This is a genomic window from Mesorhizobium sp. M0800, from assembly GCF_040320095.1.
Classification (GTDB): domain Bacteria; phylum Pseudomonadota; class Alphaproteobacteria; order Rhizobiales; family Rhizobiaceae; genus Mesorhizobium.
Window position 1 is genome coordinate 112,705 of the sequence record NZ_JAMYOZ010000001.1, and the last position, 226,991, is coordinate 339,695.

A 226,991-nucleotide genomic window follows, 5' to 3' on the forward strand; every position below is an offset into this window, starting at 1 on the left:
CTGGACGAAGCCCTGGCCTTCGTCGTTGCCGAGCAGGTTCGAGGTCGGCACACGTACGTCGTTGAAGAACAGTTCCGACGTGTCGTTGGCCTTGAGGCCGATCTTGTCGAGGTTGCGGCCGCGCTCGAAACCCTCCACCTCGTCGGGCTCGACGACGATCAGCGAGATGCCCTTGGCGCCCTTCTCAGGATCGGTCTTGGCAACGACGATGATGAAATTGGCGAGCTGGCCGTTGGTGATAAAGGTCTTCGAGCCGTTGAGCTTGTACCGGTTGCCGTCCTTTTCGGCGCGCGTCTTGACGCCTTGAAGGTCGGAGCCCGCACCGGGCTCGGTCATGGCGATGGCGCCGATCAGCTCGCCGGTCGCCAGCCTCGGCAGCCACTTCTTCTTCTGCTCGTCCGAGCCGTAGTGGAGGATATAGGGGGCAACGATCGAATTGTGCAGGCCAATGCCGAACCCGTCGACGCCGACATGGCCGATCGCCTCGATGATGGCGCTCTCATGCGCGAAGGTGCCGCCCGATCCGCCATATTCCTCCGGCATCGAGGCGCAGAGCAGGCCGGCAGCACCCGCCTTCAGCCAGCTCTCGCGGTCGACCATTTCGTTCTTCTCGAATTCGTCGTAACGCGGCGCGATCTCTTCCGACATGAAGCGGTGCGCCATGTCGTAAAGCATGCCGACCTCGTCCGCCGCCCAGGCGGGCTTGGGAAGGCCAAGGATTTCGGCGGGGTGGGTCATGGTTTCTCCCTCGCGCCGACGTTCCCCTCCCCCTCGAGGGGAGGGTGGCCGCGAAGCGGCCGGGTGGGGTCGCCGATGACTTGCTCGACCTTATCTTTTACAACCTGCGCCATGTGCCACGGCATTGCGATCATTTTCCTCCAAGGCATGCATCAGAATGAAGGTCGGCGCACTGCACGCAGGACCCCTCCCGGCCCTTCGGGCCACCCTCCCCTCGAGGGGGAGAGGAACGCCGAAGCTAGAACGCTTCCGCCGGCAGTGCCATCAATGTGTCGGCACCGCTGGAGATGCGGGCAAGATGCGCCGACGTCTCCGGCATGATCCGCTCTATGAAGAAGCGCGCCGTCACCAGCTTGTTGTCGTAGAAAGACGAAGCGCCGTCGGCGCCATTCGCCAATTTCGCTGCGGCCACCCTGGCCATCTGCGCCCACATATAGCCCAGCACCACCAGGCCGAAGAGATGCATGTAATCGGTCGAGGCGGCACCGGCGTTATCGGGCTTGGCCATGCCGTTCTGCACCAGCCACATCGTCGCCGTCTGCAGATCGTTGAGGCCCTTCTTCAGCGCCTTGGTGAAGGGCGCCATCGTCTCGTCGGTGCGGTTTTCCTCGCAGAACTCTCCGACTTCCTTAAAGAAAGCCTGGACCGCGCGGCCGCCATTCAAGGCCAGCTTGCGGCCGACGAGGTCGAGCGCCTGGATGCCGTTGGCACCCTCATAGATCATGGCGATGCGCGCATCGCGGACGAACTGGCTCATGCCGTGCTCTTCTATATAGCCGTGGCCGCCGAAGACCTGCTGCGCCATTACCGCATGATCGAACCCCTTGTCGGTGAGCACGCCTTTGACCACCGGCGTCATCAGGCCGGTGTAGTCGTCTGCGACCTGGCGATCTTTGTCGTCACCGGAGCGGTGAGCGATGTCGGACTTGATCGCCGTCCACAGCGCCAGCGCGCGGCCGGCCTCGTTGAAAGCCTTCATGGTCATCAGGCTGCGGCGGATGTCCGGATGGACGATGATCGGATCGGCCTTCCTGTCCGGCGCCTTCGGCCCTGACAGCGAGCGGCCCTGCAGACGATCCTTGGCGTAGGAAACCGCATTCTGGTAGGCAACCTCAGATAGCGAAAGTCCCTGCAGGGCGACGCCAAGCCGCGCCTCATTCATCATGGTGAACATTGCTTTCAGCCCGCCATTGGCCTCGCCGAGCAGCGTGCCTTCAGCGTCGTCGTAATTCATGACGCAGGTCGAGTTGCCATGGATACCCATCTTCTCCTCGATCGAGCCACAGGAGACGGTGTTCTTCTCGCCCGGATTGCCTGAGGCATCGAGCTTGAGCTTCGGCACGATGAACAGCGAGATGCCCTTCACGCCATCCGGCGCGCCCTCGATACGGGCCAGCACGAGGTGGACGATATTGTCCGACATGTCATGCTCGCCGGCCGAGATGAAGATCTTCTGACCGGAGATCCTGTAGGTGCCGTCGCCATTTGGGACGGCCTTGGTGCGCAGCAAGCCAAGATCGGTTCCGCAGTGTGGCTCGGTCAGGTTCATGGTGCCGGTCCAGGCGCCCTCGACCAGCTTTGGCAACCATGTTGCCTTCTGCTCTTTGGTGCCATGGGTGATGATCGCAGCGATCGCGCCTTGCGTCAGGCCGGCATACATCATCAGCGACATATTGGCCGACACCATGTATTCGGCAACCGCAGTGTGCACCGCGTAGGGCAAGCCTTGCCCGCCAAACTCGACAGGTGCCGCGAGCCCCATCCAGCCGCCTTCGCGATACTGGTCGAAAGCTTCCTTGAAGCCTTTCGGCGTCGTTACCGAACCGTCGTCATGGCGCATGCAGCCTTCCACGTCGCCAACGCGGTTCAGCGGCTGCATCACGTTTTCGGCGAGCTTCGCGCCCTCGGCAAGGATGGCCTCGAGCACATCCGGCGTCGCGTCGGAAAATCCGGGAAGATTGGAATAACGCTGATATCCCAGCACTTCGTTCAGCACGAACAGCGTGTCCCGGACCGGCGCTCTGTAGATCGGCATGCGTTTCCTCCACCATGCGGTCTTGGCCCCGAAATCAGCCCCAGCATATGAGGATGGCAGACGGACCAACGTTGTGGTCGAGATAACAAATATTGACGTTTGCGTAAACGTCAATTCGGCGGTGCGCAAATTTTCTCCCGCGCGCCAGGACGACAAACGACAAAGCACGGCAAACGACGAAGAACCGCGCAGCGAAAGCCACGCGGCTCTTATTCGTCACAAATCGAAAGCTTAGTTTAGCTCGCCACGCTGGCCTGCGGCGTCGAGCGCTCGATCAGCATTTGCCGGACGGTCGACATCGAAGCACTCAGTTCGCTGATGGCGTCGTCGATCAGCGCCCGCTGCTTCTGCAGACGGGCAAGCTGCTTCTCCGACTTGTCGAGCGCCAGCCGCAATTGCTTGGTGTTGGAGCCGTTCGGATCATAGAGGTCCATCATCTGCTTGACGTCGCGCAGCGAGAACCCGACCTTGCGGCCAAGCAGGATCAGCTTCAGCCGGGCCCTGTCGCGGCGTGTATAGAGACGGGTCGAGCCGTCGCGCTGCGGGTTGAGCAGACCCTTGTCCTCATAGAAACGCAGCGTACGCAGCGTCACTCCGTATTTCTTGGCCATTTCGCCGATGCGGACAAGCTCTTCACCGGCTTCGCTCGACATATCGTTGGTGTTGGCCGCGGCTTGGCCGGGCGAAATAAGTTTCATGTTCACTGGCTTTCCCCGTCTGGTGGCGTCGCGGTCGCGGACCTTGCGTCGCCTGAGTGAAAGCGGGGGCGTGCTTCCACTCGTGGTTTCAACAAACAAATCGCAAACGGCGTAATCCGCTCATTTACGTTTACGTCAATTCTATATCGATAGCCGCCTCACCACGCAAGAGCGTTCTGGTCTTGCAACTTTATGCCGCAGCACCAGCGGACAACCTAAAAGGTCGTTGCCGATTTCGGGAGCGATCATGCGGCTGATCAAAATTCTACAACGTCTTTTGCGCGTCCAAAAAAGACACCCGGCGCCGTCGGCAGCCAGCCGACAAAGTTGCAACTTCTTAAGCTTGGTTAACGCGTTGTTTACCACGTTGGGGCGAAATGTGCGCATGTCGGTTACCCGTGTCTATCCTGTACTGAATTTTTCACGGTTTTTCGGAGCGCGGATGAGACCCGGGAAGCTCGTCTTCCACTGCAACAAGCCAAGCAGTCGCCTTCGTCCCGGCAGGACTTTGGGAACCTGGTGAAAGCCAGCAATTCTGAAACGGGCGCATTGATGAACAGCAAGCGGTCCTACCTCGATACACTCAACGCCGGCAGGCAACGCCGGCCGCACACGACGCTTGAAGAGCTCAACCGCTCCCTGGAAACTCTGGAGCAGCGGCTGGAGCGGACGCGCGAGGAGACGGCAAGCCACCCCGATCCGCGCCGACCAGCGGCAGAACCACGCTATCCCAGCGCCCAACCCTATGGCCAGCAGCGCCGGTATGAGGATCCACGCGCGCAGCGGCCGAAAGGTCCAGCAGCGGCTTTCGACCAGAATTACCAGGCGATCGCCCGCGATATCGACCGGGTGCGCGGCCAGGAGGACAGCGTCGCCCTAGCCGGCAAGATCGCCGGGGAATTGCGCGGCCTGCGCGAAGAGTTGCGCCAGCAGATGACCTCCGGCCTGCAACGCGAGTTCGAGGTACTGCGCAAGAATATTGGGCGAGCCTTCCAGTCAAATGGCGGCGGCAAAGGCAGCGCCGAACTCAGCGTCGAATTCGAGCGGCTTTCCGGCGCCATCCAGACACTGGCCGAAAAAAGCGACGACAGAAGCGTCAATATGCTGCGGCTCGAGCTTGAGCAGGTCAAAGCCGCGCTCGATACGCTGGCGCGCGAGGAGAGCGTGCAGGCGGTCGGACGCCGCTGGGACGATTTCGACCGCCGCTGGAACGCTTTCGAGGATCGCGTCGAGGCCGATCAGCGCAAGCGTTCCGATGCACCCGGCCTGTCGGCGCTGACGGAGCGGCTCGAACAGATCAGCAATGCCGTCAGCAATCTGCCGGAATCGCTGTCGCTGCGCTCGCTCGAGGAAAAGGTCCGCACGCTTGCCGGAGCGGTCGACCATTTCGCCCGCCAGCAGGACAATCGCGGCGGCGACACATTCAGTCAGATCGACGAGCGGCTCGACGAGATTTCCCGCGCGATCGTCGCCTCGACGGTTGCCGCGCAAGCCAATTCGTTCGACCCCGAGCCCTTCGAACGCATCGAGAAGCGGATCGATTCACTGGCCCAGCAAATCGAAGAAGTGTCGCAGGATCGTCCGGGTCGGGAGGTCATTGACCGTCTCAACACATTGTCGAGCCGCGTGGATGAACTGGCCGGCCGAGCCAATCTGCCGGAACAGGCGATGGAGCGCCTTGCCAGGCAAGTCGCGCTTATTGCCGACAAGATCGACCACGCACCTGCCATGCCCGACGCCGACTACATCTTCAAGGGGCTCGAGCAGCGCTTCGACGTGCTGTCCAGCATGATGGAACGTCGCCAGGGCGACGCAATCGAACAAGGCAACATGCTGTTTCGCGACCTTGAGCGCCGGTTGGACGAGGTCGCCGACAGGCTGGACCAGCGCATGCCGCAGGTCGATAGCGCCGGCATCATGGATGCCATCGACGCCCGCTTCACCGCGCTGGCCAAGCGGATTGAGACGCGCGTTCCAGATCCCGCCAACGAGGCGGCGATCCGTGGCCTGGAGAGCCGGCTCGAAGACATCTCAAGCCGGCTGGATTCGTCCGCGGCACAGGTCGCCAGCATCGACCCGGCGTTGATCCGCAGCCTTGAAGCGCAGGTCGCCGGCCTGACGGCGCATCTTTCCAAGCCCGGCACGCCGCTGCCGGAATTCGACGACATCAGCCCGCGTCTCAACGAAATCGAGAAGTCGCTGGCCGGAACCCGCGATTCCATCCTCGGCGCGGCGCGCGAGGCGGCTGAGAGCGCCGTCCGCTCACTGGCCGGATCAAGCGCCAACACGGCGGCCGTTACCGGCCTCGCCCAGGACCTGAAGACGCTCGAGGCACTGACGCGCCGTTCGGACGAGCGCAATTCGAGAACGTTCGAGGCTATCCACGATACGCTGCTCAAGATCGTTGACAGGCTTGGTTCATTGGAGACGGGCGAACCGGCAAGCGCGGAGTTGAGCAAGCGTTTCGGCCGGCCATCCAAGATCTCGGTGCAGGACGCACCGTCGATGGACCTCGACCAGCCGCTGCCGTTGACGGGCAGCATGGCCGATCTCGACGGCCGCGCCGCGGCGCTCGTGCGCGACGAGCCAGGTCCGCGTACGCCAGCCGAGGCCGCCGCCGCAGCAGCCCTGGCGGCTCTCGGTTCAGACACGACGCGTGAAAAAACCGAGCAAGGCGGCGGCAGGAAATCGATGTTAGGCGGGCTGGCGCGCGCCTTGAAGGGCAAGAAGGACGCCGAGATGCCGCCGCTTGCAGGCTCGGCGCAGAGCGCCGAGATACCGAGCGTCGATCTCGACGAGCCCCTCGACCCCAAGCTCGCCAACCGGCCACTGGAACCCGGCTCCGGCGCACCCGACCTCAGCGCCATCATGAAGCGCGTGCGCGACGAGCGCGGGCAGCCGACCCGGGAAGGCGGCGCTGAGGCGGCGAAATCGGACTTCATCGCGGCAGCCAGACGGGCTGCGCAAGCGGCGGCCGCCGAGGCGGACGCCCTCAAGCGCCAGTCGACGATGAAAGGCCCGGTCAAGGCACTCAGGATCGGCGACCTGCTCAAGGCGCGGCGCAAGCCGATCCTGATGGGGGCAATCGCCATCATGCTGGCGCTTGCCGGCCTGCAACTGGGCAAAGCCTTCTTCTCCGACCCGGTCGAAGTCACCAACAATGAGGCGGCGCCGGCCATGGCCGTACAGCCGGTGGAAACCGCTTTGGCCAGCGTTGCCAGCGAGCCGAAGGCGGACGCGCAGACGACAACACAGGAGAGCGCGCCGTCGCCCACCGTCAGGCAGGCAGAGCCATCCGCATCGATGACCAAGGACGACACGGCGGCACAAACCGGCCCCGCTACACCGGCAGCCGAGACATCGACGGCGCCCTCGGCTTCCGCGGCGCCCGCTGACCTGGCGGCGCAAGACACCGCGGCCGCGGTGCCCGCGCCGGCAGCGGCGACGGCCAGCGACGCCGAGCCAATGGCTGCCGCGCCTGCTATAGCCACCGCTGCGATGCAGGACACGACCGGCACGGTGCCGCCGGCGGATGCTGCCGCGGCAGGTGTTGCCAAGATCGACGTTCCGGCCGATGCCGGTCCGGCCGCCCTGCGCGATGCAGCGGCCGGCGGCGACGCCAAGGCGCTGTTCGAGATCGGCTCGCGCTACGCCGAGTCTCGCGGCGTCAAAGAAGACATGGCGGCGGCGGCCAAATGGTATGAGAAAGCTGCCGAACTCGGTTTCGCACCGGCAGAATACCGCATCGGCAATTTCTACGAGAAGGGCATCGGCGTCGCACGCGACATCAAGAAAGCGAAAACCTGGTACCAGCTTGCCGCAGCGCAGGGCAATGCCAGCGCGATGCACAATCTTGCCGTGCTGTTTGCGATGGCGGCGGATGGCGTGACCGACAATGAATCGGCAGCGCGCTGGTTCCAGGCGGCGGCGGATCTCGGTGTCAAGGATAGCCAGTTCAATCTCGGCATCCTCGCGGCGAAGGGCGTCGGCATGAAGCAGAACCTCGAGGAGAGCTACAAATGGTTCGCACTCGTCGCCAAGACCGGCGACAAGGATGCGGCGGCCAAGCGCGACGAGATCGCCAAGGCGCTGAGGCCCGAGCAGTTGGAGCGTGCGCGGGCCGCGGCTGAACTGTGGAAGGCCAAGCCGCTCGATCCAGCCGCCAATTCGGCCGACGTTCCTGAATCGTGGCAGGACGGCACACCGCAGACGACCGCCGGCATCGACATGAAGAAAGCGGTCCAGAACATCCAGCGCATTCTCAACAAGAACGGCTACGTGGCCGGCAATCCCGACGGCATGATGGGCCAGAGAACCAAGAACGCGATCATGGCCTTCCAGGCCGACAACGATATGAAGGCAACCGGCGCGATCGACGAAAAGCTGGTCAAGGCGCTGCTTGCGCGTAAATAACGGCGGAGGCGTCGTTTCCGCGACGCCCTTGCCACAGATTTGCCTGTTAACTGATTGAGTTGTTTTTTGTTTCGGCGGTGCGGCGAAGTTTGACTTCACGGCCCGGCCGGCGCAAGAACGAGATAGCCTTCTGACGCAAAATGCCCGCAACGGTTGCATTCGCCAGGAGGCAAACTGATCGAGACTGACGGGTGGGCATCTATCTCCCGATCGCGGAAATTTCCGTCAACATCTTCGTGCTGCTGGCCATGGGTGCGGCGGTGGGTTTCCTGTCGGGCATGTTCGGCGTGGGCGGCGGCTTTCTCATTACGCCGCTGCTGATCTTCTACAACATACCGCCGGCAATCGCGGTCGCCACCGGCGCCAACCAGGTCATCGCTTCCTCCTTCTCCGGCGCCCTGTCGCACATGAAGCGCGGCACGCTCGACTTCAAGCTCGGCGGCGTGCTTTTAGCCGGCGGCATCGTCGGCTCGACCGGTGGTATCTATGTCTTTGCGCTCCTGCGCCGGCTCGGCCAGCTCGACCTGTTCATCTCGCTGCTCTACGTCGTGCTGCTCGGCACCGTCGGCGGACTGATGCTGGTCGAGAGTGTCAATGCGCTGCGCGCCACTCGCAGCGGCGCCGCACCGGTGTTGAAGAAATCCGGCCAGCATAATTGGATCCACCGCCTGCCGCTGAAGATGCGGTTCAGGGCCTCGAAGCTCTTCGTCAGCGTCATTCCGGTGCTTGGGCTGGGCGCGGCGATTGGCTTCCTGTCCTCGATCATGGGCGTCGGCGGCGGCTTCATCATGGTGCCGGCCCTGATCTACCTTTTGAAAGTGCCGACCAACGTCGTCATCGGCACCTCGCTGTTCCAGATCATCTTCACCTCGGCTTACACCACGCTGGTCCACGCCACCACCAACCAGACGGTCGACGTCATGCTCGCCTTCCTGTTGATGGCAGGCGGCGTCGCCGGCGCGCAATATGGCGCCAAGGCTGGTCAGAGGCTGCGGGGCGAGCAACTCAGGGCGCTGCTGGCGCTGCTCGTGCTGGCGGTAGCCATCCGGCTTGCCATCGATCTTTTCGTCACGCCGCCCAATCTCTATTCTCTGTCCGGCGTGGGCCTGAGCTGATGGCCGGCCTAAGGACGCTCGCGGCCGCCGCCTTGCTGTCGCTGCTGGCTGCTGCGCCACCGGCGAAGGCGCAGGCGCCACTAACCGAAAACATCCAGATCGGCCTTTCCACCGACAATGTCTCGATTACCGCCGGCTTTTCCGGCGCCGACCTGACCATTTTCGGCTCACTGGAAAATGCCGATCCGCTTGTCGCGCGGCAAGGGCGCTACGACGTGATCGTCGTGCTGGAAGGCCCGGCTCGGCCGGTCGTCGTGCGCCGCAAGGACCGGGTGCTCGGCGTCTGGGTCAATCTGGAGTCGGAAACCTTCAAAAACGTACCTGTCTCCTATTCGGTGGCGACGACGCGGCCGCTGCAGGACGTCACCGATCCGAACAGCTACAAGCAGCTGTCGCTTGGCGCCTCCAACCTCTATTTGCAGCCGGCCGACGCGGAGGACAGCCCGGCGACAATCGAGGAGTTCACCGCCGCGCTGCGCGAACGCAAGGCGGCGACCGGCCTCTACAGCGAGAATGTCGGCGGTGTGCAGTTCCTGTCGCAGAACCTGTTTCGCGCCACCGTCAGGCTCGCCCCAAACGTTCCGGTCGGCACCCATAAGGCCCGCGCCTTCCTGTTCAAGAGCGGCCTGTTCATCAAGGAAAGCTCCGCCCAGCTCGAAATCCGCAAGTCCGGTTTCGAACAGTCGATCTTCCGCGTCGCGCACGACTATTCCTTCCTATACGGTGTCTTTGCCGTATCGCTGGCCATGCTGACCGGCTGGCTCGGAAGACTGGTGTTCAGGAAAGACTGAACTCTCGTAAAAGTGGTTTCCCTTTCCGAGGGTATGGGCTAGACCGCGACCCCCGGCCCGACCGGATACGAGCTGCTGCTCCCCAAATCAGAAATACAGGAACGCACGATGCGACCAGCATTTGCCGGTATCGACTTCGGCACTTCGAATTCCACCGTGAGCGTGGTCAGGAACGGGCAGCCGCGGCTGGTGGCGTTGGAAGACGGCCAGGTCACGCTGCCCAGTGCGGTATTCTTCAATTTCGAGGACAACCGCACCTATTTCGGGCGACGCGCCCTTGCCAACTATACGGACAGTATCGAAGGCCGCCTGATGCGCTCGTTGAAGAGTGTGCTCGGCAGCTCGCTCGCCCACGAAAAGACGCGCATCAAGGCGCGCTCGATCGGCTTCATGGAGATTGTCGGCCTGTTCGTCGGCCATCTGAAAAAGAAGCTGGAAGAAGAAGCCCATGACGCGGTCGACAGCGTCGTGCTGGGACGGCCCGTGCAGTTCGTCGACGACGATGCCGAGGCCGACGCCAAGGCGGAGCACGAACTCGAAAATGCCGCTCGTGCCCACGGCTTCAAGCACATCGCCTTCCAGTTCGAACCGATTGCCGCGGCACTCGACTACGAACAAAAGGTGACGCGCGAGGAACTGGCGCTGATCGTCGACATGGGCGGCGGCACGTCCGACTTCTCAATCGTGCGGGTCTCGCCCGAGCGCGCCCGCTCGCTTGACCGCAAGGACGACATCCTGGCCAGCCGCGGCATCCACATCGGCGGCACCGACTTCGACCGGCTGTTGAGCATCGCCCATGTGATGCCGCAGCTCGGCCATCTCTCACCGACCAAGGATGGCAAACGTAATCTGCCGGCGAGCTACTTCATCGACCTGGCGACGTGGCAGCGCATCAACCTGGTCTATACCGCAAGGGCGATGACTCATCTGCGCCAGATCCGCTATGAGGCGGAGCGCGCAGACCTGGTCGACCGGTTCATCCACATCGTCGAGCATCGTTACGGCCACGCGCTGGCGGCGCTGGTCGAAAAGGCCAAGATCGAGCTGACGGACCGATCGTCGGCCGATGTCGAGGTCGCGCTGCAGGAGGTGAGGTTCACGGCAGAAATCACGCACAAGAGTCTCGAAGCCACCATAGCCAGGGACATTGAGCGTGTTGCAGCTACCGTCGAGCAGACCATCCGCGACGCACAGGTGAAGGCCTCGGATATCACCGCGGTGTTCTTGACCGGCGGATCGACCGCGATCCCGCTGGCCAGGCAGCAGATCCTGGCGCTGGTGCCGCAGGCGTCGGTAATCGAAGGCGATGTGTTCGGCTCGGTCGGGCTTGGGCTGGCGCTCGACGCGCAGCGGAAGTTCGGCTGATCGGCTTAAAGCGGCGCGGATCTCTCAGCTTTGCCGCCAAGATGCGCCTTGAGCGCCATCTGGGCCAGGCTTGGCTGCCGGTCGCGATGCGTGATCATGGCAAATTCGCGCTTCGGCAGATCGATCGGCACGGAACGCAGACTGCCTTCGGCGACCGCGCGCGCGACGACGAGTTCCGAAATGATGCTGGCGCCGGCGCCGGCCTCGACCGCCTGGCGAATAGCCTCATTGCTCGGCAATACCAGGAATATCTGCAGGTCCGCGAACGAAATCCCGTCGCGTCGGGCAAGGTCCTCCAGCGCCTCGCGCGTGCCCGACCCGCCTTCGCGAATGATCCAGCGAAGCCCGCCAAGGTCGGGATGTCCAGGCGAAACTTCTGCGATCTCAGGGTGCGAGCGCGCCACGACCAGCATCATGCGATCGATATCGACCTTGGCACGGCGCAAAATGTCGGATTCGGTGCGCCCCTCGACCAGGCCAAAATCGGCTGCGCCATCAAGTACATTGGTCTCGACCTGCCTGGTGTTGCCAATGCTCACGCTCAGCCTGACGGCAGGATAGGCTTCGTGGAAAGAGGCGAGCCGGCGCGGCAGCCAATAACTGGCGATGGTCTGGCTGGCAGCGATCGAGAGACTGCCTGATATCGTCTGCGCGACATGCTCCAGCACATTGTGGGCGGCCGCAGTCCGCTCGAGGACCGCCTTGGCCTCGGGCAAGAATCGGCGTCCGGTCTCGGCGAGCTCGATATTGCGGCCCACTCGGTTGAACAACTGGACGCCGTGCTGCTGTTCGAGCGAGCGGATGGCGGCCGACGCGGCCGACTGTGAGATGCCCAGCAACTCGGCCGCTTTGGTCATGTGCGCCCGTTCGGCGACGGCGACGAAGATCCGCAACTGGTCCAGGGTCATTCCGACACTAAGAAGCAAATCCGATTGGAATTACAAGAGCAAGTTGTTAGACGGATCGGTCGCTTTGTTCTAAATTTTGGCCCGAAATTGGAAAAAAGTCGCGCCAGAGCAGTCGAGGGTAGAGATTTGGTGAGGCTGTTCAAATCGGTGTTCACGCATTGGTCCCGCAGCCTGCGGTGGCGGCTCGTCGGTGAACGCTATCGACCGGAACAACATTACATGCGCGGCCCAGGTCCGAAGACGAGAGCCAAGGCCGCCGAACGCAAAAACATCGCCGGATCATGACCAACAGACCGCTGCGCGGCGCCAACTCAGCACCATCCCAACGGCCGCTCGCCGATACCCGCTCGCCCGCTGAAGGCGACGGCGTCGATACGTCGCCCGATGTCTCCGACAGCGTCGCCAAGACGACTTGCTATATGTGCGCCTGCCGCTGCGGCATCGACGTCCATATCAAGGACGGCAAGGTCCGCTACATCAACGGCAACAAGGATCACCCGGTCAACCGCGGTGTGCTGTGCGGCAAGGGCAGCGCCGGCATCATGCAGCATTACAGCCCGGCCCGGCTGAAGAAGCCGCTACTGCGCACCGGCCCGCGCGGCTCGGGTGAGTTCCGCGAAATCGAGTGGGAGGAAGCCTTGTCGATCGCGACAGAACGGCTTTCGAACATCCGCCGAACCGATCCGAAGAAACTTGCCTTCTTCACCGGGCGCGACCAGTCGCAATCGCTGACCGGCTGGTGGGCGAGCCAGTTCGGCACGCCGAATTTTGCCGCCCATGGCGGCTTCTGCTCGGTCAATATTGCGGCCGGCGGCCTGTACACGATTGGCGGTTCGTTCTGGGAGTTCGGCGAGCCCGACTGGGACAACACCAAATATTTCATGCTGTTCGGGGTTGCCGAAGACCATGATTCCAATCCGATCAAGATCGGCCTCGGCAAGCTCAAGGCGCGCGGCGCCAAGGTGGTTTCAATCAATCCCTGCCGCACCGGCTATAATGCAATTGCCGACGACTGGATCGGCATCCGGCCTGGCACCGACGGCCTGTTCGTATTCGCCCTCATCCATGAATTGCTGAAGGCTGGCCGCATCGATCTCGAGTACCTCTTGCGCTACACCAATGCCCACATCCTGGTCGTTCAGGAGCCTGGAGCTGTCGATGACGGGCTGTTCATGCGCAATGGCAACGGCAATCCGCTGGCTTGGGACAGGGTGGCGAAGATGCCTGTCAATGCCAGCGATGCCGACGCGAAGCCCGCATTGACCGGCAGCTTTCTCGTCGACGGCCGCCGCTGCGTGCCCGTCTTCCAACTCGTCGCCGACCGTTATCTGGACGAGACCTATTCACCGGACGCCGTCGCTGACCGGTGCGGCATCTCCGCCGACACCATCCGACGCATTGCCGCAGAACTCGCCCATGTCGCCTTCGAACAGCAAATCGAATTGCCGGTGGCCTGGACGGACTGGGCTGGCCGCCGGCACGAGACCATCAAGGGCCGCCCGGTGTCGATGCATGCGATGCGCGGCATCTCGGCCCATTCGAACGGTTTTCACTCTTGCCGGGCCATTCATCTGCTTCAGGTGCTTCTCGGCACGGTGGACGTGCCGGGCGGCTTCCGCTTCAAGCCTCCCTATCCGCGGTCCGCGCCGCCGGGTCCCAAGCCAGCCGGCAAGAATGTGAAGCCGATGACGCCGCTCGAGGGCATGCCGCTCGGCTTCGTCAGCGGACCGGGGGACCTGCTGATCGATGAAGCCGGCAAGCCCGTTCGTATCGACAAGGCCTACTCCTGGGATGCGCCGCTGGCCGCACACGGACTCATGCACACGGTCATTCGTAACGCCTGGGCGGGCGATCCCTACAAGATCGACACTCTGTTCATGTACATGTCCAACATGGCCTGGAACTCGTCGATGAACACCGTCGAGACGATGGCAATGCTGTCCGATATCGATGCGTCAGGTGAGTACAAGATCCCGTTCATCATCTATTCCGACGCTTATTATTCCGAGACGGTACCTTTTGCCGATCTGGTGCTGCCGGACACGACCTATCTCGAGCGTCATGACTGTATCAGTCTGCTCGACCGCCCGATCAGCCACGCCGACGGGCCGGGCGACGCCATCCGCCATCCCGTCGTCGAGCCGGACCGCGACGTCAGGCCGTTCCAGACGGTGCTGATCGAACTCGGCGCGAGGCTCAGCCTGCCCGGCTTCGTTGACGACGACGGCTCCGCCAAATACCGCGACTATGCCGACTACATCGTCAATCACGAGCGCACGCCAGGTGTCGGTCCGCTCGCCGGCTGGCGGGGCGAGGACGGGACCTCGGTCGGCAAGGGCGACGTCAATCCCGACCAGTTGCAGCGCTACATCGACAATGGCGGCTTCTGGCACCAGGACTTCGCCGCCGATCAGCGCTACTACAAGATGGCCAACCGCTCCTATCTCGACTTCGCCGAGAACATGGGCTTCATCCCGAAAGCCGAGCCGATCGTGTTCCAACTCTATTCGGAGCCGATGCAGCGCTTCCGCCTTGCGGCGCGCGGCCATGGCCGGGTGCTGCCGCCGGAGGCGGAGCGCAGCCGCATCGAGACCTATATGGATCCGCTGCCATTCTGGTATGCGCCCTTCGAAGAGGCTGCGGTCGACAGCCAAGCCTATCCGCTGCACGCGCTGACGCAGCGCCCGATGCACATGTACCATTCCTGGGGCGGGCAGAATGCCTGGCTAAGGCAGATCACCAGCCAGAACCGGCTGTTCGTGCACGATCGGGCCGCCGCCAGCCTCGGGCTTGTCGATGACGACTGGGTGTGGATCGAGAGCATCAACGGCAAGGTCAAAGGACAGATCAAGCTGGTCGACGGCGTCAACGCCAATACGGTGTGGACCTGGAATGCGATCGGCAAGCGTCGCGGCAGCTGGGGGCTGAAGGATGATGCGGCCGAATCCAATCGCGGCTTTCTACTCAACCACATCATCGGCGACCAGACCTCTGCCGATGCGAATGGCAAACACTATTCGAATTCCGATCCTGTCACCGGCCAGGCGGCATGGTTCGACCTGCGCGTGCGCATCGTCAAATGCGCAGACGAGGAAGCAGGCTTCACCGAACCGCAGTTCGAGCGCTTCCGACAGCCGCCGCATTTTGAGCCCCCGCCCGATAAGCTTAGTTTCGGCGCCGAATTCCGTCGGGAAAGAGAAGCTGCCAAATGACTTGCCTTCCCACCCACACCGACAAAAAGCTCGGCCTGGTCATTGACCTCGACACCTGCGTCGGCTGCCAGGCCTGCGTTACCGCCTGCAAGGAATGGAACACCGGCGGCCACATGGCGCCGCTGACCGACATCGACCCCTATGGCGGCAATGTCGACGGCGTCTGGTTCAACCGCGTGCACAGTTATGAGCACATCACGGAGATGGGTGGGCGCACGGTCAATTTCCCACGCTCCTGCCTGCACTGCGAGACACCGGCCTGCGTCACGGTCTGCCCGACCGGCGCCTCCTACAAGCGGGCGTCGGATGGCATCGTGCTGGTCGATGAGGACAAATGCATCGGCTGCAAACTGTGCAGTTGGGCCTGTCCCTACGGAGCGCGCGAATTCGACACCAATGTCGGCGTGATGAAGAAATGCACGTTGTGCGTCGACCGCATCTACAACGACAATCTGGCGGAAGAAGATCGCGTGCCGGCCTGCGTCGCTGCTTGCCCGACCAGCGCGCGGCATTTTGGCGATCTGGGCGATCCGGCATCCGCTATCTCGCAACTGGTGGCCGAGCGCGGCGGTGTCGATCTGATGCCGGAAATGGGCTATAAGCCGACCAACAAATATCTGCTGCCACGTGCCCACACCACCCGCGCCGCATCGGTGCCGGCGCCAGCGCTTGAAGCGGTGCGGGCCGAAGGCGGCTTCCTCGGCTGGGTCGACCGCATGCTTTCGAACTGACCCGTGCCTTCATGCATCCAGCCTTCTCAGTCGTCTTTTTCACCACGGCCACGGGCGCCGGTTACGGCCTGCTCGCGCTGCTTGGCGTGCTCGCTGGACAGGGCTTTATCCCGCCCGATTTCTGGCTTGGCCTCACCGGCATGGGGCTGGCGCTTGGCCTGATCTCGACAGGCCTGCTGTCGTCGGCCGGCCATCTCGGCCGGCCCGAACGCGCCTGGCGTGCCTTCTCGCAATGGCGTAGCTCATGGCTGTCGCGCGAAGGTGTTGCCTCGGTCGCCACCTTCGTGCCGGCGGGACTGTTCGGTATTGGCTGGGTGGTCCTCGGCCGTACGAGCGGCTGGGCGGCTGTCGCCGGGCTGCTCGCTGCCATCGGCGCGGTCGCAACCGTCTGCACCACCGGCATGATCTACGCGTCGTTGAAGCCGATTGCCCAGTGGCACAGCCGCTTCACCCTGCCCGCCTACCTGGTCTTTTCGGCGATGACCGGCAGCGTACTGCTCAACGCCCTGCTGCAGGGATTTGCCGCAGGCTCGAATATGCTTCTGGCGGCTGCCCTGTTGCTGACCGCGCTCGGCTGGGGTTTGAAGCTGGCGACCTGGCGATACAATGACAGGCTGGAGATCCCGACCAATGCCAACACCGCAACCGGGCTTTCCGGCGGCACGGTGCGGTCGCTTGAATGGCCGCATACCGAGGAAAACTATCTGCTCAAGGAGATGGGTTTTCGCATTGCGCGCAAGCACAGCGCTAAACTCCGCCAGATCACGCAGGTGCTGGCCTTTGCTTTGCCCGCGTTGCTGCTGGTCGCGGCGTTCGCCTTGCCGTGGCCCTATGCGGCAGCACTGTCGATACTCGCCGCAATCGCCCAACTCGCCGGAATGCTGGTCGAGCGCTGGCTGTTCTTCGCCGAGGCCAAGCACACGGTCACTTTGTACTACGGCAGGTAGGTTCAGCCCGGCCTGAGCATCGCGTGGGAAATCGCGAAAATGCGCTCTGTGCCAAGCATATAGGCCATCAGCGTTTCGCGGCGGAACAGCCCGGCATAGGCGCCATCGAGCACGTTGAGCGAGCCGGTATAGGCGCCGAAAGCCGGCATGATCATGCGGCCGCCATCGCCGGCAAAGCAACGACGCCGCACCGAACGACCTTGCTGCACGATGCGGGCGCAAGGATGCAGGTGGCCTGATATCTCGCCTTCCACTCTCACCGCCGAAGGCTCGTGCCGGAAGAATAGCGAGCCTATGGCCAGCTCGCGCACGGTCTCGCCTGGCAAGTCGGCCGGCGCTTCAGGATCATGATTGCCGGCGACCCAGAACCAGTCGCGCCCGACCATCAGCCCTTCCAGCCTTTGGCGAAAGCTCGCGTGCATACGTGCGGCGCCGCCGCCATCGTGAAAACTGTCGCCCAGGCTGATAACGATCGCAGGCTGATAATCGGCGATCACCGCCTGCAGCCGGAGCAACGTCGCACCGGTGTCGTAAGGTGGGACCAGCGTGCCGCGCCTGGCCAGTGATGAGCCTTTTTCCAGATGCAGGTCGGATACGGTCAGAAGCCGGAATTCGGGAAAATAGAGCACGCCGCGACGGTCGCAGATCGCGCGTTCGCCGGCGATACGGACAGCGCCCGCATCCGCCAGAGGCGCAGCCATGGCGAGCGCGACAGTCATTTCGTCCCCATGGCCTCCTCGACCAGCGTGGCTGCATCCATCAGCAGCGTGTCATCGGCCTCGCCGTGCACCGGCATTTTGCCGATCTCGAGCATGATCGGCACGGCGAGCGGCGATATCTGCTCGAGGTTCTTATGCATGATTCGACCTTGGACGCGCGAGAGCATCTCGGCAAGTCTGCTGACATCCAAGAGACCGGTCGCGGCATCGGCACGCGTCGCCTGCAAAAGGATATGGTCGGGCTCGTGGCTGCGCAGCACGTCGTAGATGAGATCCGTCGACACGGTTACCTGGCGGCCGCTCTTCTCCTGCCCCGGGTGGCGTTTCTCGATCAATCCCGAGATCAGCGCGCAATTGCGAAAGGTGCGCTTCAACAACCAACTGCCGGCGAGCCAGGCTTCGAGGTCGTCGCCCAGCATGTCCTGATCGAATAGCGCAGCCAGCGACGGTTTCTTCGCCCTGAACATATGGCCCATATCGGCCAGCGACCATACGGCAAGCGCATAGTCGGTGGCGACGAAGCCGAGCGGCTTGGCTCCCGCCCTGTCGAGGCGGCGGGTGAGCAGCATGCCGAGCGTCTGGTGCGCCAGCCTGCCCTCGAACGGATAGGCCACCAGATAGTAGCGGTTGCCGCGCGGAAAGGTCTCGACCAGCAGATCGTCGCGTTTCGGCAGTACCGACTTGTCGGCCTGGAAGCGTAGCCAGTCGGCGACCTGCTCCGGCAGCTTCTTCCAGCGCTGCGGATCGTCCAGCATGGCGCGGACCTGTTCGGCCAGGTACGTCGAAAGCGGGAATTTGCCACCACCGTAATACGGCACCTTGGCGTCGCTGCCGGGTGCATTCGAGACAAAGCACTCATTCTCGCGGATACCTTCGAAGCGCAGCACCTTGCCGGCGAACATGAAGGTGTCGCCATGCGTCAGCGTTTCGAGGAACGCCTCCTCGATCTTGCCCAGAACCCGGCCGCCACGCGAAGCCGCGCCTCTGCTGCCGGCCTGGACGTAGCGGACGTTGAGCGCCGGCACTTCGATGATGGTCCCGACGTTGAGCCGGTATTGCTGGGCGACGCGAGGATTTGAGACCCGCCACAGTCCGTCCTTGTTCAACCGGATGCGGGCATAGCGCTCGTAGTTCTTTAGCGCATAGCCGCCAGTGGCGACGAAATCGATGACGCGATCGAATGTCGGGCGATCGAGATCGGCATAGGGTGCTGCCGTCCGCACTTCCTCAAACAGCGCATCGGCATGGAACGGCGCACCGCAGGCACAGCCCAGCACGTGCTGCGCCAGGACGTCGAGCCCGCCATCGACCAGCGGCGGCGTATCCTGGGCACCGAGATAATTGGCGTCGAGCGCCGCCCTGCATTCCAGCACCTCGAAGCGGTTGGCCGGTATCAGGATCGCCTTGGACGGCTCGTCCATACGGTGGTTGGCGCGGCCGATGCGCTGCGCCAGCCGGCTGGCACCTTTCGGCGCGCCGACATGGACGACCAGATCGACATCGCCCCAGTCGATGCCGAGGTCGAGCGTCGACGTGGCGACGATGGCGCGCAGGGCGTTCTCGCCCATTGCCTTTTCGACACGCCGGCGCTGCGCGACGTCGAGCGAGCCGTGATGCAGCGCGATCGGCAAGGTCTCCTCGTTGACCCGCCACAACTCCTGGAACAGCAACTCCGCCTGGCTGCGCGTGTTGACGAACAGCAGGGTTGTCTTGTGGCGCTTGATCTCGTTGTAGATTTCCGGCGTTGCGTAGCGGGCCGAATGTCCCGCCCACGGCACGCGCTCCTCCGAATCGAGAATGGAGATGTCGGGCTTGGCGCCGCCAGTGACGACGATCAGTTCGGCCATCGGCCCCGGTGGATTCTGGCTGACCAGCCAGCGCCGCAATTCGTCAGGCTCGGCGACCGTCGCCGACAGGCCTATCGTCTGCAGGGCGGGCACAAACGAGCGCAGCCGGGCCAGCCCGAGCGACAGGAGATGGCCGCGCTTCGAGGTCACCAGCGAATGCAATTCGTCGAGCACGACATAGCGCAGGTCCTCGAAGAAGCGCCTGGCATCGGGCGCGGCAATCAGCAGCGCCAATTGCTCGGGCGTGGTCAGGAGAATGTCGGGCGGCGCCAGCTTCTGCCGCTGGCGCTTGTGTGCGGGCGTGTCACCGGTGCGCGTCTCGACGGTGACCGGCAGCCCGATTTCTTCGACGGGTTTGCCGAGATTGCGCTCGATGTCGACGGCCAGCGCCTTCAGCGGCGAGACGTAGAGTGTGTGGATCCCTCGATGCGCCTGCCCCGGCCTTCTCCTCGGTCGGCCGGCCAGTTCGGTCAGCGATGGCAAGAACCCGGCCAGCGTCTTGCCGGCGCCGGTCGGGGCGATCAGCAATACCGACTGCCCGCCCTGGGCTTTGGCCAGCAAATCGATCTGGTGGGCGCGCGGCGACCAGCCCTTTTCCGCAAACCATTTGACGAATGGCTCGGGCAGGACGACGGCGGCATTCTGTTGGGCAAGGCGCGGCTGCTCTGTCACGTGCCAGAGGTAGCGCGGCGACGCGCAATCGCCAAGCAAAATCAGAACAAAAGGTGATCGATTCGCGTTACGACCGGCGAAACCCGGTCGGCCCGCCATAGAGATAGCCGATACGGGCGACCGCCTCCCTCAGTCCTTCACGCGACACCAGCATGGTGTGGCCGTTGGCGTGGATCATGGTCTCCGGATCCGTCATGATCGCGACGTGGCCTTTCCAGAAGACCAGGTCGCCGCGCCGCAACCCGGCAAAATCCGGCCCGGGGTCGAGCGGCTCGCCGACGGTCGCCGCCTGCATGTCGGTGTCGCGCAGCACTTGCCTGCCAGCCATGTGCATTGCAAGTTGCACGAGACCGGAACAATCGATGCCGAAGCCGGAAACGCCGCCCCACAGATAGGGCGTGCCGAGAAACGCCTCGGCGACCGCGACGTAGTCGGGAGCAACTTCGGCGACAGGCCTGAGATGGTCAGATATGACCGCCTCGCCGGATGGCAGCAGAGCATAGTACGTGCGGCGTGTTTCAGCCGCGCCTCTCACTGTTACCGCCGATCCCATCGAGAGTTGCCCGCTGATCGAGAACCGCAAATCCGGTCCCGGATAGAGGAAAGTGCGTGGCACCGAGACAACATGGGTGGGCGCATGCTCCCGACTGCCCAGCACGGTGTCGGCGACATAGCCGACATAGCCGTCGCGCTCGGCCTGTATCCAGGCCCAGCCCTCAACGTCCTCGAAGACGAGGACGTCTTCGCCGAACAGAAGCTGGGTATCGACGCTGGCATCCGGGCGCGGCGCCTTGCGGATGTCGGCGACGGAGGCTGATATGCGAGCCGGCCGGCCGGCGACGAAACGGTCGGCGGAAACCTTGCCTTTCAGCCTGGCGTCGGCGAGATCGGAGCGGAAGGCATGGAGGCGGGCATCGCTGGCGGTCAAATCGGCAACTCGTTCAAATGGGCAACTCTTGGACTCTGGCAATGATAACATCGCCAAAGCGCTCGACAAAGAGCGCGCCTTCGACTGTACGCCTGACCAGCACGTTGCGCTTGTCGAGCTCGTCGCGGTGGCGCGACACCAGTTTCAGCGCCCCCATCGTATCGAGCGCACGGGTGATCACCGGCTTGGTGACGTTGAGGCGGGCGGCTAACCCCCGCACCGTGTGTGGCGGCGGATCGAGATAGATGGTGAACAGGATCGCCGTCTGGCGCATAGTGAGATCGGGCGCGTCGTCACGCACCTCGGATAACACCACCTGTTGCCATAGTCGCAAGGCCTGGCTTGGACGCATGATAATCGACATCCGTCCAGCATGACGGAAAATTGTTTCGGTTCCGTTTCAGTCAATACCTTCGTCGGCTATGCCCGAGAATCAGCCGTAGCGCTTCGAAATGACCTGCTCCAGCGCCCGGATGCCTTGTGCTTCGCCACCGGCAAGGCCGTGCGGGCGGTCGAACGGGTTCCAGGCGAAGATGTCGACATGCGCCCAGCCGGCGGTCTTTTCCACGAAGCGCTTCAGGAAAAGCGCCGCGGTGATCGAGCCGGCGAAACCGTCCGACGTGACGTTGTTGATGTTGGCCACCTTCGACGCCAGCTTGGCGTCATAGGGCTTCCACAACGGCATCCGCCATAGCGGATCCTCGACCGCAACGGAGGCGTCCGCCAGCCCGGATGCAAGCGCCTCGTCACCGGTGTAGAACGGCGGCAGGTCGGGACCGAGCGCAACACGGGCAGCGCCTGTCAGCGTCGCCATATCGACCAGCATCTGCGGCTCTTCGTCGTCGGCCAAGGCCAAGGCATCGGCGAGCACCAGCCGTCCTTCGGCGTCGGTGTTGCCGATTTCGACGGTGATGCCCTTGCGGCTCACCAGCACGTCGCCTGGCCGGAAGGCGTTGCCGGCTATCGAATTCTCGACAGCGGGGATGAGCACGCGAAGCCGGACCTTCAGCCCGGTGGCCATAATCATGGAAGCGAGGCCCAGCACGTTGGCAGCGCCACCCATGTCCTTCTTCATCAAAAGCATGCCCGAGGACGGCTTGATGTCGAGACCGCCTGTATCGAAGCAGACGCCCTTGCCGACCAGCGTTATCCTGGGGGCATTGTTCGGCCCCCAAATCATGTCGATCAGGCGTGGGGCGTCGGCAGAAGCCCGACCGACGGCGTGGATCATCGGAAAGTTGGCGGTAAGAAGATCGTCGCCTTTGGTCACCGATATTTCGGCCTTGTGCGTCGCGGCCAAGGTCCGGGCGGCCTTCTCCAACTGCCCGGGGCCCATATCGCTGGTCGGCGTGTTAACCAGATCGCGCGCCAGGAAAATGCCATCGGCGAGGCGGCGGATGCGGGCGGCGTCGGTGCCTGCCGGCAGCGCGAGGCGAAGCGTCTTGCCTGGCTTCTTGCCGTAGCGGGTGAAGACATAGCCGCCGAGCGCCACGGCGAGTGCCGTAAGCTCCGGCTTGGCCGGTGCGGACGCAAAATGCCACTCGCCTTCGGGCAAGGCTCTCGCTAGTGCGCCGATGGCCAGTGCGCCCTCGCCATCACCGGTGCCGAACAGGGCTCCGGCAATCGCGCCGTTGTCGCCAGGCACGATCAGCGTCCTGCCGGCCTCGCCGGAAAAGCCGTTGGCCTTGGCCCAGGCGACCGAGGATGGCGCAAGGCCCGACGCCGCCAGAGCATCCTTCGCCACCAGATGGACCGGCAGCGCATTGCTCAATTCTTTCTCGACGAGTTCGACAGGCATTCGCTGGTCTCCGGGTTCCGAGTCGGCGTTTCTTAACTCTCCGTTAGGGTTAACAGAATATTTCTGCGGGAGGAAAGATGACCTCGCAAATGGTCACGCGCATGAACGGAGCCCTGGTGCCGATGCCGACCAACCGCAGGATGGACGCCAGCGCAAATAGGCTGATCAGCACGGCGTTGATGATGGCGCTTGCCGCAGGCGTCGCTGGCTGCGGAACCAGCAAATTGACGACTGGCTCGATTTCTCGTCCAAGCGGCAAGCCGCTGGAAACAATGTCGGCGGGCGAACTGCACAACGCTACGATGGCGCTTGGCCAGTCCTATTCGAAAAACCCCAGCGACAAGCGGATCGCGACAAATTATGCCGCGGCGCTGCAGATGGACGGCGACGCAGACCAATCGCTTGCGGTGATGCGCAAGCTGGCGATCGCCCTGCCGAAGGACCGCGACGTGCTCGCCGCCTATGGCAAGGCGCTTGCCGCCAACGGACAGTTCGAACCGGCTCTCGATGCCGTGCGCCGCGCGCAGACCCCTGAATATCCTGATTGGAAACTGGTGTCGGCGGAAGCTGCCATTCTCGACCAGCTCGGCCAAAAGGACGAGGCGCGCCAAGGCTATCGCAAGGCGTTGGATCTCAGGCCGAACGAACCGTCGATCCTTTCCAATCTCGGCATGTCGTACGTGCTGGAAGGTGATTTGCGCACGGCCGAAACCTATATGCGCTCAGCCGCCCAGCAGCCGAATGCAGATAGCCGCGTCCGCCAGAACCTTGCGCTGGTCGTCGGTCTGCAAGGCCGTTTCGACGAGGCCGAGAAGATCGCCTCGCAAGAGCTGTCGCAGGATCAGGCGCAGGCTAACGTCGCTTACCTTCGCCAAATGCTGGCGCAGCAGAATGCCTGGAGCCAGCTCAAGGACCAGGACAAGGCAAAGCCCGCCACCAACTGACCGCTTCGAGCGCCGAATCGGCGCGCGAATTCCGCAACATGTCTAACGCAAAGAGCCGCGCTGCACCGGCAGCGTGGCTCTGAATCGTATCAGCGTTTCTGGCAACGCCGCTGGCGCTACTCGCTGCTGGATTTCGGCTGGTCGCCAAAGATGCCGCGCTGGCTCACCTGGATGCCGGCGGGACCCAGAATAATGGCGAACAGCACCGGCAGGAAGAACAGGATCATCGGCACGGTGAGCTTCGGCGGCAGCGCGGCCGCCTTCTTCTCGGCGGCATTCATGCGCATGTCGCGGCTCTCACTGGCAAGCACCCGCAACGCATGCGCCACGGGCGTGCCGTAGCGCTCGGCCTGAACCAACGCCTGGGACACCGACCTGACGGATTCCAGGCCAGTTCGGCTTGCAAGGTTCTCGTAGGCCTGCTTGCGCTCCTGCAGATAGGAAAGCTCGGCGTTTGTCAGAATGAATTCTTCCGCCAATGCCACCGATTGCGCGCCGATCTCATCGGCGACCTTGCGAAGCGCCGCTTCCACCGACATGCCGGACTCGACGCATATCAGCAACAGGTCGAGCGCGTCCGGCCACGCCATCTGAATCGATTGCTTGCGCTTGGTAGCGCGGTTGTTGACGTAGAGCACGGGCGCGTAGAATCCCGCATAGGCTACCACGATGCACACGAACAGCTTCACGAAAAGCGGCTGCTCGGGCAATCCGCCGAGCACGAACAGATACATCGCCGCCAATGCAAAGCCGATGAAGGGCAGGACGAGACGGAAGAAAAGGAAGCGCGTCAGCGGATTTTGCCCGCGAAAACCCGCCACTTTCAATTTCTGCAAGGTACCTTCATCCGCCAGCGCACGCCTGAGATCCAGGCGATCGACAATATTGCGCATGCCGACCGACTGTTCTTCGCGCAGGCCCTTGCGGCGGCGGTCGGCTTCGACTGCCAGCCGCGCGCGCTGCTTGGCGCGCAGCTCATCGCGCTCCAGCGCTACGGATTTCATGCGCGCCTTGAGCTGGTTCCCGCCAAAAGCGGGCAGCAGCGTGAAGACGGTCGCAAACACCGCGATACCGACCAGCAGTGCGATCAGCAGGGACGGGTCGGTGAGAGTTCTGATGACGTGATCGGTCATACGCGAGTCCTAGACTTCGAAATTCATCATCTTGCGCATTACCAGGACGCCCATCGACATCCAGATGCCGGAACAACCGAGGATCAGATGGCCGGTGCTGGTGATGAAGAGGGGCATGATGTAGTTCGGGCTCGTCAAATAGACGAGAAAGGCGACGACGAAAGGCAACGCGCCGATGATCACGGCGGATGCCTTGGCTTCCATGGACAATGCCTGGACCTTGGCTTTCATTTTCTTGCGGTCGCGAAGCACGCGCGAAAGATTGCCCAGCGCTTCGGAAAGATTGCCGCCGGCCTGAGACTGGATCTGGATGACGATGCCGAAGAAGCTCGCCTCGGTGCACGGCATCGTTTCTGGCATGCGCATGGCCGCGTCGGGGATCGACAAACCCATTTGCTGCGAATCGACGATGCGGCGGAACTCGGTCTTGACCGGCTCGGGGGATTCGTTGGCGATCAGGCGCACGGCATCGTTCAGCGGCAGGCCGGATTTTACCGCACGCACAATGATATCGAGCGCGTTCGGAAATTCGTTGAGGAACGCCTTGACGCGGTGCGCGCGGCGAAACGAGACGAACCAGCGGGGCAGACCCAAGACGCCGACCAGCAGCGCAGCCGGCAAGACCAGCAACGGTGCGCCGATGAAATAGACAAGAGCCGTCAAGACGACGCCGCAGACCGCCGAGTAGACATAGAAGCGCTCAAGCGAGATCTTCATGCCGGCCTGACGGATTTGGATCTTCAGCGGTGGTTTCTTGACCAGGCTCTGATTGGACTTTTGCTTTTGATCGAGATCCTTCAGCGAATCCTGGACGGACTTGCGACGCTTGGCCGCTTCCGCCACGCGATCGCGCGACGCCTTGACGACGGAACGATCCGTCTCGGCGGTCTTGATCGATTCAAGCCGCTTGCCGACCTGCTTCTCGGTGCTGATCCGGTTAAACAGGAAAGCATAGGCCACAGCGCCGGCGCTGAAGCCGGCGAGCACGACGAATGCCAATACGGTGCCGTCAATTCCGAACATCGACCCTGGCCCCCACGCTTCCAGACGGATCAATCAGCGCGTTTCTCCATCGCCTCGAGCGCAACCGCGAGGCGCTGCTCCTCACCGTAGTAGCGGGCGCGCTCCCAGAAATGCGGACGGCCGATGCCAGTCGACACGTGCTCGCCCAGCAGCCTGCCGTTCGCGTCCTCGCCCTTGATGTTATAGAGAACGATGTCCTGGGTGATGATGACGTCGCCTTCCATGCCGATCACCTCGGTGATGTGGGTGATACGCCGCGATCCGTCGCGCAGGCGTGCAGCCTGTATGATCACGTCGACGGAGCCGACGACGATTTCGCGCACGGTTTTTTGCGGCAGCGTATAGCCGCCCATGGCGATCATCGACTCTATACGGTTGAGGCATTCGCGCGGGCTGTTCGAGTGGATCGTTCCCATCGAGCCGTCATGGCCGGTGTTCATCGCCTGCAGCAGGTCGAACACTTCGGGTCCGCGCACTTCGCCGACGATAATACGTTCGGGGCGCATGCGCAGACAGTTCTTGACCAGGTCGCGCATGGTCACTTCGCCCTCGCCTTCGAGGTTGGGCGGACGGGTTTCGAGACGCACCACATGCGGCTGCTGCAATTGCAGCTCAGCTGAGTCCTCGCAGGTGATGACGCGTTCTTCGCGGTCGATATAGTTGGTCAGGCAATTGAGCAGCGTCGTCTTGCCTGAGCCGGTACCGCCCGAGATGACAATGTTGCAGCGGACACGCCCGATGATCTTGAGAATCTCGGCCCCTTGCGGAGAAATCGAGCCGAACTTGACCAGCTGGTCGAGCGTCAGCTTGTCCTTCTTGAACTTGCGGATGGTAAGTGCGGTGCCGTCGATAGCCAGGGGCGGTGCGATGACGTTGACACGGGAGCCATCAGGAAGACGCGCATCGCAGATCGGGCTTGATTCATCGACGCGGCGGCCAACCTGGCTGACGATACGCTGGCAGATGTTGAGGAGCTGCTGGTTGTCGCGGAAACGGATGCCGGTCTGCTCGACCTTGCCGTTGACTTCGATGTAGACGTTCTTGGAGCCATTGACCATGATGTCGGCAATATCGTCGCGGGCAAGCAGTGGCTCCAGCGGCCCGTAGCCCAAAACGTCGTTGCAGATATCCTCGAGAAGCTCTTCCTGCTCGGCGATGGACATCGCGAAATTCTTGATCGCGATGATGTCGTTGACAATGTCGCGGATTTCCTCGCGCGCGCTTTCGGGATCGAGTTTGGCGAGCTGCGACAGATCTATCGTATCGATGAGTGCGGCGAAGACCTGGCTTTTGGTGTCGTAGTAGGTTTCGCTCTTTTGGCGCTGGATACTTTTCGGCTCCGGGGCCAATGGCGGCGGCTCGACCGCACGGCGAACCGCCGGCGCGGCAGGCGCGCCGGATGGCGGCAGCGCCGCCGACCTGGCAGTTACAGCCGCTTCCACAGGGTTCGCGGCCGCCGGCGCAGCAGGTGCGGGTGCTGGCTGACGGAATTCCGGAATGGTCCGGTTGCCGTCGTCGCTGCCTCTTTTACCAAACATGATCGCTTACCAATTCCACCGCTGAGGCATCACTTCTTGTTGCGCGAAAGCTTGCCGATCAGATTGCCGAGGCCAGCCTTTTTCTTCACCTTGATTTCGCTGCGCCCTGTCAGCACATGGGCGATCTCGTTGATCGTGGCGACAACCGGACTCTTGGCATCCATCTCACCGAGCATACGTCCGTTGTTGGCAGCATTTCCGAACAAAAGCGGCTCGAACGGGATGACCGACATCGGCGAAAGGCCGAGCGATTCGGAGAAGTCGGACGGCGTAATCTCAGGACGTTTCGGCACACCGGCCTGGTTGATCACAAGCTTTGGCGCGGGATCGTTCGGACGAAGCCGCTTCAGCATGTCGACCAGGTTCTTCGTGTTGCGCAGATTGGCCAGTTCGGGCGTCGCCGTGATGACGATCTCGTCGGCCTTGACCAGCGTGTTCTTGGTCCAGCCGGCCCACACGTGGGGAACATCGAGCACGAGGAGCGGCGCGCTACGCTGGGCTATGTCGATAAGCTGGGTGAAGGCGTCGGGATCGAAATCGTAGACCCGCTCCAGCGTCGAAGGGGCCGCAAGCAGCGACAGGTGCTCGGCGCATTGGGCGAGCAGCCGGTCGAGATAAACCTCGTCGACGCGTTCCGGCGAGAAGACTGCCTCGGCAATGCCTTGCGCCGGATCCTGGTCGAAATTGATATTGGCCGTTCCGAAGGCGAGGTCGAGATCGGCGACAACCACTTCGGATTTGAAAAGGGACGACATGGCCCAGGCCACATTATGGGCTATGGTCGAGGAGCCGACGCCGCCTTTGGCGCCGATGAAGGCAATCGAGCGGCCGATCGGCTCAGCTTCCGGATCAACGAAGATCGAAGACACCACGCTGACGATGTCGGCCATCGATACGGGCGCGATGACATACTCGGAAATGCCCGAACGAATGAGTTCGCGGTACAGGCCGACATCGTTGTAGTGGCCGACAACCACCACCTTGGAGGTCGGGTCACAATGCTCGGAGAGCTGGGCGAGTTGTTCAAGCAATAGCTTCGGCTCGCTGCGCGATTCAAGCAGGATCAGGTTCGGTGTCGGCGCCGACTGATAGAATTCGATAGCGATAGGGATGCCCCCCATATGCACCTTCAGATGGGCCTTGGCCATGCGGCGATCCTCGCCGGCGCGCTCGACCGGATTGGCTACGCCTTCGGTCTCGCAAAATGCCTGGATCGAAATGCGCGGGATCGGCCGCAACGCCTGCATCGCGGCAATATCCTGCTCCGAAGTTTCGCCGCCCGGTACCTCTGTGTCGTAGGCAAGATTGCTCATTGTCTCACTTTCCGTGACTTGCGCGGCTTAGGGTTTGTTGAGCCTCAACACTCGTTAATATTCGACTTCCGAATTGCCGAGGAATTCGTCCGAAATACCTCTGTCACGATAGACGTCGATCACCGCGCTCCGATTTGCCGCGTCGATGGGTGTCTGTTTGCGCGGTCCGATCAGATCGACCGGATTGGCCATCTGGGCGGCAAGGTTGTTTTGGTACGAACAGCCGAAATCGGCATAGTGCTTGTTTTCCGAAGTCTCCAGCAGGTCTTCGGGCCAGCGCCCGCATTTATCCGTCTGAGCTTTCACCGAGACGTAGGCGACACGGACCGGGGCGGACGCTTCGACCGAAACGGATTGATAGGACCGCATGGCGATCCGCTTCCGGCTGATGCCGCTGGCCATGGCAAGCCTGGCGAAATCGCGGCCGGCGGCGGCCGCCGCGATTTCGTTGGCCGAACCGCTCGGAATCTCGATCGTCAGCACCGGAGCCGCGCTCCTGTCGTATCCGTCCAGGAAGCCCAGGAGCGTGTCGCGCTGGGATCTGGTCATGCCACGGTCGCCGGCGCCGACCGGAAGGTCGATCTTCTGTATCTTCTCGGCTATGACGATCGGATGGGTGGTGCGATAATCGTCCGGTATGGCACCCACCGTGACGCTGTCGCGATTGGCGCAGCCGGCCAGCAATGCCGCCACCGCGATCGCCATAATGGGAACGGCCGGCCGCCAGATTCGCGAATGGACCGACCGCGTCGCGGTGATCGCCCGTGCCTTCGATGCTGCCTTAGACATGACCGCTTCCCCGCTTACTTGTAGATGAAGCCGACAACGCCGTGGTAACGGCCGTTGGGCTTGTCGGTCTGCATGGTGCCGTAGACACGGTTGACGCGGCCAAGGAAAATGCCGGCACCATCGCTGGCGGCGTTGAAATTGTCATCCGGCTTGGCAAGATCGTTGCGCGCCACCGGCTTCACCAGATACGGCGTAATGATGATGACGAGCTCGGTCTCGTTGCGAACGAAATCCCTGCTGCGGAACAGCGCGCCAAGCACTGGAATCTTTGTCAGACCGGGCAAGCCGTTGACGGATTGCCTGAGATCATCGCGGACAAGGCCGGCAATCATCATCGAGCCGCCCGAAGGCAGTTCCACTGTTGTGTCGGCCAAGCGCTTGCGGAGCGACAGGGCGTTCATGCCGGGGCTTGTTACGCCTTCGGACAAAGATACTGATCCCTCCGTTGTCGGCTCGGAGACCGAGGTCCTGACCTTCAGGCTGATGCGGCCGGGAGACAGCACCACCGGCTGGAATTCCAGGCCAATGCCATATTCGATCTTCTCGATTGAATAGGTCTTCAGACCTGTCTGGTTATCGTTGGATACGGCTTGGGAAACGCTGGTCACCATATTGTATTCGCCGCCGACCTTGAAGGTCGCCTTCTCGCCGGATACCGCTGTCAGTGTTGGCTCGGCCAGGGTTTTCATGACGCCTGACTGTTCCATGGCGTTGATGTAGGCCTGCAGCGTCGAGCTGCCGATGGCGAGGCCCGAGTTCGACAGCGACTTGCCCAAACCGGTGAAATTGTCGCTTACCGCACCCCAGCTGATGCCGTTGCTGCTGCCGCTGCCCATCATATTGACGCCGAGCTGCTTCATCACCGAGCGGCTGACTTCCGCAACCGTCACCTTCAGCGTGACCTGGTCGTCGCCGATGATCTGCAGCAGGTTGACGATCTGGCTGACGCGACGCTCGGCATCCGGGTTGTCAATGGCGACGCCAGCCTCGGCCGAACCGCCGGCGGCAGTCTGCGAATATTGTCCCGTGGTCGCTTCACCGCCCGACACGAAGATGGTGGCCAGCTGTTCCGCCCGCTTGGCATCCAGGGGCGTGTCCACGGTTCCGGTCAGAACGACATTGTCGTTCAGGAGTTCGACTTTGACGGTCGATGACGGGATGAAGCGCCTGATATAGTCCTCCAGCCCGGCAACATCGCGTTCGACCGCCAGATCAAGGCTGACGATCTGCTCGCCATTCGGGCCAAAGACGAAGATGTTGGTCTCGCCGACCGCCTTTCCGAACAGATAGATGCGCCTGGCAGTGCGGGTCACCGCGTCGGCTACAGCTGGGTTGGCGACGAGAATATCGTAGGCATCGCTCGGCAGGTCGATGACCACCGATTTGTTCAGTCCGAGCTTGACCCGCTGGGTGGCGGTCGAAGCCGTGACCCTGGCGTTGTCGCCTGCTGCGCTGGCACAGAGAACGCCATATGCATTCGTTCCAAGGAAAAGCAGGCCGATCGCCGCAGCCAGCGTGACCGGCAATTTGGTTTTTAGCCTCATTTCCTCGCCCCCACTTCGGAAACTTCGCCCGACTTGATCAACCGCACGGTTCCGCGCCGGCCATTGCCGGAAACCAGGTAATCGGCTTCGCCCACATTCTTGTCCTGACTGTCCTTGATCGAGCGCAGCGCCAATGTCAGGCGATCCGCCATCTGCTGTGCGACGGTGATGATCTCGGACTGCTGCGGCGTCAATTCCAGGGTGGCGGTCTGGCCGACCCTGGTCTTCTTGCCTTCCTCATCCTCCTGAATGGTCTGGTCGATCGCCAGGACGCGAATGTTCTTGAGGATAGTTTCGGTCGTGAAGCCCGGACCACCGCCATTGGCGGTATCGGCTCTGCGGGTCATGATGACGTCGACGAAATCGTTGGGAAGAATAAAGCCACCGGCCGAAGTGTCGGCCGAGATGCTTGTGGCAACGGCCCGCATGCCGGAGGGCAGGATCGACGACATGAAGCTTTGCCCTTCACCGATCAGCTTCGAGCGCCGCAGCGGCTCGCCGGCGTAGAGCGCCACGCGAGCGACGGCGCCCTTCAGCTTGTCCAGCGCTTCAGGCTCGGCGGCGCGGGTGATGAAATTTGCGTTGATGCCGGCGGACGGCCATGACTCCCAGGAAATGTTGTTTTCAAGCGGACTGCCCATCGGAACGTCGCCGGAAAGAACAAGCACATCCTGCAGCGCGATCGCCGGCGCCTGAGGACCGGAATCGACAACCGGAGGCGGCGGAGCCACGACCATGTTCTTCGCGACATAGCCTGCACCACCGGCCGCGGCTATCGCCACGCTCAGAATAATCAATCGGGATGCTGGCATCTGTCCGAACCTCGCCTTGGCAAACCACGTAGCCAAGCGGGACTTTGCAGCGGCAATCGTCAAAACAAGGTTAATGTTATACTTACGATCGTGATTAATTTAACGTTTACATAAATTGGACCGACAAGCCCGGCCCGAAGGAAAACGTGGCCAACTCGCCTGCTCGGCGCCAACCGCGTAAAGCGAAATTCAGCCCGCCAGCCTGGTAAGTGCCCAGGCCATCAATGGCGAGTCGGAATAGGTGAGCAGACCGCCAATGCCAAGCGCGATGCCGTACGGAACGCCGGTCGCCTCATCGGCGAAATGGCGCAGGAACGGATTGTGGCTTGTGACGGCGGCAAGCGGCGATTTTCGATAGGCGAGGATGGCTAGCGTCAGCAGTCCGCCGATGAATGTCGAGGCGACGAGGTATTCGATGAGATGGATGTTCAGTCCCATCCACATGGCAGTGGCAGCCAGAAGCTTGGCGTCGCCGCCGCCCATGCCGCCCAGCGCGAACAGGCCGAACGTCACCGCGAGAACCAGGCCGGCGGCGGCGAAATGCCAGCCATAGGTGGCCCAGTCCATGCCGGTCAAAGGCGCAACCAAGGCGAAGACAACCACAAGCAACACCGGCACGCGATTGGCGATCGTCATCGAAAGCATGTCGGAGATCGCGGCAAAAAGCATGCAGAACGGAAACACGACGAAGATCACGGCTTCAAGCATCGGCGCGCCTATGACCCAATTGCATCTAGCCCCAGCCTAATCCTATTCGATTAACGACTGATGAGGCCTAAATTTCAAATCATACGAGGACTAAATAAGGGCCGCCAGTGCGGCGGCCCTTATTTCAGAACAACCGAACCCGTTACGGTCAGCTACCGTTCACCTTAGTGGAGATGGCGGTGAACTTGGCGTTCAGCGAGTTGCCGAGCTGGCCGGCGCCGACCATGATGGCGAGTGCGATAAGAGCGGCGATCAGACCGTATTCGATAGCGGTCGCGCCGGATTCGTCCTTCACAAAACGTGCGATGAGGTTAGACATTCGAGCTCCTACTCCAATTGTTACAGCACTTCCGTCAACTTCTCTTGGTGGCTGATCGGATACTGCGAATCTAAGGAGAAGCTGTTTCAATCGGCTTAATAAACAGGCTTACCGATTCCTTTCCCGCTTCGACGACATTGCGTGGTTAACCCAGAACTAAAATACCCGCCGCTAGGCCCCCGGGCTGACAAAAGGCGCAAGAGGCGCAATTCGGCAAAGACGTTCCAGCCGTGCCGGCTAGGCCCAATGCCGGTTCCGGCTTGGTCCTGAACTCCAGCCGCTTAACGGTTGGTTCACCAATCTCGTTCATGTTCCGTTGAACAGTTTGCCAGGGGGCGCCTCAATGGCCGGGCCGAGATCATCATTTCCAGTTGCCGTGCTTTTTGCCGCAGCGGCTTTCGCCTTTCCAGCCAAGGCCGGCGCCGGCATCGAGGTGACGATGAACCAGGCAAAGATCATCAAATTGTCGCGCGCCGCCGATACGATTGTCGTCGGCAATCCGGCGATCGCCGACGCCTCCGTGCAGGATGCATCGACGATCGTACTGACCGGCAAGGGATTTGGCGTCACCAATCTCGTCGTCCTCGACCAGGAGGGCAACCCGATCGTCGATGAGCAAATAACCGTCGTGCGCCAGGCAGCGTCGTCGGTGCGCATCTATCGGCGTTCCGAAGTACAGACCATGTCCTGCGCGCCATATTGCGAAAGCTCGTATAAGAGCGATGCCGAGAAGGCCTCCGAAGCCGAAATGAGCGCCGCGCATTAGTAGCCGACGTCTCCGTCTTTGGCGAGAACGTGCTTCGGTTATCGCCGGGTTAAGGCCTTCCCGTTGAATTTAACGGTCATTCCAACCGGACTTCAATCGGTTCCGACTAAGGGTGGGACCGATACAGAAGCGGCATCGGCGGGCAGAGGACATGAGCAAGGCAGGACGAGCAGGTTCTCCAAGACGGTTTTTGGGCGACCGCCGCGGAAGCACGGCGATCGAATTCGCCATGCTTGCAATTCCTTTCGCGCTTCTTGTCTTCGCCATCCTGGAGAGCTGCATTTCTTTTGCCGCACAGGAAGTGATGGCAAACGCAACCGACGACATCGCGCGCCAACTGCGTACCGGCCAACTAAGACCGGCCGATGTGTCCGGGACCAAGCTGCGGGATATGATCTGCACCAAATTGGAGATCATGGTCGCCAAGACCTGTCCCGGATTGCTGGTGGACTTGCGCGAATATCCGACCTTCGCCGATGCGGCGCTGGCCGGTTTCAAGATCCAGGATGGCGACGTCGTGCTGACCAAGGGCACGAGCACACAGACCTTCACCGTCGCACCTGGCCTGGCGGAGTCGAGAAACATGCTGCGTGTTTTTTACAAATGGCCGGTGATGACCGACTTCATGGCCAAATCGATGGCCAACCTGAAGGACGGCAAAACGCTGCATTTTGCTTCGATCACTTGGCAGAACGAGCCGTTCGACAACTGAACCACGTAGTCGCTTGAAAAGGGCAAAGCCATGATTCGTGCGGGGGCACAGCTGGGCATCGCAGGGATTTGTACAAGAGCAGTCCGGCTTTGCTCGGACCGCCGCGGTATTGCGGCTGTCGAGTTTGCCCTCATCGTGCCTGTCCTGTTGATCATGTACTTTATGACAATGGAGGCCTCGCAAGCCATCGAGACCAGCAAGAAGGTCAGCCGCATCGGCAGCATGGTAGCGGACCTCGTCACGCAGCAGCAGACCGTCAAGGCGGCCGATGTCGATGCCATCATGGCGATCGGCAGTTCCACGCTCCAGCCCTACAACCGCTCGAAACCGAAGATCATTATCACGGCGATACAGGTGACCAACGAGACGACGCCGAAAGTCCTGGTCGTGTGGTCGCGCAAACTGGTCGATGGCGTCTCTAGCGTCGACGCTGTCAAGGATTCCACCACAACGGTCCCGAGCGCGCTCAAGATCAAAGGCACGTTCCTCATTCGGGTCGAAAGCGATCTCGCCTACAAGCCAATCATCACCTGGTCGGCGGACGGCCAAAGCCGGTTCGGGTTGAGCTCGGTCTTCAATTCGATATCGATGGCGGAAACTTATTATCTGCGGCCGCGCAGGAGCCCGACCATTCCGTGCAGCGATTGCTGACGCCTGAAGCCCGCTAACCGGTCTGTTGCTATTGCTTGCGACCGCGGGCCGAGACTAGACGCACGATGGCTGAAGCCAGCACATAGTCCCTCGGACCGGCAACGGTTCGGCGACGATACCGATACGGAACGTTCCGATAACATCGCGCCAATCGGCTCGCGCCAGATTTGTGCAAGACGCATCCGGCAGCAAAGCCAGTACGGCGGCGAATGCTGTCAGGGCAAGCCTCATGCGAGCTCCGCGCCGCGCATTTCCATCCGCGGATCGACCATGCCGCGATTCGTCTCTCCGGGACCAGCACGCCAAGCCGTGCTGTTTGGGTTTCCGAATTGCCAATGGCAGCGCGGAACCCTATGTCTGAGCCAACGCACAGGCAATGATGAACCTTTCGATGGCACGCGCCTTCCTTTTTGTCCTCGACTCCTTCGGCATCGGCGGCGCGGCCGATGCCGAACGTTATGGCGACACCGGCTCCAATACGTTCGCACACATCGCGCGGGCCTGCGCAGAAGGCCGCGCCGATCGCGAAGGCCTGCGTGCCGGACCCCTTCTTGTACCAAACATGCTCGCGCTCGGCCTCGGCCAGGCCGCGGCAACGGCGACGGGTTTCAGGTTCGAGAATGGCAGTGCCCCGCTTAGCGCCGCCTTTCACGGCGCGGCCCAAGAGGTTTCGAGCGGCAAGGACACGCCATCGGGCCATTGGGAAATAGCCGGCCTGCCGGTCCGTTTCGACTGGGGTTACTTCCCAGACAAGATTCCCGCCTTTCCGGCCGAGTTGACCGAAGCAATGGTGCGTGAAGGGAAGGTGCCTGGCATCCTCGGCAATTGCCATGCTCCGGGCACCGAGATTATCGAACGGTTCGGCGAAGACCATATCCGCACCGGCAAGCCGATCTGCTACACCTCGATCGACTCCGTCCTGCAGATCGCCGCGCATGAGGTTCATTTCGGCCTGGAACGGCTTTACGAGTTCTGCAAAGTGGTGCGCAGGCTCATCGATCCGCTGAATATCGGCCGCGTCATCGCGAGGCCGTTTATCGGTGAAACCGCCGCCACGTTCGAGCGAACGCATAATCGTCGCGACTATGCCGTACCGCCGCCGGAACCGACGCTGCTCGATCGGCTGACGGCGCGCGGCAGCCGGGTTATCGCGATCGGCAAGATCGGCGACATTTTCGCCCATCGGGGGATCTCGGAAGTCCGCAAGGCTGCCGGCAACATGGCGATGTTCGACAAAACGCTTGGTGCCATGGAAGACGCCCGCGACGGCGACCTTGTCTTCGCGAACTTTGTCGACTTCGACACCGAGTTCGGGCATCGGCGCGACGTTGCGGGATATGCCGCCGCACTCGAAGCTTTCGACCGGCGCCTGCCCGAGGCATTCGCACGGCTGAGGTCAGGCGATCTGCTCATTTTGACCGCCGATCACGGCAACGATCCGACGTGGCGCGGCACCGACCACACGCGCGAGCGTATTCCGATTATCGGGACACGGCCGGGTTTCAAAGGCGCAGACATCGGACTGAGGACAACATTTGCCGACATCGGCGAAACCGTGGCCGAACATCTCGGGCTGGCGCGCGGCCGTTACGGCACCTCCTTCCATGCCACGATAGGTGGCCATGCCTGAGCTGCCGGAGGTAGAGACAGTCAGGCGCGGTCTGCAGCCGGCCCTTGAAGGTGCCCGCATTGTCGGTGTCGAGGCACGCCGGCCGGATTTGCGGTTTCCGTTCCCCGAGAGATTTTCGGAGCGGCTGACCGGCAAGACGATTGCGGCGCTCGGCCGCCGTGCCAAATATCTGACAATGCACATGGACAACGGCCCGGTTCTGATCTGCCATCTCGGCATGTCGGGTTCGTTTCGCATCGAAACGGCCGACGAGAGCGCAACGCCCGGCGCGTTCCACCACGAACGTTCGAAAAACACTGCTCACGATCACGTCGTCTTCGACATCGCATCCCCTGCCGGCGTCCGCTCTCGCGTGATCTTCAACGACCCGCGCCGCTTCGGGTTCATGCTGTTTTCGGAAGGCGAGCCCGACATGCATCCGATGCTGGCGGGATTAGGCGTCGAGCCTACAGGCAACGCACTGGACGGCGCGCTGCTCGCTTCGTTGCTGAAAGGTCGCAAGTCACCGCTGAAAGCGGCACTTCTGGACCAGAGGCTGATTGCCGGGCTAGGCAATATCTACGTCTCGGAAGCGCTTTGGCGGGCCGGCCTGTCGCCGCTGCGCGAAGCGGGCACCCTCGCGAGAGCCGGCAAGAAAGCCAAAGAGCAGAGCGAACGCCTGGCCGAAGCAATCCGCTCGGTCGTCGCCGATGCGATCGCCGCCGGCGGCTCGTCGTTGCGCGATTATATGCAGACCGATGGATCGCTGGGCTACTTCCAGCATTCCTTCGCGGTTTACGATCGCGAGGGGGAAGCCTGCTCCAAGCCTGGTTGTGGCGGCCACATCGAGCGTATCGTGCAAAGCGGTCGTTCGACTTTCCACTGCCGGGCCTGTCAGGCTTGAACCAGAAGCGAGGAGGAGCAAAGCATGGGCTATGAAACCATCATCGTCGAAACCCGCGGCAAGGTCGGGCTGATTACGCTGAACCGGCCGCAGGCGCTCAACGCGCTGAATTCACAAGTGCTGGCGGAACTGGTCGCGTCGGTGAATAGCATGGGCGCCAATGCCGACATCGGCGCCATGGTCATCACTGGTTCGGAAAAGGCTTTCGCGGCAGGTGCCGATATCAAGGAAATGCAGTCCATCTCCTATGTGGATGCCTATCTGCAGGATTTCTTCGTCGGCTGGGAAGAATTTACGCGGGCACGAAAGCCGATCATCGCGGCGGTGGCGGGCTATGCGCTGGGGGGCGGCTGCGAACTGGCGATGATGTGCGACTTCATCATCGCCGCCGACACCGCCAAGTTTGGCCAACCCGAGATCACGCTGGGCGTCATGCCCGGCATGGGCGGATCGCAGCGCCTGACCCGCTTTGTCGGCAAGTCGAAGGCGATGGATATGTGCCTGACGGGTCGAATGATGGACGCAGCCGAGGCCGAGCGTTCCGGCCTTGTCTCGCGCGTGGTGCCAGCCGGCGAGTTGATCGAGGAAGCGCTTAAGGCAGCGTCCAAGATCGCTGGTTTTTCCTTGCCGTCGGTGATGATGGCAAAGGAGGCCGTCAACCGCGCCTATGAGACGACGCTCACCGAGGGTCTGCGGTTCGAGCGCCGGCTGTTTCATTCGCTGTTTGCGCTGGATGACCAGAAGGAAGGCATGGCGGCCTTCACCGGCAAGCGGAAGCCGAATTTCACGAACCGATGAGACGACGAAGGCGCCGGTCAAAAAGAAAGCGCTGCAGCGTTGACGCGCCGGAAAAGCTGAACTATAAGCCGCACCAATCGAGGCGGCCCTGTGGCTGCCCGTTTGTTTTTTGCGCCCTGCGGTATCCCGCAAGCGCCCACCAGATCAGAAGAGAGGCACCATGGCCAATACCTCCTCGGCCAAAAAGGCAACGCGCAAGATCGCCCGTCGCGCAGCGATCAACAAGAACCGCCGCTCCCGCGTCCGGACCTACATCCGCCAGGTCGAAGAGGCGCTCGCGGCTGGCGACAAGGCGGCCGCACAGGCTGCCTTCAAGGTGGCCGAGCCGGAATTGATGCGCGCCGCGACCAAGGGCGTGGTGCACAAGAACACGGCATCGCGCAAGGTGTCGCGGTTGGCCCAACGGGTCAAGGTGCTGTCGGCCTAATATACCTTTTCCTGAACTGCGCTTCTTCAAACCCGGCCAATCGCGCCGGGTTTTTTTCGTTTGCCGGCAAGTACTTAAAAGAAAGCCCGCAAAATGGCGCTCCGGGTGCATTTCAAAGTTCGAAATGCTTTGCCGGCATATACATGCCCGCTGATATTCGGAGCCTTCGAAACTGCCAATGCGAAAATTTCCGAGCGTCACAGATTACTGTTTTTTTTCAGAGGTTTACCGATGGTGATCCACAGCTTGTTCACATCAGCTGCGGCCGATAGGCGGCAATTGGCTGTCAAGTGAATTATTTCAGAAAATTTCGCACTGTGTGGCCTTTTTCACATTCGCCGGAAAAGGGTTTGAATCACAATGGCTTTGTCAAAATCAACTGTTGCGGCATGGCGTTCGAAACGTGCCTTCCTAGTCAGATTCCTTAAAAATCCGTTAGGGGTGGCCTTGCCCTATCCACAGCGATTTCGGTAATGTCTGTCCATCGAAGGGACGGGCCCTTGGCCCTTGACCAGCCTGAAACCGGCCAGCTCAAATTGGCAGAGTTTACACCGCGGATTCAACTCCGCGGACGGGGTTGGTTTGTCTTTTCGATACGGTAGGGGACTGGCGTAATTGTACATGGCAGGTCGACGGTGCGCCGGCGGTTTTTCGCCGGACGGCATTTTGTTGCCCTGACATGACCAAAGCGGATCGGCTCTTCGGCGCCGGACCGACAACGAGGCGATTCATCAGCCGGCGGCGGCGATGGTGTCGCAGCGAAGACACGTCGCCGGAAACATGGATGCAGGAGGCGCATCCCCGGCGGAAAACAGGTACAAGAGACAAGGAACTCGATCATGCAGAGCGGCGGCATCGAAAGGGAGCTTACAGGCGACCTCCCATTTCCTGGAACGTTAATCGGAAGGAACGACATGGCGGCTTCCAATGAAGCTGAACAGAAGTTCGATCGGGTCAAGGCCCAGTTGAAGGCGCGTCTGGGAACCGAGGTCTATTCGAGCTGGTTCGGGCGCATGAAGGTCGCTGAATCCTCTAAGGGCATTGTCCGCATCTCGGTGCCAACCGCATTCCTGCGTTCATGGATCAACGGCCACTATCTCGATCTCATCACCGAGTTGTGGAAGCACGAGGATCCGGAGATCCTCAAGATCGAGATCGTGGTTCGCACCGCCACACGGCAGGGCCGCAACAGCGTCGAGCCAGAAGTGGCCCCGGCGCGCAAGATGACCAGGCAGACGCAAACCGCGCTCTCTGCGGGCACGGCGAGCCCCAGCAGGGTCGAACGGGTCCCGGTACCCCGCCCGGGGATGCCGGCAGAAACCGAGTTCCGGCACAATGTTCTCGGTTCGCCACTCGATCCACGCTACACTTTCACGTCCTTCATCGAAGGACCATCGAACCGAGTGGCTTTTGCCGCCGCCAAGGCCGTCGCGGAATCGCAGTCGAGCGCGGTGCGTTTCAATCCGCTCTTTCTTCACGCGACGGTCGGGCTGGGCAAAACGCACCTGTTGCAGGCGATCGCCGCAGAATCGCTGAAGCAGAATCCGAAATCGCGGGTCGTCTATCTGACGGCTGAGTATTTCATGTGGCGGTTCGCCACCGCGATCCGCGACAACAACGCACTGACGCTGAAAGAACAGCTGCGCGACATCGACCTCCTCATCATCGACGACATGCAGTTCCTGCAGGGCAAGTCGATCCAGCACGAATTCTGCCATTTGATCAACATGCTGCTCGACAGCGCCAAGCAAGTGGTGGTCGCTGCCGACCGGCCGCCGTCGGAATTGGAGTCGCTGGAGCTACGCGTCCGCTCGCGCCTCAACGGCGGCGTCGCGCTGGAAATGTCAGCCCCGGATTTCGCCATGCGTATCGGTATGCTCAAGCTCAGGCTTGCCACCGCCAAGCTCGATGATGCGTCGCTCGATATTTCCGAAGAGATCCTCAACCACGTCGCCCGCACTGTGACCGGCAGCGGACGCGAGCTCGAAGGTGCCTTCAACCAGCTTTTGTTTCGTCAATCCTTCGAACCGCAGATCACCATCGACCGCATCGACGAGATCCTTGGCCACATCTATCGTTCGGGCGAACCCAAGCGGGTGCGTATCGAGGACATCCAGCGCATCGTCGCGCGCCACTACAACGTGTCGAAGACCGAACTTCTGTCCAACCGGCGCACACGCACCATCGTCAAGCCACGGCAGGTCGCCATGTATCTGTCGAAGGTGATGACGCCGCGCTCGCTGCCGGAGATCGGGCGGCGGTTCGGCGGTCGTGACCATACGACCGTGCTGCATGCGGTGCGCAAGATCGAGGATCTTTCCGGTGCCGACAACACACTGGCGCAGGAACTCGAATTGCTGAGAAGGCTGATCAACGACCAGGCCTGACGGCCCGAAAAACGCCTGCTCGCGGACTCCGGCCTTTTTATCCCCAGAAAGCCCGTGCAGCCGGTCCGAACCGGTGGCGCGGGCTTGCGTTTGCCGGGTTTTTCCTGTCAGTTTACGCAGATTCTGAGCCTGTTCAGACCTTTCGCGGGGCGCCGCTTGCCGGAGACCCGTTCATTCATTCAAGCGAGCCTGTTTCGTCATGCGTGTTATCCTGGAACGGTCAAATCTCCTGAAGTCGCTCAACCATGTTCACCGCGTGGTCGAGCGGCGCAATACCATTCCGATCCTGTCGAACGTGCTGCTCAGCGCCGAGGGGGCCAGCCTTGAAATGAAGGCGACCGACCTCGACCTGGAGGTGACCGAAGCAACGCCGGCAAAGGTCGAACGTGGCGGGGCGACGACGGTCCCGGCACATCTGCTCTACGACATCGTGCGCAAGCTTGCCGACGGCGCGGAGGTGGCGCTGAAGACCGACGAAGACGGCAACGCCATGACGGTGACGTCGGGGCGCTCGAGCTTCCGCCTGCAATGCCTGCCGCAGTCCGACTTTCCCGAGCTTTCAGCCGGGTCGTTCTCGCATATTTTCCGGCTCGATTCCGTCGGACTAAAGGGCCTCATCGAAAAGACCCAGTTCGCCATCTCGACCGAGGAGACGCGCTATTATCTGAACGGCATTTATCTGCACACGCACGAGGCCGGCGGCAAGCTGAAGCTGCGCTCTGTCGCGACCGACGGCCACCGGCTGGCGCGCGCCGAGATCGATGCGCCGGCAGGCTCTGAGGGCATGCCTGGCGTCATAATCCCGCGAAAGACGGTCAGCGAGCTGCAAAAGCTGGTCGACGATCCCGATGTTGCAGTCACCACCGAGTTGTCCGACACCAAGATCCGTTTCACCATCGGCAGCGTTATCTTGACCTCCAAGCTGATCGACGGCACTTTCCCGGACTACCAGCGCGTCATTCCGACCGGCAACGACAAGAAGCTGATTATCGATCGCCAGAGTTTCGCCGCTGCCGTCGATCGCGTTTCGACCATTTCGTCCGAACGCGGCCGGGCGGTGAAGCTTTCGATCGCCGAAGGGCAGGTCACGCTTGCGGTCAACAACCCGGATTCGGGCAGTGCCACCGAGGAACTGGCGGCCGACTATTCGTCCGATCCGATCGAAATCGGCTTCAACGCCAAATACCTGCTCGACGTTGCCGCGCAACTGACCGGCACGGAGGCGAAGTTCATGCTGGCGGATGCCGGTTCCCCGACGCTGATCCACGACATGGCCGACGAGACCGCGCTCTACGTGCTGATGCCGATGCGGGTGTAGGGCCCGAACGGGGCCATCTTGCTGTCGTGACCAGATCTGCAAAACCGCAGCAGACGTACATAAGTAAGCTCACACTTACGAATTTCCGCAACTATGCGGCGTTGGCAATCGACTTTGATCCCGGCGCTGTGGTTTTCTCCGGCGACAATGGCGCCGGCAAGACCAATCTGCTTGAAGCGATCTCGCTGCTCACGCCGGGCCGCGGCCTGCGCCGCGCACCCTATTCCGAGGTGGCGCGCGAAGGCGGCGACGGTGGCTTTGCGCTGCATGCCCGGCTTGACGGGCCGGAAGGCCAGGTCGAGATCGGTACCGGAATATCGGGCAGCGACGGCGAAGCCGGCCGCCGGGTGCGGATCAACGGCGCGACGGCACGCTCAGCCGAAGACATGCTGGAATGGCTGCGCGTGGTCTGGCTGACACCGGCCATGGACGGCCTGTTCCCCGGGCCGGCTGCCGACCGCCGGCGCTTCCTAGACCGGCTGGTGCTGGCGATCGATCCTGGCCACGGCCAGCGCGCGCTTGACTACGAAAAGGCAATGCGCGGCCGCAACAGACTGCTCGCCGACGGTTCACGCGACGGTGCCTGGTTCGATGCGATCGAGATGCAAATGGCCGAGACCGGCGTGGCGATTGCCGCGGCGCGTGCCGAACTGGTGCGCCTGCTCGCCGCCATGATCGACCGGCTGCCCGGCGACGGACCGTTTCCGCAAGCCGACATCGGCATCTCTGGCGAACTGGAAGGCGAACTCGGTATTTTGCCGGCCGTCGACGTAGAGGAACGGTTCCGTCGTGCGCTTGCCCAGGGGCGCGACCGCGACCGCACCGCCGGACGCACGCTCGACGGCCCGCACCGTTCCGACCTCGTGGTGCGCCACCGGCCCAAGGCGATGCCGGCCGAGCTCTGTTCGACCGGCGAGCAGAAGGCGCTGCTGGTCGGCATTGTCTTGTCGCATGCGCGGCTAACCGGCGAGATGTCGGGCATGACACCGATCCTGCTGCTCGACGAGATCGCCGCCCATCTCGACGGCGGTCGACGGGCGGCCTTGTTCTCGATCCTGGAGGAACTAAACTGCCAGGCCTTCATGACCGGGACCGATGCCGCGTTGTTTGACAGCCTCAAGGGACGCGCGCAATTCCTGACCGTCGATCACGGCACGGTCAGGCCGACCATTTGAACTTGGTTCATGGCGCACTTCTGAGCGGCATGCATTGATACCTGACAAGCTTTTTCCTCCGCTATATGGTCCGGCGATGATCACAGCCGCCCTCACTGATGAAGAGCTCGAACGCTACGCCCGCCACATCGTGCTGCCCGAGATCGGCGGCGCCGGCCAGCAGCGGCTGAAGCGGGCGCGGGTGCTCGTCATTGGCGCCGGCGGATTGGGTGCGCCGGTGCTCGAATATCTCGCCGCCGCAGGGATTGGCACTCTCGGTATCGTCGACGACGACATCGTTTCGCTTTCCAACCTGCAACGACAAGTGATCCACGCCACGGGCGATGTCGGGGTGGCGAAAACCGACAGCGCCAGAGCGGCGATCATCCGCATCAATCCAAACGTCGTCGTGGAAGAGCACAATTTCAGGCTGACCGTGGACAACGCCCCTACCCTCATTGCCCGTTATGACATCGTCGTTGACGGCTCCGACAATTTCGAGACACGCTACGCGGTGGCCGACGCCTGCGCCGCGGAAAGCCGGCCGCTCGTGCATGCCGCCGTTGGCCGCTTCGACGGCTCGGTCACCGTACTGAAGCCATTCGAAACCGGCGCGGACGGCAAGTTGAACCCAAGCTACCGCGATCTCTTTCCCGAGGCGCCGCCGCCGGGACTGGTGCCATCCTGCGCGGTGGCCGGCATTGTCGGCGCGCTGACCGGGGTCATCGGCACGCTGCAAGCCATGGAAGCGATCAAGCTGATCACCGGGATTGGCGAGCCGCTGGTCGGACGACTGCTGCTCTACGATGCGCTGGCGGCACGCTTCGACACGATCCGCTACAAGCGAACCAGCCCGTGAGCCTGCCTGCCGACGTTTCCATCGTGCAGCTTGCGGCCGATTTCGACCGTTGGGACGAGGTGCTGGCGCTGGTCATGCGCGCCTTCGCCTTTATGGACGGGGTTATTGACCCGCCGTCCTCGGCGCATCGGCTCACCGTTGAAAATCTCAGGGCTAGAGCGCTGGAGGAGACAGCATTCCTGGCGCTGAAGGAAAACGAGATCGTCGGTTGCGTCTTCATCCTGAAGCGCGCAGACGAGCTCTATGTTGGAAAGCTCGCGGTCGAGCCGGTTCTTCAGGGACAAGGCATTGGAAAACAGCTGATGCAGGCCGTCGAAGATCTTGCCCGCAGCCACAACAGGACCGCCATCGAGCTCCAGACGCGGGTCGAGCTGACCGGAAATCACGCAGCCTTTGCCCGCCTCGGTTTTCGTGAAACCGAACGGACAGCGCACAAGGGCTACGACCGGCCGCAAGGCGTTTTCGTAAGCCAAAGCTATCCAACGACGAACGCGCGGTTGCCGCGGCAAGACCGTGCCGGCGTGACGGCAGGTCACGCCCTCAACGGCAGCACGCGGTCGGGCGGGCGATGACCATCGAAGAAGGCGCGGATATTGATGATCACCTTCTCGCCCATGTCGATACGGCCTTCGAGCGTCGCCGAACCCATATGCGGCAACAGCACGACCTTGCCTTTGTGGGCAAGCTTCAGCAGCTTGCTGTTCAGCGCCGGCTCGTGCTCGTAGACGTCGAGGCCGGCGCCAGCGATCTTGCCGTCATGGATGAGCTTGACCAGCGATTCCTCATCGATGATATCGCCGCGCGCGGTGTTGACTATGTAAGCTGACGGTTGCAGAAGCGCCAGCCGCCGTGCCGAAAGCAGGTGGAAGGTTGCCGGTGTCGATGGACAATTGACCGAGATAATGTCCATGCGGGCGAGCATCTGGTCAAGGCTTTCCCAATACGTCGCTTCCAACTCGTCCTCGATTGCCGGCAGTACGCGGTGGCGGTTGTGGTAGTGGATCGAGAGGCCAAACGCCTTGGCGCGCCTGGCGACAGCGGTGCCGATGCGACCCATGCCGACAATGCCGAGCCGTTTGCCCCAAATGCGCCGGCCGAGCATCCAGGTCGGCGACCAGCCCGCCCATTTCTTATCGCCGGTCAGCACGTTGGCGCCTTCGGCCAGCCGCCGCGGCACGGCCAGCATCAGCGCCATGGTCATGTCGGCCGTATCTTCGGTCAACACGTTCGGCGTGTTGGTGACGGTGATGCCTTTCTTGGCCGCTGCCGCAACGTCGATCTTGTCGACGCCATTACCGAAGTTGGCGATCAGCTTGAGGTTGTCGCCGGCCTGGGCAATCAGCGCCGCGTCGATATTGTCGGTCACAGTCGGCACCAGCACGTCGGCCTCCTTGACCGCCGCCACCAGTTCCGGCTGCGTCATCGGCCTGTCCTCCACATTCAAGCGGGCGTCGAACAACTCGCGCATGCGGGTCTCGACTACGTCGGGCAACTTGCGCGTGATGACGACGAGGGGCTTCTTTTTGCCTGTCATTGTTTCCTCGAACCCGATCTCGTTGAGACCTCTTTAACCAAGAACGGCGAAACTGAGAGCCGATCGCGGTACCGGTCATCCATGTAACAAGCGGTTCCGCCGAAGACAAAGAAAAATGGGCGCGAAGGCCGATGGGCGGGCGCCGAAAGGAACGAAAGTGTCTGGTTTCGCGTCGCTCCGCCTGACCCTCAGTGCAGCATTCCTCGGCGCTCTCATCCATAGCCCACTGGTGATGGCGCAAAGTGCCGCCGCACCCGCCCAGAGCGTCACGCTCGGACCAAGCGGCTTGCCGCTGCCGCGCTTCGTCAGCCTGAAATCCGGCCGCGTCAACTCGCGCGTTGGGCCGGGCGTCAATTATTCCGTCGACTGGATGTATATGAAGCCAGGCCTGCCGATGGAGATCATCCAGGAGTTCGATACGTGGCGCCGTGTGCGTGATGCCGACGGCTCGGAAGGCTGGATCAATCAGTCGCTGCTTTCGGGCCGTCGCACGGCGATCGTCGCCCCCTGGCAGCGCGGCAAGGACGCTCGCGTCAACCTCCTTGATGACCCGGCAAAAGATGCAGGCGTCATCGCGATCCTCGAACCAGGGGTGATGGGCACGATCAAGTCCTGCGATGGCCAATGGTGCGAAATGACCTTCGACGGCCATACCGGCTGGCTCGCGCAGTCGCTGGTCTGGGGTGCCTATCCCGGCGAAAAGGTCAAGAACTGACCTTTCCGAACCGGAGGTCGGGCCAGCGCTGCAACCACCGGATCCGGCATTTGTTTCGCTGATCTTCGGTTCGGGGATGGTTTAGCGGCCGATGCGGCCGAGATGGGTATCCTGGAAACTGCTTGACAGCTTCAAACCATAGCCCAGAGCGCGGTCGATGGCGATGTGGGCGATCCAGATCAGCGCGACAGCTATCGCCATTGCATTGTCAAAGACGCTGCCGACAAGCGCCAGCAGAATGGGCAAGATCAGTATGTGCAAGGCGTTGTAGGCGACGGCCCCGACGCGCGGCCCGGCCATGTAACCCAGCATCGACAGGTCGGGCGCCAGAATGAGCACGGCAAACAGCCACCAGGAAACACCGGCGATTGCATAGAAGACAAGAGCCGCCACCGCGACGGCGACCCATTCGAGCCGGAGCGTCAAATCCAGGAATTTCATAAGGCGCCGGTCAGTCGCAGCGTTTCGGACGCAGTCTCACCACGATATCGACATTGGCGATCTCCATGCCCTCGGGCGGTTCCGGCAGGTTGGAAACCGTCACCGGGCCGCTGTCGATATCGAAGATCCTGTTTTCGCCCTCGATATAGAAATGATGGTGATCGGAGGTGTTGGTGTCGAAATAAGTCTTCGATCCCTCGACGGCAAGGATGCGGAGAAGACCGGCCTGGGTAAACTGGTGCAGAGCATTGTAGACGGTGGCCAGAGACACCGGCACGCCGGCGGCAAGCGCCTCCTCGTGCAGTTCCTCGGCCGAAAGATGGCGGTCGCCCTTGGCGAAAAGCAGATCGGCCAGCGCGATGCGCTGGCGTGTCGGCCTCAGACCGGCCTCGCGAACCCGCTTGTCCACAGCGACATTATCCTTCCGGCAACCCAGATCCATGTATCCGTCGCGCTCACAGTTCCGCCTCAGACAGGTCCAAAATGGCAGAAATTGAGCATCTGCCGAAACCGGACGTGTCCTGACATATATTCTGTCGACCGAATGCGATCAATAGCGCGCATTGACCCGGGCAGACGGGCAGGTTAAGCGCAAGCGCCGGTTTCCGGCCTGAAACAGATTGTGTTAGGAAACCACCGACAAGGGCGCCTATCGCCCGGGACGATCACGGGGACGAGATTGATGGCGGGTTCGAAATCCAGCTACGGTTACGAGGAATTGCTTGCCTGCGCCCGCGGCGAGCTGTTCGGACCGGGAAATGCGCAGCTGCCCTATCCGCCGATGCTGATGTTCGACCGCATCACCGAGATCAGCGAGATCGGCGGTGCGTTCGACAAGGGTTTCATCCGCGCGGAATTCGATATTAAGCCGGATTTGTGGTTTTTCGCCTGCCATTTCATCGGTAATCCGATCATGCCAGGATGCCTAGGCCTGGACGCCATGTGGCAGTTGACGGGGTTCTATCTCGGATGGCTCGGTGAACCCGGCAAGGGGATGGCGCTGTCGACCGGTGAGGTGAGGTTCAAAGGCATGGTCACGCCTTCGGTCAAGAAGGTGGAGTATGGCGTCGACTTCAAGCGAGTGATGCGCGGTCGGCTTGTGCTTGGCATCGCCGATGGCTGGCTGAAGGCAGATGGCGAGCCCATATACGCGGCAACGGATCTGAAGGTCGGTCTGTCCAAGCAATCGGCCGCCGTCTGAACGAAGACCCTACAGTACGACGTCTTGGACGTCTGATGAACGCTGTAGCACTTTTAATTTTGCGCATGGTTCCATTCCGGAAATTGATTTCAGGTTCGGGGTCCGCGCTGGAAGGAGTTGCGAATGAGACGGGTCGTAGTCACAGGTCTCGGCATCGTGTCGTCGATAGGCAACAATGCCAACGAGGTGCAGACCTCGCTGCACGATGCCAGGTCCGGCATCAGCTTCTCCGACTCTTTCGCCGAGCATGGCTTCCGTTGCCGGGTGTGGGGTGCGCCGACGCTGGACCCATCGGGCATGATCGACCGTCGCGCCATGCGCTTCCTGTCGCAGGGTGCTGCCTGGAACCATGTCGCAATGGACCAGGCGATAGCAGACGCCGGCCTCGACGAGGCCGACATCACCAACGAGCGCACCGGCATCGTGATGGGCTCCGGCGGACCGTCGACCCGTGCAATCGTCGAGGCGGCCGAGACCACGATCAAAAACGGCAGCCCCAAGCGGATCGGACCGTTCGCGGTGCCAAAAGCGATGTCGTCGACCGCGTCGGCGACGCTTGCCACCTGGTTCAAGATCCACGGCGTCAACTATTCGATCTCATCAGCCTGCTCGACGTCTGCGCATTGCATCGGCAATGGCTACGAGCTGATCCAGTGGGGCAAGCAGGACATCGTCTTCGCCGGCGGCCATGAGGATCTCGACTGGACGATGTCGGATCTCTTCGATGCCATGGGCGCCATGTCGTCCAAGTTCAACGACAGGGCATCGGTCGCCTCACGCGCCTACGACGTCGATCGCGACGGTTTCGTCATTGCCGGCGGCGCCGGCGTGCTGATTCTTGAAGAGCTCGAGCATGCCAAGGCACGCGGCGCCAAGATCTATGCCGAGATCGTCGGCTATGGCGCGACATCGGACGGCTACGACATGGTGGCGCCGTCGGGCGAAGGCGCGGCGCGCTGCATGAAGCAGGCGCTCGCAACGGTGTCCTCGCCGGTCGACTACATCAATACGCACGGCACCTCGACGCCGGTCGGCGACTCCAAGGAAATGGGCGCCATCCGCGAGGTGTTCGGCGAGAAGATGCCTTTCATCACGTCGACCAAATCGCTAACCGGCCATTCTCTGGGCGCCGCCGGCGTGCAGGAATCGATCTACTCGATCCTGATGATGCAAGGCGGCTTCATCGGCGAGAGCGCCCACATTGAGAACCTCGATCCGGAATTCGAGGGCATGCCGATCGTGCGCAAGCGCATCGACGATGCAAGGATCGACACCGTTTTGTCCAATTCGTTCGGTTTCGGTGGCACCAACGCAACGCTGATTTTCCAGCGCTATTCCGCATAAGGATTTGCCGACGATGGACGGATTGATGAAGGGCAAGCGCGGGCTTGTCATGGGTGTTGCCAACGATCATTCGATCGCCTGGGGTATCGCCCGCAAACTGTCCGAACATGGCGCGGACCTCGCCTTCACCTATCAGGGCGAGGCCTTCGGGCGCCGGGTCAAGCCGCTCGCCGAGAAATTGGGCGCATCCCTGGTGGTGCCTTGCGACGTCGAGGACAGCGTGTCGGTCGCCGCGACTTTCGAGACTTTGGGGAAGGCATGGGGCGGGCTGGATTTCGTCGTCCATGCCATCGGCTTTTCCGACAAGAACGAGCTGAAAGGCCTCTACGCCGACACTAGCCGCGACAACTTCATCCGCACCATGGTGATCTCCTGCTACTCCTTCACCGAGATCGCCCGTCACGCCGCCACATTGATGAAGGATAGCGGTTCGATGATCACGCTGACCTATGCCGGTTCGGTCCGTGTCATGCCGAACTACAACGTTATGGGTGTCGCCAAGGCGGGGCTGGAGGCCAGCGTCCGCTATCTCGCCAACGACTACGGCCCGCGCGGCATCAGGGTGAACGGCATATCGGCGGGACCGGTACGGACGCTTGCGGGCGCCGGGATTTCCGACGCACGCCACATGTTCTCCTACCAGCAGCGCAACTCGCCGCTACGCCGTACAGTGACGATCGACGAAGTCGGCGGCTCCGCGCTCTATTTGCTGTCCGACCTGTCCTCCGGCGTCACCGGCGAAATCCACTATGTCGATTCCGGCTATCACATCGTTTCCATGCCGACGCTTGACGAATTGAAGCAGACCGACGGCGGGCGGGAATAGCGCGAGCGACGTATCGCCGGCTTGCCCCGCAGGATTTCAGCGTCGCGCCGATAAGACCTTGAACATGCCGTCGCGGGCGAGCTCCGCATGGCTGGAGAAGGCGGCCGCCAGCACCGGTTCGTAGGGAAGCTGACGGTTTGCCACCATGAACAGCCGGCCGCCGGGCTTCAGCGCCTTGCCTGCCGCGCGGATCATGCCGGCACCGATTTCCGGCTCAGTCGCCCGGCTGCGGTGAAAGGGCGGGTTCATGACGACCACGTCGTAGCGGCGCTCGACCGGTTCGCTCAAAAGATCTATCCAGAAGAAACGTGGCTCCACGCCTGTGTTGCCGACATTGGCCTTGGCCGCCTCCAGCGCCTCGAAATCCGCTTCGTAAAGGTCAAGCGCCGATATGCCGGGTGAGCGGGCGGCGACTTCGGCGGCGACATAGCCCCAACCGGCACAGAAATCCGCAACGCTGCCACGCAGATCGTTGGGCAGATTTTCGACCAGCAGCTTCGATCCGGCATCGATCTTGTCGAAGGAAAACATGCCTGGGGCCGTGCGGAAGCGGTCCTCGACCACCAAGTCCGGATTGGCGGCGCGAAGCGTTGCCGCGGCAACGGTATCGGCCGGCCGGCGAAACCAGAAGGCAATGCCGTGATGCTTCGGCAGGTGGCCTTCGAGCGGCACAAAAGCGCCGACATGCTTGCGCAAGCTGGCGATTCCATCGTCCTTGCTGCCGGCGACGACGATCAACCCGCCTGGTGCTGCGCGTTCGACCGCTTCGGCAACGCGCAACTCGTTTTGGCCGCGATGGCGGCCAGCGAGCACAAATGCCGCGTCGAAAGCCTCGCCTTCGACCTGCGGCGTGACCGCGAAGCCGGACGCCTGCAAGGCGCGAAAGTGCGGCCTGAAGCCTTGGATAAGATGAAGCTTGGCATCAAACCCTTCCGGCAAGAGAAAGCCGGGCTCGGCACCGAGAAAGAGTATGCGTTCATCCTTTCGTGGCAGGGAAACAGCACCGGCCTCGAACGGATGGAAAAGCGTTTTCAGCGGCTCGGCGGACATTCACCACTCTTGAACTGCAAGGCTGTTGTTGAAACGCAAACGGGCGCGACCTTCCGGCGCGCCCGCTTCGATTGCATAGTTAGATCAGCTTAGGCGGCGTTTTCTTCGCCTTCGCTCTTCTTGTCGCGCACGATTTCCTTGCCGGTGGCCTGGTCGACGACCTTCATCGACAGGCGGACCTTGCCGCGCTCGTCGAAGCCCATTAGCTTGACCCAGACCTTGTCGCCTTCCTTGACCACATCGGAGGTCTTGGCGACGCGGTCATTGGCGAGTTGCGAGATGTGGACGAGGCCGTCACGCGGACCGAAGAAATTGACGAAAGCGCCGAAGTCGGCGGTCTTGACGACCGTGCCTTCGTAGATTTCACCGACTTCCGGCTCGGCGACGATGGTGTGTATCCACTTCTTCGCCGCCTCGATCTCCTTGGCATTGGCCGAGGCGATCTTGACGGTGCCGTCGTCCTCGATGTTGATCTTGGCGCCGGTCTTTTCGACGATCTCGCGGATGACCTTGCCGCCCGAGCCGATCACGTCGCGGATCTTGTCGGTCGGGATGTGCATGACCTCGATGCGCGGCGCGAACTCGCCGAGCTCGGCACGTGCGCCGGACAGCGCGTGGGCCATTTCGCCGAGAATGTGCTGACGGCCATCCTTGGCCTGGTCGAGGGCGATCTTCATGATCTCCTCGGTGATGCCCTCGATCTTGATGTCCATCTGCAGCGAGGTGATGCCGTAGGCGGTGCCGGCAACCTTGAAGTCCATGTCGCCGAGGTGGTCCTCGTCGCCAAGGATGTCGGAGAGCACGGCGAAGCGCTCGCCTTCCTTGATCAGGCCCATCGCAATGCCGGCGACCGGCTTGGCAAGCGGCACGCCGGCATCCATCAGAGCCAGCGAGGTGCCGCAGACGGTAGCCATCGACGACGAGCCGTTGGACTCGGTGATCTCCGAAACGACGCGCAACGTATAGGGGAACTGGTCGGCGGTCGGAAGCATCGGCCGGATGGCGCGCCAGGCGAGCTTGCCATGGCCGATTTCGCGGCGGCCCGGCGAACCCATGCGGCCGGTTTCACCGACCGAATAGGGAGGGAAGTTGTAGTGCAGGAGGAACTTCTCCTTGTACATGCCGGTCAACGAATCGACATACTGCTCGTCCTCGCCGGTGCCGAGCGTGGCGACAACCAGTGCCTGGGTCTCGCCGCGAGTGAACAGCGCCGAGCCGTGCGTGCGCGGCAGGACGCCGACTTCCGAGACGATCTTGCGGACCGTCTTCAGGTCGCGGCCGTCGATGCGCGAGCCGGTGTCGAGGATGTTCCAGCGCACGACCTTGGCCTGGAGCTCCTTGAACACGGTGCCGATCTGTTCGGACGTGTATTTGGCCTCTTCGCCTTCTGCCGGCGCGAACGCGGCCTTGACCTTCGCCTTGACGGCGTCGACGGCGGCATAGCGCTTCTGCTTGTCGGTGATCTTGTAGGCGTCGCGAAGCTCGCCTTCGACGATCTTGAGCATCTCGGCCTCAAGTGCGGAATAGTCCGGCGCGGTGAAGTCGCGCGGGTCCTTGGCCGCGACTTCAGCCAGCTTGATGATCGCGTCGATCACCGGCTGGAAGCCCCTGTGGCCGAACATGACGGCGCCAAGCATAAGGTCCTCGCCGAGTTCCTTGGCTTCGGACTCGACCATCAGCACGGCGTCGGCGGTGCCGGCGACGACCAGGTCGAGCTTCGATTCCTGCATCTCGTCGACATGCGGGTTGAGCACATATTCGCCGTTGATGTAGCCGACGCGGGCGCCGCCAACCGGGCCCATGAACGGCACGCCGGACAAGGTCAGGGCGGCGGAGGTGGCGACGATCGACAGGATGTCCGGGTCATTTTCGAGATCGTGCTGGACGACGGTGACGACGATCTGGGTGTCGTTCTTGTAGCCTTCGGCGAAGAGCGGGCGGATCGGGCGGTCGATCAGGCGGGAAACCAGCGTTTCCTTCTCGCTCGGACGGCCTTCACGCTTGAAATAGCCACCCGGGATCTTGCCGGCGGCGTAAGTCTTCTCCTGGTAGTTGACCGTCAGCGGGAAGAAATCGAGGCCGGGTTTCGGCTCTTTCATCGAGACGACGGTGGCGAGAACCTTGGTTTCGCCATAGGTGGCCAGCACCGCGCCGTCAGCCTGACGTGCGATCTTGCCGGTTTCGAGAATGAGCGGACGGCCGCCCCATTCGATTTCCACTTTGTGGTAATTGAACATGTCTTGTCCTTCATATGCGGAAAGGGCCGCGCCGTGCGCGGATGCCCCTTTCCCTTGGCTTCCTTTCTCGGGCAGCCACGGGCAAGACAACGGGAGGCTCGGTTTATTCGGCGCGGTGCCGCACGAGCGTCCTGCAATCCTGCCCCATGACCGTCCATGGGCGGTTTCGAGCGGCCCTCTGCTGTTTCGAAACCGGGTTGGCCAATCGATCCGAGTGGCCTTGCGCGTGAACCCGAAAACCAGGTTTTCGGAAAATATCCTGCGCAAATCTAAACTTCAGAGCGTCCTTTGCGCATCCAAACCGATGCGCGGCGCTCTACTTCCTTCCTACTTCCTTCATGGAGCCTTGGATGACCCGATGCTCCAATGCGCGACCGGCGGGCTCTCGAAAGAACCCGCCGGTCAATTCGTCAACGGCGAAGACCGAGCTTCTCGATCAGCGTCTGATAGCGCGCGTCGTCCTTGCGCTTGAGATAATCAAGCAGGCTGCGGCGCTGGGAAACGAGAGCGAGCAGACCACGGCGGGAATGGTTATCCTTCTTGTGGTCCTTGAAATGATCGGTCAGGTTCTTGATGCGCTCGGAAAGGATGGCCACCTGGACTTCCGGAGACCCGGTATCGCCCTTGGCGGTTGCGAATTCGCCCATCAATTCCTTCTTGCGTTCGGCAGTAATCGACATCGTGTTTTTCCTTGTCTGTTTGAGGAAACGGGACGCCCTCAGCCGGGATGTCGTCCAGCAGGGGCCGGTGCAAGCAACGCGTCAAAGCGCGAAGCTGCGGCGCATATAGTGCAATTCCGACAAAAAGGCCAGCCTAATTCACAAGCCGGCTTTTTGCTGCATAAACGGGCACTTCCGCCTAGTCAGAGCCATTTCTTCCATTTGAAGTACGCAAAAAGCCCGACCGCAACAAGCGCCATGAAGGCGAGCGACAGTGGATAGCCGTAATAGGCCTTCAGCTCCGGCATGTTCCAGGGCGAGGTGTCGGGGTCGAAATTCATGCCCCATACGCCGACGAGAAAGGTAAGCGGCATGAAGATCACCGAGACGATCGTCAGATAGCTGATGACGTCGTTGGTGCGCGCCTGGCTGAGCGACAAGTGCATCTCGATCAGGCCGGTCAGCATGTCGCGCTGGGTTTCGACCAGTTCGATCAATCGCAGCGAATGATCGAGCGTGTCGTTCAGAAATATCTTGGTTTCGGCCTTCACATAAGAGACGTCGTTGCGGATCATGGTCGCCAGCGCGTCGCGCATCGGCCAAAGCACGCCCTTCAGCACATTGGCATCGCGCCGCAATTCGTGAAGCTGCCGCATCTGATGCTTGTGCGCCTGGTTCAGCATCTGGTCCTCAATGCTGTCGACCAATTCGCCGGCAGCCTCGATCGGCGGGAAATAGCTGTCGACGATGGCGTCGATCAAAGCATAGGCGAGATAGTCGGCGCCGCGCGAGCGCAAGCGGTTGGGCACCGAGCTTGCGATCCGCTTGCGCACGGGATCGAACGGGTCGCCTTCGCGCTCCTGAAAGGTGACGACGAAGTTCCTGCCGAAGAAGACGGCGATCTGTTCGTAGCGATGCGCGGTGACATCGTCGATCATCCTGACGACGACAAAGGCATGGTCCTCGAAGAAATCCACCTTCGGCCGCTGGCCGGTGTTGACGACATCTTCCAGCGCCAACGGATGCAGGTTGAAGATCCGGCCGATCTCCTCGATCAGCTGGATGTTGGCGAGGCCTGTGCAATCGAGCCAGATAACCGGCCAATTGTGGCAATGGGTGTTGACGTCGTCGATGCTGGCATTGTCGATAGTCTTGAACTTTTCGGGCGAGATCAATGTCAGCCTGAGCTCGGAACGGCGTGCCGCCGGGTCGGCGATCAGCGTGCCGGGCGAAGCCCCGACGGGCGGCCGCCGTGTGTTGAGCACCGCCCGCTTCCTGCCCGTCTCAGCCTTTGCCATGTCCCCCCTCGAATGCAGCGTCGGTGCCGCGCATCCCTTCGGACGGCAAACGACGCCGTCGCCCTGTTGATTTAGCGCATGATCCTTTCCCAAAATAGAATCCGGTTGGAGATCATGCGCCGAGAGACAGCTGTTACCCGATAAAGACCCGCTTTGGCTTGAACATGCCTTGCTCGATGGCGCCGATGGCGACCAGCTTGCCGCGCGCGGTGGCGCAGGCCTCCTCCGCTTCTACCGGCGCGTCACGGCCGCGAATGATGACCGGATTGCCGAGGCGGATTTTGGTTGCCGCATCATCGCTGATCGCGACCTGCGGCAGGCATTCGAGCGCGGCGGCGGTGTCGACCAGAAGTGCATCGATGGCACCGAAGTCGATCGGGGCGTCTGCTGCTTGCGGCTCGCCCTGCTCGCCGAAGCGGGCGGCTTCCAGCTCGGCCAGGGTAACGAAATCTTCCTGCGTGAACGGCTCGACCTCGACCCGCCGCAGCTCGGCGATGTGACCAAAGCAGCCAAGGTCGCGGCCCATGTCGCGCGCCAGCGAGCGGACATAGGTGCCCTTGCCGCATTCGACCTCGAAGATGGTGCGATCGGCCATGTGCTCGACCAGATCGAGCCGGCCGATCTCGACCTCGCGTGCCGGAATGTCGATCGTCTCGCCATCGCGGGCAAGGTCGTAGGCGCGCTCGCCGGCGATCTTGATCGCCGAAAATTGCGGCGGCGTCTGCATGATGATGCCGGTATATTTCGAAAGCAGCGCCCGTACGTCGGCTTCCGCCGGACGGCGGTCCGAGCTTTTGGTCGCCGGGCCTTCGAGGTCGTCGGTCGAACGCTCCTCGCCCCAGGCAACCGTGAAGCGGTAGACCTTGGCGCCGTCCTGGACGTATGGCACGGTCTTGGTCGCTTCGCCGAGCGCGATCGGCAGCATGCCGGACGCCAGCGGGTCGAGCGTGCCGGCATGGCCGGCCTTTTCCGCCTGGAACAGCCATTTGATCTTGGAGACGGCTTCAGTCGAGCCCATGCCGACCGGCTTGTCCAGTACCAGCCAGCCCGAGATCGGCCGGCCCTTCTTCTTGCCGCGACGCGCCACTATTCGCTGTCCTTCCGGTCGTCTTTGTCTTTGTCGTCGGCGCTGAGATCGCGCGCCACTTCGGGCGAGTGCAGCAATTCGTTGATCTTCTGGAAATTGTCGTAGCTGGTGTCGAGCCGGAAGCGGAATTCCGGCATGTACTTCATCTGCCGCAGCGCGCCGGAAACGCGGCCGCGGACGAACTTCGCATGCTTGTTGAGCGCCTCGATCACCGCCCCGGCATCCTTGGCGCCAAGCGGCGAAACGAAGGCGGTGGCGATCTTGAGATCGGGCGACATGCGCACTTCCGAGACCGAAACCACCGTGTTCTCGATCAGCGGATCGAGGATCTCGCCGCGCTGCAAGGTCTCGGACAGCGCATGGCGCACCTGCTCGCCGACGCGCAGCATGCGCTGGGATGGGCCTGATGTGATTGAACGGGGCATTTTTCTCTATCCTGAAATCGTGGGGCGCGGGATAGGACCGCACCACATGTCTCATTTGGTTTGGGCGGCGGTCTTTCGACCACCGCCCGGTCTCGATGGATGCCCGAACTCGAAGGTTCGAGCTCAGAGCGTCCTGGTCACCATCTCGACGCGGAAGCACTCGATGACGTCACCGACGCGCATGTCCTCGTAGTTCTGGAAGGCCATGCCGCATTCCTGGCCGCCCGGAACTTCCGAAACCTCGTCCTTGAAGCGCTTCAGGGTCTTCAGCGTGCCTTCGTGGATGACGACGTTGTCGCGGATCAGGCGCACGCCCGCACCACGCTCGACCTTGCCTTCGGTAACACGGCAGCCGGCGATCTTGCCGACCTTGGTGATGTCGAAGATCTCGAGGATCTCGGCATTGCCGATGAAGGTCTCGCGACGCTCCGGCGAGAGCAGGCCGGAGAGCGCCGCTTTCACATCATCGACCAGATTGTAGATGATCGAATAGTAGCGGATCTCGATGCCTGCCGCAGCCGCGGCTGCGCGGGCCTGCGCATTGGCGCGAACGTTGAAGCCGATGATCGCAGCCCCCGAAGTTTCCGCCAGCGACACGTCGCTTTCGGTAATGCCGCCAGCCCCCGCATGGACGATGCGGGCGCGCACCTCGTCGGTGCCGAGATTGTCGAGCGCGGCGTTGATCGCCTCGATCGAGCCCTGCACGTCGCCCTTGATAACCAGCGGGAATTCTTTCAGTCCGCTGGTCTGCAACTGCGACATCATCTGCTCCAGCGAACCACGCTGGCCGGCATGCCTGGCAACCGCCTTCTCGCGTGCCAGACGCTGGCGGTATTCGGTGATCTCGCGGGCGCGGGCCTCGTTGTTGACCACGGCGAAGCGGTCGCCGGCCTGCGGCGTGCCTTGCAGGCCGAGCACCTCCACCGGCATTGCCGGCGGCGCTTCCTTGACCTGCTCGCCGCGATCATTGACGAGCGCGCGTACCCGGCCCCATTCGTTGCCGGCGACGAGAATGTCGCCCGGCATCAACGTGCCGGTCTGCACCAGCACGGTAGCGACTGGGCCGCGGCCCTTGTCGAGCTGGGCTTCGATGACCACGCCTTCGGCGGTGCGGTCCGGATTGGCCTTCAGGTCGAGGATTTCGGCCTGCAGCAGGATCGCTTCGAGCAACTTGTCGAGATTGATGCCCTTGGTCGCCGACACCTCGACATCCAGCACCTCACCGCCCATGGATTCGACGAACACCTCGTGGCGCAGCAGTTCCGAACGCACCTTCTGCGGGTCGGCGTCATGCTTGTCGATCTTGTTGATCGCCACAATGATCGGAACGCCGGCCGCCTTGGCGTGATTGATCGATTCGATCGTCTGCGGCATGACGCTGTCGTCAGCTGCCACCACGAGGATGGCGATATCGGTCGCCTGGGCACCGCGGGCACGCATCGCCGTGAAGGCGGCGTGGCCGGGCGTGTCGATGAAGGTAACCTTGTGACCGTTCTTCTCGACCTGATAGGCGCCGATATGCTGGGTGATGCCGCCGGCCTCGCCGGAGACGACGTTGGCATTGCGGATGGCATCGAGCAACGAGGTCTTGCCGTGATCGACATGGCCCATGATCGTTACCACCGGCGGACGCGGCTGCAGGTCCTCGGGACGATCGGCGATGTTGAACAAGCCCTCTTCGATGTCGGACTCGGCGACGCGGCGGACCGTGTGGCCAAATTCGGTGGCGACGAGTTCGGCCGTGTCGGCGTCGATGACGTCACCAGGCTTCAGAATCTGGCCCTGCTTCATGAAGAACTTGACCACATCGACGGCGCGCTCGGACATGCGCTGCGCCAGCTCCTGGATGGTGATGGTTTCGGGCAGGATCACTTCACGCATGACTTTCTCGCGTGGCTCGTTATGCAACGCGCGCTTGAATTTCTCCTGACGGCGGCGCATCGACGAGAGCGAGCGGGCGCGCGCATCCTCGTCGGAAAGCGCTGAATTCAGCGTCAGCTTGCCGCGGCGGCGGTCTTCCTCGCCCTTGGTCGGTTTGGCCGGACGCGCCACTTCCGGCGTGACCAGACGGCGCACTGGTGCGCCGGCACCGGTCCGCTTCGGTTTGACCTCTTCCTCGTCATCGACTGTTGCCAGTTCGGCGGCGAGCGGCGCACGGCGGCGCGCCTCTTCCTCGGCACGGCGGCGGGATTCGGCCTCGGCTTGCAGCCGTGCCTCTTCCTCGGCCTGACGGCGAGCCGATTCCTCGCGCTCGCGGCGGCGGCGCTCTTCGTCCTCGCTGCGGCGCTTGGCTTCCTCGATGGCGCGCTGGCGATCCTCGACATCGCGGACCTTCGAGCCCTCGAGAGCCCGGCGGCGTGCTTCCATTTCCTGGCGCGACAACTCGTTCAGCACCATGCCGCTGCGTTCGACCGGCGGCGGAGGGGGAGGCGCCTTGGGAGCTTCCTGCACGGCAGGCGCTGCCGCGACCGGCTTCGGCGTGAAGACGGACACAGGCGCTGCCGCCGGCTCCGGCTTGTCGCCGGGCAGCGAGAACTTGCGCTTCTTGGTCTCGACGACCACCGACTTGGTGCGGCCGTGCGAGAAGTTCTGGCGCACCGTGCCCTGTTCCATACCGGGGCGCTTCAGCGTCAAGGTCTTCTTCGGCGTAACACTCAGCGTCTTGTCGTCGCCCGATTTCGTATCGCTCATTCCATATCCTCTGCGGCATCATCTTCGTCAGCAACGGCCGCAAGCATTGCCAGATCGTCCGGGGAACCGCCCCGATATCGGTCGAGCGCAACCATGCGCTTCTGGACCGCCCTGCCCGCGTCTCCCGCGAGAACGGCAGCATGTATCACATTTGTACCCCCCAATGCCAAGCTCAACTCGGCCTCGGAGAAAAGTTTGTAAGCGCGGATCGCAGGCCCGCCGAGGTGGACGGTTGCCCGTCGCGCCTGGCTTATCTTGCGGACGCCATCGTCGGAAGCCTCGGTCGCGTGGAGCACGAAAAGTGCAAGTCCGCCGCGCACGGCGCTCTCGACCTTGGTCGCTCCGAGCGCTATGACGCCCGCCTTGCGGGCCAGGCCAAGCATGCCCAGAGCGGACCTGGAAAGCAGCGCGTCGACCATGCCGCCAAGATCGGCCGGCACGCTCACCTGCGCCTTAAAAGCACGGGCAAACAGGTTTTTGGCCGCTGCCTTTTCTATATGTAGGCGGTCGGCCGTCACCCAGCAACCGCGGCCGGGCAGGTTTCTCTTGATGTCCGGAACGACGGCCGAATCCGGGCCGACGACGAAACGGATCAGTTCATCCGGTTCGGCTTGCCTGCGGGTGACGATGCAGGTGCGATCGTTCATCTCGTCGAAGGGCGGGTTCGGTGCGATGCGGTTTCACCTCACGCACCGACGGTTTCGTCAGCCGGCACGCCCTCGGCGGCAAGCTCGTCTTCGGTGATCCAGCCAGCCTTCAGGCGAGCGGCCAGGACCATCTGCTCGGCATCGGCGCGTGATACGCCGTGGTTGGCGAGCACACCCGGGAATACCTTCGTCTCGCCGTCCTTGCGTTCCTTCCAACCGGTCAGGTCGTCGGCGGCGTAGCCGGCGAAATCCTCGATCGTCTTCACGCCGTCCTCGCCGAGCGTCACCATCATGGCGGTGGTGATGCCGGGAATCTCGCGCAGCTCGTCCTTGACGCCGAGCGCCTTGCGCTTCTCGTCATGCTCGGCTTCGATCTTCTCCAGATATTCGCGGGCGCGGGTCTGGATTTCCGAAGCCGTGTCCTCGTCGAAGCCGTCGATCGACGCGATTTCGCCGGAGTCGACATACGCGACCTCCTCGACGCTGGTGAAGCCTTCGGAAGCGAGCACCTGGCCGACCATCTCGTCGACGTCGAGGGCTTCCATGAACAGCGACGACCGTTCGACGAATTCCTTCTGGCGGCGTTCGCTCTCTTCCTGCTCGGTCAGGATGTCGATATCCCAGCCGGTGAGCTGCGAGGCAAGACGGACGTTCTGGCCGCGGCGGCCGATGGCCAGCGACAGCTGATCGTCGGGAACGACGACCTCGATGCGCTCGGCATCCTCGTCGAGCACGACCTTGGCGACTTCCGCCGGCTGCAACGCATTGACAATGAAGGACGCGGCCGAAGGCGACCACGGAATGATGTCGATCTTCTCGCCCTGCAATTCACCGACGACCGCCTGGACGCGGCTGCCGCGCATGCCGACGCAGGCGCCGACCGGATCGATGGAGCTGTCGCGCGAGATGACAGCGATCTTGGCGCGCGAACCCGGATCGCGGGCGACCGACTTGATCTCGATGATGCCGTCGTAGATTTCCGGCACTTCCATGGTGAACAGCTTCGCCATGAACTGCGGATGGGTGCGCGACAGGAAGATCTGCGGGCCGCGCTGTTCGCGGCGCACGTCATAGACATAGGCGCGGACGCGATCGCCATATTTGTAGTTTTCGCGCGGAATCAGCTCGTCGCGGCGGATGATCGCCTCGCCGCGGCCGAGATCGACGATGACGTTGCCGTATTCGACGCGCTTGACGGTACCGTTGACGATCTCGCCGATACGGTCCTTGTATTCGTCATATTGCCGGTCCCGCTCGGCCTCGCGCACCTTCTGCACGATGACCTGCTTGGCCGACTGGGCGGCGATGCGGCCAAAATCCATCGGCGGTAGCTGTTCGGCAATGAAATCGCCGAGCTGGGCGTCCGGATTGCGCTCGCGCGCCGAGGAAATGGCAATCTGCGTCGCGTAGTCATCGACCTTCTCGACCACTTCCATCAGCCGCTGCAGCTTCATCTCGCCGGTGTTGGCATTGATGTCGGCGCGGATATTGGTTTCCTGGCCGTAGCGCGAGCGCGCGGCCTTCTGAATCGCATCGGCCATGGCGGCGATGACGATCGACTTGTCGATCGACTTTTCACGCGCGACCGCATCGGCGATCTGCAGCAGTTCAAGCCTGTTGGCGCTTACAACCATCTTCTTTCTCCCGAGCTTGTTGCCGACCTTTACGGCCGGCAGCCCAATCACATTTCCTGTTCGGTTTCGTCTTCCGCACCCTCTGGTGCGTCTTCGGGTTCGCCGCGGCGTTTCCTGGCTTCCTTGCGCGCCCGATTGTCCTTCGACAACGCATCGCGGATAAGGTCGTCGGTCAGAATCAGCCGCGCTTCGGCAATCGCATCGTAGGAAACACGTACCGTCGGCTCCTCGCCGTAAGCGGCCTTGTCACGCTCGATCAGCACACCGTCCGCGTCGCTTTCGGCGATCTTGCCCTTGAAGCGCTTACGGTCGGCGACGAGAACCGATGTTTCCATCTTCACCAGATGGCCGGTCCAGGCTGCAAAGTCCGATTTGCGGACCAGCGGCCGGTCGATGCCCGGCGACGACACTTCGAGATGATAAGCCTTCTCGATCGGATCATCGACATCGAGCGCCGGCGACACCGCCCGGCTGACCTCTTCACAATCCTCGACCGTCATGGTGCCGTCCTCGCGCTCGGCCATGATCTGCAGGGTCAGCCCGTTCTGGCCCGACAGGTGCACACGTACCAAGCGGAAGCCAATGGCGCGCAGTACCGGCTGAACGATCAGCGCGATGCGCGCATCGATGCCGCTTTCGCGGATGATGCGGTCGTCGCCTTCGCTTGCCGTCACTGTCATTCGGTCCTGTCACTCGATTTCTGTTGGTCGGCAGGTAATAAAAAAGAGCGGGACCGGGTGGACCCACTCTTCGTCATACCGACCAAGAATTTGAAGCTGATATAGACGATCGTGGTCCTCGTTTCAAGCCCGTCCTGCATGACGGCAAGGCTCCGAGTCCGCAGCGCTGCGCCAAATGCATGGCGCCCATGCAGTGATCCCCCTTTGAGCACCGGCCACGCACGATTATCTATGTTGCATTGCACAATTGGAGCGCTCACTGCGCTCGAAAAGGGTACCATCATGAACAATCGTGGATTTTTTTCAGCCATAGGCGATGTCTTTAGCGTGTTCGGCAGCGCCGTAGCCGCGTCGCGGGCTGTGGAAAGCGGTCGCAAGCCGCGTGCGCATGATCTGCGCAATCTCGGCATGGAGCCGGCAGCCTTCGACAAGATCCGTCGCTTCTGAGCCAAGTGAGCGCCGAGAGCCTTCGGCCCGCTCGCCTTGTGCTCAGCTCTAATTTCCCGCTTATTTCCGCACGAAGGTGAGATAGGCGGGCCGTCGGCCTTCGCGAATGGCCTTGGCCTCATAGCGCGTCCCCGGCCAGCCATCATAGGGCCGGTGCCAGTCGGCTGCTTCGCTTGCCTGCCACGTGAAGGCGTCGTGCGCCCGGCAATGCAGGAGCGTCCAGTTCACATAGCTATCGATATCGGACGCAAAGTGGAACTTTCCGCCGTGCTTCAGGACGCGCGCGAAGCGGTCGAGATTGACCGGGCTGACGAAGCGCCGCTTCCAGTGCTTCTTCTTCGGCCACGGATCCGGATAGAGAAGATCAATGCCGTCAAGCGAAGCCTGCGGCAGCCAGTCCAGCAGACGTGTGGCGTCGTCGTCATAGACGCGCAGATTGGCAAGCGGCCGCTCCCGGACCGCCATCATCATCTTGGCCATGCCGTTGACGAAAGGCTCGACGCCGATAAAGCCGGTCGCCTGGCTGGCCGTAGCACGGTGCAGAAGATGTTCGCCGCCGCCAAAACCGATTTCGAGCTGGACAGCCGAAACTTCGGCTTCGAAAAGGCTGCGCAAGTCGGCCGGCGGTTCAACCGTCAGATCGAGCCTGTAGGCGGCGAAGCCGCTCTCCAGCGCCGCTGCCTGTTGTGGTCGAATGGTCTTGCCGCGCCGGCGACCGAAAAAGGCCTCGGTCGCACGGCTTGGCCGGTCCTTCGGATCCATAGGCGCCGCGGTTAGGCGGCGACTGCTTCGGCGACCGGTTCGGCGAGAGCGTCCTTGAGCGCCTTGGCGAGATCGGTCTTCTCCCAGGAGAAGGATCCGTCGCGGCCGGCCTTGCGGCCAAAATGGCCGTAGGACGACGTCTTGGCATAGATCGGCTTGTTGAGATCGAGGTGGCGGCGGATGCCGGAAGGCGACAGGTCCATCACGGCGCGCAGTGCACGCTCGAGTTTTGCCTCGTCGACCTTGCCGGTGCCGTGCAGGTCGACGTAGATCGACAGCGGCTGGGCGACACCGATCGCATAGGAAAGCTGGATGGTGCAGCGATCGGCGAGCTTTGCGGCAACCACGTTCTTGGCGAGATAACGCGCCGCATAGGCCGCCGAGCGGTCGACCTTGGTGGTGTCCTTGCCAGAAAAAGCGCCGCCGCCATGAGGCGCAGCCCCACCATAAGTGTCGACGATGATCTTGCGGCCGGTCAGGCCGGCGTCGCCATCAGGCCCGCCGATGACGAACTTGCCAGTCGGATTGATGTACCAGTTGCAATTGTCGGCAATCTTCAGGTCGCCCAGTGCTTCGCGAATATAGGGCTCGACGACGTTGCGCACCTTCTTCGAATCCCACGTCTCATCGAGATGCTGGGTCGACAGCACGATCTGCGTCACTTCCGCCGCTTTGCCGTCGACATAGCGGACGGTGACCTGGCTCTTGGCATCCGGCCCGAGCCTGCCGGCATCACCGCTGCCTTCATGGCGCGCAGCCGCCAGCAATTCGAGGATCTTGTGGCTGTAATAGATCGGCGCCGGCATCAGGTCGGGGGTTTCGCGGCAGGCATAGCCAAACATGATGCCCTGGTCGCCGGCTCCCTCCTCGCCTTGCCGGTCGGAGGCGTTGTCGACGCCTTGGCCGATATCCGGCGACTGGCCGTGCAGCAGGACCTCGATCTTGGCTGTCTTCCAGTGGAAGCCGGCCTGCTCGTAGCCGATTTCGCGGATCGCCTTGCGAGCGACCGACTTGAACTTGGCCGGGTTGACAATCGGATGGCCGGCCGCATCCTTCAGGACGTTGCCCTCCTTGTCCTTCTTGAGCAGCGTCTCGGGGACGCGCACCTCGCCGGCGATGACAACGCGATTGGTCGTCGCAAGCGTCTCGCAGGCAACGCGGACCTTCCACGGGTCCATGCCGGTCTTTCTGGCTTCGCGATAGACGAGATCGACAATCTCGTCGGAGATGCGGTCGCAGACCTTGTCGGGATGGCCCTCGGCAACGGATTCCGAGGTGAAGAAGTAATTGTGCCGCGTCACGGGTGTCCCCTCTTGAAAAAAATATCGGCAGGCCGCCGATTTTGGCGCGCCAGTTGTTAACGGTGCCGGGCGTCGCTCGTCAAGCCATGCAGCCGTTCTGGCATGAATTTTGACGTTATTATCTTTGTATCCCGAGACGGCGGCAGGGCGCACTGCGATCAGCCCTTGCACCAACAGACTGAGGAAAACGACTTCGAGGAAGCGTGTCGAGCGAAATCGATCTGCGCTTTAGCGCATCTGCGGAATGAACATCCCTCAATGCGCGCAGCCGCGAGAAATTGCATGCCCAGCTACGACGACCCCTTCCTTGTTGAACTCTTCACGGGCCATCAATCGACTTCGTCGGTGGAAAGCGACTTCACCAGCTCGATGATCTTGCGGCGCACTTTCACGTCGGCGATCTTGACGAAGGCGCGATTCAGCTGGAGGCCTTCCGGGCTGCCGCAGAATTCGACGGCGGAGGTCATCGAAGCATCCTCGGCAAATCCACGGCTGCCCACGGGCTCCTGACCGGGCGCATCCTCGAAAAAGAAGGCGACGGGGACGCCGAGTATGGAGGCGATTGCCTGCAAACGGCTGGCGCCGACGCGATTGGTGCCCTTTTCGTACTTTTGGATCTGCTGGAACGTTATGCCGAGGTTTTCACCCAGTTTTTCCTGGCTCATTCCCAGCATATTGCGGCGAAGCCGGATGCGGCTTCCGACGTGGATGTCGATCGGATTCGGCTTTTTCTTGTTTTCTTCTGTCATTTTTTCCTCGCCGAATTTTTCCGGCTTTTTCTATTTTGCTGCCCAAACGACGCCGCGGCCCGTGCCCCAACAGAACGACCTTATCGACTTCGAAAATTTTCAGGCGCTTACAGTATGAGTTTCTAATGTGTCGGCTGTCAATTCGCCCGTAGCCTTTGCCTTACGTTCAAAATGCATGCCGCAACGGCAAGCAAAAACATGATCAGCATTCCGTTAATGCGTCGTTGGCCGGAGGAAACGATGGCTTGGTCGGAGATCGGCACACGCACATCGATCGCGCCGCGTGCATCGATTGCCAGCGCGTCGACGATGCGACCGCGCGGGTCGACAACGGCCGAAATGCCGTTATTAGCCGCGCGCAACAGGGGCACCCCATTCTCCACCGCCCGGATCTGCGCCTGCCTGAAGTGCTGGTACGGCCCCGGCGTGTCGCCGAACCAGGCGTCATTGGTGACGTTCACAATAAGCTCGGCTGACGTTGCGTCAACTGCGACCAGATCGGGAAAGATGACCTCATAGCAAATAAACGGCAGCGCCCGGATACCGCCGGGCAGCGCGATCGGATGCCGCTCATTGCCCGCCGCGAAGGTCATTGGACCGGCAACAAGCTGCTCAAGCCCGAAGCGGCCGAGCAGATCGGCGAAAGGCAGGTATTCGCCGAAGGGTACCAGGTGGACCTTGTCGACGGCATCGACGATTTCGCCCCTTTCGTCGATCGCCACCACAGAGTTGTAGTAACGGCTGCCGGCCACCGAGCCGCCTTCCTCGCGAACGACGCCGGCGACCAGCATCTGGCCATCGCCAAGCATCTCTCCGATCGCAGGCAGGGCATCCGGACGTTCGGTGAACAGAAACGGCACGGACGTCTCCGGCCACAGGATCAATTGCGGCCTGTCATGGCCGGGTTCCGGCGCCTTAGCCGAAAGCCCCATCATGGTGGCGAAGATACGGTCACGCACCGAGGTATCCCATTTTTCCGTAAGGTCGACGGCAGGCTGCACGATACGGACGTCAAGGCTGCGGGCGGCCGGCTTTTCGGGGGCGGCGAGCCGGATATAGCCGAAGCCGGCATGGGCGGCGACGAGAACGACAAGCAACGCCGCGCCGAGGCGAAGATGCTGGCGCGCCGCAAGCAGCGCCGGCAGCGCGAAGACGAAGACCGCAAGCGCGTTCATGCCGACCATGCCGGTCACCGAGACGCTCTGCATCAGCAAAGGCACCGGCATCGCCGCATAGCCGACGGCATTCCACGGAAAGCCGGTGAACAGGAAGCCGCGCAGCCATTCCGCCAGCGCAAAGCCGAAGGCGAGCGCGGCGATGCGCCCGATGTCGTTGCTCCACAACAGCCGGGCAACCACGGCAGCGAAACCGTAAAAGAGGGCCAGCGCGAGGGGGATGCCGACCACCGCGAACGGCAAGGCCCAGGCAAAGCTGTCGGCCTCGACCAGCAGCGCCGAGCCGACCCACCAGAGACCGGCAAGAAAGTAGCCGAAACCGAACCACCAGCCGGTGGCGAAAGCCGGCCGCAAGCGCCGCAGAAAACCGTCCGAGGCTTCGCCGGTCGCGCCGTCGAGGAGCCACACCAGCAGCGGGAACGAAACGAAACAGACGGCGAAGAAATCGTAAGGCGCCTGGGCAAGAACCGTCAGCGCCCCGGCAAGAAACGCCACTAGCGCGCGCCGCCAGCCCCAAAGCAGAATTATCCGGCCGGCCTGGCGCTCCATCTATGCTTCCGAGTCGTGCGAATCAGGAAGCAAGATTTATCAGGCTGCGGGCTTGGCTCCAAACCGGGCGACCTAGTCCGCTCATAGCTATCGATGCCAGCCTTGTATCTTCAGCCCGCCCAGCCGCTCAGCCTCTACGCGTGGGACAGAGCCGACAGTCTGGGAAAAGGTCCAGACATGGCCTTCAGGATCGCGCGCGTGTTCTTGCCTGCAACTGAAGCCGGGCTGGCTATATGGTCGGCCCATTCGGAATCGACGATGATATAACCATCGCCGAACCGCATCTCGGAATGGACGAGCCTGCCATCGGCATCGCTGACAACCATGCTCGGCTCGAAGCCGAACGCCTTTTCAAGCCAGGTCAATGCCGCCTGCGGATCCTGGTAGAAGACGCCGGAGCCTAAGTCGAGTGCTTGAACGGGTCCTCAACCGGCATCGGGCAAGTCGCGTCTTTCAAGCCTGCTCGGTGCGGACGGCGCGGCGGCGGCGCTCGCCCTTCAGTGTCTCGACGATGCGCACGCGCTTGACGCGGCGTGGGTCGGCGTCGAGCACATGAAACTCGAAGCCGGGTATGGCCTGCACCACTTCGCCGCGCGCTGGCACCCGGCCAAGCGTGTTGAAGATCATGCCGCCGATCGTGTCGACATATTCGCCGTGCTCGCCGGCGGCGAAATCCTCGCCGATCATTTTGGCGACGTCGTCGATCTCGGCCTTGCCGTCGACGATGAAGACGCCTTCGCCGGCCTGGGTAATCATCGGCTCGTCCTCGTCATGCTCGTCCTCGATGTCGCCGACCACCATCTCGACGATATCCTCGAGCGAGACGAGACCGTCAGTGCCGCCATATTCGTCGATGACCAGCGCCATCTGGGTCCGCGTCGTCTGCATCCGCCCCATCAGGTCGGAGGCGAGCATCGACGGCGGCACGAACAGCACCGGTCGGATCAGGTTGAGATCGCCGATGGTGCGCGCCAGATCGACCTGGGCGAGATCGAGAACCGTCGCGACCGGAGTTTTCCTGGTCGTCCTGCCCTTTCTGACGCGGGCGACCTTGGTGATGTGCGCCAGCACGTCGCGGATATGAACCATGCCGCGCGGATCGTCGAGCGTCTCCGAATAGACCGGCATGCGGGAATGGCCGGACTGCTCGAACAGCCCCAGAAGATCACCCAGCTTCGTGGTGATCTCGACCGCCTCGATGTCGGCGCGCGGCACCATGACGTCCTCGACGCGCACTTCGCGCAGGCGCAGGATGTTGTTGAGCATGGCGCGTTCGCCGGGCGAGAAGGATTCTGCATCGCTCGCCGTTTCGGCAAGCGCACCGGCAATCTCCTCGCGCAGGCTGGTGCCGTTGCGGTGCCTGAAAAGCCCGAGCACGCGATCGAACAGGGAGGGACCGGCAGGCGATGCCTCGCTGGCGAAGCTGCCGGTCGTGGTACTCGGACTCAAGCCCTCTTCCGTCGTTTCGGAAGGCTTGATCACACTGCCGGCGTCGGAGCGGGCGGCAGTCTCTGGTTTGTCGTTCATCATCGTCCGGTCAATTGGTCTTTTGTAATTACGTGTAGGGATCGGGAATGGCAAGCCTCGCAAGTGCTGCGCGCTCTGTCGCTTCCATCAGTTCCGCTTCGGCATCCGTTTCGTGATCATAGCCCAGCAAATGCAGCAGGCCATGGATGACGAGATGGGAGATATGGTCCTCGATGGGCTTGTCTTCCAGTGCCGCCTCGCGCGCGACAGTCTCGGCGGCCAGCACGATGTCGCCGAGCATCGGCGGCAGAGCCCCGCCCCTGGCGAACGGAAAAGCTGGAAAAGACAGGACGTTGGTCGGCTTGTCCTTGCCGCGCCAGCCGGCATTGAGCGTACGGATATGGGCATCGTCGGAAAAGACGATGCTGAGCTCGGAACGCCCGTTCGCACCGGTTTCGGCAAAGCCGGCCGAGACGGCACGGTCGACAAGCCGCATCAGCGCCGCCTCGTCGGGCCAGTCGCCCGCCTCGATCGCGATATCGATTTCGACGGGAAGCGGTCCCCCCGCCTTTTGCTCCTCAGCCATGCGGCCGCATAATCGTATCAGCTTTCGACACCTAGGCCCCTGGCCAGCTTGCCGTCGCGGTCATAGGCCTTGACGATCTCGGCGACCAGCGGATGCCTGACGACGTCGCCTTCGTTGAAGCGGACCGTCACCATGCCGGTGACGCCGTCGAGGATTCTCAGCGCCTCGACCAGGCCGGACTTGGTGTTTGGCGGCAGATCGATCTGGGTCGGATCACCGGTGACGATCATGCGCGAGTTCTCGCCGAGCCGGGTCAGGAACATCTTCATCTGCATCGGCGTGGTGTTCTGCGCCTCGTCGAGGATGACGGCAGCGTGCGCCAGCGTACGGCCGCGCATGAATGCCAGCGGCGCGATCTCGATGACCTCAGCAGCAATCGCCCGCTCGACCTTGTCGGCCGGCATCATGTCGTAGAGCGCGTCATAGAGCGGCCGCAGATAGGGATCGACCTTCTCCTTCATGTCACCCGGCAGAAAGCCAAGCCGTTCACCGGCCTCGACCGCGGGGCGCGACAGCACGATGCGTTCGACCATGCCGCGTTCGAGCAGCATTGCCGCATGCGCCACCGCCAGATAGGTCTTTCCGGTGCCGGCCGGGCCGATGCCGAAGACGAGTTCCGACCGCTCCAGCGCGCGCATATAGGCGTCCTGGTTGAGCGAGCGGGCATAGATGGTCTTCTTGCGCGTCGATATCTGGGCGGCGGACATCTTGCCCTTGCGCTCCAGCGTCGGCAGCGTCAGCTGGTCGTCGGTGGCGATCGCCATGCGCACGGCGCCGTCGACATCGGACTGGCCGATGTCGGTGCCTTTCTGCAGAATGCCGTAAAGATTGTCCAAGGCGCGGCGTGCCTGCTCGGCGGCCGAGGAAGAGCCCTTGATGGTCAATTGATTGCCGCGCGAGCGGATATCGACGCCGAGCTTCTGCTCGAGTCGGGCCAGATTCTCGTCGAACTGGCCGTAAAGGGCGCTGGCAAGCTTGTTGTTGTCGAAAGTCAGTACGATGTGCGCGATATCCGAGGCCCCCGAGGGTAGGTTCTGGGGCAGGTTCTTCACTTCAGCAGCGCTCAACCGTCTCTCCTCATCTGCCGAGACCTTCAGGCCAATTCGGCGAACAGGCTGTTGTAGCCCGTCTTCGTGATTCGTACCTGGATAATGTCACCGATTTCGCCGGCCTTTTCATCAACAATAACCGGCTGCAGCCAGGGCGAGCGGCCAACCTTCTGGCCGGCCTGGCGGCCCGGCTTTTCGATCAGCGTGTCGATGGTCCTCCCGATCAGGCTGGTGCCGAAATCCTGCTGCTGTTTCAGAAGCAGCGCCTGCAGCCGCTGCAGGCGCTCGTCCTTGACGGCCTCCGGCACGTGATCGCCCATCTCCGCGCCCGGCGTGCCGGGGCGCGAAGAATATTTGAACGAGAAGGCCGAGGCATAGTTGACGTCTTCGACCAACTGCATGGTCGCCTCGAAATCGGCTTCCGTCTCGCCGGGAAAGCCGACAATAAAATCGCCGGACAGTGCGATATCGTTCCGTGCGACACGGATGCGGTCGATCAACGTCAGATAGTCTTTGGCCATATGCCTGCGGTTCATCGCCTTGAGTATGCGGTCGGAGCCGGACTGCACCGGTAGATGTAGATAGGGCATCAGCGTCGGCAAATCACGATGGGCGGCGATCAATTCATCCTCCATGTCGCGCGGATGACTGGTTGTGTAGCGCAGCCGCGCCAGGCCCGGAATCTCGGCCAGCCTGAACAGCAGCCGGCCAAGGCCCCATTCCTCGCCGTTTTCGCCTCTTCCATGCCAGGCATTGACGTTCTGGCCGAGCAGCGTCACCTCGCGCACGCCGGCATCCGCCAGACGCTCGGCCTCGGCGACGATCTGTGCCACCGGCCGCGAGACTTCCGAGCCGCGCGTATAGGGCACGACACAGAAGGTGCAGAACTTGTCGCAGCCTTCCTGAACGGTCAAGAACGCCGTCACGCCGCGCCTGATCAGTTCGGCGCGCTTTGGCTGCGGCAGATGCTCGAACTTGTCCTCGACGGCATAGTCGGTCTCGACGATCTTTTCGCCGCCACGCGCCCTCGCCAGCACACCGGGCAGCCGGTGGTAGGTCTGCGGGCCGATGACCAGGTCGACGGCCGGCGAGCGGCGGATGATCTCGGCACCCTCGGCCTGCGCCACGCAGCCGGCGACGCCGACCAGCATTTCGCGCCCGGCCTTTGCACGCTCGGCCTTCAACTCACGGATGCGCCCAAGTTCGGAATAGACCTTTTCCGCCGCTTTCTCGCGGATGTGGCAGGTGTTGAGCAGCACCAGATCGGCCTCGCCGATGGCGTCTGTCGCGGCATAGCCGTCGGCCGCCAGCGCATCGGTCATGCGCTGCGAATCGTAAACGTTCATCTGGCAGCCATAGGTCTTGACGAAGACCTTTCTGGTCGCGGCAGGCGGAACGACCAGGTTTTCGGCGGCAGCGCCGATGTCGTCGCGTTCTATCGTGTTCAATTCCATTTCGCGGCTTCTAGCGCCTTTCCCCGACAAAAAACAGACGAATCTGGCCGGAACCTGCGCAGCCTACCGGCTCGGGAGCGGTTCGGCGAGCGCCGCCTGCACCATCTCGCGCACCTGACGTTCCATCTGCTTTGCTGTCTCCTTGCGGCTGGAGCCCTTGGAGAAAGCAATCGCCTCGCCAAAATGCACCTCGACGTCGAGGGCGCCCTCGGCCATCAGCACCTTAAGGTGCGGCATCAGCTCCTCGTCGCCGATCCAGGCGGCAACCGGCCGATGCCGGCGGCCGAGCGGCACGCCATGCAGGCGCGTATAGACGATCGCCACCGGCTGAATGAAGACCTGTTCGGCCGCCCCTTCCGCAATCGCCATTGTGGCGGCGCCGAACAGCGTGCTCTTGAACGGCAGGATCATGTTGCCATCGCCGGTCGAGCCTTCGGCGAACAGCACCATGGCGTCGCCCTTGGCCATGCGGCCGGCGATCTCGCTCGCCTGGTCGCCCGACGAACGCTTGCGCTCACGTTCGATGAAGACCGTGCGCTGCAGCTTCGACAGCATGCCGATCAACGGCCAGCCGGCCATATCGGCCCTGGCGATGAACGTCACGTCGACCATCGACCCCAGCACCATGATGTCGGTCCAGGAGATGTGGTTGGACGCAACCAGCAATGGGCGTTGTTCGGAGAGAGTCCCCTTGACATGGATGCGCAGCCCCAGCGTCCTGACAATCATCCTGTGCCAGATTTTCAGGATGAAGGTCTCGCGCCAGAGTCCGGTCCTCATCGACAGTATCTGCAAAGGAACAAGCACCAATGAGCCGACGACAACCAGCCCCAGCGCCAGGAAAATCCTGATTTTTCCTATCATCCGCACCACCCCGGCGTTTGGCTAGCGAAGATCGCGGCGCATGACAAACGCGCCGGTCGGGCCGTGCTCCGGCGACTTGTAATAGTTGGCGCGCTTGCCGACCTCGCGGAAGCCGAACCGCCGGTAGAGCGCGATCGCGGCGACATTGGTCTCGTCGACCTCGAGGAAAAGCGCCTCGGCGCGCTGTGCGTGCAGTTCACGCAGCACCGCATCCATCAATTGCCAGCCGAGCCCCCGGCGCCGATGCGAGCGTGCCACCGCGACCGTCAGGATCTCCCCCTCGCCGGCCGCCAGCCGCGCCAGCACGAAGCCGACCGGCGGCTTGGCACCCTGTCCGGTCTCGCGCGCGGCATAGCCGAACACCGTGTCCTGCTCGAGCAGGGCGGCGAATTCGTCGTCGGTCCACGGCCGCGCGAAATCCTCGCGATGCAGCACCGACATGGCCGCGCTGTCGGCAACCGTCAGCGGCTCGATCGCATAGTCCCTGCGACGCGGCTGGAGGAATGGAATGCGCATCAGGACTTGTTTCCGTTTGGACCATGATCTTTTCCCAAAACCGGTTTCCACTTTTTGGGATCATGGTCTTGCCTAGATAGAATAAAGCCGGCCTGCGGCTTTGCGTCGGCGCCGCGCAGATAGAGCGGTTTCGGTTTTTCGCTCTCGCCGTGTTTACCGGCACCTTGGGCCCCGGCCAGCCGGGCATAGACGGCGATGTCGGCGGTGGCCGCCGTCCCGCCGAGATCGAAGCTGCGCCCGGCCGAGGCGGCAATTTGCGTTGCCGCCGTACCGGCCAGAACCGCGGAGCTGTCAACCGCGATGGCGGCGGCTTGCGAGAGCGTGGTCACCGAGGGACCGTAAATCAAAACGGATGCTTCATCGTAGAGTGCCGCATGGATTTCCTCGCGCCCTGCATCGAGCGCGGCGAGCACGGCGCGACCGGGAAATGCCGCTCTCGCTTGCGCCGCCAGGGCCTCCAAAGTCGTCACGCCGATCGCCGGTATTTTCAGCGCCAGCGCAAGGCCGCGCGCCGCCGAGACGCCGACGCGCAGACCGGTGAAGGAGCCCGGACCGGTGGAAACGGCAATGGCGCCGAGGCTGGCATAATCGGTTCTGCTGGTCCCCAACGCCTTTTCGATGACACCCATCAGATGCTCGGCATGACCCTTACCGAGATCGAGCACCGAACGGCCGAGTTCTTTCCCGGCCGCCGCGTCGTAGACGCAGGCGGCGCAGAGATTGGCGGCACAGTCGATGGCAAGCAATTTCATGAAGCGGCCGGTTGAGACAGTTTCGAAAACAGCTTCCCTCTGCCCGCCAGGGCTGATCCTCGCAAGGGAATAATGGATAAATCGTCAGGCGACTTGGCTTCGGCGCGGGTCCAAGAATGTAAGTTCCAACGCACGCAATCGCCACAATAGGTATCGGGACTAGCCAACCTGCTCGATACGCAGCACGTGATTGTCCCAGACATAGTCCGGCTCGGAACGTATCGAGCCACCGGACTCGACGATATCGCCGGCGCCGGTCGTCGCCATGAAGCTTTCCCCATCGGCTGCAACGCCGCAGACCTCGACCAGAGCCTTGGTGGCGACGACGCGGCTGCTGGCCGTGTCGATCACGGCAAGCGAATTCCCCTCAGGCGAAGACACGGCGATGGTGCCGGCGGCAGGATTGGCGGCGACCGAGCCGATATAGTTCCTGAAGCCGGAGAGCACATCCTGCGACATGTCGAGCAATTGCAAGTCCTTGCCGCGCGGCGCGCGGCCAACCAGCGGGGGACGGTCGATGCCCGGCCCCCTGTATTGGCAGCCGAACCAGACGGTGCCGGAGCGGTCGGCATCCATATGGCGGATCGACAGTTGGTGCAGCGCCGGCGGCAATTCGTGCTTTTCGGTGAGATCGCCCGTGAGACGGTCGACCAGCACGTAGGATGGCCGCATCGTGGCAATGTTGAGCTCGGCGCGGCCATAATCCGGATGCGTCTCGATGCCGCCATTGGCCACAGCAATCGTCCTGCCGTCGGAAAGCAGCAAAAGCTCGTGTGGGCCCATGCCGTAGGTCGGGAACTCGCCGATGCGCTTGAATTTCGCATGCGCGTCATAGACGCCGACGACGCCGGCGGCATTGTCGAAATCGTTCTCGGTTGCGTAGAGCAGCGTGCCATCGGCCGAGAACACGCCGTGGCCGAAGAAATGCCGGCCGGCAACGCTGGCAACGGTCTGCGGTTCATCGCGGCCGGTGTGGTCAAAGACGACAGCAAAAGTGCCCGGCTGCCTGGCAAACACCACCGAACGCTTGGACACCGGGTCGAAGGTAACGTCGTGGCCCCGATCGGGCAGATCGATCGTGTGCAACAACTTGCCGGCCTCGGACAGGACGGCCGCGCCATAGCTGCCGTCGCGCTTGACGAAAGCGGTGGCGAAGACCGCGTCGGCGTCGAGTGTCTTTGCCCAGGCCGACGGCGCCATCGCCGCTGCGAAACCAGCGCCTGCGGCCCTCAGGAAATCGCGCCGATCGATCAGCGGCGTCCTCATGATCAGTCGCCATCCAATGACGAGAACCCGGCGGTCAGGCCGAATTCGGCGGTTAGCCTGGTGCCGATCAGGGTCGTCAGGCTGGATGTCACCAGCGAGAAATAGTCGAGCTTGCGGCGCTGCGCCGGATCCGCAAGTGCCTTGTCGATCGGACCCCTGATTGCCTTGGCCGCCTCAATCCCGTTGGTGAGCTGGATGTGGACCGATTCGACCATCCAGCGCGCATCGGGCGGCAGCGCCTCGCCGAGCTGCGAGGCCTGGAACAGCGCGTCCATGCCCGCCAGATTCCCGGTCAGCGAGCGGGCGGTGTTTTGCGAGCGCCAATAGATCGCCTGTTTCGGTTTGTCGGCCTCCGGCTTGGCGCCCAGGAAGCCTTTCAGGCGTACGTCGCGGACCATTTCCAGCTCGTTGATGAAGACGCCGACCAGTTCGGTCACCGCTTCAGTTCCGTCGTGGTAGAGCGCGTTCTGCGGACCCGGATTGGCCCAGAGCGCGGCAAAGCCGTTGGGCTCGTTCCAGGCATCGCCAACCTCGCCGGCGATCGTCTCGACATTGCCGGCAATGGCCGCACCGTAGGCGCAGCGATAGGCGTCGTCCCTGCCGACCAATTGACTGGCTCCGTCGCCGTAGAGGACGAATTCCAGTGCGCCGAGCCCTTGCACGGCGACGCTCTTTGTAGCCAGCTGGGCCGGATCGGCGGCTGTCGGATCCTTGCCGGCAAGTGCCGCCTGCACCTGCTTCAGGCCGATGCTCTTGCGGTCCGGCCAAAACAGCATGCGCTCAAGCCGGTTGTTTTCCGCGATCGGCCCGAAACGGATGATTTCCACCACCGACCAGGCATCCACGACACCCGAGAATTCGGCGCGTGCCGCATCGAGATTGTCTCGCGAGGGCGCTTGGCAAAGCGCGTGCATGGTCTTGGCCAAGCTGTCCGCATGGTCATGCAGTCTGGCATAGGCCGGGCGGACGAAGCCGTCGATCGCCCGCTGGATCACATCCGAAGCCTTCACCGCCGCGGATGCCGGCAGCGCACCGCCGAGGACCAGCATCAGAGCGAATGCAAAACGCTTCCGCATCAGAGCGACTCCAGAAACTTGATCAGCGCAGCGCGGTCGGCCGCATCGGCAGCGGCAAAGCGGTCATGCGCCTTCTGGCCCTCGCCGCCATGCCACAGAATCGCCTCGGCCAGGCTTCGTGCGCGCCCGTCATGCAGGAAGAAGGTGTTGCCGCTGACGGTCTGGGTGAGCCCGATGCCCCACAGTGGCGGCGTGCGCCATTCGCTTCCCGTGGCCTCGCCCACCGCCTGTCCGTCGGCAAGGCTGGGTCCCATGTCATGCAGCAGGAAATCGGAATAAGGCCAGATCAGCTGGAAGGCCTGCGCCTTGTTCGGAGTGCCGCGACGGGTGACGAATTTCGGCGTATGGCAGGAGATGCAGCCCATATCGTAGAACAGTTTTTTGCCGGCGAGCACGTCCGGTCTGTCGAGATCGCGCCGGGCCGGCACGGCAAGGTTTTGCGAATAGAAGGTCACGAGGTCCATGACCGGCGGCGGCGCTTCGACCGGACCGAGGCGCTCCTGTACACCGTTAGGTAGGGCAAGGCAGGTCTTTTCCGCGGCGCTGCAATCGCCCCAGTGCTTCGGCACCTCAGGCGTCGAAATGCCGATATCGCCGGCAAAAGCGTCCGCCGATTGCTGGCGGATCGATGCCGCCTGCGCCTTCCAGCCGAAACGGCCGAGCGTCAGTTCACCGCTGCTGGCGTCGCGTATTATGTTTGGCCTGCCGGAAATCCCGTCACCATCGCGGTCGGCCGCATCGGCACGCGTAAGGATGTCGGCAGGAGCGATCTGCTCGACCAGGCCAAGGCCGATCATCGGCGGCGTCATGCGCGGCGACAGCGTGGTGTGTGGATCGAGCGCCCCGTAGGCGAGACCGTCGACCGAATAGCTCGGCTTGCGCAGCGACACCGTGCTGCCGTCCGCCAATTTCACCTTCTCGTCCTGGTAGTCGACATGCATCCTGCCTTCGCCCTGCAGACCGGGAACGGCCAATTCCTGCAGCTGCGTGCCATAGACCGGGTCGGGAAAGTTGAGCACCTTGTGATCGGCGAGCGCGGCTTTCTCCTCCTCGGTACTGGCATCCCTTGCCAGGCGCAGGAACATCGAGGTGCTGCCGCTGTCGCCTTCGGGCGGATGCCCGCGGCCGTCCTTCAGATGACAGTTCTGGCAGGCGCGCTCGTTGAACAACGGACCGAGCCCATCCGAGGCTTGTGTCGAGGATGGCGAGGACACCCAGTTCTTGCGGAAAATGGCGTTGCCGAGCTTGAAGGTACCCTCTTCCTCGAAGCTGATGTTGGCAGAGGATTGCGAGAAGGCGTCCTTGTTGACGTCCTTCTTCGAGGTGCCGGCGCCGCCCTGCATCAGCTCGAATTGCTCGGGCTTGGAGAAATCGCTGGTCGGCCTGGTGATGGCGATGACGCGCGCCAGATCCTTCGGCGTCAGATCCGTGCGGCTGGTGGCAAGCCCCGCCGGTTGCGGCGCCCCGGCCAGCGCCGAGGCTGTGAGCGTCGCCACCACGGCAAGAAAGGCGCCGCGAAGGATACCGTATCGCGGCTTCTTCTGAGGCGGCAGGCCACAATGCTCGGCCGGCCGCAAGCGGCGCATGAAATCTAGGGGGCGCCGCATTCCGGCATGTCCTTATTCCGCCTCGTCGGCCGACGCTGCGTTGAGTTGGCCGTACTTTTCTTCGCCGATCGAGGCGAGCAGGTCGAGTTGCGTCTCGAGGAAGTCGATGTGACCTTCCTCGTCAGCCAGCAATTCCTCGAACAGCTTCATCGTCACGTAGTCGCCTGCTTCGTTACAAACCTCGCGCGAACGCTTGTAGGCGGTGCGCGCGTCATATTCGCCGGCAAGATCGGATTCGAGCACTTCCTTGACATTCTGCCCGATGCGCAGCGGCGCCACGGACTGCAGGTTCGGATGGCCCTCGAGGAAGATGATGCGCGCCACGAGCCGGTCGGCATGGTGCATTTCCTCGATCGATTCAGCGCGTTCCTTCTTCGCCAGCTTGGCGTATCCCCAGTCTTCCAGCAGCCGGAAATGCACCCAGTATTGATTGACCGCCCCAAGTTCCAGAAACAGAGCCTCGTTAAGCCGCTCTATGATCTGCTGTTCGCCTTTCATGGGTTCTGCTCCCGTATTGGACGCGTAGGCCTCTGACGCGATCCAGGTGTGAAACGATGTCCACGCCACTCGCCGCCGAGCGGGCATGGTAATTTTCGGTGACCCGAATGATCGTTTCGACCACATTTGGGAAGCAGCCGCAACAGCGACCGCGCTTGTGCATGGCGTGATAGACCTTCGCCGGCACGATCAGCTGCCAGGGGTCCTCATCCAGCAGTCCGACGATCGTCTGCTCTATCTCCTTTTCGGTGATGATGTTGCAATGGCAGATCAGCATTTGTCGCTCTGGCTAACGGCGCTTCGTTGCGTCGCGTGGCTGGTGGTTTCGATAGTCTATTGGAACACCTTGTCCGGTGAATCGAGGCTGTCCGAGCCCTCGAAGGCTATCGCATTGAGCTTCAGGGTACCGACGGCGCGTTCGATCGACTTGGTCTGATCGACCAGCGCGTCGATCGCCGCCTGCACAGTGGCATTGCCTTCCGTGTTGCCTTCTCCGATCTGCTGGTCATAGGCCTCGCCGGCAAGCGCCCGCGCCTTGATGGCCTCCATCTTGGCGACGGTGACGTCCAGTTTGTCCGACAATTCCTTGTCAACCGCCGGGTCGGCCGCCTTGACCATGTCGGCCACCGACGGCCCCTCGACGACAGTGCCGTCGAGCCGCTTGTAGCTGCCGTGATAGGCGGCACGGATGCCTATCGCATCGTAAAGATGGGAGTTGTAGGTATTGTCGGAGAAGCAATCGTGCTCCTCTTCCGGGTCGTGCAACAAGAGGCCGAGCTTCATCCGCTCTCCGGCGAGCTCGCCATAGGACAGCGAGCCCATGCCGGTGAAGATGGTCGAAATGGCGGCGTTCAGCTCGCCATCGACAAGGTTCTTGCGGGCGGCGCCGCCTTCCTTCCAGTCGTCGACCATATCCTTTAGATCGGAAACCAGAAGGTCGCTCGCCGATTTCAGATACTGTCCGCGACGGTCGCAATTGCCGCCGGTGCAATTGGCGAGGTCGTAATCGGTGTAGGGCCGTTCGCCGGCGCCCGGACCGGTGCCGTGTAAGTCCTGACCCCAAAGCAGGAATTCGATGGCGTGATAGCCGGTCGCCACATTGGCCTCGATACCGCCGGCCTCCTGCAGTGTGCCGGAGAGGAACTCCGGCGTCAGGTCGGTGGCGTCGACCTTCTTGCCGTTGATCTCGATCGACTTGTTGGCGATCACATTGGCGGTGTAGAGCACGTTGGCGTCCGACTCGGTGCCGTAGCTCTTGGCGACATAGTCGATCAAGCCTTCGTCGAGCGGCCAGGAGTTCACCTTGCCTTCCCAGTCGTCGACGATGGCATTACCGAAGCGATAGACCTCGGTCTGCTGATAGGGAACGCGCGATGCCTTCCAGGCCTCGCGGGCGGCGTTCAGCGTTTCGGCAGATGGCTTGGCGAGCAGCGCATCGACAGCCTTGTCGAGCGCCTCGGCCGTGATCAGCGAATCCTCGTATTTGGCGAGCGCAATGTCGGAATAGGTCTTGATGACCGCCTTGGCATCGGTTTGCGCCTTGGCCGGCAGCACGAACACGGCCGCCGTCAGCATCGCGGTGGCGCCGATCGCCGCAAGCCTGCCGCCATACCGCGCGGTCATCATCGTTCTCATGATTGTCTCTCCTCGGGAATCAATGAAATGCTGGCGCCGCGGCGGGCAGTTGCCAGCGGGCAAAGAAGGGTCGCGCCATCGCGCGGTTCGCGGAAGAAAGACACCGAAATGCCTCCAATCGAAAGGGTTCAAGGCCCAGACATCAAAGGGATGCGCTGACGCGCGAGCTTCCATAAAACGGCGAAGACGCCGGATGTCAACTGGTGGCATAGAAAAAATTCAATTGAAACAACAGTTTAGAATTATTCTAAACTAGAACTGTCAACTTTAACACCGACTATGAGGAATGCCGGCACATGACGCAGTTGACAGGCGGCCGTTCCGGGTGCGACCCGGATCGGCGCTCTTGCGGCGGCGCCGGACAATCGCCACCTGGCGAGACGTCCTAGATTTGGAAGAGGAATCGGGCTGTTATGAAGAACGGGGTCGTCATTGTCGGTGCGGGTCATGCGGGCGTGCAAGCGGCCGCCAGCCTGCGCGAAGAAGGCTATGACGGCCCGGTGATCCTGGTCGGCGACGAAAACGAATTGCCCTACCACAAGCCGCCGCTGTCGAAGACCTTCATCAAGGATCAGAAAGCAAAGCCGCAGCCGTTGCGCGGCGAGGCTTTTTATACCGGCAGCGCCATCGACTTCCGGCCAGGCATCCGGGTCGAGCGGATCGACGTAGGCGGCCGCAGGCTGGAGATATCGGGCGGCGGTGTGTTGCCGTTTGACCGGCTGATCCTCGCCACCGGCGCGCGGCCGCGCCTGCTGCCGCTGCCGGGTTCGGAGCTTTCCGGCGTTGTGTCGCTGCGCTCGCTCGGTGATGCCCGCCTGATCCGCGAATTGAGCGTGCAAAGCGAGGAGGTCGTCATCCTGGGCGGCGGCTTCATCGGCCTGGAGATTGCCGCGACGCTCACCGCGGCAGGCCGCAAGGTTACGGTGGTCGAGGCGGTCGACCGGCTGCTCGGCCGCGCCGTGGCACCGGTCATCGCCGGCCATGTGCGCCAGCGGCTGGAGGCCACCGGTGTGCGCATCCTTACCGGCACCACCATCGAACGGCTGGAGGACGAGAACGGCCGTGTTTCGGCTGCAATCACCTCATCCGGCGAAAGATTGCCGGCGCAGATGGTCGTCATCGGTATCGGCGTCGTGCCGAATGTCGAATTGGCCGAAGCCGCCGGCATTGCCATCGCCAACGGCATCCGCATCGACCAGCAGATGCGCACGTCGGTGCCGGAAATCCTCGCCATCGGCGACGCGGCGTCTTACCGGCACTGGTTCACCGGCGGCGACGTGCGGCTGGAATCGGTGCAGAACGCCACTGACCAGGCGCGGCTCGCCGCACGCACCATCGCCGGCCACACCGACAATTACTCGGCGGTGCCGTGGTTCTGGTCCGATATCGGTGACATGAAGCTGCAGATGGTCGGCCTGATTGCGGGTGGCGACAGCCATGTCGTGCTGGGCGACGTGGCCGAGAACAAATTCTCCATCTACCACTATGCCGGAAGCCGCCTGCTCGGCATCGAATCGGTCAACCGGCCCGGCGACCACATGCTTGGCCGCAAGATGCTCGGCGCCGGCTTTTCGCCGCCGCCGCAGATTGTCGCGACCGGGCCCGACGGGCTGAAGGCGGCGCTCGCTGCCTTCCAGCAGGCAGAGCCTACCCGCGCGGCAGGATAATCGTATCGCTCAGGCGGCGCGGGCCTCGCGGATCGAACTTTCCAGGATGTCGAGCGCCTCGTTCATGACTCCATCCTGGATGGTGATCGGCGCGAGGAAGCGGATGACGTTGCCGTAGACGCCGCAGGTGAGCAGGATCAGGCCCTTGTCGAGCGCCTTCAGCCGGACCGCATTGGCGAGTTCCGGCGACGGCAGCCCCTTCGTCACATCGTTGAACTCGACCGCGTTCATGAAGCCGGGGCCTCTGATATCGACGATCTCCGGGGCTTCGTCGCGGATCGATTGCAGGCGCTGCTTTAGCCGGTTGCCCAGCGTGTTGGCGCGGTCGCAGAGCTTCTCCTCGTCGATGACGTCGAGCACGGCATGCGCCGCGGCGACGCCGATCGGGCTGCCGCCATAGGTGCCGCCGAGTCCGCCGGGGTTCGGCGCATCCATGATCTCGGCACGCCCGGTGACCGCCGCCAACGGGAAGCCGCCGGCCAGGCTCTTGGCCATGGTGGTGATGTCGGCCGCCACCTCGTGGTGGTCCATGGCGAACATCTTGCCGGTGCGGGCAAAGCCGGTCTGCACCTCGTCGGCGATCAGCAGCATGCCGTGCTGATCGCAGATCTTGCGCAATGCGGTCATGAAATCGCGCGGCGCCTCGTAGAAGCCGCCCTCGCCCTGCACCGGCTCGACGATGATCGCGGCGACGCGGGCCGGATCGACATCGGCCTTGAACAGCCGGTCGAGCGCAGCCAGCGAATCGGCGACCGACACGCCGTGCAGCGGAACCGGGAACGGCGCATGGAAGACATCCGCCGGCATGGCGCCGAAGCCGACCTTGTAAGGCACGACCTTGCCGGTCAGCGCCATGCCCATGAAGGTGCGTCCGTGGAAGCCGCCGGAAAAAGCGATGACCGCCGGCCGGCCGGTGGCGTTGCGCGCAATCTTGATCGCGTTCTCGACCGCTTCGGCGCCGGTGGTGACAAAAATCGTCTTCTTGTCGAACTTGCCGGGCAGCATGCCGTTCAGCCGTTCGGCCAGCCTGATATAGCTCTCATAGGGCACGACCTGATAGCAGGTGTGGGTGAAGCGGTCGAGCTGCGCCTTGACCGCTTCGATCACCCTGGGGTGACGGTGGCCGGTGTTGACGACGGCGATGCCGGACGAGAAATCGATGTAGCGGCGGCCTTCCACATCCCAGATCTCCGAGTTTTCGGCGCGATCGGCATAGATCTGAGTGGTCATGCCGACGCCGCGCGAAATCGACTGGCTCTTGCGTTCGGAAATGGCTGAATTTGTCATCGTATCCCTCACCGGGCCGGCGCCCGCTCTCGTTTGATGGCTGTTGAGACTCTTCTGGGCTTATTTCAGGTTTTCCTCAAGTTGGCACTGGCGGCGGGTGATTGGGCCTGTCGCCGATGCGTTAACTGGCCAGCTTACCCAACCGCCTATACGCGTACGAGAAGAGGTTTCCTTTTTGCGGGGATCAATTATCCTCGCCATTGTCCGCGCCGTCTTGCTACAGGGGGCGGTCCGCGCGGTTGAGGGAGCTATGAGCAGGAACGCGACATCGTCCGTCTCGCCGCCGCCGGTCAAAACCCATTTGTCTTTTCCTGCCTCCACAATTCTAGCCTGCGCAATGGCAATGCTGCCTTTGCTTTTGGCCGGTTGCCAGAAGCAGGAGGCCGCCGCGAAGAAACTGCCTGTGATGGTCCTCACCGAGACCGTGGCGATCGCCAACTATGCGCCAAGGACTTCGCTCACCGGTGTGATCGCGGCGCGCACGCTAAACAATCTTTCGTTCCGGGTCGGCGGCCGCGTCGCCGAACGGCTTGTCGACGTCGGGCAGCATGTCGATCAAGGTACCGTGCTCGCCCGCATCGATCCGCAGGAACAGGAATTCGACTTGCGCTCGGCGCAGGCTGATCTCGACGCCGCGCAGGCGCAATTGACCCAGGCCGCCGCCGCCTTCGAACGGCAAAAGACACTGCTTGCCCAGGGCTACACCACGAGGCGCGACTATGATGCGGCCGAACAGGCGTCGAAGGTGGCGCGAGGCAGCGTCGATGCCGCTCAGAGCTCGCTCGCCAATGCTAAAGAGGACCTTTCCTTCACCGAACTCAAGGCGGGTGCGGCAGGCGTGATCACAGTGCGCCAGGTCGAAGCCGGGCAGGTGGTGCAGGCGGCGCAGACCGTCTTCACCCTTGCCGAGGATGGCGACCGCGATGCGGTCTTCAACGTAGAGGAAACGATGGTAGCAAAGACGCCGGCAGCACCCGCGGTGACAATCACGCTGTTGTCGGATCCGCAGATCAAGGCGATGGGCAAGGTGCGTGAAATCTCGCCGGCGGTCGATCCGGCTTCAGGCTCGATCCGGGTCAAGGTCGCCATTCCCGACACGCCCGCGGGCATGCCGCTCGGCGCGGCCATCATCGGCTCGGTCAGCGCCCAGCCGTCGAAGGCCGTCATCGTGCCGTGGCAGGCATTGACCTCGAGCGCGGGCAAGCCGGCCGTCTGGGTCGTCGATCAAGCGACCAAGGCGGTGGCAGCGAGACAGGTGGAGGTGCTGGCCTTCGGATCCGGCTCGGTCATCATCGACAAGGGGCTCGAGGCAGGCCAAACGATCGTCACCGCCGGCGGCCAGTTGCTCAGCCCCGGCCAGACCGTCGAGATAGCGGGAGCGGAGCAATGAACCGGCTCCTGCGCAGCCCTGCCCCGCTTGTTCCTGCGCTGTTTGGGCTCGTGCTCGGCGCCTGCTCGCAATCGGAAGAGAAGCCGCCCGAGATCATCCGGCCTGTGCTGTCGGTGGTGGTCGAGCCCCGCACCGTAGAGACCTTCGGATTCGCCGGATCTGTCGAACCGCAGTTCAGCGCCGACCTTGCCTTCCGCCTGCTTGGCCGGGTCGTCGTCCGCGATGTCAAGGTCGGCGATATCGTCACCAAGGGCACGACGATCGCGGCGCTCGATCCGACGGCGCTGGAGCTTGCCGTGCAGGCGGCGAAGGCAGAACTCTCCAACGCGCAGGCGCAATTTGCCAATGCCGCCGCCAGCGAGGAGCGCCAGCGCCAGTTGCTTGTCGCCGCTAACACCTCGCAGGCCGTCTTCGACGCCGCGCGGCAAGCCAGGCAGGCCGCCGCGGCCGGTGTCGAGCGGGCCAATGCGGCGCTGGCCAAATCGCAGGAACAGCTTGGCTATACCAGGTTGTTCTCGGACTTCGATGGCGTTGTCACCGCCGTCGGCGCCGAGGTCGGCCAGACGGTCTCGCCCGGCCAGACCGTCGTCACGGTGGCGCGCTCTGATCCGCGCGAAGCAGTCGTCGACATTCCCGACCAGTTGACCGGCGATCTCGCCTTCGGCACGCCCTTCCAGATCATCCTGCAATCGCTGCCGACGATACGCAGCGACGCCAAGCTGCGCGAGATCGCCCCGCAGGCCGAAGGTTCGACCCGCACGCGCCGCGTCCGGCTGACGCTCATCGATCCGCCGCCGGCATTCAGGCTTGGTTCGACGGTGACGGCGACCCGCATTGCCAAGATCACGCCGACGATCGAGTTGCCGCTGTCGGCGCTACTGGAGAAGAACGGCAGAGAAAAGGTCTGGATCGTCGACCAGCAGACGTCGAGCGTGAGTGCCCGCGACATCAAAATTGCCGCCAAGGGTGCCGCCACTTTCACCGTCGCCGAGGGCCTCAATGCAGGCATGCGCGTCGTCACCGCCGGCGTCCACAGCCTGACCGAGGGACAGAAGGTCAAGATCTCTGAGGGAGAGGCCATATGAAAGGCTTCAACCTCTCCGACTGGGCGCTGAGCCATCGCTCGTTGGTGTGGTATTTCATGCTGGTCTTCGTCGTGGCCGGCGTCTTTGCCTATCTCAATCTCGGCCGCGAGGAAGACCCCGCCTTCACCATCAAGACCATGGTCATCCAGGCCAACTGGCCGGGCGCATCGGTCAACGAGACGGTGCGGCAAGTGACCGATCGCATCGAGAAGAAGCTCGAAGAGCTCGACAGCCTCGACTATACCAAATCCGTCACCTCTGCCGGCAAGACCGTCATCTTCGTCAACCTGAAGCCGACGACCAAGGCGCGCGACGTCGTGCCGACCTGGCTGCAGGTGCGCAACATGGTCAACGACATCTGGGCGCAGTTTCCGCAAGGCGTGCAGGGACCATTCTTCAACGACCGCTTCGGCGACGTCTACGGCAACATCTATGCCTTCACCGCCGACGGGCTGACGCCGCGTCAGTTGCGCGACTATGTCGAGGATGTCAGGACGAAGATCCTGACCGTGCCGAACGCCGGCAAGGTCGATCTGGTCGGTGCCCAGGACGAAGCGATCTACCTCGAATTCTCGACCCGCCAGATCGCGGCACTAGGCCTCAACCAGCAAGCGATCGTGGCCAGCCTGCAGGCCCAGAACGCAATCACGCCTTCCGGCGTCATTCAGTCCGGGCCGGAGCGCATCAGCGTGCGCGTCGGCGGCCAGTTCACCTCGGAAGAGAGCCTTCGCGCCATCAATTTGCGCGTCAACGATCGCTTCTTCCGGCTGAGCGACGTGGCGACGATTTCGCGCGGCTATGTCGACCCGCCGACGGCCTTGTTCCGCTTCAACGCGCAGGACGCGATCGGCCTTGCCATCGGCATGAAGCCCAATGCCAATCTGCTGGAGTTCGGCGAGGCCCTGCACGAGGAGATGAACAAGGTGCTGGCCGACCTGCCGGTCGGCGTCGGCGTGCATCTGGTCGCCGACCAGCCTGTCATCGTCGAGGAGGCGGTTTCCGGTTTCACGCGCGCCCTGTTCGAGGCGGTCGCCATCGTGCTTGCCGTGTCCTTCATCAGCCTCGGCATGCGCGCCGGCTTCGTGGTGGCGCTGTCGATCCCGCTGGTGCTGGCCATCACCTTCACGGTCATGGCCTATCTCGGCATATCGCTGCAGCGCATTTCGCTCGGCGCGCTGATCATCTCGCTCGGCCTTCTGGTCGATGACGCCATGATCGCGGTGGAGATGATGGTGGCTCGGCTGGAGGTCGGTGACAATCTGCGCAAGGCGGCGACCTATGTCTACACCTCGACCGCCTTTCCGATGCTGACCGGCACGCTGGTGACGGTCGCGGGCTTCATCCCGATCGGCCTCAACAACAGCGCCGCCGGCGAATACACTTTCACGCTGTTCGTCGTCATCGCCGTTTCGCTCCTGGTGTCATGGATCGTCGCGGTGCTGTTTGCGCCGCTGCTCGGCGTCACCATCCTGCCGGCGACGATGAAACAGCACCATGAAAATCCCGGCCGCTTCACCGCGCTGTTCCGGCGCGTCCTCATCGGATCGGTGCGCCATCACTGGCTGACCATCATCGCCACGGTGCTGTTGTTCGCGGCGTCGCTGGGCGGCTTTGGCCTCGTCCAGCAGCAGTTCTTTCCACCATCCGACCGTCCCGAACTGATCGTCGACTGGAATCTGCCGCAGAACTCCTCAATTGCCGAGACCCGGGACCAGATGGAGCGGTTCGAACAGCGGGCGCTGGTCGGCAATCCCGATATCGACCACTTCAGCTCCTATATCGGCCAGGGCGCGGTTCGCTTCGTGCTGGCCTATGACGTGCAACCGGCCAATCCCTATTTCGGCCAGACCGTCATCGTCACCAAGAGCATCGAGGCGCGCAATCGGGTCAAGCCGGCGCTCGAAAAGCTGCTGCGCGACGAGTTCGTCGGCACCGACGCCTTCGTCAAGCCGCTCGAACTCGGGCCGCCGGTCGGGCGGCCGGTGCAGTACCGCGTCGGCGGTCCTGACGTCCAGACGGTACGGACACTGGCGCAAGAATTCGCCGGCATCATTTCCGCCAATCCGCAGCTGACCGCACCCACTTTCGACTGGAACGAGCCCGAGCGCGTGCTGAGGGTCGACGTGCTGCAGGACAAGGCACGGCAACTCGGCATCACTTCTTCGGACATCGCCAGCGCGCTGAACAGCACGGTCGGCGGCTCCACCATCACCCAGGTGCGAGACGCGACCTATCTGATCAATGTGGTGGCCCGTTCGCGCGAGGCCGAACGGGGTTCGATCGGCACACTGCAGAACATGCAATTGCCAACCGGAACCGGCGAGGCGATCCCGCTGGCCGCTGTGGCGAACTTCCGCTACGAGCTCGAACAGCCGACAGTGTGGCGCCGCGACCGCATCCCGACCATCACCGTGCGCGCCGGGCTGGTCGGCGACGTGCTGCCCGCCACCGTGGTCAACGAGTTGAAGCCGTCGGTCGACGCCTTCATCGCCAAATTGCCACCGGGCTATTCGATCGCCACCGCCGGCTCGGTCGAGGAAAGCGCCAACAGCCAGGGGCCGATAGCCGCCGTGGTGCCGCTGATGCTGTTCATCATGGCGACCATCCTGATGGTGCAGTTGCAGAGCTTCCAGCGCCTGTTCCTGGTCGTGGCGGTGGCGCCGCTCGGCCTGATCGGCGTGGTGGCCGCACTGGTGCCGAGCGGGGCACCGCTCGGCTTCGTTGCCATCCTCGGCGTGCTGGCGCTGATCGGCATCCTGATCCGCAATTCTGTCATCCTGATCGTCCAGATCGAGGATCTTGTGAACGAGGGCAAGGACCGCTGGGCCGCCGTCATCGAGGCGACCGAGCATCGCATGCGGCCGATCGCGCTGACGGCGGCGGCCGCGAGCCTGGCGCTGATCCCGATCGCACGCGAAGTGTTCTGGGGGCCGATGGCCTATGCCATGATGGGCGGCATCATCGCCGGCACGGCGATCACACTGCTGTTCCTGCCAGCGCTCTATGTGACGTGGTTTCGGATCAAGGAGCCGAAGCAGCGGCAGGAGGGTGAGGCGGGAGATAGCAGTGCCATTGTGGAGGGTAGCGGGGCCTAAGGCGGAAGTTGAGTTCCTTCGCGCGCCCCTCTGTCCTGCAGGACAGAGGGGGGCGCGACAGAGCGCGACCTGGAATGTTAAGCTACGTCCTCACAAACCCCTCGCTGGCCCTCAGCAAATTGCGCGTATAATCCTTGGTGACGCGGCGCTCGACGAGGTCGCCCGCGCTGAGGTGCTCCATCGCCTCGCCGTTCTGCATCACCATCAGCCGTTCGCACATGTGGGTGATGATGGCTAGGTCGTGGCTGACCATCAGGAAGGTCAGCTTGCGGCGGCGCCTGATCTCTTCCAGCAGGTTCAGCACCTCCGCCTGCACCGAAGCGTCGAGCGCCGAGGTCGGCTCGTCGAGCAGCAGGATCGACGGTTCCAGAATCAGGGCGCGGGCGATCGCCACGCGCTGGCGCTGACCGCCGGACAATTGATGCGAATAGCGAAAACGGAACCCGGTGCCGAGGCCGACCTCGTCGAGTGCCCGCTGGATGCGCTTTTCGCCGTCGGCGAAGCCGTGAATGGCGAGCGGCTCCTGCAGCAGGCGGTCGACGGTCTGGCGCGGGTGCAGCGAACCGTACGGGTCCTGGAAGACCATCTGCACCTCGCGGTAGAACGCCTTGTCGCGACGTGCGCCGAGCGTTTTGCCGTTGACCGCGATGGTGCCTGATGCGGCCGGCGCCAGGCCGGCGATTGCCCTGAGCAACGTCGACTTGCCGGAGCCGGACTCGCCGACCAGGCCGAAGGATTCACCGGATTCGACCTCGAGGCTGACGCCTTTCAACGCGCGGAAGCGGTCGAAGACCACCTCCAGCCTGTCGACGGAAAGGGCTGCCGTCATGCTGCCCACTCCGGCTTGCGGTCGAGCACCGGCAGCGGGTGACGGTCGGCGCCGATCTTGGGCATGCAGTTGAGCAGGCCGCGCGTATAGGGATGCTGGGCGCGGCCGAGCTCCGAGGCTTTGAGCTGTTCGACCACCTTGCCGGCATACATGACGATGACACGATCACAGAAGGACGAGACCAGGCGCAGATCGTGCGAGATGAAGATCAGCCCCATGCCGCGCTCGCTGACCAGCCGGTCGAGGATGCCGAGCACGTCGAGCTGGACAGTGACGTCGAGTGCCGAGGTCGGCTCGTCGGCGATCATCATTTCCGGCCCGGCGATCAGCATCATGGCGATCATGGCGCGCTGGCCCATGCCGCCGGAAACCTCGTGCGGATGCAGGTCGAAGACACGGGCCGGATCGCGGATCTGCACAGCCTCCAGCATGGCCAGCGCGCGGTCGCGGGCTTCGGCCTTGGAGACCTTCTCATGCGTGCGCAGCGTCTCGACGATCTGGCGGCCGATGCTCATCACCGGGTCGAGCGAATATTTCGGATCCTGCAGGATCATGGCGATACGCTTGCCGCGCAGCGCGCGGCGCTCGCGCGGCGAGGCGGCCAGCAGGTCGATGCCGTCAAAAGCGAGCGTCTTCGCGGTCACCTCGGCCTGCGGCGGGGTGACGCCCATGATGGCGCGGCCGGTCTGCGACTTGCCCGAACCGCTCTCGCCAACAATGCCGAGCCGCTCGCGGCCGAGCGAGAAGGAGACGCCGCGCACCGCCTCGATCAGGCCGGTGCGCGTCGGGAAGGTAACGCGCAGGTCGTTGACTTCGAGAAGCGTGCTCATTGGTCGCCACTCATTGGTCGCCACTTCGGGGATCGAGCGCGTCGCGCAGTCCGTCGCCGAGCAGGTTGAAGCCGAGGCTGACGATGAGGATGGCAAAGCCCGGAGCACCCGCCACCCACCACTGGTCGAGCACGAAGCGGCGGCCCGACGCGATCATCGCGCCCCATTCGGGCAGCGGCGGCTGCGCGCCGAGGCCGAGGAAGCCGAGGCCGGCCGCGGTCAGGATGATGCCGGCCATGTCGAGCGTCACCCTGATGATCAGCGAGGAGATGCAGAGCGGCATGATGTGGCGAAGCACGATGCGGAACGGCGAAGCGCCCATCAGCTGCACCGCCTTGATGTAATCCGAATTGCGCACCGTCAGCGTTTCGGCGCGGGCAATGCGGGCATAGGGCGGCCACGAGGTGATGGCGATGGCAAGCACGGCATTTTCGATGCCGGGGCCGAGCGCCGCGACAAAGGCCAGCGCCAGGATCAGCTTCGGAAAGGCGAGAAAGATGTCGGTGATGCGCATCAGGATCGCATCGATCCAGCCGCCGGCATAGCCGGCGACGGTGCCGACCAGCAAGCCGATGGGCGCGGCGATAATGGCAACCAGAATGACGACGTAGAGTGTCCAGCGCGAGCCGAAGATGATGCGCGAATAGATATCGCGGCCGAGATCGTCGGTGCCGAACCAGTGCGCCGCACTCGGCGCCAGCAGCCGCGAACCCTTGAGGTCGCCGATTGTCGGCGAATAGGGCGCCAGCATATCGGCAAGGGCCGCGACCACCAGCAAAGCTATGATGATCAGCAGACCGAGGAACGCCAGCCGGTTGGCGGAAAAGCGCCGCCACGCCACATAGGCGCGGCCGAGTCTCGCCTGCACGCGCGACGCCGGCCGCTCGCTGAGCAGCCAGTCGCGACGGCTTTGTATCGCTTCTGCGCTCATTTCACTTTGGTCCTGGGATCGAGCACCCGGTAGAGCAGGTCTGACAGAAGATTGATGCCGATGAAGACCGAGCCGATGACGATGGTGCCGCCGAGCACCGCGTTCATGTCGGCGTTCTGCAGGGAATTGGTGATGTAGAGGCCAATGCCCGGCCAGGAGAACACGGTCTCGGTCAGCACCGAGCCTTCGAGCAGGCCGGCATAGGAAAGCGCAATCACGGTGACCATCGGCACCGCGGCGTTGCGCAGCGCGTGACCCCAAATGATGCGCGTTTCCGACAGGCCCTTGGCGCGCGCTGCGACGATGTATTCCTGGGTGAGTTCGTTTAGCATGAACGAGCGCGTCATGCGGCTGATGTAGGCGAGCGAGAAATAGCCAAGCAGCGAGGCCGGCAGGATGATGTGGCGGAAGGCATCGCGAAACACATCCCACTGCCGCTGCCACAGCGCATCCAGAAGGTAGAAGCCGGTGATCGGCGTGAAGGTGTATTCGTAGACGACGTCGAGCCGGCCGGGAAAGGCGACCCATTGCAGCTTGGCGTAGAACAGCACCAGCGCCAGCAGCCCCAGCCAGAAGATCGGCACGGAATAGCCGACAAGGCCGATGATGCGCACGATCTGGTCGATGACGCTGCCGCGCCGCACGGCGGCCAGCACGCCAAGCGGCACGCCGATCACCGAACCGATCAATGTTCCCAACGTCGCCAGTTCGAGCGTCGCCGGAAAGGCGCGGCGGATATCGGTCATCACTGGATTGGTGGTCAGCACCGAGGTGCCGAAATCACCGTTCAGGGCATGTTTGACATAGATGTAGAACTGCTCGACCAGCGGCAGGTCGAGGCCCATCTCGCGGCGCGTTCGTTCGACGACGTTGGCCGGCGCCCGGTCGCCGAGCACCGCCAGCACCGGGTCGATCGGGATCACGCGGCCGATGAAGAAGGTCACCGCGAGCAGACCGAGATAGGTCGTTATCGCGATGACCAGGAACCGGGCGATAGATGAGGCCACGGCAACGGCGCGGGCGCCGCCGCGCCCTGCCGTCACCTCGCTTTCAGCCACACTCATACGGCGCGTCCGCCGGCGTCACTCCCCGGCATCACTCTTTCGAGACGGGGCCGACGAAGTTGGTGTCGAAGCTCGGGCCGAGCGCAAAACCCTTGAGGTTCTTGCGCAGGCCGGCCACTTCCAGCTGCTGGTGGATGATGACGAAGGGGCTGGTATCGAGGATCTTCTTCTCGAGATCCTGGTACATTGCGGCGCGCTTGGCCGCGTCCTTCTCGAGCAAGGCGGCTTCGGTCTGCTTGGTCAGGTCCGGAATGTCCCAGGCGTTGCGCCAGGCCAGCGTCTTGGTCTTGCCTTCATCCGAATTGTCGGGGTTGCTGGCGAAGGTCTGGGCGTTGGAGTTCGGATCGAAATAATCCTGGCCCCACTGGCCGATATAGATGTCGTGGTTGCGGGCGCGGTATTTGGTCAGCGTCTGCTTGCCGTCGCCGGGGATGATCTCCAGCTTGATGCCGGCCTGTCCCAGCGTCTGCTGGATCGATTCCGCCATGCCCGTCGTCGGCTGCCCGGTACGCACGTCCATGGTGACGCTGAAGCCGTCGGCGAGGCCGGCCTTGGCGAGCAGTTCCTTGGCCTTGGCGACGTCGAGCTTGAACGGATTCTCGTCCAGCTCGCCAAGCACGCCTTTCGGCAGGAAGGTCTGATGGATCTCGCCGATGCCCTTGAGGATGGTCGAGCTCAAGGCGTCGTAGTCGACCAGATATTTGAAAGCCTGGCGAACCTCGGGCTTGGCGAGGTTCGGGTTCTTCTGGTTGAGGCTGATGTAATAGACCGTGCCCTTCGGCGCGCTGGTGGTGGCGAGGTCGGCATTCTTGGCAATGGCATCAAGGTCGTTCGGCTCAAGATTGCGGGCAACGTCGATGTCGCCGGCTTCCAGCGCCAGGCGCTGGCCCGAACTTTCCTTCATGTTGCGATAGATGACGCGGGCAAGCTTGGCCTTGTCGCCGTAGTAATTGTCGTTGCGCTCCAGCACGACGGCCTCGTTGGCCCGCCATTCGCGCAGCTTGAAGGCACCGGAGCCGGCATAGCCGGTCTTCAGCCAGGCATTGCCGAAATCATTGTCCCATTTGTAGTCGGCGCTCGGCGTGACCGCCGCGACATGCTCCTTGACCAGCTTGGCGTCGACGACCGAGGCGACCGTCGCCGACAGGCAGTTCAGCACGAAGCTCGGCGCATAGGCCTTGTCGACGGTGAACTGGAACGTCGTGTCATCAACGGCCTTGGCCTTCTCGGTGACGTTGCCGCCATCGATACCGAACTGGCCGATAATAAAGGCCGGGCTCTTGTCGAGCTTGATGGCGCGCTCGAACGAATAGGCGACGTCCGCCGCTGTGATCGGATTGCCGGATGCGAATTTGAGGCCGGGCTTGAGCTTGAATGTGTAGGTCAGGCCGTCGTCGGAGACGCTCCAGCTTTCGGCGAGCTCGCCCTTGACCTTGGACGTATCGCTGAGGTCGAGGCGTACAAGAAGGTCATAAGTGTTGCCGGTCACCTCGGCGGTCGACAATTCGAACGCCTCGCCCGGATCCATGGTGATGATGTCGTCGATGGCGAAACCCTCGACCAGCGTGTCAGCGGGCGTGACCGCGAAGGCAGGCGCACCGGCCAGAAGCAGCGCGGACATGGCTGCGCCCGCCAGCAAGAAGCGGGAGCGTAGAGCAAACTTTTCCATCATCATTTTGACTGTTCCCTGTTGTTGACCCGAGTTCCCGGCCCAGGCTTGTGGCATCTTCTTGCCGCGTCGAACGGTGATCCCCGGACCGTTGTCTTGGCAATTTTTGTTCAGTTCCGCCGCACCATATCCGGCGGTTTCGAGCGCGGCAACGAGCATTTGCAGAACGGTCGATTGGGCCAGACCGGCGGTGCGAAAATCCGGCTATTTCAGCGCGGTAACCAGGTCGGCGTCGGGAAAGCAGGTAGCGGAACGGCCGTTGCTGGCCTGCCATTTGCCGATCGAGCGGCGCGTCTTGAAGCCAGGCAGGCCGTCGGCGCTGCCGACATCGTAGCCCTTAGCTTCCAGCGCCCGCTGCAGGGCGGCGATGTCGGAGCGGTAGAGCCCGCCGACCGCGCCCCAATTGCCCGAGAAATTGCTGTCGCCATGGGCGATGCGATCGGCGCCATGGCCGATGAACAGGGCATAGAGATCGCTGGTGTTATACTGCTTCAGCACATAGAAATTGGGGGTGACGATGAAGGCCGGGCCGCTACGCCCGGCCGGCATCAAAAGAAAGCCCTCGGCTTTCAGTTCGCTCGCCGGGAACGGTTTACCCGACACACGCCTGATGCCCATATCAGCCCATTGGGAAATCTTCTTGCCCTGGTCCGGACCTTCGAGCGAGCACGAGACGCTGTCCGGCACAGTCACCTCGAAGCCCCAGCCGCGGCCCCTGACCCAGCCATAATGGACGAGATAATTGGCGATCGATGCCAGTATATCGGGCGTCGAATTCCAGATGTCGGTGCGGCCGTCGCCGTCGAAATCGACGGCATGCTTGAGGAACGATGTCGGCATGAACTGCGGCTGGCCAAGCGCGCCTGCCCATGACGATTTCATCGCGCCGACCGGGGCAAGCCCGCGCTCGACGATCTCGAGCGCAGCCAAGAGCTCGGTGCGGAAGAATTCCTTCTTGGTCGACATGAAGGCCTTGGTGCCCAGCACCTCGAAGGCGTCATAAGGCATCTTCGCCGCGCCGAAGCCGCTCTCGCGGCCCCAGATCGCCAGCAGCACTTCGCCAAGCACGCCGTAGCGTTTCTCGATCGCGGCAAGAGTCCTAGCGTTGGTCGCCTCGCGGGTGCGGCCGCCGGTGGTCACCGCTCGGACTATCTTTTCAGCGAAATAGGCGCCCGGCGAACCGAACTCGGCCTGATGCTGCTTCTGCGGCGTCGTCGCCTTCTCGCCCGGCTTCACCAGGTCGGGCAGCTTCAGGTTCGGCTTGACGCCCCCGAAGGCGGCATCGAAGGTTTCCTTGGAGATGCCTTTGGCCTTGGCTTCGGGCCAGAGGTCGTTGCCAAGCCAGGCGCGGAACTGGTCGTCGATCTTTGCGGCGGAGACCGGGGTGGCGAGGATGAGGGCGAGAAAAAACGCGAGGGCCAGCCTGCGAAGTCGGCGTCCTGTCGCGCCCCCCTCTGTCCTGCCGGACATCTCCCCCTCCAGGGGGGAGATTGGCTGTCGCGTCTGTTTTCGCCAATCTTCAACGTCGCAAGCTTGGCGGGGATGTAGAGGCTGCCGATCTCCCCCCTGGAGGGGGAGATGTCCGGCAGGACAGAGGGGGGCGCGACAGAATGCAATCATCACAGAAGCACCCTTCCCGCCGCTCGCCTCAAAACACCGTCCGCGAGCGCAGTGCGGCGGCCAGCGTGCCTTCGTCGAGATAATCGAGTTCGCCGCCGACCGGAACACCGTGCGCCAGGCGCGTCACCTTGATGTCGAAGCCGGAAAGCTGGTCGGTGAGGTAGTGCGCGGTGGTCTGGCCCTCGACCGTGGCGTTGACGGCGAGGATCACTTCCTTGACTTCGCCGCCGGCGACGCGATCGACCAGCGAACGGATGTTTAGCTCATCAGGACCAATGCCGTCGAGCGGCGACAGCGTACCGCCGAGCACATGGTAGCGCACGTTCATGGCTGTCGCCCGCTCCAGCGCCCAAAGGTCGGCCACGTCCTCGACGACGATGAGCGTAGTGGGGTCGCGGCGGGGGTCGGTGCAGATCATGCATGGATCTGAGGTATCGACATTGCCGCAGGTCGAGCAGATGCGCACCTTGTCGACCGCCTCGCCCATGGCGGCGGCGAGCGGCGCCAGCAGCTGCTCCTTCTTCTTGATGAGGTGGAGCGCGGCGCGGCGTGCCGAACGCGGACCGAGCCCCGGCACCTTGGCCAGCAGCTGGATCAGGCGTTCGATCTCGGGACCGGCGATTCGCTTCGACATCGCACCGGTTTAGGATTTTTCCGCACGCTTTGGAACAGTTGAGCGGCCAGGGGCTCCGCTCTTCCCTTCTCCCCTTGTTGTGGGAGAAGGGAAGGCCGACGTCGCCGCCAGTGCTGCCGCCCTCAGTTTTCTTCCAGCGGCCGGGTCTGGCCGGCGATCATCGCGCCGATGGCGTCGGTGTTCTCGGGCGTCGCCTCGAACGACATTGTCGGCTCTGCCGGCGCGGCCTGGAAGGAGGTGACGGGCCGCTCGCTCACGGTTCCGCCAAAACGGGCCGCATCCGGCTCCTGCATTGGTTCCTGCAGCGCCACAAGCATCGGCTTCTCCGCCGTCGCCTTCTCCGGGGTCGCCATTCCGGCGGTCACCCTTGTCTGCTTTGCCGGCAGCGATGCAGCGGCGGTCACATAGGTTGCCCTGGCGAATGTCGGCTTGACCTCGCGAGCCGGCTCCGCGGAGGCGACAAGTATGGCCTGAGCGGCAGGCGCTTGCGGCTTGGCCTGGGCCATGGCGACCACCGGTTCGTCCGGCAGCGGCTGCCAGTTGCGGCCGCGCTTTTCATAGAAGGCATTGCCGCCGGCGACCATGGTGTAGTGCATGTTCTTGTAGGGGAAGCGCAGGCCGGCGGTGTGGAAGAACATGGTGTTCTTCAGCTTGGCTTTGCGCTCGCCCTTGAGCACCGCCTCGGCGGCTTCCTCGACGTCGGGCATCGCCTTCGAATTCATCGGCCGTGTCATGACGCCCGGCGCGAACTGTCCGCGCTCGCCGACGACCTGGCAGATGGTGTTGCCGTGATTGCCGGACCGCAGCCGGTTCATCACCACCGTGCCGACCGCAATCATGCCGTCACGGCTCGACCGGTTGGACTCGAAGAACATTGCCCGCTCCAGGCACTCCTTTTCCTTCGGCGTGGAATTGTAGGAGTGCGAGCTCAGGAAACTCGGCGTAATAGCATCGGTCAGGCTGGACATGCCGTGCGAGGCGGTCTGACTGCAAGCGGCCAAAAACAGCGGCGAGATAACGACGCCGAGCCGCAACGGCGTCTTCCATCGGGTAGAGATCAACAGGTGTCCCCTCAATTCTGCTGCCAGCCCGCCCCTGGTTGCGGCAAGAATGAGACACTTTCAGGCAAAAAGATGGCTAAAGCGTTATTAAGTGTGGGGAGTTGCCTACTAGACACAGCTGGCGGTAGAGCGAGCACTGGGCCGCTGCACTCTTCGGCCACTGTAACGGCATACCGATTGACTAGCGCGTCGCGTTCGACCGGCCTCATGCGACGCGCTTTAGGTTCTTGTTTTGATGCATGTCGTTATCGCAAAACCGCTGCACACTTTTGCGCGACATGCACTAGCCTTAGAACGGCAGTTTCATTCCTGGCGGGATCGGTAGGCCCGCGGTCAGCGCCCTGGTCTTCTCCTGCATAATCTGCTCGACCTTGGTCCTGGCGTCGTTGTGGGCAGCGAGAAGCAGGTCCTCGAGAATCTCGACCTCGTCTTCCTTGAACAGCGACGGGTCGATCTTCAGCGACTTCATCTCGAATTTGCCGGTCAGCGTGACGCTGACCAGGCCGCCGCCGGCCTGCCCGGTGGCTTCCAGCGTGGCGATCTCATCCTGCATGGCCTGGAACTTGGCCTGCATTTCCTTTGCCTTGCCCATCATGCCGAGAAGGTCTTTCATCGCACGGTCCTTTGCAGTTGGTGCTGGTTGTTTCAGGTTTCGTCGTCGTCGGCCGGCGGCTCGACCGGCACTTCGGCCTCGTCGGCTTCCGGCGCGTCGGGAATGCGCACGTCGATGATCTTGGCGCCGGGAAAGCGCGCCAGGATGGCGGCGACCGTCGGGTCGCTCTTGGCATCGAGGAAGGCGTTTTCGCGCTTTGTCGATTCCATCTCGGCCAAGGTCTGGCCGCCCTCGTCCTTCGACAGCGACACCAGCCAGTTGCGGCCGGTCCAGGCGCGCAGCTTGGCGGTCAAATCATTGAGCAACATCTTCGGCGCATCGTCGGTCAGGCTGACGTCGATACGGCCGGGTTCGATGCGCACCAGGCGCACGCAACGCTTCACCAGCACCTTGAAGGCCATGTCGCGCTGGGCGTCGGCAAGGGCGACAATGTCGGCCAGCGATTTCACCGGCACCGGCGGCGCCTCGACCGCCGGCTCCGGCGGAGCAACGGAGTTGGTCGGCACGGGCTCGGCCTCGACCAGGCGCATCGTCTCGACCAGGCGCATTGTCTGGGCGCCGCCATTGGCGGTCGGCATTCGCGCCTGCGCCACGGCACCGGCACCACCGCTTGCAGGCGCATGGTTTGCGGGGCCGGGGCTTGCCGGCGCGCCATTCACGCGCGGCGCGGCGCCTGGCAGCGAAACGCCGTTCTCCAGCGATTTCAGCGCCTCGTCCAGCGTCGGCAGGTCGGCGGCATGGGCCAGCCGGATCAGCACCATCTCGGCGGCGCTGACCGGGCGGTTGGAAGTCTGCACCTCGGGAATGCCTTTCAAGAGCATCTGCCACGTCCGCGACAGCACCTTAACCGACAGCGTGCTGGCGAAATCGGCGCCGCGCCGGCGCTCGTCCTCGGACAGCGAGGCGTCGTCGATGGCAGCCGGCACGAAACGCAGACGAGTGACCAGATGGTTGAACTCGGCAAGGTCGGTCAGCACCGCGGCAGGATCGGCGCCGGTATCGTACTGGGCACGGAATTCGGCAAGTGCGGCGGCGACGTCGCCCTTCATGACATGTTCGAACAGGTCGACGATGCGGGCACGGTCGGCAAGGCCGAGCATGGCGCGCACCGCTTCGGCGCTGACCGCGCCGCCGCCATGGGCGATCGCCTGGTCGAGGATCGACTGCGCATCGCGCATCGAGCCTTCGGCCGCGCGCGCGATCATCGCCAGCGCATCGTCTTCGACTTCGATGCCCTCCAGACCGGCTATCCTGGCAAGGTCGGCCTTGATCATTGCCGCATCGATGCGCCTGAGGTCGAAACGCTGGCAGCGCGACAGGACGGTGATCGGCACCTTGCGGATTTCGGTGGTGGCGAAGATGAACTTGACGTGCGGCGGCGGCTCTTCCAGCGTCTTGAGCAGGCCGTTGAAGGCCTGGTTGGAAAGCATGTGCACTTCGTCGATGATGTAGACCTTGTAGCGCGCCGATACCGGGGCGTAGCGCACACGCTCGATGATGTCCCTGATGTCGTCGATGCCGGTATGCGAGGCGGCGTCCATCTCGATGACGTCGACATGGCGGCCTTCCATGATCGCCTGGCAATGCTCGCCGAGCACGGCAAGGTCGACGGACGGCTGGTCGACGGTCGATGTTTTGTAGTTCAGGGCCCGCGCGAGTATGCGCGCGGTCGTCGTCTTGCCGACGCCACGCACGCCGGTCAGCATCCAGGCCTGGGCGATGCGGCCGGTGGCAAAGGCATTGGTCAACGTGCGGACCATCGGTTCCTGGCCGATCAGTTCGGAGAAATTCGACGGTCGGTATTTGCGCGCCAGCACGCGGTAGGCGGCAGGCTTGTCCAATTTCCCGGCCTCGTTTCCGGCTTCGCTCATTCGCCCGTTAAGCTCCAAGGCTGCCGCTGGAGGCGGCCGATTCCTGCGCATAGTTTCGCCCGCACGGCTTGGCGCCGTCAATGTCGGGGCAAAAGGCGAAGAGGCGGGAGGCTGGAACAATGACCCGTTCCGGGCTCGTTAGGGCTGCTTCCTTCCGGACCTGACCCGGTTGGCGAGTGGACCGTCCACCACCAACCTCCCAGCCTCCATATCGGCAATCCGGCGATGAAATGCAAGTGCGGATGATAGGGACCTTGAGCGACGGCGAAAGCTGAAACCAAAAACCCGCCTCGGCGGGCGGGTCGTTGGTGCGAATAATCACCATAGCGAGATTAGTAGCATAGCTGCCGGCACAAAGCAAGAACAAAATGTGGCCGCGATCAAAATCGTTGACCTCGGCGGGGCAGCGCCAACCTGATGCAATTTGCCCGGGCCCTCACTTCTTCGCGCACAATCAGCGCCGCGACGGCCAATGTTGCTTGCTGCCCCTTGCGGCCCTTCGGAAGCCGCTCTAGCGTCGATGGAGTTCAAAAAACGTCAAAAAGTGTGGGAAACGCCAATGCTGCCGGGCCTCAAGGCCGGATTCACGCTTGACGCCCAGCTGGAAGCCGACAGCGAACAGCTGATGTGGCTCGGCCTGTGCGAATTGCGCGTCATGAACGACCGCCGGTGGCCATGGCTGCTGCTGGTGCCGCAGCGGCCGGGCATCGAGGAAATCCACGACATGACGCCGCTGGACCAGGCGATGCTGACCTTCGAGACCAACATGGTGGCGCTGGCGCTGAAGCGGGTGACCGGCTGCACCAAGATCAACACCGGCGCACTCGGCAACATCGTGCGCCAGCTGCATGTACACGTCGTTGCGCGCTCGGAAGGCGATCCCGGCTGGCCCGGCCCGGTGTGGGGGCACGGCCTGCGCGAGCCCTATCAGCGCTCCGACCTTCGCAAGTTTGCGGAAAAGATCAAGGCAGCGCTATAAGCCTCTCCCGTGTCCACCTTGAACCTTCCCGAGTCTGCATGAGCTTTCGCCTGTTTGACGCGCCCTTGCGCGAGCCGAGCCAGTTCGTCGGCTTCGCCGGCAACATTATCGACCGGCAGTCCGAAAACCGCGCCGACGATTCCGTCGAAAACGCACTCGCCGATCCCTCGGCGCGGCTTTTGCTGATGCGTGGCGGCCGGCTCTATTTGAAGCTAGCGCAAGGCGCATTCGACCCCTGGTTCGGCGTGGCCGAATGCCGGCCGCTCGAAGCATCGCTCGAAAACGGCGTCCTGCTCGGTTTTTCCGAAAGCGGCCCGGTGCTGGCGGTGCCGGCCGGGGTCGAGCCCGAGCAGCTTCCCGAGACGATCAAGGCGATCGACTATCGCTCGGTCTATATGCAGGGGCTGATCGACGAAGCGGCCGCCGGCGCGCTGGCGCAAGGGGCGGCGCTGCTCGCCTGGCATGCCAGCCACCGCTTCTGCAGCAAATGCGGCACCGAAGCCGAGATGCGGGCGGGCGGTTACAAGCGGCATTGCCCGGCCTGCGGTACGGAGCACTTTCCGCGCACCGACCCGGTGGCGATCATGCTGACGGCGACACGCGAAAAATGCCTGCTCGGCCGCGGCCGGCATTTCGGGCCCGGCATGTATTCGGCGCTCGCCGGTTTCATCGAGCCGGGCGAGACGATCGAGGCGGCGGTGCGCCGCGAAACGCTGGAGGAAGCCGGCATCAGGCTCGGCCGCGTCGTCTACCACGCCAGCCAGCCCTGGCCGTTTCCCTATTCGCTGATGATCGGCTGCTTCGGCGAACCGCTCAACGACGATATCCACCCCGACCTCAACGAGCTGGAAGATTGCCGCTGGTTCTTTCGCGACGAGGTGCTGTCGATGCTGGCCCGCGAGCATCCGGGCGGCCTGGTGACACCGCCGAAGGGGGCGATCGCCTATAACCTGATCCGCGCCTGGGCCGACAGCGCGTGACACGAAGACATCGCAGGAGCAAAAAATGATCCGTCACACCGTCGTGTTCACGCTAAAGCACCCGCCGCATTCGCTCGAGGAAAAACGGTTCCTCGCCGACGCCAAGAGGATCCTCACGGCGATAAAGGGCGTCACGCAGTTCGAGCAGTTGCGGCAGGTCAGTCCCAAGAACGACTACCGCTTCGGCTTCTCGATGGAGTTCGCCGATCAGCGGGCCTATTCCGGCTACAACGACCATCCCGACCACGTCGCCTTCGTCCGCGACCGCTGGATCCCGGAAGTCGAGGCGTTTATGGAGATCGACTACGTGCCGCTCGGCTGGGGCTGAGACTGGAAAGCGGCGCTCCAACAAATTAATACCCGGCGTCGCGATCCACCACATTTTCCAGCGCTTCGCCGCGCTCGAAAGCATCCATCTGACGCAGCATGATCGGCGCCAGGTGGACCGGATCGGAGGTTGCCGCCGCGTGCGGCGTCACGAACACTTTGGGGTGGCTCCATAGCGGGCTGGTCTTCGGCAGCGGCTCGACCTCGAAAACGTCGAGGCTGGCTTCCTTCAGCGTGCCGTCGTCCAGCGCGCGCAAAATGTCGGCGTCCTTCTGCAGCCTGCCGCGCCCGGCATTGATCAGCACCGAGCCGCCGAGGCCGTTGCGCTTCCGCAGCTCCTTCAGCACGCCGTGGTTGATGATACCGTGCGTCTGTGGCGTCAGCGGCAGCAGCACCACCAGGATGTCGGTGGCGTTTAGGAACGGGATCAGGCCGGCCTCGCCCGCGTAAGTCGAGACACCTTGCATCGGCCGGTCGCTGCGCGACCAGCCATTGACGGGAAAGCCGAGCGACAACAGCACCGATGCCGCCGCGCGGCCAAGCGTGCCGAGCCCCATAATGCCGACCGAGATGTCGCTGGCCGGCCGCTGCTGCGGTTCATGCCAGATCTTCTTCTGCTGCTGGGCGCGGTAGAGCATGCCTTGGCGATGGTGGTCGAGCACCCGCCAGACGACGTATTCGGTCATGTACTGGGTCAGGTTGTCGGCCACCACCTTGACGACCGGTACGTCGGGCAAGGTTGGATCGGCGAAGATGTGGTCGACGCCGGCGCCGATCGAGAAGATGGCGCGCAGATTGGGCAGCGACGACAACAGGTTCGGCCGCTGTTTCCACACCACAGCATAGGTAATCGAGGGATCGCCGGCGCCATTCGGCTCGAGCACCACCTCGCGCTCTGCCGACAGCAGTTCGCGCCAGCGCAGCGGATGAATACCGGTGAGGGCAAGCAGGATGCGGCCTTTTTCCATTGCGGATTGTTTTTCCCTTTTTACCAACAGCGTTCGCGTCCCGACGCGCAAGGCGCGGCAGCGTTTTGATTTTGTGCATGATCTCTGGCGAAAATCTACTCGCTGACGATGCCGACCGGCGCCGTTTCGATCTTGAAGGCGGCCGAGATCAACGCCTTTGTATAGTCGGTCCGCGGGCTGCCGAAAATCTGTTCGGAAGGACCGGCCTCGACGATCCTGCCGTTGCGCATGACGATGACTTCGTTGGCGAGCGCGCGGATGACCCTCAGATCGTGGCTGATGAAGAGGTAGGCGAGGTCGTGCTTGGCCTGCAGGCTGCGCAAGAGGTCGACGACCTGCGCCTGCACGCTCATGTCGAGCGCCGAGGTCGGCTCGTCCAGCATGACGAAACGCGGGTTGAGCACCATGGCGCGCGCGATGGCGACGCGCTGGCGCTGGCCGCCGGAGAATTCGTGCGGATAGCGGTTGCGCGTCGCCGGATCGAGGCCGACTTCCCCGAGCACGTCGACGACTCTGCTGTCGCGCGCATCAGGAGACAGCTTCGGCTCATGGATCTTCAACCCTTCCTCGATGATCTCGGCGACCGACATGCGCGGACTGAGCGAACCGAACGGATCCTGGAAGACGATCTGCAACTCGCGCCGCAACGGCCGCATTTCGTTGAAGGACAGCTGATCGATGCCGCGTCCGTTGAACTGGATGATCCCGGTCGACGAGATCATCCTGGCCAGCGCCAGGCCGAGCGTCGTCTTGCCTGAGCCGGATTCGCCGACGACGCCAAGCGTCTGGCCGGCCCGCACGGCGACGTCGATGCCGTCGACCGCCTTCACATTGTCGACGGTGCGCCGGAAGAAGCCCTTCTTGATCGGAAACCAGACCTTGACGTCCTTGCCGACCATCACCGGCTTGGCGGCCTGGTTGGCCGCCGGCGGCTTGCCTTTCGGCTCGGCGGCAAGCAGATGCCGTGTATAGGCGTGCTGCGGATTGGCGAATATCTCCTTGGTCGGCCCTGTCTCGACGATCTTGCCCTTGGTCATCACGCAGACCCGGTCGGCGATCTTCCTGACGATGCCGAGATCGTGGGTGATGAACAGCATCGACATGTTCTTGCGGCTTTTCAGGCCGGCGAGCAGCTCGAGGATCTGCGCCTGGACGGTGACGTCGAGCGCCGTCGTCGGCTCGTCGGCGATCAAAAGTTCAGGCTCGTTGGCCAGCGCCATGGCGATCATGACGCGCTGGCGCTGGCCGCCGGAAAGCTGGTGCGGATAGGCGTCGAGCCGTTTTTCCGGTTCGCGGATGCCGACCTCGTGCAGAAGTTCCAGCGTGCGCGCCTTGGCTTTGCGATCCCCCAGGCCCTGATGCAGCTTCAATACCTCGACGATCTGCTGCTCTATCGTGTGCAGCGGGTTGAGCGAGGTCATCGGCTCCTGGAAGATCATGGTGATCTTGTTGCCGCGCACGCGGCGCAAGTCTCTCTCGTCGGTGGCAAGCAGGTCGGCGCCGAGGAACAGTATCTTTCCCGACGGGTGGCTGGCGGTCGGATAGGGCAGCAGCTTCAGCACCGACAGCGCGGTGACCGACTTGCCGGAGCCGGATTCGCCGACCAGCGCCACCGTCTCGCCCTTGGCGAGGTCGAAGGAAATATGATCGACGGCGATCGACTGGTCGCCGCCTTGCGTGAAAGCGACGCTGAGATCCTGGACCGAAAGGAGAGGGGCGGTCATAGCTCAACTTCCGCGACAACCCTGTCCAAGGCGGAAATTTCCGGTCGTATGATCGAAATTTTGGCTGCCATTTGAGGTGGGACGAGACGATTTGGCGCGATGGAATAGGTCTCTTTCAATCTCGTATCCGCGGTCAGAAATTGTGTGCAGCCGAAGTGCATCGCTGTGGAAAGATGGATCGCGTCTGGTAATCTCAAGGAAAGGAATTCCGAACGTAACTGTGCTGCGTGCCAGAGAACGTCGCGAGTTATCGTCCCAATTGAGATGAAGGCATTGCCGATTGAAATATTGTCGTAGAGCTCGATCAGTCGCTCATTGTTCTTTCTCAAGGGATCGACCATCAACTCCGCGAGCACGATCTCACTCGTCGCCAGGAAAGGCTGCTTTCTGCCCTCGTTCAGTGAAATGAGCTGAAGCAGTTTTTTTGCAAGCGCATCATTGTTTTCAAAGGCATAGATGAAAATGTTGGTGTCGACGTAAAGCCGGACTGCAGCCATCAATCCTCCCACTCATCGCGGAGGGCACGAACACGCGCGACAGCCTCGTCGAGGCTTGTTCCCGGCGCGTTGGCCTGAGCATCCCGCATGAGTTCAAGCAATTGTTCGCGGCCAAGGGGCCTGTTGGCCTCCTCCTCCACTGTCACTTTGACCGAGGCGCTCGGAGCTATGCCTTTTCGCAGTTCATCCGGAAGCTTCGATGCCGGGTAGTGTTCAAGGATGATCCTATTCATAACCCTTCCTTCCCCAACGTGCGGATTGACGGACTGCACGGACGCCAACACACCGTCATGGCTTCGGGTTCGCTCATATCGGCCAAGTTGCTCTCCAGCGATCGAGCGATGGCTGCCACTGGTGTTTCACCGATCAAAGCCGCCGGTTGCTTGAGGGTGCGTCCGCTTTTGTCCGGATTGCCATTTCCGGAATATAACATGCCGAATGCCAGCCTGCATCGCCCTCATCTGAACGTCTTGCGCGGATCGAAGGCGTCGCGGGTGGCCTCGCCGACGAAGACCAGCAGCGACAGCATCAGCGAGATGACGACGAAGCCGGAAATGCCGAGCCAGGGCGCGTTGAGATTGCGCTGTGCCTGCTTCAGCAACTCACCCAGCGAGGCGGCGCCGGGCGGCAGACCAAAGCCGAGATAGTCGAGCGAGGTCAGCGTCGAGATCGAGCCGCTGAGCAGGAAGGGCAGGAAGGTCAGCGTCGCCACCATGGCATTGGGCAGCAGATGCCGGAACATGATGGTGATGTTGGAGACGCCGAGCGCGCGCGCCGCGTTGACATATTCGAAATTGCGGGCGCGCAGGAACTCGGCCCGCACCACGCCGACCAGTGCCACCCAGGAGAACAGCAGCATCAGCCCGAGCAGGATGAAGAAGCCGGGCGGCAGGATGGCGGCGACGATCAGGAGCAGATACAGCACCGGGATCGCCGACCAGATCTCGATGAAGCGCTGGAACAGAAGGTCGGTCCAGCCGCCGAAATAGCCCTGCAGAGCGCCGGCCGCCACGCCGATCAGCGCTGAGCCGGCAGTCAGGATCAGGCCAAACAGCACCGAGACCCTGAAGCCGTAGATAACGCGCGCCAGCACGTCGCGGGCCTGGTCGTCGGTGCCCAGCCAGTTCCAGTTGCCGACGTTGCAATTGGGGTCTGCCTCGCCTTTCGGATACTGGTTGCAGCGTGTCTTCTTGTCGTAGAGCCAGGACGGCTTGGTCGGTGCTGCTTCGGGAATGGCGTTGTTGACGGTCTGGTAGGAGTAGCGCACCGGCGGCCAGATCATCCAGCCATTGGCGTTGATCTCGTCCTGGATCACCGGATCGCGGTAGTCGGTGACCGCATAGAAGCCGCCGAACTTCTCCTCGGGATAAGCGACCAGGACCGGAAACAGGATCTCGCCCTTGTAGGAGGCGATGATCGGCCTGTCGTTGGCGACCAGTTCCGAAACCAGCGACAGCACGAACAGGAACAGGAATATCCACAACGACCAGTAGCCGCGCCGGTTGGACTTGAAGTTCTGCAGGCGCCGCTGGTTGAGCGGCGACAGAAAGGGCCGCGCGATCCGAGCCGGCGCCGTTTCGGCCGTGGTCCGCGCCATCAGACGTCTCTCCGCTCGAAATCGATGCGCGGGTCGACCCAGGTGTAGATCAGGTCGGACAAAAGCCCGACGAACAGGCCAAGCAGCGAGAAGATGAAGAGATTGGCGAACACCACCGGATAGTCGCGCTGCACCACCGAGTTGAAGCCGAGCAGGCCGAGGCCGTCGAGCGAAAATATGTTCTCGATCAGCAGCGAGCCGGTGAAGAAGGCCGAGATGAAAGCACCGGGAAAACCGGCGATGACGATCAGCATGGCGTTGCGGAAGACGTGGCCATAGAGCACCTGCCGCTCCGACAGGCCCTTGGCGCGGGCGGTGACCACATATTGCTTGCGGATTTCCTCGAGGAAGGAATTCTTGGTCAAAAGCGTCGTCGTGGCGAAGGCCGACAATACCAGCGCGGTCAGCGGCAAGGTCATATGCCAGAAATAGTCGACGATCCGCGCCGGCCACGACAGCTGGTCCCAATTGTCGGAGGTGATGCCGCGCAGCGGAAACCAGTCCCAGAACGAGCCGCCGGCAAACAGCACCATCAGCAAGATGCCGAACAGGAAGCCCGGAATGGCGTAGCCGACGATGACGACGCCGCTGGTCCAGACGTCGAAAGTGGAGCCGTCCTTGACCGCCTTGCGGATGCCGAGCGGGATCGAGATCAGGTAGGATAAAAGCGTGATCCACAGCCCGATCGAGATCGACACCGGCATCTTTTCCAGGATCAGGTCGAGCACCGATATGTCGCGGAAATAGCTGTCGCCGAAATCGAAGCGGAGATAGTTCCACAGCATCATGCCGAAGCGCTCGAGCGGCGGCTTGTCGAAACCGAACTGCTTCTCAAGCTTCTTGATGAATTCCGGATCGAGCCCTTGCGCGCCGCGGTATTTCGAGCCGACGTCGCCGGCGACGTCGAAATTGGCGCCGCCCGCATCACCGCCGCCGCCGCCGAGGCGATCGCTGCCGCCCTGGTTGGTCAGCCTGGCGATGACCTGCTCGACCGGCCCGCCCGGCGCGAACTGGATGACGGCGAAGGACACCGCCATGATGCCGAACAGGGTCGGGATCATCAGCAGGATACGGCGCAGTATATAGGCGCCCATCAGGCTCTCTGCCTCGCTTGTGCGAAAATCTCAGGCTTTGCCAATTTTTGCCGCCTTGTCTTTGTCGAACCACCACAGCGTCTCGACCGGAAAGTCGTAATCCGGCTTTTGAGCGGGAAAGCCGAACATATCCCAGAAGGCTGCCCGGTGATTCGCCAGATGATACGTTGGAATCCAGTCTAGCCGCGCGCGCAAGACCCGATCGAGCGCGTTGAGCGCTGTGACGAGTTCGATCCGGCTCTGCGCCTTGCCGGCTGCCTCGATCAGCGCGTCGATGGCTTTGCTTTCCGTACCCGGATAGTTGCGCATCCCCGGCGTTTTCGCCATCTGGGAATTGTAGAGGATTTCCAGGCCGTCGGCAGTAGGCGTCGCCCCGATCAACCAATGTAGCATGTTGAAATCGAAATCGTAGTTGCTTTGCCGCGCTTCAAATTGCGTCGAATCGACCTGCCGGATCGAAGCGTCGATGCCAATCGCCTTCATATTCTCGGACCACGGCGCGAAAATGCGAACGAGACCTTCGTCCTCGGCCAGCATTTCCACCCGCAGTCGCTCGCCCTTCTCATTGACGACGAAATTGCCCGCTCGCTTCCAGCCGGCTTCGGCAAGCAGTCTCGAAGCTTCGCGCAGCAGCTTACGGTCGTGACCGGAACCGTCCGAGATGGGTTGCACCACCGGTTCGCCGAAGGTTTCCGGCGGCAACTCGGCTCGAAACGGCTCCAGCAGTTTCAATTCCTGGGCCGAGGGCAGGCCCTCGGCCTTGTAGTCCGATCGTTCGAAGTTCGATTGCGAGCGCTCGTAGGAGCCGAAAAACAGTACCCGCTTGGTCCATTCGAAATCGAAGCAATAGGCGATCGCCTGTCTCACGCGCACATCGCGGAATTGCGGCCGGCGCTGGTTCAGCGCGACAGCCTGCATGTCGGGCGATTTCTCGCCGGGAAATTCCCGTTTGACGACCCTGCCGTCCTTCAGGGCCGGAAAGTCGTAACCGGTCGCCCATACCCGCGCGGTGAATTCCTCGCGAAAATGCGTATCGCCTTTCTTGAACGCTTCAAACGCTGCCTGGCGATCAAGATAGAAATCGATACGGATACGGTCGAAATTATTAAGCCCGCGGTTCACGGCGAGATCGCGCCCCCAATAATCGGCGACACGTTCATATTCGATAGTCTGCCCGGCCACGACCCGTCCCATCTTGTACGGCCCGGAGCTGAGCGGCGGGGTCATCGTCGAGGCGTCGAAATCATTGGCCGTATAGAAGGCTTTGGACACGATCGGCATTACGGCGATCGCGAGGATATTCTGCGCCGACTGTTTGCCGTTGAAGGTAAGGCTGACAGTAAGCGGATCGATTGCGACCGCATCCGTCATATGCCGCAGCGCTTGGGAAAGGTTCGGGTGTCCCCGGTCTTTGTAGAGGTTCAAGGCGAAGGCAACGTCCTCAGCCGTCAGCGGCGAGCCGTCATGGAAGCGCGCTTGTGGCCGCAGGCTGAAGCGGAAGCCGTTGCGGTCCTGCGACAAGGTAACGGATTCGGCAAGCACGCCGTAGACCGCATCCGGCTCATCGAGCGCCCTTGCCATCAGCGAATCGAAACAGAGCTCGGTGCGCGGCGGCGAATCCCCCTTCAACACCAGCGAGTTCAACGTGTTGAAAGTCAGAAAGCTCTGATTGAGGGTGGAGTTCGGCGGGCCGAAATTCATCCGGCCGCCCTTGGGAGCGTCTGGATTGACATAGTCGAAATGCGTGAAATCCGGAGGATATTTGAGATCGCCGAACGCCGACAGCCCGTGCAGTTTCACGCCGGTCGGGATGCCGGCGAAAGCGCGGCCGGGCAGCAGCGCCGCGGCGGCGGCGGCACCGCCCAGGGCGAGGAAGTCGCGACGAGGCAGCGCCGCCATCAATTGCCACTCTTGTACTTGGCCGCCAGCGCTTTTTCCTTGTCCGGTTCGATCCACCAGGAATTCTGGTCGATGCCTAGGTAGCTTGGCTGCTTTGCCGGAATGCCGAACTTGTTCCAGTAGGCGACACGAATTTTTCCCAGGTGCCATTGTGGGATCATGTAATAATTCCAGAGCAACACCCGATCCAGCGCATGGGTGGCCGCCATAAGATCATCCCGATCGGTGGCGAAGATCACTCGGTCGATAAGCGCATCGACGACCGGGTTCTTGATCCCCGCCAAATTGCGCGATCCGGAGGTATCGGCTGCAGTGGTGCTGAAAAAATCCCGCTGTTCGTTGCCCGGCGAGTTGGATTGCTGGAAGCCTGCAAGCGCCAGCATATCGAAATCGAAGGCGCGGGTCCGGTTTGTGTACTGGCTGTCGTCAACAATACGCAGCGTCGCGTCGATGCCGAGGCGTTTGAGATTATCGATCAAAGGCGCGGCAACGCGTTCGTCCACGGGATCGTTGCCCAGAAACTCGATCCTGAACGGTTCGCCGGTCTTTTCATTGACCAGCTTGTCGCCTCGGTTGATCCACCCCGCTTGCTTCAAAAGCTCATAGGCTTTCCGAAGATTTTCACGCCCCGACTGCGGCGTGTTGTAGACGGGCAGCTTGAACTCCTGGGTGAATAGTTCGGGCGGCAGCTTGTCGCGATATTGTTGCAGGATTTCCAATTCCTTCCCCTGCGGCAGGCCGCTTGAGGCCAAATCACCACCTTCGAAGTAACTGTCCGTGCGCGTATAGGCGCCGAAGAAGATGGTGCGGTTCATGCTCTCGAAATCGTAGGCGTGGGTCAGAGCCTCGCGCACGCGCACGTCCTGAAAAAGCGGCCGGCGCGTATTCATGACATAGGCCTGCATGGGTTCCGGCGACGTCGTAGGATATTCCGCTTTTATGACGTCCCCCGCCTTGATGGCCGGGAAATTATACTCGACTGCCCATCGCTGGGCACGTGACTCAGGGCGAAGATCCTGGAATCCGCCCTTGGTGAAGGCCTGCCAGGAGGCATTGTCGTCGAGAAAATAGGTAAAACGCTGCCTGTCGAAATTCTCGCGGCCGATCTTCACCGGCAGTTTGGCCGCCCAGTAATCCGGCACGCGCTGCCAGACGATTTCCGAGCCCGGCTTGAAGCTGGCGATCTTGTAAGCTGCGGAGCCGAGCGGCGGCTCCTGCGTCGGCCTTGTGATGTCGCGCTTCTTGCCTTTGGCATCGGTGCCTTCCCACCAATGCTTGGGTAGCACGACGAGATCGCCGAGGATCTTCGGCAGTTCGCGGTTGCCCTTCTGGCTGAAATGGAACTCGACCTCGCGATCGGAGATCGCGACCGCGTCGGTGACGTTCTCGAAATAGCGGCTGTACATCGGGCTGTTGGCCTTCAGCACCTGGAACGACCAGATCACGTCCTCGGTGGTGATCGGCTGGCCGTCATGCCATTTGGCCCGCGGATCGAGCCGGTAGGTCGCCGAGGAATAGTCGGCCGGATATTTGTAGGCGTCGGCGATCAGCGTATGGCTGGTGCTGCCCTCGTCGGTCGCCTGCTCCATCAGCGTGTCGTAGAGCAGGCCGCCGCCGAATTGGGCGAAGCCGGCGGCGAACGAACCCTGCACAATATAGGGATTGAAGCTGTCGAACGTGCCGAGCACCACCGAATTCAGCGTGCCGCCCTTGGGTGCATCCGGATTGACGTAGTCGTAGTGCTGGAAGTTGTCGCCGTATTTGGATTCGCCGATCAGCGAGGAGGTCGTACGCCATTCGTCCGCGAAGGCCGCCTGCAGGCCGCCGGCAAAAGCAGCCAGCATCAGCACCGATTTCAGAAGCGTCCGCGCTCGGCCAACCGTCATGCGTTCTCCTCTTCGCGATATAGCGCCGTCACCATAGCGTCTGGGCCCAATCTAGATCATTTGGCGGCGCTGAAAACCGCAACCGAGCGGCTTTGTCGTCGCTTATGCATTTTTCCTAACGAAAAAGCCGGGCTGAACCCGGCTTTTTCAAGGATAATGTCATTACAGTTTTGTTATTTTGCGGGTGCGGCCGGAGCGGCTGGCGCCGCGCCTTCTGCCGGCTTGGCAGGGGCCGCACCTTCGGCCGGCTTGGCGGGCTCATTTTCGGCCGAGGCGCCGGGCGCCGGCAGCGGCTTCGGATTGTCCGACAGCGTGCGCAGATAGGCGATGACGTTGGCGCGGTCCTCATCCTTCGGCAGGCCGGCGAAGCCCATCGCGGTGCCCTTCACGAACTTCTTCGGCGAGGTGATGAAGTGGTTGAGATTGTCGTAGGTCCACTTCTCGCTGCCGCCCTTGGAGAACTCCTTCATGCCGGCAGAATAGGCAAAGCCCTCATGCTCGGCGACCGGACGGTCGATGATGTCCCAGAGATCGGGGCCGACCTTGTTGGGGCCACCCTTTTCGCCGGAGTGGCAAGCCTGGCATTTCTTGAAGATGGCGGCGCCCGCTTCGGCGTTGGCAGCGGTCAGCAGCTCGGCAATCGGCTTCACGGCCGCGGCGGGAGCGGCCGGGCCACCTTCGGCGGGCTCGGTCGCCTCGATGGCGAAGCCGGGCTTTTCCGGCGCCGGCGAGGCAAACAGCGCGTCGGACACGATGCCAACGGAAAAGACGATGAACACGGTTCCGAGGAGACCGGCGAGCAGCTTGTTGACTTCGTTGGAATCCATACGCCCCAGGCTCCCTTTCCGGCGGACCGATCCGTCCACTCCGTCCGTCGGTATCGTGATCCACCCGGTGGAACCGGCCAAATCGCGCGGAAACTAGGTCTTTTGCTCCGGCGTTGCAACACCTATAAGGGCGCTGCCAGTGAGACCTTTTGCCACTTTGTCCTCCTCTTTTTCGAGCCCTTTGCCCGCCTCATGTCCACGCTCATCCTGATCCCGGCCCGCATGGCCTCGACCCGCCTGCCGGGCAAGCCGCTGGCCGACATTGCCGGCACTCCGATGATCGTCCACGTCGCTCGCCGTGCTGCCGAGGCCGGGCTCGGCCGGATCGTCGTCGCCACCGATACGCAAGGCGTTGCGGAGGCGGTGCGCGCGCATGGTTTCGAGGCGGTGATGACGCGGGCGGACCACGAAACCGGCTCCGACCGCATCTTCGAAGCGCTGGCCATTCTCGACCCTGGCAACAGCGTCGAGACCATCGTCAATGTGCAGGGCGATCTGCCGACCATCGACCCCCTTGTTATCGGCGCCGCGCTGAAGCCTTTCGAGAACGCAGCGGTCGACATCGCCACGCTCTGCGTCGAGATCGTACGCGACGAGGAAAAGACCAATCCGAACGTCGTCAAGCTGGTCGGCTCGCCACTCTCGGCGACGCGACTCAGGGCGCTCTATTTCACCCGCGCCACCGCCCCTTGGGGCGAAGGCCCGCTCTACCATCATATCGGCCTCTATGCCTATCGGCGCGCCGCACTCGAGCGCTTCGTTGCGCTGAGGCCGTCGCCGCTGGAGCGCCGCGAGCGGCTGGAGCAGTTGCGGGCGCTTGAGGCCGGCATGCGCATCGATGCGGAGATCGTCCAGTCGGTGCCGCTTGGCGTCGATACGCCGGACGATCTCGAACGCGCCAGGGCGCTCCTTTCCAACTAACAAATTCTTTCCCAATCCCGAGACACTGCGCATGCCTGAAAAGACCAACAAAATATCCTTCCAGGGCGAGCCGGGTGCCAATTCCGACACCGCCTGCCGCAACATGTTCCCGTCAATGGAGCCGTTGCCGTGCCCGACCTTCGAGGACGCCTTCAACGCGGTCGAGACCGGCAAGGCCGATCTGGCCATGATCCCGATCGAGAACACCATTGCCGGCCGCGTCGCCGACATCCATCACCTCTTGCCGGAATCGAAGCTGCACATCATCGGCGAATACTTTCTGCCGATCCACTTCCAGCTGATGGTGCTGCGCGGCGTCAGGCGCGACGAGATCAGGACCGTGCACAGCCACATCCACGCGCTCGGCCAATGCCGCAAATACATCCGCAAGAACGGCTGGAAGGCGACGGTTGCCGGCGACACCGCGGGCGCCGCCAAGATGGTCGCCGCGATGAAGGACCGCACCATGGCCGCGCTGGCGCCGGCGCTGGCCTCGACGCTCTACGGACTCGACATCATCGAGGAGAATGTCGAGGACACCGACAGCAACGTCACCCGCTTCGTCGTGCTGACCAAGAACAAGCAATGGGCCGAACGTCCCTCTGCCGACGCCAGGATGATGACGACCTTCATCTTCCGCGTCCGCAACGTGCCGGCGGCGCTCTACAAGGCGATGGGCGGCTTTGCCACCAACGGCATCAACATGACCAAGCTTGAAAGCTACCAGCTCGGCGCGTTTACGGCGACGCTGTTCTACGCCGACATAGAGGGCCATCCCGACGATCCGCTGGTGAAGCTGGCACTCGACGAGTTGCGCTTTTTCTCGCGCGAAATGCGCATTCTCGGCGTCTATCCCGCCAGCGCCTCGCGCGAGCAGTGGAAGGTGGCGGATTAGGATCCGGTCAGGTCAGGCCGAGCTTGTTCTGCTTGGCCGGCTTGCCGCATTCGCGCCGGCTGATCGACCGGTTCATGGCGTCGATCTTGCCGCTTGCCTGGTCGGCGTCGCGCTTGGCTTTCGAGCGCATATCCGGCGTGAACGGGCCAAAGCCCGTCGCCGGGTTGGAGAAGGACGGCTTGGCGTCCACCGGCAGGTGATATTGCTGCGCCAGGCCGTTTCGTTGCGCCAGCAATTGATCGCAAGGCACCTTGTCATATAGCAGCGAGGACTGGACGTTTTCGTCCTGCCGTTCGGACATCGAATTGCCGATGCAGCCGGCCATTGCCAGGCAAGACGCCAAGACCATCATGTTCCAGCGCATGAACGTGCTCCTTGTCGTTCGCAGCTGCGGCTTCTCATGCGCAGCGGCAGAAGTCTTAGCCAGATTTTACGCTGCCGGAAAGCAAGCTTGCCACTACGGCCAGCCCTTCGACCGGTTCGCGGCGATCCTGCCGGATGATCGTTGCCTGCAGCGACAGGATCGAAAAGCCGTCGGCATCCAGAACCCGCTCTACATAGCCTTGCGAATGCGCGTAGCGGCGCGACGGCTGCAGGGCGAAGCCGGCGCTGTCAGACGATTCTCCGCCCGGGAGCGTCTCGACGGAGAACGCAAACAGACCGCCGCCGGCAAGCATTCCGGCAATCTTGTTCACCACCTTGTCGAGTGCGCCGACATAGATGAACACATCGGCCGCCGTCACCAGATCGGCTTTCGGGCCAGAATAGCAAAAATCCTGCAGGTCCGTCTTGACGAGCAGATCGTAGACGCCTTTGGCGTGCGCCTGCCTCAGCATGCCGGCCGAGATGTCGTAACCCTCCAGCCGATCGGCGATCGGCCGCAGCTTCTGGCCCATGAGGCCGGTGCCGCAGCCGAGATCGAGCGCCAGCGAAAACCGGCCCGGCCGTGCTGCCTGGATGGCGCGGTCGAGGCATTCGGGCAGACGGTAGCCGAGCCTGTCGACCAGCTCACCCTCGAAGCTCCCGGCATAGTGGTCGTAAAGCGTCTCGACAAAGGCGCTGGGCGGCGCCTGGGCCGCCGCTGCCCTGCCGATCAATTGCAGCTTGAGCACCGCGCCGAGCCTGTCCGCCGGGTCGAGCCGCAGCGCCGTCGTCCAGGCCTGCGCGGCACGATCGGGCGAGCCCGCCGCTTCCTGCATCTCGCCGAGGCGGAACCAGCCGGCTGGCCATTGCGGCGCCAGTTCGAGCGCGCCGAGCAGCAATTCCGCGGCTGCCGCATGATCGCCGGATGCATAGAGCATTTCGGCATAGTCGGCGCGGCGGTCGGCGCTCAAATCGCCGGACGAGGTCTGGAGCGGTTTCATCGTGGTCGAGTTCCGCCGGGTGTTTGCAGCCGGCTTGCGCTCTATGCTGGAGTCAGCAGTGACTTACAACAGGCTTCCCGCGCCGGAATTAGCGCCTATCTTGGGGCCATGCGCGCCAGCGACCTGCTTCATCCCCGGCCGGAAGGGCTGTATTGCCCGCCCGGCGATTTCTTCATCGACCCGGTGCGGCCGGTCAACCGGGCGCTGATCACACATGGCCATTCCGACCATGCCCGCTCCGGCCACCGCTCGGTGATGGCGACGCAGCAGACGCTCGACATCATGGGGCTGCGCTACGGCGACAGTTTTGCCGGAACGACGCAAGCCGCCGTGCTCGGCGAGACGATTGCGCTTGGCGGTGTGGCCGTCAGCTTTCACCCGGCTGGTCATGTGCTTGGCTCGGCCCAGATCAAGGTCGCGCATCAGGGCACATGCATCGTCGCGTCCGGCGACTATAAACGCCAGAAGGACGCGACCTGCGAGCCGTTCGAGCCGCTCAAATGCGACGTCTTCATCACCGAGGCGACGTTCGGCCTGCCGGTGTTTCGGCATCCGCCCGATACCGAAGAGATCGCCCGGCTGCTGAAATCGACCGAGCAGTTTCCCGAGCGAACGCATCTGGTCAGCGCCTATGCGCTGGGCAAGGCGCAGCGCGTCATGCGGCTGCTGCGCGATGCCGGCTACGAAAAGCCGATCTACATCCACGGCGCGCTGGCCAAGCTCAGCGAGTATTACCAGAGCCAGAATATCGATCTCGGCACATTGGAACCGGCGACCGTCGAGACCGGCCAAAAAAGCGACTTTGCCGGCGCCATCGTCGTCGGCCCGCCATCCGCCTTCGCCGATCGCTGGGCGCGGCGTTTTCCCGATCCGATGTCGTGCTTCGCCTCAGGCTGGATGCGCATCCGCCAGCGCGCCAAGCAGGGCGGCGTCGAGCTGCCGCTGATCATCTCCGACCACTCCGACTGGGACGAGCTGACAGCAACGATCAAGGAGACCGGCGCGGAAGAAATCTGGGTGACGCATGGCCGCGAGGAGGCACTGGTGCGCTGGTGCGAACTCGAAGGCATTGCCGCCAGGCCGCTGCATCTGGTTGGTTATGAGGACGAGGGCGATTGAGAATGCGAGGTTCGATGGTCACCTGCGCAGAGCTCTACGGCGCCCCTCTCTGTCCTACCGGACATCTCCCCCACGAGGGGGGAGATTGGATGTCGCGCCGGCTTTCGCCAACCACCAACGTTGCTGGACGGGTGGCAAGGACGAAACTGCCAATCTCCCCCCTCGTGGGGGAGATGTCCGGCAGGACAGAGGGGGGCGCGACAGAACGCGACGCCCGCCCATGGTTCTCACCGTCATGAACCGCTTCGCCGAGCTTCTCGACCGCCTCGTCCTGACGCCGTCGCGCAACGGCAAGCTGACGCTTTTGACCGACTATTTCCGCAGCGTCGAGGATCCGGACCGCGGGCTGGCGCTGGCGGCCATCACCGGCGATCTGTCCATCGCCGCGGTCAAGCCGGCGATGCTGCGCACACTGGTGATCGAGCGCATGGATCCGGTGCTGTTCGGCTATTCCTACGACTATGTCGGCGACCTGGCCGAGACCGTGTCGCTGGTCTGGCCGCAGGCGCCGGTCGACATTGCGAGCCACGAGCCGACGCTGGCCGATGTGGTGGCGAAGCTGCAGGCGGCGAGCCGTTCCGACGGGCCGCAGGTGCTGGCCCGGCTGCTCGACAGCGCCAGCACGTCTGCGCGCTTTGCCATCATAAAGCTGGTCACCGGCGGCCTGCGCATCGGTGTCTCGGCGCGGCTCGCCAAGCAGGCGCTGGCCGATTTCGGCAAGGTCGAAATCGCCGAGATCGAGGAACTCTGGCACGGGCTGACGCCGCCCTATCTCGCGCTGTTCGCCTGGCTCGAAGGCAAGGCCGAAAAACCCCGGAAGACGGCGCTGGCGCTGTTCAGGCCGGTAATGCTGTCGAATGCCGTCGGCGACGGCGACCTCGAAAAGCTCGACCCGGCCGACTACGCGGCCGAATGGAAATGGGACGGCATCCGCGTCCAGGCGGTTTGCGAAGGCGGCATTCGCCGGCTCTATTCGCGCACCGGTGACGACGTCTCCGGCGCCTTTCCGGATCTTGCCGAGGCGATGGATTTTTCAGGCGCCCTCGACGGAGAGCTTCTGGTCGGAGACCCCAGGCAGGCGACGGGCACGTTCTCGGACCTGCAGCAGCGGCTGAACCGCAAGAGCGTGTCACCCAAGATGCAGCAGCAATACCCCGCCTTCATGCGCTGCTACGATGCGCTGCAGATTGGTGACGAGGATTTGCGCGGACTTCCCTTCCGCGAACGGCGCGGCCGGCTCGAGGCCTTCGTCAGGACACTCGATCCGAGCCGCTTCGATCTGTCGCCGCTGGTCGAATTCACCAACTGGCAGGCGCTGGAGGAATTGCGCCGCAAGCCGCTGCATCCGGTCATCGAAGGCGTCATGCTGAAGCGCTGGGATTCACCCTATGTGGCCGGGCGGCCGAAGGGTCCGTGGTTCAAATGGAAGCGCGATCCGCACACGGTCGACGCGGTGCTGATGTATGCCCAGCGCGGCCACGGCAAGCGTTCGAGCTTCTATTCCGACTACACATTCGGCGTCTGGTCCGGGCCGGAAGGATCGGAGGAGCTGGTGCCGGTGGGAAAGGCCTATTTCGGCTTCACCGACGAGGAACTGAGGCAGATCGACAAATATGTCCGCGACAACACGATCGAGCGCTTTGGCCCGGTCCGCTCGGTGCGTGCCGACCGCAGGAACGGGCTGGTGCTTGAGGTAGCCTTCGAAGGGCTCAACCGCTCGACGCGGCACAAATCCGGCGTTGCCATGCGCTTTCCGCGCATTTCGCGGCTGCGCTGGGACAAGCCGGCGGCCGAAGCCGACCGCATCGAGACGCTGCAGGCGCTGCTCGATAGTTGATGCATGTCGCGCAAAAAGTGTGCAGCGATTTTGCGGTAACGACATGCATCAAAACAAGAACCTAAAGTGCGTCGTATGAGGCCGGTCCGAACGCGACGTGCTTTAGGGAACGACTGAAACGCGGATCTCGTAGATGTCGACCGACTTGCCCTGCTTGTCGAAGTCGGAATTGATGGCGATGGTGCCGGCAGCACCCGGACGCTTGTCGGGAAAGCGCACGTCGAACAGATATTCATTGCGCTCGCGACCGACCGCATAGCGCTTGCGGCCGCAGTCGCCGAGTTCGCCGAAATTGCAATCGACGGAAATCTGCGTCTCCTGCCCCTCCTCGGAGCGCGCGATGATGTCGAATGTGGCATGCTTGCCGGCTAGTTTTTCCAACACGCCTTGTCCGACGTCGAAGCTGATGGCCGAGCCGGATGCCCCCGAGCGGATGCGCAGGAAGGAACCGCTTTCGTCCTGGATGACGTCGGCCTTGGCGTCCGACGGTGCATTGACCTGCGTCGGGTCACCCGGCGAAAAAACGTTGATCCAGTCGCGCGCCTGGTCCTGCTCGCCCTGCTTCGGCGGCGAAGCGGTGTCGTCCGGGGTGAAATCTTCGCCATCGACCGTTGGCGGCGCTTCCGGTGGCGCTGTGTCGAGCTCGGTCGCCGATTTGAAGACGCCGGTCTGGTTGGCGAAATAAAGGCCGATGCCGGCGGCTGCGAGCAGCGTCACACCGAAGAAGATCGCGGTCAAGGGCAGGCGCCGCCGCCTGGCCCGCCGGTCGTCGCGGTCGGGCGTCACTTCCGCGTCGTCGGTTTCGGCGTCGGCTTCGGTCGGAGCCGACGCCCCCATGTCGATCACCGGCGCCTCGGGAACAGGCGCATCGGGCATGATGTCGGGGACGACCGGCAGGACGCGCGACCGGGGCGCATCGGATTCGGGCGGCTGCGCCGGACCGTCAACGACGACATCGGGCGACGGCGCAGGCTCGGCTTCGGCTTCGGCCGGAGGCTCCACCTCCGGTGCTGCCTCCAAACTGTCGGTCGGCGCGGCGACGTCGGCAACCGCCGGCAGGAATTCCGATTCGATTTCGGTGATCTTCGCCTGGACCGCCTTGCGGCGCTTGATGGCGACCTCCACGGTGACGTTTGGATTGGCCTGCAGGGCACGGTCGAGTGCCGCGAAAGCCGATCGATAGACCCGCTCGCGAAACGCCCGGTCGTCGGCATTGCCTTTCTCGAAGGCATTGCGGATCGCTTTTTCGATCGCGTCCAAGCGATTCCCTCTGCAATTTCATTCACATTGCCATGATCGTTAGCCGCAGGCGACCAATCAATCAACAAGCGAGCGGCCGCATTCTGCCTTGCCGAGGGGCACAAAGCTCATTTCGGCGGTTTTCGGTAAAGGAATCAACATTTTTCGCTGATTTTCCGGTCACGGCCAACGTGGCGGTCGCGCGGCGTGCCGATGCGGCATCACGCGGCCAATGGTAGATCCGCGCGGCGGCGGCCCTTGCGCCCGGCCGGAGGCGGCACGAATTGCCTCGTCCTGAAATCGCGACTGCCATCTTGAATTCGCGGCCGGTTGCGTCTATCACCCAGCCCATCCTGGAAGCTCGGCTTCCCGGGCCGCTTTAGCTCAGTTGGTAGAGCACATCATTCGTAATGATGGGGTCAGGTGTTCGAGTCACCTAAGCGGCACCAAAATTCTCGATGAATTAAACGGGACCATTTCACAGATCAACTTGATGGAACGTCGCCGTCGCCCAGCGACGCCACCGTCTTCAACGCGCCGTCCAGCATGTCGCCCTTTTCGTCCTTCAGTGCCGCTTCGCGCAGGCGCCGGATCCAGTCGGCGGCGTCCGGGCGGCCCTTAAGCAGGTCGAGCGCCGACAGCACCCGGTCGAATTTCGACTGCGCGCGGGCGTGGGTGTCGCTGTAACCCTTGATCAGCCGGCGGCAGTTGAGGATCTCCGTACCAAGCGCGTAGTCCTGGCCGACTTGGCCGAGCGCCAGCGCATACCAGCGCTCGATATGCGCGGTCTCGACCTTGTGGCGCAGCAACCGGCGGCGCCAGCGGCGCAGGCCGCCGATGAACCACAATGCGGCAAAGCCGGCAAAGCTGTCGGTGCGGATGTGACGGCCGCGATTGATGCGGCGGTCGAGGAAGGCGGCGAGCTTCGGCCGGCTTTCGATGTAGCTGCCGAGCCCGGCCGGCAGCGTGCCGCAGAATTCCTCGATGCGCGGATGGAAATATTCGGTCACCTGCAGGACCGAGCCGTCCTTGACGCCAACCTCACGGCGTACGCGTCGGTCGCGGCTAGAGCGCGTCTTCAGGTCGGCGACGCGGATCATGTCGTCGTAGCACATCGCGTTGGCCAGATGCTTGGCGGCGGCGATCGACAGCGCGTAGGCGTGTTCGGCATCGTCCAGAGCGACGGCCCGGTCGAGCCTATCGAGATACTCGCCGCCATAAGCAACGTCCTGATAGTCGACGACTTTTTTCAGGCCGCGAAGCGCCATGTCGCGGACAGGAGCCGGCAAAGCATCGACCCGGGCGGCCAGCGATTGCCAGCCTTTTAACAGGCTTTCCGGACCGCTGACTTTTGTCGTCGCGCCCGAGCCGGTTTCAGCGGCCGCCGGCCCTGCAGTCTTGTCGCCCGAAGGCACACTCGCGATGCCGCGCGCCCGATCGTAGGCGGCGCCGAAGGCGGCGAGACTGGCTTTGACGCCGCGGCCGCCGGCACTGACCGCCTGCTCATAGCTTTCGCGACTGAACGGCAAGGCGTCGGAGCCGGCCAGCGCGCCGAGCAGGCTGGCCGAGATCATCGAGCCATTGTCGGCGGCGATCTTCTCCATATCGAAGGCGATGAAGCGCTTGGCCGCGGCTTCCGCCGTGGCATGCACCTTCGAGGACGAAGCGAGGCCATCGCCGGGCTCGATCTTCTCCGAGACCGCGGCGATGCGGTGCGACGAGGCGATCAGCGTGGTGCGCTCGGGCGTGACGAAGCCGCGGATGACGGCGCGGCCGGCCTCCATCAGTTCGGCGGCGATCAATATATCGACGTCGCCTTGCGACGGCGACAGCGCGAAGACCGGCAGGCGGCCGGTGTCGCGGCACATTTCGACATAATAGATGGTGGCGCCGGTGCGCTGGGCGACGCCGGCGACCGAGGTCGATTGCGCGACGTAGCCGTTGCGCTCGGCGACGTCGGTGATCCAGTCGGCCAGCACGCCACCGCCCTGGCCGCCGACCGCCAGCACGGCGAGCTTGATGACGCGCTCGTCTTCGGGGGCGCCGGCTTTCGAGCGCGATGAGGGCACGGCGTCAAGCATCGGCGAATATCAGGCGCCGGCTTTCACGGCGCCGCTGCAAGAGACTGATCGTGGCGCGACGCGCGGCTTCAAGGAAACGGTCCCAGCGGCTCGGATTGTGCACGACATCGGCGCGGTAGAAGGACGGGCAGAGCACCGCCGCATCGGCGACCTCGCCGCAATTGCCGCAACCGACGCAGCTTTGGTCGATATGCGCCACCGGATCGTCGCGCAACGGATCGTCGAGCGACTTCACCGAAAGCGACGGACAGCCGGACAGCCGCATGCAGGCATGGTCGCCGGTGCAGATATCTTCGTCGACACCGAATTTTGGCTTGACTATGCGCGTCCCGCCCTTGATCGCCTTGTCGACCAGCGGCTTTTCGCGGCGCTGCCGGTTGAGCATGCATTCGGACGAGGCGACAATGACTTTCGGGCCCTTCTCGTCCGTCGTCAGCGCCTCGCGCAGCGTGTCTTGCATCTTGGTTACGTCGTAGGTGCGGTCGATGTGGCGCAGCCATTTGACGCCCATGCCCTTCACCGCCTCGGTGATCGGGTGCTTGGTCGACTTGGTCTTGTTGCCGGCGCGGGACGACAGGATGTCCTGCCCTCCGGTGGCGGCCGAATAGAAATTGTCGACGATGACGATGATGCCGTCATTCTTGTTGAACACGGCATTGCCGACCGAGGAGGTCAGGCCGTTGTGCCAGAAGCCGCCGTCGCCGACGAAGGAGATTGAGCGGCGCTTGGCATCGGGCGAATTGAACGCCGAAGCCGAGGCCGGCCCCAGCCCGTAGCCCATGGTGGTGGCACCTAGCTCGAAAGGCGGCATGATCGAGAACAGATGGCAGCCAATGTCGGAGGCGATGTGGTGCTTGCCCAACTCCTGCTCGACCAGCTTGGTGGCGGCGAAGATCGGCCGCTCCGGGCAGCCGACGCAGAAGCCGGGCGGCCGGCCCGGGACGACGTTGATCAGGTCGGCGGTGTCGAGCCCGTCGCCGATCTTGTTCGGCGCGCGGACCTCGCTTGGCAGCAGATGCGGGATGGTGGCACGCAGGAACGATCCGATGCCGTCGAGCATCACCTGGCCGGTATATTCGCCGGCCATAGGCAGATGTTCCTTGCCGACGAGCTTGGTGCCGCGGCCGGCCTTGTGCAGCATCGCGGCAAAGGCCTGTTCGATGTAGTTGGGCTGGCCTTCCTCGACGACGAGGACGGCGTCCTTGCCTTCGCAGAAAGACAGGAACTCGTCGTCGACCAAGGGATAGACGGCGTTGAGCACATAGAGCGGCACGTCGGTGTCGCCATAAGTGTCGGCGAGGCCGAGCCGCTGCAGCGCCCGGATGACCGAATTGTACATGCCGCCCTGCATGACGATGCCGACCGAGCCGTGCTCCGGGCCGAAAAACTCGTTGATCTTGTTGGTGCGGATGAAATCCACCGCCGCCGGCCAGCGTTTCTGCACCTTTTCCTTCTCGTGCAGGAAGGACGCGGGCGGCAGCACGATGCGGCCGGTGTCGCGGCGCGGCGCCTCGAGCGCATCGGCCACAGTCATTGCCGGGCGCTTGTTGTTCTTGGCGATGAAATGGCCGTGGACATGGCAGCAGCGAATACGGACCTGCAGCATGACCGGCGTGTTGGAAACCTCGGACAGCTCGAAGCCGTCCTCCACCGCCTTGACGATCGACGGCAGGTTCGGTCGCGGGTCGAGCAGCCAGACCTGGCTCTTCATGGCAAAGGCGTGGCTGCGCTCCTGCATGATCGAGGAGCCTTCGCCGTAATCCTCGCCGACGATGATCAATGCACCGCCGGTGACGCCGCCGGAAGCGAGATTGGCGAGCGCGTCGGAGGCGACATTGGTGCCGACCGTCGACTTGAAGGTGGCCGCGCCACGGATCGGATAGTGCACCGATGCCGCCAGCATGGCGGTGGCGGTCGCTTCCGAGGCGCTCGCCTCGAAATGCACGCCGAGCTCGCCCAGGATATCCTGCGCGTCGGCCAGCACGTCCATCAAATGGCTGATCGGCGCGCCCTGATAGCCGCCGACATAGCCGACGCCGCATTGCAGCAGCGCCTTGGTGATGGCGAGAATGCCTTCGCCGGAAAACTCCTCGCCGGCGCCGAGCCTGAGCTTTTCGACTTCCTTGGCAAAAGACCGTTCGGCCATTTTGGGCTCCTTCCGTTACCGCCCCGATGGCGGCGCGTAAGATCAGATGTCGTGCTTGCGAATGTTCTTCAGCATCTTCTGCAATGTCGCGATCAGCGCCGCGTATTCGGCATCGTCGACATCGTCGAACATTGCCTCGAAAGCGTCGTGCATGGCCGGCCAGGCGCGCGCGAACTCGGCGCGGCCATCGTCGGTCAGGAACACATGGCGGATACGGCTGTCGGTGACCCCCTGCTCGCGCCGCACAAACCCTTGCCCCTCCAGCGTGTCGAGCGTCCGGCTCAAGGTCGACTGCTCGATGACGGTATAGACCGAGAGATCGTTGACGGTGACGCCATCGGTGACCGACAACACGGCCAGCGTGCGCACCTGCGGAATGGTCAGGCCCTGCTTGCGGAAATTGTCGCGCAAGGTGGCGTTGTAGCGGCCCATGATGCGGTTCATCAGATAGGGCGCGAATTGCTGCAGGCCGATCTGGCCCAAAGTCGAGATGTGCTGGCGCTTTTCAACCTTCTGTTCCATCACAGCCTCCCCGCCAGGAGAAAGCCGGAGCCGCCGCCTAAGCCAGCACCCGGATGGGTCGAGGCACCGATGTGGTAGAGACCCCTGACCCCGGTGGCGTGATTGCGGCTCGTCTTGAACGGCCGCCACAGGAACGACTGGTCGATAGCGGAGGAACCGCCATAGGGGTCGCCGCCGACCAGATTGATGTTCATCGCTTCCAGGTCGGCCGGCGAACAGGCGCGGCGTGCGATGACGCTGTCCTTGAACCCGTCGATATGGCTGGCGAGGATCGCTTCGGCACGGTCGGCATAGGCTTCGCGCAGCGCCTCGGTCCAGCGACCGTCTGCCGGTGTCTGCAGTTTGCCGGCGGCATCGCCCTTGATATGCCGTGGCGCCTCGGGCAGTTGCAACCACAGGACCGCCTTGCCGTCCGGGCAGCGCGATGGGTCGAGCGCGTGCGGCTGGCCGACGCACATGGTCGGCACCTCCGGCAGCATGCCGCGCACGGCTTCGTTGCAGGCCTTCGAGACGCCGTCGAGCCCCGGCGTCAGATGCAGCAGCGCGACTTTATCCAGGCCCTCGCCGCGCCATGCCGGCGGCTTGTCCAAGGCATAGTGGATCTGGAAATTGCCCTTGCCGTAGCGGTATTTTTGCGCTGCCTCGACGTCGGCTTTCGGCGCCGCGTCGCCGAGCAGCCGCTCGTAGAGCTGGCTTGGCGTGACCGAGCAGATGACGCTCTTGTTCACGTTGATCGTTTCGCCCGAAGCCAGCCGCACGCCGGCGGCGCGGCCTCCGCTTTGGACAATAGCCGCGACGTCGGCGCCGGTGCGGATTTCGCCGCCACGTTCCCTGATCAGGGCTTCGAAGGCGGCCAGCAGATTCCTGGCACCGCCCTTGACGATCGGCGCGCCGGCCGCCTCAAGCGCGAAGGCGATGACCTTGGCGATCTGGCCGGAGAACGCGTCCTCAGGCCCGAGGCCGGCATGCAGCACCCAGGGCGCCCACAGCGCGCGCATGGTTTCCGACTGGTAGGTGCTTTCCAGCCAACCGCGCGCCGGCACCAGCGCGCTGCCGAGAAAGGCGGCAAGGCCACGCGGGCCGCGCCGCCAGGCTTCACCCGCCAGCAGCCTGGCCGTCGGGTAGGACCACAGGCTGCCACCGAGCAGTCCGAACAGCAGACCGGCGTTGCGCTCGATCTCGCCGACATCGTTTGCGTGCCGGTCGCCGTCGCCCGCGGCAAGCGCATTGATCGCCGCTACATTGGCGATACGATCGGTGCGCAGGACGGCATGGCTGCCGTCCGGGCGCAGCACACCGGTCGGCGTGGAGGTGTTGCAAAACTCCAGGCCGTGCCGCGCCAGATCCTTGCCCAGTGCCGCATAGGCCGGCGAGGTGATGAACAGGACAAAGGTCGTCGCCATCACGTCGTGGATGAAGCCGGGCGCGGTGATTTCTTCGGTGCGCATGCAGCCGCCGATGCGGTCGTTGCGCTCGAGCACCAGCACCTTCGCCCCCTTGCCGCCAAGCATCGCCGCGCAGACCAGCGCGTTGATGCCGCTGCCGATGACGATGTGATCGGGAGCGCTCATCGAGGGTTGCTCCCCGTCCTCGGGAACTGAGTTTCAACCGTGCAGGATCGCGTTCCTTCGCGCCCCCCTCTGTCCTGCCGGACATCTCCCCCACAAGGGGAGAGATTGGCAGCTTCGGCGCCCCGCTCATTCCTGCATCGTTGAAGATTGGCGAAAGCCGCGGTGACGGCCGATCTCCCCCCAAGTGGGGGAGATGTCCGGCAGGACAGAGGGGGGCGCCGTAGAGCCGCAGCTTTGCAAGGCTGCCGCTCCCACTCCGTCACCACAGTGCCACTTCCGCACATGATCTTCTCCCGAAGACCGCAGCTACCCTATTGCCTTGGCACCAACGCCAACGCGCGGATCGGGCTGCCGGTGCCGTGCTCGATCTTGAGCGGCGCCGCGATCAGGATCGCGCCTTTCGGCGGCAGCCGGTCGAGGTTGCAGAGGCTGGCGAGGCCGTAGCGGTTGGCCTTGTGCATCAGGCTGTGCGCCGGGAACGGCGGCTCCATTCCCCCTGCTTTTCCAGCATCCGTGCCGATCGTCTCGCTGCCCCAGCCCTTGATGTCCTTGCTAATCAGATACTGGATGGCTTCGGCGGTCGGGCCAGGCGTGTGCGGTCCGGTCTCGTTGGCGTTAAGGAACTCGGCTTCCGAGCCGTTGCGCTTATACCAGTCGGTGCGCATCACCACCCACTCGCCGGGGTTGATAGCGCCATGTTCGGCTTCCCATGCCTTGATGTGATCGACGGTGAGCAGGAAATCGTGATCGGCTGCCGCTTGCTTCGAACAGTCGATGACGTTGACCGGGCCGACGAAGTTCTGCGCCGGAATGGTGTCGGTGGCGCCGTCCGGATAATCCTTGCCGGTGATCCAGTGGTTGGGTGCGTCGAAATGCGTGCCCGAATGCTCGCCGAGCTTGAGCCAGTTCCACGCCCACCACGGGCCATTCTTGTCATAGGCGGAGATGGCGTGGATCTCGACCTTCGGCGTGTCCACCGCCAGCTCCGGCGGCAGCTTGATCAGCGGCGTGTCGGGCCCGAGCGGCGCCGTCAGGTCGACCACCTGGATGGCGCCTGAAAGCAGCTGGCCGGCGACTTCGCCTAGAAGTTGTTGTGTGTCCATGGTCTCTGTTCCCTCTTTCTCGATGGTGCTGAAGGCTCTCGCGGCCCTTAATATCCTACTAGACGAAAACATATGCATCTGCAATTATCTTTAAGCATAAAGGAAATGGGACGGGGCGTGAGCGAGTTCGACGCCATATTTGTCGGAGCAGGCCACAACAGTCTGGCATGCGCCGCGCATCTGGCGCTCAAAGGCTGGAAAACGGCAGTTTTCGAGCGTAATGCAACGATCGGCGGCGCCGTCCAGACGCGCGAATTGACGCTTCCGGGCTTCCGGCACGATTTCGGCGCGATGAATCTCAGCCTGTTCGCCGGCTCGGCCTTTCACAAGAAATATGCAAATGAATTGAAAACCCACGGGCTGGAATTCGCGCCGGTGGCCGATTGCTTTGCCAGCGCCTTCCCGGACGGAAGCTGGTTCGGCGTCAGCAGCGACCTGGAAAAGACCGCCTCGCGCATGGCCGCTTTTTCCGACGCCGACGCACAGACATGGCGCCGTCTGGTTGCGGCATTCCCGGCGGAGGCCGAGCATCTGTTCCGGCTGCTGGGCTCGCCGATGAGCGGCCGTGCGCTCGCCGGCACCGCCTGGAACCTCTGGCGCAAGAAGGGTTTGGCCGGCGCGCTCGATACCGGTCGATTACTGCTTTCCTCACCCCGCGCGTGGCTCGAGGAGACTTTCCAGTCACCGCATGTCAGGGCGACGCTGGCCACCTGGGGCATGCATCTCGATTTCGCGCCCGATATCGCCGGCGGCGCGGTGTTCCCTTACCTCGAATCCATGGCCAACCAGTGCTTCGGCATGGTGCTCGGCAGAGGCGGCGCCGACACCATCATCCGCGCTTTGTCAGGCATGCTCACGGCCGCCAGCGGCAAGATCGTCACTGGGGCTGATGTCGCCGAGATCACGGTTTCGGCCGGCAAAGCGACCGGCGTGCGGCTCGCTTCCGGCGAGACCCACACAGCCACCAAGGCCGTCATCGCCGGTGTCGCGCCCAAGGCGCTGACCGGGAAACTGTTGCCTAACGGATCGGGCGACACCGGCTTCGACACGGCCGTGAAAAAATTCCGCCACGCGCCGGGGACGTTGATGATCCATCTGGCGCTCGACGACCTGCCGGACTGGCGCGCCGGCGCCGAGCTTCGGCAGTTCGCCTATGTGCATCTGTCGCCGTCGCTCGATGCCATGTCGCGGACCTATCAGCAGGCGATGTCAGGGGTGCTGCCGGACGAACCGGTGCTGGTCGTCGGCCAGCCGACGGCCGTCGATCCCTCGCGCGCGCCGGACGGCAAGCACGTACTTTGGGTGCAGGTGCGCATGCTGCCAGCCGAGATTGCAGGCGATGCGGCGGGCACGATCGCGGCGGCTCACTGGGACGAGGCTAGGGAGCACTACGCCGAGCGCGTCCTCGACATTATCGAGCGCTATGCGCCCGGCCTTCGTCGGAAGATCCTCGGCCGCGCCGTGTTCTCGCCCATCGACCTCGAACGCGAGAACCCGAACCTTGTCGGCGGCGACCAGATCTGCGGCAGCCATCATCTGGCGCAGAATTTCCTGTTCCGGCCGGCGCGCGGTTACGCTGGCTGGAACACGCCGGTCGGCAATCTGCACCTGACCGGGGCGGCAACATGGCCCGGCGCCGGCACCGGGGCAGCGTCGGGCTTCATGCTCGCGCAACAACTTGGCGGGAGGTAGGCTCCATTTTTCATCTAGGGTGAAGGAGGACAAGGCGCGGTTGCCCAAGGAGCCTGAACCCACCGATTGACAACGACACCGCGCATAAAAGCAACAGGGGAACGACCATGACAATCAACAGACGAGAATTGCTCGGATATGGCGCGGCCGCACTTGGCGCCACGGCGCTCGGCCTGCCGCAAATCGCCAAGGCTGCCGGCGAACTGACCATCGCCTACAATGTCAATTTGCCGTCCTGGGACCCGACCACCGGGCCTTCGGCGGTCAACCCGACCATCCAGGGTCTGTACCAGTCGGTGTTCGACCAGTTCATCCCGCAGAAGCCGGATCTTTCTTTCGCGCCCGGCCTGCTCACCGAATGGGGCTGGAACGAGGGTCGCAGCAAGATCATGATGACGGTGCGCGAGGGCGTCACCTGGCATGACGGCTCGCCATTCACGGCCGAAGACGTGGTCTGGTCTCTGCAGCGGGCGGGCGATGAAAAGACCGGCAACCCGATCCAGTTCGTCTGGAAGAACGTCAACAACTTCAAGATCGACGGCAACAAGATCACCGGCGACGTCGTGCAATTCGACCCGGTGTATTTCAAGTGGATGTCGTTCCTGACCGGCTACATCATGCCGAAGACCTATTACGGAAAGGTCGGCGCCGAGGGTTTTGAGAAAGCCCCGATCGGCACCGGGCCCTATATGGTCGACAAATTCGAGCGCAACGCCTTCCTGCGGCTCAAGGCCAACCCGAACTACTGGGGCGGCAAGCCGGCCTTCGAAAACGTAACCATCAAGTTCGTCACCGATGCGGCGAGCCGCGTCGCCGAGATCGAGTCCGGTTCCTCGCAGGTGACGCTGGAAATCCCCTATGAGGAATATGACCGCCTGATCGCCAAGGATGGACTTGCCGGCTCATGCAAGAACGTTTCCGACATCGGCATGATCTTCTTCAACGACATCGACGTGATGCTGGACAAGAACGTGCGCCAGGCGGCGGTGATGGCGGTCGACAAAAAGCTTTTGGTCGACCGGCTGCTGCGCGGTTACGGCCAGCCCATCGATACGCTGGAGACGCCGGAATACGCGGCCTACGATGCGTCGATCAAGGTGGAGCACAATCCGGACAAGGCCAAGGAACTGCTGGCCGCCTCCGGCTATTCGCCGGAAAAGCCGGTCAAGTTCACGATACAGACGACCAAGGGCTTCAAGCCCAAGGACTACGAGATGATCCAGGCGATCGTCGGCATGTGGCGCAAGGTCGGCATCGAGGCGACGATCGAGGTCTACGAGATCGCCAAGCACTACGAGCTGCGCGCCGCCGACAAGCTGGCGCCGGCGGCCTTCTACAATTGGGGCAACGCCATCGGCGACCCGACCACCTCGACCGGTTTTGCCATGTATGGCCCGAGCCCGCATTCGGTGTGGGACAGTCAGGATCTGATCGACATGATCAATCCACTATGGGGCGAGAAGGACGAGGCCAAGCGCATTGCCGGCTGGAAGGCCGTCGACAAATACATCGCCGAACAGGCCTATGTGCTGCCGCTGATCCAGTATGCGCAGCCGATCGTGCATGCCAAGGGCGTCAATGTCGTGCAGCATGTGTCGGGCGCACTTCTGCCGGCGCTGATGAGCCCGGCCTGAGACAGTCTTCGGCTTGTCGCGCGCCGTCCGGAATGACGGCGCGCATTTTCCGCCACGGGCGACCATGCTGCTGCAAAGATTCCTGATCCGTCTTCTGACGATGGCGATCACGCTGTTCGGCGTGGCCGTCGTCGTCTTTATCGTCATCCGTGTCGCGCCAGGCGATCCGATCGCGATGATGCTGCCGCCCGGTGCAACCGATGCCGACATCGCGCGTCTGCGCGCGCTTTACGGGCTGGACAAGACCATCGTCCAGCAATTTTTCATCTGGCTGGCAGGTGTCGTCAGGGGCGATTTCGGCACTTCGATTTCGCTCCGGCAGGATGTTCTGGGCCTGGTCTTCAACCGCCTGCCGGCGACGCTGGAACTCGCGATCGTCGCGCTTGTGATGGCGCTGGCGATCGGCGGCACGACGGCGATCCTCGGCGCGCGCGAACGCGGCACCGCGGTCGAAGCTGGCATCGACATCGCCAGCGGTGCGGCGCTCTCGATTCCCGATTTCCTGTGGGGTTTGGTGCTGATCCTTTTGTTCGGCGTGCTGGTGCCGGTTTTCGACATTTCCGGCCGGGTGTCGCCGCAACTCGATCTGCCCTTCGTCACGCAATTCTATCTGTTCGAAAGCATCGTACGGCTGCGCTTCGACCTGACCAGGGACCTGCTGGCACACATGCTGATGCCGGCGATTGCGCTGGCGCTGCCACTGGCCGCGATCATCTCGCAGCTGCTGAAACAGTCGCTGAAGGAAGTGCTCGACCTCGACTACGTCGTGCTGGCGCGGGTAAAGGGCTTTTCGGAAACGCAGGTCATCCTGCGCGAGGCGCTGAAGAACGCGGCCCTGCCGACGCTGACGCTGGTCGGCGTGCAGTTCACCTTCCTGATCGGCGGCACGGTCATCGTCGAACGGCTGTTTTCCTATGAAGGTCTCGGCAACATGGCGATCGATGCCGTCATCAACCGCGACCTGCCGCTGATCCAGGGCATCGTGCTGGTCTTCGCGCTGTTGTTCGTGCTGATCAACCTTGCCGTCGACATGATGTACGCCCTGCTTAATCCGAGGCTGCGCCATGGATGAGGCCCGCATTTCGAGACATGGCTCGCGGGCACGCCTGTGGCTGGCCGGCGGCTGGCTGGTGATTGCGCTGCTGGCCGCAATTCTTGCGCCGTTGGTCGCGCCGCAGGACCCGCTGGCGCAGGATTTGATGCTGGAGCGCCTGCCGCCGTTCTGGCTCGATGGTGCTGAGCCCGGCTACTGGCTCGGCACCGACAGCCTCGGCCGCGATCTTCTGTCACGGCTGATCTTCGGTGCCCGCATCGCCTTCATCGTCGCCTTCGCCGCCGCCATCGCGGCCTGCCTGGTCGGCTCGACGCTGGGGCTGATCGCCGGCTATTTCGGCGGCTGGGCCGACCGCATCATCTCGCGCATCGTCGATGTCTGGATGGCGTTTCCGCCGGTGCTGTTTGCCATCCTTTTGGTCGCAGTGCTCGGTACCGGCTTGAGCTCGGTTATCATTGCCATTGCCGTCATCGACTGGACGCGCTTCTGCCGGGTGATCCGCGCCGAGACGTTGGGCCAGTCGCGCATGGACTATGTCGAGAACGCCCGCATCGCCGGCTACGGCCGCATCGGCATCATGCTGCGCGAAGTGCTGCCCAATGTGGTGCCGTCGATCGTCGCGCTGCTGTCGCTGGAGATGGGCATTGCCGTCATCGTCGAGGCGATCCTGTCCTTCGTCAATCTGTCGATCTCGACCGACGACCCGACCTGGGGCGGCATCATCGCCGAGGGCCGCCTGTCGATCCATCAGGCCTGGTGGGTGCTGGTGTTCCCGCTGGTCACGCTGATCCTGACGGTGCTGTCGTTCAGCCAGTTCGGCGAAGGTCTCAGGGCACGTTTCGATCCGGTGCTGCGATGAACGCGCTGGCGAAACCCTGCCTCGACATACGCAGCCTTAGCGCGGTGCTGCCTAATGGCTTGCGCGTGCTGCGCTCGGTGTCGCTCGCCGTCGAGCCCGGCGAGGTGCGCGCGCTGGTCGGCGAGAGCGGCGCCGGCAAGACGATGATCGGCAAGGCGGTGCTCGGCGTGCTGCCTTCGAGCGTGCGCATCGTCGAAGGCGATATGTTGCTCGAGGGCGAGGACCTCGGCAAGCTTCAGCCAAAGGCAAGGCGCACGCTGATCGGCGCGCGCACGGCGCTGATCCCGCAAGACCCGCTGACCGCGCTCAACCCGTCACGCCGCATCGGCCCGCAGATGACCGACCGGCTGGTGCGCATCCTCGGCTGGAGCGGCGAGAAGGCCGATGCACACATCCGCCAATTGCTGGACGAGGTGCAAATCCGCGACCCCGAGCGTGTCCTCAAATGCTATCCGCACGAGCTGTCCGGCGGCATGCGCCAGCGCGTGCTGATCGCCGCGGCGTTTGCGGCCGAACCAAGGCTGATCGTCGCCGACGAGCCGACCACGGCGCTCGACGTGACTGTGCAGAAGCAGATCCTGCGGCTGATCGCGCAACTGCAGCGCGAGCACGGCACGGCGATCCTGTTCGTTACCCATGATCTCGGCGTCGTCGCCAAGATCAGCCAGAAGGTCTCGGTGCTCTATGCCGGCAAGGTGGTCGAGGAGGCCGAAACGGCCGCTCTCTTCGCCGCTCCGCAGCACCCCTACACGCGAGCTCTGATGGCCGCGACGCCACGCTACACCGACCCCTTCGCCTCGCTGAAGCCGGTGGACGAGGCGGTGCTGGCCGGGCTTGCTTCGGAGATCGCCGCCGCCGATCAGGCCTGGAGGCGACAGCATGGCTGAGCCGCTGTTTTCCGTGCGTGGGCTGAAGGTCGCGCTGCCCGACATGACGCGCAAGCCGCTGATCGGCCGCGCGCCCTTGGCCGAGATCCTGAAAGGGCTGGATTTCGACCTGCCAAAGGGATCGGTGACCGGCATCGTCGGCGAATCCGGCTCCGGCAAATCGACGCTTGGCCGCGCCTTAGTGCGGCTTCTGGAGCCGAGCGCCGGCAAGGTCATCTTCGACGGCCGCGACATCACGCATCTGGCTGAGGCCGAACTCCGGCCGCTGCGCCGCAATCTGCAGATGATCTTCCAGGACCCGATGTCGTCGCTTAACCCACGCCGCACCATCGCCAGCATCATCGCCGCACCACTCAAACAGAATGGCCTCGGCGACAATCTGAAAGCCCGAGTTGCTGAAGCGCTTCAGCGCGTCGGCCTGCCGCAAGGCTTCGCCAGCCGCTATCGTCATGAATTGTCGGGCGGCCAGCGCCAGCGCGTCGGCATTGCCCGAGCGCTGGCGCTGTCGCCGAAATTCGTGCTGGCCGACGAAATCGTCTCAGGCCTCGACGTGTCGACGCAGGCACAGATCCTGACGCTGCTGGAAAAGCTTGCAGCGGAGATGGGCCTGACCGTCGCCTTCATCAGCCATGACCTGTCGGTGATCCGGCGGCTCTGCCGGCAAGTGATCGTCATGCGCGAAGGCGCGATCGTCGAAGCCAGTGCGACGGATACTTTGTTCGAGAAGCCGCAGCAGGCTTACACGCGCGACCTCCTCGCCGCCATTCCGCTGCCCGAGATCGATGATGCCTGGCTACTTCCCGCCGCAAAGGCGCCGGCATGAAACACAATCCTATTCGCACGCTAAAGAGCGGGCCTCAGGCGTGCACCCGGCAAAATGTCCCGCGATGGAGGATGACTGACATGAAGAATGCAATCCGCTACGCAGTGCTCACCGCCACCGTGCTGGGAGGCATCGGCACGGCTTACGCCAGTTCCATTCCCGGCACGCGTGGCCACGACCACACCGGCGTCACCGTCCCCGACATGGAGCAGGCGGTCGATTTCTTCACCGAGGTGGTTGGCTGCAAGAAGGCGATGTCGTTCGGCCCGTTCGCCGACGACAAGGGCACATTCATGCAGGATCTGCTGGGCGTCGATCCCAAGGCGGTGATTGAGGAGATCACCCTGGTCCGCTGCGGACACGGGTCGAACATCGAGCTGTTCAAATACACCGCGCCGGACCAGAAGGACCTGACGCCTCGCAACAGCGACATAGGCGGCTTCCATATCGCCTTCTATGTCGACGACATCGCCGCCGCAAAAGCCTATCTTGACGGCAAGGGCGTCAAGACGCGGATGGGACCGCTGCCGGTTACCGAAGGCCCGGCGGCCGGCCAGACCATCCTCTACTTCCGGGCGCCCTGGGGCTTGCAGTTGGAAGCGATCAGCTATCCCAATGGCATGGCCTATGAAAAAGATGCGGAGACGGTGCTGTGGAGCCCGAAGAACCCGGAAAAATAGCCCGGGGCGTCCCTGGCCTGCGCAACTGCCGGCAAGCTGGGTTTCTGGGGCGGATTGTTTCAATCCTGAAACTTCAAGCTTGAATTAATTCGTCTCAGGCGTAAACTCGACAAACAGAAGCGAAGAGGAGATCGCACGATGAAAGTTGCGGTTCTCGGCGGCGGACCAGCCGGGCTCTACTTTGCAATCTCGCTGAAGCTCAGGAATGCCGCGCATGAGGTCACGGTGTTCGAGCGCAACCGTGCCGATGATACGTTTGGCTGGGGCGTCGTGCTGTCGGCGGAAACGCTGGAGAACCTGACCAAAAACGACCCGGTCAGCGCCGTCTGGATCCGCAAGCATTTCGCCTATTGGGACGATATCGCCGTCATCCATGACGGCGTGCGCACGGTCTCGACCGGTCACGGCTTTTGCGGCATTGGCCGCAAGCGGCTGCTCACGTTGCTGCAGCGGCGGGCGCGCGAACTCGGCGTCAAGCTGGTCTTCGAAACCGACATCGCCGATCCCAAGCCATATATGGAGACGCACGACCTGGTTGTCGCCGCCGACGGGTTGAACTCGAAAGCGCGGAGCGCCTTCGTCGACGTGTTCAAGCCCGATATCGACATTCGTAGATGCAAGTTCGTCTGGCTCGGCACCCACCAGAAATTCGACGACGCCTTCACCTTCATCTTCGAAAAGACCGAGCATGGCTGGGTGTGGGCGCATGCCTACCAGTTCGACAGCGATACCGCGACCTTCATCGTCGAATGCAGCGAGCAGACCTGGCGGCGCTTCGGCTTCGGCGCGATGTCGCAGCAGGAATCGATTGCCGTCTGCGAGCGCATCTTTGCCCGTCATCTCGGCGGCCACGCGCTGATGACCAACGCCAATCATATCCGCGGCTCGGCGTGGATCAATTTCCCGCGCGTCTTGTGCGAACGCTGGTCCTACAAGAACCTGGCGCTGATGGGCGACGCGGCGGCGAGCGCGCATTTCTCGATCGGTTCCGGCACCAAGCTGGCGCTGGAAAGCGCGGTGGCGCTGGCCGACTATGTCGAGTCCGAGCCAGACCTCGAGGCCGCCTTTAGCAAATATGAGGACGCCCGCCGCACCGAAGTGCTGAAGCTGCAGTCGGCGGCGCGCAATTCGCTCGAATGGTTCGAGGAGGTCGAGCGCTATCTCGGCCTCGATCCGGTGCAGTTCAACTATTCGCTGCTGACGCGTTCGCAACGCATCAGTCACGAGAATTTGCGGCTGCGCGATGCCGAATGGCTGGCCGGCGCCGAGGAGTGGTTCCAGCGCCAGGCCGGCGCCGGGGGCAACAATCTGCGTCGCGCGCCGATGTTCGCGCCGTTCCGGCTGCGCGGCATGGCGCTGCAGAACCGCGTCGTCGTCTCGCCGATGGCGCAGTACAAAGCGGTCGACGGCTGTCCGACCGATTGGCATTTCGCCCATTACGCCGAACGGGCCAAGGGCGGCGCCGGTCTCCTCTACATCGAGATGACGTGCGTCAGCGCGGAGGGCCGCATCACGCCTGGCTGCCCCGGTTTCTATGCGCCCGAGCATGAGGTCGCCTGGAAGCGGCTGGTCGAGTTCGTCCATGCCGAAACCGAGGCCAAGATCTGCGCCCAGATCGGCCATTCCGGTGCCAAGGGGTCGACCAGGCTCGGCTGGCAGGGAACCGACGTGCCGCTGCCCTTAGGCAATTGGCCCGTCATGGCAGCGTCTTCGGTGCCGTGGTCGCGGGAAAACCAGGTGCCTAAGGCGATGGACCGCGCCGACATGGATATGGTGCGCGACCAGTTTGTCGCTTCGGCCGAGATGGCGGCGCGCTGCGGCTTCGACATGCTCGAAATCCACGCCGCGCACGGCTATCTCCTGTCCTCCTTCATCACGCCCTTGACCAACCGGCGCACCGACTCCTTTGGCGGCTCGCTGGAAAACCGCATGCGCTACCCCTTGGAAATCTTTCATGCGGTGCGCGCCGCGTGGCCGGCCGAGAAGCCGATCTCGATGCGCATCTCCGCCAATGACTGGCTGGGCATCGAAGGCGTGACGCCGGCCGATGCCGTAGAGATCGCGCGGCTGCTGCATGAGGCCGGCGTAGACATCTGCGACGTATCGGCCGGCCAGACTTCGGCCGTGGCAAGACCGGTCTATGGCCGCATGTTCCAGACGCCGTTTTCCGATCGCATCCGCAACGAGGTCGGCATGGCGACGATGGCGGTCGGCAATATCTATGAGCCGGACCACGTCAACTCGATCCTGATGGCGGGCCGCGCCGATCTCGTCGCACTGGCTAGGCCGCATCTTGCCGATCCGTATTGGACGCTGCACGCGGCCGTCATGCTTGGCGATCGCGGCGTCAAATGGCCGGATCCCTATCTGCCCGGCCGCGACCAGCTCTACCGGCTGGCCGAACGCGAAGCGGCAGCGGGGTTGAAAGTATGAGTGCCGCGGCGACGATTTCGCGGCGTCATGCGCTGGTCACCGGCGGCGGCTCCGGCGTCGGCCGCGCGATCGCGCTGGCGCTGGCCGGCGCGGGCGTTGACGTGACCATCTGCGGCCGGCGCGTGGAGCCGCTTGCCGAGGTCGCCGCGGAGAACAAGTCCATCTTCGCCATTGCCGCCGACGTCACCGACGAGACGTCGATGGCGTCGCTCTACGAGGCCGCGGAAGCGGCACGCGGAGCGTTCGACATCGTCGTTGCCAATGCCGGCATGTCCGGCAGTGCCCCGGCGCAGCGGACCTCGCTGGCAGACTGGCAGCGCACGCTCGACGTCAACTTGACCGGTACGTTCCTGACGGTGAAGCCGGCGTTGGCCGGCATGGCAGTGCGCAAGACTGGCCGTATCATCTTCGTCGCTTCCACCGCCGGACTGAAAGGCTATCCCTATGTCGCAGCTTACGTTGCCGCCAAGCATGGCGTCGTCGGCCTGATGCGGGCACTCGCCGTCGAGACCGCCAAGTCCGGCATAACAGTGAATGCCGTGTGCCCAGGGTTTGTCGAAACCGAGATGCTGGAGAGCACCGTCCAGCGCATCGTCCAAACGACCGGCCGCTCGTCCGAGCAGGCACGGACAAGCCTAGCCGCGACCAACCCGCAAGGCCGCTTCATCCAGCCGGAAGAAATTGCGGCCGCGGTACTTTATCTGTGTGGCGACGCCGCCCGGTCGATTACCGGGCAGACGATTTCGATCTCCGGAGGTGAGACATGGTAGCCGGTCCCCTGCCCGCCCCGTCCGGACCCGGCAAGGACCGCCTGCGGCTGTGGATACGCCTGCTGCGCGCCTCGCGCACCATCGAGGCCGAGCTGCGCGAACGACTGCGGCAAGAGTTCAACACAACGCTGCCACGCTTCGACGTGATGGCCGCGCTCTACCGCGCGCCGGAGGGCATGCTGATGAGCGATCTTTCGCGCTTCCTGCTGGTGTCCAACGGCAATGTCACCGGCATCATCGACCGGCTGGTCTCGGAAGGGTTGGTGATGCGGGCCCGACGCAATGGCGACCGCCGCACCTCGATGGTGCGGCTGACGGAAGAGGGATCGAAGATTTTCGCCGTGATCGCCGCCGCGCATGAGAAATGGGTCGGCGAGTTGCTGGGCAATGTGAGCGAGGATGAGGCGCGCCGGCTGACCGGCATGCTGACCTCCTTCCGCAGCAATTGGGAGGGACGGGAATGACGAAGCTGGCCGGCCGCAAGCCGAAGCATTTCCTCTGGCAGGTCGAAGGCAAGATCGCAAAGATCCGGCTCGATCGACCGGAGCGCAAGAACCCGCTGACCTTCGACAGCTATGCCGAATTGCGCGACACTTTTCGCGATCTCGTCTATGCCGACGATGTCGATGCGGTGGTGTTCCTTCCCAACGGCGGCAATTTCTGCTCGGGCGGCGATGTCCACGAAATCATCGGCCCACTGGTCAAGATGGACATGAAGGCGCTGCTCGCCTTCACCCGCATGACGGGCGATTTCGTCAAGGCGATGCTGAATTGCGGCAAGCCGATTATTGCTGCGGTCGACGGCGTGGCGGTCGGCGCCGGCGCGATTATCGCCATGGCCTGCGATATCCGCATCGCCACGCCCCAGGCCAAGACAGCATTCCTGTTCACCCGCGTCGGCCTTGCCGGCTGCGACATGGGGGCCTGCGCGATCCTGCCGCGCATCATTGGCCAGGGCCGCGCCGCCGAGCTGCTCTATACCGGCCGCACGATGAGTGCCGAGGAAGGCGAGCGCTGGGGCTTCTACAACCGGCTGGTGGATGCCGCGGCGCTCGAGGCCGACGCGCTCGACATGGCCGCGCGCATCGTTTCCGGCCCGACCTTCGCCCATGGCATCACCAAGACGCAGCTGAACCAGGAATGGTCGATGGGTCTCGACCAGGCGATCGAAGCGGAAGCGCAGGCGCAGGCGATCTGCATGCAGACCCGCGATTTCGAGCGGGCGTACACGGCTTTCGTGGCTAAGGAGAAGCCGGTGTTCGAGGGAAATTAGGATGACCCATTCAATAGAGATGTTGGCGGGACAGCGCCCCCCTCTGTCCTGCCGGACATCTCCCCCTCTAGGGGGGAGATTGGCAGTTTCGCTCGCAGCGCCTTTCCTGCAACGCCGCCAATTGGCGAAAGCAGAGGCGACGTCCAATCTCCCCCCTAGAGGGGGAGATGTCCGGCAGGACAGAGGGGGGCGCCGTGGAGCGCCAGGGCCGGAGAATTGTGGAGGCAGCAATGCCTGACCGTTCCTTCCTCTCCTGGCCGTTCTTCGAGGATCGCCACCGCGATCTGGCGGAGCGGCTGGAGGCATGGTGCGCCAAGAACCTGCCGGTCGCGCATGACGATGTCGACGCCGCCTGTCGCGAGCTGGTGGCCAAGCTCGGTAAGGACGGCTGGCTAAAGCCGACGGCGTTCGATGTGGACAATCCGGGACCGCTCGACGTGCGCACCCTGTGCCTCACGCGCGAAACGCTGGCCCGGCATGACGGGCTGGCCGATTTCGCCTTCGCCATGCAAGGGCTCGGCACCGGCGCACTCAGCCTGTTCGGCACGCCCGACCAGCAGCACTGGCTGGCGAAGACACGGGCCGGCAAGGCGATTTCGGCTTTCGCGCTGTCGGAGCCGCGCTCGGGCTCGGACGTCGCCAATATGGAAATGACGGCCACGCGTGACCGCGACAGCTATCTCTTGTCCGGCGAAAAGACCTGGATCTCCAACGGCGGTATCGCTGACTTTTATGCTGTCTTTGCCCGCACCGGCGAAGCGCCCGGCGCCAAGGGGCTTTCCGCCTTTGTCGTGCCTTCCGAAACCGAGGGGCTGATCGTTGCCGAGCGGCTGGAGGTGATCGCGCCGCACCCGCTCGCCCGGCTGTCCTTCGACAATGCACGCATTCCAGCCTCGGCGCTGATCGGCAAACCCGGTGACGGTTTTCGCATCGCCATGTCCGTGCTCGACGTGTTCCGTTCGACCGTCGGCGCAGCGGCGCTCGGCTTTGCCCGGCGCGCGCTGGACGAAAGCATCACAAGAGTGGCCGAGCGCAGGCTGTTCGGTGCGCCAATGGCCGAGCTGCAGATGGTGCAGGGCCACATCGCCGACATGGCGCTGGATGTCGATGCCGCCGCGTTGCTGGTCTATCGTGCCGCCTGGACCAAGGACATTGGCGCGGCTCGGGTTACCCGCGAAGCCGCCATGGCCAAGCTGTTCGCTACCGACAAAGCGCAGGAGGTGATCGACAAGGCTGTGCAGCTGCATGGCGGCGACGGCGTCCGCAAGGGCCATATCGTCGAAAGCCTGTATCGCGAGATCCGGGCGCTGCGCATCTACGAGGGAGCGTCCGACGTGCAGAAGGTGGTGATTGCACGGCAAGTGATGGGAGCGGCCTGAGACAGGAGTTTGCGTGAAAATTATTGTCTTCGAGTTTTGAGCGACCGATTTTGAGCATTGGGAGGTTTTGACATGCACACCATCCTGCAGCCGGAAGGCTGGGCGAAACCCGTCGGCTACGCCAATGGCGTCGCCGCGCGTGGGCAGCTTGTCTTCGTCGGCGGGCAGGTCGGCTGGAACGGACAGGGCCGCTTCGAGACCGATGATCTTGTCGGCCAGGTGCGGCAGACGCTGGCCAATATTGTTGCTGTGCTCGCCGAGGCCGACGCCAAGCCGGAACATATCACCTCGATGACCTGGTACTTTACCGACAAGGCGGAATATTTGGCCAATCTCAAGGGGATCGGAGAGGTCTATCGCGAGGTGATCGGCCGGCATTTTCCGGCGATGGCCGCCATGCAGGTGATGGCGCTGGTCGAGGATCGCGCCAAGGTTGAGATCCAGGCCACGGCGGTTATTCCGGAGTGACGGCAACACGTGGCAATTTTTTAAGCTTAAAACTTTCGCCTTGAAAAGCGCGGTACTTTGGATAGCATCCAATGTCTTGCGACTGCCGTGCCGGGAGGGCTTTCCGGCAGTCCCGTCACTTGGCGCATCAAAACCGTGCGGGGCCAAACCCGTCCGATCACAACCAGAGGGAACGAAAATGAACTTCACCCGTCGCAACCTGCTGCTTCTTGCTGCTGCCATCGGTATCGCCGGCGGCCCGGCCTACGCCGAAGGCACGCTGAATGTCGGCGCCTATCCGACCAATCCGCCTTTTGAATACAAGAACGAGAGCGGCACGTTCGAGGGTTTCGAAGTCGACATCATCAATGAGGCGGCAAAGCGTATCGGCATGACCACTGATATCGCCGATCTCGGTTTCCAGGCGCTGTTCGCCGCCACCACCTCGAAGCGCATCGACGTCGCCATCTCGTCGATCACCATCACGCCGGAGCGGCTGAAGTCTCAGTCGTTCACGCAGCCCTACTATGATTCCGACATGGGCATCGCCGCGAAGGCCGACAGCCCGATCAACGCCGAGGCCGACCTCAAGGGCAAGATCGTCGGCGTGCTGTCCGGCTCGACCGGCGAAGCCTGGGTCAAGGCCCACCAGGAAGCGGACGGGTTCAGTGACGTCAAGGGCTACGACACGCAGCAGAATTTGCTGCTCGATCTCAGCTCCGGCCGCGTCGATGCGGCGGTCAGCGATATTCCGGGCCTGGAATATTCTTTCACCAGGATGAAGGATCTCGCCGTAAAAGAGCGCATCAAGACCGGCGAGCAGTACGGTCTGATGATGACCAAGGACCACCCGCTGCTCGGCAAGCTGAACGACGCGGTGACCGCGATGAAGAAGGACGGCACGCTGGCCGCGATCCACAAGAAGTGGTTCGGCAGCGACGCACCTGCCGATTCCTCGACCGTCAAGGAAATGCCTATGCCGAAGGCCTGAGCGGCAGTTCGCGCTTAAATGTCGTGCCGGCTTTCGATGCCGGCACGATTTCGGATTTCGGGCTCGGGCTCGAGCGTCGCGGGACGCCAAACGTTTCGGAAATGCTGCGATGTCGCTGCTGGACACCTTCTTCAACGCCGACGTCATGGTCTCCAGCCTGCCGGCGCTGCTGCGCGGTTTCCTGAACACCCTGCTGCTCGGAATCATGAGCATCGGCATCGGTATTCCCGTCGGCCTCGCGATCAGCCTGGTGCGGCTCTATGCGCCAAAGCCGCTTCGGCTGCTGGCTGTCGGCTACATTGACATTTTCCGGGCGATGCCGGTGCTGGTCGTGCTGATCCTGATCTACTATGCGCTGCCGTTCCTCGGTATTCGCCTGTCATCGTGGACGTCCGCGGTGATGGCCTTCGCCATCATCATGGCGGCCTATTCGGCCGAGGTGTTCCGCTCCGGTATAGAGAGCATTCCGCGCGGCCAGTTCGAGGCGGCGCAGGCGCTCGGCCTGCCGTTCTTGCTGACCTTGCGCAAGGTAGTGCTGCCGCAGGCGATCCGCGTCGTCATTCCGCCAATGACCAGCAATTGCGTTTCGATGTTCAAGGATACTTCGCTCGCTTCCACCGTGGCGCTGCCCGAACTGCTGAAGGAAGCGACCAACGCGCAATCGCTCTATGCCAATCCTTCACCGCTGATCGGCGCGGCGCTGGTCTATCTCATCTTTCTCTGGCCGATGGTCCGTCTCGTCAGCCTCCTTGAACGCCGCTTTCAAACCGAAAAGACCCGCTGAATCTGTCAGCGCACTTCGCAGGAGACGACCTTGAACCAGCATCAGATTTCGAAAACCGGCGATGCCGCAGCTTTCCCGGTCGAGACGATCCGCGCCATGTTTCCCGCCTTGCAGCAAGCCGGGGACTTCGTCTTCATGGACAATGCCGCCGGCGCGCAGATCCCGCAAAGCGTGCTCGATGCGGTCACCAACCATTTGGTCGCGCATAATGTGCAGCGCGGCGGCCGCTATGGCCGCAGCGTCACCGTCGACCAAGCCGTCGCCGGCGCTCGCGAAAGCGTGGCCTTGCTGATCAACGCCACCAACCCGGCGGAGATCTGTTTCGGCATGAACGCCACTTCGTTCATCCGCCTGGTCAGCCTCGGCATCGGCCAGATGCTTTCCGAGCGCCCAAACGGGGAGCGTGACGAGATCGTCATCACCGACATGGATCACGACGCCAATATCGCGACGTGGCTGGCGCTGGCGCCCGCCGGCGCCAAGTTCAAATGGTGGCGGATGCGCGAGGACGGCAATCTGCATGTCGACGATTTGCGCCCGCTGGTCTCAGAGCGCACCCGGCTCGTCGCCTGCACGGTAACGGCGCATTCGATCGGCTCAATTGTCGACGTTGCCTCCGTGGCTGGGATTGCGCATGCGGCAGGCGCCGAAGTGTTCCTCGACTGCGTGCATTACGGGCCGCACGGGCTGATCGATGTGCAGGCCTGGGATTGCGATTATCTGGTCTGCTCCGGCTACAAGAATTTCTCGCCGCATATGGGCTTCCTGTGGGGCCGTTTCGAAACTCTGAAGCGCCTGCCGACCTTCCGCGAAGATTTCATCCCCGACGAGCCGCCCTACAAGATCGAGGCCGGTACCTTCATTTACGAGAACGTCTCCGGCATGGATGCCGCGGTGCGCTACCTCGAATCGATCGGCCGCAATTTCTTGTCAGAGAATAACCGGTCGCGCCGCGACAACATCGTCGCCGGCATGAATGCCATCCGCGACTACGAACAGGTGCTGGCGCGCGAAATGCTGGCGGTGCTCAAAGATTGCGGCGCGACGATCTACGGCGTGGCCGAAGAGGCACGCCTCAGCGAGCGCGTGCCGACCTTCTGCTTCAATGTCGGCACGCTGTCGCCGCAGAGGATCGTCGAGGAAATGGCCGAGATGCAGATCGGCATTCGCGACGGCCACATGTATGCGCCGCGTCTGATGAAGCGGCTCAACCTCAGCATGGACAGCGGCGCCGTGCGCGCCTCGCTGGTGCATTACAATACGATCGAGGAAGTCCGGCGCTTCGGCGAGGCGCTGCGCACCATCATCGCCCGGCTGTCCTGATCGGACTGGGCGGCGGCGCCGGCGCGATCCTCGTGAAGCGCAAAGGCGGTCGCACCCGGGTTCTCCAAGCCGGGGCGCAATTGCATGCTTGGGATCAAGTAATCGCCGCCATTCTGCTGCCGATAACGAATGGGCCGCATTGTCTCGAGCGTTCGCATCCTTTCGCGCAGTCGCTCCGCAACAGGCTCGAAATCCGCCTCCCCGAAACGGTCCACCCTGTAAACCACGAACGGCGGAAGCACGTCGTAGCCCGGATAGTATAGAATCCCGTGATTGATCGGGAACAGCAGGTCGTCGATCGGGCCGTTGACGCCGCGGGCGGAATAATGCTCCTCCCAGCCGCCGGTGGTCACGATCAGCATTGCGCGCTTGCCGGCGAGCGTTCCCTCACCAAAGCGGTCACCCCACCGCTTGTCGCTGTGCTCGCCAACGCCATAGGCGAAGCCGTAGGCGTACACGCGATCGACCCAGCCCTTGAGGATCGCCGGCATGGCGTACCACCACAGCGGGAACTGGAGGATCAGGGTGTCGGCCCATAGCAGCTTGTCGATCTCGGCTTTGACGTCATCGGTCAGAGTGTTGGTCGCAAAAGCCTTTTTGGAGGCGCCGGCCGGCAGGAAGCGTGCTTCGGGCGGCCACGACGGAAAGTCGGCACGGTCCACCTCGGCTTTCCACCCATCGGCGTAGAGGTCAGACACCCGCACCTCGTGGCCCTGGGCCTCGAGTTCCCTGATGGCGACGTCACGCAGCGCGCCGTTGAGCGAACGCGGTTCAGGATGAGCAAAAACAAGCAGGACTTTCATGGGTCTACTCCGAAGAAGGACGATAGACACCAAAGGTAGCCAGCCGTGGGCTGATCCACTATATGTAGGAAATGTATAAGATAATGCCGAATAATGGATAGATCGGACGTCACCCTTGAGCGCATGCGCACCTTCGTTCGCGTCGCCGAGCGCGGCAGCCTCTCGGCGGTGGCGCGCGAGCTCGGAGTTGGGCAGTCGACGGTCACACGGCATTTGCGAGAACTCGAGGAGGCCGTCGGAGTGCCCTTGCTCAGCAGGACCACCCGGCGCGTCACGATGACCGATGAAGGCAGCCGTTACTATGCCGACAGCGTCCAGATCCTGCGCCTCGTCGAGCAGGCCGGCGATGAGGCGCGGGGCACGCGCGGCGCGTCGGCCGGCACGATCCGGATATCCTGCACGGCGGCGCTCGGGGTCTTACATGTCAGCCGGCTGATCTTCGCCTTTCAGGACCGCTATCCCTACATCGGCATCGATCTCAGCCTTACCGACGAGCGCATCAACCTTGTGCGGGAGGGCGTCGACATCGCGCTTCGCCTCGGCCCGCTCACCGACAGCTCAATGAAACTGCGGGCGCTCGGGCAATCCCGGCGTCTGCTGGTGGCGGCGCCGGCCTATCTGGCGGCGCGGGGCAGACCGGCTGTCCCGCAGGATCTGCCTGGCCATGAAGGCATCCGGATGTCGAACATCGCGGGAAGCGACACGCTCACCTTGCAGGGGCCGGGCGGCGAGACCTTTGCGGTGCCCTTTGGCGGCAGATTTCTGGTCGACCATGGGCTTGCTGCGCGCGAAGCCCTTGTCGCCGGACGCGGCATCGCACCCGCCCACCACTGGCTTGTCGACGATCTTCTGGCGGCCGACCGGCTGGAAGTGGTCCTGCCGGGCTATTTTCCGCCTCCCGTCCCGCTGAGCATGCTGATCGTTCCGGAGCGTGCGGGCATTGCCCGGGTGCGGCTGCTGGTCGACTTTCTCGCCGAGCAGATCTCCGGCATTCCGGGGATCGAGAAGCGGTAGCCGGCCGGCAAACCTCGCCGGATCAGGCGGCCTTCTTCTTGGCCAACCGTGCCTTGATGCTGGCAACGTCGGCACGCGGCGTCGCCGCGAACAGCGTCCTGGTGTAGCTGTGCTTGGGGTCGGCGAAGACCTCGTCGCGCGAGCCGTATTCGACCGCTTCGCCGAAGTACATTACCATCACGTCGTCGGCGATGTAGCGCACCACCGACAGGTCGTGGCTGATGAAAACATAGGTTAGCTGAAACTCGTCCTGCAGGTCGGCGAGCAGGTTCAGCACCTGCGCCTGCACCGAAAGATCAAGTGCCGAGACCGGCTCGTCCAGCACCAGAAGGCTGGGGTTGAGCATCAGCGCGCGGGCGATGGCGATCCGCTGGCGCTGGCCGCCCGAAAACATATGCGGGTAGCGATTAAAGTGCTCGGGGCCGAGACCGACCTTCTTTAGCATCTTCATGGCAAGATCGCGCCGCTCGTCGGCCGTGCTGTCGGTATTGATGAGCAGCGGCTCGCCAAGCACGTCGCCGATCTTCTGGCGTGGATTGAGCGAACCATAAGGGTTCTGGAAGACGATCTGGACCTTGCGGCGCATTTCCTTCGACAGGCCGTTCCTGCCGATGTCTACCTTCTTGCCGTCGATGAAAAGCTCGCCGGAGGTCGCCGGGTCGATCAGGGTGATGATGCGGGCGAGTGTTGACTTGCCGCAGCCGCTCTCGCCGACGATGGCCAGCGTCTTGCCCTTGTCGACGCTGAACGAAACACCCTTGACCGCATGAACCGTACGGGAGGGGCGGAAAAGCCCGCCACCGACATGATAGTCGCGCACGATGTTCTTGCCTTCGACTACCGTCACGCTCATGAGGCGGTTCCTCCTGCGGACCGGGCTGCGACTACAGATGGGGCCGGCTCAAACAGCATGTCGGAAACAGTAGGCAACCGGTCGCCGACGGCGTTTTCGGGCAGTGCCGACAGGAGCGCGCGCGTGTAGTTGCTCTTGGGGGACTCGAACAGCGACAGCACGTCGGCCTCTTCCATCTTGCGGCCCTTGTACTGGACGATGACACGGTCGGCGGTCTCGGCAACCACCCCCATATTGTGGGTGATCATGATCAGGCCCATGCCATATTTGGCCTGCAGGCCGACCAGCAGATCGAGGATCTGCTTCTGGATGGTGACGTCGAGCGCCGTGGTTGGCTCGTCGGCGATCAAAAGCTTGGGATTGCAGGCGATGGCGATGGCGATCATGACGCGCTGACACTGACCACCCGACATCTGGTGCGGGAAGGAGCCCAGCCGTTCCTCGGGGTCGGCGATGCCGACCAACTTCATCAATTCGATGGCACGCGCCCGGCGCTGGGCGCGGTCCATGCCCATATGGAAGCGCAGCACCTCCTCGATCTGGAAGCCGACGGTGAAGCACGGGTTGAGGCTGGCGACCGGCTCCTGGAAGATCATCGAAATATCCTTGCCGACGATCTTGCGCCGCTCGGATGGGCCGAGCTTGAGCAGGTCGATGCCGTCGAAGGCCATGCGGTCGGCCCTCACCGTCGCGGTGTTGGGCAAAAGCCCCATCACCGCCAGCATCGCCACCGACTTGCCCGAACCGGATTCGCCGACGATCGCCAGCACCTCGCGCGGTTCGACCGACAGGTCGATGCCTTGTACCGCCATGAATGGTCCAGCGGCGGTGTCGAAGGAAACGGTCAGGTTCTTGATCTCGAGAAGAGGCATTGGATTATGACCTCTTCAGCTTGGGATCGAAAGCATCGCGCAAGCCATCGCCGATCAGATTGATGGCAAGCACAGTGATCAGAATAGCAAGGCCGGGGAAGGTCACCACCCAAGGCGCGCGCAGGATGAACTCGCGCGCCGAGGCGAGCATCGTGCCCCATTCCGGCGTCGGCGGCTGCGCACCGACACCGAGGAAGCCGAGCGCCGCAGCCTCGAGAATAGCGTTGGAGAAGGACAACGTCGCCTGCACGATCAGCGGTGCCAGGCAGTTCGGCAGGATCGTCCTCACCATCAAGCGAAGATGACCGGCACCAGCCACCTTGGCGGAGATGACATATTCGCGGTTCTTTTCGGCCATCACGGCGGCGCGGGTGAGGCGCGCAAAATGCGGCTGCAGCACCAGCGCGATCGCCAGCATGGCATTGAAAAGGCCGGGGCCAAGGATCGCCACCAGCACCAGCGCCAGAAGCAGCGACGGGAAGGCCAGGATGATATCCATGATGCGCATGATAAGCGTGTCGACCCAGCCGCGGAAATAGCCGGCGAGCACGCCAAGCACGATGCCGCTGGTGAGCGAGAAGACAACGACCACCAGACCGATGAACAGCGAGAAACGCGCGCCGAAGATCAACCGTGAAAGCATGTCGCGGCCGACCGCGTCGGTGCCGAGCAGGAACATCGATTTGCCGCCTTCCTGCCAGGCGGGGGGTGCCAGCAGCGCATCGCGAAACTGCTCGTCGGGCGAATGTGGGGCGACGAACGGCGCAAAGATCGCCACCAGCACCAGCGCCGAAAACACGACAAGGCCGATGACCGCGCCGGTGTTCATCGAGAAGTAGTGCCAGAACTCGGCGAAAGCCCGTTGCCTGCCGCCTGTCGGGATGGAGGCGGCGGTAGCTTCGGCGGCGGATTCGTCGGTCATCTCACTGCACCCGGATGCGCGGATTGATGACGGCGTAGAGCACGTCGACGATCAGGTTCACCGCCATGACGATCAGCGCGATGATCAGCAATCCGCTCTGGACGACGACATAGTCGCGCTTGCCGATGGCATCGATCATCCATTTGCCGATGCCCGGCCAGGAAAAAATGGTCTCGGTCAGAATGGCGCCCGCCATCAAGGTGCCGACCTGCAGTCCAATGGTGGTGACCACCGGGATCAGCGCGTTGCGAAAAGCGTGCAGACCGATGACGCGGCGCGGCGCCAGGCCCTTGGCGCGCGCGGTGCGGACATAGTCCTCGCCCAGCACCTCGAGCATCGCCGAGCGCGTCTGGCGCGCTATGACGGCAAGCGGGATCGTCGCCAGCACGATCGACGGCAGGATCAAATGGCTGACGGCAGATTTGAAAGCGCCGCTCCTGCCGGAGATCAGGCTGTCGATGAGCATGAACCCGGTCGTCGGCCTGAAGAAATACTGCAGGCCGATGCGGCCGGAAACCGGCGTCCAGCCGAGATAGCCGGAGAAGAAGATAATGAGCAGCAACCCCCACCAGAAGATCGGCATCGAATAGCCGGTCAGCGCGACACCCATCGTCGCCTGGTCGAACCACGAGCCGCGCTTGACCGCGGCGAAGATACCGGCAGGAATGCCGAGCAGGACGGCGATGATCAACGCCACTGTCGCCAGTTCCAGCGTGGCTGGAAACAGCGCCTGGAATTCGCCGAGCACTGGCCGCTTGGTGGCAATAGATATGCCGAAATCGCCGGTCAGGACCCTGCCGATATATTCCAGGTATTGGATGACATAGGGCCGGTTGTAGCCAAACTGCTCGATGAGCTGGGCGTAGCGCTCGGGGCTGACGCCGCGCTCGCCCGCCAGGGCCAGGATAGGATCGCCGGGCAGAAGCCGGACGAAAGCAAACGCCGCCAGCGATATGCCGAACACGGTCGGGATGATCAAAGCGAGCTTGTGGAGGAGATAACGGAGCATCTTGCTTCATAGAACGGCGGCGCGGGAAGTCCAGCGCCGCCGTTCAATTTCTCAGGACTTATTCGGTGACGTCGACGCCGTCAAACCGATGAATGCCGAGCGGGTCCATAACGAAGCCCGACACCTTCTTGTTCATCGGCATGAAGACCTTGGAGTGGGCGATGGTCAGCCACGGAGCCTCACGCTTGAACACCACCTGAGCTTCCTCGTAGATCTTGGTGCGCTCGGCGACGTCCGTCGTCGCCTTGCCTTTTTTCAGCAGGGCTTCGAATTCCTGGTTGCACCAGATCGCATAATTGGACTGGCCGATGGCATCGCAACCGAGCAGGAAAAAGAAGTTGTCCGGATCGCCATTGTCACCGGTCCAGCCCAGTTGGAAGGCGCCATCGCGATCCTTAGCCTTGCCGCGCTGGCGATACTCGGTCCATTCGTAACTGACGATCTCCGCCTTGACCCCGACGGCGGCATAGTCGGCCTGGATCAACTCGGCGACGCGCTGGGCGTTCGGGTTGTAGGGGCGGCTGACCGGCATAGCCCAGATCTTCATCGACAGATCCTTGACGCCTGCATCGGCCAGCATCTTCTTGGCCGCCTCCGGATCATAGGGATCGTCCTTGATGTCCTTGTTATAGGACCACATGGTCGGCGGGATCGGGTTGATGGCCGGCGCACCGGCGCCCTGATAGACCGCGTCGATGATCGCCTTCTTGTTTACCGCCATGTTGAGGGCCTTGCGGACCTCGACCTTGTCGAAGGGCGGCTGCGTCGTGTTGTAAGCCATGTAGCCGATGTTCAGGCCTTCCTGCTCGTCGACCTTGAGGTTCGCGTCGGCCTGCAGTCCGGCAATGTCGGCCGGCGCCGGGTATGACATGATATCGCATTCGCCCGCCTTCAGCTTCTGCGCGCGCACGGCGGGGTCGGGCGTGATGGCGAAGATCAGATCATCGATCTTCTGGCGGCCGCCATAGTAGCCGTCCCATGCTGCATAGCGCACGACCGCATCGACCTGATAGTCGACGAACTGGAACGGACCAGTGCCGACCGGCTTCTGGGTGAACTGCTGCCTGGTGCCGGCCTTGTCGAGCTGGTCGGCATATTCCTTGGAAACGATCGAGGCGAAATCCATGCCGAGGTCCGGCAGGAACGCGACTTCAGGCTTGTTCAGCACGAATTTCACCGTCAGGTCGTCGACCTTGACGATTTCCTTCAGGAGATCGGGGAAGCCCATGCCGGTGAAATATTCCCAGCCGGTGCCTTCCAGATAGCTGTACCACGGGCTTTCTTTCTTCCACTGGCGTTCGAAGGAAAAGATCACGTCGTCGGCGTTGAGGTCGCGCGTCGGCGTGAAATAATCGGTCGTCTGGAATTTCACACCCGGGCGAAGTTTAAAGGTGTATTCGAGACCGTCATCGGAAACCGTCCAGCTCTCGGCCAGGCCGAGCGAGATGGTGGTCTTGCCATGCTCGAACTCGACCAGGCGCGAATAGATGGTGCGCGACGAGGCATCGAAGTCGTTGCCGCCGCTCCATGGCGACGGGTCGAAGCCGGCCGGCGAAGCCTCCGAGCAATAGACCAGTTGTTTTGCATTGGCCACGCCGCCGAGGACGCTTGCAGCCAGCAACGCGGCTGCAAAAGTCAGTTTCTTTTTCATTGAGCACTCCCTGATGTTCTTCCAAGCCCCTCTGTCAGGCTCGCGAAGGCCGCATATAAGCACCGTTTTTCTAGCTTTGGAACTGCTTGTTTGCCTAACCCACGGGAAGCAGAAAAAAATTCCGGCACGCGGCAAATTGTGGAAAAAACGAGCCGAATCCGCAGATCACGACATTATTAGCGACTTCAATTTTTTGTTGATCGGTAATGCCGCCGATTGGGGGAATCGAGCCGTTCGGTTCAAGAGATGCGCGTCCGAAAACCGGTCGCGGCCAAGAGGTTTGACGGCAAGTCTTGCCGCACTCCAGGTGGCGAGGCTTGCACGGCCGCCGCTTGTGGCAATACATAGATAGATGGGCAGCGTGCCGGATTTTCCCAGGTTCCGGATATTGCGGCAAGCGGTGGGATATCTTTGTTGATCAGGGCGGTGGTGGCGCGCAAGCATGCCGAAACAATAAGAACGATTGAGGGAGCGACAGGTGGCAAAACCGGCAAAGACAACCAACGCGGCGAAAGCAAAGGCCGAGGCAACATCGAAAGCGGTCAAGCCAAAAGCGGCCGCCGCCAAGCCGACGGCTACCGCGAAGGCAAGCGCGAAGCCGGCGGCGAAGACCACGGCTGGAACGGCTGCTAAACCGGCAACCGGCAAGACTGCGCCTGCTGCAAAATCTGCCGCCAAGCCGGCGGCGAAGACAGTGCCGACAGCGCCACGACCGCCGGCAGGTCCGGCCAAGAGATTACCGAAGGCGATCACCGCACTGGCCGCTGGCCTGCCTGAAAAACCGTGGCTCCAGAGTTACCCAAAGATCGTGCCGGCCGAGATTGGCGACCTGCCCTCCAGCTCGATCGGCGACTTTCTCGTCGCCGTGTGCAAGCAGTTTGCGAATCGGCCGGCCTTCGTCTGCATGGGCAAATCGATCACCTATGCCGACCTCGAGCGACAGTCGGCCGCCTTCGGCGCCTATCTGCAATCAACGGGGCTGCAGAAGGGCGCGCGCGTCGCCCTGATGATGCCGAATGTGCTGCAATATCCGGTGGCGATTATGGCAGTGCTTCGCGCCGGCTATGTCGTGGTCAACATCAATCCGCTCTACACGCCGCGCGAGCTGGAGCACCAGCTCAAGGATTCCGGCGCTCAAGCCATTGTCATCCTCGAAAATTTTGCCTGCACCCTGCAGGCGGTGATCGCCAGGACCGCGGTCAAGCATGTCGTGGTCGCCTCGATGGGCGACATGCTCGGCGGGCTCAAGGGAACGATCGTCAACTTCGTTGTACGCCGCGTCAAGAAGATGGTGCCGGCATGGTCGCTGCCCGGCCATGTCAAGTTCAACGCCGCGCTGAAGGCCGGCACCGGCATGGCCTTCAGGCCCGCAAAGGTCGCGGCCGACGACATCGCCTTCCTGCAATACACGGGCGGCACGACCGGCATCTCCAAGGGCGCGATGCTTTTGCACAGCAACATTTTGGCGAACGTCGCGCAGAACGCGCTGTGGGCCGAAGACGCTTTTACCGTCAAGCCGAAGCCGGCGCATCTGAACTTCCTCTGCGCCCTGCCGCTCTATCACATTTTTGCGCTGACGGCGAACGTGCTGGTAGGCATGCAGCAAGGCGCGCAGAATGTCCTCATCCCCAATCCGCGCGACATTCCCGGCTTCGTCAAGGAGCTGCAGAAATACCCGATCCACATCTTTCCGGGCCTCAACACGCTGTTCAATGCGCTGCTCAATAATGAGGATTTTCGCAAGCTCGATTTCAAGCCGCTGATCCTGACGCTGGGTGGCGGCATGCCGGTGCAGAGGGCCATCGCCGAACGCTGGAAGGCGCTGACCGGCTGCCCGATCAGCGAGGCCTACGGGCTCACCGAGACCTCGCCGGGGACAACCATCAACAAATTCAGCGACGGCGTTTACACCGGCACGATCGGCCTGCCGCTGCCCTCGACCGAGATCGCCATCCGCGACGACGATGGCAACAATTTGCCGCTCGGCGAAGTCGGCGAAATCTGCATCCGCGGACCGCAGGTGATGGCCGGCTACTGGAACCGGCCGGACGAGACCGCCAAGGTGATGACCGAGGACGGCTTCTTCAAATCGGGCGACATGGGCTTCATGGACGAGCTTGGCTACACCAAGATCGTCGACCGCAAGAAGGACATGATCCTGGTTTCCGGCTTCAACGTCTATCCGAACGAACTCGAGGAAGTGGTGGCGCAGCATCCAGGCGTACTCGAAGTGGCGGCGATCGGCGTGCCGGACAAGCATTCGGGTGAAGTGCCGAAGCTGTTCGTCGTCAAGAAGGACCCGGCACTGACCGCCGACATGCTGACGGCTTATTGCCGCGAGAACCTGACCGGCTACAAGCGTCCCAGGTATATTGAGTTCCGCACCGAGCTGCCGAAGACACCGGTCGGCAAGATCCTGCGACGGGCGTTGCGGGGCTAGGCGCAGCTTGAGCGATTGCATCGCCGGCGCCAACGCCGTGAGTATAGGTTCGCGCCCGGACCCGGCAGAGTTCATCCGGGCGAACATGCGGATCGCCCCCGTGCCCGCGCTTCCCGAAATTCGGCTTTACACCGCCCATCCGGGAAGCGGGCTCAGGCGGCTTCTCGAATGGACCCAACATGCGACCGAAGAAGACGGACCTGAACCGGAGCCACCGTACTGGGCCTATGTCTGGGCCGGCGGCGCGGTGCTCGCCCGCTACATATTCGACCGGCCGGAGACCGTGGCCGGCCGTCGCGTACTCGACCTCGGCGCCGGCTCCGGCCTTGTAGGTATCGCCGCCGAGAAGGCCGGCGCAAGCGCGGTGATCGCGGCCGAGATCGATCACAACGCCGTTGCCGCGATCGGCCTCAACGCCGCGGCCAATAGTGTCACGATCAATATCGTCGACAAGGATATCACCACCGGTCCGCCACCACGGGTCGACGTCGTGGTTGCCGGCGACGTGTTCTACGGTCGCGAGGTTGCTCTACGGGTTATCCCATTCCTCGACCGCTGCCTAGCAGCCGGCATCAAGGTGCTGGTTGGCGACCCCCGCCGCACGGACCTGCCGCTGTCCCGGCTTCGGCTGCTCGCCGAATACCAAGTGCCGGATTTCGGCGACGCGAAGGGTGTGACCAGGCCGAGCGGCGTCTTTTCCTTCGAGCAGGACGATCGCTAGCGCCAGGATCAAAATCAAATCGCTATGAACGGCCGACTTCGACCCGTTGCGTACCAAGCAGTAGCTACCGTTGCTCACCTGAAGTGCGCTTAGCCGAACCTTTATTGGCAACCGCTTCCTTCATCATTGCAAGCCATTGCAACCGCCAAGACGGAGAATTGCCCGGCAGGCTCGCCATACCAATCAGTACGCCCGCTTCCTCCCATGTGATTGGAGTTTGAGGGCCACTCAGTTCGCTGTAGATCATCCCCGCAGAAGCGCGCGGTCGCAGTTTGATGTTGCAGTTGATCAATACTGGATCATGGTAGCGAGCATAGGATGCTTGGCTATTTTGATCCGCCTCGTGGACAATCTGCAAAAAAAGTATGTGGTTATGGTCATCGTCATTAAAAGTAGCTGTGAGCGAGCCGCCATCCCTAAGCATTTCAATATCGACAAAGCGCGACAGGTTGGGGAGCATATCAGGCAGACAACATTGATCCGTGTGCACTCGCTTCTACCACGGCTAGTGCTATCCGACCATCCGCGATACCAACGGCAATGTCCGCTTCCACCCATCTCGGCCATTGTGGAAAAGCCCAAGTGATTTGCGTTTTGCCCCCGGGCCTCGGCCGTCAGGCCGTCTCTGTCACTCGTGCCGAAAGAAAATCAGGCAGGTCGGCCACCGAATCCAGAATGACGTCGGCTATCTGGGACAGCGATTCACGTGTGCCGGTGCCGGACAGCACGCCGACCGCCAGACCGCAGCCGCCGGCCCGCGCCATTTCAAGATCGTGACGGTTGTCGCCGACCATGGCGATTGCCGCGGGCCTGAGCCCCGCCAGATCCCGAGCGGCGTGTTTTCTTTGAACCGAAAGATTGCTGAAATCGGCTCAAAACCAAATCATTCGAATGACTGAGTTCGACCCCTTGCAGACGATTCTATGGAGGCTATGATCCAGCGATGGGGTATCGGCTCGTCCTTCGATGTAGCAGCCTTGCTAGCCCCGCTTGAACTTGATCATACCGCCCGCGAACATAGACCAAGACCTGTTTTTACAGTTTCGTTCGCCCAGTCGAGGTTCTGGCAATCCGGAACCTATGACCAACCCTGTCTGGGTATGGGCAATTGAGCACCGTCTCACCGGTTACTCCCTGAACAAAGCGTTCCACGGCCCGCCTTCAAAGGATGTCGGGCCGTGCTGGAGCTTCAGCCGGTACGGGCGCACTGAAACGGTGCTGCCAGACGGCCGCCTTGTCAGGATCGGCGGCGAGTATGAAGATCACTATGATGCAGATTTCTATATCTACAACGATGTGATCGTGAGTCATCCTGGGAGCGGCACCGAGATTTTGGGCTACTCGGATGAGGTTTTTCCACCGACCGACTTTCATACGGCAAATCTTGTCGACGACCGAATATTTATAGTAGGCAACCTATCTTATCCGAATGTTCGCGGTCACAAGGCCCAGGTGCTCGTTTTAGACATAGCAAACTTTGGTGTTGGCCGCTTCGATACGACCGGAGAAACGCCGCCATGGATATACAAGCACTCTTCGGAACTCGTGGAAGATGGTGGCGCACTCCTGGTTCGCGGCGGGCGCCTGATCGGGCCGCGATGGCCTGGAGTGGTCGAGAACATCGACGATTGGCGCCTGGACCTCCATACAGGCCGCTGGGAGCGCCTTACCAGGCGGCTCTGGCCGCGATTTGCATTCGTTCGAGATGATGGCTGTCAAAATCATATCTTTTGGCTTCGCCGCCGCCTTTCAGATCGCGCCAGCGGCAGACCAGAGGACAGCGACGGCTTTCGAGCCAAACATCTTCGCCATCTCGGCCCCAATCCTCGAATAGACTTGCTCGAAACATTGTACACGCCCGACGTGCCTCACTCGAAGATGCCTGAAATCACGGACGAGCATCGTGTCTATCGCCTCTGCGTCGAAGGCGTCACCGTGCGCTATGTCGAGGACTGGTATGATATTCAGCTGACAGTGGAAGGGGTTCTACCGAGCCGGACTGTCGAGATGATCCGCTTGGACCTGCTGGCCAAACTGACGGCCATCGAGAATACGACCATCAACTGTACCCATGTGATGGTCGATTAGGCTCCGGAAGAAGTCCTATGCAAGGAAGAGATGGCCTCGGCCGTCAGGCTGTCTCCGTCACTCGCGCCGAAAGAAAATCAGGCAGGTCGGCCACCGAATCCAGAATGACGTCGGCTATCTGCGACAGCGATTCACGTGTGCCGGTGCCGGACAGCACGCCGATCGCCAGGCCGCAGCCGCCCGCCCGCGCCATCTCCAGATCGTGACGATTGTCGCCGACCATTGCGATCGTCGCCGGCCTGAGCCCTGTCAGATCCGAAAAGGCAAGGATCGTATCCGGCGCCGGTTTTGGATTGGCCACCGCGTCGTAACCATAGGCGGCTTCGAAAAGCTGCGCGACGCCCAGAGTGACCAAGGTCTTTTCCGCGCCGCTGGTCGAGTCGTTGGTGGCGACGCCAAGCCGGTAGGATTTTCTGTGAAGCAGCCCAAGCGTCTCGACCACACCCGGCAGCGCCACGGCCATCGCCGATCCTTGCGCCGAAGTGATGGCATTGAAACGGGCGACGGCAAGCATCTGGTCCTCGTCGGACAGCCGCGGAAACCACAGCTCGACGACGTCCATGTTGGTGCCGGAGGCAAAAATTGAATCCGGCTTGAAGCGCTTGTTGGCGAAGTCGAAGCCCGCCGCCGCAAGCAGCCTGTCTGCCCTCCAGCGATCGCCTTCGGCCGCATCCATCGCCATGAAGTCGGCGATGCCCAGCCATGTCGCGTTGAAATCTACGAGCGTGCCGTCCTTGTCGAACAATATTCCCTTAATGTCCGCCAAGCTTTTCACTCCGGGCCGCGCAAGCGGTGAATGTATTCCACCAGTCCGGCAGTCGAGGCATCCCGCTTTGCGGCGTTCTCCTTGCCTTCAACGACGGGCAGCAGCCCGGTCGCCAGTTCCTTGCCGAGTTCGACGCCCCATTGGTCGAAGGAGTTGATGTTGAACAGCGTGCCTTCGACAAAGACGCGGTGTTCGTAAAGCGCAATCAGCCGTCCGAATGTATGCGGGTCGAGCTTTCTGTAGAGAATCGTCACCGAGGGGCGGTCGCCGGAGAAGACGCGGTGCGGAGCAATCCTGTCGACATCGGCGGGCTTCATGCCTTTCGCCAGCATCTGCGCGCGGGCTTCCTCAAGCGTGCGGCCCTTCATGAAGGCTTCCGACTGCGCCAGGCAATTGGCAAGCAGAAGGTCGTGGTGATGCTTCAGCTCCGGTTCGTGGCCGACGGCAGCGGCAAGGAATTCGACCGGAATGAAATCGGTGCCCTGATGCAGCAACTGGAAGAAGGCATGCTGGCCATTGGTGCCGGGCTCGCCCCAGACCAGCGGGCCGGTCGGCGTCGTTACAGCGCCGCCGTCCAGGGTGACGCTCTTACCGTTCGATTCCATGTCGAGCTGCTGCAGATAGGCCGGCAGCCTGGACAGACGCTGATCGTAGGGGATGACGGCGCGAGCGGGGTATTTGCAGATCACGCGGTGCCACCAGCCAATCAGCCCCATCAGCGCCGGCAGGTTCTCCGCCAGCGGCGCGGTGCGGAAATGCTCGTCCATCTCATGGGCGCCGTCGAGAAAGGCGCGAAAATCCTTCGGGCCGATGGCGATCATCACCGGCAGACCGATCGCACCCCAGACGGAATAGCGGCCGCCGACCCAGTCCCAGAAGCCGAAGACGCGATCGGGCGCGATGCCGAATTTGGCGACCAGGTCGAGCGCCGTCGAGACGGCGGCGAAATGCTTGCCGACCGCTTCCTTGCCGAGCGCTTTCTCGACCCATCTGCGCGCGGTTTCGGCATTGGTCATCGTCTCGACCGTGGTGAAGGTCTTGGAGGCGATGATGAACAGGGTGGTTTCGGCGGAAAGACCCTTCAGCGTGTCGTGGATATGGGCACCGTCGATATTGGATACGTAATGCGCGCGCGGCCCGTCATGATAGGGCGCCAGCGCCAGCGTCGCCATGGCCGGGCCGAGATCGGAGCCGCCGATGCCGATGTTGACGATATCGGTGATTTTCTTGCCGGTCGCGCCGGCCGCCTTGCCGGAACGCACCGCGTCGGCGAAGGCACCCATCGCGTCGAGTACGGCAAGGACTTCCGCCTTCACGTCCTGGCCGTCGAGCACGATGCCCTTGCCGGTCAGGTTGCGCAGCGCCGTGTGCAGCACGGCACGGCCTTCAGTGACGTTGATCTTCTTGCCGGCAAACATCGCGTCGCGCCGGCCTTCGAGGTCAGCGGCCTCAGCCAGCTTCTCCAGCAACTCCATAGTCCGCGCATCGACCGCGCATTTCGACCAGTCGAGCAGCAGGTCGCCGTCACTGGCGGAGAATTTCTCGAAGCGCTGCGGATCGGCAGCGAAAGCCTCGCGCATCGAGCCCGATTTGGCCGCACGATGATCGCGCAATGCGTCGAGCTGCTTTTGAAAGGACGATTGATCCACTGCTTCGCTCCGGTCTCTTGAGATGCATCTTATCAGGCCGGATGTTTCCGGCGCGTGTCGTCGCGGCAAACTATCGGGTCGAATTCCATCTGTTTCAATGCGCAGCGATGCCGCAGCGCAGCGTGGGCCGGCTCAAAGGATCACTGGCATAAATCCCAGCGATCAGAAAAATTGATTGGCGCAACACCTTGTGCCACCGGTACATTCGACTGGTCCAGCCAAGTGAAAAAAGCTGGCCATCGAGGAACATCTCCCATGCCACAGCGAAACGACACGGCCATATGGTCCGGCCTGTTCCGGATTTCGGCGGAATCCGGTCAGACCCTGCAGGCGCAGATCCGCCAGGCGATCGTCGCCGCCATCCTCGACCGGCAGATCGCGGCTTCCATGCCGCTTCCGTCCTGCCGGATTCTTGCCGAAAAACTCGGCGTGGCGCGCGGCACCGTGGTGCTGGCCTTCCAGCAGCTGGTCGACCAAGGCTTCCTGGTGGCGCGCGAGCGCCGCGGCCATTTCGTCAATCCCGAAGTGCTGGCGACGCCGGCCAAGCCGCATCAGAAGGCGCCCGACCAGGCCAACGAGATCGACTGGAAGGCGCGTCGGCAGATCGCGGCGAGCGACATGCCGCCGCCGGCCAAGCACGACAACTGGATCAAGTCGTCATACCCCTTCGTCTATGGCCAATTCGACCCGGCGCTGTTCCCGACCGCCGAATGGCGCGAGTGCAACCGCATGGCGTTGGCGGTGCTCGAAATCCGCAACTGGGCATCCGACATGGTCGACCGCGACGATCCGCTCCTGATCGAGCAGATCCAGGCACGGCTGCTGCCGCGACGCGGCATCTTCGCCAATCCGGACGAGATCATCGTGACGTTGGGCGCGCAGAACGCGCTTTACATGCTGGCGACGCTGTTGATGACCAAGGGCTCCAAGGTGGCGATGGAGGACCCGGGCTATCCCGATGCACGTTCGATCTTCCGGCTGGCCGGCGCCGAGATCCAGCCGGTTCCGGTCGACCACTCCGGCATCGTAACCTCGGCCATTCCCAATGATTCCGGCTTCGTCTTCGTCACGCCCAGCCACCATTGCCCGACCATGGTGCCGCTGTCGGCAGAGCGGCGGCAGGAGCTTTTGGCGCGCGCCAACCGGCACAACCAGATCATCATCGAGGACGGATATGACAGCCAGCTCCTGGACGAGGCGCCGCAGCAGGCGCTGAAGAGCCTCGATCGCTCCGGCCGCGTCGTCTATGTCGGCTCGATGTCGAAGACGCTGGCTCCCGGCCTCAGGCTCGGCTACATCGTCGCCTCGGCCGGGCTGATCTCCGAGCTTCGGGCGCTACGCCGCTTCATGCTGCGCCATCCGCCGGCGAACAACCAGCGCGCCGTCGCATTGTTCCTGTCGCTCGGCCATCACGAGGCGCTGGTGCGGCGGCTGTCGAGCGCCTTCGACGAGAGGCGCAAGCGTCTGGTCCATGCGATTTCCGCCTTCCTGCCGGAGTGGCGCTCGACCGATTCGGCCGGCGGCACGTCGCTCTGGCTCGAGGGGCCGCGCGGCACCGATTCGCGCGGGCTGGCGGAGGCCGCGGCCTCGCGCAGCGTCATCATCGAGCCTGGCGACCGCTTCTTCGACCGCACCGAAAAGCCATCGCGTTTCATGCGCTTGGGCATTTCCTCGATCGCGTTGCAGCACATCGAACCCGGCATCCGCGAACTTGCGACGGCAGCTGGACGCAGGCCGGCAGCGGCCTGATCTCCCTTCCCCGACCGGAGCCTGGCGCATGTAGTGCGGCTCCGGTTCTTTAGCTCCTTGGCATATGCGACGGGACCGGCTGGCACATAGGCTGTGCCAATGCCGGCGGCATAGTCGCTGTATAGAGGGGACGAAGCAGGCCGATGGTGGACCAACCGCCGCGCCCGCTCCGCAGCTAAAGTTGGAGTGCCTTCATGCCAATGGCCCATGAGAAGCAGGACGTGCCCGCAGACCAGCGTTCGCGGCGGTCCGGCGGGCGCGAGGCGCGCCGCGCCATGCGGGCGGCACCGCTTGCCGACGACGTCAAGCCGGTGCGTGCCGGCCTCGAAGGCGGAAGCTACAGCCCGCTCAGCGGCAGCGATTGCGAACGTATCCACGAGGCCGTGCTTACCCTTCTGGAGACGGTCGGCTTCGCCAACGCCATCCCCTCCTGCATCGAGGCGCTGACCAAAGCCGGCGCGACCTTCAGTGAGGACGGCCGCCTGCGCTTTCCTCGCGGCCTTGTGCTCGACACCATCAAGAACGCGGCGCGGCATTTCACCCTCCACGGCCAGGATCCGAAGCACGACATGGTGATCCAGGGCAAGCGTGTGCACTACGGCACGGCCGGTGCTGCGGTGCATCTTGTCGATGTCGAAAAGCGTGAGTATCGCGAGTCGCTGCTGCAGGACATTTATGATGCCGCGCGCCTGGTCGAAGGGCTCGACAACATCCATTTCTTCCAGCGGCCGATGGTGCCGCGCGACATTCCCGACCCGCTCGATATGGATTTCAACACGCTCTACGCCTGCGTCATGGGCACGTCGAAGCATGTCGGCACCTCGTTTACCGTGCGTGAGAACGTCAAGCCGGCGCTCGACATGCTCTATGCGATCGCGGGCGGCGAAGAGAATTTTCGCGCGCGGCCTTTCGTCTCCAATTCGAACTGCTTCGTCGTGCCGCCGATGAAGTTTGCCGAGGACGCCTGTGGCGTTCTCGAAGCCTGCGTCGAGGGCGGCATTCCGATCCTGCTGCTGTCGGCAGGACAGGCGGGTGCGACGGCACCGGCGGCGATTGCCGGCGCCGTGGTGCAGGCGGTCGCCGAAGTGCTCGTCGGCCTCATCTACGTCAACGCCATCAAGCCAGGCCATCCGGCGATTTTCGGTACCTGGCCGTTTGTCTCGGATCTCCGGACCGGCGCCATGTCGGGCGGTTCGGCCGAGCAGGCGGTGCTGACCGCGGCTTGCGCGCAGATGGCGCAATTTTACGACCTGCCGGGCGGTTCGGCCGCCGGCATGACAGATTCGAAACTGCCTGATATTCAGTCCGGCTACGAAAAGGGCATAACCGACGTGATGGCCGGTCTTGCCGGCCTCAACCTGGTTTACGAATCGGCCGGCATGCACGCCTCGCTGCTCGGCTTTTGCCTTGAGAGCCTGATCATCGACAACGACATGCTCGGCCACTGCCTGCGCTGCGTGCGCGGCATCGAAGTGACGGACGAGTCGCTGTCGATCGACACGATTGCCGATGTCTGCCTGAAGGGCCCGGGCCATTATCTCGGCAACGAGCAGACGCTGCGGCTGATGCAGACCGAATATTTCTATCCGGCCGTCGGCGACCGCTTTTCGCCGAAGGAATGGAATGAGAAAGGCAGGCCCGATATCCTGCAGCGGGCGATCATCGAGAAGAAACGCGTGCTTGCCGAACGCTTCCCGCGCCATGTGCCAAAGCCGGTCGACGACAAATTGCGCGCCCGCTTCGGCGATATGATCAAGCTGCCGCGCGGCAGAATGGGCGGCTGAGCGTTACCCGCTCGCCGCCAGCAACAAGACACCGGCCAGCGCCGATCCGGCAAGCGTCGGCAGCGTACCGATCTTCAGCTTCAGAATGGCGATCATCGAGGCACAGGAAAGCAGCGCCGCGCGCCAGTCTATCGATGAAAGCACCGGCACGTCCATTCCAAGCCCGACATTGCGCACTTCGCCGAAGATGACGTGCAAGCCGAACCATAGAGCGAGATTCATGATGACGCCGACGACGGCGGCGGTGATCGCACCGAGCGCCGCCGACAGCGCCTTGTTGCCGCGCAGCGCTTCGATGTAAGGCGCCCCAAGGAATATCCATAGGAAACATGGGGTAAACGTCGCCCACAGCGTGAACAGCCCGCCAAACAGTCCGGCAAGCAGCGGCGCCAGCAAGCCCGGCTGGCGGAACGCGGCAACGAAGCCGACGAACTGCAAGACCAGGATGAGCGGACCCGGCGTGGTTTCGGCAAGTCCGAGGCCGTCGACCATTTCACCGGGTGCCAGCCAGCCGAAGTACTCGACCGCTGCCTGCGCGACATAGGCAAGGGCTGCGTAGGCGCCGCCGAAGGTGACGACCGCCATGACACTGAAGAAGCCACCGATTTGAGTCCAAACGCTGGCAGGGCCGGTGAAAGCCCAGACCAGCAGAACAGGCCCCAGCCAGATCGGCAGCCAGACCGCCAAAGTGCGCGGCGCGTGCCATCGTGTCGGCCTGACGTGGGTCAGTTCACCGCGCTCGAACATCAGATCGACCACGCCCTTTATGTCGGGAACATCGCCCTTGCCATGCGAGGCGCCGGAAAAAACTGCCGGCGCACTACGGTTGCCGATCCAGCCTGCCAGCCCGGCAAGCAGCACGATCAGTGGAAACGGCACGTTCAACGCGTAGATGGCGATGAAGGCGGCGAGTGCGATCGACACCATGACCGGGTTTTTCAGCGCGCGTCTGCCGATCCGGATCACCGCCTCGATGACAATGGCGAGCACGGTCGCCTTGACCCCGAAAAACAGCGCCGCGACGAGTGGTACATCGCCATAGAGCGCATAGAGGCTGCTCAAGACGAGCATGACAAGCGCGCCCGGCACGACGAAGAGGAGGCCGGCAACAAGGCCGCCGACCGTTTTGTGCAGCAACCAGCCGATATAGATGGCGAGTTGCTGGGCCTCGGGGCCAGGGAGCAGCATGCAGTAGTTCAACGCATGCAGAAAGCGCTGTTCGCCGATCCAGCGCCGTTCCTCGACCAGTTCCTTGTGCATGAGCGCGATCTGCCCGGCCGGGCCGCCAAAGCTGAGCACGCCGATTTTCGCCCAGACCTTCACGGCCTGCCGGAAGCTCGGCACAGCGGGCTCCTGGATCTCCGCCGGCTTTTTCGAAAGGACGGCGCTCACGATGGTTTGCCTGCGCCGAGACTGACTGCGCCGGCGACCGGCCAGTTATGCGTCTCCTCGGTGGCATCGCGGCACCAGCGGAAAAACGCATCGTAAAGCAGCATGCCGGCCTCGAGCTGCTCCAGATCGTCGCGAAACATCCGTGACAGTCCAAGCGAGGCGGCCAGGAACCCGGCCGCCTGTGGAACAAGATCGAGGCTCGCAGTATCGGCAGCGCGTATGATCGTGGCCAGGCGATCGAGCGCTTCGGATTTGAGCCCGAACTCCTCGATCATGGTGTCGAAGGTGCAGCGTTCGCCGCGGTGGCTCCAGAACACGTTCTCGATGTCGAAAGGGATAGCCTGAAAGCGATCGGCGACTGCCGCCACTTCGGCCGGCTCGACGAAGAGAAAGACCGCGTGAGGATCGATGAAGCGCCGGATCAGCCAGGGGCAGGCGATGCGGTCGACCTTCGGGCGCGTACGCGTCACCCAAACGGTGCGGCCCTTGGCATCGGCGGGCGGTATCTTGTCGGCGTGAACGAGAAGGCCCTTGGCATCGCGCCACGCTTCAAACCCGCCATCGAGCGATTCGGCGGCAACGCCCTCCTGCCGTAGCCATGCGGCCACGCCTTGCGAGAGCTTTTTTCCCTGTTGGCAGACGACTGTCACTTGCCTGCCGGCGAAGTCGGCAGCCCAGTTCGAGACACTCCTGAAATCACGACGATCCGACCCCGGCAGCAGGCGCGGATCGGCGTTGTAGTCATCATCGATGCGGACGTCGATGATTGCGGGTGCACCCGGCAGCCCAATCAGACGGGACAGTTGCGATACAGTGATAGCGGTTGTTGACGGCATGGCGTCCACCTCCTTGAAAGAGAAGCTTGGACGCGAACGTTGGGCTGACGCCTCACGGGGTCGTCGCGATGCACCCCTTGCGATGATCGTGGATTTGTCACGCCCGCTTGTCAAGCATTGCCGTTCTCGCGGGAGCAATCGCTGCTGACAAATGACCGCGTCCAACCCTGTGCCGGGCATTTCTGCCCATTAACGGCAGGCTATCGCGGGTGGAAAGCCGAGGCTTTCGCTCTACGATGTACCCCCACCCCCTACCCCTCCTGGCGCTGACCTCGGCAAATTGCCTGCACCGGCGGCTGGCTCGTGCGACAGACCCTGGTCAGTGATTGTCCCTCGGCACGCCGCTTGTATGAGCCACATCCTGGTATTTCACCGCCGGCTTCAGCACCATGCCTTCGGAAAACTGGTCGACCATGCCGCGCTGGATTTCCTGCCAGGGCGTCTGGTGCTTCGGATACTGATAGCCGCCATTGTTTTGCAGCTCGGCGCGGCGCCGCGTGATCTCGTCGTCGCTGACGAGGATGTCGGCGGTGCCCTTGCGCAGGTCGATGCGGACGCGGTCGCCGGTCTTCAGCAGCGCCAGGCCGCCGCCGATGGCGGCTTCCGGCGAGGCGTTGAGGATCGACGGCGAGCCCGACGTGCCCGACTGGCGACCGTCGCCGATACAGGCCAGCGCGTGGATGCCCTTTTTGATCAGATAGGCAGGCGGCTGCATGTTGACGACTTCGGCGCCGCCGGGATAGCCGATCGGGCCGGCGCCGCGCATGAACAGGATGGTGTGCTCGTCGATGCCCTGTGCCGGGTCGTCGATGCGGGCGTGATAGTCCTCGGGGCCGTCGAAGACCATGGCGTTGCCCTCGAAGGCTTCGGGGTCCTTCGGGTTCGACAGATAGCGCTCGCGGAATTCGGGCGAGATGCCGCTGGTCTTCATGATCGCCGAATCGAACAGATTGCCCTTGAGATTGATGAAGCCGGCATTGGCTTTCAGCGGCTCGGCAACCGTGCGGATGACGTCGAGGTTCTCGTTGACGGCGCCGCTGCAATTGTCGCCGATGGTCTTGCCGTTAGCTGTCATGGCTTCCGGATAGGGCAGCAGGCCGCCCTTCATCAGTTCGGCGACCACGGCCGGCACGCCGCCGGCATGGTGATAGTCCTCGCCGAGATATTCGCCCGTCGGCTGCAGATTGACGATGAGCGGTATGTTGAGGCCGACCTTCTGCCAATCGTCATTGTCGAGCGAAACGCCGAGATGGCGGGCGATGGCGTTGAGGTGGATCGGCGCATTGGTCGAGCCGCCGATCGCCGAGTTGACGACGATGGCGTTCTCGAAGGCCTTACGGGTCATGATGTCGGAGGGCTTCAGATCCTCATGCACCATGTCGACGATGCGCTTTCCGGTCTCGTAGGCGATCTGGCCGCGCTCGCGATAGGGGGCGGGGATAGCGGCCGAGCCCGGCAATTGCATGCCGAGCGCCTCGGCCAGCGAATTCATCGTGGTGGCGGTACCCATCGTGTTGCAATAGCCGGTCGACGGCGCCGAGGAGGCAACGATATCCATGAACTCGTCATAGCCAATCTCGCCGGCCGACAGGCGCTGGCGCGATTCCCAGACGATGGTGCCGGAGCCGGTGCGCTTGCCCTTGTGCCAGCCGTTGAGCATCGGGCCGACCGAAAGCGCGATAGCCGGAATGTTGACGGTGGCCGCGGCCATCAGCATGGCCGGCGTCGTCTTGTCGCAGCCGATGGTGAGCACCACGCCGTCGAGCGGATAGCCGTAGAGCACCTCTACCAGGCTGAGATAGGCAAGGTTGCGGTCAAGTGCAGCAGTCGGCCGCTTGCCGGTCTCCTGGATCGGGTGGCAAGGGAACTCGAAAGGGATGCCACCCATCGAGACGATGCCTTCGCGCACGCGCTTGGCCAGTTCGATGTGATGGCGGTTGCAGGGCGACAGGTCCGAGCCGGTCTGGGCGATGCCGATCAGCGGCTTGCCGGACATCAGTTCGGCCCGCGTCAGCCCGTAATTCAGGTAACGTTCCAGATAGAGTGCCGTCATGCCCGGATTGTCGGGATTGTCGAACCACTCCTGCGAGCGAAATTTTTTCTTGTGGGTGGGGGCGCCTGCCATTGTGGTCTCCGTATTTGTATGACAAATCGATATGACAACGCGCGGGAGCAGGCAAGGGGGACGCGCCATCCGAATCCGCTCTTTGGTACGAAAGACATACACTTGCCTCCGCGCTAGACGGGATCGTGGTTTGTCAGCCCGCTATCCCGGAAAAGTTGGAGCGCGTCGCCGCGGACCCTACCTGACCCTTCCGGCCACCCTCCCCCTCAAGGGGCCCACTTGGGGGAGGGACATCCGCATCACTCGAACACGATGCTCGGCACTGCAGCCTCGGCCGCGCCGCGCTCTTCATTGACGCGGTCCCAGACCTTGGCGGCGATGTCGCGATAGATTTTCGCCTCAGCGCCATCCGGCTTGGAGACCACCACTGGCGTGCCGGCATCGGAGCTTTCGCGGATGCCCATCTCGAGCGGCACTTCGCCAAGGAAGGTGACGCCGAGACGCTCGGCCTCGCGGCGGGCGCCGCCATGACCGAAGATGTCGTAGCGTTTTCCCGTATCGGGGGCGAGAAAATAGCTCATGTTTTCGACGATACCCAATAGCGGCACGTCGACCTTTCTGAACATGTTGAGGCCTTTGCGCGCATCGATCAGGGCCAGGTCCTGTGGCGTCGAGACGATGACGGCGCCGGCCAGCGGCACCTGTTGGGCCATGGTCAGCTGGGCGTCGCCGGTGCCGGGCGGCATGTCGACGACGAGCACATCAAGCGGTCCCCATTCGACCTCGCGCAGCATCTGCGTCAATGCCGACATCACCATCGGCCCGCGCCAGATCATCGGCGTCTCCTCATCGACGAGGAAGCCCATCGACATGACCTTGAGGCCATAATTCTGCATCGGCTTCAGGATCTTGCCGTCGACGGTCTGCGGCCTGCCACGAATGTTGAGCAGACGCGGCATGGAAGGGCCATAAATGTCGGCATCGAGCACCCCGACCCGCAGCCCGTTGGCGGCAAGCCCAAGGGCGATATTGACGGCGGTGGTCGACTTGCCGACGCCGCCCTTGCCGGAAGCGACGGCGATGATCGCTCCGATGCCGGGTACGCCGCGCTTACCCTGGCTGTGCGAGGCGGGCGCCTGCGGCGCGGGACGCGCAGGTGCGGCCGGCGGAGCGGGCCTCTGAGCCGGTCTTTGCGGAACCGGCGCCTCCATGCCACCGCCCTTCTTTTCCGCCGTCAGCGCGACCACGGCGCCGGCAACACCGGGGATCGCCTTGACGACACGTTCGGCCGCCGCACGCAGCGGTTCCATCTCCTGGGCACGGGCAGCGGGAACGGTGATCGAAAAGAACACCTTGGCATCGGCAATGAAAATCTCGGAAACCAGGCCGAGGTCGACGATATTGCCGGTGAAATCCGGCCCATTGACCGTCTTCAGGCGCTCGATAACGATTTCCTTGGTCACGTTTTCATTGGCGGCGGGCATGAGTTTTTCCTCTACTTTTCCGCTCCAGATAATGCAGTTCCGGAACAGAACCAAGCGATGGACCACCAATTGCAGCGGCGTGTCGGGGAGGCAGCGAGCGTATGACGGCATTTCCAGTGGGAGCAGCCGTCGCCAAATCGTCAACGCAGCCTATTTCATGAGCATGGAATGACAGCCAGGGAAGGAGACGAATCATGCTCGCAAACAGCAACGCGACGGCCAATCTCGCCGTGAAGGACCTGGCCAAGGCCAGGGCATTCTACGAAGGGGTCCTTGGCCTGAAAGAGGTGCACAATGAAGGTGGCGAACTGATCGTCTATAAAAGCGGCGACACCAGCATCAACGTCTACCGTTCGAACTTCGCTGGGACCAACAAGGCGACGGCTGTGACATGGACGGTCGGCGACGAACTCGGCAAGATCGTTGAGGCATTGAAATCGAAGGGCGTGACCTTCGAGCATTACGACATGCCCGGGCTGACGCTGGAGGGTGACGTTCATGTCGGTCAGGGCATGAAGGTCGCATGGTTCAAGGATCCGGACGGCAACATCCTGAACCTTGTGGATAGCTAGATACGGCGCATCGCCTGCCGCGCAGTGCTACGGTGCTGTCACCATGCCAGGCCGACCGCGAGATAGGTGAGAGCCGCGATCGCCGCGGTTGCCGGCAGGGTGACGATCCATGCCACCACGATGTTACCGGCAATGCCCCAGCGAACGGCGGAGACGCGGCGGGCGGCGCCGACGCCGATGATGGCGCCGGTGATCGTGTGCGTGGTCGATACAGGAATACCGAGCCAGGTGGCGGCGAACAAGGTGATCGCTCCGCCGGTCTCGGCGCAGAAACCCTGCATCGGGTTCAGCCGGGTGATCTTCGAGCCCATGGTGTGGACGATGCGCCAGCCGCCGAGCAACGTGCCCAGCGCCAGCGCCGACTGACAGGTGATGACGACCCACAGCGGCACGTAAAAATTCGCGCCGAGCATGCCTTGCGAATAGAGCAGCACGGCGATGATGCCCATAGTCTTCTGCGCGTCGTTGCCGCCATGGCCGAGCGAATAGAGCGAGGCGGAAAAGAACTGCATGACGCGGAAGGTGCTGTCGACGGCGAACGGCGTCCGCCGCACGAACAGCCAGGAGACCGCGAGGATCAAGACAAGCGCCAGCAGAAAGCCTGCCGCCGGCGATAGCACGATCGCCGCCGTCGTCTTGCCCAACCCGGCCCAGACGATGGCACCGGTGCCTGCCTTGGCAACGCCGGCGCCGACCAAACCGCCGATCAGAGCGTGCGAGCTGCTGGACGGAATTCCGACGAGCCAGGTGACGATATTCCAGACGATGGCGCCGACAAGTGCTGCGAAGACCACTGCCGGCGTGACGATGCTGGCGTCGATGATGCCGGTTCCGAGCGTCTCCGCTACGTGGAGACCGAAGAACATGAAGGCGATGAAATTGAAGAAGGCCGCCCAGAACACCGCATAATGCGGCCGCAGCACCCGGGTGGAGACGATGGTGGCGATAGAGTTGGCGGCATCGTGCAGGCCGTTGAGGAAATCGAAGAACAGCGCGACGACGACAAGGCCGACCAGCACGGGAAAGGCTATTGCGGCTTCCACTATACGTTCTCGATGACGATGCCGCTGATTTCGTTGGCGACGTCCTCGAAGCGATCGACCACCTTTTCCAGCTGGCCGTAGATCTCGCTGCCGATCAGATAGGCCATCGGATCGCTGCGGCCGTGCCGCTTGAACAGGTCCTTCAGGCCCTGTTCGTGCAGGTCGTCGGCCCGGCCTTCGGCGCGCATGACTTCCTCGGCGATGGCGTTGAGGCGCACCGTGTGCGCCCCGACCTTGCCGAGAAGCGGGATCGCCTCGGCCACCAACTTGGCGGCCTCGACGATGACGCCCCCCATTTCCTGCATCAGCGGGTCGAATTCCTTCTTTTCGAACAGCTTTACCGTCTTGACGGTCTTGTGCATCATGTCGATGGCATCATCCATCGACTGGATCAGGTCCTTGATGTCGCCGCGGTCGAAGGGCGTGATGAAGGAGCGGCGCACGGCCAGCAGCACTTCCGCGGTGATCTGATCGGCTTCGTCCTCGAGATCGATGATCGTCTGACACCAGCGGTCGATGTCGTTGCCCTGCAAAAGCTGCTGCAGTGCCTCGGCGCCGCCGACCACGGTGCGGGAATGCCGCTCGAACAGGTCGAAGAAGCGATCTTCGCGCGGCAAAAGCTTGCGGAACCAGCCCAGCATGTTCGATCTCCCGTCGTGTCCAGTCCACGACCCCGTCTCATCCACATAGCGCCGCATTCCATCGCGGGAAACAGTAAGCCGGCTGAAAGATGTGGATGCGGGCGATTTACACAGGCGGCTTGCGGCCGAAGGCGATTTCCACGACGTTGCGCGCTACAATCGGACACAGCGTCCGTGACAGGCTCCCGACGGCATGATCGACAAGCTGGAATTCTTCATAGCACTTGCCAGGGAAGAACATTTCGGTCGGGCGGCGGAGGTGTGCGGCGTCACCCAACCGACGCTTTCGGCCGGCATCAAGCAGCTGGAAGGCCAGCTCGGCGTGATGCTGGTGCTGCGCGGCTCGCGCTTCCAGGGATTGACGCCGGAAGGCAAGCAGGTGTTGGTGTGGGCGCGCCGCATCGTCGGCGACAGCAGGACCATGCGCGAGGAGATGCGGGCGGCACGCCACGGCCTGTCGGGGCGCATCCGCATCGCCGCGATCCCGACGGCGCTGGCCATGGTGGCGCGATTGACGACGCCGTTTCGGGCAAAGCATCCCGGCGTCACCTTCTCGGTGCTGTCGCGCACCTCGATCGAGGTGCTGTCGCTGCTCGGCAATTTCGACATCGACGCCGGTATCACCTATCTCGACAACGAACCGCTCGGACGCGTCACCAGCGTGCCGCTCTACGACGAGCGCTACCAACTGATCACCGCCGTCGGGAACCCCTATTTCGACCGCGACAAAGTGACATGGGCGGAACTCAGTCAGCTGCCGCTCTGCCTGCTGACGCCCGACATGCAGAACCGCCGCATCATCGACCAGCATCTGGCCGAAGCCGGCGTGCAGGTGCGGCCGACATTGGAATCCAACTCGATGATCGTGCTGTTTTCGCATATCCGCACCGGCAAATGGTCGTCCATCATGCCGCTTAACCTTGCGGAAACGTTCGGCTTTTCCGAGCCGATCCGGGCTATCCCGATCGTCGAGCCGGATGCCAGCCACACCGTCGGGCTGGTGGCGGCACCGCGCGAACCGCACACGCCACTGGTCTCGGCGCTGTTGGACGAGGCAATGGCGCTGGCGGACGATTTCCGCGCCCGCCGCTAGGCTAGACAAGGCTGGTGACCGCGAACGATAGAAAATTTCTATCGAGCAACGGATCGGCTTTATTGATTTAGCGGGTTTCCTCTGATTTCCTAAGCACTTAGCGGAAGACCGCCACGACCAGGGAGGGCGCTGCATGACGATGCAGCCTGCAAGTACCGAGATCGCATCGCGCACCGCGGCGATCATCCACGAGCTGAAAGGCCTCGAAGGCCCGCTGCTGCCGATCCTGCACGGCATCCAGGAAGAGTTCGGTTATGTGCCGCAGGACGCGCTGCCGGTCATCGCCGAGGCGCTGAACATTTCCAGGGCCGAGGTGCACGGCGTCGTGACCTTCTATCACGATTATCGCAGCCAGCCGGCTGGCCGCCATGTGCTGAAGCTCTGCCAGGCGGAAGCCTGCCAGTCGATGGGCTCGGATGCGATTGCCGCCAAGCTCAAATCATTGCTGGGCATCGGTTTCCACGAGACAACCCGCGACGGTTCGGTGACACTGGAGCCGGTCTATTGCCTCGGCCTTTGCGCCTGCTCGCCGTCGGCAATGCTGGATGACGAGGTGATCGGGCGGCTCGACGACGAAAAGCTCAACGAGATCGTTGCCGAGGTGCGCTCATGATCCCGCGTATCTATATTCCCGGCGATTCCGGCGCGCTGGCGCTCGGTGCGGAAAAGGTCGCCAAGGCGGTTCGTGCGGAATTGGCCGAGCGCGGCATCGAGGCCAAGATCGTGCGCAACGGCTCGCGCGGCGCCTATTTCCTCGAGCCGATGGTCGAAGTGGCAACAGCTAATGGCCGCGTCGCCTATGGGCCGGTGAAGCCCTCCGACGTCAAAAGCCTGTTCGACTGCGGCTTCCTCACCGGCGGCCACCACAAGCGCTGGCTGGGCGCACCGGACAAGATCCCGTTCCTTGCCAGGCAGACGCGGCTGACCTTTGCGCGCTGCGGCGTCACCGATCCGCTGTCGCTCGATCACTACAAGGCGCATGGCGGGCTGAAGGGCCTGCAGAATGCAGTGGCGATGACGCCGGCCGAGGTCGTCAAGCAGGTGACCGAGTCCGGGCTGCGCGGTCGCGGCGGCGCCGGCTTCCCGACCGGCATCAAATGGAAAACTGTGCTCGATACGTCGGCCGACCGCAAATACATCGTCTGCAATGCCGATGAAGGCGATTCCGGCACGTTCGCCGACCGCATGATCATGGAAGGCGACCCCTTCGTGCTGATCGAAGGCATGGCGATCGCCGGCATCGCCACCGGCGCGACCAAGGGCTTTATCTATATCCGCTCCGAATATCCGCACGCGGTGGCGGTGATGCAGAAGGCCGTCGAGATCGCCCGCAAGGCCGGCGTGCTCGGCGTCAATGTGCTCGGCTCGGCCAATTCATTCGACATGGAAGTGCGCGTCGGCGCCGGCGCCTATGTTTGCGGCGAGGAAACCGCCCTGCTCGACAGCCTCGAAGGCAAGCGCGGACAGGTGCGGGCCAAGCCGCCGCTGCCGGCGCACAAGGGCCTGTTCGGCAAGCCGACAGTGATCAACAACGTCATCTCGCTGGCCTCGGTGCCGGTGATCATGGACAAGGGCGCTGCCTTCTACAAGGATTTCGGCATGGGCCGTTCGCGCGGCACCATCCCGATCCAGATTGCCGGCAACGTCAAGTATCCCGGTCTCTACGAGGCCGCGTTCGGCATGACGCTGGGTGAGATCGTCGACGATATCGGCGGCGGCACGGCGACCGGGCGTCCGGTCAAGGCGGTACAGGTCGGCGGTCCGCTCGGCGCCTATTTCCCGCGCGCCCTGTTCGACACGCCGTTCGACTACGAAGCGTTTGCGGCCAAGGACGGGCTGATCGGCCATGCCGGCATCGTCGTTTTCGACGACAGCGCCGACATGCTGAAGCAGGCACGCTTCGCCATGGAATTCTGCGCCATCGAGAGCTGCGGCAAGTGCACGCCGTGCCGCATCGGCTCGACGCGCGGTGTCGAGGTGCTGGACCGGCTCTCCCAGAACGTCGAACCGGAAAAGCAGATCGCGCTGGTCACCGACCTTTGCAACACGATGAAGTTCGGCTCGCTTTGCGCTCTCGGCGGCTTCACCCCATATCCAGTGATGAGTGCACTCAACCATTTCCCGGACGACTTTCGGCCGACGCCGGTCGCCGAAGCAGCGGAATAGGAGCGGACAGGTATGAACGCGGCATTCGACATCAAATCGCTGGTCCAGGAAATCGACTACGGCACACCCGCCTCTGAAGCAGAACAAAAGGTAACGCTGACGGTCGACGGCAAGTCGGTGACGGTGCCGGCGGGGACCTCGATCATGCGCGCTTCGATGGAAGCGGGCGTCGAAATCCCGAAACTCTGCGCCACCGACATGCTGGACTCGTTCGGCTCCTGCCGGGTCTGCCTCGTCGAGATCGACGGGCGCGGCGGCACGCCGGCCTCGTGTACGACGCCGGTCGGCGAAGGCATGGTCGTGCATACGCAGAGCGACCGGCTAGACGCCATTCGCCGCGGCGTGATGGAACTCTACGTCTCCGACCATCCTGCGGCGTGGGGCGAGAAGGCCGGCACTGGCGCCAGCGAGTTCGACAAGGTCGTCAGGACGGTCGGCCTGACCGAGAACCGCTATGGCGTGGACGGCCGCAACCACGTCAAGCAGGAAAACGGCGTGGCGCCCGGCCATGGCTCGCTGACCATCGATTACATCGCCCGCGATGAATCGAACCCGTATTTCACCTACGATCCGACGCAGTGCATCGTCTGCTCGCGCTGCGTGCGCGCCTGTGAGGAGGTGCAGGGCACGTTCGCGCTGACCATCGAGGGCCGCGGCTTCGAATCCAGGGTCTCGGCCGGCATGCACGAGGCGTTCGTCGATTCCGAATGCGTGTCGTGCGGGGCCTGCGTGCAGGCCTGCCCGACCGATGCGCTGAGGGAAAAGACCGTGCTGGCGAAGGGCCTGCCCGAGCGCTCGACCGTCACCACCTGCGCCTATTGCGGCGTCGGCTGTTCGTTCAAGGCCGAGGTCAAGGGCGACGAGGTCATCCGCATGATGCCCTACAAGGCAGGCAAGGCCAACCACGGCCACTCCTGCGTCAAGGGCCGCTTCGCCTATGGCTACGCGACGCACAAGGACCGTATCCTGAAACCAATGATCCGCGAGAAGGTCAGCGATCCGTGGCGCGAAGTGTCGTGGGAAGAGGCGCTCACCCATACGGCGAATGAATTCCGCCGCATCCAGTACCAGTACGGCCGCACCTCGATCGGCGGCATCACCTCCTCGCGCTGCACCAACGAGGAGACCTACCTCGTCCAGAAGCTTGTCCGGCAGGGCTTCCGCAACAACAATGTCGATACCTGCGCCCGTGTCTGCCATTCGCCGACCGGCTATGGTCTCGGCCAGACCTTCGGCACCTCCGCCGGCACGCAGGACTTCGATTCGATCGAGCAGACGGACGTGATCCTGCTGATCGGCGCCAATCCGACCGATGCGCATCCGGTGTTCGCCTCGCGCATGAAGAAGCGCATGCGCGAGGGCGCCAAGCTGATCGTGCTCGATCCGCGCCGCACCGACATCGTGCGCTCGGCCCACGTCGAGGCGCAGTTCCATCTGCCGCTGAAGCCGGGCACCAACGTCGCCATGCTGACCGCACTTGCCCATGTCATCGTCACCGAGGGCCTGTTCGACGAGGCCTTCATCCGCGAGCGCTGCGACTGGGACGAGTTCCAGGACTGGGCATCGTTCGTGGCGCTGCCGGAAAATAGCCCGGAAGTGGTCGGCCAGCTTGCAAATGTCGATCCCGACGACATACGCGGCGCGGCGCGGCTCTACGCCCGCGGCGGTAACGGCGCGATCTATTACGGCCTCGGCGTGACCGAGCACAGCCAGGGCTCGACCACCGTCATCGCCATTGCCAACCTCGCCATGGCGACCGGCAATATCGGCCGGCCGGGCGTCGGCGTGAACCCGCTGCGCGGCCAGAACAATGTGCAGGGCTCCTGCGACATGGGCTCGTTCCCGCACGAGCTTCCCGGCTATCGCCACATTTCAGGCGACGCGGTGCGCGCCATCTATGAGAGCCTGTGGGGCGTCAAGCTCGACGACGAGCCCGGCCTGCGCATCCCCAATATGCTGGATGCGGCCGTCGACGGCTCGTTCAAGGGGCTCTATGTGCAGGGCGAGGACATCCTGCAGTCGGACCCCGACACCAAGCATGTCGCCGCCGGTCTCGCCGCGATGGAATGCGTCGTCGTGCACGACCTCTTCCTCAACGAGACGGCCAACTACGCGCATGTGTTCCTGCCCGGCTCGACGTTCCTCGAGAAGGACGGCACCTTCACCAATGCCGAGCGCCGCATCAACATGGTGCGCAAGGTGATGGAGCCGAAATGCGGCTATGCCGACTGGGAAACGACGCAGGAGCTCGCCAAGGCGCTCGGCCTCGGCTGGAACTACACGCATCCGTCCCAGATCATGGACGAGATCGCCAAGACAACACCAAGTTTCGCCGGCGTTTCCTTCGACCTTCTCGACCGGGTGGGCTCGGTGCAGTGGCCCTGCAACGAGAAGTCGCCGGAAGGCACGCCGATCATGCATATCGGCGGCTTCGTGCGCGGCAAGGGCAAGTTCATCCGCACCGAATACGTCGCGACCGACGAAAGGACCGGACCGCGCTTCCCGCTGCTGCTGACCACCGGCCGCATCCTGTCGCAATACAATGTCGGCGCGCAGACCCGGCGCACCGACAATGTGGTCTGGCATAGCGAGGACCGGCTGGAGATCCATCCGCACGATGCCGAAAATCGCGGCCTGCGCGACGGCGACTGGGTGCGGCTGACCAGCCGCTCCGGCGAGACGACGCTGCGCGCGCTGATCACCGAGCGGGTGTCGCCGGGCGTCGTCTATACGACCTTCCACCATCCCGACACCCAGGCTAACGTCATCACCACCGACTTCTCCGACTGGGCGACCAACTGCCCGGAATACAAGGTGACCGCGGTGCAGGTGGGTGCATCCAACGGCCCGTCGGAATGGCAGCGCGACTATGACGAGCAGGCAAAGCAAAGCCGCCGCATCGCCCCGCTGCAAGCAGCGGAGTAGCGGTTTTGGTTTCGTGCCGGAGTACCCCCCTCTGGCCTGCCGGCCATCTCCCCCTCAGGGGGGGAGATTGGATGTCATCGCGACTTTCGCCAATCACCAAAGTCGAAAGGTGCGCCGCGACGCCTGAACTGCCGATCTCCCCCCTTGAGGGGGAGATGCCAAATGATGACAAAGAGGGCAGGCCAGAGGGGGGTGCCGCGTGATGCCCAAACGTCGTGCTGTCACACAGATCAGCCGCCTCGCGCGCCGCGCCGGCGGCACTGCGGCCGCCAACCGCATGGTGCCGGAAGAGACGCCGGTGGCGTTCTCCTTTGCCGGCACCACGCATGCGGTGATGATGGCAAGCCCGGCTGATTTCGAGGATTTCGCGCTCGGCTTCTCGCTGACCGAAGGCATCATTGCCTCGCCGGACGAAATCGAAGCGATCGAGGTCGAGGATCACGGCGCCGGCATCGATATCCAGATCCGGCTGAAGGACCAGGCCAACACCCGCTTCGAAGCGCGGCGGCGCAGGCTGGCTGGGCCGGTCGGCTGCGGGCTGTGCGGCATCGAATCGATCGAGGAGGCGATGCGCTCGGTAAACCCGGTCGGTGCGTCGCAACTTACACTTCAGGCCAATGACATCGTCCGCTCGGTCAAGCTTTTGTCGAAGCTGCAGCCGCTGCACGCCGAGACCGGTGCCGTCCACGCCGCCGGTTTTTACCTCCCCGGCAAGGGCATCGTCATGGCGCGTGAGGATGTCGGCCGCCACAACGCGCTGGACAAGCTGGCTGGCGCGCTGGCCAAAGCCGGTATCGACGGCAGGTCGGGGGCCGTCGTCGTCACGTCGCGCGTTTCGGTCGAGATGGTGCAGAAGACCGCGGCGATCGGCTCGGCCGTCATCATTGCCGTCTCGGCGCCGACCGCACTTGCCATCCGCACCGCGGACGATGCCGGCATGACGCTGGTGGCGCTGGTGCGCGGCGACGATTTCGATATTTTTACCCATCCTGACCGAGTGGTTTCCGGAGTTGCCAAGCATGTCGCATGACGAGGGCCACCTCATGAGCACCAGCGAAAAGCTGGTTCGCATGGCCAACCAGATCGCCGCCTTTTTCCACTCAAAGCCGCGCGAGCAAGGCATTGCCGGCGTCGCCGAGCACATCAACAAGTTCTGGGAGCCGAGGATGCGCCGGCAATTGTTCGAGATGCTGGACAGCGGCGGCGAAGGGTTCAACGAGCTTGTCGTCGCGGCCGCGCCACACATCAAGCGGCCTGGCGCGCCGGAGGGCGCAGGTTTCAGCGCTGGCGGAGCGAACACCGAGACGACCGCCGCGTCACAGAAGTAGGCGCCGCGGGCCCACATTCACGCTCTCTAAAGTTTCATCTGCCGCAAGCTGCGCGCCTCTGCTATGATCGGCGACAAGAATTCGTCGGGTCGGGCGGACAAACCTCGTGAGGCCGATCGAAACTCGATACGCGCTCAGTGGCGACGTGCGGATCGCCTATCAGGTGGTCGGCCAGGGATCGCTCGATCTCGTCTTCGTGCCGGGTTTCATTTCCAATCTCGACCTGCACTGGGAAGACGAGGGCTACACCCGGCTGTTGAAGCGGCTTTCCGCGTTCTCACGGCTGATCCTGTTCGACAAGCGCGGCACCGGTCTGTCCGATCGCGTCGATGCCCACCATCTGCCCAGCCTCGAAACCCGCATGGACGATGTGCGCGCGGTGATGGATGCGACCGGCAGCGGCCGCGCCGCCTTGCTCGGCGCTTCGGAAGGCGCGCCGTTCGCCGCCACCTACCCGGAGCGGACGCGGGCGCTGGCGCTTTATGGCGGCTATTCGCATTTCCACAAATGGGTGATGCCGCCGGAACGCCTGGAGGCGTTCATCGCGACGGCGGAGACCGCATGGGGCACCGGCGCCACCCTGCCGCATTTCGCACCCGGCCGCGTCGACGATCCGCGTTTCGCCACATGGTGGGCGCGCTTCGAGCGGCTGTCGGCGAGCCCGACCGCGGCAATCGCCCTGGCCCGCATGAATGCAGCTATCGACGTGCGCGGCGTGCTGGCGGCGATCAGCGCACCGACGCTGCTGGTCCATCGCCGCAACGATGCGCGCGTCGACCCGGAGGCCAGCCGCTTCCTGGCAAGGAAGATCCCGAATTCGCGGCTGGTCGAGGTGCCCGGGCGCGATCACCCGATCTGGACCGGCGATGTCGACCGGGTGGCCGATCTGATCGAGGAGTTCCTGACCGGAGCGCGCGCCGTTGCCGAGGCCGAGCGCGTGCTGGCTGCACTGCTGGTCACCCGGATCTACGACACGGCGCGGCTTGGCGACCGCATGTGGAGCGAGCGCAGCCAGCGTTTTCAGGAAACATGGCGGCTGCTGGTCGGGCGCCATGGCGGCCGCCCGGCCGGCACGAATGGCGAGCTGATGATGGCGCGCTTCGACGGCCCGGCGCGGGCCGTACGCTGTGCGGCGGCGCTGCGCGATGCGGCGCAGGAGATCGGCGTCGCCAGCGCGCAGGGCGTGCATGTCGGCGAGGTCGAGTTGCGTGGGCCGCCGACGGGGTTGACGGCGCGCGTGACGATGCAGCTTGCCGCGCATGCCGGGCGCGGCGACATCCTCGCTTCGCGGCTGGTCGCCGACCTCGCCGCCGGTTCAGGCCTTCATTTCAATGACGCCGGGCGCATCGCGCTTGACGAGCTGGATGAGCCGCTGGCGCTGGTGCAGGCGACCTCGGAACAGCATCTGGAGCCGGCCTGCCGGCCGAAGGCCAAGGCTGCCGAGCCGGCCGCACTGACGGCACGCGAAAGCGAGGTGGTGAACCTCATCGCCGATGGCAAGAGCAATGCCGCGATCGCCGCCGAACTCGGGCTGAGCGAACACACCGTCAAGCGCCACGTAGCCAATATTCTGCTCAAGCTGGACCTGCCGTCGCGGGCGGCGGCGGCGGCGTTCTCGGCCCGGCACGCTGGCCCGCACGGGCCATAGGAGCCATGGCGCTTTCGGGCGAAGCGGCCGGGCATGCGTAAGCGCTATCACTTCGTCCCATGCAGGCCAGGCGGATGTCGCCGGGAAAGGCGCTGCGAAGGGAGGAATAAAATGCTGAAGTCGACACTCAAATCACTGGTGCTGGCGGCAGGCGTTGGCGCGCTGTTGGCGATCGTTCCTGCCAAGGCCGAAGACGCCTCGGCGACGGCTGCCTACAAGGACATCCAGGCAACGCTCGGCTCGGTACCGGACATGTTCAAGACGCTGCCGGACGTCGCCGTTGCCGGCGCCTGGGCCGAGATCAAGGGCGTGCAGCTCAACCCAAACACCGCGCTCGACGGCAAGACCAAGGAATTGATGGGCCTCGCCGTCGCCTCGCAGATCCCCTGCCAGTACTGCATCTATTTCCACACGCAGGCGGCCAAGCTCAATGGCGCCAGCGACGAGGAGATCAAGGAGGCGGTGGCGATGGCGGCGATCGTGCGCCACTGGTCGACGATGCTCAACGGCAGCCAGGTCGATCTCGCCACTTTCAAGAAGCAGTCCGACGAGGTGTTCGCGGCCGTCAAGGCGAAGTCGCAGTGAAGAAGCCACTGCCCGGCGGCGAGCGCCGGGCAGTGCCTGATCAAGCAACCACCCGATCCGAGAAGACGGGCCTATGGAGGAAAAATTGCCGACCAAGACACAGACGATAGACGGCGCTGCGATCAAGAAGGCGATTGAGGGCCGTGATGGAAAATTGCTGGCGAGCTTCTATGCCGACGACGCATTGGTGCGGGTGATCGACCGCAACAACCCGCCGAGCAAGCCGCGCGAAATCCGCGGGCGCGCTGCGATCACCACGTTCTGGGACGACATCTGCAGCCGGGCGATGACCCACAAGGTCGACACCACCATCGCCGACGGCAACAATCTCGCCTTCACCCAGGCCTGCGCCTATCCGGACGGGACCAAGGTGTTCTGCGCGGCGATGCTGGAGCTGAAGAACGGCCTGATCGTGCGGCAGACCGTCGTGCAGGCATGGGACGAGTGAGGCGGCGGCGATGTTCAGTGCCAGGTGGCAGATCGACGCCAAGTTCGGCCACAAGCAGACCGTGCTCGAACTATTAAAGAATGAGAACGCGAGATCGGCTCGCAGGTCGGCCTCGACGACCTCAAGTTCCAGATCATGACCGAATCGAACGGCGCGCGGGAAGCGACGGTCGGGTCACATCACCAGGTCGAAAGCCTCGCCCAATTGGAGGCGTTCTTCGCCAGGATCGCCAAGATCGACGCGCACGCCAAATGGGGCAAGGAGATGGAGCCCTATGTCGTGTCGGGCACCAGCCTGTGGAACATCTACCGCATCGTGGAATAGCAGTCCGGCTTACTCCCTTCTCCCCGTCACTTACGGGGAGAAGGTGGCGGCAGCCGGATGAGGGGCAGCGCGACGTCTATAATTACGGAGAGCGCAAACCTCTATTCGCTCTCGCCGTCCAGCGCGGGCACCGACACGCCGGCAAGCTCCGCCGCCAGCAGCCGCGACGCACCGGCGCGTGCGATCCTCAGCATCAGCGCCTTGCGCGTTGCCGCCGCCATGCGGTGCTCGGGCGCATCGCGCAAAATCTCGGCGCCGTAACCGTCGGAGAGAATGAAGCCGCACTCCTGCGGAAAAATTTCCTGGGGTACGCCGGGATGGGTGGCGAAGAAGAACCGGTCGGAATGCAGCCGGTAGTCCGGCCATTTGCGGTCGACCCTGAAATCCTCGATCGAGGATTTGATCTCGATGATCCAGATGTCGCCCTGGCGGGTCAGCGCGACGAGATCGGCGCGCCGGCCGGTGGCCAGCGACAGTTCGGGCAAGACATGCGCGCCCATATCCCTGAGCAGCCGCTGCACGCCACGCCTGACCAGCATGGCACGCTCCGACTGGCGGCCGTCGATGAGCGGATTGAGGAGTAGAGGTGAGATGATCGGCATGAAGGATACCATGGCAGATTTTGTTCACGGTTTGAACCGGTTTTTGCGGGGCGATTATGTACTTTACAAACAGGGAGGTCTGAAGACGCGGGTAGCCCCCTCTTCGGGGTCGATCACCAACACAACGTTTTCTGGGTTTTGCCAAGGCAGCGACATCACGTAGGCCGCAAAGTCGTCTTCGGAGAAATGGTTGAAGCCGCCGCCAGCTACAAACATTTGCGGATGCTTGCTGCCGCCAAAGCTAGCCTCGACGCTGTTAAGTTGTTGGAAGGGGCCGGCGCGCTCCGCTAGCCACTCCTGTATGCGCTCGAAAAGAACGGGCTGACCGTTCGGGCTCGAACAATCTTCAGCAATAGATGTACAAAGCACCACACCGCTGACGACGCTCATCGTGCCTTCTTGCCCTTCGGCTTTTGCTTGTGGTCAGCCGGGGTACGCGCCAGCTTGCCCATTAGGGCATCGGCATCGGATTTCCCTTCGTCCGCTTCAATCTCGCGCGCCTTCTCTATGAACGCGCGCGACTGTGTTGCGTCATCCCGCTTTGCGGACTTGTGCTTCGCGGTCATTGGGCGCCCTCAAATATATCGTGCTGCGGCTTAGGTGGCTTAGGCGTTGGTTTTGGAGGGCAGATTTTCAGCGGCTTGCCATCAGCGCGGTTCACCTTACCGTCCAGCTTGAGCAAATCGGCGCCATCGAACGTGTGCATCTCATCGACGTTCAAGGCCAGCGCCGTTGCCAAATGGATGCCATCGGAGGGCTTCTTGCATTCGGTGTGATGTCTCATAAGCCTTCGACAGGCGACACCAATCTTTTCGTCAACGACGACCGCGCGAATCCATCTTTGCCGCAGCAACAATTCGATTTGCTTATCGCCATCCTCAGAAAGCGGCTTGCCGGCGTCCTCGCACTTCGCCTTGAAGACCTCCGCAAAGGTGAAGAATGACGTGTAGATCAGTACGTCGCCGGCTTCGGCTTCCTTCCACACTGCGGCACAATTATTCAGCTTGCCCGGCTCCTGGTTTATGAGGCCGAGAAACGTACAGGAATCCCAATACACTCTTTTAGCCAAGCCGCCCTTCGTGCAATTGCTCTAAATATTCGTGAGGGTCCATCCCCGCCGTAAAATCAGGATCAAGTATCGCTTCCAAATTCACAAGAGGGGCAAACTCAATTTCCCGCACTTCGACCGCGTCTATGGTCTGCAATTTTCCGCCGGCGATGTAGTTGAGCCGCCCATGTACCCCAAGGGTTTTTCCCTTCCAAATATCGCTCATGGAATGCTCGTCACCGAACCTTTCGATTAGGTCTCTGGAAAGAGTGCACCAGATGAAGCCATACATTTCGTTTTTGATCTGGATAGCCTCTCTATTGCGATAGCGACCAGCCGCAAGCATCACGCCTTCAATCTCGCCGAACGACTGTCGCGGCACTAGATCTTGCTCGAAATCCATCACGTTGAAAGCATCAAGCGTGTTGATACCGGCTTTCGCCTGATCGGGCGTGATCGAGATCACGTCACCGTCTTCAAAATCAATATAAGTCTCACCGATGCCGTTTAGATTTCTGGCGAAGATGCCTTTGGCAACAGCGAAGGTATCGTGCGTCATCCATTCCGGAGGAGTGCCGCGCGTCATGAGGCTCCGAAGACCTTGCGAGACTTCGGCTTTGACGCGCTTAGCCATGGCCGACACATTGACCGAAGGATTGGACGCTTGCGCAACGGCAACGACAGTAAACGGGCTATTGGTGCTGGCTTTCTCCAGCCTCCACTCAAAACGCGAGTGCGGGTCGCCCATCGACTGCTGAGCGGCCTCAAATAGCTTCATGTGGTCGAGAACCTGCTGCATGGCGTCGGTGACGCTCAGCAACTTTTCGTCGGAGACGGTGGGGTGCACCGTTATGACGACACGGTCCATTTTCTCGCCTATTCCGCCCCGACGCCCGATGAGTCCCGGTACTTCAGTCGTTTTCCAACGATGCCAGCCATAGCCCTTACCGTCCGGTTGTTGTCATCGACGCCAAGCGCGATGCGGTTGCTGTAGCGAAAGTCGAATTCAGCAAGATAGCGGTGCAAGTGCTGCTCACCGCAATGCTGATAGATGCCCTTCATGCCACGCTTGAAGATCGAATAGTAGCCTTCCACGGTATTCGTATGCACGTCACCGCGAACATACTCGTCTTTGGAGTGCGTGACAAAATCGTGAGAGGCGAAATCCTGACCGGCGCGGCGATAGATGCCGGACTCGTCAGTCATGAGCGCGCTTTCCCGCGCGATGTTGGCGCGAACGATCGGCATGACATTGCCCATGCGAGCGGTATCGACATGGAAGGAACGAGCGCGACCGCCACGTTCGACCAGCGTAACGACAGAATTCTTGTGAGCGCCGCCGCCACGCTTCACCGGAGCGCCTTTCAGGCGGCCGATGTAGGTTTCGTCAACTTCGACCTGTTTGCCATCGCCGCCCATTGGGGACAGCACCCCGTCACGCATAGCCTCACGCAAGCGATGGAACATGAACCACGCGGTCTTGTACTGGACCTGCAAAGTCCGATGCAGTTGGTGAGCGCTGATACCCTTCTTGCTGGACGCAAGAAGGTGCGCCGCTTGCCACCACTTGTGCAGCGGCACATGGCTTGATTCGAACACCGTTCCGACCTTCACGGTGAATTGCTTCTTGCACTCCAAGCAGCGGCGAAGGCCGGTGCGAGCGGTTGGGCCAGAGACTCGGGTAATGCGCGCCTGTTCGCAGTTGCCGCACTTCGGGCAAATCGGACCTTCGGGCCAAACAATCGCTTCCAGCCGCTCAAAAGCAGCTTCTTCGTTGTGGAAATGTGGCTCGGAAAGGACGCTCATAACCCGGATTCCTACTGTGGATTCAAGGTATCAGGCATCGCCGTGTTTGTAAAGTACATAATCGCCTTTTGCGGGCGATTATCTGGTTGACAAACCCAACGTGAAATAGGAATATAGTCCTCGACGGGCAGGCATTCGGATCAGATTGAAACGTCTTGCGATGGAAGACCTAATATCTCCCCAAAGCCACTCGTCTGTCGTTCCGTTTCAACCCAAATGTTGAGAAAACCCGACCACTCCACATGACGTTGGGTTAGGGTCAAGCGATGTCCCTCAAACTCGTGCCCCTCGGTTACCACGATCCCGGTCCAGGCCCGTGGCTGAGAGCTTTCAAGCTTTGAGCTCTCAACCTTCATCGAGAAAGGGGCAGGCACTTCAAAACGGTGCTTGCCCGCGATGACCCATCCATGGCCATAAATGGGCTTCACTTCTATGACCGACGTATCCATGTCCACTTACCTATCGCGTGCGATTATCTGGCTGACAAACTGAATCCCATGCTTCGGGGAAATGGCCGCGCCTGGTGGTGCATCATTGTGGGAGGGCTTGGGGCCGCAGCCTTATGTGCGATAGTTGGCGCCGGCATTTTCAACGCCATGACACAACCCTAGGTCACGCTGTAACACCGCCTGCCGATCTGGTGTTGGGTCATATTGATTTGTAGGTCCCGCTCAATGAGTGCTTCCGGCGCCATCCTCCCATCATTGACCGTCATTTCCCGCCCGCAAGTTCAAAGCTTGCTGATTCATATCAGAATGCTCCTGTCCCGTCGCCGGGCCGCACCAGATATGGCAACTTAGATTTGCCATTGTCATCGACCCGGCCCTCAGCTAACCGGCATCATGCCCTCCAGAGCAATAATTCTCGTCTTTGCGCAGCGTTCGCGGATGGCTTTGAGACGGCCGTATTCTGGAGAGTCGTACCATGCCAGGAGGGACGCCATGTCCGGGAATTCGACAATGACGAGGCGATGAGGTTCCCAATCGCCCTCCAGAACCTTGGTGGCTCCGCCGCGAGCGATGTACCTCCCCCCGTAGCGGGCTTCGGTTGCCGGCACGTCCCGGCGGTATTCCTCGAAAACGGCGGCGTCGGTTATGTCTACATCAGCAATGAGATATGCGGCCATTGACCTTACTCCCTGAAAAAACATTGAAACAAGTCTATTAGCGGCCCCGCAACTAAGCCAGCGGTACTACGCCTCGGAAACGACTCGCCTTCTCCCGGATTGCGGCGCTTAACTGTCTTGGTGGGGGCAGCTCTGGGAGGAGACGAACCATGCCGATGTATCTCACGCGATTCAGCTACAGGCCCGAAACCTGGGCGCGCTTGATGGATAATCCCGAGGATAGACGCGAGGCTGCCCGTTCCTACATCGAGTCGGTCGGCGGAAAGCTGCACGGGTTCTGGTATGCCTTCGGAGAGTACGACGGCTGGAACCTATGGGAGGCGCCGGACAACGTGTCGATGGCATCCGTCATGCTCGCCATCGGTGCGGGAGGCGCGCTCAGCTCGTACCAGACCACCGTGCTGTTAAGTGTCGAAGAGACGATGGACGCTCTTGGGAAAGCCAAGTCGATCCGGTATCGCCCACCGGGATCGTGACCGCCGCCCGCGCTTTGCGGAGTGTCGAAGGCTGGTAACGCTTGCTCGCGAACTGCGCACGTTCCTAAACTTTTGCGCAAAAGAGTCCACTGCGGCTCTTGGCAGCGCCGGCAGCTTGCGCTTTCAATGTCGGCTACGGTGTTTTACGAGGAGCATTAGATGACGGAAGATGACGACCGGAAATCGGCGACGCCGGAGGAAATCCGCCCGGCCATCAGAGGATGGGCGGTGCTTGGGGCAATTATCGTTGCCGTGTTTGGTGCGGCCTACGTCATGATCGATAGTTGAATGGCCGACGGTCCTGGTCGCCCCGATGGACTGCCTGAAACGATCGGCACGGTCCTGGGTGCATTGGTGGTGATCGGCACGTTCGGGCTTCTGGTTTGGACCGTGCTTCGCGGCGTCCTTTATTAAACCCGGCCCGTCTGGACTTTCTCCTGCAGCGGCCGCGTCTCAGTCCGATCTCCTCGCAGCAACGGATGGTCTTGGCCGCAGGCCAGAGCGCCGGGCAGCGTAACCGACATTCACGGTGATGTCCTCGTCTCCTGGTTCTTGTTCCTGGCCCATTGATTTTGCAACATAATCCTGCGGGGGCTGTTGCCGAAATGCCATAGTCGCTGGCTTACCGGCACGCAAGCCCAAGGATATAGGCATCGCCCGCTTGGCAAGCAAAGCAAATGCCAGCATGAATGAAGATGAAAAAGCGGCCGACTCGAGCCGCTGTTGTTTGGGCAGGCATCGGACCTTTTCATGCGCATGAAGTCACTTGCAATCGTCGCGGCCCTAGCGCTGTCGACGGCTGTCGCCGGTTGCAGCACCATCGGCTCGCAGATCTTCACCAACAACTACGGCGCGGTGACCGACGCCGGCTATCATTTGCCGCGCGTTCCGATCGAAAAGGTGCCGTTCAAATACCGCCGGCAGATCGTCGACTACGACACCAAGGAAAAGCCGGGCACCATTATCGTCGATACGCAGAACAAGTTCCTCTATTTCGTCATGGGCGACGGCGAAGCGATGCGCTACGGCATCGGCGTCGGCCGTGAGGGTTTCGAATGGCACGGCACCGCCCATATCGCGCTGAAGCGCGAATGGCCGACCTGGACACCGCCTTCGCAGATGATCAAGCGCCAGCCGGAGTTGGCCAAGTTTGCCGGTGGCATGGAGCCGGGGTTGAAGAACCCGCTCGGCGCGCGCGCTATGTACCTGTTCAACAAGGGTGGCGACATGGGTTATCGCCTGCATGGCAGCCCGGAATGGAATTCGATCGGCAAAGCGATGTCGTCGGGCTGCATCCGGCTGATGAACCAGGACATTATCGACCTCTACGACCGCACCTCGGTCGGCGCCAAGGTCATTGTGATATAAAACCCTTATACGCGGACCGTCTAGGCAACAACACAGACGTCGCAAACAGAAAACCGGGCACTTTGGCCCGGTTTTTTGTTGTCTATCGATGTTGACTATGGAACGTCGCGTCAGGAGACCTGTTCGACATGCTGCACTTCCGGCACAAAGTGCCGGAGCAGGTTCTGGATGCCGTGCTTCAGCGTCGCCGTCGACGACGGGCAGCCGGCGCAGGCGCCCTTCATGTGCAGGAACACGGTGCCGTTCTCGAAGCCGCGGAAGGTGATGTCGCCGCCATCCTGGGCCACCGCCGGGCGCACCCGCGTGTCGAGCAGCTCCTTGATGGTGACGACCAGCTCCTCGTCGGCCTTGTCGTAGAATTCGCCGGTCTGGCTGGTCTCGGCGGCGGGGCCGGCCCTGGCCATCACCGGGGCGCCGGACATGAAGTGCTCCATGATGGCGCCGAGGATAGCCGGCTTCAGATGCTGCCAGTCGGGGCCGTCCTTGGTCACGGTGACGAAATCATAGCCGAAGAAGACGCCGGTGACGCCGGGGATTTCGAACAGCCGGCCGGCCAGCGGCGAAGCCGTCGCGGCGCTATCGGCATCGCGGAAATCGGCGGTGCCTTCTTGCAGCACTTCCTTGCCGGGCAGGAATTTCAGCGTCGCCGGATTTGGCGTCGACTCGGTCTGGATGAACATGGCCGTCTCCGTGCCCGTTTCGGGCAGCTAGTTTGGAATAATTCTAATTAGGCTTTATCCGCCCGACATTCAAGCGAAAGGCAATCGCCGGCGGTAGCGGCAGGCGGAATGTTTTACCCCTGCCTTGAGCGAGGCGCGCTCAGGCGAGGCTGTCGATCTCCTCGTCCGACAGGTTCTGCGGCACCACCGTGACGGGAATCGGAAAGGCGGCGCCCTTGCCGGCGACCGCGCCGACCAGCGGCCCTGGGCCTTCCTTGCCGGCGCCTGCCGCCAGCACCAGGATGGCGATGTCCTGGTCTTCCTCGATCAGCTTGTGGATCTCTTCGGTCGGCTTGCCTTCGCGCACCACCAGTTCCGGCTCGATGCCGAGCTTCTGGCGCACCTTGTTGGCGTAGCTGTCGAGTGCGGCACGCGCCGTGGCGGTCGCCTCCTCGCGCATGATCTTCTCGACGCCCAGCCAGTGCTGAAAATCATCCGGCTCGATGACATAAAGCAGCACCAGTACGCCGCCCGTGCTTTGCGCCCGCTTCGAGGCGTAGGCGACGGCGCGCTCGCATTCGGGCGTGTCGTCGATGATCGCCAGGAACTTGCGGCGATGACCGGCTTCGCGGCTGAGGCGTTTGGAGACCATATTCACCCTGTTCGATGGTTTCGGTCGCAATCTGCCACCGCCACAGCCCGCCCGCAAGCGACCGGCGGCTGTGGCAATGCTGGTGCAGCTTAAAGCGCGTCGCGTTCGACCAGCGACGCGCTTCAGGTTCTTGTTTTATGCATGTCGTTATCGCAAAACCGCTGCACACTCTTGCGCGACATGCATTAGCCTCGCAGCAGGCCGATAATGTCGCGCACGGTCTTCATCGTCGCTTCGGCCAATGTGCCGGCACGCTCGCCGCCATCCCGCAGCACCGCGTCGACATAGGGGCGGTCAGCGGAGATGCGGCGCATCTCGCCGGCGATCGGCGCCAGTTTTTCCACCGCAAGGTCGGCCAGGGCCGGCTTGAACACCGAAAACTGCTGGCCGCCGAACTCTTTCAGCACCGCCTCTTTGGATATTTCTGCGAGGCCGGCATAGATGCCGACAAGATTTTCCGCTTCCGGCCGGCCGACAAGCCCGTCCAGTTCGCCGGGCAAAGCTTCCGGGTCGGTCTTGGCCTTGCGGATCTTCTTCGAGATGGCATCGGCGTCGTCGGTCAGGTTGATGCGCGACAGGTCCGACGGGTCCGACTTCGACATCTTTTTCGAACCATCGCGCAGCGACATGATGCGCGCCGCCGGGCCGCCGATGACCGGCTCGGTCAGCGGGAAATAGCCGTTCACCGTCTCTTCGCCGACCTGCATCTCGACGCCGACGCCAAGCGCTGCGATGCGGTCCGAAAAGTCGTTGTTGAACTTCTGCGCAATGTCGCGGGTCAGCTCCAGATGCTGCTTCTGGTCGTCGCCGACCGGTACGTGGGTGGCGCGGTAGACCAGGATGTCGGCGGCCATCAGGGAGGGATAGGCGAGCAGGCCGAGCGAGGCGTTCTCGCGGTCCTTGCCGGCCTTGTCCTTGAATTGGGTCATGCGGTTCATCCAACCGATGCGCGCCACGCAGTTGAAGATCCAGGCAAGCTCGGCGTGCTGCATCACCCGCGACTGGTTGAAGACGATGTGCTTGGTCGGGTCGATGCCGGAGGCGAGAAACGCCGCGGTGATCGAACGCGTCTGGTCCTGAAGGTCCTCATAGACGAGCTGCGCGGTCAGCGAATGCAGGTCGACGACGCAATAGATGCAGTCGGAAGTGTCCTGCAGGGCGACGAATTTCTTGATGGCGCCGAGATAATTGCCGAGATGCAGATTGCCGGTTGGCTGGACGCCGGAAAACACGAGCGGCTTGAAGGCGGGCTGGTTGAGGTCGGTCATAGTGTTTCCCTGGCTTGTGGAGGGCCGTTTCGCGCGCGGCGAAAGTCTTGCGACGGCGCGCTTATGGACGAGAGCGAGGAGGCGATCAAGAGGGGTATTGACTGGGCGCGCAGGCTTTGGCGTCGGCCGAGCAAGACGCCGCAGGAGGCTGTTTGAAGGGGATGACGCCGACCAGAAACAAAAACCCGCCTTGCGGCGGGTCTTCGGCGCCAATGAGCACCCATACCGAAGTTACTAGCATAGCTGCCGGCACAAAGCAAGAACAAAATAGCTCGCCTCGGCAATCGCTTCGATTTGGCTTAGGGCCACATTGACGGACTGATGTAGATAGCTACATAATATTTGCTACACAGCGGAAGCAAAACAATGACGATCAACATCAACAACAAGGAAGCGGACAGCCTGACGCGGGCTTTTGCCAGGCTTGAAGGTGTCGGGATCACCGAGGCAATCGTGATCGCCATGCGCGAAGCTCTGGAGCGCCGACGCAATCGCGAGACGCCGCTGGAGACGGCGGCACGGCTCCGGGCCGAGTTCGGTATTGAGCTGAGCGAGCAGGCGCGCAAGCCGCTGCCGCGCTCGGTCTACGACGAATTGTCCGGCGAAGACTGATGTTCATCGATGCTGCCGCTATCGTTGCCATACTGAGCAACGAGACCGAAGCCCCGCGCTGCGCGCAGGCGGTCATGAAAGCGTCGGCTCCGTTCACGTCGGCGATCGCGGTTTGGGAAGCCGCGATGGCGCTTTCGCGATCGGAAAAGCTGGCCGTACCGGTCGCCACAAGCTTCAAGATAGTCAGCCGTTTTCTCGAAGAGCGTGGAATCACCTTGCGGGAGCTTCCGCCTTCCTCTGACGCAGCATCTCTGTCAGTCGAGGCTGCGTCGCGGTTTCGCAACAACGCTGGCCGCCTCAACATGGCCGACTGTTTCCACTACGCCTGTGCGCGCTACTACGCCGTTCCGATGCTTTCGACGGCGGACGAATTCCGCTTCACGGATCTGGAGACTGTTGCTTGACCGGCTGGGAGCCCTTGCGCCCGATATTGCGGCGGATCATGCCGAAATCGGCGCCGCCGGTGGCGAAGGCGGTGACGAAGTAAAGCAGCGCCCCGCCGGCGACGAGCGCAAGCAGGGTTACCGCCTTGATCACCAGCGGCGAGCCGGAGCCGAGACTTGCGGCGAACCAGTGCTCGGCAAAATAGAGCGCCGCGGCCATCACCGCCGCCGACAGCACCAGCCGCGGGATGCGTTTCATGAGCGGCACGTCGCGGCCCCAATGGCCGCGCCGGATCAGCACGGCGAGCAGCATCGCCGCATTGACCCAGCCTGCGACAGCGGAGGCAACGGCAATGCCGGGCGCGCCCATGGTCGGAAACAGCGTCAGCGCCGTCGTAATGTTAACCGCCACCGAGATGGCGGCAAAAATCATTGGCGTGCGCGTGTCCTCGCGGGCGAAATAGCCGGGGGTGAACGCCTTGATCAGCACGAAGGCCGGCAGGCCGAGGCCGAAGATCGCCAGGATTGCCGCGACCGTCGGCGTCGAATTGTTGGCGGCAAAGGCGCCGCGCTCATAGACCAGCCGCACGATCGGCTCGGACATGACCAGCAGCGCGGCCGCCGCCGGCAAGGTCATGAAAAGCGTAAACTCGACCGAGCGGTTCTGCAGATTGGCGGCCTCGACCAGATTGCCTGATTTCAGCGCCCGCGACAGTTCCGGCAAAAGCACGATGGCGACGGCGACGCCGACGACGCCCAGCGGCAGCTGGTAGACGCGGTCGGCATAGGCCAGCGACGACACCGCGCTGTCCTGCGCCGACGCGATCGCCGTGCCGATCAGCTGGTTGATCTGGGTGATGCCGCCGGTGATCGCCGCCGGCAGCGCCAGGATCAGCAGCCGCTTGACGTTCGGCGTCATCTTCGGCCGCCGGAAGCCGATCGAAATGCCGGCATGGCGCACCGCCGCCCAGACGATCGCCAGCTGCACCAGGCCGGCCGCCAGCACGCCCCAGGCCAGGCCGAAACCAACGGTGCGGGCGTCCGAACCCTTGTACCAGGCATAGGCAAGCACGGCGATAAGGATGACGTTGAGGAACACCGGCGCCACCGCAGCGGCGAAATAGCGGCGCAGCGAATTCAGCATGCCGGCCATCATGGCGCCGAGCGACATGCAGATCAGGTAGGGGAACATGACGGTCGCCAGCGCCACCGTCGTCTCGAATTTTCCCGGCGTGTCGGCAAAGCCCGGCGCCACCAGGTATCGCACGATCAGCGGCATCGCCAGTTCCATGGCGATGGTCAGCGCCAGAAGCGCCGTGAACAAGACGCCGAACACCTCTTCGGAAAAGCGCTTGGCGCCGTCGGTGCCGTGTGTCTCGATCTCCTTGGCGAACAGTGGCACGAAGGCGGCATTGAAGGCGCCTTCGGCGAACAGCCGGCGAAAGGTGTTGGGAAACTGGAAGGCGGCGTTGAAGGCGTCGGCGATCGGCCCGGTGCCGAGTGCGGCAGCCATCAGCATCTCACGGCCGAAACCGAGGGCGCGGCTCATCAGCGTGCCGGAAGCGACCGTGGCGAATTTCTTGACAAGGCTCATGCGTTTGAAGACTGCCTGTGCGATTGGGGCAAATGGAAGGTAACCGTCACTCGGCGGCCGTTTTGGTCTTGCCGCGCTCGGACGCCGTGCCCTCGAGCACCGCGATCAGCCTGTTGCGGATGGTCGCCGTACGCGACGGGCTGTCGATCTTCTGGCCGGTGAGATCTGTGACGTAGAACGTGTCGATGACCTTTTCGCCAAAGGTTGTGATGTGGGCCGAGGCGATGTCGAGCGACAGGTCCGACAACATGCCGGTGATCTCCGACAGAAGGCCCGGCCTGTCCAGCCCCTCGACCTCGATGACCGAGAAACGGTTCGACAGCGTGTTGCGGATCTCGGCGCGTGGCGGAATACGGAAAACCTTGGCGCCGCGCCGCGGCTTGGTCCGCTTCTCGATCATTTCGGGCAGCCAGCTCTTGCCCGACAGCACGTCCTCGATCAGCCGGCCGACGCGCTCGGCACGGCGGCGCTCGTCCTCGTCAAGGTCGAACTCCCTTGAGATCAGGATGGTGTCGAGCGCCCGACCATCCGAGGTGGTGAAGATCTGCGCGTCGACGATGTTGCCGCCGGCCGCGGCACAGGCGCCGGCAATCACCGAGAGCAGGCGCGGATGGTCCTGCGCCAGCACCGTGATCTCGGTCACCGCCTCGAACTGGTGGGTTTTCACCATGGTGGCGAGCTTCTTGCCGGCGTGATCGGCCTCGCGGATGAATTCGGCATGGCGGAGTTGGTCGGGAAGATCGACCGCCAGCAGATAGTTCTCGTAGTGCTGGCCGACATAACGCTTGCGGGCCTTTTCCGGCCAGTCGGCAAGCGCCTCGGCCAGTTGTTCGCGCGCCGCCGCCGTCCGTTTGGCGCGCGACACCTCCGAAAACCCGCCGGTCAACAAAAGCTCGGTCTCGTAATAGAGCGTACGCAGCAACTGGCCCTTCCAGCCGTTCCAGACCCCAGGCCCGACGCCGCGGATATCGCAGACGGTAAGCACAAGCAGCATCTTCAGCCGTTCGACCGACTGCACGATGGCGGCAAAATCCTCGATCGTCTTGCGGTCGTTGAGATCGCGGGTCTGCGCCGTCATCGACATGACGAGGTGGTTCTCGACCAGCCAGGCGACCGTTTCGGTGTCGGCCGGCGAGAGCCCCATATGCGGGCAGATGCGCCGGGCGATCCTGGCGCCGGCTTGCGAATGGTCCTCCGGCCTGCCCTTGGCGATGTCGTGCAGCAGCACGGCGACATAGAGCGCCTCGCGGCTCTTCTTCAGCCCCGGCATCAGCGAGTGGGCGAGTGGATGGATCTTTTCCCCGTCGCCGCGCTCGATCTCGGCCAGCACCCCGATGCAGCGGATGAGGTGCTCGTCCACCGTGTAGTGGTGGTACATCGAGAACTGCATCATGGCGACGATCTTGCCAAAGTCCGGGATCAGCTTGGCAAGCAGTCCGGCCTCGTTCATGCGCCGCAGATTGAGCTCGGCGTTGCGGTCCGAGGTCAAGATATCGAGGAACAGCCGGTTGGCCTCCTCGTCGCGCCGCAGTGCCTTGCCGACGAGGCCGAGCGAACGGGTCAACAGCTTCAGCGCATCGGGGTGAAATTCCAGGCCGTGCTTGTCGGCGAACCAGAACAGCCTGAGGAGATTGACCGGATCGCGCTCGAACACCTCGTCGTCGGCAATGTTGATGCGGTGGTTGTCGACGATGAAATCGGCCGTGCCGGCGAGCTTGCGCTTGCGGCGCGAAAAGGTGAGAAAGATGCGGTTGAAGCCCGGCACATGCTTGGCCTGCTCTTCTTCCAGCGCGGCGCAGAAAATGCGGGTTAGGTCGCCGACATCCTTGGCGACGAGGAAGTAGTGCTTCATGAAGCGTTCGACCGCCGACAGGCCGGGATGGGTGGTGTAGCCCAGCCGCTCGGCAATGTCGCGCTGGATGTCGAAATGCAGCCGCTCCTCGGCCTTGCCGGTGAGGAAATGCATGTGGCAGCGCACCGCCCATAGGAAATCCTCGGCCTTCTGGAATTCCCTGTATTCGGCGTCGGTGAAGACGCCCTTGTCGACCAGTTCCTCGCCGGTGCGCACGCGGTAGAAATATTTGGCGATCCAGAACAGCGTCTGCAGGTCGCGCAGGCCGCCCTTGCCGTCCTTGACGTTGGGCTCGACCAGATAGCGGCTCTCGCCGGCCTTGGCGTGGCGCTCGTCGCGTTCGGCGAGCTTGGCCTGGACATATTCGGGGCCGGTGGTGCGCACCACCTCGTGGTCGAAGCGCTGCAAAAGCTCGTCATAGAGCTTTTGCTCGCCCCACAGGAAGCGCGCCTCCAGGATCGAGGTGCGGATGGTGATGTCGGTGCGCGACAGCCTGAGGCACTCGTCGATGTTGCGGGTGGCGTGGCCGACCTTCAGCCCGAGGTCCCACAGCATGTAGAGCATGTATTCCACGATCTGCTCGCCCCATGGCGTCTGCTTGTAGGGCAGCAGGAACAGCAGGTCGATGTCGGACCCGGGCGCCAGCGTGCCACGGCCATAGCCGCCGACGGCCACGACCGCCATGCGCTCGGCCGATGACGGGTTTTTGACGCGATAGACATGGGTGGCGGCGAAGTCGTAGAGCGCGCGGATGATCTCATCCATCAGATGCGACAGCCGGGCGGCGCAGGCGGTACCGCTGCCATCGTCCATCAGCATGCGTTCGGCGACCGTGCGGCCGTCGGCGAGCCGGCTTTTGAGAAGCTTGAGAACGCCGCTGCGCGCGGCCTTGCCGGAGCCGTCGCCTGCCGTCGCCTCGGTCAGTTCGGTCATCTCGCGGCGCAAGGCTTCGCCGTCGATCAGTTCCTCGAGCTTCAGGGATATTCTTGCCATAAATGCCGTTCGGCCTCGCCGTTTCGGCGGCGTCTATAGCGCGTTTTCGCGGCGCTGGGTATGGGGCGGACGGACGCGTTCTCCGCAGCCGTGGAACGGGACGATCGTCTCATGCCCGCGGCCGGTGCAGTTTGGGCCTGGCCACGAAAAATCGAAATCAGCCCTTGACCTTCCAGTTACTGGAAGCACTACCTCCGCCGCAACATCGAAATACAGGGGCTTTCGGCATGACGCATTCCGATCACCATCATCACGCCCATGGCAGCTGCTGCTCGGCAAAAGGCGTCTCCTCTGCTGCGGACGCCGTCGTCCGCGATCCGGTCTGCGGCATGACCGTCGATCCGGCTGCCGGCAAGCCGACGGCCGAGCACGACTGCCATCGCTATCATTTCTGCAGCGAAAGCTGCCGTTCGAAATTCGTCGCCGAACCGGAAAAATACCTGACCGCAACCGATCCCGTCTGCGGCATGAGCGTCGACCGTGCCACGGCCAAGCACTTTTTGCGGCACGAGGGCCGGGGCTTCTATTTCTGCTCGGCCGCTTGCCAAGCGAAGTTCGAAGCCGAGCCGGCAAAATATCTCGGCGACAGGCCGGCGCCGCAGCCGATGCCCAAGGGCACGCAATACACCTGCCCGATGCATCCCGAAATCATCCGCGACAAGCCCGGCTCCTGCCCGATCTGCGGCATGGCGCTGGAACCGATGGGCGTGCCGACCGGCGACGAGGGACCTAACCCCGAACTGGTCGACTTCACCAGGCGCTTTTGGGTGAGCGCGGTGCTGTCCGTGCCGTTGCTGCTCATCGCCATGGCGCCGATGCTCGGCCTGACGTTTCAGGCCTTCATCGACGACCGCGCGAAGGTCTGGCTGGAGCTGGCGCTGGCCAGCCCGGTGGTGCTGTGGGCGGCATTCCCGTTCTTCCACCGCGGCTGGGACTCGGTCCTCAACCGCAGCCCCAATATGTGGACGCTGATTTCGCTCGGCGTCGGTGCCGCCTATCTCTACAGCGTCGTCGCCACGCTGTTTCCAGGCCTCTTTCCGCACCAGTTCCGCGGCCATGACGGCACCGTGCCGGTCTATTTCGAGGCGGCGGCGGTGATCGTTGCGCTGGTGTTCCTCGGCCAGGTGCTGGAATTGCGCGCCCGCGAGAAAACCGGCTCGGCGATCCGCGCGCTGCTCGACCTGGCGCCGAAGACGGCGCGGCAGATCGGCGCGGACGGTTCCGAAAACGACGTGCCGCTCGATACGGTCAAGGCCGGCGACCGCCTGCGCATCCGCCCCGGTGACGCCGTGCCGGTCGACGGCACTGTGCTCGAAGGGCGCTCTTCCATCGATGAATCGATGATCACAGGCGAACCGCTGCCGGTCGAAAAGACCGAAGGCGACAACCTCACCGGCGGCACGCTGAACAGGAACGGTTCGCTGATCATGCGCGCCGAAAGGATCGGTGCCGAGACGACGCTGGCGCGCATCGTCGAGCTGGTCGCCAAGGCGCAGCGTTCGCGCGCGCCGATCCAGGGGTTGGCCGACCGCGTCTCGTTCTACTTCGTCCCGGCCGTCGTGCTGGTCGCAATCATAGCGTTCGTCGCCTGGGCGATCGTCGGACCGGAACCCAGCCTGGTGTTTGCCATCGTCTCGGCGGTCTCGGTGCTGATCATCGCCTGTCCGTGTGCGCTCGGCCTTGCCACGCCAATGTCGATCATGACCGCCACCGGGCGCGGCGCGCATGCCGGCGTGCTGATCAAGGAAGCGGCGGCGCTCGAACGCTTTGCCTCGGTCGACACGCTGATCGTCGACAAGACGGGAACGCTGACCGAAGGCCGGCCGCGGCTGACCGACGTCATCGCGGTCGAAGGCATGGCGCAAGACGATCTGCTGGCGCTCGCCGCCGGGCTGGAAAAAGGCTCGGAGCATTCGCTGGCCGAGGCGATCGTCGACGGCGCCCGCGAACGCGGCGTGAAGGTCCCCGACGCGAGCGGTTTCGAGGCCGTCACCGGCAAGGGCGTTTCCGGCACGGTCTCGGGGCAGAAGGTGGCGCTCGGCAATGCCGCGATGATGGCCGATCTCGGCATCGACACGGCGGCGGTCCTGGCCAGCGCCGAGGCGCTGCAGGCCGACGGCAAGACCGCGATGTTCGTTGCTGTCGGCAACCGGCTCGCCGGCCTCGTCGCCGTCGCCGACCCGATCAAGGCGACCACCGCCGAGGCGATCAAGGCACTGCATTACAGCGGGCTGAAGATCGTCATGGCGACCGGCGACAACGAGCGTACTGCCAAGGCCATCGCAGCCAAGCTTGGCATCGACGAGGTGCGTGCCGGGCTCTTGCCCGAACAGAAGAACGCGCTGGTCGAGGAATTGCGCGCCGGCGGTGCCGGCGTTGCCATGGCCGGCGACGGCGTCAACGATGCGCCCGCACTTGCCGCCGCCGATGTCGGCATCGCGATGGGCACAGGCGCCGATGTTGCGGTCGAAAGTGCGGGAATTACGCTGGTCAAGGGCGATCTCAACGGCATCGTCAGGGCGAGGACGCTCGCCCGCGCGACGATCCGCAACATCCGCCAGAACCTGTTTTTCGCTTTCCTCTACAATGTGCTCGGCGTGCCGGTTGCTGCCGGCGTGCTTTATCCGCTCACCGGCACGCTGCTGTCGCCGATGCTCGCGGCGGCGGCGATGAGCCTGTCTTCGGTTTCGGTGATCGCCAACGCATTGCGGCTCAGGACGTTGAAACTCTGAGTAAAACTTCCAGATAGACCCTGTTCAAAAAAGGAGACGATGAATGACCTTGGCCAAGAAGATCGTGCTGCTGATGATGGCGGCGGGAATGCTGCTTGCTGTTTTCCTCGAAAGCGTTCCGGCACAAGCCGAGGAGATGAAGCACGACATGGGCGCAATGGGCGCGCAGAGCCCCTCGACCGAGGGCTACAAGGCGGCGATGGACAAGATGCATACCGACATGATGGGAATCGAATATTCCGGCAATGCAGATGTCGATTTCGCCCGCGGCATGATCCCGCATCACCAGGCTGCCATCGACATGGCCAAGGTCGAGCTCGCCAATGGCAAGGACCCGGAAATCCGCAAGCTGGCCGAAGCGGTGATCGCCGCGCAGCAAGCCGAGATCAAGCAGATGCAGGACTGGCTCGCCGCCCATCCGGTGAAGTAGGCGTCACGCTGTCGGGGAATCCGGGCGAGAGGCTTCACCTGGATTTCTGCTTCACCTGGATTTGCCTTGGCGGCTATGGTGCTATCCGGGCCTCGGACTGGAGCATGCCATGCCATCGACGATAAGAACGACCACCCTGCCCTGCGGCGAAGCCGTGCCGGTGCTCGGCCAGGGCACCTGGAATATGGGCGAAGACGGCCGCCGCCGTGGCGACGAGGCCAATGCCCTGAAGCTCGGGCTGGATCTCGGCATGACGCTGATCGACACCGCCGAAATGTATGCCAGCGGCGGTGCCGAGGAGGTGGTGGCGGAGGCCATCGCCGGGCGCCGCGACGAGGTTTTCCTGGTCTCCAAGGTGCTGCCGTCCAATGCCTCGCGCGCCGGCGTGAAACGGGCATGCGAGAACAGCCTGAGGCATCTCGCCACCGACCGAATCGATCTTTATCTGCTGCATTGGCCGGGCAGCGTGCCTTTGATGGAAACGGTAGAGGCGTTCGAAGCGTTGAAGGCGGCCGGCAAGATCCGCCACTGGGGCGTCAGCAATTTCGATACCGGCGAGATGGAGGAGCTGGTCCGGCTGCCGGCCGGCGGCAACGTCCAGACCAATCAGGTGCTCTACAATCTGTCGCAGCGCGGCGTCGAGTTCGACCTCGCCCCGTGGAGCCGGCAACGCGGCATGCCGCTGATGGCCTATTCGCCGGTCGATCAGGGGGTATTGGCGCGCAACGCCAGGTTAGATGCCATCGCCGCCCGCCACGGTGCGACGCCGGCGCAGATCGCACTTGCATGGGTGATGGCGCAGGAGGGCGTCATCGCCATTCCGAAGGCCAGCCGCCCGGAGCATATCCGGCAGAATGTCGCGGCGTTGGAGATCGAGCTCACGAGCGAAGATTTCGCCGAAATTGACCGCGCCTTCCCACCGCCGAGGCGGAAGTCGGGCCTGGCGATGATTTGAGGGGTGGGGCGGAAGGCAAGCCAAAGCAGCGTTCCGTCACACCCCCCTCTGTCCTGCCGGACATCTCCCCCACAAGGGGGGAGATTGGACGTCGCATCGGCTTTCGCCAACTTCAAACGAAGAAAAGACGCTGCCAGCGAAGCTGCCAATCTCCCCCCAAGTGGGGGAGATGTCCGGCAGGACAGAGGGGGGCGCGAAGGAATGCCGACAGACGGCGGGCTCAGCCAGCGACGGCTACTTCCCCACCATCCCCTTCAGCCGGTACAGCGCCTCCAGCGCCTCCCTTGGCGTCATCTCGTCGGGATTGATCTCCGCTAGCGCCGAACCCAGCCCGTCACTCTTCGCCGGCTTCGACGCTTCCCGCTTCGCCGCCACGGAAAACAGCGGCAGGTCGTCGACCAGACGGTTGGCCTTGCCCGAGACCTCGCCTGCTTCAAGCTGGTGCAGCACTTCCTTGGCCCGGCCGACGACCGCTTCCGGCAGGCCGGCCAGCCGCGCTACCTGGACGCCGTAGGAACGGTCGGCCGCACCCTTGCCGACCTCGTGCAGGAAGACCACGTCGCCCTCCCATTCCTTGACCCGCATGGTGACGTTGGAGAGCCGCGGCAGTTTTCCGGCCAGCGCCGTCATCTCGTGGAAATGCGTGGCGAAGATCGCCCGGCAGCGGTTTTTCTCGTGCAAATATTCGACCGCCGCCCAGGCGATCGACAGGCCGTCGAAAGTGGCGGTGCCGCGGCCGATCTCGTCGAGGATGACCAGTGCGCGTTCGCCTGCCTGGTTGAGGATCGCCGCCGTCTCGACCATCTCGACCATGAAGGTCGAGCGGCCGCGCGCCAGGTCGTCGGAGGCGCCGACCCGCGAAAACAGCCGGTCGACGACGCCGATATGGGCTGATGCCGCCGGCACGAAGGAGCCGGTCTGGGCGAGGATGGCGATCAGCGCGTTTTGCCTGAGGAAGGTCGACTTGCCGCCCATATTGGGGCCGGTCAGCAGCCAGATCGCGCCGGTCTTGGCATCGCCTTGCGGCGACAGATCGCAATCATTGGCGACGAACGGGCCTTCGCCGGAACGCCGCAGCGCCTGTTCGACCACCGGATGACGTCCACCCGAAATCTCGAAGGCAAGGCTCGCATCGACCAGCGGCCGGCACCAGGCCTCGCTCTCGGAAAGCAAGGCAAGTGCGGCCGAAACGTCGAGCACGGCGAGCGCTTCGGCGCCGGCGCGGATCCTGTCGGCGTGGCCGACCACTTCCGCCGTCACCGCCTCGAAAGCGGCAAGCTCGATCGCCAGCGCCCGGTCGGCGGCGTTGGCGATCTTGGTTTCCAGTTCGGCGAGTTCGGTGGTGGTGAAGCGCATGGCGTTGGCCATGGTCTGGCGATGGATGAAGCGTGCCCTGGCGCCGTCGCTGCCGGTCATCAGCGCATGATGATTGGCGGTGACTTCGATATAGTAGCCCAATACGTTGTTGTGCCTGATCTTCAGCGAGCGGATGCCGGTCTCGTCGATCAGCGAGCGCTCCAGCCCGGCGATCACTTTTCGCGACTCGTCGCGCAGCGCCCGCATCTCGTCGAGTTCGGCATGGTAGCCGGAACGGACAAAGCCGCCGTCGCGCTTGAGCAAAGGCAGCTCGTCGCTGAGCGCCTGCGCCAGATGCGTCGCCAGTTCTTTGGGCAGCGCCTTGATAGCTCCCAACGCCGCGGCCACTTCGCCCGGCAAGGCGGTTTGGCCGAACAGTTCGGCGATGGCGCCGGCCGCTTCGAAACCGGCGCGCAGCGCGCCGAGGTCGCGCGGGCCGCCGCGGTTGAGCGCCAGCCTGGACAGCGCGCGCGGCATGTCGGCAACGCTCTTCAGGCTTGCGCGCACCGCCTGGCAGAGGCGCGTCTCGGAGCGGAAGAACGACACCGAGTCCAGCCTTGCAGCGATTGCCGCCGGATCGGTCAGCGGCGCCATCAGCCGGTCGGCGAGCAGCCTTGCACCGCCGCCGGTCACCGTGCGGTCGATCGCCTTGAACAGCGACCCGTCGCGGCTGCCGGACAGCGTGCGCAGCAGCTCCAGATTGGCGCGCGTCGCCGGGTCGATGAACAGCGTCGAACCCTGCTCCTCGCGTTCCGGCCGCGACAGCGGCGGCCGCTCGGCCTTCTGCGTCTTCTCGACATAGGCGATGACGCCTGAGATCGCCGACAGCTCGGCGCGCGAAAACGTGCCGAAACTATCCGGCGTTGCCACCTCGAAGAAGCGGGCGATGCGGCCGGCGGCCGAAGCCGAATCGAACAGCGACGGCGGCTGCGGGCTGGCGACACGGCCGAGCACGTCGAACACCGGTTTCAGCTCCGGGTCGTAAAACACCGGCTCGGCGACGATCAGCTCGCGCGGATCGACGCGGAAGACATCGGCGAGCAGCCGGTCGGCGGTTGTCTCGGCGACGCGGAAGACACCGGTCGAGATCTCGATCCAGGCTAGGGCGAAAGCGTGATCGCTGCTGCCGCCCTTGACCCGTCCCAGCGCCATCAGAAAACTCGATTCCGACGGCGCCAGCAACTTGTCCTCGGTGATGGTGCCGGGTGTCACCAGCCGCACCACATCACGGCGCACCACCGATTTGCCGCCGCGCTTCCTGGCCTCGGCCGGATCCTCGATCTGCTCGCAGACGGCGACGCGGAACCCCTGGCCGATCAGCTTCTGCAGATAATCGTCGGCGGCATGCACCGGCACGCCGCACATCGGGATGTCGAGCCCCTGGTGCTTGCCGCGCTTGGTCAGCACGATGCCGAGCGCCCGGCTTGCCTTCTCGGCGTCGTCGAAGAACAGCTCGTAGAAATCGCCCATGCGGTAGAACAGCAGCGAATCCGGATTCGCCGCCTTGATCTCGATATACTGCTCCATCATCGGCGTCGCCGGCGCGAAGGCCGGCGTGGCGTTGTCGCTTCGAATGGGCGTCTCGTCGTTCAAGAAGCTGCTTCCAAAATTTTGCAAGCCATGCTTGGCGGTTTACAGCGGCGAAGTGTAGCCTTAATCCCGAACCTTCCACAAAAGAAAGCATGCGCACCCATCTCAAGCGGTGCCGTACGGGCGAGGAAACCAAAAGTACCATGGCCAAGAAAACCGAAAGCAACGGGCCCTCCGTCAGCGCCCAGGAGGCGCTGGAATTCCACGCCATGGGGCGTCCGGGCAAGCTGGAGATCGTCGCCACAAAACCAATGGCGACGCAGCGCGACCTCAGCCTCGCCTATTCGCCGGGCGTCGCCGTTCCGGTTCTCGCCATCGCCGAGGACCCGAGCCGCGCCTTCGACTACACGGTTCGCGGCAACATGGTCGCCGTCATCTCCAACGGCACCGCTATCCTCGGCCTCGGCAATCTCGGCGCGCTGGCCTCGAAGCCGGTGATGGAAGGCAAGGCGGTGCTGTTCAAGCGCTTCGCCGATGTCGATTCCATCGACCTCGAGGTCGATACCGAGGATGCCGACGAATTCATCAACTGCGTGCGCTTTCTCGGCCCCTCCTTCGGCGGCATCAACCTCGAGGACATCAAGGCGCCGGAGTGCTTCATCATCGAGCAGCGGCTGCGCGAGCTGATGGACATCCCGGTCTTCCATGACGACCAGCACGGCACCGCCATCATCTCGGCCGCCGGCCTGATCAACGCGCTGGAAATCACCGGCCGCGACATGAAGACCACGAAAATGGTCTGCAACGGCGCCGGTGCTGCCGGCATCGCCTGCATCGAATTGATGAAGGCGATGGGCTTTGCGCCTGAGAATATCATCCTTTGCGACACCAAGGGCGTCGTCTTCCAGGGCCGCACCGAAGGCATGAACCAGTGGAAATCGGCGCACGCCGTGAAAACCGGCGCGCGCTCGCTGGCCGAGGCGCTGGACGGCGCCGACGTGTTCCTCGGCCTCTCGGCCAAGGGCACGCTGACCACCAGGATGGTGCAGTCCATGGCCAAGAACCCGATCATCTTCGCCATGGCCAATCCCGACCCCGAGATCACGCCTGAGGAGGTCGCCGAGATCCGCACCGACGCCATCATGGCGACGGGACGGTCCGACTATCCCAACCAGGTCAACAACGTGCTTGGCTTCCCCTACATCTTCCGCGGCGCGCTCGATGTGCGGGCGACCACCATCAACGACGACATGAAGATCGCCGCGGCCAAAGCGCTCGCCGAACTGGCGCGCCAGGACGTGCCCGACGACGTCGCCGCCGCCTACCAGGGCATGCGGCCGAAATTCGGCCCCAACTACATCATCCCGGTGCCGTTCGACCCGCGCCTGATCTCGGCCATTCCGATTGCGGTGGCCAAAGCGGCGATGGACTCCGGCGTCGCGCGCAAGCCGATCCTCGATCTCGACCGCTACGCGCAGGAGCTTTCCGCCCGCCGCGACCCGATCGCCTCGACGCTGCAGCGCATCTACGACCGGGTGCGCCGCCAGCCCAAGCGCATCGTCTTTGCCGAGGGCGAGGAGGAGCAGGTGATGCGCGCCGCCGTCTCCTATGTGAACCAGCGGCTCGGCACCGCCATCCTGCTCGGCCGCGACGACATCATCAAGGAAAACGCCAGGAACGCCGGCATCGACCTCGGCAAGCAAGGCATCGAGATCATCAATGCGCGGCTGTCGCGGCGCAACTCGGTCTACACCGACTATCTCTACGAGCGCATGCAGCGCAAAGGCTTTCTGTTCCGCGACTGCCAGCGGCTGATCAACAACGACCGCAACCATTTCGCCGCCTGCATGGTGGCGCTGGGCGATGCCGACGGCATCGTCACCGGCGTTACCCGTAACTATTCGACGGCGCTCGACGACATCCGCCGCGTCATCGACGCAAGGCCCGGCCATTGCGTCATCGGCGTGTCGATCGTGCTCGCGCGCGGTCGCACCGTCCTCGTTGCCGACACCGCGGTGCACGACATGCCGGATGCCGTCGAGATCGCCGACATCGCCGAGGAAGCCGCCGGCTTCGCCCGCCGCATGGGCTACGAGCCGAGGCTCGCCATGCTCGCCTATTCGACCTTCGGCCATCCGCAGGGCGAGCGCTCCGAGCGCGTCCAGGAAGCGGTGCGCATCCTCGACAAGCGCCGCGTCGATTTCGAGTATGACGGCGAGATGGCCGCCGACGTGGCGCTCAACGCCCGCGCCATGGCGCAGTACCCGTTCATCAGGCTGACCGGCCCCGCCAACGTGCTGGTCATGCCGGCCTTCCACTCGGCCTCGATCTCGACCAAGATGCTGCAGGAGCTCGGCGGCTCGACCGTCATCGGCCCGCTGCTGGTCGGCCTGAACAAGCCGGTTCAGATCGTCTCGCTCAACGCCAAGGATTCAGACATCGTCAACATGGCGGCGATTGCGGCGTATAGCGCGGGGGCTTGAGGAGCGCGTAGCGGCAGCACCTCTTTCCTTCTCCCCCTGTGGGAGAAGGTGGCCGAGCGAAGCTCGGTCGGATGAGGGGTGCTCCAGTTTGGCACCGGCAGCACTCCGTCCAGCACCCCTCAACCGTCTCGGCGCTGCGCGCCGATCCACCTTCTCCCCCAGGGGGAGAAGGAAGAGATGCCGCTACAGCAGCCCGGCCTGCTCGGCCTCTCTGCGCAAATTCTGGCGTGGCCTTGGGCCTATCTGCTGGATGACCAGCCCGGCTGCCAGCGAGCCGAGATCGCCGCACTGCTTCAGGCTGCGGCCTTGCGTGTAGCCGTAGAGGAAGCCGGCGGCATAGAGGTCGCCGGCGCCGGTGGTGTCGACCAGCTCGCGGATCCTGGTCGCATTTATGGTCACGGTCTCGTCGCCGCGCACGATCACCGAGCCCTTTTCCGAGCGGGTGACGGCGGCGATCTTGCAGTCCTTGCGGATCCGCGCCAGCGCTTCGTCGAACGACGCGGTCTGGTAGAGCGACTTGATCTCGTGGCTGTTGGCAAAGACGATGTCGACGGTGCCGGAGCGCATCAGATCGAGGAACTCGTCGCGGTAGCGGTCGACGCAGAACGAATCCGACAATGTCATCGACACTTCGCGCCCGGCGGCGTGGGCGAGTTTCGCCGTCTGCCGGATCGCTTCCTTGGCGCGCGGCGGGTCCCACAGATAGCCCTCGAAATAGGTGACGGCGGCGCCCGACGCCTTGTCGGCCTCGACGTCCTCCGGGCCGAGTTCGACGCAGGCGCCGAGATAGGTGTTCATCGAGCGCTCGCCGTCCGGCGTGACGAAGATCATCGAGCGCGCCGTCGGTGGCTCGCCGCTGAGCGGCCGGGTGTCGAAGGCGACGCCCTGGGCATGGATGTCATGCGCGTAGATTTCGCCGAGCGCGTCGTTGGAGACCTTGCCGAAGAAAGCGGCGCGGCCGCCGAAGGAGGCGACGCCCGCCGCCGTGTTGCCGGCGCTGCCGCCCGAGGCTTCGATGGCCGGGCCCATGCGGCTGTAGAGCAGTTCGGCGCGCCTCGTGTCGATCAAATTCATCGCGCCCTTGATGATGCCGTTCGTCTCCAGGAACGCCTCGTCGCACTGGGCGATGATGTCGACGATGGCATTTCCGACACAAAGCACGTCATAGTCCGGCATCAATTCATGTCTCCGCCAAAAACCCACCGGCTTTCTGCCACGCCGGGCGCGGGCGGGTCTAGCGGTTTGATGCGGCTTTGCCTAGGCCGCGAGTTATAAATCCGGGCAGAACGCATGCTTCGTATCGCGCGGTTTGGGCTTGTCTCGCGACCTGTCTCCGCCTATCCCGAAATATCGCCCATGGGCCTCGTTTGACATGGAATTGGAAACGCCGTGATCCTCGACGCCGCCCGTGCCGCCTTGAGCCGGCTGTTCTCGCCCGAATTCCGTTCTGTGTTCCTGAAGACGCTGGGGCTGACCTTGCTGGCGCTGGCGGCGCTTTGGTTCGGGATCAAGAGCTTGTTCGAATGGCTGGCCTGGCCGTGGATCGATGCATGGCTCCCCGCCCTACCCTCCTGGGCCGGATGGCTGGGCGCCGTCGTCGCCGGCATCGGCCTTGCGCTGGGCTTGGCGCTGCTCATCGCGCCGGTGACGGCGATCATCGCCGGCCTGTTCCTCGACGACGTCGCCGAAGTGGTCGAGCGCACGGATTATCCAAACGACCCGCCCGGCCGCGCCGTGCCGGCGTTGCGCTCGCTGGTGCTGGCGATCCGATTTTTCGGCGTCGTTATCCTCGGCAACATCGTCGCCCTGCTGCTGCTCTTGGTGCCGGGCGTGAACATCGCCGCTTTCTTCATCGTCAATGGGTATCTGCTCGGACGCGAGTTCTTCGAATTCGCCGCCATGCGCTTTCGCCCGGAGGCCGAGGCCAAGGCGCTGCGCAGAAAGCACTCCATCACCGTGTTCCTGGCCGGGCTGGTGGTCGCCGCTTTCCTCGCCGTGCCGCTACTCAATCTTCTGACGCCGCTGTTCGCCGCCGTCATGATGGTGCACCTGCACAAGGCGATCTCGGCACGGGAAGGGAGCTATCTCAGCAGAAAACCCCTGCCCAGTTCGTCGTCGTCCTCGACGATGAATTCGGCCCGCCCTGAGTAATAGGCGCGGCCGCCGACGCGGGCGATGATGGCGTCATGCGGCCCGGCTGTGGCCGTGCGTACGACGGCGCCGGAAAAGCGCGAGCCGGCGATGCTCTCGAACAGCCGCGTCCGGCCAATCTCGATCTGGCCCTTGGCGTGCATGGCCGCCAGCCGCGCGGTGACGCCGGAGCCGGTCGGCGAACGGTCGACCTCGGCGTCGGCGAAAACGCAGATGTTTTTGGTCGGCGTATCGGAGAACGCATCCTGTCCGTCGGTCAGGATGGTGCCGTAGAGAAAGGCGAGATCAGCATGGTCGGGATGCGACAGCGGCAATTCGGCCTTCAGCTTATCAGTCAGCGCGGTCGCTGCATCGACGAAATCGCGGACGCGGTTCCTGCCAAATTCCAGCCCGAACTGGCGGCAGTCGGCCAGTGCATAGAAGGCGCCGCCATAGGCGATGTCGAAGCCGACCGGACCATAGCCCGGCAGCTCGATCCGCTGGTCGCCGGTGAACAGAAACGCCGGCACGCTTTCGAAGGACACCGCGCCGGCCTTGCCATCCTTTACCTCGACCGCAGCCGAAATCAGCCCGCATGGCGCCTCGATATTGACGGTCGTCATCGGCTCGCGTGGCGCCACCAGCCGCTCGTCGACGGAGTAGCGGCCGAGCGCGACGATGGCGTGGCCGCACATCGTCGAATAGCCCTCATTGTGCATGAACAGCACCGCGAGGTCGGCGCCCGGCAGGTCGGGCTCCACCAGCAGTGCGCCATACATGTCGTAATGGCCGCGCGGCTCGAACATCAGGATCTTTCTGAGATGATCGAGATGGTCGCGCACATAGGCACGCTTTTCGAGGATCGTGCCCTTGGGAATGTCGGGGTAGCCGCCGGTGACGATCCGCAGCGGCTCGCCACCGGTGTGCATGTCGACCACGGTGAGCGTCATTCGCCGGGCCCGACCTAGGCTGAAGATTTGGCAAACAGCGCCTGCAGCTTGCCGAACGGCATGGCGGCGCGGGTGAAGCCGAAGGTGCCATCCTGCTGGATCTCGCGCGCCGCGGTCTCCAGCATGCCGAAGGCGAAATTGGTCAGCCATGGGCCGAGCGAGATGCGCTTTACCCCCGCCACGGCAAGATCGGCGATGGTGAAGCCGGGCCTGGCCATGACGTTGACCGGCTTGGTCAGCGCCGAGCAGACGGTTCGCACCATCTCGATGTCGCCCAGGCCCGGTGCATAGAGCACGTCGGCGCCGGCTTTCTCGAAAGCCTGCAGCCGCTTGATCGTGTCGTCGAGATCGGGCTTGCCCCACAGGAAATTCTCGGCCCGCGCGGTGAAGACGAAATCGCGTTTCAGTGCCCGTGCCGCTTCCGCCGCCGCCGCGACGCGATCGACGGCATGCGAAAAATCATAGATCGGCTTGGCGGGCTCGCCGGTATGGTCCTCGATCGAGCAGCCGGCGAGGCCAGCCGCCTCGGCGGCGAAGATGGTCTCGCCGGCACTTGTCGCGCTGTCGCCCTTGCCCTTTTCGAGGTCGGCCGAAACCGGCAGCCCGGTCGCCGCTGACACTTCACGGCAATGATGGATCATCGCCTCGAACGTCACCGCGCCGTCCGGCAGGCCGCGCGAAAAGGCAAAGCCGGCGCTGGTCGTGGCCAGCGCCTTGAAGCCGAATGAGGCCAAGAGCTTGGTCGTGCCGACGTCCCATGAATTGGCCATGACGAAGATCGATGTATGCAGGTCGCGAAAAATCTTGCCCTTATCCATGGATGCTCCCCTCCGGTGCGGATTATGAAGGAAATTCTAGCCCGGCGGAACGCGCCGGGCAAATAATTGCGGTTGGCTCAGAAGCGTTTGGCGTTCTCTCCTGCCAATCGGTCCAGCGCATCGGAATCCTTGACGTAACGCGAAGCGTTTTTGTCCCAATGATAGGTGACGGAAATGTCGCGCGAAGACGCCTCTGGCGGCGGCTGGCCGTCGCAGCTTTCATCGCCCGGCACTGTCGCGTCGGTCACCGTAACCTTGATGGCTGCATAGGGCTGGCCGTCGGCCGTCGCCTGGAAGGCCGCATTCTGCGTCCTTCGGTTGGTGCAGAGGTTTTCGTCGAACGTATAGATCATGTCGATCAGCTCGAACCTGTCGTTGCGGACCATGACCAGCGGCGCGATCACATAGCCCTGGCTCGAATTGAAATGCGTGCTCGTGGTGATGATGACGTCATCGCCGGGCCCGATCGACAGCTTGCCCGGATCGCGAAAGTAGGTGCTGCGGTCGACGGCAACATTGACCGCGTCGAGCAAGGCCGGCTTGCCGGTGATGTCGTAGAGTGCCAGCACTGCATAGCCCTCGGCGCTGTCAGGCGAGTCGCCGAGGTCGAGCAGCATCGCCAGCCGGTCCTTGCCGCCGGCCTTGATGTCGAGCACGTCGCCGCTGGAAAGACCCGACGTCGCCGGCGGCGAGCCGTCGTAGTCCGGTCCAGCGATGTGGCGCATCTCGATGGGAATCGAACCCCGGAAAAAGCCGGCCTTGTCCGCGGTCAGATCGGGAATGACCATCCTGGCGAGATCGAGATAGGTGACATCGCCGTGGCCGGGGACGGCGCTGCCGAGCTCCGGGAAGCTGACGGCCTCCGCGCTGGCCGTCGTCCAAAGACAGGGCAGCAGCAGGCAGGCAAAGATGAAACGAAGCAGGGAGAAGGTCATGCGCGCGCTCGTTATGTCGGGCGCGCGCAAGCTAAAGCATTTTGCGGCCAAGAGGAAACACCTGGCGTTGCCTCACTATGTTGGCTTGGCTTGGCTCGCCAGAGTCTGCTGGAAAACCGGCACCAGCTGATCCATGGCGGCTGCGAGCCACGTGCCGAGTTCGTCGGGCAGAGTGTCGTGGATCCAGACCAGGCGGCTCCGGCCCTCGCGCTCGGCAAAGACCTGCATGGAGGTATTATCGTGGGTGATCTCGTCGCCGAGCCATCCCCACACGATCCGCCGGCTCTGCTCGTCGCGGGCGATGAGCCGCTCTCGCACGATCTTGCCGTCGGCGAAAGTAAGGGCCCGTACGTCGCCCTCCTCCACCCGGCAGTCGACGAAAACGCCTGGGGCTATCCGTTGGGCGCCGCCGGCGAAGTCGCCCACCGTCGCCCATACGCTTTCCGGCGAAGCATCTACGATGATTTCCCTGATTATCGAAGCCATGTTCGCTGGTCCTCTGTTAACAGGTAGACCTGTCTGTCTACATGTGGATGTATACAGACCTGTCTGCTATACGGTCAAGGCATGTCCGCAGCCCGAATCAACGATCGTCCCGAAAGTCTTGCGCGCCGTCGCATCCTCGATACGGCGACCGCGCTGTTTTCTCTGGAGGGAGTGCGCGCAGTCGGCATCGACCGCATCATCGCCGAGGCCGGCGTTGCCAAGGCGACGTTCTATCATCACTTCGCGGCCAAGGACGATCTCGTCCGCGCCAACATCGAGGAGCTCAGCAAGGGAGGAAGGGCCGCCATCGCGAGCCTTAACCGGCGGCCACCTCGCCCGATGATCCTTGCCATATTCGATCTCATCGCCGATGCGGCGGATCAGCCGGGCTACCGCGGCTGCCCGTTCCAAAATGCCGCGGCCGAATACCCCGACCCGAGAAGCCCGGTTCGCGAGGCAATCGATAAGCATCGTCACTGGAAGTGGGGCATCCTAAGGGATCTGCTGATCGCTGACGCAAATCCCGATCCGGACCGCACCGCAGACGCGCTAACAGTGGCGGCCGACGGCCTCCTTGTCGTCAGTCATCTCGACAGGCCGGCCAATCTGCGCACTCTCATACGCGACACGGTCGACCGAGTACTTGGGGCGCCGCGCCCGGTCTGAGATCTGGCGCGCATGCAGCCTGCGCAAAGGCGGTCAGTGGATCGGCACCAGCCCGGCCAGTTTACGCATGTCGTCGAATAGGATGCCGCCGGCTTCGATCAGTCCATCGCGGTCGGAAAGCGGGTCGCCGTGGTAGGAATAGACGCGCATGCCGGCGGCGATGCCGGCTGTCGTTCCGGCGACGCTGTCCTCGATGACGATACAGTCGGCGGGCGCGAAGCCCATCGTCGCTGCCGCATGCAGGAAGAGGTCGGGGAACGGCTTGCCACGCGAGACCATGGTCGAGCTGAACAGCGCATGGTCGAACAGCGGCAGCAGTCCGGTCTGGCCGAGCGTGATGTGCATTTTGGACACCCGTGCCGACGAGGCGACACAGGTGGCGATGCCGGCGGCGTGCACGGTTTCGATGAACTCGCGAACGTAGGGGATGGCCTCGACGCCATGCGCGAACAGGTCCGGCAGGCCGGCGTTCCAACGCTCGACGAAATCGGCGCCGAGGCTGACGCCGGTCGCCTCGACTTCCTTCTGCACCGAGACCATGCTGCGGCCGGAGAAATTCTTGCGGCAATATTCGAAGCTGGCCGGAAAGCCGGCCGCGGTCAGCCACTCGGCGAGGCGCCGATTGGCCAGGTTCTCGGTGTCGACCAGAACCCCGTCGCAATCGAAGATGACGAGCTTGGGTATCTTCATTTCGCTGCGCTCATCAGGCCGTGCCGGTCGATCCGAAACCGCCCGAGCCGCGCGCCGTGCCGCCAGCCAATGTGCGCTCCTCGACGGTCGCCTGCGTCACCGGGGCGAAGACGATCTGGGCGATCCGCATGCCGCGCGTCACCGCGAAATCCTCGTCGCCGAGATTGATCAGCAGCACCTTGACCTCGCCGCGATAGTCGCTGTCGATGGTGCCCGGCGTGTTGAGGCAGGTGAGCCCGTGCTTGAAGGCGAGGCCCGAACGCGGCCGGACCTGGCCTTCGACGCCCTCCGGAATTTCCAGGACCAGCCCGGTCGGCACCAGCACACGCTTTCCCGGCAGGATCAAAAGCGGCCTGTCGTCCGGGACGGCGGCGCGCAGGTCCATGCCGGCGGCGCCCGAGCTTTCATAGGCCGGAAGCGGCAAGCCCTCGCCATGCGACAGCCTGACGAAGCCGACAGCCGGACCGATGACGGAGGTGGGATAAAGTGCTGCGCGCATGAGGCTGATCCTATCGTCGCGAACGCCGGTTCAGTCAACTCGGCGGCAATGCTATCAACGGCTTTCTTTCAGCGCGGTTCCGCCTCAGCGCAGTTCCATCGGAACGACCGTGGTCTCCTTGATCTCCTCCATGACGAAGGAGGCCGAAACGTCCGACAGCGCCACCTTGCCGATCAGCCGCTGGTAGAGCCGGTCATAGGCCTTCACATCGGCGACGCGGGCGCGCAGGACATAGTCGAGATCGCCGGACATGCGGTAGGCGCCGGTGATCTCGGCAAAACCGGTCACCGCCGCCCGGAACTTTTGCAGCCAGTCCGGATCGTGGTTCGAGGTGCGGATCAGGATGAATACGGAAAGGCCGAGCCCGAGCTTGTCGGCATCGACCAGCGCCACGCGGCCGGTGATGACGCCGTCTTCCTCCAGCCGCTTGACCCGGCGCCAGCAGGCATTGCGCGACAGCGATATCCTTGCCGAGAGCTGGTCGACGGACAGCGTGCCGTCGCGTTGCAGCTCGGCCAGCAATCTCCGGTCTATTTCGTCGATTTCCGGCGCCATGTGGGATGTTTGTCCCAAAATTCAGCCTTTCACAAGGACAATTTGAGACCGATGAACCGAACACCCATGCCAGTATACTCATCGCCGGCTCTTCATGCCGGCAGGAGGGATCGACATGACCGCACGGCTCGCAAGACTTTTCACCTCTCATCCGGCCACGGTCGGCGAGAGCTATTTCGGCCATATGGCTTTCGCCGCATGGTTCTCGTCGAGATTGTTCCTGGCGGCGTTTGCCGCGCTCGTTCACGCTTTCTTGCCGTTTTTGTTTGAGTCTACGGCAAGCGGCATCATCCGTGAGCTCTACGAACGGACGCACAACAGGGGACGGTAGGCCGTAGAGGCGCCGAGCGCGGCGAGGCCGCTGGACAGGGCCAACGCTCAACGGATCCCGGCAGCGCAATCCCGATCAAGCGCCGCCATCGTCGAAATGTCGAGCCAGGCTTGAAGCCGCGCCGCAATCCGCCATTTTGAGGAGCGCGGCGCGATAGCCCGGAGCATCCACGATGGATATCGTCTTTTCCCCGACGACAGAATTGGCTGCCGCCATTCGCGACCGCAAGATTTCCGCTGTGGAAGCGCTGGACGCGCATCTGACGCAAATTGACAGGCACAATGAGGCGGTCAACGCAGTCGTAACCCTCGATCGGGAAGGTGCGCGGCAACGCGCTGGCAAGGCCGACGAAGCCCAGGCGCGCGGCGAGGCCCTTGGGCCGCTATACGGCGTGCCGTTCACACTGAAGGACACGCACGAAACAGCGGGCATGAGAACCACTGTCGGCTTCCCGGCTTTCGCCGACTATGCCCCGAGAGCAGACAGTCCGGTCGTTGCCCGGCTGAAGGCGGCAGGCGGCATACTGGTGGGCAAGACGAACGTGGCGACAATGCTCGGTGACTGGCAGTCGAGCAATCCGCTGTTTGGCCGCACCGGCAATCCCTGGAATCTCCAGCGCACCGCCGGCGGCTCCAGTGGCGGTGCGGCGGCGGCGCTCGGCACCGGAATGACGCCGTTCGAGGTCGGCACCGACATGCAGGATTCGATCCGGCTGCCCGCTGCCTTTTGCGGCGTCTACGGCCTCAAGCCGACCGAGCACCGCGTCTCGCTCGCCGGCGCCTTCCCCGATCCAGGCGGGGCGCCGCGCAGCGTGAGGCTGATCTCCTGCCTCGGACCGATGGCGCGCAGTGTCGAGGACCTGGCACTGATCTACGGCCTCATTGCCGGGCCGGATGGAAGCGATACCGACCTTGCGCCGGTACCGGTCGAAACCATGCCGGAGCTGGATCTCAGAAATTTGCGGATTGCCGTCGCGCCGTCCTTTCCGGGCTTTCCGGTGGCCGGCGAGATCAGCGCGGCGGTCGAAAGTCTGGCAAAAGAGCTTCAGGCTGCGGGCGCCATCGTCGAGGCCGAATTGCCGAAGCTCGACCTGCACGACGACCTAGCACAAGGCGGTGCGCTGATCGGCATGATGCTGGAGGCGACGCAGCCCGAACCACCGGAGAAGCCGACGCCGGTCTCGCGCTGGTTCGAGGTGCTCGCCCGCCGCGACCGCTCCATCCTGGCATGGGAATGGTTCTTCGACGGCTGCGATGCCTTGCTGTGCCCCGTCGCCATGACCACGGCCTTTCCGCATTGCGAGCCGGGAACGCCGATCGAGGTCGACGGTAGCGAGCAAAGCTACTGGATGCTGCCGGCCTATGGCGCGGTGTTCAACTACAGCGGCCATCCCGCCCTGTCGCTGCCCTGCGGGCAGGATCGCGACGGCCTGCCCATCGGACTACAGCTTGTTGGCAAACGCTGGTCGGAGTCGCGCCTGCTCGGGATCGCCAGGGCAATCGACCCGCTGGCCGGCGGCTTTCGCCGCCCGCCCGGTTATTGAGTAAACCGCGCCAGCCCGTAGGGATCAAGCAGCGGATCGCGCTCGCCGTCGAGGATTTCGCGGGCGGCGAACAGGCCGACGGCCGGTGCCAGCGTGATGCCGGAATGCATGACCGCGACGTAGACGCCGCTCGTGCCTTCGGCGCGGCCAATGATCGGAAAGCCATCGACCGGCGTCGGCCGGTAGCCAATGGTGTGGAAATCGAGTTCCAGCTCATCCGCGCCGCGCAAAATCGCCTTCATCGCCGCAAACAGGTCGCCGGCGGTGGCTGCGGCATCCATGCCGGGATCGGCGCCGCCGAAATCCGAGCCGGCGATGATGCGGCCTTCCGCCGTCTGGCGCATATGCAGGCGGTCGCCGATCACCAGGCCGTTGAGCAGCTTTTCGTAGGGGCGCGAATGCACGATCAGGCCGGGCGGCGTCTCGATCGGCAGTTCTATCCCGGCTGTTGCCGCTAGTGCCGGAGAGCCGGCTCCGGCCGCGATCACCACCTCGTCGGCAGCAATCCGCCCGCCGGATGTATCGACGCCGGCAATCCTGCCGTTGGCTTGCACCAGAGCGGTGACGGTCGTCCCGGCTACAATTCGCGCGCCGCGCCGTTCGGCGTCGGCCAGCAGTGCTTGCGTGGCGGCGACCGGCTCGGCAACGCCTTCCTCGGCGACATAAAGGGCGAAATCGGGAAGTTCGGCCAGATTGGGCTCGACACGCGCCGCTCCGGCACGGTCGACACGCTCGATGCCGTAGCCCCATGCGGAGTGCTCGGCCGCATAGGCCTCAAGTTCGGGACGTGGCAGGTCCCAGCACAAGCCACCGCACCACTGCAACGGGATGCCGGGCACCTCGTTCGCCAGCCGCGTCCATTCGGCCATCGACCGAATGCGTAGGCGGAAATAGACCTCCGGATTGCCCCAACTGGCATTGATCCAGGCAAAGGAATTCGGTGTCGCGACGCCGCCGGCGCCGCTGCCGGCAATGACCGTCACCTTTGCCCCGGCCCTGGTCAGGTGCCAGGCGATGGAGGCGCCGATGATGCCGGCGCCGATGACGATGACTTGTTTCGCCGCTGTCATGCTCCACTCCTCGTTCCGACGCCACCACTGCGATGCCATTGCCCGTGGGTTCTGCCAAGAGCGCGCGGTATAAAATATGCTTCTTGACTTTAATACGTACGTACGTATTATACCGGCATGGCCAGACATTCACTTCGCGAAAAACTTCTCGACGCCGGTTTCAAAACCATCTGGAATTCCGGCTATTCGTCCGCCGGCGTACGCGACATCGTCGCCGCGGCCGATGCCCGCCCGGGGTCCTTCACCAATCATTTTGTCTCCAAGGAGGCGTTCACCGGCAAGGTGCTGGACCGCTATTTCGCCTATGTGAGCGGTTTGGTGGAGCAGGCCCTTGCTCGGGACGGCACGCCCCCGGTCGGGCGCTTGCGCCGCTATCTCGAAATCATCACGTCGAAGCTGGAGGCGCATGATTGGGCACGGGGCTGCATGATCGGCAATCTCAGCCTCGAGACGGCGGCTCACAGCGAGGCGCTGAGGCTGCAACTCGTCGCCATTTTCGAACGCTGGCGTAAGCCCTTTGCCGAATGCATCGCCGAGGGCCAGGCGGCCGGCGACATCACCGACGCGTTCGATGCCGAGGACCTCGCCGATTTCCTGTTGAGTTCCTGGCAAGGCGCGATGCTGCGCATGAAGGTGGAGCGCAGTCCCGAACCGCTCGAGCGTTTCAAGAATATCGTCTTCAAAACAGTCTTCGCAAAAAGGAGCTGATCCGATGAACCCGAAACTCGAAAAGCAGCAATCCCGCACAATGTTGCCACGCTCGCAAGTCGCGGTGCTCGATTCCACCATCTCCTATGTCGAGGCAGGCACGGCTGGCCCGACGGTGCTCTTCCTGCACGGCAACCCGACGTCGTCCTACATCTGGCGCGACATCATCCCGCATGTGGCGCCGTTCGGCCGCTGCATTGCGCCCGACCTGATCGGCTATGGCCAATCCGGCAAGCCGGACATCGACTATCGCTTCTTCGACCACGTCCGCTATCTCGACGCCTTCATCGAGACGCTTGGCATCACCGACATGGTTGTCGTCGCGCAGGACTGGGGCACCGCGCTCGCCTTCCATCTCGCCGCACGGCGGCCGCAGCGGATCCTCGGCCTCGCCTTCATGGAATTCATCCGTCCCTTCGAGAGCTGGGACGATTTCCACCAGCGTCCGCAGGCGCGCGAATTGTTCAAGGCAATGCGCACGCCTGGCGGCGGTGAGAAGCTTGTCCTGGAAGATAACGTCTTTGTCGAAAAGGTGCTGCCGGCTGCGGTGCTGCGCACGATGAGCGATGAGGAAATGGCCTCCTACCGGGCACCGTTCCCGACGCCGCAATCGCGCAAGCCGATCCTGCGGCTGCCGCGCGACCTGCCGATTGAAGGCCAGCCCGCCGATGTCGCTGCCATCAGCGAGCACGACCATCGGGCGCTCCGGCTCTCCTCCTACCCGAAGCTGCTTTTCTCAGGCGATCCGGGGGCCCTCGTCTCGCCGCAGGCGGCACGGGAATTCGCGGCCGGCCTGAAGAACTGCCGGTTGATCGATCTCGGACCCGGCGCGCATTATCTGCAGGAGGACCATGCCGACAGGATCGGCGCCGCAATTGCCGAGTGGATTCCGGAGGTGGCCTTCGAGAGCCGAGCGACCGAATCGGCCTGACGTCGGGACGTGGCCGCGGCCGCCGGAGAGGTCGACAGCTCTGCACTCCGCTGCTAGAAGCCCGGCCTCACACGGAAATCCTGAAAAATGTCCGAAATGATTACAGAAGCGGTATCGCGCCGCCGCACTTTCGCGATCATTGCCCACCCCGACGCCGGCAAGACGACGCTGACCGAAAAACTGCTTTTGTTCGGCGGCGCCATCCAGCTTGCCGGCGAGGTCAAGGCCAAGAAGGACCGCATCCAGACCCGCTCGGACTGGATGAAGATCGAACGCGAGCGCGGCATTTCGGTGGTCACCTCGGTGATGACCTTCGAATACGAGGACACCGTCTTCAACCTGCTCGACACGCCCGGCCACGAGGATTTCGCCGACGACACCTATCGCACGCTGTCGGCGGTCGACAGCGCGGTCATGGTGATCGACGCCGCCAAGGGCATCGAGCCGCGCACGCTGAAACTGTTCGAGGTCTGCCGGCTGCGCGACATCCCGATCATCACCTTCGTCAACAAAATGGACCGCGAAAGCCGAGACCCATTCGACATCCTCGATGAGATCGAGCAGAAGCTGGCACTGGATACAGCGCCGATCACCTGGCCGATCGGCCGCGGCAAGACCTTTTCCGGGACCTACCATCTGGCGCTGAACGCGGTGCGCAAGGGCGACGCCGAAAAGGAGCGCACGCCGGTCAATGGACCCGATTCCAACCGCGTCGCCGGCCTGTTGCCGGAGAACGAGCGGGAGGCCTTCATCGAGGAGCTGGAGCTGGCGCGCGCGGCCTGTCGCCCGCTCGACCTCGATGCCTTCCGCGAGGGCCATTTGACGCCGGTCTATTTCGGTTCGGCGCTGCGCAATTACGGCGTGCGCGACCTGATCGAGGCGCTCGGCGCCTACGGGCCGCCGCCGCGCGCGCAGGAGGCCGACAGCCGCAAGGTCGAGGCGACCGAGGACAAGATGACCTCCTTCGTCTTCAAGATCCAGGCCAATATGGACCCCAACCATCGCGACCGCATCGCTTTCGTCCGCGTCTGCTCCGGCAAGCTCGAGCGCGGCATGAAGGCCAAGCTGGTGCGCACGGGAAAACCGATGAGCCTGTCGGCACCGCAATTCTTCTTCGCCCGTACCCGCGTCACGGCCGACGAGGCGTTCGCCGGCGATGTCGTCGGCATCCCCAACCACGGCACGCTGCGCATCGGCGACACGCTGACCGAGGGCGAGGAGATCCTGTTTCGCGGCGTGCCGAATTTCGCGCCTGAAATCCTGCGCCGCGTTCGCCTCGGCGATGCCATGAAAGCCAAGAAGCTCAGGGAAGCACTGCACCAGATGGCCGAGGAAGGCGTCGTGCAATTGTTCTCGCCGGAGGACGGCTCGCCAGCCATCGTCGGCGTCGTCGGCGCCCTGCAGCTCGACGTCTTGAAGGAGCGGCTAAACTTCGAATACACACTGCCGGTCGATTTCGAGATGTCGCGCTTTTCCGTCTGCCGCTGGATATCGGCCGACGACAAGGCCGAACTCCAGCGCTTCATCGAGGCGCATCGCGGCGACATCGCGCGCGATCTCGACAACGATCCGGTGTTCCTCGCCCAGCACGCCTTCTCGCTCAACTACGAGGCCGAGCGCTGGAAGGCGATCCGCTTCACCGCGGTCAAGGATTATCAGGTCCGCGACAGAGCGGCTTGATGCGCCCCTTCCCTTCTCCCCTTGTGGGAGAAGGTGTCGCCGAAGGCGACGGATGAGGGGTGTTCCAGGAAACACCAACGTCTCATTCCGTCCAGTACCCCTCAACCGTCTCGGCGCTTCGCGCCGATCCACCTTCTCCCACAGGGGGAGAAGGAAAGATCGCGTTCGTTCACCCTTTCGCTGCCTCTTCGATCTTGGCGATGTCGATCTTGCTCATGTGCATCATCGCCTGCATCACGCGGCCGGCCTTTTCCCTGTCGGGGTCCAACAGCAGCCTGGGCAGCTGCTCGGGAACGACCTGCCAGGAGAGGCCGAATTTGTCCTTCAGCCAGCTGCACTGGCTGGGCTGGCCACCGCCCGCGATGAGCCTGTCCCAGAAATAGTCGACCTCTTCCTGCGTCTTGCAGTCGATGGAGAGCGAGACTGCCTCGGTGAACTTGAATTGCGGGCCGCCGTTGAGCGCCTGGAACTGAACGCCGTCGAGCTCGAATGAGACCATCAGCACCTTGCCCTCATTATCGCCGCTGCCCTTGGGCCAGCGCATCACGCTCAGCACCTTCGAATTCTTGAAGATGGAGATGTAATGGTTCATGGCCTCCTCGGCCTGGTCGTCGAACCACAGGCAGGGGGTGATCTTTTGCATTCTCTTGCTCCTCGGGCTGGTTTTGGCTTGTTTCACTCGCAAAACGGCCGGCTGGCAATTGATGCCCGGTCCCGCCGTCTGCTCAAGGACGCTCGAGCAAAACACGATCCGACAGCACTTCTGACTTTTTTACGGCCTGGACCGGCTGCGTCTTTGGCTGGCCGCTCGTTCCGCACCCTGGCGCAGCGCAAAATTGTGGCCAGACCAGAGTGTGCCGTCTATAAGGCCTGCGGCTCAATTCCGGTTTTCCGCACCTTTGGGCGCGACGCAGACAGCAAGGACAGTTCAATGCCCGCCTACCGTTCCCGCACCACCACCCATGGCCGCAACATGGCCGGCGCCCGCGGCCTGTGGCGCGCTACCGGCATGAAGGATTCGGATTTCGGCAAGCCGATCATTGCCGTGGTCAATTCCTTCACCCAATTCGTGCCGGGCCATGTCCATTTGAAGGATCTCGGCCAGCTGGTTGCCCGCGAGATCGAAAAAGCCGGCGGCGTCGCCAAGGAGTTCAACACCATTGCCGTCGATGACGGCATCGCCATGGGCCATGACGGCATGCTCTATTCGCTGCCGTCGCGCGAATTGATCGCCGACTCGGTCGAATACATGGTCAACGCGCACTGCGCCGACGCGATGGTCTGCATCTCGAATTGCGACAAGATCACGCCCGGCATGCTGATGGCGTCGCTGCGCCTCAACATCCCGACCGTCTTCGTCTCCGGCGGGCCGATGGAGGCCGGCAAAGTGGTGCTCGCCGGCAAGAGCCAGGCGCTTGATCTGGTCGACGCTATGGTCGCGGCCGCCGACGACAAGGTGTCCGACGAGGACGTCAGGACCATCGAACGCTCGGCCTGTCCGACCTGCGGTTCCTGCTCCGGCATGTTCACCGCCAATTCGATGAACTGCCTGACCGAGGCGCTCGGCCTGTCCTTGCCCGGCAATGGTTCGACGCTGGCGACGCATGCCGACCGCAAGCGCCTGTTCGTCGAGGCCGGCCACCTGATCGTCGATCTTGCCCAGCGCTATTACGAGCAGGACGACGACACCGCGCTGCCGCGCAGCATCGCCTCGAAGGGCGCCTTCGAGAACTCCATGACACTCGACATCGCCATGGGCGGCTCGACCAACACCGTGCTGCACATCCTCGCCGCGGCACATGAGGGCGAGGTCGACTTCACCATGGAGGACATCGACCGGCTGTCGCGGCGGGTGCCGGTGCTTTGCAAAGTGGCGCCGGCCAAGGCCGACGTCCACATGGAGGATGTCCACCGCGCCGGCGGCATCATGGCGATCCTCGGCCAGCTGGATAGCGCCGGGCTGATCAACCGCGACCTGCCGACGGTGCACACCGCAAGCCTCGGCGAAGCGCTCGATCATTGGGATATTTCGCGCACCACCAGCCAGAATGTCCGCGATTTCTTCCTGGCGGCACCCGGCGGCGTGCCGACGCAAGTCGCGTTCAGCCAGGACCGCCGCTGGGACGATCTCGATCTCGACCGCGAGAAGGGCGTCATCCGCTCGGCCGAACATCCTTTCTCCAGGGATGGCGGCCTTGCCGTGCTGAAAGGCAATCTGGCACTCGATGGCTGCATCGTGAAGACGGCGGGCGTCGATGAATCGATCCTGAAATTCACCGGTCCGGCAAGAGTGTTCGAAAGCCAGGACGCCAGCGTCAAGGCGATCCTGTCGAACGAGATCAAGGCCGGCGATGTCGTCGTCATCCGCTATGAAGGGCCACGCGGCGGACCAGGCATGCAGGAAATGCTCTACCCGACCAGCTATTTGAAGTCGAAAGGCCTCGGCAAAGCCTGCGCACTGATCACCGACGGTCGTTTTTCCGGCGGCACCTCCGGCCTGTCGATCGGCCATGTCTCGCCGGAAGCCGCGGAAGGCGGTCTGATCGGGCTGGTCAGGGAAGGCGACACGATCGAGATCGATATCCCCAACCGCACCATCAGGCTTGCTGTCGACGACGCCGAACTCATCGCCCGTCGCGCCGCGATGGAGGCCAGGGGAACGGCTGCCTGGAAGCCCGAAGAAAAGCGCAAGCGCAAGGTGACGACGGCCTTGCGCGCCTATGCGGCGATGGCGACAAGTGCCGCCAAGGGGGCGGTGCGGTACGTGCCGGAATAGAGGCTTTTCCTTCTCCCCTTGTGGGAGAAGGTGGATTGGCGCGCAGCGCCAAGACGGTTGAGGGGTGCTGGACGGAGTGTCGTCGGCGCCAAGCTGGAACACCCCTCATCCGGCCGCTTCGCGGCCACCTTCTCCCACAAGGGGAGAAGGGAAGGGCCGCGCCTGAAGGTTCCGCCTTGCGGCAGCACGCTGCATGGAAAGAAACGGCTTTTTTGAACGAGGTGGCGCTAGATGGATTTTGACCTTGTGGTGCGCGGCGGGACGCTGCCCGACGGCAGGATCGCGGATATCGGCATCGTCGGCGAAACGATCGCAGCGATAGAGCCCGAGCTGAACGTCAGCGCCGGCACGGCGATCGATGCCCATGGCAATCTGGTCTCGCCGCCCTTCGTCGATCCGCATTTCCATATGGACGCCACGCTTTCGCTCGGCATTCCGCGCATCAATGTCTCGGGCACGCTGCTCGAAGGCATCTCGCTTTGGGGCGAGTTGAAGCCGCTTCTGACCCACGAAGCGGTGCGCGACCGTGCGCTCGCCTATTGCGACTGGGCGGTGTCGATGGGCCTGCTCGCCATCCGCACCCATGTCGATGTTTGCGACGACCGCCTGCTGGCGGTCGAGGCGCTGCTCGACGTGAAGAAGACGGTTGGCCCCTATATCGACCTGCAGCTGGTCGCCTTCCCGCAGGACGGGTTTTACCGCTCGCCGACGGCGCGCGACAACACCATCCGGGCGCTCGACATAGGCGTCGATGTCGTCGGCGGCATTCCGCATTTCGAGCGCACAATGGCCGACGGCACGCGCTCCGTCACCGAGCTCTGCGAAATCGCGGCGAAGCGCGGCCTGATGGTCGACTTGCATTGCGACGAGACCGACGATCCGCTGTCGCGCCACATCGAGCAGCTTGCCTATGAGACGCAGCGGCTCGGGTTGCAGGGCAGAGTGGCCGGCTCGCACCTGACATCGATGCATTCGATGGATAATTACTACGTTTCGAAGCTATTGCCGCTGATTGCCGAGGCCGGCGTTTCGGCGATCCCCAATCCGCTGATCAACATCATGCTGCAGGGCCGCCACGACACCTTTCCCAAGCGCCGCGGACTGACGCGGGTCAAGGAGATGCTGGCGCAAGGCATCCGCGTCGGCTGGGGCCAGGATTGCGTGCTCGACCCCTGGTATTCGCTGGGCACCGCAGACATGCTCGACGTCGCCTTCATGGGCCTGCATGTCGCGCAGATGTCGAGCCCGGCCGAGATGGCGCGCTGCTTCGACATGGTCACCAACGTCAATGCCGCCATCATGGGCCTCGACCACCTTGGCCTGGCGGTCGGCAAGCGCGCCAGCCTGGTCGTTCTCGATGCCGGCAATCCGGTCGAAGCGCTGCGCCTGCGCCCCGAGCGCCTCTGCGTCATCGCCAGGGGCAAGGTGGTGGCCGAGCGCAGCCGGCAGGACACGCGGCTTTCGATCGCCGGAAGGCCGGGCACGGTGAACCGGCGCCACGCTTAGTCCAGCCGATTTCCGGCGCTGGTCTTACCGAATTCTCGATTTTCGCCTCGTCATGGCCGCAGCTTGCGACTACGACGCGGGTCACCGTACCCCACGGCGAGGAACCGGTAACGGAATGGCGCGGCCCGCAGCCCAGTACTCAACGATCATGAACGTGCTGCTGGCCGGCATCCTGCTGATGCTCGCCGGCGACTTCCTGTTTGCGCTGAACGACGCGATGGGCAAGTGGCTGGTCGCCAGTTTTTCCGTCGGCCAGGTCGTGCTGATCCGCTCGATCGGCGCGTTTTTCATACTCGGGCCGATGATTGCACATCAGGGTGCGGCCAAGCTGTTTCGCATGGAGCGGCCGGAGCTGCAGCTGCTGCGCGTGGTGATGACGACGCTCGACACGGCGCTGTTCTACGCGGCGGTCGTCTATCTGCCGCTCGCCGATGTGATGAGCTTTTACATGGCCGGGCCGATCTATGTGGCGGCGCTGTCGCATTTCCTGCTCGGCGAAAGGGTCGGCTGGCGCCGCTGGGCGGCGATCCTGGTCGGCTTCTGCGGCGTGCTGATCATGCTGAAGCCATCCTCGGCCGCGTTCTCCCTGTCGTCGATGTTCGCGCTCGCCGGCAGCATTTCATTTGCCTTCGCCATCATCCTCAACCGGCGGCTGCGCGGCACCAGCGACACTTCGCTGGTCACCTGGCAGACCATCGGCACGCTGCTGGTCGGCGCTGCGTTGACCATAGGCAGTTGGAAGACGCCGTCATCGCTCGATTTCGGCGCCATGCTGCTTCTCGGCGTCGTCTCCTGCGGCGCGCACCTGATGATCACCCGGGCGTTGAAGCTTGCCCCTGCCTCGACCTTGGCGCCGCTGCATTACAGCCTGCTATTGTGGGCAGTGGTCTTCGGCCTGGCCTTCTTCGGCGATGTGCCTGGGCCGCGCATCCTGGTCGGCTCGGCCATCGTCGTGCTGGCCGGCCTGTTCATCTTCCACCGCCAGAAGGTGGTCGACACGGTACCGCCGGAAAACGTGCCGAAGGGTGTGAATTAACCCCGGCGCACCGCTGCGAGATGCCGCGAAAATTCCGGCATCTCCATCAGTGCCTTGCAGCGCGCAAACCGGCCGTCGGCATAGGCGCGAAAGTCGTCGGCCGGATTTTTGTTGGCAAGCTGGATCAGTCCCCACAGCGTCCACAGCAGGTCGCACATCGCCTTGTAGATGACGATGCGGGCGCGCTCCGCCGGTCTCGGCTCGCCGCCGAAATAGGCCAGCGTCATCTCCTCGTCCTGCGCGGCGTCGAATTGCCCTTCGACGCTGAGGTCGCCGAGATCCCAGAGCGGATCGTTCATGCCGGAATATTCCCAGTCGACGATCCACATCCTGTCGCCCGTATCGAGAAAGTTTTCGCAGAGCGGGTCGCAGTGGCAGGCGACGATCGGCAGAGGTTGAGCCGCAAGTGCTGAGCGCACTGCCTCCGCCTCGCGGACCACATCGTGGTAGCCGGCAGGCAGGGCGACGTCCTTGGTTGACAGCACTTTCAGATAATCGTCGATCATCGCAAACAGCTCGAAGCGGAAGGGGAACACCGCGCCGGATGTGTGCAGTTTGCGAAAGGCCTTGCCGGCGCGTGCCGGGCTGCCCGGCCGAGTCTTGAACTTTTCCGGTGACATCGTCTCGGCACCGGCAACGAAGCGGGTCACCAGCACGCCGGTCTCGGCATCGACATGCAGCACATCGGGACTGACGCCGGCCTTCGCCGCTTCCCGCGCCGCCACTGCTTCGTTGGCGCGGTTGATGTATTCCTCGGTACCCTTGCCGGGGATACGCAGGCAGAAATCCTTACCCCTGAAGACGAGGTTGGTGAGACCGCCGAGCCGTTCCAGAGGGCCGTCATAGCCGGCCAGCATCGGAATGGCCGCAAGTGCGGCGCGCGCCCGGTCGTCCGCCATGGATTTCGCTCCTTTCCCCGTGTTATTGGGACGACGACGGTTCCACAGTTTTCGCCGTTTGGCTATGATCGCGTTGCGGATCGATACCAGGCGACGGAAAGCGATGACGGACAGCAATCAGCAGAGCGCACTCGCCGCAGCCTATGCGGCGAAGCGGCCGGAAGACGTCGCGGCGCTCTACGACAGTTGGGCAGGCACCTATGACGCCGACATGTCGGCGGCTGGCTATCGCCATCCCACCATCTGCCTTGCCTTGCTGGCCCGCCATCTGCCGCGCGGCGCCGCTCCTCTGCTCGATGCCGGCGCGGGCACCGGGCTCATCGGCGAATGGCTTGCCATTACCGGTTATCCGCAGGTCGAGGCGCTCGACATCTCGGAAGGCATGCTGGCGCAAGCCGCGCGCAAGGGCGTCTATTCGGCGCTTCACTGCCTGGCGCTTGGCGGACCGCTGCCCTTCGTGGACGACGCCTATGCCGGGATCATCTCAGCCGGCGTCTTCACGTCCGGCCATGTCGGGGCCGAGGGTCTGGACGAGCTGATCCGCATCTGCCGGCCGGGCGGGGTGATCGTGCTGACAGTGAAGAACACGCTGTGGGATGCCGGGTTTGCCGCGCGGATCGCCGAGCTCGAGGCGCAAGGCACCGTCACGCGCGCCGAAGAGACGCCGCCCTATGTTTCGATGCCAGGCGAGGCCGATACCGTGCCGAGCCGGGGGCTGGTGCTCATCGTGAACTGAGGCTGAAACCGGAAGGCTCTACGCCTTCACCTTTGCTCCTGCCGGATCGTAAAGCGGCTCGAGGTGTATCTTAGCCGGCGTCCGTTCCATTGCCACCACCAGCTCGTAGTTGCCGGAAGTGAGGAAATCATCGTTGACGCCATCGGCATTGC

208 protein-coding genes, 1 tRNA gene, 1 other RNA gene and 3 pseudogenes (2 of these 213 only partly in view) are annotated in these 226,991 nt (G+C 63.1%); 91 read left to right on the plus strand and 122 right to left on the minus strand.

The features are described from left to right. The 3 genes from NKI18_RS00580 to NKI18_RS00590 form a co-directional block, all read right to left on the minus strand. Positions 1 to 738: the 5' portion of an acyl-CoA dehydrogenase family protein gene (locus NKI18_RS00580; RefSeq protein ID WP_352614638.1), read on the minus strand. The gene continues 432 nt to the left of window position 1, outside the view; 738 of the gene's 1,170 nt are visible here — the first part of the coding sequence; the start codon lies at positions 736 to 738; the stop codon falls past the left edge of the window. A gap of 238 nt (positions 739 to 976) precedes the next feature. Next, positions 977 to 2,773: an acyl-CoA dehydrogenase gene (locus NKI18_RS00585; protein ID WP_352614636.1), complete on the minus strand. Its 1,797-nt coding sequence runs from the start codon at positions 2,771 to 2,773 to the stop codon at positions 977 to 979. A 236-nt stretch (positions 2,774 to 3,009) separates the two neighbouring features. Then, a complete protein-coding gene (locus tag NKI18_RS00590; protein WP_023677331.1) occupies positions 3,010 to 3,471 on the minus strand; it encodes a MerR family transcriptional regulator in 462 nt (153 codons plus the stop codon). Between the two features lie 552 nt (positions 3,472 to 4,023). Here NKI18_RS00590 and NKI18_RS00595 point away from each other — a divergent pair. From NKI18_RS00595 to NKI18_RS00610, 4 genes are all read left to right on the plus strand, one after another. Next, positions 4,024 to 7,884 (plus strand): peptidoglycan-binding protein, encoded by a 3,861-nt coding sequence (locus NKI18_RS00595; protein WP_352614635.1) that lies wholly within the window; start codon positions 4,024 to 4,026, stop codon positions 7,882 to 7,884. A 191-nt stretch (positions 7,885 to 8,075) separates the two neighbouring features. Beyond that, positions 8,076 to 8,999 (plus strand): sulfite exporter TauE/SafE family protein, encoded by a 924-nt coding sequence (locus NKI18_RS00600; RefSeq protein WP_023676949.1) that lies wholly within the window; start codon positions 8,076 to 8,078, stop codon positions 8,997 to 8,999. Beyond that, entirely contained in the window at positions 8,999 to 9,790 is a 792-nt protein-coding gene (locus NKI18_RS00605) for a TIGR02186 family protein (RefSeq protein ID WP_352455141.1), read from the plus strand. The genes NKI18_RS00600 and NKI18_RS00605 overlap by 1 nt, the downstream gene beginning before the upstream one ends. Positions 9,791 to 9,898: 108 nt before the next feature. After that, positions 9,899 to 11,155 carry an Hsp70 family protein gene (locus tag NKI18_RS00610; protein ID WP_352614633.1) on the plus strand — a complete coding sequence of 419 codons (1,257 nt, stop codon included), beginning with the start codon at positions 9,899 to 9,901 and terminating at the stop codon, positions 11,153 to 11,155. 5 nt (positions 11,156 to 11,160) lie between these two features. On the opposite strand, the gene NKI18_RS00615 is transcribed toward NKI18_RS00610, so the two are convergent. Continuing rightward, positions 11,161 to 12,063, minus strand: coding sequence for a LysR substrate-binding domain-containing protein (locus tag NKI18_RS00615; protein ID WP_352448629.1), 903 nt, complete (start codon positions 12,061 to 12,063; stop codon positions 11,161 to 11,163). A gap of 281 nt (positions 12,064 to 12,344) precedes the next feature. Here NKI18_RS00615 and NKI18_RS00620 point away from each other — a divergent pair, with 281 nt between their 5' ends. From NKI18_RS00620 to NKI18_RS00630, 3 genes are read left to right on the plus strand one after another with little or no spacing between them, the layout of a single operon-like run. After that, complete coding sequence (locus NKI18_RS00620; RefSeq protein ID WP_352614631.1) at positions 12,345 to 15,275, plus strand: molybdopterin oxidoreductase family protein; 2,931 nt, start codon at positions 12,345 to 12,347, stop codon at positions 15,273 to 15,275. Beyond that, positions 15,272 to 16,006 carry a 4Fe-4S dicluster domain-containing protein gene (locus NKI18_RS00625; RefSeq protein ID WP_352614630.1) on the plus strand — a complete coding sequence of 245 codons (735 nt, stop codon included), beginning with the start codon at positions 15,272 to 15,274 and terminating at the stop codon, positions 16,004 to 16,006. Before NKI18_RS00620 ends, NKI18_RS00625 begins: the two co-directional genes overlap by 4 nt. An 11-nt stretch (positions 16,007 to 16,017) precedes the next feature. Then, on the plus strand, positions 16,018 to 16,953 hold the full coding sequence (locus tag NKI18_RS00630) for a dimethyl sulfoxide reductase anchor subunit family protein (RefSeq protein ID WP_023676943.1): 936 nt from the start codon (positions 16,018 to 16,020) through the stop codon (positions 16,951 to 16,953). 2 nt (positions 16,954 to 16,955) lie between these two features. On the opposite strand, the gene pdeM is transcribed toward NKI18_RS00630, so the two are convergent. The 5 genes from pdeM to NKI18_RS00655 form a co-directional block, all read right to left on the minus strand. After that, on the minus strand, positions 16,956 to 17,672 hold the full coding sequence (gene pdeM, locus NKI18_RS00635; protein WP_352614628.1) for a ligase-associated DNA damage response endonuclease PdeM: 717 nt from the start codon (positions 17,670 to 17,672) through the stop codon (positions 16,956 to 16,958). Next, positions 17,669 to 20,191, minus strand: a complete 2,523-nt coding sequence (locus NKI18_RS00640; protein ID WP_352614626.1) for a ligase-associated DNA damage response DEXH box helicase — start codon at positions 20,189 to 20,191, stop codon at positions 17,669 to 17,671. The genes pdeM and NKI18_RS00640 overlap by 4 nt, the downstream gene beginning before the upstream one ends. 67 nt (positions 20,192 to 20,258) lie before the next feature. Next, complete coding sequence (locus NKI18_RS00645) at positions 20,259 to 21,119, minus strand: C40 family peptidase (protein ID WP_352614625.1); 861 nt, start codon at positions 21,117 to 21,119, stop codon at positions 20,259 to 20,261. 13 nt (positions 21,120 to 21,132) lie between these two features. Next, positions 21,133 to 21,483, minus strand: coding sequence for a MarR family winged helix-turn-helix transcriptional regulator (locus NKI18_RS00650; protein WP_353018615.1), 351 nt, complete (start codon positions 21,481 to 21,483; stop codon positions 21,133 to 21,135). Between the two features lie 69 nt (positions 21,484 to 21,552). Beyond that, positions 21,553 to 22,917, minus strand: a complete 1,365-nt coding sequence (locus tag NKI18_RS00655) for a leucyl aminopeptidase family protein (protein ID WP_352614624.1) — start codon at positions 22,915 to 22,917, stop codon at positions 21,553 to 21,555. Between the two features lie 122 nt (positions 22,918 to 23,039). Between NKI18_RS00655 and NKI18_RS00660 the strand changes: the two genes are divergently transcribed. Continuing rightward, positions 23,040 to 23,861, plus strand: coding sequence for a tetratricopeptide repeat protein (locus tag NKI18_RS00660; protein WP_352614768.1), 822 nt, complete (start codon positions 23,040 to 23,042; stop codon positions 23,859 to 23,861). Between the two features lie 116 nt (positions 23,862 to 23,977). On the opposite strand, the gene NKI18_RS00665 is transcribed toward NKI18_RS00660, so the two are convergent. The 9 genes from NKI18_RS00665 to NKI18_RS00705 form a co-directional block, all read right to left on the minus strand. Then, on the minus strand, positions 23,978 to 24,994 hold the full coding sequence (locus tag NKI18_RS00665) for a type II secretion system F family protein (RefSeq protein WP_023676936.1): 1,017 nt from the start codon (positions 24,992 to 24,994) through the stop codon (positions 23,978 to 23,980). 9 nt (positions 24,995 to 25,003) lie between these two features. Then, a complete protein-coding gene (locus NKI18_RS00670; RefSeq protein ID WP_023676935.1) occupies positions 25,004 to 26,017 on the minus strand; it encodes a type II secretion system F family protein in 1,014 nt (337 codons plus the stop codon). Positions 26,018 to 26,046: 29 nt separating this feature from the next. Beyond that, positions 26,047 to 27,555 (minus strand): TadA family conjugal transfer-associated ATPase, encoded by a 1,509-nt coding sequence (locus NKI18_RS00675; protein ID WP_352455132.1) that lies wholly within the window; start codon positions 27,553 to 27,555, stop codon positions 26,047 to 26,049. Positions 27,556 to 27,584: 29 nt separating this feature from the next. Beyond that, a complete protein-coding gene (locus NKI18_RS00680) occupies positions 27,585 to 28,868 on the minus strand; it encodes a CpaE/TadZ family protein (RefSeq protein ID WP_352614623.1) in 1,284 nt (427 codons plus the stop codon). 54 nt (positions 28,869 to 28,922) lie between these two features. Next, positions 28,923 to 29,657 carry a CpaD family pilus assembly protein gene (locus tag NKI18_RS00685; RefSeq protein WP_352614622.1) on the minus strand — a complete coding sequence of 245 codons (735 nt, stop codon included), beginning with the start codon at positions 29,655 to 29,657 and terminating at the stop codon, positions 28,923 to 28,925. 14 nt (positions 29,658 to 29,671) lie between these two features. Further along, positions 29,672 to 31,201 (minus strand): type II and III secretion system protein family protein, encoded by a 1,530-nt coding sequence (locus NKI18_RS00690; protein WP_352614620.1) that lies wholly within the window; start codon positions 31,199 to 31,201, stop codon positions 29,672 to 29,674. Then, positions 31,198 to 32,013, minus strand: coding sequence for a Flp pilus assembly protein CpaB (gene cpaB / locus NKI18_RS00695; protein WP_352614618.1), 816 nt, complete (start codon positions 32,011 to 32,013; stop codon positions 31,198 to 31,200). The genes NKI18_RS00690 and cpaB overlap by 4 nt, the downstream gene beginning before the upstream one ends. 189 nt (positions 32,014 to 32,202) lie before the next feature. After that, complete coding sequence (locus NKI18_RS00700) at positions 32,203 to 32,721, minus strand: A24 family peptidase (RefSeq protein WP_023676930.1); 519 nt, start codon at positions 32,719 to 32,721, stop codon at positions 32,203 to 32,205. 148 nt (positions 32,722 to 32,869) lie between these two features. Beyond that, the gene (locus tag NKI18_RS00705) at positions 32,870 to 33,040 is read right to left on the minus strand and encodes a Flp family type IVb pilin (RefSeq protein WP_023676929.1); all 171 of its coding nucleotides are present in this window, start codon (positions 33,038 to 33,040) and stop codon (positions 32,870 to 32,872) included. Positions 33,041 to 33,383: 343 nt separating this feature from the next. Here NKI18_RS00705 and NKI18_RS00710 point away from each other — a divergent pair, with 343 nt between their 5' ends. The 3 genes from NKI18_RS00710 (at position 33,384) to NKI18_RS00720 (ending at position 35,169) form a co-directional block, all read left to right on the plus strand. Further along, the gene (locus NKI18_RS00710) at positions 33,384 to 33,806 is read left to right on the plus strand and encodes a pilus assembly protein N-terminal domain-containing protein (protein ID WP_352448617.1); all 423 of its coding nucleotides are present in this window, start codon (positions 33,384 to 33,386) and stop codon (positions 33,804 to 33,806) included. 151 nt (positions 33,807 to 33,957) lie between these two features. Beyond that, positions 33,958 to 34,518, plus strand: a complete 561-nt coding sequence (locus NKI18_RS00715; protein ID WP_023676927.1) for a TadE/TadG family type IV pilus assembly protein — start codon at positions 33,958 to 33,960, stop codon at positions 34,516 to 34,518. Positions 34,519 to 34,548: 30 nt separating this feature from the next. Beyond that, positions 34,549 to 35,169, plus strand: a complete 621-nt coding sequence (locus NKI18_RS00720; RefSeq protein WP_023676926.1) for a TadE/TadG family type IV pilus assembly protein — start codon at positions 34,549 to 34,551, stop codon at positions 35,167 to 35,169. Positions 35,170 to 35,271: 102 nt separating this feature from the next. Here the strand turns inward: NKI18_RS00720 and NKI18_RS33370 are convergent. Then, a pseudogene (locus NKI18_RS33370) lies at positions 35,272 to 35,400 on the minus strand (phosphate/phosphite/phosphonate ABC transporter substrate-binding protein); the annotation flags it as partial. Between the two features lie 160 nt (positions 35,401 to 35,560). On the opposite strand from NKI18_RS33370, the gene NKI18_RS00725 reads away from it, so the two are divergent. The 9 genes and pseudogenes from NKI18_RS00725 to NKI18_RS00765 all read left to right on the plus strand — a co-directional run. Beyond that, on the plus strand, positions 35,561 to 36,799 hold the full coding sequence (locus tag NKI18_RS00725; RefSeq protein ID WP_352614616.1) for a phosphopentomutase: 1,239 nt from the start codon (positions 35,561 to 35,563) through the stop codon (positions 36,797 to 36,799). Continuing rightward, positions 36,792 to 37,682, plus strand: a complete 891-nt coding sequence (mutM, locus tag NKI18_RS00730) for a bifunctional DNA-formamidopyrimidine glycosylase/DNA-(apurinic or apyrimidinic site) lyase (protein WP_352448614.1) — start codon at positions 36,792 to 36,794, stop codon at positions 37,680 to 37,682. Before NKI18_RS00725 ends, mutM begins: the two co-directional genes overlap by 8 nt. Positions 37,683 to 37,706: 24 nt before the next feature. Then, positions 37,707 to 38,480, plus strand: a complete 774-nt coding sequence (locus tag NKI18_RS00735) for an enoyl-CoA hydratase (RefSeq protein WP_023676923.1) — start codon at positions 37,707 to 37,709, stop codon at positions 38,478 to 38,480. Positions 38,481 to 38,640: 160 nt separating this feature from the next. Next, positions 38,641 to 38,907 carry a 30S ribosomal protein S20 gene (rpsT, locus tag NKI18_RS00740; RefSeq protein WP_023676922.1) on the plus strand — a complete coding sequence of 89 codons (267 nt, stop codon included), beginning with the start codon at positions 38,641 to 38,643 and terminating at the stop codon, positions 38,905 to 38,907. 914 nt (positions 38,908 to 39,821) lie between these two features. Next, complete coding sequence (dnaA, locus tag NKI18_RS00745) at positions 39,822 to 41,294, plus strand: chromosomal replication initiator protein DnaA (protein ID WP_352614615.1); 1,473 nt, start codon at positions 39,822 to 39,824, stop codon at positions 41,292 to 41,294. A gap of 199 nt (positions 41,295 to 41,493) precedes the next feature. Further along, a complete protein-coding gene (gene dnaN / locus NKI18_RS00750) occupies positions 41,494 to 42,612 on the plus strand; it encodes a DNA polymerase III subunit beta (RefSeq protein ID WP_023676920.1) in 1,119 nt (372 codons plus the stop codon). Positions 42,613 to 42,638: 26 nt separating this feature from the next. Continuing rightward, positions 42,639 to 43,787, plus strand: coding sequence for a DNA replication/repair protein RecF (gene recF, locus NKI18_RS00755; protein ID WP_352614613.1), 1,149 nt, complete (start codon positions 42,639 to 42,641; stop codon positions 43,785 to 43,787). A gap of 76 nt (positions 43,788 to 43,863) precedes the next feature. Further along, positions 43,864 to 44,625 (plus strand): molybdopterin-synthase adenylyltransferase MoeB, encoded by a 762-nt coding sequence (locus NKI18_RS00760; protein WP_352448611.1) that lies wholly within the window; start codon positions 43,864 to 43,866, stop codon positions 44,623 to 44,625. Beyond that, positions 44,622 to 45,086, plus strand: a pseudogene (locus tag NKI18_RS00765) (GNAT family N-acetyltransferase); the annotation flags it as partial. The gene NKI18_RS00760 and the pseudogene NKI18_RS00765, both read left to right, overlap by 4 nt. A gap of 71 nt (positions 45,087 to 45,157) precedes the next feature. Here the strand turns inward: NKI18_RS00765 and NKI18_RS00770 are convergent. Next, the gene (locus NKI18_RS00770) at positions 45,158 to 46,159 is read right to left on the minus strand and encodes a 2-hydroxyacid dehydrogenase (protein ID WP_352448610.1); all 1,002 of its coding nucleotides are present in this window, start codon (positions 46,157 to 46,159) and stop codon (positions 45,158 to 45,160) included. A 157-nt stretch (positions 46,160 to 46,316) separates the two neighbouring features. Here NKI18_RS00770 and NKI18_RS00775 point away from each other — a divergent pair, with 157 nt between their 5' ends. Beyond that, positions 46,317 to 46,874: an SH3 domain-containing protein gene (locus tag NKI18_RS00775; protein WP_023676915.1), complete on the plus strand. Its 558-nt coding sequence runs from the start codon at positions 46,317 to 46,319 to the stop codon at positions 46,872 to 46,874. An 81-nt stretch (positions 46,875 to 46,955) separates the two neighbouring features. On the opposite strand, the gene NKI18_RS00780 is transcribed toward NKI18_RS00775, so the two are convergent. Beyond that, on the minus strand, positions 46,956 to 47,315 hold the full coding sequence (locus NKI18_RS00780) for a DUF4260 domain-containing protein (protein WP_352614612.1): 360 nt from the start codon (positions 47,313 to 47,315) through the stop codon (positions 46,956 to 46,958). A 10-nt stretch (positions 47,316 to 47,325) separates the two neighbouring features. Next, positions 47,326 to 47,757 carry an iron response transcriptional regulator IrrA gene (gene irrA, locus NKI18_RS00785; RefSeq protein ID WP_023676913.1) on the minus strand — a complete coding sequence of 144 codons (432 nt, stop codon included), beginning with the start codon at positions 47,755 to 47,757 and terminating at the stop codon, positions 47,326 to 47,328. A 240-nt stretch (positions 47,758 to 47,997) separates the two neighbouring features. Here irrA and fabA point away from each other — a divergent pair, with 240 nt between their 5' ends. The 3 genes from fabA (at position 47,998) to fabI (ending at position 50,686) form a co-directional block, all read left to right on the plus strand. Beyond that, positions 47,998 to 48,516 (plus strand): 3-hydroxyacyl-[acyl-carrier-protein] dehydratase FabA, encoded by a 519-nt coding sequence (gene fabA / locus NKI18_RS00790; RefSeq protein ID WP_352614611.1) that lies wholly within the window; start codon positions 47,998 to 48,000, stop codon positions 48,514 to 48,516. Positions 48,517 to 48,639: 123 nt separating this feature from the next. Then, a complete protein-coding gene (gene fabB / locus NKI18_RS00795; RefSeq protein WP_023676911.1) occupies positions 48,640 to 49,860 on the plus strand; it encodes a beta-ketoacyl-ACP synthase I in 1,221 nt (406 codons plus the stop codon). A 13-nt stretch (positions 49,861 to 49,873) separates the two neighbouring features. Then, positions 49,874 to 50,686 carry an enoyl-ACP reductase FabI gene (gene fabI / locus NKI18_RS00800; RefSeq protein ID WP_023676910.1) on the plus strand — a complete coding sequence of 271 codons (813 nt, stop codon included), beginning with the start codon at positions 49,874 to 49,876 and terminating at the stop codon, positions 50,684 to 50,686. A gap of 36 nt (positions 50,687 to 50,722) precedes the next feature. On the opposite strand, the gene NKI18_RS00805 is transcribed toward fabI, so the two are convergent. The 10 genes from NKI18_RS00805 to rimP all read right to left on the minus strand — a co-directional run bounded on the left by NKI18_RS00805 (position 50,723) and on the right by rimP (position 63,094). Next, positions 50,723 to 51,736: a class I SAM-dependent methyltransferase gene (locus tag NKI18_RS00805; RefSeq protein ID WP_352614609.1), complete on the minus strand. Its 1,014-nt coding sequence runs from the start codon at positions 51,734 to 51,736 to the stop codon at positions 50,723 to 50,725. Positions 51,737 to 51,825: 89 nt separating this feature from the next. Beyond that, on the minus strand, positions 51,826 to 53,973 hold the full coding sequence (gene pnp, locus NKI18_RS00810; protein ID WP_292654001.1) for a polyribonucleotide nucleotidyltransferase: 2,148 nt from the start codon (positions 53,971 to 53,973) through the stop codon (positions 51,826 to 51,828). A gap of 410 nt (positions 53,974 to 54,383) precedes the next feature. Continuing rightward, positions 54,384 to 54,695 carry a 30S ribosomal protein S15 gene (rpsO, locus tag NKI18_RS00815; protein ID WP_280940423.1) on the minus strand — a complete coding sequence of 104 codons (312 nt, stop codon included), beginning with the start codon at positions 54,693 to 54,695 and terminating at the stop codon, positions 54,384 to 54,386. 140 nt (positions 54,696 to 54,835) lie between these two features. Then, positions 54,836 to 55,930, minus strand: coding sequence for a magnesium/cobalt transporter CorA (gene corA, locus NKI18_RS00820; protein WP_352614607.1), 1,095 nt, complete (start codon positions 55,928 to 55,930; stop codon positions 54,836 to 54,838). Between the two features lie 133 nt (positions 55,931 to 56,063). Continuing rightward, positions 56,064 to 57,017 (minus strand): tRNA pseudouridine(55) synthase TruB, encoded by a 954-nt coding sequence (truB, locus tag NKI18_RS00825; protein WP_353018622.1) that lies wholly within the window; start codon positions 57,015 to 57,017, stop codon positions 56,064 to 56,066. After that, the gene (gene rbfA, locus NKI18_RS00830) at positions 57,017 to 57,442 is read right to left on the minus strand and encodes a 30S ribosome-binding factor RbfA (RefSeq protein WP_023676904.1); all 426 of its coding nucleotides are present in this window, start codon (positions 57,440 to 57,442) and stop codon (positions 57,017 to 57,019) included. Before rbfA ends, truB begins: the two co-directional genes overlap by 1 nt. Before the next feature lie 123 nt (positions 57,443 to 57,565). Next, positions 57,566 to 60,133 (minus strand): translation initiation factor IF-2, encoded by a 2,568-nt coding sequence (gene infB, locus NKI18_RS00835; protein ID WP_352614606.1) that lies wholly within the window; start codon positions 60,131 to 60,133, stop codon positions 57,566 to 57,568. Next, complete coding sequence (locus NKI18_RS00840) at positions 60,130 to 60,780, minus strand: RNA-binding protein (protein WP_352614605.1); 651 nt, start codon at positions 60,778 to 60,780, stop codon at positions 60,130 to 60,132. Before NKI18_RS00840 ends, infB begins: the two co-directional genes overlap by 4 nt. A gap of 38 nt (positions 60,781 to 60,818) precedes the next feature. Further along, on the minus strand, positions 60,819 to 62,414 hold the full coding sequence (nusA, locus tag NKI18_RS00845; RefSeq protein ID WP_023676901.1) for a transcription termination factor NusA: 1,596 nt from the start codon (positions 62,412 to 62,414) through the stop codon (positions 60,819 to 60,821). Between the two features lie 47 nt (positions 62,415 to 62,461). After that, positions 62,462 to 63,094, minus strand: coding sequence for a ribosome maturation factor RimP (gene rimP / locus NKI18_RS00850; protein WP_352614603.1), 633 nt, complete (start codon positions 63,092 to 63,094; stop codon positions 62,462 to 62,464). Positions 63,095 to 63,298: 204 nt separating this feature from the next. On the opposite strand from rimP, the gene NKI18_RS00855 reads away from it, so the two are divergent. Then, the gene (locus NKI18_RS00855) at positions 63,299 to 63,541 is read left to right on the plus strand and encodes a hypothetical protein (RefSeq protein WP_352614775.1); all 243 of its coding nucleotides are present in this window, start codon (positions 63,299 to 63,301) and stop codon (positions 63,539 to 63,541) included. Between the two features lie 60 nt (positions 63,542 to 63,601). Here the strand turns inward: NKI18_RS00855 and trmB are convergent, their stop codons facing one another. From trmB to NKI18_RS00945, 18 genes are all read right to left on the minus strand, one after another. After that, entirely contained in the window at positions 63,602 to 64,303 is a 702-nt protein-coding gene (trmB, locus tag NKI18_RS00860) for a tRNA (guanine(46)-N(7))-methyltransferase TrmB (protein WP_352614602.1), read from the minus strand. 11 nt (positions 64,304 to 64,314) lie between these two features. Continuing rightward, positions 64,315 to 65,604: a methionine adenosyltransferase gene (gene metK, locus NKI18_RS00865; protein ID WP_023676896.1), complete on the minus strand. Its 1,290-nt coding sequence runs from the start codon at positions 65,602 to 65,604 to the stop codon at positions 64,315 to 64,317. A gap of 329 nt (positions 65,605 to 65,933) precedes the next feature. Next, positions 65,934 to 66,353: a helix-turn-helix domain-containing protein gene (locus NKI18_RS00870; protein WP_352589050.1), complete on the minus strand. Its 420-nt coding sequence runs from the start codon at positions 66,351 to 66,353 to the stop codon at positions 65,934 to 65,936. Between the two features lie 137 nt (positions 66,354 to 66,490). After that, complete coding sequence (lnt, locus tag NKI18_RS00875; protein ID WP_352589047.1) at positions 66,491 to 68,077, minus strand: apolipoprotein N-acyltransferase; 1,587 nt, start codon at positions 68,075 to 68,077, stop codon at positions 66,491 to 66,493. Between the two features lie 134 nt (positions 68,078 to 68,211). Next, positions 68,212 to 68,442: a VOC family protein gene (locus NKI18_RS00880; protein WP_352589044.1), complete on the minus strand. Its 231-nt coding sequence runs from the start codon at positions 68,440 to 68,442 to the stop codon at positions 68,212 to 68,214. A gap of 88 nt (positions 68,443 to 68,530) precedes the next feature. Continuing rightward, on the minus strand, positions 68,531 to 69,604 hold the full coding sequence (locus tag NKI18_RS00885) for a hemolysin family protein (RefSeq protein ID WP_352614601.1): 1,074 nt from the start codon (positions 69,602 to 69,604) through the stop codon (positions 68,531 to 68,533). Between the two features lie 28 nt (positions 69,605 to 69,632). After that, positions 69,633 to 70,130 carry an rRNA maturation RNase YbeY gene (gene ybeY, locus NKI18_RS00890; RefSeq protein WP_352614600.1) on the minus strand — a complete coding sequence of 166 codons (498 nt, stop codon included), beginning with the start codon at positions 70,128 to 70,130 and terminating at the stop codon, positions 69,633 to 69,635. Positions 70,131 to 70,147: 17 nt separating this feature from the next. Beyond that, entirely contained in the window at positions 70,148 to 71,197 is a 1,050-nt protein-coding gene (locus NKI18_RS00895; protein ID WP_352614599.1) for a PhoH family protein, read from the minus strand. A 26-nt stretch (positions 71,198 to 71,223) separates the two neighbouring features. Then, on the minus strand, positions 71,224 to 72,633 hold the full coding sequence (gene miaB / locus NKI18_RS00900) for a tRNA (N6-isopentenyl adenosine(37)-C2)-methylthiotransferase MiaB (protein WP_352614597.1): 1,410 nt from the start codon (positions 72,631 to 72,633) through the stop codon (positions 71,224 to 71,226). A gap of 63 nt (positions 72,634 to 72,696) precedes the next feature. Then, entirely contained in the window at positions 72,697 to 73,497 is an 801-nt protein-coding gene (gene olsA, locus NKI18_RS00905) for a lyso-ornithine lipid O-acyltransferase (protein WP_352614596.1), read from the minus strand. Positions 73,498 to 73,518: 21 nt separating this feature from the next. After that, the gene (gene rimI, locus NKI18_RS00910) at positions 73,519 to 74,013 is read right to left on the minus strand and encodes a ribosomal protein S18-alanine N-acetyltransferase (protein WP_352614595.1); all 495 of its coding nucleotides are present in this window, start codon (positions 74,011 to 74,013) and stop codon (positions 73,519 to 73,521) included. Further along, the gene (gene tsaB, locus NKI18_RS00915; protein WP_352614594.1) at positions 74,013 to 74,765 is read right to left on the minus strand and encodes a tRNA (adenosine(37)-N6)-threonylcarbamoyltransferase complex dimerization subunit type 1 TsaB; all 753 of its coding nucleotides are present in this window, start codon (positions 74,763 to 74,765) and stop codon (positions 74,013 to 74,015) included. The genes rimI and tsaB overlap by 1 nt, the downstream gene beginning before the upstream one ends. A gap of 159 nt (positions 74,766 to 74,924) precedes the next feature. Beyond that, positions 74,925 to 76,031, minus strand: coding sequence for a DUF1513 domain-containing protein (locus NKI18_RS00920; RefSeq protein ID WP_352614593.1), 1,107 nt, complete (start codon positions 76,029 to 76,031; stop codon positions 74,925 to 74,927). Between the two features lie 2 nt (positions 76,032 to 76,033). Beyond that, positions 76,034 to 77,107 (minus strand): imelysin family protein, encoded by a 1,074-nt coding sequence (locus NKI18_RS00925; RefSeq protein ID WP_352614592.1) that lies wholly within the window; start codon positions 77,105 to 77,107, stop codon positions 76,034 to 76,036. Further along, on the minus strand, positions 77,107 to 78,714 hold the full coding sequence (locus tag NKI18_RS00930) for a di-heme oxidoreductase family protein (RefSeq protein WP_352614591.1): 1,608 nt from the start codon (positions 78,712 to 78,714) through the stop codon (positions 77,107 to 77,109). The genes NKI18_RS00925 and NKI18_RS00930 overlap by 1 nt, the downstream gene beginning before the upstream one ends. A gap of 12 nt (positions 78,715 to 78,726) precedes the next feature. Beyond that, positions 78,727 to 79,212 carry a bacterioferritin gene (bfr, locus tag NKI18_RS00935; protein ID WP_023676883.1) on the minus strand — a complete coding sequence of 162 codons (486 nt, stop codon included), beginning with the start codon at positions 79,210 to 79,212 and terminating at the stop codon, positions 78,727 to 78,729. Beyond that, on the minus strand, positions 79,178 to 79,489 hold the full coding sequence (locus NKI18_RS00940) for a (2Fe-2S)-binding protein (protein WP_023676882.1): 312 nt from the start codon (positions 79,487 to 79,489) through the stop codon (positions 79,178 to 79,180). Before NKI18_RS00940 ends, bfr begins: the two co-directional genes overlap by 35 nt. A gap of 56 nt (positions 79,490 to 79,545) precedes the next feature. After that, positions 79,546 to 80,835 carry an imelysin family protein gene (locus NKI18_RS00945; protein ID WP_352614766.1) on the minus strand — a complete coding sequence of 430 codons (1,290 nt, stop codon included), beginning with the start codon at positions 80,833 to 80,835 and terminating at the stop codon, positions 79,546 to 79,548. A gap of 425 nt (positions 80,836 to 81,260) precedes the next feature. Between NKI18_RS00945 and NKI18_RS00950 the strand changes: the two genes are divergently transcribed. Continuing rightward, on the plus strand, positions 81,261 to 82,514 hold the full coding sequence (locus NKI18_RS00950; protein WP_352614590.1) for an NAD(P)/FAD-dependent oxidoreductase: 1,254 nt from the start codon (positions 81,261 to 81,263) through the stop codon (positions 82,512 to 82,514). 9 nt (positions 82,515 to 82,523) lie between these two features. Here the strand turns inward: NKI18_RS00950 and NKI18_RS00955 are convergent, their stop codons facing one another. Beyond that, positions 82,524 to 83,801: a 4-aminobutyrate--2-oxoglutarate transaminase gene (locus tag NKI18_RS00955; protein WP_352614589.1), complete on the minus strand. Its 1,278-nt coding sequence runs from the start codon at positions 83,799 to 83,801 to the stop codon at positions 82,524 to 82,526. A gap of 406 nt (positions 83,802 to 84,207) precedes the next feature. Between NKI18_RS00955 and NKI18_RS00960 the strand changes: the two genes are divergently transcribed. The 3 genes from NKI18_RS00960 to NKI18_RS00970 are packed head-to-tail and all read left to right on the plus strand — an operon-like array spanning position 84,208 to position 89,371. Continuing rightward, positions 84,208 to 85,191, plus strand: a complete 984-nt coding sequence (locus NKI18_RS00960; RefSeq protein ID WP_353018633.1) for an efflux RND transporter periplasmic adaptor subunit — start codon at positions 84,208 to 84,210, stop codon at positions 85,189 to 85,191. Further along, complete coding sequence (locus NKI18_RS00965) at positions 85,188 to 86,276, plus strand: efflux RND transporter periplasmic adaptor subunit (protein ID WP_353018636.1); 1,089 nt, start codon at positions 85,188 to 85,190, stop codon at positions 86,274 to 86,276. The genes NKI18_RS00960 and NKI18_RS00965 overlap by 4 nt, the downstream gene beginning before the upstream one ends. Then, the gene (locus NKI18_RS00970; protein ID WP_352614586.1) at positions 86,273 to 89,371 is read left to right on the plus strand and encodes an efflux RND transporter permease subunit; all 3,099 of its coding nucleotides are present in this window, start codon (positions 86,273 to 86,275) and stop codon (positions 89,369 to 89,371) included. The genes NKI18_RS00965 and NKI18_RS00970 overlap by 4 nt, the downstream gene beginning before the upstream one ends. 82 nt (positions 89,372 to 89,453) lie before the next feature. Here the strand turns inward: NKI18_RS00970 and NKI18_RS00975 are convergent, their stop codons facing one another. The 11 genes from NKI18_RS00975 to ffs all read right to left on the minus strand — a co-directional run bounded on the left by NKI18_RS00975 (position 89,454) and on the right by ffs (position 100,693). Then, positions 89,454 to 90,200, minus strand: coding sequence for an ABC transporter ATP-binding protein (locus NKI18_RS00975; protein ID WP_352614584.1), 747 nt, complete (start codon positions 90,198 to 90,200; stop codon positions 89,454 to 89,456). Continuing rightward, on the minus strand, positions 90,197 to 91,030 hold the full coding sequence (locus NKI18_RS00980; RefSeq protein ID WP_023676876.1) for an ABC transporter ATP-binding protein: 834 nt from the start codon (positions 91,028 to 91,030) through the stop codon (positions 90,197 to 90,199). The genes NKI18_RS00975 and NKI18_RS00980 overlap by 4 nt, the downstream gene beginning before the upstream one ends. A 10-nt stretch (positions 91,031 to 91,040) precedes the next feature. After that, complete coding sequence (gene nikC, locus NKI18_RS00985) at positions 91,041 to 91,961, minus strand: nickel transporter permease (protein ID WP_352614582.1); 921 nt, start codon at positions 91,959 to 91,961, stop codon at positions 91,041 to 91,043. Further along, positions 91,958 to 93,025 carry an ABC transporter permease gene (locus NKI18_RS00990; RefSeq protein ID WP_352614581.1) on the minus strand — a complete coding sequence of 356 codons (1,068 nt, stop codon included), beginning with the start codon at positions 93,023 to 93,025 and terminating at the stop codon, positions 91,958 to 91,960. The genes nikC and NKI18_RS00990 overlap by 4 nt, the downstream gene beginning before the upstream one ends. 31 nt (positions 93,026 to 93,056) lie before the next feature. After that, positions 93,057 to 94,700 (minus strand): ABC transporter substrate-binding protein, encoded by a 1,644-nt coding sequence (locus tag NKI18_RS00995; RefSeq protein WP_352614580.1) that lies wholly within the window; start codon positions 94,698 to 94,700, stop codon positions 93,057 to 93,059. A 198-nt stretch (positions 94,701 to 94,898) separates the two neighbouring features. Then, positions 94,899 to 96,164 (minus strand): lytic murein transglycosylase, encoded by a 1,266-nt coding sequence (locus NKI18_RS01000; RefSeq protein WP_352614579.1) that lies wholly within the window; start codon positions 96,162 to 96,164, stop codon positions 94,899 to 94,901. A gap of 178 nt (positions 96,165 to 96,342) precedes the next feature. After that, positions 96,343 to 96,948, minus strand: coding sequence for a recombination mediator RecR (recR, locus tag NKI18_RS01005; RefSeq protein ID WP_352448580.1), 606 nt, complete (start codon positions 96,946 to 96,948; stop codon positions 96,343 to 96,345). A 122-nt stretch (positions 96,949 to 97,070) separates the two neighbouring features. Further along, positions 97,071 to 98,009 carry a cell wall hydrolase gene (locus tag NKI18_RS01010; protein ID WP_352614578.1) on the minus strand — a complete coding sequence of 313 codons (939 nt, stop codon included), beginning with the start codon at positions 98,007 to 98,009 and terminating at the stop codon, positions 97,071 to 97,073. 289 nt (positions 98,010 to 98,298) lie between these two features. After that, a complete protein-coding gene (locus NKI18_RS01015; protein ID WP_023676870.1) occupies positions 98,299 to 98,622 on the minus strand; it encodes a YbaB/EbfC family nucleoid-associated protein in 324 nt (107 codons plus the stop codon). Positions 98,623 to 98,654: 32 nt separating this feature from the next. Then, complete coding sequence (locus NKI18_RS01020) at positions 98,655 to 100,493, minus strand: DNA polymerase III subunit gamma/tau (protein ID WP_352614576.1); 1,839 nt, start codon at positions 100,491 to 100,493, stop codon at positions 98,655 to 98,657. Between the two features lie 103 nt (positions 100,494 to 100,596). Beyond that, positions 100,597 to 100,693: signal recognition particle sRNA small type (ffs, locus tag NKI18_RS01025), an RNA gene on the minus strand. A gap of 359 nt (positions 100,694 to 101,052) precedes the next feature. Here ffs and NKI18_RS01030 point away from each other — a divergent pair. Genes NKI18_RS01030 through NKI18_RS01040 form a run of 3 tightly spaced genes read left to right on the plus strand, consistent with a single transcriptional unit; the run spans position 101,053 to position 102,780 of the window. Next, positions 101,053 to 101,472: an HIT family protein gene (locus NKI18_RS01030; protein ID WP_352448577.1), complete on the plus strand. Its 420-nt coding sequence runs from the start codon at positions 101,053 to 101,055 to the stop codon at positions 101,470 to 101,472. A 38-nt stretch (positions 101,473 to 101,510) separates the two neighbouring features. Then, a complete protein-coding gene (nudC, locus tag NKI18_RS01035; RefSeq protein ID WP_352614575.1) occupies positions 101,511 to 102,452 on the plus strand; it encodes an NAD(+) diphosphatase in 942 nt (313 codons plus the stop codon). Positions 102,453 to 102,477: 25 nt separating this feature from the next. Continuing rightward, positions 102,478 to 102,780 carry a Dabb family protein gene (locus NKI18_RS01040; RefSeq protein ID WP_352614573.1) on the plus strand — a complete coding sequence of 101 codons (303 nt, stop codon included), beginning with the start codon at positions 102,478 to 102,480 and terminating at the stop codon, positions 102,778 to 102,780. A 25-nt stretch (positions 102,781 to 102,805) separates the two neighbouring features. Here the strand turns inward: NKI18_RS01040 and NKI18_RS01045 are convergent, their stop codons facing one another. From NKI18_RS01045 to NKI18_RS01085, 9 genes are all read right to left on the minus strand, one after another. Beyond that, positions 102,806 to 103,747, minus strand: a complete 942-nt coding sequence (locus NKI18_RS01045; protein ID WP_352455091.1) for a 2-hydroxyacid dehydrogenase — start codon at positions 103,745 to 103,747, stop codon at positions 102,806 to 102,808. A gap of 95 nt (positions 103,748 to 103,842) precedes the next feature. Then, positions 103,843 to 105,471 (minus strand): ABC transporter ATP-binding protein, encoded by a 1,629-nt coding sequence (locus NKI18_RS01050; RefSeq protein WP_352614571.1) that lies wholly within the window; start codon positions 105,469 to 105,471, stop codon positions 103,843 to 103,845. Continuing rightward, the gene (locus NKI18_RS01055; RefSeq protein WP_352614569.1) at positions 105,468 to 105,968 is read right to left on the minus strand and encodes a type II toxin-antitoxin system VapC family toxin; all 501 of its coding nucleotides are present in this window, start codon (positions 105,966 to 105,968) and stop codon (positions 105,468 to 105,470) included. The genes NKI18_RS01050 and NKI18_RS01055 overlap by 4 nt, the downstream gene beginning before the upstream one ends. Then, a complete protein-coding gene (locus NKI18_RS01060) occupies positions 105,968 to 106,201 on the minus strand; it encodes a hypothetical protein (protein WP_031211801.1) in 234 nt (77 codons plus the stop codon). Before NKI18_RS01060 ends, NKI18_RS01055 begins: the two co-directional genes overlap by 1 nt. A gap of 224 nt (positions 106,202 to 106,425) precedes the next feature. Further along, positions 106,426 to 107,565 (minus strand): ABC transporter permease, encoded by a 1,140-nt coding sequence (locus NKI18_RS01065; protein ID WP_352614567.1) that lies wholly within the window; start codon positions 107,563 to 107,565, stop codon positions 106,426 to 106,428. After that, on the minus strand, positions 107,565 to 108,659 hold the full coding sequence (locus NKI18_RS01070; protein ID WP_352570300.1) for a microcin C ABC transporter permease YejB: 1,095 nt from the start codon (positions 108,657 to 108,659) through the stop codon (positions 107,565 to 107,567). Before NKI18_RS01070 ends, NKI18_RS01065 begins: the two co-directional genes overlap by 1 nt. 30 nt (positions 108,660 to 108,689) lie before the next feature. Further along, positions 108,690 to 110,558: an extracellular solute-binding protein gene (locus tag NKI18_RS01075; protein WP_353018644.1), complete on the minus strand. Its 1,869-nt coding sequence runs from the start codon at positions 110,556 to 110,558 to the stop codon at positions 108,690 to 108,692. Then, a complete protein-coding gene (locus NKI18_RS01080; protein ID WP_353018646.1) occupies positions 110,558 to 112,444 on the minus strand; it encodes an extracellular solute-binding protein in 1,887 nt (628 codons plus the stop codon). The genes NKI18_RS01075 and NKI18_RS01080 overlap by 1 nt, the downstream gene beginning before the upstream one ends. A gap of 173 nt (positions 112,445 to 112,617) precedes the next feature. Then, a complete protein-coding gene (locus tag NKI18_RS01085; RefSeq protein ID WP_352614562.1) occupies positions 112,618 to 113,271 on the minus strand; it encodes a c-type cytochrome in 654 nt (217 codons plus the stop codon). A 192-nt stretch (positions 113,272 to 113,463) separates the two neighbouring features. Between NKI18_RS01085 and NKI18_RS01090 the strand changes: the two genes are divergently transcribed. Both NKI18_RS01090 and NKI18_RS01095 read left to right on the plus strand, forming a co-directional pair. Further along, positions 113,464 to 114,192: a 3-deoxy-manno-octulosonate cytidylyltransferase gene (locus NKI18_RS01090; protein ID WP_352614560.1), complete on the plus strand. Its 729-nt coding sequence runs from the start codon at positions 113,464 to 113,466 to the stop codon at positions 114,190 to 114,192. Between the two features lie 31 nt (positions 114,193 to 114,223). Next, a complete protein-coding gene (locus NKI18_RS01095) occupies positions 114,224 to 115,087 on the plus strand; it encodes a prephenate dehydratase (protein WP_023676855.1) in 864 nt (287 codons plus the stop codon). A 7-nt stretch (positions 115,088 to 115,094) separates the two neighbouring features. Here NKI18_RS01095 and NKI18_RS01100 read toward each other — a convergent pair whose 3' ends face one another. After that, positions 115,095 to 115,451: a hypothetical protein gene (locus NKI18_RS01100; RefSeq protein ID WP_352614558.1), complete on the minus strand. Its 357-nt coding sequence runs from the start codon at positions 115,449 to 115,451 to the stop codon at positions 115,095 to 115,097. Positions 115,452 to 115,506: 55 nt separating this feature from the next. Further along, positions 115,507 to 116,451 carry a class I SAM-dependent methyltransferase gene (locus tag NKI18_RS01105; RefSeq protein ID WP_352614556.1) on the minus strand — a complete coding sequence of 315 codons (945 nt, stop codon included), beginning with the start codon at positions 116,449 to 116,451 and terminating at the stop codon, positions 115,507 to 115,509. A 108-nt stretch (positions 116,452 to 116,559) separates the two neighbouring features. Between NKI18_RS01105 and NKI18_RS01110 the strand changes: the two genes are divergently transcribed. Both NKI18_RS01110 and NKI18_RS01115 read left to right on the plus strand, forming a co-directional pair. Then, a complete protein-coding gene (locus NKI18_RS01110) occupies positions 116,560 to 117,570 on the plus strand; it encodes a ligase-associated DNA damage response exonuclease (protein WP_352614555.1) in 1,011 nt (336 codons plus the stop codon). 235 nt (positions 117,571 to 117,805) lie between these two features. Beyond that, a complete protein-coding gene (locus NKI18_RS01115) occupies positions 117,806 to 119,407 on the plus strand; it encodes a cisplatin damage response ATP-dependent DNA ligase (protein WP_352614764.1) in 1,602 nt (533 codons plus the stop codon). Between the two features lie 102 nt (positions 119,408 to 119,509). Here the strand turns inward: NKI18_RS01115 and NKI18_RS01120 are convergent, their stop codons facing one another. Continuing rightward, on the minus strand, positions 119,510 to 120,667 hold the full coding sequence (locus NKI18_RS01120) for a hypothetical protein (RefSeq protein WP_352614553.1): 1,158 nt from the start codon (positions 120,665 to 120,667) through the stop codon (positions 119,510 to 119,512). Between the two features lie 352 nt (positions 120,668 to 121,019). Here NKI18_RS01120 and NKI18_RS01125 point away from each other — a divergent pair. Beyond that, positions 121,020 to 121,095, plus strand: a tRNA-Thr gene (locus NKI18_RS01125). A 36-nt stretch (positions 121,096 to 121,131) separates the two neighbouring features. On the opposite strand, the gene NKI18_RS01130 is transcribed toward NKI18_RS01125, so the two are convergent. The 5 genes from NKI18_RS01130 to NKI18_RS01150 all read right to left on the minus strand — a co-directional run bounded on the left by NKI18_RS01130 (position 121,132) and on the right by NKI18_RS01150 (position 128,069). Beyond that, the gene (locus NKI18_RS01130; protein WP_352614551.1) at positions 121,132 to 122,727 is read right to left on the minus strand and encodes an indolepyruvate oxidoreductase subunit beta family protein; all 1,596 of its coding nucleotides are present in this window, start codon (positions 122,725 to 122,727) and stop codon (positions 121,132 to 121,134) included. Further along, entirely contained in the window at positions 122,720 to 124,873 is a 2,154-nt protein-coding gene (locus tag NKI18_RS01135; RefSeq protein ID WP_352614549.1) for a thiamine pyrophosphate-dependent enzyme, read from the minus strand. The genes NKI18_RS01130 and NKI18_RS01135 overlap by 8 nt, the downstream gene beginning before the upstream one ends. A 42-nt stretch (positions 124,874 to 124,915) precedes the next feature. Beyond that, positions 124,916 to 125,395 (minus strand): MarR family winged helix-turn-helix transcriptional regulator, encoded by a 480-nt coding sequence (locus NKI18_RS01140; protein ID WP_352614547.1) that lies wholly within the window; start codon positions 125,393 to 125,395, stop codon positions 124,916 to 124,918. Continuing rightward, on the minus strand, positions 125,395 to 126,966 hold the full coding sequence (locus tag NKI18_RS01145; RefSeq protein WP_352614545.1) for a phytoene desaturase family protein: 1,572 nt from the start codon (positions 126,964 to 126,966) through the stop codon (positions 125,395 to 125,397). The genes NKI18_RS01140 and NKI18_RS01145 overlap by 1 nt, the downstream gene beginning before the upstream one ends. A 311-nt stretch (positions 126,967 to 127,277) precedes the next feature. Then, the gene (locus NKI18_RS01150; protein WP_352614544.1) at positions 127,278 to 128,069 is read right to left on the minus strand and encodes a cyclase family protein; all 792 of its coding nucleotides are present in this window, start codon (positions 128,067 to 128,069) and stop codon (positions 127,278 to 127,280) included. A gap of 117 nt (positions 128,070 to 128,186) precedes the next feature. On the opposite strand from NKI18_RS01150, the gene NKI18_RS01155 reads away from it, so the two are divergent. From NKI18_RS01155 to NKI18_RS01230, 16 genes are all read left to right on the plus strand, one after another. After that, positions 128,187 to 129,761 carry a phytoene desaturase family protein gene (locus tag NKI18_RS01155; RefSeq protein ID WP_352614542.1) on the plus strand — a complete coding sequence of 525 codons (1,575 nt, stop codon included), beginning with the start codon at positions 128,187 to 128,189 and terminating at the stop codon, positions 129,759 to 129,761. 107 nt (positions 129,762 to 129,868) lie between these two features. Next, entirely contained in the window at positions 129,869 to 131,395 is a 1,527-nt protein-coding gene (locus NKI18_RS01160; RefSeq protein ID WP_352614541.1) for an ABC transporter substrate-binding protein, read from the plus strand. 64 nt (positions 131,396 to 131,459) lie between these two features. Next, positions 131,460 to 132,467 (plus strand): ABC transporter permease, encoded by a 1,008-nt coding sequence (locus tag NKI18_RS01165; RefSeq protein WP_352614539.1) that lies wholly within the window; start codon positions 131,460 to 131,462, stop codon positions 132,465 to 132,467. Then, positions 132,460 to 133,308: an ABC transporter permease gene (locus NKI18_RS01170; RefSeq protein ID WP_352614537.1), complete on the plus strand. Its 849-nt coding sequence runs from the start codon at positions 132,460 to 132,462 to the stop codon at positions 133,306 to 133,308. Before NKI18_RS01165 ends, NKI18_RS01170 begins: the two co-directional genes overlap by 8 nt. Continuing rightward, positions 133,305 to 134,195, plus strand: a complete 891-nt coding sequence (locus NKI18_RS01175) for an ABC transporter ATP-binding protein (protein ID WP_352614535.1) — start codon at positions 133,305 to 133,307, stop codon at positions 134,193 to 134,195. Before NKI18_RS01170 ends, NKI18_RS01175 begins: the two co-directional genes overlap by 4 nt. Next, positions 134,188 to 135,018, plus strand: coding sequence for an ATP-binding cassette domain-containing protein (locus NKI18_RS01180; RefSeq protein ID WP_023676838.1), 831 nt, complete (start codon positions 134,188 to 134,190; stop codon positions 135,016 to 135,018). Before NKI18_RS01175 ends, NKI18_RS01180 begins: the two co-directional genes overlap by 8 nt. An 80-nt stretch (positions 135,019 to 135,098) precedes the next feature. After that, positions 135,099 to 135,698: a VOC family protein gene (locus tag NKI18_RS01185; protein ID WP_352614533.1), complete on the plus strand. Its 600-nt coding sequence runs from the start codon at positions 135,099 to 135,101 to the stop codon at positions 135,696 to 135,698. Between the two features lie 138 nt (positions 135,699 to 135,836). Continuing rightward, positions 135,837 to 138,131, plus strand: coding sequence for a bifunctional salicylyl-CoA 5-hydroxylase/oxidoreductase (locus NKI18_RS01190; protein WP_352614532.1), 2,295 nt, complete (start codon positions 135,837 to 135,839; stop codon positions 138,129 to 138,131). Continuing rightward, entirely contained in the window at positions 138,128 to 138,901 is a 774-nt protein-coding gene (locus NKI18_RS01195) for an SDR family NAD(P)-dependent oxidoreductase (protein ID WP_352577491.1), read from the plus strand. Before NKI18_RS01190 ends, NKI18_RS01195 begins: the two co-directional genes overlap by 4 nt. Next, the gene (locus tag NKI18_RS01200) at positions 138,895 to 139,365 is read left to right on the plus strand and encodes a MarR family winged helix-turn-helix transcriptional regulator (RefSeq protein ID WP_023676834.1); all 471 of its coding nucleotides are present in this window, start codon (positions 138,895 to 138,897) and stop codon (positions 139,363 to 139,365) included. The genes NKI18_RS01195 and NKI18_RS01200 overlap by 7 nt, the downstream gene beginning before the upstream one ends. Next, on the plus strand, positions 139,362 to 140,174 hold the full coding sequence (locus tag NKI18_RS01205) for an enoyl-CoA hydratase family protein (RefSeq protein WP_353018658.1): 813 nt from the start codon (positions 139,362 to 139,364) through the stop codon (positions 140,172 to 140,174). The genes NKI18_RS01200 and NKI18_RS01205 overlap by 4 nt, the downstream gene beginning before the upstream one ends. Positions 140,175 to 140,404: 230 nt before the next feature. After that, positions 140,405 to 141,553 carry an acyl-CoA dehydrogenase family protein gene (locus NKI18_RS01210; RefSeq protein ID WP_352614530.1) on the plus strand — a complete coding sequence of 383 codons (1,149 nt, stop codon included), beginning with the start codon at positions 140,405 to 140,407 and terminating at the stop codon, positions 141,551 to 141,553. Between the two features lie 72 nt (positions 141,554 to 141,625). Beyond that, complete coding sequence (locus NKI18_RS01215) at positions 141,626 to 142,021, plus strand: RidA family protein (protein ID WP_023676831.1); 396 nt, start codon at positions 141,626 to 141,628, stop codon at positions 142,019 to 142,021. Positions 142,022 to 142,199: 178 nt separating this feature from the next. After that, a complete protein-coding gene (locus NKI18_RS01220; protein ID WP_352455062.1) occupies positions 142,200 to 142,991 on the plus strand; it encodes an ABC transporter substrate-binding protein in 792 nt (263 codons plus the stop codon). 109 nt (positions 142,992 to 143,100) lie between these two features. Continuing rightward, positions 143,101 to 143,775 carry an amino acid ABC transporter permease gene (locus tag NKI18_RS01225; protein ID WP_292656040.1) on the plus strand — a complete coding sequence of 225 codons (675 nt, stop codon included), beginning with the start codon at positions 143,101 to 143,103 and terminating at the stop codon, positions 143,773 to 143,775. A 30-nt stretch (positions 143,776 to 143,805) separates the two neighbouring features. After that, entirely contained in the window at positions 143,806 to 145,098 is a 1,293-nt protein-coding gene (locus NKI18_RS01230; protein WP_352455061.1) for a cysteine desulfurase-like protein, read from the plus strand. Here the strand turns inward: NKI18_RS01230 and NKI18_RS01235 are convergent. Then, complete coding sequence (locus tag NKI18_RS01235; RefSeq protein WP_352455060.1) at positions 145,029 to 145,901, minus strand: NAD(P)H-dependent oxidoreductase; 873 nt, start codon at positions 145,899 to 145,901, stop codon at positions 145,029 to 145,031. The genes NKI18_RS01230 and NKI18_RS01235 overlap by 70 nt on opposite strands. Before the next feature lie 93 nt (positions 145,902 to 145,994). Between NKI18_RS01235 and NKI18_RS01240 the strand changes: the two genes are divergently transcribed. Next, complete coding sequence (locus NKI18_RS01240; RefSeq protein WP_352455059.1) at positions 145,995 to 146,915, plus strand: LysR family transcriptional regulator; 921 nt, start codon at positions 145,995 to 145,997, stop codon at positions 146,913 to 146,915. Positions 146,916 to 146,937: 22 nt separating this feature from the next. On the opposite strand, the gene NKI18_RS01245 is transcribed toward NKI18_RS01240, so the two are convergent. From NKI18_RS01245 to NKI18_RS01270, 6 genes are all read right to left on the minus strand, one after another. Next, a complete protein-coding gene (locus tag NKI18_RS01245) occupies positions 146,938 to 147,768 on the minus strand; it encodes a dipeptide ABC transporter ATP-binding protein (protein WP_023676825.1) in 831 nt (276 codons plus the stop codon). Then, complete coding sequence (locus NKI18_RS01250; protein WP_023676824.1) at positions 147,765 to 148,640, minus strand: ABC transporter ATP-binding protein; 876 nt, start codon at positions 148,638 to 148,640, stop codon at positions 147,765 to 147,767. Before NKI18_RS01250 ends, NKI18_RS01245 begins: the two co-directional genes overlap by 4 nt. A gap of 4 nt (positions 148,641 to 148,644) precedes the next feature. Then, positions 148,645 to 149,562: an ABC transporter permease subunit gene (locus NKI18_RS01255; RefSeq protein ID WP_023676823.1), complete on the minus strand. Its 918-nt coding sequence runs from the start codon at positions 149,560 to 149,562 to the stop codon at positions 148,645 to 148,647. Position 149,563: 1 nt separating this feature from the next. Further along, positions 149,564 to 150,571, minus strand: coding sequence for an ABC transporter permease subunit (locus tag NKI18_RS01260; protein WP_023676822.1), 1,008 nt, complete (start codon positions 150,569 to 150,571; stop codon positions 149,564 to 149,566). Positions 150,572 to 150,629: 58 nt separating this feature from the next. After that, positions 150,630 to 152,222, minus strand: coding sequence for an ABC transporter substrate-binding protein (locus NKI18_RS01265; RefSeq protein WP_353018661.1), 1,593 nt, complete (start codon positions 152,220 to 152,222; stop codon positions 150,630 to 150,632). Positions 152,223 to 152,387: 165 nt separating this feature from the next. Further along, on the minus strand, positions 152,388 to 152,870 hold the full coding sequence (locus tag NKI18_RS01270) for a hypothetical protein (protein WP_352614525.1): 483 nt from the start codon (positions 152,868 to 152,870) through the stop codon (positions 152,388 to 152,390). A 46-nt stretch (positions 152,871 to 152,916) separates the two neighbouring features. Here NKI18_RS01270 and NKI18_RS01275 point away from each other — a divergent pair, with 46 nt between their 5' ends. Together NKI18_RS01275 and NKI18_RS01280 are read left to right on the plus strand one after the other, a co-directional pair. After that, positions 152,917 to 154,662 (plus strand): long-chain fatty acid--CoA ligase, encoded by a 1,746-nt coding sequence (locus NKI18_RS01275; RefSeq protein ID WP_352614523.1) that lies wholly within the window; start codon positions 152,917 to 152,919, stop codon positions 154,660 to 154,662. Between the two features lie 85 nt (positions 154,663 to 154,747). Beyond that, positions 154,748 to 155,383, plus strand: a complete 636-nt coding sequence (locus NKI18_RS01280; protein ID WP_352614521.1) for a class I SAM-dependent methyltransferase — start codon at positions 154,748 to 154,750, stop codon at positions 155,381 to 155,383. Between the two features lie 64 nt (positions 155,384 to 155,447). Here the strand turns inward: NKI18_RS01280 and NKI18_RS01285 are convergent, their stop codons facing one another. Both NKI18_RS01285 and NKI18_RS01290 read right to left on the minus strand, forming a co-directional pair. Next, a complete protein-coding gene (locus NKI18_RS01285; RefSeq protein ID WP_352614519.1) occupies positions 155,448 to 155,873 on the minus strand; it encodes a hypothetical protein in 426 nt (141 codons plus the stop codon). 124 nt (positions 155,874 to 155,997) lie between these two features. Then, positions 155,998 to 156,210, minus strand: a pseudogene (locus NKI18_RS01290) (HAD family hydrolase); the annotation flags it as partial. Positions 156,211 to 156,463: 253 nt separating this feature from the next. On the opposite strand from NKI18_RS01290, the gene NKI18_RS01295 reads away from it, so the two are divergent. Further along, the gene (locus NKI18_RS01295) at positions 156,464 to 157,471 is read left to right on the plus strand and encodes a hypothetical protein (RefSeq protein WP_352614517.1); all 1,008 of its coding nucleotides are present in this window, start codon (positions 156,464 to 156,466) and stop codon (positions 157,469 to 157,471) included. Positions 157,472 to 157,514: 43 nt separating this feature from the next. On the opposite strand, the gene NKI18_RS01300 is transcribed toward NKI18_RS01295, so the two are convergent. Both NKI18_RS01300 and pgi read right to left on the minus strand, forming a co-directional pair. Beyond that, positions 157,515 to 158,237 (minus strand): HAD family hydrolase, encoded by a 723-nt coding sequence (locus tag NKI18_RS01300; protein ID WP_352614515.1) that lies wholly within the window; start codon positions 158,235 to 158,237, stop codon positions 157,515 to 157,517. 5 nt (positions 158,238 to 158,242) lie between these two features. Further along, positions 158,243 to 159,886, minus strand: a complete 1,644-nt coding sequence (gene pgi / locus NKI18_RS01305; protein ID WP_352614513.1) for a glucose-6-phosphate isomerase — start codon at positions 159,884 to 159,886, stop codon at positions 158,243 to 158,245. Between the two features lie 255 nt (positions 159,887 to 160,141). Between pgi and pdxR the strand changes: the two genes are divergently transcribed. Together pdxR and NKI18_RS01315 are read left to right on the plus strand one after the other, a co-directional pair. Then, entirely contained in the window at positions 160,142 to 161,635 is a 1,494-nt protein-coding gene (gene pdxR / locus NKI18_RS01310; RefSeq protein WP_023676815.1) for a MocR-like pyridoxine biosynthesis transcription factor PdxR, read from the plus strand. A gap of 194 nt (positions 161,636 to 161,829) precedes the next feature. Further along, positions 161,830 to 163,419, plus strand: a complete 1,590-nt coding sequence (locus tag NKI18_RS01315) for a trimethylamine methyltransferase family protein (RefSeq protein ID WP_352614511.1) — start codon at positions 161,830 to 161,832, stop codon at positions 163,417 to 163,419. Positions 163,420 to 163,422: 3 nt separating this feature from the next. Here NKI18_RS01315 and chrA read toward each other — a convergent pair whose 3' ends face one another. The 4 genes from chrA to NKI18_RS01335 form a co-directional block, all read right to left on the minus strand. Continuing rightward, on the minus strand, positions 163,423 to 164,811 hold the full coding sequence (chrA, locus tag NKI18_RS01320; protein WP_352614509.1) for a chromate efflux transporter: 1,389 nt from the start codon (positions 164,809 to 164,811) through the stop codon (positions 163,423 to 163,425). Next, positions 164,808 to 165,647 carry a chromate resistance protein ChrB domain-containing protein gene (locus tag NKI18_RS01325; protein WP_352591232.1) on the minus strand — a complete coding sequence of 280 codons (840 nt, stop codon included), beginning with the start codon at positions 165,645 to 165,647 and terminating at the stop codon, positions 164,808 to 164,810. Before NKI18_RS01325 ends, chrA begins: the two co-directional genes overlap by 4 nt. Positions 165,648 to 165,966: 319 nt before the next feature. Beyond that, on the minus strand, positions 165,967 to 167,772 hold the full coding sequence (locus NKI18_RS01330; protein WP_352614507.1) for an IlvD/Edd family dehydratase: 1,806 nt from the start codon (positions 167,770 to 167,772) through the stop codon (positions 165,967 to 165,969). A 239-nt stretch (positions 167,773 to 168,011) separates the two neighbouring features. After that, positions 168,012 to 169,196 carry an Mrp/NBP35 family ATP-binding protein gene (locus NKI18_RS01335; RefSeq protein WP_352614505.1) on the minus strand — a complete coding sequence of 395 codons (1,185 nt, stop codon included), beginning with the start codon at positions 169,194 to 169,196 and terminating at the stop codon, positions 168,012 to 168,014. Positions 169,197 to 169,390: 194 nt separating this feature from the next. Between NKI18_RS01335 and NKI18_RS01340 the strand changes: the two genes are divergently transcribed. Next, positions 169,391 to 169,768: a VOC family protein gene (locus NKI18_RS01340; RefSeq protein ID WP_352614503.1), complete on the plus strand. Its 378-nt coding sequence runs from the start codon at positions 169,391 to 169,393 to the stop codon at positions 169,766 to 169,768. Positions 169,769 to 169,806: 38 nt separating this feature from the next. On the opposite strand, the gene NKI18_RS01345 is transcribed toward NKI18_RS01340, so the two are convergent. Both NKI18_RS01345 and NKI18_RS01350 read right to left on the minus strand, forming a co-directional pair. Further along, the gene (locus tag NKI18_RS01345; RefSeq protein WP_352614501.1) at positions 169,807 to 170,811 is read right to left on the minus strand and encodes an inorganic phosphate transporter; all 1,005 of its coding nucleotides are present in this window, start codon (positions 170,809 to 170,811) and stop codon (positions 169,807 to 169,809) included. Then, a complete protein-coding gene (locus NKI18_RS01350) occupies positions 170,811 to 171,452 on the minus strand; it encodes a DUF47 domain-containing protein (protein WP_023676807.1) in 642 nt (213 codons plus the stop codon). Before NKI18_RS01350 ends, NKI18_RS01345 begins: the two co-directional genes overlap by 1 nt. Before the next feature lie 193 nt (positions 171,453 to 171,645). Between NKI18_RS01350 and NKI18_RS01355 the strand changes: the two genes are divergently transcribed. The 10 genes from NKI18_RS01355 to NKI18_RS01400 all read left to right on the plus strand — a co-directional run bounded on the left by NKI18_RS01355 (position 171,646) and on the right by NKI18_RS01400 (position 181,969). Next, a complete protein-coding gene (locus NKI18_RS01355; RefSeq protein WP_023717897.1) occupies positions 171,646 to 172,545 on the plus strand; it encodes a LysR family transcriptional regulator in 900 nt (299 codons plus the stop codon). 133 nt (positions 172,546 to 172,678) lie between these two features. Continuing rightward, entirely contained in the window at positions 172,679 to 173,158 is a 480-nt protein-coding gene (locus NKI18_RS01360; RefSeq protein ID WP_023676805.1) for a formate dehydrogenase subunit gamma, read from the plus strand. Continuing rightward, on the plus strand, positions 173,155 to 174,711 hold the full coding sequence (locus tag NKI18_RS01365) for a formate dehydrogenase beta subunit (RefSeq protein ID WP_023676804.1): 1,557 nt from the start codon (positions 173,155 to 173,157) through the stop codon (positions 174,709 to 174,711). Before NKI18_RS01360 ends, NKI18_RS01365 begins: the two co-directional genes overlap by 4 nt. A 12-nt stretch (positions 174,712 to 174,723) precedes the next feature. After that, positions 174,724 to 177,636, plus strand: a complete 2,913-nt coding sequence (gene fdhF / locus NKI18_RS01370) for a formate dehydrogenase subunit alpha (protein WP_023676803.1) — start codon at positions 174,724 to 174,726, stop codon at positions 177,634 to 177,636. 202 nt (positions 177,637 to 177,838) lie between these two features. After that, complete coding sequence (gene fdhD, locus NKI18_RS01375; RefSeq protein WP_502897325.1) at positions 177,839 to 178,666, plus strand: formate dehydrogenase accessory sulfurtransferase FdhD; 828 nt, start codon at positions 177,839 to 177,841, stop codon at positions 178,664 to 178,666. Then, entirely contained in the window at positions 178,656 to 178,964 is a 309-nt protein-coding gene (locus tag NKI18_RS01380; RefSeq protein WP_352570237.1) for a formate dehydrogenase subunit delta, read from the plus strand. Before fdhD ends, NKI18_RS01380 begins: the two co-directional genes overlap by 11 nt. 106 nt (positions 178,965 to 179,070) lie before the next feature. Next, positions 179,071 to 180,612 carry an alpha/beta fold hydrolase gene (locus NKI18_RS01385; RefSeq protein ID WP_352614495.1) on the plus strand — a complete coding sequence of 514 codons (1,542 nt, stop codon included), beginning with the start codon at positions 179,071 to 179,073 and terminating at the stop codon, positions 180,610 to 180,612. Positions 180,613 to 180,723: 111 nt separating this feature from the next. Next, on the plus strand, positions 180,724 to 181,197 hold the full coding sequence (locus NKI18_RS01390; RefSeq protein WP_352448517.1) for a carboxymuconolactone decarboxylase family protein: 474 nt from the start codon (positions 180,724 to 180,726) through the stop codon (positions 181,195 to 181,197). A gap of 85 nt (positions 181,198 to 181,282) precedes the next feature. Then, entirely contained in the window at positions 181,283 to 181,645 is a 363-nt protein-coding gene (locus tag NKI18_RS01395; protein ID WP_023676394.1) for a nuclear transport factor 2 family protein, read from the plus strand. A gap of 135 nt (positions 181,646 to 181,780) precedes the next feature. Beyond that, on the plus strand, positions 181,781 to 181,969 hold the full coding sequence (locus NKI18_RS01400) for a hypothetical protein (RefSeq protein ID WP_352570235.1): 189 nt from the start codon (positions 181,781 to 181,783) through the stop codon (positions 181,967 to 181,969). A 101-nt stretch (positions 181,970 to 182,070) separates the two neighbouring features. On the opposite strand, the gene NKI18_RS01405 is transcribed toward NKI18_RS01400, so the two are convergent. The 8 genes from NKI18_RS01405 to NKI18_RS01440 form a co-directional block, all read right to left on the minus strand. Then, entirely contained in the window at positions 182,071 to 182,571 is a 501-nt protein-coding gene (locus tag NKI18_RS01405) for an MmcB family DNA repair protein (RefSeq protein ID WP_352614492.1), read from the minus strand. 63 nt (positions 182,572 to 182,634) lie between these two features. Further along, complete coding sequence (locus NKI18_RS01410; RefSeq protein WP_352614491.1) at positions 182,635 to 182,961, minus strand: hypothetical protein; 327 nt, start codon at positions 182,959 to 182,961, stop codon at positions 182,635 to 182,637. Further along, entirely contained in the window at positions 182,958 to 183,137 is a 180-nt protein-coding gene (locus NKI18_RS01415) for a hypothetical protein (RefSeq protein WP_352614490.1), read from the minus strand. The genes NKI18_RS01410 and NKI18_RS01415 overlap by 4 nt, the downstream gene beginning before the upstream one ends. Next, positions 183,134 to 183,640, minus strand: a complete 507-nt coding sequence (locus NKI18_RS01420) for a type II toxin-antitoxin system VapC family toxin (protein WP_352614489.1) — start codon at positions 183,638 to 183,640, stop codon at positions 183,134 to 183,136. Before NKI18_RS01420 ends, NKI18_RS01415 begins: the two co-directional genes overlap by 4 nt. Further along, a complete protein-coding gene (locus tag NKI18_RS01425) occupies positions 183,633 to 184,487 on the minus strand; it encodes a hypothetical protein (protein ID WP_352614488.1) in 855 nt (284 codons plus the stop codon). Before NKI18_RS01425 ends, NKI18_RS01420 begins: the two co-directional genes overlap by 8 nt. 8 nt (positions 184,488 to 184,495) lie before the next feature. Further along, complete coding sequence (locus tag NKI18_RS01430) at positions 184,496 to 185,425, minus strand: IS1595 family transposase (protein ID WP_352614486.1); 930 nt, start codon at positions 185,423 to 185,425, stop codon at positions 184,496 to 184,498. A gap of 140 nt (positions 185,426 to 185,565) precedes the next feature. Then, complete coding sequence (locus NKI18_RS01435) at positions 185,566 to 185,874, minus strand: hypothetical protein (protein WP_352614485.1); 309 nt, start codon at positions 185,872 to 185,874, stop codon at positions 185,566 to 185,568. Between the two features lie 377 nt (positions 185,875 to 186,251). After that, entirely contained in the window at positions 186,252 to 186,551 is a 300-nt protein-coding gene (locus NKI18_RS01440) for a DUF1330 domain-containing protein (RefSeq protein WP_023717905.1), read from the minus strand. Between the two features lie 149 nt (positions 186,552 to 186,700). On the opposite strand from NKI18_RS01440, the gene NKI18_RS01445 reads away from it, so the two are divergent. The 4 genes from NKI18_RS01445 (at position 186,701) to NKI18_RS01460 (ending at position 188,395) form a co-directional block, all read left to right on the plus strand. After that, entirely contained in the window at positions 186,701 to 187,027 is a 327-nt protein-coding gene (locus NKI18_RS01445; protein WP_023676390.1) for a GYD domain-containing protein, read from the plus strand. 159 nt (positions 187,028 to 187,186) lie between these two features. Continuing rightward, the gene (locus NKI18_RS01450; RefSeq protein WP_023676389.1) at positions 187,187 to 187,315 is read left to right on the plus strand and encodes a hypothetical protein; all 129 of its coding nucleotides are present in this window, start codon (positions 187,187 to 187,189) and stop codon (positions 187,313 to 187,315) included. Further along, positions 187,316 to 187,441 carry a hypothetical protein gene (locus tag NKI18_RS01455; RefSeq protein WP_352614484.1) on the plus strand — a complete coding sequence of 42 codons (126 nt, stop codon included), beginning with the start codon at positions 187,316 to 187,318 and terminating at the stop codon, positions 187,439 to 187,441. Positions 187,442 to 187,777: 336 nt separating this feature from the next. Next, positions 187,778 to 188,395 carry a L,D-transpeptidase gene (locus NKI18_RS01460; RefSeq protein WP_023676387.1) on the plus strand — a complete coding sequence of 206 codons (618 nt, stop codon included), beginning with the start codon at positions 187,778 to 187,780 and terminating at the stop codon, positions 188,393 to 188,395. A gap of 110 nt (positions 188,396 to 188,505) precedes the next feature. Here the strand turns inward: NKI18_RS01460 and NKI18_RS01465 are convergent, their stop codons facing one another. From NKI18_RS01465 to trpS, 3 genes are all read right to left on the minus strand, one after another. Continuing rightward, positions 188,506 to 189,075 carry a NifU family protein gene (locus NKI18_RS01465; RefSeq protein WP_352614483.1) on the minus strand — a complete coding sequence of 190 codons (570 nt, stop codon included), beginning with the start codon at positions 189,073 to 189,075 and terminating at the stop codon, positions 188,506 to 188,508. 139 nt (positions 189,076 to 189,214) lie between these two features. Continuing rightward, a complete protein-coding gene (locus tag NKI18_RS01470; RefSeq protein ID WP_023717912.1) occupies positions 189,215 to 189,706 on the minus strand; it encodes a universal stress protein in 492 nt (163 codons plus the stop codon). A 185-nt stretch (positions 189,707 to 189,891) separates the two neighbouring features. Next, complete coding sequence (gene trpS, locus NKI18_RS01475) at positions 189,892 to 190,974, minus strand: tryptophan--tRNA ligase (protein ID WP_352614481.1); 1,083 nt, start codon at positions 190,972 to 190,974, stop codon at positions 189,892 to 189,894. Positions 190,975 to 191,340: 366 nt separating this feature from the next. Here trpS and NKI18_RS01480 point away from each other — a divergent pair, with 366 nt between their 5' ends. Beyond that, positions 191,341 to 191,586, plus strand: a complete 246-nt coding sequence (locus NKI18_RS01480; RefSeq protein WP_023676383.1) for a type II toxin-antitoxin system VapB family antitoxin — start codon at positions 191,341 to 191,343, stop codon at positions 191,584 to 191,586. Then, positions 191,586 to 191,990 (plus strand): type II toxin-antitoxin system VapC family toxin, encoded by a 405-nt coding sequence (locus NKI18_RS01485; RefSeq protein ID WP_352614480.1) that lies wholly within the window; start codon positions 191,586 to 191,588, stop codon positions 191,988 to 191,990. The genes NKI18_RS01480 and NKI18_RS01485 overlap by 1 nt, the downstream gene beginning before the upstream one ends. Here NKI18_RS01485 and murJ read toward each other — a convergent pair. Both murJ and NKI18_RS01495 read right to left on the minus strand, forming a co-directional pair. Beyond that, positions 191,965 to 193,563 (minus strand): murein biosynthesis integral membrane protein MurJ, encoded by a 1,599-nt coding sequence (murJ, locus tag NKI18_RS01490; RefSeq protein WP_352570229.1) that lies wholly within the window; start codon positions 193,561 to 193,563, stop codon positions 191,965 to 191,967. The genes NKI18_RS01485 and murJ overlap by 26 nt on opposite strands. 46 nt (positions 193,564 to 193,609) lie before the next feature. Beyond that, complete coding sequence (locus tag NKI18_RS01495) at positions 193,610 to 196,408, minus strand: [protein-PII] uridylyltransferase (RefSeq protein ID WP_352591208.1); 2,799 nt, start codon at positions 196,406 to 196,408, stop codon at positions 193,610 to 193,612. Between the two features lie 227 nt (positions 196,409 to 196,635). Here NKI18_RS01495 and NKI18_RS01500 point away from each other — a divergent pair, with 227 nt between their 5' ends. The 3 genes from NKI18_RS01500 to NKI18_RS01510 all read left to right on the plus strand — a co-directional run bounded on the left by NKI18_RS01500 (position 196,636) and on the right by NKI18_RS01510 (position 200,525). Further along, a complete protein-coding gene (locus NKI18_RS01500; RefSeq protein ID WP_352614478.1) occupies positions 196,636 to 199,140 on the plus strand; it encodes a heavy metal translocating P-type ATPase in 2,505 nt (834 codons plus the stop codon). Between the two features lie 43 nt (positions 199,141 to 199,183). Then, positions 199,184 to 199,570 carry a CopM family metallochaperone gene (gene copM / locus NKI18_RS01505; RefSeq protein WP_352614477.1) on the plus strand — a complete coding sequence of 129 codons (387 nt, stop codon included), beginning with the start codon at positions 199,184 to 199,186 and terminating at the stop codon, positions 199,568 to 199,570. Positions 199,571 to 199,679: 109 nt separating this feature from the next. Continuing rightward, complete coding sequence (locus NKI18_RS01510) at positions 199,680 to 200,525, plus strand: aldo/keto reductase (RefSeq protein WP_353018674.1); 846 nt, start codon at positions 199,680 to 199,682, stop codon at positions 200,523 to 200,525. A 234-nt stretch (positions 200,526 to 200,759) separates the two neighbouring features. Here NKI18_RS01510 and mutS read toward each other — a convergent pair whose 3' ends face one another. After that, complete coding sequence (gene mutS / locus NKI18_RS01515) at positions 200,760 to 203,411, minus strand: DNA mismatch repair protein MutS (RefSeq protein ID WP_352614762.1); 2,652 nt, start codon at positions 203,409 to 203,411, stop codon at positions 200,760 to 200,762. 203 nt (positions 203,412 to 203,614) lie between these two features. Between mutS and NKI18_RS01520 the strand changes: the two genes are divergently transcribed. Further along, positions 203,615 to 205,894: an NADP-dependent malic enzyme gene (locus NKI18_RS01520; RefSeq protein WP_352614475.1), complete on the plus strand. Its 2,280-nt coding sequence runs from the start codon at positions 203,615 to 203,617 to the stop codon at positions 205,892 to 205,894. Positions 205,895 to 206,077: 183 nt separating this feature from the next. Here NKI18_RS01520 and NKI18_RS01525 read toward each other — a convergent pair whose 3' ends face one another. Beyond that, positions 206,078 to 207,070 carry an adenosine kinase gene (locus NKI18_RS01525; RefSeq protein ID WP_352591197.1) on the minus strand — a complete coding sequence of 331 codons (993 nt, stop codon included), beginning with the start codon at positions 207,068 to 207,070 and terminating at the stop codon, positions 206,078 to 206,080. 213 nt (positions 207,071 to 207,283) lie between these two features. On the opposite strand from NKI18_RS01525, the gene NKI18_RS01530 reads away from it, so the two are divergent. Beyond that, a complete protein-coding gene (locus NKI18_RS01530; protein WP_352591194.1) occupies positions 207,284 to 208,045 on the plus strand; it encodes a sulfate transporter family protein in 762 nt (253 codons plus the stop codon). Here NKI18_RS01530 and NKI18_RS01535 read toward each other — a convergent pair. From NKI18_RS01535 to NKI18_RS01550, 4 genes are all read right to left on the minus strand, one after another. Next, positions 207,976 to 208,974: a proline racemase family protein gene (locus tag NKI18_RS01535; protein WP_352591191.1), complete on the minus strand. Its 999-nt coding sequence runs from the start codon at positions 208,972 to 208,974 to the stop codon at positions 207,976 to 207,978. The two genes, NKI18_RS01530 and NKI18_RS01535, sit on opposite strands and share 70 nt — an antisense overlap. A gap of 14 nt (positions 208,975 to 208,988) precedes the next feature. Beyond that, the gene (locus NKI18_RS01540) at positions 208,989 to 209,792 is read right to left on the minus strand and encodes an isocitrate lyase/PEP mutase family protein (protein ID WP_352614474.1); all 804 of its coding nucleotides are present in this window, start codon (positions 209,790 to 209,792) and stop codon (positions 208,989 to 208,991) included. A gap of 77 nt (positions 209,793 to 209,869) precedes the next feature. Beyond that, complete coding sequence (locus NKI18_RS01545; RefSeq protein WP_352614473.1) at positions 209,870 to 210,727, minus strand: hypothetical protein; 858 nt, start codon at positions 210,725 to 210,727, stop codon at positions 209,870 to 209,872. Between the two features lie 75 nt (positions 210,728 to 210,802). Beyond that, positions 210,803 to 211,213, minus strand: a complete 411-nt coding sequence (locus NKI18_RS01550) for an SRPBCC family protein (protein ID WP_352614472.1) — start codon at positions 211,211 to 211,213, stop codon at positions 210,803 to 210,805. An 81-nt stretch (positions 211,214 to 211,294) separates the two neighbouring features. On the opposite strand from NKI18_RS01550, the gene NKI18_RS01555 reads away from it, so the two are divergent. Further along, positions 211,295 to 211,879, plus strand: coding sequence for a TetR/AcrR family transcriptional regulator (locus NKI18_RS01555; RefSeq protein ID WP_352614471.1), 585 nt, complete (start codon positions 211,295 to 211,297; stop codon positions 211,877 to 211,879). A 33-nt stretch (positions 211,880 to 211,912) separates the two neighbouring features. Here the strand turns inward: NKI18_RS01555 and NKI18_RS01560 are convergent, their stop codons facing one another. The 3 genes from NKI18_RS01560 to NKI18_RS01570 form a co-directional block, all read right to left on the minus strand. Further along, positions 211,913 to 212,569 carry an HAD family hydrolase gene (locus NKI18_RS01560; RefSeq protein ID WP_352614469.1) on the minus strand — a complete coding sequence of 219 codons (657 nt, stop codon included), beginning with the start codon at positions 212,567 to 212,569 and terminating at the stop codon, positions 211,913 to 211,915. A gap of 13 nt (positions 212,570 to 212,582) precedes the next feature. Beyond that, positions 212,583 to 213,068: a dUTP diphosphatase gene (gene dut / locus NKI18_RS01565; RefSeq protein WP_352614468.1), complete on the minus strand. Its 486-nt coding sequence runs from the start codon at positions 213,066 to 213,068 to the stop codon at positions 212,583 to 212,585. An 84-nt stretch (positions 213,069 to 213,152) separates the two neighbouring features. Next, positions 213,153 to 213,623, minus strand: a complete 471-nt coding sequence (locus NKI18_RS01570; protein WP_352614466.1) for an Lrp/AsnC family transcriptional regulator — start codon at positions 213,621 to 213,623, stop codon at positions 213,153 to 213,155. A gap of 115 nt (positions 213,624 to 213,738) precedes the next feature. On the opposite strand from NKI18_RS01570, the gene NKI18_RS01575 reads away from it, so the two are divergent. Both NKI18_RS01575 and NKI18_RS01580 read left to right on the plus strand, forming a co-directional pair. Then, positions 213,739 to 213,954, plus strand: coding sequence for a DUF6356 family protein (locus tag NKI18_RS01575; RefSeq protein ID WP_352614465.1), 216 nt, complete (start codon positions 213,739 to 213,741; stop codon positions 213,952 to 213,954). 172 nt (positions 213,955 to 214,126) lie between these two features. Further along, positions 214,127 to 215,497, plus strand: coding sequence for an amidase (locus tag NKI18_RS01580; protein WP_352614464.1), 1,371 nt, complete (start codon positions 214,127 to 214,129; stop codon positions 215,495 to 215,497). Here NKI18_RS01580 and NKI18_RS01585 read toward each other — a convergent pair. Further along, positions 215,491 to 216,567, minus strand: a complete 1,077-nt coding sequence (locus NKI18_RS01585) for an NAD(P)/FAD-dependent oxidoreductase (RefSeq protein ID WP_352614463.1) — start codon at positions 216,565 to 216,567, stop codon at positions 215,491 to 215,493. The two genes, NKI18_RS01580 and NKI18_RS01585, sit on opposite strands and share 7 nt — an antisense overlap. Positions 216,568 to 216,684: 117 nt before the next feature. Here NKI18_RS01585 and NKI18_RS01590 point away from each other — a divergent pair, with 117 nt between their 5' ends. The 3 genes from NKI18_RS01590 (at position 216,685) to NKI18_RS01600 (ending at position 219,886) form a co-directional block, all read left to right on the plus strand. Then, positions 216,685 to 217,275 (plus strand): TetR family transcriptional regulator C-terminal domain-containing protein, encoded by a 591-nt coding sequence (locus tag NKI18_RS01590; RefSeq protein WP_352614462.1) that lies wholly within the window; start codon positions 216,685 to 216,687, stop codon positions 217,273 to 217,275. Positions 217,276 to 217,279: 4 nt separating this feature from the next. Next, positions 217,280 to 218,206 carry a haloalkane dehalogenase gene (locus NKI18_RS01595; RefSeq protein WP_352614461.1) on the plus strand — a complete coding sequence of 309 codons (927 nt, stop codon included), beginning with the start codon at positions 217,280 to 217,282 and terminating at the stop codon, positions 218,204 to 218,206. 87 nt (positions 218,207 to 218,293) lie between these two features. Next, entirely contained in the window at positions 218,294 to 219,886 is a 1,593-nt protein-coding gene (locus tag NKI18_RS01600) for a peptide chain release factor 3 (protein ID WP_352614459.1), read from the plus strand. Positions 219,887 to 220,055: 169 nt separating this feature from the next. Here NKI18_RS01600 and NKI18_RS01605 read toward each other — a convergent pair whose 3' ends face one another. Beyond that, on the minus strand, positions 220,056 to 220,529 hold the full coding sequence (locus NKI18_RS01605) for a VOC family protein (protein ID WP_352614458.1): 474 nt from the start codon (positions 220,527 to 220,529) through the stop codon (positions 220,056 to 220,058). A 288-nt stretch (positions 220,530 to 220,817) separates the two neighbouring features. On the opposite strand from NKI18_RS01605, the gene ilvD reads away from it, so the two are divergent. The 3 genes from ilvD (at position 220,818) to NKI18_RS01620 (ending at position 225,204) form a co-directional block, all read left to right on the plus strand. After that, complete coding sequence (gene ilvD / locus NKI18_RS01610; RefSeq protein ID WP_352614456.1) at positions 220,818 to 222,662, plus strand: dihydroxy-acid dehydratase; 1,845 nt, start codon at positions 220,818 to 220,820, stop codon at positions 222,660 to 222,662. A gap of 231 nt (positions 222,663 to 222,893) precedes the next feature. Next, positions 222,894 to 224,168, plus strand: a complete 1,275-nt coding sequence (locus tag NKI18_RS01615) for an amidohydrolase family protein (protein ID WP_352469954.1) — start codon at positions 222,894 to 222,896, stop codon at positions 224,166 to 224,168. Positions 224,169 to 224,283: 115 nt separating this feature from the next. Continuing rightward, positions 224,284 to 225,204: a DMT family transporter gene (locus NKI18_RS01620; protein WP_023676358.1), complete on the plus strand. Its 921-nt coding sequence runs from the start codon at positions 224,284 to 224,286 to the stop codon at positions 225,202 to 225,204. On the opposite strand, the gene NKI18_RS01625 is transcribed toward NKI18_RS01620, so the two are convergent. Next, entirely contained in the window at positions 225,201 to 226,103 is a 903-nt protein-coding gene (locus NKI18_RS01625; RefSeq protein ID WP_352614455.1) for a phosphotransferase, read from the minus strand. The genes NKI18_RS01620 and NKI18_RS01625 overlap by 4 nt on opposite strands. A gap of 103 nt (positions 226,104 to 226,206) precedes the next feature. Here NKI18_RS01625 and NKI18_RS01630 point away from each other — a divergent pair, with 103 nt between their 5' ends. Continuing rightward, positions 226,207 to 226,839, plus strand: coding sequence for a class I SAM-dependent DNA methyltransferase (locus NKI18_RS01630; RefSeq protein ID WP_023676355.1), 633 nt, complete (start codon positions 226,207 to 226,209; stop codon positions 226,837 to 226,839). An 18-nt stretch (positions 226,840 to 226,857) separates the two neighbouring features. Here the strand turns inward: NKI18_RS01630 and NKI18_RS01635 are convergent, their stop codons facing one another. Further along, a protein-coding gene (locus NKI18_RS01635) for a GcvT family protein (protein ID WP_352614454.1) crosses the window boundary here: on the minus strand, positions 226,858 to 226,991 show its 3' portion. It continues 2,320 nt past the right edge of the window; 134 of the gene's 2,454 nt are visible here — the last part of the coding sequence; the start codon falls outside the window, past its right edge; the stop codon is at positions 226,858 to 226,860.

Excerpts from the sequence above, each read along its gene's own strand:
- NKI18_RS00585 (WP_352614636.1), bottom strand. The coding sequence starts at position 2,773 with ATGCCGATCTACAGAGCGCCGGTCCGGGACACGCTGTTCGTGCTGAAC.
- NKI18_RS00590 (WP_023677331.1), bottom strand. The coding sequence starts at position 3,471 with ATGAAACTTATTTCGCCCGGCCAAGCCGCGGCCAACACCAACGATATG.
- NKI18_RS00595 (WP_352614635.1), top strand. The coding sequence starts at position 4,024 with ATGAACAGCAAGCGGTCCTACCTCGATACACTCAACGCCGGCAGGCAA.
- NKI18_RS00605 (WP_352455141.1), top strand. The coding sequence starts at position 8,999 with ATGGCCGGCCTAAGGACGCTCGCGGCCGCCGCCTTGCTGTCGCTGCTG.
- NKI18_RS00610 (WP_352614633.1), top strand. The coding sequence starts at position 9,899 with ATGCGACCAGCATTTGCCGGTATCGACTTCGGCACTTCGAATTCCACC.
- NKI18_RS00615 (WP_352448629.1), bottom strand. The coding sequence starts at position 12,063 with ATGACCCTGGACCAGTTGCGGATCTTCGTCGCCGTCGCCGAACGGGCG.
- NKI18_RS00620 (WP_352614631.1), top strand. The coding sequence starts at position 12,345 with ATGACCAACAGACCGCTGCGCGGCGCCAACTCAGCACCATCCCAACGG.
- NKI18_RS00625 (WP_352614630.1), top strand. The coding sequence starts at position 15,272 with ATGACTTGCCTTCCCACCCACACCGACAAAAAGCTCGGCCTGGTCATT.
- NKI18_RS00630 (WP_023676943.1), top strand. The coding sequence starts at position 16,018 with ATGCATCCAGCCTTCTCAGTCGTCTTTTTCACCACGGCCACGGGCGCC.
- pdeM (WP_352614628.1), bottom strand. The coding sequence starts at position 17,672 with ATGACTGTCGCGCTCGCCATGGCTGCGCCTCTGGCGGATGCGGGCGCT.
- NKI18_RS00650 (WP_353018615.1), bottom strand. The coding sequence starts at position 21,483 with ATGTCGATTATCATGCGTCCAAGCCAGGCCTTGCGACTATGGCAACAG.
- NKI18_RS00655 (WP_352614624.1), bottom strand. The coding sequence starts at position 22,917 with ATGCCTGTCGAACTCGTCGAGAAAGAATTGAGCAATGCGCTGCCGGTC.
- NKI18_RS00660 (WP_352614768.1), top strand. The coding sequence starts at position 23,040 with ATGCCGACCAACCGCAGGATGGACGCCAGCGCAAATAGGCTGATCAGC.
- NKI18_RS00665 (WP_023676936.1), bottom strand. The coding sequence starts at position 24,994 with ATGACCGATCACGTCATCAGAACTCTCACCGACCCGTCCCTGCTGATC.
- NKI18_RS00670 (WP_023676935.1), bottom strand. The coding sequence starts at position 26,017 with ATGTTCGGAATTGACGGCACCGTATTGGCATTCGTCGTGCTCGCCGGC.
- NKI18_RS00675 (WP_352455132.1), bottom strand. The coding sequence starts at position 27,555 with ATGTTTGGTAAAAGAGGCAGCGACGACGGCAACCGGACCATTCCGGAA.
- NKI18_RS00680 (WP_352614623.1), bottom strand. The coding sequence starts at position 28,868 with ATGAGCAATCTTGCCTACGACACAGAGGTACCGGGCGGCGAAACTTCG.
- NKI18_RS00685 (WP_352614622.1), bottom strand. The coding sequence starts at position 29,657 with ATGTCTAAGGCAGCATCGAAGGCACGGGCGATCACCGCGACGCGGTCG.
- NKI18_RS00690 (WP_352614620.1), bottom strand. The coding sequence starts at position 31,201 with ATGAGGCTAAAAACCAAATTGCCGGTCACGCTGGCTGCGGCGATCGGC.
- cpaB (WP_352614618.1), bottom strand. The coding sequence starts at position 32,013 with ATGCCAGCATCCCGATTGATTATTCTGAGCGTGGCGATAGCCGCGGCC.
- NKI18_RS00700 (WP_023676930.1), bottom strand. The coding sequence starts at position 32,721 with ATGCTTGAAGCCGTGATCTTCGTCGTGTTTCCGTTCTGCATGCTTTTT.
- NKI18_RS00705 (WP_023676929.1), bottom strand. The coding sequence starts at position 33,040 with ATGTCTAACCTCATCGCACGTTTTGTGAAGGACGAATCCGGCGCGACC.
- NKI18_RS00710 (WP_352448617.1), top strand. The coding sequence starts at position 33,384 with ATGGCCGGGCCGAGATCATCATTTCCAGTTGCCGTGCTTTTTGCCGCA.
- NKI18_RS00715 (WP_023676927.1), top strand. The coding sequence starts at position 33,958 with ATGAGCAAGGCAGGACGAGCAGGTTCTCCAAGACGGTTTTTGGGCGAC.
- NKI18_RS00720 (WP_023676926.1), top strand. The coding sequence starts at position 34,549 with ATGATTCGTGCGGGGGCACAGCTGGGCATCGCAGGGATTTGTACAAGA.
- NKI18_RS00725 (WP_352614616.1), top strand. The coding sequence starts at position 35,561 with ATGGCACGCGCCTTCCTTTTTGTCCTCGACTCCTTCGGCATCGGCGGC.
- mutM (WP_352448614.1), top strand. The coding sequence starts at position 36,792 with ATGCCTGAGCTGCCGGAGGTAGAGACAGTCAGGCGCGGTCTGCAGCCG.
- NKI18_RS00735 (WP_023676923.1), top strand. The coding sequence starts at position 37,707 with ATGGGCTATGAAACCATCATCGTCGAAACCCGCGGCAAGGTCGGGCTG.
- rpsT (WP_023676922.1), top strand. The coding sequence starts at position 38,641 with ATGGCCAATACCTCCTCGGCCAAAAAGGCAACGCGCAAGATCGCCCGT.
- dnaA (WP_352614615.1), top strand. The coding sequence starts at position 39,822 with ATGGCGGCTTCCAATGAAGCTGAACAGAAGTTCGATCGGGTCAAGGCC.
- dnaN (WP_023676920.1), top strand. The coding sequence starts at position 41,494 with ATGCGTGTTATCCTGGAACGGTCAAATCTCCTGAAGTCGCTCAACCAT.
- NKI18_RS00760 (WP_352448611.1), top strand. The coding sequence starts at position 43,864 with ATGATCACAGCCGCCCTCACTGATGAAGAGCTCGAACGCTACGCCCGC.
- NKI18_RS00770 (WP_352448610.1), bottom strand. The coding sequence starts at position 46,159 with ATGACAGGCAAAAAGAAGCCCCTCGTCGTCATCACGCGCAAGTTGCCC.
- NKI18_RS00780 (WP_352614612.1), bottom strand. The coding sequence starts at position 47,315 with ATGAAATTCCTGGATTTGACGCTCCGGCTCGAATGGGTCGCCGTCGCG.
- irrA (WP_023676913.1), bottom strand. The coding sequence starts at position 47,757 with ATGGATCTGGGTTGCCGGAAGGATAATGTCGCTGTGGACAAGCGGGTT.
- fabA (WP_352614611.1), top strand. The coding sequence starts at position 47,998 with ATGGCGGGTTCGAAATCCAGCTACGGTTACGAGGAATTGCTTGCCTGC.
- fabB (WP_023676911.1), top strand. The coding sequence starts at position 48,640 with ATGAGACGGGTCGTAGTCACAGGTCTCGGCATCGTGTCGTCGATAGGC.
- fabI (WP_023676910.1), top strand. The coding sequence starts at position 49,874 with ATGGACGGATTGATGAAGGGCAAGCGCGGGCTTGTCATGGGTGTTGCC.
- NKI18_RS00805 (WP_352614609.1), bottom strand. The coding sequence starts at position 51,736 with ATGTCCGCCGAGCCGCTGAAAACGCTTTTCCATCCGTTCGAGGCCGGT.
- pnp (WP_292654001.1), bottom strand. The coding sequence starts at position 53,973 with ATGTTCAATTACCACAAAGTGGAAATCGAATGGGGCGGCCGTCCGCTC.
- corA (WP_352614607.1), bottom strand. The coding sequence starts at position 55,930 with ATGGCAAAGGCTGAGACGGGCAGGAAGCGGGCGGTGCTCAACACACGG.
- rbfA (WP_023676904.1), bottom strand. The coding sequence starts at position 57,442 with ATGCCCCGTTCAATCACATCAGGCCCATCCCAGCGCATGCTGCGCGTC.
- infB (WP_352614606.1), bottom strand. The coding sequence starts at position 60,133 with ATGAGCGATACGAAATCGGGCGACGACAAGACGCTGAGTGTTACGCCG.
- NKI18_RS00840 (WP_352614605.1), bottom strand. The coding sequence starts at position 60,780 with ATGAACGATCGCACCTGCATCGTCACCCGCAGGCAAGCCGAACCGGAT.
- nusA (WP_023676901.1), bottom strand. The coding sequence starts at position 62,414 with ATGGTTGTAAGCGCCAACAGGCTTGAACTGCTGCAGATCGCCGATGCG.
- rimP (WP_352614603.1), bottom strand. The coding sequence starts at position 63,094 with ATGACAGTGACGGCAAGCGAAGGCGACGACCGCATCATCCGCGAAAGC.
- trmB (WP_352614602.1), bottom strand. The coding sequence starts at position 64,303 with ATGGATCCGAAGGACCGGCCAAGCCGTGCGACCGAGGCCTTTTTCGGT.
- NKI18_RS00870 (WP_352589050.1), bottom strand. The coding sequence starts at position 66,353 with ATGACAGAAGAAAACAAGAAAAAGCCGAATCCGATCGACATCCACGTC.
- lnt (WP_352589047.1), bottom strand. The coding sequence starts at position 68,077 with ATGGAGCGCCAGGCCGGCCGGATAATTCTGCTTTGGGGCTGGCGGCGC.
- NKI18_RS00885 (WP_352614601.1), bottom strand. The coding sequence starts at position 69,604 with ATGAACGACAAACCAGAGACTGCCGCCCGCTCCGACGCCGGCAGTGTG.
- ybeY (WP_352614600.1), bottom strand. The coding sequence starts at position 70,130 with ATGGCTGAGGAGCAAAAGGCGGGGGGACCGCTTCCCGTCGAAATCGAT.
- miaB (WP_352614597.1), bottom strand. The coding sequence starts at position 72,633 with ATGGAATTGAACACGATAGAACGCGACGACATCGGCGCTGCCGCCGAA.
- olsA (WP_352614596.1), bottom strand. The coding sequence starts at position 73,497 with ATGATAGGAAAAATCAGGATTTTCCTGGCGCTGGGGCTGGTTGTCGTC.
- rimI (WP_352614595.1), bottom strand. The coding sequence starts at position 74,013 with ATGCGCATTCCATTCCTCCAGCCGCGTCGCAGGGACTATGCGATCGAG.
- tsaB (WP_352614594.1), bottom strand. The coding sequence starts at position 74,765 with ATGAAATTGCTTGCCATCGACTGTGCCGCCAATCTCTGCGCCGCCTGC.
- NKI18_RS00920 (WP_352614593.1), bottom strand. The coding sequence starts at position 76,031 with ATGAGGACGCCGCTGATCGATCGGCGCGATTTCCTGAGGGCCGCAGGC.
- NKI18_RS00925 (WP_352614592.1), bottom strand. The coding sequence starts at position 77,107 with ATGCGGAAGCGTTTTGCATTCGCTCTGATGCTGGTCCTCGGCGGTGCG.
- NKI18_RS00930 (WP_352614591.1), bottom strand. The coding sequence starts at position 78,714 with ATGCGGCGCCCCCTAGATTTCATGCGCCGCTTGCGGCCGGCCGAGCAT.
- bfr (WP_023676883.1), bottom strand. The coding sequence starts at position 79,212 with ATGAAAGGCGAACAGCAGATCATAGAGCGGCTTAACGAGGCTCTGTTT.
- NKI18_RS00940 (WP_023676882.1), bottom strand. The coding sequence starts at position 79,489 with ATGCTGATCTGCCATTGCAACATCATCACCGAAAAGGAGATAGAGCAG.
- NKI18_RS00945 (WP_352614766.1), bottom strand. The coding sequence starts at position 80,835 with ATGACCGCGCGGTATGGCGGCAGGCTTGCGGCGATCGGCGCCACCGCG.
- NKI18_RS00950 (WP_352614590.1), top strand. The coding sequence starts at position 81,261 with ATGAAGAACGGGGTCGTCATTGTCGGTGCGGGTCATGCGGGCGTGCAA.
- NKI18_RS00955 (WP_352614589.1), bottom strand. The coding sequence starts at position 83,801 with ATGACAAATTCAGCCATTTCCGAACGCAAGAGCCAGTCGATTTCGCGC.
- NKI18_RS00960 (WP_353018633.1), top strand. The coding sequence starts at position 84,208 with ATGGTCCTCACCGAGACCGTGGCGATCGCCAACTATGCGCCAAGGACT.
- NKI18_RS00965 (WP_353018636.1), top strand. The coding sequence starts at position 85,188 with ATGAACCGGCTCCTGCGCAGCCCTGCCCCGCTTGTTCCTGCGCTGTTT.
- NKI18_RS00970 (WP_352614586.1), top strand. The coding sequence starts at position 86,273 with ATGAAAGGCTTCAACCTCTCCGACTGGGCGCTGAGCCATCGCTCGTTG.
- NKI18_RS00975 (WP_352614584.1), bottom strand. The coding sequence starts at position 90,200 with ATGACGGCAGCCCTTTCCGTCGACAGGCTGGAGGTGGTCTTCGACCGC.
- NKI18_RS00980 (WP_023676876.1), bottom strand. The coding sequence starts at position 91,030 with ATGAGCACGCTTCTCGAAGTCAACGACCTGCGCGTTACCTTCCCGACG.
- nikC (WP_352614582.1), bottom strand. The coding sequence starts at position 91,961 with ATGAGCGCAGAAGCGATACAAAGCCGTCGCGACTGGCTGCTCAGCGAG.
- NKI18_RS00990 (WP_352614581.1), bottom strand. The coding sequence starts at position 93,025 with ATGAGTGTGGCTGAAAGCGAGGTGACGGCAGGGCGCGGCGGCGCCCGC.
- NKI18_RS00995 (WP_352614580.1), bottom strand. The coding sequence starts at position 94,700 with ATGATGATGGAAAAGTTTGCTCTACGCTCCCGCTTCTTGCTGGCGGGC.
- NKI18_RS01000 (WP_352614579.1), bottom strand. The coding sequence starts at position 96,164 with ATGTCCGGCAGGACAGAGGGGGGCGCGACAGGACGCCGACTTCGCAGG.
- recR (WP_352448580.1), bottom strand. The coding sequence starts at position 96,948 with ATGTCGAAGCGAATCGCCGGTCCCGAGATCGAACGCCTGATCCAGCTG.
- NKI18_RS01015 (WP_023676870.1), bottom strand. The coding sequence starts at position 98,622 with ATGAAAGACCTTCTCGGCATGATGGGCAAGGCAAAGGAAATGCAGGCC.
- NKI18_RS01020 (WP_352614576.1), bottom strand. The coding sequence starts at position 100,493 with ATGAGCGAAGCCGGAAACGAGGCCGGGAAATTGGACAAGCCTGCCGCC.
- NKI18_RS01030 (WP_352448577.1), top strand. The coding sequence starts at position 101,053 with ATGCTGCCGGGCCTCAAGGCCGGATTCACGCTTGACGCCCAGCTGGAA.
- nudC (WP_352614575.1), top strand. The coding sequence starts at position 101,511 with ATGAGCTTTCGCCTGTTTGACGCGCCCTTGCGCGAGCCGAGCCAGTTC.
- NKI18_RS01040 (WP_352614573.1), top strand. The coding sequence starts at position 102,478 with ATGATCCGTCACACCGTCGTGTTCACGCTAAAGCACCCGCCGCATTCG.
- NKI18_RS01045 (WP_352455091.1), bottom strand. The coding sequence starts at position 103,747 with ATGGAAAAAGGCCGCATCCTGCTTGCCCTCACCGGTATTCATCCGCTG.
- NKI18_RS01050 (WP_352614571.1), bottom strand. The coding sequence starts at position 105,471 with ATGACCGCCCCTCTCCTTTCGGTCCAGGATCTCAGCGTCGCTTTCACG.
- NKI18_RS01055 (WP_352614569.1), bottom strand. The coding sequence starts at position 105,968 with ATGGCTGCAGTCCGGCTTTACGTCGACACCAACATTTTCATCTATGCC.
- NKI18_RS01060 (WP_031211801.1), bottom strand. The coding sequence starts at position 106,201 with ATGAATAGGATCATCCTTGAACACTACCCGGCATCGAAGCTTCCGGAT.
- NKI18_RS01065 (WP_352614567.1), bottom strand. The coding sequence starts at position 107,565 with ATGGCGCGGACCACGGCCGAAACGGCGCCGGCTCGGATCGCGCGGCCC.
- NKI18_RS01070 (WP_352570300.1), bottom strand. The coding sequence starts at position 108,659 with ATGGGCGCCTATATACTGCGCCGTATCCTGCTGATGATCCCGACCCTG.
- NKI18_RS01075 (WP_353018644.1), bottom strand. The coding sequence starts at position 110,558 with ATGGCGGCGCTGCCTCGTCGCGACTTCCTCGCCCTGGGCGGTGCCGCC.
- NKI18_RS01080 (WP_353018646.1), bottom strand. The coding sequence starts at position 112,444 with ATGACGGTTGGCCGAGCGCGGACGCTTCTGAAATCGGTGCTGATGCTG.
- NKI18_RS01085 (WP_352614562.1), bottom strand. The coding sequence starts at position 113,271 with ATGGATTCCAACGAAGTCAACAAGCTGCTCGCCGGTCTCCTCGGAACC.
- NKI18_RS01090 (WP_352614560.1), top strand. The coding sequence starts at position 113,464 with ATGTCCACGCTCATCCTGATCCCGGCCCGCATGGCCTCGACCCGCCTG.
- NKI18_RS01095 (WP_023676855.1), top strand. The coding sequence starts at position 114,224 with ATGCCTGAAAAGACCAACAAAATATCCTTCCAGGGCGAGCCGGGTGCC.
- NKI18_RS01100 (WP_352614558.1), bottom strand. The coding sequence starts at position 115,451 with ATGCGCTGGAACATGATGGTCTTGGCGTCTTGCCTGGCAATGGCCGGC.
- NKI18_RS01105 (WP_352614556.1), bottom strand. The coding sequence starts at position 116,451 with ATGAAACCGCTCCAGACCTCGTCCGGCGATTTGAGCGCCGACCGCCGC.
- NKI18_RS01110 (WP_352614555.1), top strand. The coding sequence starts at position 116,560 with ATGCGCGCCAGCGACCTGCTTCATCCCCGGCCGGAAGGGCTGTATTGC.
- NKI18_RS01115 (WP_352614764.1), top strand. The coding sequence starts at position 117,806 with ATGAACCGCTTCGCCGAGCTTCTCGACCGCCTCGTCCTGACGCCGTCG.
- NKI18_RS01130 (WP_352614551.1), bottom strand. The coding sequence starts at position 122,727 with ATGCTTGACGCCGTGCCCTCATCGCGCTCGAAAGCCGGCGCCCCCGAA.
- NKI18_RS01135 (WP_352614549.1), bottom strand. The coding sequence starts at position 124,873 with ATGGCCGAACGGTCTTTTGCCAAGGAAGTCGAAAAGCTCAGGCTCGGC.
- NKI18_RS01140 (WP_352614547.1), bottom strand. The coding sequence starts at position 125,395 with ATGGAACAGAAGGTTGAAAAGCGCCAGCACATCTCGACTTTGGGCCAG.
- NKI18_RS01145 (WP_352614545.1), bottom strand. The coding sequence starts at position 126,966 with ATGAGCGCTCCCGATCACATCGTCATCGGCAGCGGCATCAACGCGCTG.
- NKI18_RS01150 (WP_352614544.1), bottom strand. The coding sequence starts at position 128,069 with ATGGACACACAACAACTTCTAGGCGAAGTCGCCGGCCAGCTGCTTTCA.
- NKI18_RS01160 (WP_352614541.1), top strand. The coding sequence starts at position 129,869 with ATGACAATCAACAGACGAGAATTGCTCGGATATGGCGCGGCCGCACTT.
- NKI18_RS01165 (WP_352614539.1), top strand. The coding sequence starts at position 131,460 with ATGCTGCTGCAAAGATTCCTGATCCGTCTTCTGACGATGGCGATCACG.
- NKI18_RS01170 (WP_352614537.1), top strand. The coding sequence starts at position 132,460 with ATGGATGAGGCCCGCATTTCGAGACATGGCTCGCGGGCACGCCTGTGG.
- NKI18_RS01175 (WP_352614535.1), top strand. The coding sequence starts at position 133,305 with ATGAACGCGCTGGCGAAACCCTGCCTCGACATACGCAGCCTTAGCGCG.
- NKI18_RS01180 (WP_023676838.1), top strand. The coding sequence starts at position 134,188 with ATGGCTGAGCCGCTGTTTTCCGTGCGTGGGCTGAAGGTCGCGCTGCCC.
- NKI18_RS01185 (WP_352614533.1), top strand. The coding sequence starts at position 135,099 with ATGAAGAATGCAATCCGCTACGCAGTGCTCACCGCCACCGTGCTGGGA.
- NKI18_RS01190 (WP_352614532.1), top strand. The coding sequence starts at position 135,837 with ATGAAAGTTGCGGTTCTCGGCGGCGGACCAGCCGGGCTCTACTTTGCA.
- NKI18_RS01195 (WP_352577491.1), top strand. The coding sequence starts at position 138,128 with ATGAGTGCCGCGGCGACGATTTCGCGGCGTCATGCGCTGGTCACCGGC.
- NKI18_RS01200 (WP_023676834.1), top strand. The coding sequence starts at position 138,895 with ATGGTAGCCGGTCCCCTGCCCGCCCCGTCCGGACCCGGCAAGGACCGC.
- NKI18_RS01205 (WP_353018658.1), top strand. The coding sequence starts at position 139,362 with ATGACGAAGCTGGCCGGCCGCAAGCCGAAGCATTTCCTCTGGCAGGTC.
- NKI18_RS01210 (WP_352614530.1), top strand. The coding sequence starts at position 140,405 with ATGCCTGACCGTTCCTTCCTCTCCTGGCCGTTCTTCGAGGATCGCCAC.
- NKI18_RS01215 (WP_023676831.1), top strand. The coding sequence starts at position 141,626 with ATGCACACCATCCTGCAGCCGGAAGGCTGGGCGAAACCCGTCGGCTAC.
- NKI18_RS01220 (WP_352455062.1), top strand. The coding sequence starts at position 142,200 with ATGAACTTCACCCGTCGCAACCTGCTGCTTCTTGCTGCTGCCATCGGT.
- NKI18_RS01225 (WP_292656040.1), top strand. The coding sequence starts at position 143,101 with ATGTCGCTGCTGGACACCTTCTTCAACGCCGACGTCATGGTCTCCAGC.
- NKI18_RS01235 (WP_352455060.1), bottom strand. The coding sequence starts at position 145,901 with ATGAAAGTCCTGCTTGTTTTTGCTCATCCTGAACCGCGTTCGCTCAAC.
- NKI18_RS01240 (WP_352455059.1), top strand. The coding sequence starts at position 145,995 with ATGGATAGATCGGACGTCACCCTTGAGCGCATGCGCACCTTCGTTCGC.
- NKI18_RS01245 (WP_023676825.1), bottom strand. The coding sequence starts at position 147,768 with ATGAGCGTGACGGTAGTCGAAGGCAAGAACATCGTGCGCGACTATCAT.
- NKI18_RS01250 (WP_023676824.1), bottom strand. The coding sequence starts at position 148,640 with ATGCCTCTTCTCGAGATCAAGAACCTGACCGTTTCCTTCGACACCGCC.
- NKI18_RS01255 (WP_023676823.1), bottom strand. The coding sequence starts at position 149,562 with ATGACCGACGAATCCGCCGCCGAAGCTACCGCCGCCTCCATCCCGACA.
- NKI18_RS01260 (WP_023676822.1), bottom strand. The coding sequence starts at position 150,571 with ATGCTCCGTTATCTCCTCCACAAGCTCGCTTTGATCATCCCGACCGTG.
- NKI18_RS01265 (WP_353018661.1), bottom strand. The coding sequence starts at position 152,222 with ATGAAAAAGAAACTGACTTTTGCAGCCGCGTTGCTGGCTGCAAGCGTC.
- NKI18_RS01280 (WP_352614521.1), top strand. The coding sequence starts at position 154,748 with ATGCGGATCGCCCCCGTGCCCGCGCTTCCCGAAATTCGGCTTTACACC.
- NKI18_RS01295 (WP_352614517.1), top strand. The coding sequence starts at position 156,464 with ATGACCAACCCTGTCTGGGTATGGGCAATTGAGCACCGTCTCACCGGT.
- pdxR (WP_023676815.1), top strand. The coding sequence starts at position 160,142 with ATGCCACAGCGAAACGACACGGCCATATGGTCCGGCCTGTTCCGGATT.
- NKI18_RS01315 (WP_352614511.1), top strand. The coding sequence starts at position 161,830 with ATGCCAATGGCCCATGAGAAGCAGGACGTGCCCGCAGACCAGCGTTCG.
- NKI18_RS01325 (WP_352591232.1), bottom strand. The coding sequence starts at position 165,647 with ATGCCGTCAACAACCGCTATCACTGTATCGCAACTGTCCCGTCTGATT.
- NKI18_RS01330 (WP_352614507.1), bottom strand. The coding sequence starts at position 167,772 with ATGGCAGGCGCCCCCACCCACAAGAAAAAATTTCGCTCGCAGGAGTGG.
- NKI18_RS01335 (WP_352614505.1), bottom strand. The coding sequence starts at position 169,196 with ATGCCCGCCGCCAATGAAAACGTGACCAAGGAAATCGTTATCGAGCGC.
- NKI18_RS01340 (WP_352614503.1), top strand. The coding sequence starts at position 169,391 with ATGCTCGCAAACAGCAACGCGACGGCCAATCTCGCCGTGAAGGACCTG.
- NKI18_RS01350 (WP_023676807.1), bottom strand. The coding sequence starts at position 171,452 with ATGCTGGGCTGGTTCCGCAAGCTTTTGCCGCGCGAAGATCGCTTCTTC.
- NKI18_RS01355 (WP_023717897.1), top strand. The coding sequence starts at position 171,646 with ATGATCGACAAGCTGGAATTCTTCATAGCACTTGCCAGGGAAGAACAT.
- NKI18_RS01360 (WP_023676805.1), top strand. The coding sequence starts at position 172,679 with ATGACGATGCAGCCTGCAAGTACCGAGATCGCATCGCGCACCGCGGCG.
- NKI18_RS01365 (WP_023676804.1), top strand. The coding sequence starts at position 173,155 with ATGATCCCGCGTATCTATATTCCCGGCGATTCCGGCGCGCTGGCGCTC.
- fdhF (WP_023676803.1), top strand. The coding sequence starts at position 174,724 with ATGAACGCGGCATTCGACATCAAATCGCTGGTCCAGGAAATCGACTAC.
- fdhD (WP_502897325.1), top strand. The coding sequence starts at position 177,839 with ATGCCCAAACGTCGTGCTGTCACACAGATCAGCCGCCTCGCGCGCCGC.
- NKI18_RS01380 (WP_352570237.1), top strand. The coding sequence starts at position 178,656 with ATGTCGCATGACGAGGGCCACCTCATGAGCACCAGCGAAAAGCTGGTT.
- NKI18_RS01390 (WP_352448517.1), top strand. The coding sequence starts at position 180,724 with ATGCTGAAGTCGACACTCAAATCACTGGTGCTGGCGGCAGGCGTTGGC.
- NKI18_RS01400 (WP_352570235.1), top strand. The coding sequence starts at position 181,781 with ATGACCGAATCGAACGGCGCGCGGGAAGCGACGGTCGGGTCACATCAC.
- NKI18_RS01405 (WP_352614492.1), bottom strand. The coding sequence starts at position 182,571 with ATGCCGATCATCTCACCTCTACTCCTCAATCCGCTCATCGACGGCCGC.
- NKI18_RS01410 (WP_352614491.1), bottom strand. The coding sequence starts at position 182,961 with ATGAGCGTCGTCAGCGGTGTGGTGCTTTGTACATCTATTGCTGAAGAT.
- NKI18_RS01415 (WP_352614490.1), bottom strand. The coding sequence starts at position 183,137 with ATGACCGCGAAGCACAAGTCCGCAAAGCGGGATGACGCAACACAGTCG.
- NKI18_RS01425 (WP_352614488.1), bottom strand. The coding sequence starts at position 184,487 with ATGGACCGTGTCGTCATAACGGTGCACCCCACCGTCTCCGACGAAAAG.
- NKI18_RS01430 (WP_352614486.1), bottom strand. The coding sequence starts at position 185,425 with ATGAGCGTCCTTTCCGAGCCACATTTCCACAACGAAGAAGCTGCTTTT.
- NKI18_RS01435 (WP_352614485.1), bottom strand. The coding sequence starts at position 185,874 with ATGGATACGTCGGTCATAGAAGTGAAGCCCATTTATGGCCATGGATGG.
- NKI18_RS01440 (WP_023717905.1), bottom strand. The coding sequence starts at position 186,551 with ATGGCCGCATATCTCATTGCTGATGTAGACATAACCGACGCCGCCGTT.
- NKI18_RS01445 (WP_023676390.1), top strand. The coding sequence starts at position 186,701 with ATGCCGATGTATCTCACGCGATTCAGCTACAGGCCCGAAACCTGGGCG.
- NKI18_RS01450 (WP_023676389.1), top strand. The coding sequence starts at position 187,187 with ATGACGGAAGATGACGACCGGAAATCGGCGACGCCGGAGGAAATCCGC.
- NKI18_RS01455 (WP_352614484.1), top strand. The coding sequence starts at position 187,316 with ATGGCCGACGGTCCTGGTCGCCCCGATGGACTGCCTGAAACGATCGGC.
- NKI18_RS01460 (WP_023676387.1), top strand. The coding sequence starts at position 187,778 with ATGCGCATGAAGTCACTTGCAATCGTCGCGGCCCTAGCGCTGTCGACG.
- NKI18_RS01465 (WP_352614483.1), bottom strand. The coding sequence starts at position 189,075 with ATGTTCATCCAGACCGAGTCGACGCCAAATCCGGCGACGCTGAAATTC.
- NKI18_RS01470 (WP_023717912.1), bottom strand. The coding sequence starts at position 189,706 with ATGGTCTCCAAACGCCTCAGCCGCGAAGCCGGTCATCGCCGCAAGTTC.
- trpS (WP_352614481.1), bottom strand. The coding sequence starts at position 190,974 with ATGACCGACCTCAACCAGCCCGCCTTCAAGCCGCTCGTGTTTTCCGGC.
- NKI18_RS01480 (WP_023676383.1), top strand. The coding sequence starts at position 191,341 with ATGACGATCAACATCAACAACAAGGAAGCGGACAGCCTGACGCGGGCT.
- NKI18_RS01485 (WP_352614480.1), top strand. The coding sequence starts at position 191,586 with ATGTTCATCGATGCTGCCGCTATCGTTGCCATACTGAGCAACGAGACC.
- murJ (WP_352570229.1), bottom strand. The coding sequence starts at position 193,563 with ATGAGCCTTGTCAAGAAATTCGCCACGGTCGCTTCCGGCACGCTGATG.
- NKI18_RS01495 (WP_352591208.1), bottom strand. The coding sequence starts at position 196,408 with ATGGCAAGAATATCCCTGAAGCTCGAGGAACTGATCGACGGCGAAGCC.
- NKI18_RS01500 (WP_352614478.1), top strand. The coding sequence starts at position 196,636 with ATGACGCATTCCGATCACCATCATCACGCCCATGGCAGCTGCTGCTCG.
- copM (WP_352614477.1), top strand. The coding sequence starts at position 199,184 with ATGACCTTGGCCAAGAAGATCGTGCTGCTGATGATGGCGGCGGGAATG.
- NKI18_RS01510 (WP_353018674.1), top strand. The coding sequence starts at position 199,680 with ATGCCATCGACGATAAGAACGACCACCCTGCCCTGCGGCGAAGCCGTG.
- mutS (WP_352614762.1), bottom strand. The coding sequence starts at position 203,411 with ATGATGGAGCAGTATATCGAGATCAAGGCGGCGAATCCGGATTCGCTG.
- NKI18_RS01520 (WP_352614475.1), top strand. The coding sequence starts at position 203,615 with ATGGCCAAGAAAACCGAAAGCAACGGGCCCTCCGTCAGCGCCCAGGAG.
- NKI18_RS01525 (WP_352591197.1), bottom strand. The coding sequence starts at position 207,070 with ATGCCGGACTATGACGTGCTTTGTGTCGGAAATGCCATCGTCGACATC.
- NKI18_RS01535 (WP_352591191.1), bottom strand. The coding sequence starts at position 208,974 with ATGACGCTCACCGTGGTCGACATGCACACCGGTGGCGAGCCGCTGCGG.
- NKI18_RS01540 (WP_352614474.1), bottom strand. The coding sequence starts at position 209,792 with ATGGATAAGGGCAAGATTTTTCGCGACCTGCATACATCGATCTTCGTC.
- NKI18_RS01545 (WP_352614473.1), bottom strand. The coding sequence starts at position 210,727 with ATGACCTTCTCCCTGCTTCGTTTCATCTTTGCCTGCCTGCTGCTGCCC.
- NKI18_RS01550 (WP_352614472.1), bottom strand. The coding sequence starts at position 211,213 with ATGGCTTCGATAATCAGGGAAATCATCGTAGATGCTTCGCCGGAAAGC.
- NKI18_RS01555 (WP_352614471.1), top strand. The coding sequence starts at position 211,295 with ATGTCCGCAGCCCGAATCAACGATCGTCCCGAAAGTCTTGCGCGCCGT.
- NKI18_RS01560 (WP_352614469.1), bottom strand. The coding sequence starts at position 212,569 with ATGAAGATACCCAAGCTCGTCATCTTCGATTGCGACGGGGTTCTGGTC.
- dut (WP_352614468.1), bottom strand. The coding sequence starts at position 213,068 with ATGCGCGCAGCACTTTATCCCACCTCCGTCATCGGTCCGGCTGTCGGC.
- NKI18_RS01570 (WP_352614466.1), bottom strand. The coding sequence starts at position 213,623 with ATGGCGCCGGAAATCGACGAAATAGACCGGAGATTGCTGGCCGAGCTG.
- NKI18_RS01575 (WP_352614465.1), top strand. The coding sequence starts at position 213,739 with ATGACCGCACGGCTCGCAAGACTTTTCACCTCTCATCCGGCCACGGTC.
- NKI18_RS01580 (WP_352614464.1), top strand. The coding sequence starts at position 214,127 with ATGGATATCGTCTTTTCCCCGACGACAGAATTGGCTGCCGCCATTCGC.
- NKI18_RS01585 (WP_352614463.1), bottom strand. The coding sequence starts at position 216,567 with ATGACAGCGGCGAAACAAGTCATCGTCATCGGCGCCGGCATCATCGGC.
- NKI18_RS01590 (WP_352614462.1), top strand. The coding sequence starts at position 216,685 with ATGGCCAGACATTCACTTCGCGAAAAACTTCTCGACGCCGGTTTCAAA.
- NKI18_RS01595 (WP_352614461.1), top strand. The coding sequence starts at position 217,280 with ATGAACCCGAAACTCGAAAAGCAGCAATCCCGCACAATGTTGCCACGC.
- NKI18_RS01600 (WP_352614459.1), top strand. The coding sequence starts at position 218,294 with ATGTCCGAAATGATTACAGAAGCGGTATCGCGCCGCCGCACTTTCGCG.
- NKI18_RS01605 (WP_352614458.1), bottom strand. The coding sequence starts at position 220,529 with ATGCAAAAGATCACCCCCTGCCTGTGGTTCGACGACCAGGCCGAGGAG.
- ilvD (WP_352614456.1), top strand. The coding sequence starts at position 220,818 with ATGCCCGCCTACCGTTCCCGCACCACCACCCATGGCCGCAACATGGCC.
- NKI18_RS01615 (WP_352469954.1), top strand. The coding sequence starts at position 222,894 with ATGGATTTTGACCTTGTGGTGCGCGGCGGGACGCTGCCCGACGGCAGG.
- NKI18_RS01620 (WP_023676358.1), top strand. The coding sequence starts at position 224,284 with ATGGCGCGGCCCGCAGCCCAGTACTCAACGATCATGAACGTGCTGCTG.
- NKI18_RS01625 (WP_352614455.1), bottom strand. The coding sequence starts at position 226,103 with ATGGCGGACGACCGGGCGCGCGCCGCACTTGCGGCCATTCCGATGCTG.
- NKI18_RS01630 (WP_023676355.1), top strand. The coding sequence starts at position 226,207 with ATGACGGACAGCAATCAGCAGAGCGCACTCGCCGCAGCCTATGCGGCG.